Origin of the sequence: Chryseobacterium sp. G0201, assembly GCF_003815655.1 — a bacterium.
GTDB lineage: Bacteria > Bacteroidota > Bacteroidia > Flavobacteriales > Weeksellaceae > Chryseobacterium.
Map to the genome: position 1 here is coordinate 403700 of NZ_CP033917.1, position 230686 is coordinate 634385.

Sequence of the window (230686 nt, forward strand, 5' to 3'; positions counted from 1 at the left end):
AACAAACAAGAGTTGTATGTTTCTCCTGAAACTTCTTCGCATTTCTGTTTTAATTCTAATAATTCCGGAGTCCAGTGTTTTGCTAATTTTGTTCGTTTTGAATAGGTATATTCGAATGGTTTTTCTCCAAACCAACCTACTTTTCTTTTGGTTAAAATTAATTTTCCAAAAATCACCGCTTCATCATTTTCCCATGGAATTTGATTGAACAAATAATCATAATAAAAATCGGATTTTTCTTTGGAGAAAACCTTTCCGTAATAGTTAACGGTTCCGTCGTTGGGAAGGATATTTAATGGATAATCTGATATATCTTCGAATAAACTCATCATTTTAATAACTTTTAAAACTATATTTTAAACACAAATTACACAAATGTTTTTTCACAAATAAACACAAACATTTGCATCAATAGGAACGGACTTTAGTCCGTTTTCAAATACACAAAACATGAATTGGCTTTAGCCAAAACCTAAAATAAGATATAAAAATCTGTGTGAGAAAAAATTTAAAGTAAAATAGAATTCTCAGAATAGACACGAGAACTTTCCCAGCCAATAATCAACTGCTTTCTTTCACTCCCCCACATATAACCTCCAATATTTCCCGAAGACTGAATCACCCGGTGACAAGGAATCAAAAACGCTACAGGATTACTTCCAATTGCTGTTCCGACTGCTCGTGATGCATTTGGATTTCCTATTTTTCCGGCTAAATTTCCGTACGTTGATAATTTTCCCATTGGGATTGTCAACAAACTTTCCCAGACTTTCAATTGAAAATCTGTGCCTTTTAAATGTAGCTTGATGGTGTTGAGTTTCGTCCAGTCTTGATTAAAAATAGACAATGCATTTTTCTGAAATTCGTCCTGTTTTTCAAAAAAAGAAGCATTAGGAAATTTAAGTTGTAAATCTCCCAATGCTGTTTCTTTATTGTTTTCAAAAGCCATGTAGCAGATTCCTTTTTCTGTGGAAGCTGTGATTACTTTTCCAAAAGGAGTTTCGGAAAAACTGTAATTGATGTTGAGGCTTTTTCCGCCGTTTTTATATTCTGCCGGAGACATTCCTTCTACTTTTACAAACAGATCGTGTAATCTGCTTGTGCTTGAAAACCCTGTCTCATAAGCGGTATCAAATAAGCTCGCTTTTTCTTCCTTCAACAAATTTTTAGCATGTTCAAGACTGATGAACTGTAAAAATTTCTTAGGACTTGTCCCTGCCCAATCCGTAAATATTTTCTGGAAATGAGCCGGACTCAGATTAATCTTTTCTGCCACTTCATCCAAACTCGGCTGAAGCTTAAAATTGCTTTGAATATACTCTATCGCTTTCGCAATTCGGTTATAATCTATTTGATTTTGTGTGGACATACCATTTTGTTTTACCTCACAAATTTCCAAAGAATTTCTGGCTGAAAAAATCCGATTCTTGCGAAGTTTTAGTCTTGATTAATGTGATAATAAGCAAGCATTTTGTAATATAACTTAGCTGCCAAGAAGGCACTTGGTTTTGCCATAGGAGAATCCATTAATTCTACAATATCAAAAGCTACAACGTTACATTTTTCAAAAACTTTTCTTAATAATTCTAATGTCGGGTACCATTGTAAACCACCTGGTTCAGGAGTTCCTGTTGATGGAGCAATTGAAGGATCAAAAGCATCCAAATCGATTGTGATATAAACGTTTCCGGAAACTTTTTCTAATACATCATTCACCCAGTTTTCATTGTTGGCAATTTCATGAGCGAAGAATACTCTTCCTTCAGGTAAATATTCAACTTCCTCAACATCCATAGAACGGATTCCCACTTGCACTAAATTATGCTTTTGATTCGCTTCAAAAACTGCACAAGCATGATTAGAAGTAGAACCATGGAATTCTGGACGAAGATCTGTGTGAGCATCTAACTGAAGTATAGTAAGATTTTCATATTTCTCACCAACCGCACGGATTGAACCGATAGAAACAGAATGCTCTCCCCCGAAAAGGGTGAATAATTTACCGTCATTCTGTAAAAGCTCTTTCGTTTTTTGATAAACAGCTTCTGTCATTGCTTCTGGTGAAGATTTTTCTGTAATTTCTCCAGCTAAATAAACACCTTCCAAATAAGGTTCAGTTCCTGTTTCAATGTCGTAAAGCTCCATGTTCTCAGAAGCATCTAGGAACAATTCAGGACCTTTGTCAGCTCCTTTCCCCCAAGTTGAAGTTCCGTCATAAGGAACCGTTACCAATACTACTTTTGAACTTTCTAACGATGCGTTTTCTTCAGGAATTCCTGCGTATGTTTTCATGTCTTATTTAAAAATTAAATGATTGTTGCAAAGATACGAAGAAGTTGGAAGATGGGAGATGGAAGCGTGAAGTTTTGTTTGCTATTAAGAATTATAAGACATTTTTAAACTTCCTACTTCCCTCTTCAAGCTTCCATCCAAAAATTATTACCTTTGTAAAAAATTCAAATATGCCTTTAAAAGCTGTTCTTTTCGATATGGATGGAGTGATTGTAGATACAGAACCATTACACAGAAAAGCTTATTTCAAAACATTTAGCGACCTTGGAATTGACGTTTCAGAAGATTTATACACTTCTTTTACGGGAGCGTCTACGAAAAGGGTTTGTGAGACATTAATTAATCAATTTAATTTAACGGAGACTTACGAAGAAATCGCAAAAACGAAGAGGGATTATTTCAAAGGTTATTTTTATAATGATGAGGAATTTGATCTGATCCCTGGAGTAAAACAATTGATCGAACATTATTATGAAAACGGGATTACCTTAATTCTGGCTTCGTCTGCAACGATGAACACCATCAATATGGTTTTTGAAAAATTCGAATTAGATAAATATTTCAGTGGAAAAATAAGCGGTGCCGATCTAAAAGAATCGAAACCCCATCCAGAAGTTTTTCTTTTGGCAGCAGAATTAGCAAACCAACCAATTGAAAACTGTATGGTTATTGAAGATTCAACGAATGGAATTTTAGCTTCTCACAGGGCAAATATTTTCTGTGCAGCGTATAGAAGTCCACATTCTAAAAATCAGGATTATACTTTGGCAAATATTGTAGTTGCAGATTATGTTGATTTGGAACTTGATAAAATATCAAAATATTTTTAACTGAAAAACCTCTCAAATTTGAGAGGTTTGTTTTTTATACGTTTTGGCAAAAGCCAATTGATTATCTTTCATTTATAAACAGGTTAAAACCCGTTCCTATTGATGAGAGATTGCTTTACTTCGACAGTTTTATTAATATCCTAAAAGTTTCAAAACATCTTCCGGTTCCTGTCTTTCACGGAAAATCTCGTATTGAAGTTCTCCATTTTCATCTTTCTGAATCAAAATATGTCTCGGTTGAGGCATCAAACAGTGGTGAACACCGCCGTAACCACCAATTGTTTCCTGATAAGCTCCTGTATGGAAGAAACCAATGTATAAAGGCTTAGTATCGCTGAAAACAGGCAGATAAATAGCATTCGTATGCTGTTCAGAATTATAATAATCATCCGAGTCACAAGTTAACCCACCTAAGAAAACTCTTTCATACGTATCATCCCAACGATTTAACGGAAGCATGATAAAGTGTCTTGAAATCGCCCAAGTATCAGGAAGTGTTGTCATGAAAGATGAATCGATCATATTCCATTTTTCTCTGTCATTCTGACGTTTTTGAGAAATAATTTTATAAATATTCGCTCCACTTTCTCCAACCGTAAAACTTCCGAATTCTGTATAGATATTTGGTTCTTCTACTCCTTCTTCTTCACAGAATTTCTTAATCTGAGAAACGATTTCTTCAACCATATATTGATAATCGTAATCAAACTGCAAAGAAGTTTTAATTGGGAAACCTCCTCCGATATTCAATGAATTTACTTCCGGAGCAATTTTTTTCAAACGTGCATATACGCGAAGACATTTATACAATTCATTCCAATAATACGCTGTGTCTTTGATCCCTGTATTAATGAAGAAATGAAGCATTTTCAATCTTGCATTTGGGTGTTCAGCGATTTTTTGGCTGTAATACGGAATAATATCTTTATATCCGATTCCTAATCTTGAGGTATAAAATTCGAACTTCGGTTCTTCCTCAGAAGCAATTCTGATTCCGATATCGAAAGTTGTGTCGATGCTTTCTGTAAGCTTATCCAGCTCACGGTAATTATCTAAAATCGGCGTGATATTTTCAAAACCACTGTTGATCATGTCTGAAATTTTCGCCAGATAATCATCAGTTTTGAACCCGTTACAGATCACTTCGATATCTTTTGTTACTTTCCCTTCCTTGTAAAGAGATTTTACGATATCCATGTCGTACGCAGAAGAAGTTTCTATAGAAATATCATTTCTTAGTGCCTCTTCAATTACAAACTTAAAATGACTGGATTTTGTACAGTAGCAATATCTGTAGTTTTTCTTATAGTCGGTTTTCTCAAACGCTTCTTTGAACCAGCTTTTTGCTTTCTGAATATTTTGAGAAATCTTCGGGAGGTAACTTACCTTTAAAGGAGTTCCAAACTTTTCAACAACTTCCATCAAAGGAATATCGTGAAACAACAAATTGTTCTCAGAAACATTAAATTCTTCCGTAGGAAAATACAATGTCTGATCAATAAGTTCCGAGTATTTTATTTTCATTTTTTAACAAGTGAATTAAGAATGCAAAATTGCTAAAAAAGTTTGATTTTTGGGTGTTAAAATTATTATAAATTTCTATTAGTATTACAGCAAAAAATTCAGCGAAATTATCAATATGTAAACTTTTGAAGATATTGTTGTCTTTTATTTTCAGAAATCCCCAATACCTGTTGAATATAAATATCTATTGAACCGTATTTCTTATTAATTTCATCAAAAGCAGCATCTAAATAATCGCTTTCAATCCAGCTTAATTTTTCCAATACTTTCAGATCCATTTTTGGATAAATGAAATGTAAATTATTCGCAAGGTTTAATCTTTTTTGAACTAAATTTTTTCTGTAATTATTAGACAGCAGATAATCATTGTAAATGGTTTCTTTATCAAACTTTAAAACACTCAAAATTAAAGCAGTAATAATCCCTGTACGATCTTTTCCTGCGGTACAGTGATATAAAATAGGTCGGTCAGATTCTAAAATTTCAGTAATAATTTTTTTGATTATTTCAGGATTTTCTGTGACATATTCTCTGTAAAAATCAAGCATTCTTTTGTCTGCATCTGAAGCATTTACTTTCCCTTTTAAAACTAATTTTTTCGCTTGAGATAATTGATCACCCTGATCTTCAAAAGCAGAATATTTTTTATAACTCATATTTTCGGGAAGATGATCGGGTTTGTCACCAATCTCTTTTGCATTTCTGAGATCGATAATTTCTTTAATTCCTAATTTTTCAAGTTCATTAAACGAACTGTTTTTAAGTTGATAAAGATTTCCGCTTCGGTAAAATTTTCCTTCTTTTAATGTTTTTCCTTCAGAGTTTTTAATATTCCCTACGGTTCGGAAGTTGTTTACTTTTTTAATCTTAATAGGGTTTTCTGTTTCGCTTTTACCGTATTCGGGCATGGAAAGATGCTGTACTTTGCAAGATAAAATACAGGATAATGAGATGAGGAGGAATGGTATTTTAATTAGGTTTTTCATTTTTTATTTCCCACGGATTACACAGATTTGCACAGATTTTCGTGTTTATTTTTAATAAATTAAAAGTAACCTCCCATTTTGTCATTCCGGAGGAATCTATACTTAGCTTTAATAGCGTTGTTGAGATTCCTCCGGAATGACAAACTAAGTATAATAATAGTTGTGTTTATTCGTGAAAAAAATTAGTGTAATTCGTGTTTAAACTATAAATAATTCCTCCCAATAAAAATCAGCAAATCCCCTTTTCCATATTCAACAGAAACCTCATCTTCAACAGCAAAATTTCTGGTTCCTATTCTTGAAGTTATGCTTAAATCACCATTCGTTAAACACCAATTCAGCCCTTTTGTCGTAATATTTTCAACAGAAGGAAACGGATACAACGAAACCATTTTATCTTTTACACCTTTTACAACAAATTTTTTCGAAATAAAATAATATTCTGAAAATTCATCATAAAACTTAATATCTAATTGATTCTTAAAACCAAAAGCTACTGTAAGATTTCCTAAAAAATGATCCTGTTCACCTCCGCTTCCGCCTAAAACATCAACATTTTTAAAACCTTTTTCAACAATAATTTCCAACGCTTTATGAAAGTCTGTTTTATCCTGATCCGGAGTGTAAATGAATTTTTCATCATACACATTTTCGTCAGAACCGGAATGCGAATCAAAATCGCCAGATATAAAATCTAGCTTATCCAAAGGGAAATTCAGATGCTTCAGATAATGAAAAGCCCCATCTGTACAGGCAATCAAGCCATAATTTTCTATTTTTGGAAATGATTTTGGAGGATCTCCGTTGATGAAAAGTAATACGTTATCTTTCATTCGGGTTCCAGTATTCTTCAGATTCGTTGTTGATTTTTGAAATATATCTTGCCAAAACAAAAAGATAGTCGGAAAGTCTGTTTAGGTATTTAATCAATTCAGGACGAACTTCTTCCGATTCGTTTAAGAAAACCAAAGAACGTTCTGCTCTTCTGCAAATTGTTCTTGCTGCATGTAAAAATGTCGCCGATTTTCCTCCTCCGGGAAGAATAAAATATTGAAGAGGTTCTAATTTTCCTTCAAAAGCATCCATCCAATTTTCTAATTCTTCAATTTCAGTATCAGAAATAATTAGCGGAAGGCGAGATTTCCCGTTCGCCAACATCAATTTATCGACAGGTGTCGCAGCTTCCGAACCTACTGTAAACAAATCAAACTGAATTTTCTTTAATTGCTTTAAAACTTCTTCATCTTCGATATGACTTTTCGCGATACCAATGAAAGAATTAAGCTCATCTATATTTCCATAGCTGTCAACTCTTGCGCTGGCTTTTGAAACTCTCGTTCCGCCATACAAAGCAGTTTGACCTTTATCTCCTGTTTTCGTATAAATTTTCATAGGACTAAAATACTTCATTTTGCAGAATGTAAAAAGTAAAATTTCCTGAAATACACAAATTTCGAAAGTTTTTTGAAGCTGTTTCCAGCTTTCCGTTACAATCTTTTTTTTCAAAAAAGGATTTCCACTTCAATCTGGGCTAGGGGTTTTGTCCAAGTTTAAATAGTTGTCATTAAAATTCACCACTCTAACTCTTAAGAAAACTCACATTTTTAGCTTAAAAACAAAAAAATGACCGATAAAAACCGGTCATCTACAAATTATTTATCTACCTCTACATATTTTAGATTTTTTGATCTTTTGATTGTAGGATATATTCTGAACGTGAAATTTTGATAGATATTTTAAAATTTGAAAAATATTTTTTATTTGAAAAACCCTACTGACAAACTGTTGTCATAACCCGGTCATATCTTTGTATCAACAATAACAAACAAAATTAAAAATTATGTCAACTACAGCAACAATCACAAAACAATTCATCTCATCAGAACAATTATTAGAGCATTGGCAAGGCCACAGAAACCTAACGAGAAGAGTTATAGAGATGTTTCCTGAAAAAGAATTATTCGAGTTTTCAATTGGCGGAATGAGACCGTTTGCAAAATTGGCCGTTGAGCTGATCAGTATCGGAGGTCCTGCTTTAAAAGGGATCGTTAACAAACACGAAGAAGCTTTTAACGAAGAAGCATTCAACCCAAAGACAAAAGAAGAGATCCTGAAAAAATGGGATGAAGAAACGCAAGTGATCAACCAATATTTCAATGAAATTTCTGAAGAACGTTTCCAGGAAACTTTCAATTTATTCGGTCAATATGAATTTCCTGTTTATCAGAATATTTTATATTTCGTTGATAATGAAGTCCATCACAGAGGTCAGGGATATACCTATTTAAGAGCTTTAGGAATTGAACCTCCTTTTTTTTGGGAGAGATTTTAGGATCATTAATGCCTTTACTGAAACTAAAATCGCTGATTCAGCACAACATGAAAAGATCAATCATTTCCAAACAAAAAAGCTTTCAGGATTTCTGAAAGCTTTTCATTTATTATCTAATTTGGAAGAATATTTTTAAAGAATGTGATAATATTTTGCTTGAGTTTTACAAACGTTTCTGATGTTCCAAATTCCTTGTTATCATAACCAATCGGGAAGCCTTTTTCAACGTATTCATTGTTTTTATTTAAGGTCAGAACTTCAAAATTTTTATTAACTTCTCCTGAACTTTCGGTATGAATATCAAGGAATTTCACCGATGCATTTTTAGAAAAATCTAATTTCTTGATATCAATCGTTTTGACTTCTTTTTTTAAATCAGAGCGGAAATATAGATTCATTTTTTTCAGATCAATAACCGTCTGCCATTCTCCGGCGTGAATTGAGTTTAAAATATTCCACGCGTAATCCACAGGTTTCTGGTCGTACTTATAATTTTTCAACATGTAGTAAGCACGGTTGTAGCGGTCTTCCCATTTTTCTTGCTGAGCAAAATTAAATTTTTCATTTCCACCTAAAAAATCAAACTTTTGAGCAATTTCAAAATCTTTTTTATATTGATTATTGCATAAAAGTGGCATCGGCATATCCTTATCTGTCAAGACTTTATACTTTCCATCAAGCAAAGCAATTGTTGCCGTATTACCCTTCGCATCGCTCAGAAAAAAGTGGCTTCCTGCAGCATTTGGCCACCAATCGATGTTCGGGCCTTTATTCAAATTGTCAATAACTTCTTTTACAGATTTATAATTATCCAACTGATATTGAATCCATTGCGCCCAAAACATATTGGGTTGTGAGGGATTCAATACTTTTGAAGTTTCTTCAAGATATAATTCAACTAAAAAAAGCCCTTTTTCGTTCACTCCGTAACATGGAAAATCGTAGCCTAAAAGATTGAAGGTTACAGAACCCAATTTAGAGATCCATTCTTTCGAATATTTTACATTGTCTGTTGTAAGATTTTCCCAGCTGATATTTCTTTTCTGCACGTCACGTTTGTTTATTACAATCATTCCGGGCATTGTTTTCCAGTTTTCATTAAAACCAACTACACAATTGTCTTTTCCTTTTAATAAAAATGCCGAACAGGCAGAAACTCCAATAGAGTAAACGATTGCGCATAATAAAAAACAACGTAACAATAAAAACTTCATGATTTTGAATAAAATGGTTAAAATATTTTTAAATATTATTTGAAATTTTGGTTACCAATTCTTTAAGACTGACTTTTAAAGACTCAGGCTCCAACACTTCTGCATAATCTGCAAAGGTAATCAACCAACGCGGAAATCCCTCATTGATCCAATCGGTTTCGAAGATTAGTTCTACTCCATTTTCTCTTTCAACCTCATCAATTAATCCATAATATTTTTTTGAATTACTGAGATGTCCGATAATTTTTTTCTCAACCAAAAGTCTAACTTTGGTTTTATTTCCATTTGGATTTTGCCTGTAATCGTTTATTTGACCGTATTCCTGCAGAAAAGGGTTTTGAGTTTTAAAGATCTGTAAAATTCTGTCAACTCTAAATTGCCTGAAATCATTTCGCAACGTACAAAAAGCCATAATATACCAATAATTGAATTCAAAAAAGACACCAACAACCTCGATAGTCCGCATAGAAACGTTGGAATCTACAGTGGCATATTCCAGCGTTATCTGCTTCTTTTCAGCAATGCTTTCCAAAATAATCGGGATGATATTCTGGATATTATCTTCAGTTTTTGGATGATAATTGTATACATCGATCTGTTTTTCAATATTCTGAATTAAATTTCTGTCCGAATATTTTAATACTGAACGTACTTTTTCCATCGCCGACTGATAATGATTTCCTAAACTTTGATGTAAAAATTTCTGCATCAGCTTTTCGGCCGTAATAAAGCTCAAGACTTCTTCTTTTGTGAACATCACAGGCGGAAGCTTGTAACCATCCATCAAAGAATATCCACTTCCCGCTTCACCAACAATCGGTATTCCAGCATTTTCGAGGGTTTTTACATCACGATAAATAGTTCTGACGCTAACATCAAATTTTGCAGCCAAATCTTGTGCTCTTACAATCGGTTTTGATTGAAGTTGTGTAAGAATTGCTGTTACTCTGTCGAGTTTTTTGAGGTAATGGTCGTTCATTGAGGCGTGGAGCGTTTTAGTGTTTAGTGTTTAGTGTTTAGTGTTTAGTGTTTAGTGTTTAGTGTTTAGTGTTTAGTGTTTAGTGTTTAGTGTTTAGTGTTTAGTGAAAATAATTTCTAATTTCTAATTTCTAATTTCTAATTTCTTAAATTAATTATCTTTAAAACTATTCATCAGTTTATCAAGATTCAAACTTCTTGCGGAAGCATCAAAAATCTCACGGTAAGTTCCGTTGGTTTGTACCAATTCATTGTGAGTTCCACTTTCAACTACTCTACCTTTTTTCATCACATAAATTTTATCTGAATCTAAAATTTGGGATAAAGAATGTGAAATAATGATCACCGTTCTGCCTTCTTTTATGGCATCTAAGGAGTTTTTTATCTGTTCTGTTGCGATGGCATCAAGGCTGGCAGTAGGCTCATCAAGGAAAATAATCGGTGGATTTTTCAAAAATAACCTTGCGATGGCAATTCTCTGTTGTTGACCTCCAGAAAGTTGGGTAGCATCATGCTGATATTGCTGTGGTAAGTCTAAAATCTGTTCGTGCAGATACGCTTTTTTAGCAGCCTCCTGAATTTCTTCAAAACTTGCATTCATATCTCCATAACGGATATTATCTTCGATACTTCCCTGGAAAATATGATTTTTTTGAAGAACCAATCCAAGATCGTCTCTTAGAAAAGTATTATCAAATTCATTTAAATTAACATTATCTAATAAAATCTCGCCAGAATCAGGAAGGTAAAATTTACATAAAAGATTGATGATTGTTGATTTTCCGGCACCGCTCAAACCAACCAAAGCAGTTGTTTTGCCGTTTTCAATTTTCATGGAAACATCATGCAAAGCCTGTGTTCCGTTTGGATAGGAAAAGTTGACATTTTTTAACTCAAAATTTCCGATGATTTTTTTTTCTACAAAAGTTCCGGTCTGTTCTTTTTCATTATCGGCATTTAAAATATCAAAATAACCTTCTGCATAAATCATCGCATCATTCATATCATCATAAATTCTGTGCAACTGACGAATCGGAGCCGAAACATTATTGAAAAGCATAATGTGAAGCATAATTGCACCAATTGTCATCTGCTGATCCAAAACAAGATAAACTGTCAAAAGAATAATTAAAACCACCCCAAACTGTTCGATAAAAGTCTTTAAACCATCATAAATAAAGTTAGTTTTTCTGGTGAACATCTGGCTTTCCATCAACTGCATCTGCAAGTCGTATTGTTTTTTACCTTCAAATTTTTCACGAACAAAACTTTTGATCACCATGATAGAATTGATCAAATTCAACAATCCTGAAGTTTTCTGTTCTCTTTGATTTCTTAACTGGCGACGAACTCCACCTAATTTTTTAGCCTGTAATGAACTGATATAAAAATAAATAGGAACAATGATGGTAGAAACCAATCCAACATACACATTTTGCATATACATGATAATCAATGCAATGAATGCGTTGGAAAATAACGGTAACATGTCGATAAAAAAGTTTTGAACTAATTTTGTAAGACTTTCAATTCCTCTGTCTATCCTGATCTGCAATTTTCCCGACTCGTGGTTTTCATCGTTAAAATAGGCAACACGATACGTCAAAATCTTATCAATTGCTGATTGTGCCAGAACCGAACTTACATTAATTCTAATTTTTTCGCCATAAAATTTTTGTCCGAAATTGATGAAAATATTTAATAATTCTTTTCCGAGTAAAATAATTGAAATCACAACTAAAACATGAATTCCCTCAGACATTGGATGAGGCAAATGCGTCAGTTTTGTAACCTCATCAACGGTATATTTCAAAACAAGAGGGTTCACCTGCGCTGCGAGGGCTCCTAAAAAAGTGAGAAGTAAAGTCCCATAAATCATTAAGCGATAAGGCTTAATAAATGGAACCAATTGTTGATAAATCCCAAATAAAGTAACTGTTCTGTTAAAAGGTTTTGCCATAGGAATTATTTTAACTAAAAAACGTACCATTTCAAAGAGAAAAGGTACGTTTTATTATATTTTTCAGCAAATGATTGCTTGATTTTAAATTTTATCTTTTAAACTTCCATCATCATTAATGTATTTAAATTGATGATTTTGATCGATAATTTTTCCTCCGATTTGTGTGAATACGCCGAATAACCCTATCCAATCCTCATTATCTAATTCCTTAGGTGTATCCCAGCGAACCATTCCATAAAACCCAGAGCGCATAATATCTAAAACTACTCCATATTCATCGTCTAAAAAAACTTTTGTTCTTGGGTTAAAATCATTATCAATATTTGAATTATCAATCATTAATTATCCAGCATAAATATAGGTTGTAAGATAATGCAATTCTGATTTGCTTGCCTCTTTCGACTCTGCTTCTGCCTGTTCTAAAGAATATTGAGAATTAATTTCTTTTCTCTGGAAAATAAAAGAATTATTTGCATTCTTATCCACGATATCATTAAAAATATGCTCAATTTCAGAATTAGCTAACGATGCAAAGCTGATATCTTCAAAACCGTAAATTAATCTCAAATCATCAAACTGAGCAAAATTTTCATCCACAAAAGCTTGAAATTGAGATTTGGAGTCGAAATTACCTGCCCAAATATTATAGGCATAAGTTTTCCTTTTTGGTTTGTCTAAAATACTCTGATAAACGAAGTTTTCACCAAGATAAGCTTCTCTTACCTGTGGATCATTTGCCAATTCTTCAGGAAGCCCTTCTTTCAGGATCTTTCCTTCAAACATAATATATGTTTTATTGGTAATCGCTAAAGTTTGCTGAACGTTGTGGTCTGTAATTAAAATTCCGATGTTTTTGTCAACCAAACTTCTTACGATTTTCTGAATATCTTCAACCGCGATCGGGTCAACCCCTGCGAAAGGCTCATCCAAAAGGATAAAATTCGGGCTTGTTGCCAAACAACGTGCAATTTCTGTTCTACGTCTTTCCCCTCCGGAAAGAAGATCTCCTCTGTTTTTACGAACGTGCTGTAATGAAAACTCTTCAACCAATTCATCACATTTCATCTGCTGTTCGCGCTTTGAAAGATTGGTCAGTTGTAAAACGCCCATAATATTTTCTTCTACCGAAAGTTTTCTGAAAATAGAAGCTTCCTGAGCCAGATAACCGATTCCCTTTTGGGCTCTGCGGTACATGGCATCGGTTGTAATTTCCTGTTTATCCAAGAAAATCTTTCCTGAAGTGGGCTTAACCAAACCAACAATCATATAAAACGATGTGGTTTTTCCTGCTCCGTTCGGACCAAGCAACCCAACAATCTCTCCCTGCTGAACCTGTACAGAAACGCCTTTTACAACTTTTTTGGGACCGTATTCTTTGATTAAGTTTTCTCCTCGTAAAATCATAAGAGCAAAGATAAAGTTTTTTTGAATTAAAAATTTTAGATTGAGAAATGGTTGTTAAAGTTTTATGAAAATTTAAGGTTATTTTGGACGTTTATAATTTAAATTAATACTAAGTTTTTCATTCCTAAGAGCCACTTAAATAAAACCTAACAGGTTTATTTAGCTGCCAATTCCTAAAGGCTGGTTATAAGATTTAATATAAACTTCTTCTCTTTTATTTTATTTCCATAATTTTATAATTCAAACCAATATTACAATTAATTATGGAAAGTAATCAAGAGTTAACGGATCTTTTGGCATTAGATCTGGGCTTAAATATTGTTAACCGTAGACCTTATGCAAAGGAAGTTTTCAAATGGCAGGACATGGATCTTCTTCCTCATTCATCTATAGACACTTTACTTTGTGAAATTTTTGAATGGAACGGAAGAAACTGGAGAACGACAGGAAATAATCTCATCGGATTTTTGTTTTCTGATGAAAATTTAGAAAAAGTAAAAAATCAATTGATCAATGCTCCCAAAAATCCAGCTTTGATTCCTGACTTTGAGTTCACAAAAGACAGCATGATCGAATATGGTCTTTCATTGCCTTCTTTGTTTAATATCGGAGTGAACGGAAATATTAAAAATGCAAAAGATTTTTCAGTACGAGTAAATGGTGTAACAAAATCAAGAATTACCAATATTGATTCGCCCGGAATTGAGATCTTAAGAAACTATTCTGAATTTACACAAGACCAGTCTAAAACGTATAGAAAAAATATTAAGTTCAATTATTTGAGTACTTCCCTATTTTACGCAGAAAGTGTGGAAATTTATCTTGAAAAAGAATCAGGTATTGGATTAGATATAAGTTTTCAGACTCAAAATGTGGAAGTTGAAGCAAAACTAGATACTGATACTAAAAAACATTTCGTTTTAAAATATTCTGGAAATCAGGCACCTTTTGCGGCTAAATTTACAAAGGGAAAAGATTTTGAGATTTCTTAGAAGTTATAAATTATGAGTTATGAATTATGAGTTCTTTGTTGCCGAATATTTCGCGCAATTAAAAACTCATAATTCATAACTCTTAACTTATAACTCATTTATTTGTTTAAAAGAATCGCTGCTTCTTTAGCAAAATAAGTAAAGATCATATCTGCTCCTGCTCTTTTAAAGCAAGTTAAGCTTTCAATGATTGTTTTGTCATTATCCAGCCAGCCGTTTTGAGCCGCAGCTTTTACCATTGCATATTCACCACTTACGTTGTAAACCGCGATTGGAAGATCGATCGCTTCACGAACTTTAGAAACAATATCAAGATAAGGAAGTCCCGGTTTGATCATAATGATGTCTGCACCTTCATCAATATCTTTAAAAACTTCATTTAAGGCTTCTCTTGAATTATGAAAATCCATCTGATAGGTCTTTTTATCTTTCGGAATTTCCATATCATCTTTCGGAGCACTGTCTAAAGCACTTCTGAACGGTCCGTAAAAAGAACTCGCATATTTTGCGGAATAACTTAAAATTCCAACATCGGTAAATCCGTTTTCTTCTAAAGCTTCACGAATTGTCAACACTCTCCCATCCATCATGTCACTTGGTGCCACAATGTCAGCTCCGGCTTCGGCGTGTGACACAGACATTCTTGCTAAGGCATCATTCGTAGCATCATTTAAAATCTTTCCATTTTCAATAATTCCGTCGTGGCCGTAGATCGAATAGGGATCTAAAGCGACATCTGGCATTACGATCATCTCAGGAACTGCATCTTTGATTGCTTTAATTGTACTCTGCATCAAGCCATCTTTGTTCCAAGCTTCTTTTCCGGTGTTGTCTTTTAAATGATCAGACACCTTCATGTACAAATTGACAGCTTTTACTCCTAAAGAAAATAATTCTTTACATTCCTTCACCGTTAAATCGATACTTCGCCTGAAAATACCCGGCATCGACGGGATCGGTTCCTGCTTGTTTTCGCCCTCCATCACGAAGATCGGCATTACAAAATCATCAGTTGTAAGGATACTTTCTCTTACCAAGCTTCTCATAGATTCATTAACCCTAAGTCTTCTATTTCTTGAATGTATCATTTTGGAATACTTTTTGAATAAGTTTCTGCAAATTTAGTATAAGTTCTATAAAAAAATATTGCAAGTGATTATAGAATTATTTACTTTTGTTATGAAATACCTAGAGAAATTATAATTTGATGAAAAAACTTTTACTTTTATTTCTATTTATAGGCACTTTTGTTGGCTTTTCCAACAATTTTAAAGCTCAACTGAGAGAGCCTGGTTCCATCTCGCAAAAAGCAGATGATGGTGTGCTTGTTGCCTATCCGAATCCTGCAAAGGATTTCCTTATCATTAAGGCAAAGGACTCTTCTTTAAGAGTTAAAAGCGTGACTTTTTATTCAATTTTGGGTACACAAGTTGCTAATTACACAGTAAATATGAATTCTGGAGAGATCAATATTGAAAAATTGAAACCCGGAAAATATTTGATTCGCTACACTTTAAGCGATAATACCCAAAAGGTTACTCAAATCGTAAAACAATAAATTTAAATCCTGATAATCATCAGGATTTTTTCTTTTAGATTAATTCTGTTTCAATTATTCCGTAACTTTCGGGATATTTTTATACTAATATAGAAAAACAACTTAATGCTAAAAGCTGAACATATTACGAAGACTTACAATGCGGGTAAAAAAACAGCATTGGACGACTTCAGTATCCATGTCCCAACAGGGAGTATTTATGGTCTTCTTGGCCCAAACGGTGCCGGAAAAACTTCATTTATCCGTATCATCAATCAAATCACTCAGGCTGATTCAGGAGACGTTTTTATCAACGGAGAAAAGCTTAATCAAAGTCACATCAGAGATATCGGTTACATGCCTGAAGAAAGAGGTTTGTATAAAAATATGACTGTTGGTGATCAGATCCTTTATTTCGGAGAATTAAAAGGAATGACCAAAAATGATGCTTTAAATGAAGCAAAAAAATGGTTTGAAAAACTGAATATCGATCAATGGTGGAAGAAAAAACTGTCTGAACTTTCAAAAGGGATGGCTCAGAAAATTCAGTTTGTGGTAACGGTACTTCACAGACCGCATCTTTTAATTTTAGACGAACCTTTCTCTGGTTTTGACCCTGTAAATGCCAATCTGATCAAAGATCAAATCATCGAACTTAAAAATAACGGAACAACCATTATTCTTTCGACTCACAGAATGGAAAGTGTGGAAGAAATGTGTGATTATGTAGCATTAATCAATAATTCTAAAAAAATTATTGACGGAAGAGTTTTTGACGTAAGAGAAAAATTCAAGAAAAATATTTTTGGAATTACTCTTTCAGAAGTAAGTGATGCTCAATTTGACACTTTCAAGAACAAATACGAGATTTTTAATTATACCAATGAAAATAATCTGGTTTCTTTCGATTTAAAAAATGAGAATGACCAGAACAACATCATTTTAGACCTTGTAAATGTTGGAAAAGTGAGATCGTTTGACGAAAAAATTCCAAGTATGAATGAAGTATTTATTAATGCCGTAAGCAACAACTCTTAATTATGAATAATATTTTTTTAATTACAAAAAGGGAATTTCTTACGCAGGTTAAGAAGAAATCCTTCATTATATTAACTTTATTAGCTCCCGTTATGATTATTGCTTTTGGGGCAGTTATCGGATTAATGTTTAAGGCTAATGAGTCGCACAGCATCATTGAAGTTGTTGATAAAAGCGGATTGTTTAAAAATCAGTTAAAATCAAATGATAAACTTAATTATGTTTTTGTTTCTGCGGCTGATGAAAAGTCGAAGGTCAATAATTTAAAAGGAAATGAATCTTTAGACGGAATTTTAATCTTACCTGAATTAAGCGGTCAAAATTATGATGATCTGGAAAAAAATTCAAGGTTGGTTATTAATTCTAAAATTGGTTTTGATACAAAACAGAGAATCATTTCTGATATCACAAATGTCATTAAAAAAGAAAAGATCAAGCAATTAGGCATTGCAGAAGCTCAACTTGATAATCTTGATAAAAGTTTCACTTTAAAAACGATCAACGTTTCTGAAAATAATAAAGAAGATTCTGATCTTAGTTTTGGTGTCAAGACTGGATTGAGCATGGTTTTAATGTACGTTACTTTCATGTTTATCCTGATTTATGGTGTGAGAGTAATGAGAAGTGTTTTGGAGGAGAAAAACAACCGTGTTGTAGAAATCATCATCTCTTCTGTGAAGCCATTTGAATTGATGATGGGTAAAATTTTGGGAGTAACGATGGTTGCTTTGACTCAGTTTATTATCTGGATCACGATGTCGGTTATTGGTGCGTTGGTTTTAAATACAGGTTTTAATTCAATACAGAAAAATATTCCCGGCGGAAATGAAGAAATGATGAGTAAATTAGATATTGCTCAGATTGCAACTCAGGTTTCTCACAGTCTATTGGAGCTTAATTTTCCTTTAATTATCGGTGTATTTATTATTTATTTTCTTTTGGGATATATCTTTTATAGCTCGATTTATGCTGCGATTGGTTCTGCGGTTGATAATGAAACAGAAACTCAACAATTCACCTTATTTGCTATTTTACCATTAACTTTAGGTATGTATGGAAGTTTTTCTTTAATGAATAATCCTGACGGCCCTCTAGGTTTTTGGTTATCTATAATTCCTTTCACATCACCTGTTGCGATGATTGCAAGAATTCCTTTTGGAGTTCCTATCTGGCAATTGGCATTGTCGATTGTATTATTGTTAGGAACAACGATTTTCATGATATTCCTTGCAGGAAAAATATACAGAGTAGGAATTTTAATGTATGGAAATAAGGCTACTTTGAAAGAGCTTTGGAAATGGGTAAGAGGATAAAATTATCACCTGAAAATTAAAAACTATAAAACAAAAATCCCGAGAATTAAAATTCCCGGGATTTTTTATGTTTCTTATGAAATCTTTTTATTCAAAGATGTAGCTGATTTTAGCACTAAGAACTTGTTCAGATTTACCTTTCGTACTTCCTAATGGCTCGTTCTTAAGACCTGGATAGGTATTAGAAACACCAAAATCATAGTTGAAAGCAAATTCTAACTGTCTTTTGTAGCTATATCCTACACCAATTCCTACACCAAAGTTAAAGCTAGCAGCTTTACCATTTACTCCAGGAAGACCAGGAACAGTAACATCCGGATCATAATAAGGTCTTGATACAGGAGCGTTTTTAACTTTCTGGCTAATTAAAAAATTAAATCTAGGTCCTGCCATTGCAAAGAATTCTGATTCAGCTTCTGAAAAATATCCTTTGAAATAAATAGGAACACTGATGTAATTATTTGCATAAACAGCGTCATAACCATCTCTTCCTTTACCATCCTTATCTTTTCCTGTTTCTCCGGCTCCGTAGTATAATACCTCAGGCTGTAAGAAAAACTGGTTTTCTTTTCCTATTGGAATTAAAGCTAAAGCTCCGGCCTGAACTGTAAATCTAGGACCTGAAGGGTTGTGAGCATTTTTTACTCTGGCGTAATTACCTCCTGCAGTGATACCGAATCTTGTGCTACTGAAATCGATCTGGGCGAAAGATAACGTAGAAAGTACCAAAGCTGAGGCTAATAAAAGTTTTTTCATATGTTGGGTTTTATAATTAAGCTAAAATTTTCGCTACAGTTGCACCGATATCAGCAGGAGAATCTACAACGTTGATTCCGTTTTCTCTCATAATCTCCATTTTTGCCTGAGCAGTATCTTCATCACCACCTACGATAGCACCAGCGTGCCCCATAGTTCTTCCTTTAGGAGCAGTTTGCCCAGCGATAAATCCTACAACCGGTTTAGTAGATCCACTAGCTTTGTACCATCTTGCAGCTTCAGCCTCAAGACCACCACCGATCTCACCGATCATAACAACAGCTTCAGTTTCCGGATCGTTGATGAACAATTCTAGAGCTTCTCTTGTAGTAGTTCCAATGATTGGGTCACCACCAATACCGATAGCAGTAGAAACACCGAAACCAGCTTTTACAACTTGGTCAGCAGCTTCATAAGTAAGAGTTCCTGATTTAGAAACGATACCTACTTTTCCTTTTTTGAAAACGAAACCTGGCATAATACCAATTTTAGCTTCTTCAGAAGTAATGATTCCCGGACAGTTTGGTCCGATCAATCTACAATCTCTGTCTGCAATGTAAGATTTTACTTTTACCATGTCTGCTACAGGAATACCTTCAGTAATACATACGATCACTTTAATTCCAGCTTCAGCAGCTTCCATGATAGCATCTGCAGCAAATGCAGGCGGTACGAAAATGATACTTACATTAGCTCCAGCTTTTTCAACAGCATCAGCAACAGTGTTGAATACCGGCTTTCCTAAGTGCTCGCTACCTCCTTTTCCTGGAGTAACACCACCTACTACGTTTGTTCCGTATTCAATCATCTGACCTGCGTGGAAAGTACCTTCGTTACCTGTAAATCCTTGTACAATTACTTTAGAATCTTTGTTTACTAAAATTGACATTTTATTGTTGTTTTAATTTATTTTTATTTTCTTATTAATGCTCACAAATTTACTTAATTTTCTTTGATTTTAGATAAAACCTTAAGAATTGTTTATTTGAGATTTCTCAGTTTTACTTCTTTCTTCAAATAAGTTTTAAAATCTTCTGCAAACATCCCGATATAAGTCCCTTTTTCAAGATCTCTGTTGACTCCAGTTTTGCCGAGAATTACAGATCCGTCAGCTATTTTATTACCGGAAGCCATGCCAACCTGTCCCCATAACGTTACTTCATTTCCTATTACGCAACATCCTGCGATTCCGACTTGTGAGGCAATTAAACATTTTTTACCAATCACGGTATCATGACCGATCTGAATTTGATTATCCAAAACAGAACCTTCTCCGATAACGGTAGAATCTGTAACTCCTCTGTCGATTGTACAGCCGTTTCCGATTTCTACATTGTTTTCGATGACAACATTTCCTACAGAGATCAGACGGTCAAAATTTCCATTTAATTTTCTGTAATAAAAAGCATCACCTCCTAAAACTGTGTTTGATTGAATAATTACATTGTCACCAATAACAGTTCTGTCACCAATCACAACATTAGGAAAAATAAGTGTATTTTTTCCAATGGTAACATTATTTCCGATAACAGCTGTACGATGGATTTTTGTACCCTCTCCGATTTCAACATCGTGAAGTTCTTCTGTGAAATTATATATTCTCGTAAAATGAGTGTTGATCTTATTAAAATCTCCGAAAGGATCTTCGGAAACTAAAAGCGCTTTACCTTCCGGACATTCAACTTCTTTGTCAATCAAAATAATTGTTGCTGCTGAATTTAAAGCTTTATCGTAATATTTTGGATGGTTTACGAAAACTATATCTCCCGGTCTCACCATGTGAATTTCATTCGTTCCTAATACTTCAAAGTCTTCAGAACCGATGAATTTTGATCCGATAAGATCAGCAATAGTTTTCAGTTTTTGTGGTTGATGAAACGTCATATTTTTAAATGATGTTTAAATTATATCAACCGTGTCAAAGTTTGAAACCCTGACAAGGTTTGTTTTCAAGTTTAGATTGCAGCCCGACTTGAGCGGAAATCCTTTTTTAGCATGGAAAAAGCAATGGCCAAAAAAGATTGGGAGCGGAAGGCGGAAATAGCTGCCATAAAAAATGAAAGCTGAAAGTTGTTATACTTCCAGCTTCCTATTATTTTGAATAATTATTCTTTTACTCTTTCTAAGTAAGAACCATCTTCTGTACTCACTTTGATTTTGTCTCCTGCTTCGATGAACAGAGGAACCATTACTCTTGCTCCTGTTTCAACGATAGCGTTTTTAAGAGCGTTGGTAGCCGTGTTTCCTTTTACTCCCGGATCAGCTTCTATAACCTCCAAGTAAACAGATTGAGGAAGTTCTGCAGACAAAGGCGTCTCGTCTGCTTCCTTTAAAATGATGGTAACTTCTTCACCTGCTTTCATCAGATTAGAGTTTTCAATCATTTCTTTATCAAGATAAAGCTGAGAGAAGTCATCATTATTCATGAAGTGGAAACCATTCTCATCATCGTAAAGATATTGGAATTTTCTTGTAATTACTTTCACCTCATCAATTTTGTGACCTGCAGAGAATGTGTTATCCAATACTTTTCCGTTAGTTACTGACTTTAGTTTTGTTCTTACGAAAGCAGGACCTTTTCCTGGCTTTACGTGCATAAATTCAACTACCTTGAAAATATCATTGCTAAATTCGATGCAAAGTCCTTTTCTTATATCGTTACTTGTTGCCATTAATTTTATATTATCTTTTAATTTGTATTAGTTACTTTCTTTTCCTGTTCCGTATCCTTTAACGATACCTCGAGGAGAGTTTTGAATAAACTGAAGAATTTCATCTCTTTCAGCTGTTGGAAGCATTTCTTTTTCAATGTAAGTTACAGCCTGAGAAACGTTCATTTTCATTTGGAAAATAGTTCTGTAGATCTTTTGAATTTCGAAAATTTTCTCATTCGTAAATCCTCTTCTTCTCAAACCTACTGAGTTGATTCCAGCGTAAGACATTGGCTCTCTCGCAACCTTTACATAAGGCGGAATATCTTTTCTCACCAACGTACCACCGGAAATCATCACATGTTTCCCGATTTTACCAAATTGATGCACAGCACTAAGACCTCCCATTACGGTATAGTCTCCGATTTCTACGTGCCCTGCAATACCGCAACCGTTCACAATGATAACGTGATCTCCGATAACGCAGTCGTGTGCAATATGGGAAGTTGCCATGATAAGGCAGTTTTTACCAATTTTGGTAAATCCAAGGGCTTTTGTCCCTCTGTTTACCGTTACACACTCTCTGATCGTAGTTTCGTCTCCGATAATTACCTGAGTATCTTCACCATCAAATTTTAAATCCTGAGGGATCGCAGAAATTACCGTTCCAGGAAATATTCTACAGTTTTTACCTATTCTTGCTCCATCCATGATGGTAACATTAGGGCCAATCCAAGTTCCTTCTCCGATTTCTACATCCCCTGCTATTGTAGTAAATGGTTCTACAATAACATTTTTGCTGATTTTTGCACGTTTATCAACGGCTGCTAATTGATGAATCATTTAATCAACTTTATTTTTTGCAACTTGAGCCATTAATTCTGCTTCTACTGCTACAGTATCTCCCACATATCCGTATCCCTGCATATGAACAATACCTCTTCTGATAGGCTCTATCAATTCAATTTTGAAAATCATAGTATCACCGGGAACTACTTTTCTCTTGAATTTTACTTTATCAATTTTAATGAAATAGGTAGAGTAATTTTCAGGATCCGGAACGCTTGCCAATACTAAGATACCTCCTGTCTGTGCCAATGCTTCAACTTGTAAAACTCCCGGCATTACAGGCTCTTTAGGGAAATGTCCAACGAAGAAAGGTTCATTCATTGTAACATTTTTCAATCCGACAACGTGAGAATCTGACAATTCTAAGATCTTATCAATCAATAAGAATGGTGGTCTGTGAGGCATCAACTTCATGATTCCGTTAATATCGAAAACTGGTTCTTTCGTTAAATCAAAATCAGGAACATTTTTTTTCTTTTGTAATTTCCACTGACGGTTCAATTTTTTAGCAAATTGAGTATTTACAAAATGTCCTGGTTTGTTAGCAATAACTTTTCCTTTAATTTTTACTCCAGCCAAAGCCAAATCACCTATTACATCAAGTAATTTGTGTCTTGCAGCTTCGTTAGGGTAATTCAAATTAAGATTATCAAGAATACCGTTTGGTCTGATAGACACTTTGTCTTTACCAAAAGCTTTCTTCAATTTTTCTGTAGTTTCAGGAGTAAGATCTTTGTCTACATAAACGATCGCGTTAGAAATATCACCACCTTTGATCAAACCATGATCTAAAAGCATTTCTAATTCATGTAAAAAGCTGAACGTTCTAGCAGATGAAATCTCTTCTTTAAAATCTGAAATATTTTTAAGAGTAGCATTTTGAGTACCTAAAACTTTAGTCCCAAAATCTACCATTGTTGTAATTTCGTAATTATCTGAAGGAATAATTGTAATTTCTGAACCCGTTGCCGGATCGCTATAGCTAAGAACTTCTTTTACCACCAAATATTCTCTGGCAATACCTTGTTCTACAATTCCTACACTTTCGATAGCTTCTACAAAAAACTTTGAAGAACCATCTAAAATTGGAGGTTCAGAAGCATCCATTTCCAGCATTGCGTTATCAATATCACAACCAACTAAAGCTGCCAAAAGATGTTCACAAGTGTTAATTTTAACTCCTAATTTTTCTAATGTCGTTCCTCTTTCTGTCGCTACAACATAGTTTACATCAGCTTCGACCTGAGGATGACCCTCTAAATCTGTTCTCACAAAAACGAAACCTGTATTTTCTTTAGCAGGTTTTATGGTCAATTTTACTTCTTTACCAGTATGAAGGCCAATTCCGGAAAGTGTTACCTCTTCCTGAAGTGTTTTTTGCATATCACTCATTAGTATGATCTTTTGAGGTATTCTCAAGATTATTTATTCGTTTTACGATTTCAGGTAAATTCCTGAAATGTACATAGCTTCTAAGATAGTCATTATAACTTATCGCAGGTGATCCGTACACGGTTTCTTTATCATTAACGCTAGAATTCACACCACTTTGAGCCTGAATCTTCACCTGATCTCCTATTTTAATATGCCCTACGATCCCCACCTGACCTCCGATCTGGTTCCAGTTGCCAATAGTGGTAGAACCTGCAATTCCTGCTTGTGCTGCAATTACATTATTCTGACCAATTTTCACATTGTGGGCAATCTGAATAAGGTTATCTATTTTAGTTCCCTTTCCAATAACGGTTGATCCGATGGTAGCTCTGTCGATACTACAGTTAGAACCAATTTCAACATCATCTTCGATAATTACATTACCTAGCTGAGGGATTTTTTTGAATCCATCAGGGGTAGGCTGAAAACCAAATCCATCTCCGCCAATCACAGTATTGGAATGAATCACACAATTATCTCCAACAATACAGTAATCGTAAATTCTGGCACCACTGTCTATTTTACAGTTTTTACCAATTTTTACACCTTTACCAACGTACACATGAGGATAAATTTGTGAACCTTCACCAATTTTTGCTTTATCTGAGATGTAGGTAAACGCACCGATATAGGCTTTTTCGCCAATAACAGCTGTTTCGTGAATAGAAGAGCCGTCTTCGATCCCTTCTTTTCTTCCCTGCATTTCCTGATACAGATTCATTAAAACCTGAAAGGCAAGATAAGCATCTTTTACGGCAATGATGGTAGGATTATAATTATCTTTAGTTATAATATTTTCCGAAACGATAAGAACGGAGCATCTTGAAGTGTCCAAATAGTGGGAAAATCTATCTTGTGCTACAAAAGAAAGATGTCCTGATTCCCCATTTTCAATTGGTGAAACTCCAGTAATAAGTGCGTGCTCGTCACCTATTATTTTTCCGTCGATAAAACTTGCAATTTGCGAAGCTGTAAATTCCATATTCTGCAAAGATAAGAAATTCTATAATTCGCAAACATTTTTTAGTTTTAGGATAGTAAATTTTAATATTATTTAAGAAATTAATTAGACATATCTCTTGGAAAAGTAAGGATATATCTTGTGGTTTTATTTACGATCAACCCCGATAAAAGCTGGTCTTCCGACTCGTCCAGCCTTAATTTCACCCCACTTTTCTGCAATAAATAAATTGGTTGCTTTTCTGTGTCATAAGGCAACAATTTTCTCTTGATCTCGTGTACCAGATCTTCACCGTTATCAATTCCGAAAAATTCGTTAGTTTTTTTTATTTTTTCTTCAATAAATTTCGGATCAAACGGGTGAGAAGAGATAATTGTTTTAGGCAGGTTTCTCTGTATCACACATTTACACCAATAAGAAAGAATAATATCATCAGAATTCTGCCAAGATTTCATCGCCTGAATAACATCATTATCATCCATTTGAGTGAACCTTTCAACGTCTTCAACGGTTGCTGAGCTTTTTCCACGGTATAAAAAATATTTCAAATTTTCCGTCGCAGGCAAATCAATTCCTTGAGAAACCAAATATTTCGCTCTTTCTAAGATTTTAACCAAAAGAAACTCCGCCAAAGCCGATGTTTTGTGATAATATACCTGCCAATACATGAACATTCTTGCTGTCAAAAAGTTTTCAATGGAATAAATTCCTTTCGCATCAATCACCAATTCGCCTTCTTCGCAAACGTTCATCATCGAAATAATCCTTTGTGTATTGATATTTCCCTCTGAAACTCCCGTGAAAAAACTGTCTCTCTTCAAATAATCCAATCTGTCAACATCCAATTGAGAAGAAATAAGCTGATTGAAAAATTTTCTATGATATTTACCCTGAAACATTTCAATAGCAACATTAAGTTGTCCATTAAACTCAACATTTAGCCTATTCATCAATAATAATGAAAGATTTTCGTGATGCCAGTCGTCCATCAACATACTTTCTAACGCATGAGAAAAAGGACCATGACCAATATCATGCATTAGAATCGCCAACATCGCGCCTTTTTCCTCCTCATCTGAGATTTTAACTCCTTTTTGTTTTAAAGTCTCCAAAGCCGTAAACATCAAGTGCATCGCCCCCAAAGCATGATGAAATCTTGTATGGGTAGCACCCGGAAAAATTAAAGTTAAAAGCCCGGTCTGGGAAATCCTTCTCAGCCTTTGAAAATATGGATGTTCGATGATGTCGAATAAAATTTCGTGAGGAATTTTGATAAATCCGTGAACAGGATCATTGATGATTTTAAGCTTATTCTGCATTGAAATGTCAGTATTTGTACACAAATTTAGGGATTTTAAATTTTAAGGATGATTAAATTAATATTAAAAACATTTGATCTAAACACAAATGGTACAAATATTTTTGCGGATGACATTATTAAAAAATTAAGTTTTGGCTAAAGCCAATAGATTGGGACTATTTTTACTAAGCGGGCTAAAGCCCACTCCTATTGATACAAAGCTCTATATCATTTGTGAAAAAACTTGCGCCATTTGTGTTTAAAAATTATCTTTGATACAAATTCCAATAACCTTTCATGAGAAAATTCTCTGTTTTCATCATTCTATTTTTAAGTATGAGTTTTTCGGCGCAAAGCTTATCTGAGACTCAAAAACTGGAGTCTCTTTGTAAAGTTTGGGGATTTTTAAAATACTATCATCCGAATGTTGCCAAAGGAAATCTCGATTGGGATAATCAGCTTTTCCAGAAATTAAATGAAATTGAAAAAATCAACGATAAAAGTCAATTGAATGAATTTTATTCTAACTGGATTGAAAGTCTGGGAAAAGTTGAAACTTGTGAACAATGTAAAAAAGAGGATAGTAAACTCTATTTTTTGAAAAACTTTGACCTTAATTGGATCAATGATCAGATTATTTTTTCAGAAAAAACAACCCAGAAACTCAATTATATTCAAAATAATAGAAATATTGGCGACAATTATTATTTCGGGATTGGTGGAAGAAAAGTGTTTTTCAGAAACGAAAATTCTTATGGATCAAAATTTACTTCCAAAGAAGTCAGCCTTTTAGAATTATTTAGATATTGGAATTATGTAGAATATTTTTTTCCTTACAAATACAAAACAGATCAAAACTGGAATGATGTTTTAACTGAGATGATTCCGAAATTTCTCGCTATTAATAATGATGAAACTTATCACTTAACTTTAGCCGAATTGGTTACTAAAACAGATGATTCACATGCTTTTTTATTTTCTCCATTTATTAGTTTACATCAATATGGCAGAAGAAAAATTCCTGTAGAATATAGTTATGCAGAAGGAAAATTGATTGTTACTAAAATTAACTCCAACAAATTTAATGAAGAAAATCCGTTGAAAATCGGTGACGTCATTTATGATGTTAATGGTAAAACTATTCCGCAAATGGTCAATAGTTTTGGAAAATATATTTCGGCTTCCAATTCCTGGGGGAAAATCAAGAAAGCGAAAAACCTATTTCTTTTTACCAATAATGATTCGATCAATATTAAAATTGAAAGAGATGGGCAAAATTTAGCTATTAAATTAAAAACATATCTTCTCCGCGATATTATCAATGAAAAAACTGCAACACCGGAAAAATGGAAATTTATTGATGATGAAAGAAAAACCGGCTATGTAAACATGGGAATTATTGAAAGAAAGGATCTGGATGAAATGTATAAAAACCTAAAAGAAACAGAATCCATTATTTTTGATCTCAGAAATTATCCGAAACAAACCATTTTACCTCTAAGCAAATTATTACTTCCTGAAAATACTATCTATTATCAATTCAATTTCCCTGAAACCAATTATTTGAGCAAATTTTATAGCCGAAAAAATAGTATTGGCAAAAAAAATAATGATTATTATAAAGGAAATGTTGTGGTTTTGGTGGATGAAAATACCCAGAGCCAAGCTGAAACTACAACCATGATGTTTAAACAGCATCCAAAATCAAAAGTTATCGGCAGCAACACTTCCGGAGCTAATGGAGATGTCATAAGATTCAATATTGCAGATCTGGAGACAAGTTTTACAGGATTGGGAGCTTATTATCCGGACGGAAAGGAAACCCAAAGAATAGGAATAATCCCTGATATTTTGATAAAACTTACCGTAAAAGGCATCAAAGAAGGAAAAGATGAAGTCTTTGAAAGAGCCTTGGAATATATAAAGACAGGAAATTAGCAAAAATTAAAACCCTACTTTTCAATACGTTAAGTCAAAATATTATTTTTTTTCATAAATATTTGTCAGGAACCCTGTCAAATTACGACTATGATTTTAAAGAAACTTTTTCAAGTCTTCTTATCAAACGGAATATTAGTCATTTTAAAATCAACATTTATGAAAAAACATTTTTTTCCCCACCCCTCAAAGTTAGGTACTGTTGCTATTTTTATTGCCTTAGCAACAATTGTATCTTGTAGTGATGACAGCAATATGTCATCTGAACCCTCTAAACAATTTGAAGAAAAAATTGCGGTTACTAATCGTAGCAGCGGAAGTGTTAGTTTTATTGATGCCGTAACAAACAATGTTACCAAAACCTTATCTATTCCCAATTCTGACCCCATGTATGTCGTGTATGTCCCGAAAACAGATAAAGTTTATATTGGAGACAGAAGCGGAAAGAAAATACATGTCGTAAACCCTAAAACCAACGAAATTGAAAATTCCATCGCGGTTGGAAACGGAGTTTTCCATATGTGGGCAGACGGACAAGGTAAAGAATTATGGGTTGTAAATGATACCGATAAAACTATTTCTGTAATTAATTTAAGTACAAATTCCGTAACTCATACTATAGATGTGGGAATTACTCCTCATGATGTTTTTCTTACTAAGGATGGTTCAACTGCTTTTGTTTCTGTATTCACAAGTGATCCTAATGCTGATAAAGTTTTTAAATATTCAACTTCTACTTACGCCAAAACAGGCGAGAAAACAGTGGGAAAAGAACCTCATTTATATCATTCCAATGACAGGCTCTATGTCCCTTGCCAATCTGGAAAAGTATATGCTCTTGACGGTAATACATTAAATACAATCTACGAAAAAGATTATGCCGGAGCTCATGGTGTATTTATTTCGCCGGATCATAATAATCTTTTTGTAGCGAATATATCAGGAAACCAATTGTTTTCAATAAACTCTGCCACGGGAAATCAAATTGGAAATCCTTTAACTTCTCCTACTCCAACGCCTCATAACCTCGTGGTAAACAATGGAGGAGACAAAATGTTTGTTACACACTCAGGTACTTCTGCAAATACGGTTTCTACCTATACTGTTAATTCATCAGGTACACTTGCTTACTCATCATCCATTACTGTAGGAAATAATCCTTTTGGGATAACTTACTACAAAAGAGAACAAAATTAATTCATATATAAAACCACAAATGGAAGTATATTGGAAAAAAGCAGTTCCTTTTGAAGAGTATCATGATATTATTCAAAAGAAAACAGAGTATTCGGACAAAGATCTTGTAAGTAAATATCAATTATCACTAAAAAGAGTTGAGCATATTATCAACAACTATGTACCTGATACTGAACAGCAAAAAATATTTGAAGAAAAAAAAATCAATGGGAAAATTTTAATTATAGCCGAAGGCTGGTGCGGAGACTGCAGTCAATCTGTACCCGTAATTAATACATTTTTTAAAAAGAATTCTGTGAAAATTCTTCAAAGAGACGAAAATTTAGATTTAATAAGAAAGTTTTTGACCAATGGTAACGAGTCCGTTCCTATCGTGATCTTTCTTAATGATGAAAATAATGTTATTACCCATTGGGGACCTCGTCCAAAATTTGGAAAAGATCTTTTAGCAAAGCACAAAAAAGACCCCGAAAATTATCCTAAAGAAGCTTTTTTATCAGATCTTCATAATTATTACAACAATAATAATGGCGTTGATATCATTGATGAAATATTATCACTTTTATAATCTTATTTATTTAACAATTAAAAAGAGCCGCCGTTTGTAAATTACTTACAGCGGCTTTTATTTTTATATAAAAATTGACATTTTATCCCTTAAATACTCTATCTTCATACTCAATTATTTTAATAAAAACGCATCAAAATTTTTAACTAAGATTTAACTTTTAAAGTCTCTATTTTCGTAGATTTTACGAGCTTTTGGTCGCAATTTTGATATACTAACCCTGAAAAATTAAATTATTATGTCGGAAAAGATATTATGGATAGATGATGAAATAGATTTACTTAGACCTCATATTGTATTTTTAGAGAAAAAAGGTTACCACGTAACCCCCGTAAACAACGTAAATGAGGCATTAGAATTAATAGATTCAGAAAAATTTGCACTTACTTTAATAGATGAAAATATGCCTGGAATTTCCGGGCTTGAGGCTATACCTATGATCAAACAAAGAGATAGTTCTCTGAAAATAGTGATGGTAACAAAAAGCGAAGAAGAACATATTATGGAAGAAGCCATAGGTTCTCAAATCGCTGATTATATTCTGAAGCCTGTAAATCCTAATCAGATTTTATTATCATTAAAGAAAAATCTTCAGGAAGACAATCTTGTCGAGCAAAAGACAATTTTACAATATCAGCAGGAATTCAGAAACCTGTCTATGGAACTTTCTTATTTAAGAACGTATCAGGATTGGGCAGAATATTACAAAAAAATCGTTAGTTGGGAGATTAAGTTTGATAAAGTTGCAGATAATGAATTTGCAGATCTTCTACAGTCTCAAAAAGAAGAGGCCAACATTCAGTTTGCTAAATTTATTGAGAACAATTACGAAGATTGGTTGAATGGAAATGAAAAACCATTAATGAGCCACACACTTTTCAAAGAAAAAATAAAACCGGAAGTAGAAAAAGAAAAAGTTCTTTTACTGATGGTTGACAACCTTCGTTACGATCAGTGGAAAGTAATTGAACCTTTGTTCACGAAATATTACAATAAAGTTTCAGAAGATTATTATTACAGTATTCTTCCGACAGCTACGCAATATGCGAGAAATTCTTTCTTTGCAGGATTAATGCCTTCTGAGATCGAAAAACGTTTTCCTGAAAAATGGTTCAATGATAATGAAGATGGAAACAAGAATGAATTTGAGCGTGATTTCTTAGAAGATCAAATGAAGAGAATTGGTTTAGGCTCTAAATCAATGAAATATCTAAAAGTGCTAAATGCCGATTTTGAAAGAAAGATATACGATGACTTCAATCAGCATAAAAACAATGATCTATTGGTGATCGTTTATAACTTTATTGATATTCTTTCCCACGCAAAAACAGATAACCATATTGTAGACCAATTGATTCGTGATGATAAAACTTTCCGCTCTTTAACATCTAACTGGTTTGAAAATTCATCTTTGATTAAGATCATTAAGCTAGCTGCTGAAAGCGGTTACAAATTGGTCATCACAACCGATCATGGAACAGTTTACGTTAAAAAACCTAGTAAAGTTGTGGGCGACAGAGAAACATCCACTAATATCCGTTATAAAACAGGTAAAAGTTTAACCTACGACGACAGAGATGTTTGGGCAATTACAAACCCTGAAAAATTATTTTTACCAAAAGGAAATTTAAGCTCTAAATATATTTTCGCTAAAAATAATATTTTCCTGGCTTATCCTAAAAATTATAATCACTTTGTGAATTATTATAAAGAAACCTACCAACACGGTGGAATATCATTGGAAGAATGTATTATTCCGATAAGTATTTTAGAACCCAAGTAGTTTTTTTCATAGTTTATTTAACTTTGGGTAATAAGAGTGGCGGAAAAAATCAATTGATTTTTTCCGCTTCTTTTTTATATTTTTGAAACATGAGATTAATTACTTACAACGTAAACGGAATAAGAGCTGCTTTTACCAAAGATTTCCTCGGTTGGCTGAAAACAGCTGACCCGGATATCATCTGCATTCAGGAGAGTAAAGCAGGAAACGATCAAATAGACATCGAAAGCCTTGAAAAATTAGGTTATCACAGTTATTGGCATTCGGCGGTGAGAAAAGGCTACAGCGGCGTGGGAATCGCTTCAAAAATAAAACCCAATCATGTAGAATATGGTTGCGGTATAGAAAGCTATGATAATGAGGGAAGAATTATCCGCGCAGACTTTGATGGTTTTTCTGCAATTTCTGTATATGTCCCTTCTGCATCGAATATTGAAAGGCTTGAATTTAAAATGCAGTTTTGCCATGATTTTCTAGCTTACATTAAAGAACTAAAAAAGACTATTCCTAACCTTATCATTTCGGGAGATTTTAATATCTGTCATGAAGCAATTGATATCCATAATCCGGTTGGTTTAAAGAACACTTCCGGCTTCTTACCCATGGAAAGAGAATGGATGACCAATTTCATCGAAGAATGTGAATTGATAGACAGTTTCAGGTTTTTTAATAATGAGCCCGATAATTATACTTGGTGGAGCTACAGGCAGAATTCCAGAGCTAATAATAAAGGCTGGAGACTGGATTACAACTTCGCTTCCTATTCATTGAAAGAAAAGCTTTCCAGAGCCGTTATTTTGAAGGAAGCAGTGCATTCTGATCATTGCCCTGCTTTAGTAGAAATTAATCTATAAAATAAAAGCCAGCTGATTCAGCTGGCTTGTTTAATTTAAATCATAAATGTTAATCGATAATTTCATATTCCACCGGAATTGTACCGCGATCGGTATCTCCGATTTCATCGAACGCGGCTCTAGACATATCTAGTGCTCTTGATGAATGGAAAGGCCCTCTATCATTAATCTTCACTATCACCTCTTTTCCATTGTTCAGATTGGTTACTTTAATAGTTGTACCAAAAGGAAGCGTTCTGTTGGCTGCTGTAAGCTTTGAATTATCAAAGATTTCTCCGCTGGCCGTTTTTCTACCGTTAAATTTATCGTGGTAGTACGATGCATAACTTGTTTTCTTCGCATCTGTGGCATTATTCTTGAAAGAATAAACACCAAAGGTTGAAATCATCATTATGATTACGAGAATGAATCTTTTCATCATCTTGAAATTTTATTGGTTTTGACTCAGCAAAAGTATCATGAATATGGTAAAGTCAGCAGTCGAAATGTTAAAAACTGTTAACGAAAACTTAATTCTATCACAACGACCCTTGTAACTCCCTATTAATAGGCTTCTTAGAGTACATTGTTAAAAAGTGTTAAAAATAGCGTTAAAAAGTTAACGAAATTAACTAATTAAAGCATAATTTAAAAAAACACAAATTAAAAGTTACTGAAAATCAATATCTTAAAATTTTTAACAAATTCTGATAAATCTGTATCAAAAACTTAATTGAAAAAACTTATCTCGTTTTTATTCAATATAAACTGTTTTTAATTAATTCTATTCTACAAATTATTATAAGCGACATGAACCTACGATATTGAAAGAATAGTTTAATAAACAATACTAAATTTCATTACAACAATAAGAACTTCAAAATTAGTCAACTAAGATTAAAAACAAAAAACCAATGAGATAAGTCATTGGTTTTTATATCTAGAATGTAGATATACCTTATTTAGTATATTCTACAACATAATCATATGTTCCGGCAGGATAAACTACAGACATACTTGGAGAACCTGTAATAAGGTTACCGTTAGAAATATCATAAGAATAAACTCCGTTAGCGAAAACACTTCCTGTACCAGCTTTGAAAACTGTTACTCTATAAATACCAGCTGTTCCACTAGCAGGAACTGTAATAGCTCCATCAGGATAAGAGGTAGGTGCAGTAGAAGTTCCACTTGCTACAAATCTTCCTTTTTTAGCGTAAACCTGATTATTATTTACTAAAGTATTAGTAGTTGTTTCAGCAGTTGTTACATTGAATTTCGGATCACCTCCAACTGGAAGCCATCTACCAGCAGTAACAGATCCGTTAGCAGCTCCATTTGGATTAGAAAAATAATAAAAACCAGCTGTTAAACCAGTAGTTTGAGTTGTTAATAATGGATCTGCAGTAGATCCAGTAGTAGCAGTGTTATATACTAACATTCCATCGAAATAAGAAGGAAATGTAATACCATCAGCAGGAGTTGGATCAAATCTGAAAAGTCTCAAATCTGTGTTAGGATAAACTAAACCCTTTCCTATACTATTTGATGAAGATGCAGATGTATTAAAATTTGTACTTGCATCTAAAAATGCATTTGAATCACCAATGTTATTTTGAATAACCTGGTTTGAATTTACTTGACCTGAAACCTTAGTTAAAGATAAAGATGCAAGAAGAACTATACAAAGACTAAATTTTTTCATTTTTATTTATGTTTTTAATTTAACGAAATAGCAACCCATGCTGTACCATCACTGATATAAGCTTTAGCTCTATTTTGTGCCAAAGCACCATTTAAAAGAGTAGGTGATCCTGCAGAATTTACATTTACTGTACCGGTACCGGTATTGTTATTAGCAACATAAATCATTCTTCCAATGTTTCCTACTGGATTTGGAAGATCAATCGTTAATCCTGAACCAGCTTTCGTAATAATAAAAAAGTCTGTTGCAGTAGCTGTATATGCTGCAGTAGTCGTTAAAATAGTAACACTACCTCTAGTACCTTCGTATCTCTGAGGAGTAGCAGCACCGCCACCACCTACAGCAACCCAAACAGAGTTTGGTGCATCATAATAATAAAATCCAGTAGATGTTACATTAACTGTTTTACCAGTTCCTGTACCTCCTAATGCATTTACAAATACAAGGGCACCATTTTGATTGGTTGCACCTGTACCATTGCCATAAGCTGCATTTTTAGATTCTAATTCAGCTCTTGACATACGAGGGACTAAAAGCGCATCAGGTCTTGTAGCGTCAGCTTTGTCTGCTGTAACGTCTAAAGTAGCGGCAGGTGTAGTTGTGTTAATACCCACACGCCCCTGTTGAGCTTTAGTAAGCGCTGTCATGCTAACAAGAACAGTCGCTGTTAATAAAATTTTTTTCATAAGTTTTTAAAGATTTTAAATTACATTTTTCATCAATGATATTTATATTCAAATGGGACAACTCATCCCAACTTGTTCTTTAATTAAAAATAAAACAATTTATACTTAAGATGAACATTCTTAAAAGTGTTTCATTTTTGATCTAATTTTAAATACCTAACATTCATACAAATAGCATTATAAAAATCTATTCATGTTGCAAAGTTAGTACTTTATTATTTAATGGCAATAGGCACATATAAAAAGTTTCTCAAATTCATCTCAATAAAAACATAACACATTGAAAAATAAGCACTTATGAAAAGTATTAAAATTCAATAAAATATGTTAATTTTTATTAATGCTTAAAACAAATTTAGATATATAATATTTTTAATTGAATATATATTTAAAATTCACTAATAAACGATATATTTTAAACTAACTCTCCATACAAGTCGAACTCCTCAGCAGAAGTAATTTTTACCTCCGCAAATTCGCCAATAGAAATATAGGTATTATCCGCAGAAACCAGCACTGTGTTGTCAACATCAGGAGAATCATATTCTGTTCTTCCAATGAAATAGTTCCCTTCTTTTCTATCAAATACACATTTGAAAACTTTTCCAATTTTATCCTGATTCTTTTCCCAAGAAATTTGTGACTGCAGTTCCATAATCTCTTCTACTCTGGCTTCTTTTACTTCCTGAGGAATGTCATCCTCTAAAACATACGCTGAAGTATTTTCTTCGTGAGAATATGTGAAACAACCCAATCTGTCAAATTTTTGTTCTCTTACCCACTCCTTCATTTCCTGGAACCTTTCTTCAGTTTCTCCGGGATATCCAACAATTAAAGTTGTTCTAATGGCCATATCAGGAACTTTTTCTCTGAATTTTGCAAGAAGTGCATCCGTCTTTTCGTGAGTAGTACCTCTCTTCATCGATTTCAATAAATCTGAATTGATATGCTGAAGCGGAATATCTATATAGGTACAAACCTTAGGTTCTTCTCTGATAATATCTAAAACATCTTCTGGAAAACCGCTTGGAAAAGCATAGTGAAGACGAATCCATTCTACCCCTTCTACTTTTACAAGTTCTTTTAATAAATCTCCGAGTGCACGTTTTTTATAGATATCTAAACCGTAATAAGTAAGATCCTGAGCTATTAAAATTAATTCTTTAGTTCCTTTTTTTGCTAATTTCTGAGCTTCAGAAACTAATTTCTCGATCGGCGTAGAAGTATGACCACCACGCATTAAAGGAATCGCACAAAAAGAGCATGGCCTGTCACAACCCTCAGATATTTTTAAGTATGCATAATGTCTTGGAGTAGTTGTTAATCTCTCCCCCACCAACTCGTGCTTATAATCTGCACCTAAATGCTTTAATAAAATGGGAAGATCTCTGGTTCCGAAGTATTGGTCTACATCCGGAATTTCTTTAATCAAGTCTGGTTTATATCTTTCAGAAAGACAGCCTGTAACAAAAACCTTTTCAACTTCACCTCTATTTTTAGCCTCTACATACTCCAAAATGGTATTAATAGATTCTTCCTTGGCATTATCTATAAATCCGCAAGTGTTGATAACAACGATATCACCCTTATCTTCATGTACCACTTCTTTTCCATTGGCTTTCAGCTGGCTCATCAATACTTCAGAGTCATATACATTCTTCGAGCAGCCGAGTGTGACGATGTTAATTTTCTTCTTACCTATGGATTTTGTACGCATCTTTTTGATTTTGAGTTTGCAAAGATACGAAATATTGAAGAGTATGAATTAAAAAAAGAGAACCACTTTAATAAAGTGATTCTCAATATGCTATTTAAAAGTTTTTATCTTTAAAGCCTGGTGAATTTTGATCTTTCTCTGAAAGAATCATATCCTTTGGATCAACTTTCCAATCGATGTTAAGCTCTGGATCATCAAATTTCACACTTCCTTCAGATTCTTTATTATAAAAATTATCACATTTATAGGCAAAAACAGCAGTTTCACTTAAAACTGAAAACCCATGTCCAAAACCTCTAGGAATATATAACTGGAGTTTATTTTCTTCGGTAAGCTCTATTCCGAACCATTTACCAAATGTTGGAGAATCTTCTCTCAAGTCAACAGCAACATCCCAGACTTTCCCTTCCAAACATGAAACGAGTTTAGCCTGAGCGTGTTCTCCTTTCTGTAAGTGTAATCCTCTTAAAACACCATAAGAAGATTTAGAAATATTATCCTGAACGAAATGACCGTTCATTGATGTTAATTCTTCAAATTTTTTCTCATTAAATTTTTCAAAGAAATAACCTCTATCATCTTCAAAAATAGTAGGTTCTATTATATAACAGTCTTTCAGTGGTGTTTCTTTTATTTTCATAAGTTTAATTCTAAGGCTATTCTAAAGGTTGTATTGTTTTTTTAAACTCAATTTTAATCCTAAATAAACTCCGCCAACAGGGATAAATATTATCGGAATAATAACCCAAATTGGAAGTTGCGAATTTATTAAAAACAAATTAATAATCAATTGAACAAAAGTATAAACAAAACTTATAACTAGATGTGAAACTTTTCTTTCATTAGCAAACAATTGATATAAGTGTCTTCTGTGCGCTTCAAAAATATTTTCTTTCAGTAATAATCTTTCAGTTATGGTAAGTACAACTTCAAGTCCATAAATTGATAATAATAAAATGTACTTATAATCTTGGGTTTTCATGATCAATAAAGTAATAAGACCAATTACCCAAAAACCAATCCCCATACTTCCTACATCTCCGGCAAAGCATTTTGCTTTTTTCCTAAAATTAAAGAATAAAAATACCAGAGAAGCCAAAATAGGATAAATAATAAAATCATTATCTGTAAATAATATTATTTCTTTATTTATATAAAGCAATGATGATAAAGTAACGAGACTGTAAATTCCGGTCATTCCGTTAATCCCATCCATAAAATTATAGGCATTAAGTGTTCCAATAATTAAAATAAATAATATTGGCCAAACCCAATATGGCATTAAATTGAAAGCTCCGGTGAAATAAAGCAGTAAAATCACAGAAATAAGATGAACTGAAAGCCTAATTCTGTTCGATAAGGTTTTGACATCATCGATAAAACTGATCGTACAAATTGCCAATAGACCTAATCCAAAAGACCAATATTCATGTATAGCTTCATTCAAATTAAATACACAAAAAATAATAAATGCAATAGGAAAAATAATTCCTCCACCTCTAAGAGTTATCTGAGAATGGGCGCTTCTGTGGTTGGGTTTATCAATGATATTATATTTGTTGGCTATTCTGAAATAAACCAACATTGATACAAAAAGTAAAACTGTTATAATTACAAATTCCATACGCTATATTTGAAATTTTTCCATTACGTTTGAAGGTTTAAACTTTAATTCTGTTCTCATTTTTTCATTACAAAAAGTAAGAGAATCTGTAATTTTCTTTAACCTTAATGAATTAATAGGAGCTCTTTTCCCTAGCACATCACCTACAATTGCCATCGTTTTTGCAACGAAAAAAGGTATGCTGGTTGGTGATTTTTTATTTAAAATTTTAGAAATCTTATCTGAAATTTCTTTAAAGCTAGGATTGTTACTATCGCAGACATTATAAATGCCTCCATCATTGTCAATAGCTTTAGACGTAATTTCCGCAAAATCTTCTACCCAAAATATACTTTTTTGAGCTTTACCACCAGCAATATTAAAATATTTTCCAGATTTAATAGCATTTATCATATCACCTAAATTTCCGGGAGGTTGTGGTCCAGCGATCAAAGATGGTCTTAGAATAAATAATTTTACATTATTTTTTTCACACCAATTCAAAAGAAACTCTTCTGCTTGTATTTTGCTTTTTGCATAAGGTGTGCTTCCTTCCAAAGGTGATTCTTCATTTATATTTTCTCCAAAATCTTTTCCATAGACAGCAACTGTACTTATAAAAATAAAAATTTGAGGAATATTTTTTTCTAAGGCATGACATAGATTTTTTGTCCCTTCACAATTAACATCAAAGAATTTCTTCTCTTCTTCTTGGTTTTGAGGAACGGAATGTGCTTTACCAGCAGCATGAAAAACTATATCAAACTTTTCTTCAAATAAAGGAATATTTTCCGTAATATCATTCACATAATCTGTATTTTGCGTACCAAACGTTTTTACATCAAAAAGTTTTTCCCGAAGTATAGGAATGACATTTTTACCTAAAAACCCATTAGCTCCTGTAAATAATATTTTCATTTAGATAGTTTGATAAAATTTATTTAGAATTATTTGTTCAGAAAATTCTTGTTCTGCTACTTTTCTGGCATTTTCTTTTTTAATTTTTAAATCCAAAACAGAGTTTTCATTAAATGAATTAAAAAAACGAAGAAGTTCTTCTTTCTGATTATGCTGAAAAGAATATCCTATGCTTTTTTCTTTTACCAGTAGATCTATTTCGCTATTTTTCTCTCCTAAATATAAAATAGGTTTTCCTGCAGAAAGAATATTATACGTTTTTGAAGGTACCCCTAAACCGAACATTCCTTCAGCCAGACTTATAAAAGCGACATCCGCTTTATTCAGAACAGAAAGTTGTTCTTCCCTTGAATAAGCATCACCGAAATAAACATTCTGCATTTTATTGAGTTCAACATATTCTTTCATTTTTTGCTTCACAGCACCTTCGCCTACAAAATAAAAAGCCAATTTATCATTAGTTACCATTTTAATGATCTCTAATAATTCTAAAAGTCCCTGTACTCTTCCAATATTTCCTGCATATTGAAAAACTACTTTATCTTTTAAAGAAGAATTGTTTTCAAAAACTTCATCTTTAGAAAGTGGACGAATATTTTCTGTATCTCCCCAGTTTTCTATAATCTCAATCTTTGGATTATTTTTGAATCTTTGGGTCTTATTTTCAATCATTATTTGCATATCTCTTCCCAAAACAATTAATCTATCTGCCTTAGAATATGCTTTATCAAAAATGCTCCTTAAAATCTTATATAAAAAAGAACTTTCAGATTTAATTATTCCTGCCGGTATTGTATTTTCAGGAAAAACATCGTGTACCAGTATAATTAATTCAATTTTTTTCAACCTTTTAAGAATTGAAATTAATAGTATCAATGGTGCAGGATTGGTAACAATAAAAACTTTCTCGCCTTTCTTTACATTTTTAAAGAGATAAAAGAAAATAGAAAAACTTAAAAATATAAATCTCAAGCTCCTACTTATTAAGCTATCCTTATTTCCTGTAAATCCTTTAATTCTATGTACAAAAACATTAGAGTTTAATGTAAATGATTCACTTTTATTATTCTTATCATATACAGGATCTCCACAAACAACTTTCACTGAATACTTATCTGAAAGCTGATTGGCGATCTTGGTAAGAATAAAAGAAGTTGATGTTTCTTCAGGATAAAAAAGTTCGGTTGCGATCCAAAGATTCTTCATTATTTCTTACTCCAGACTACTCTGTTAATATAATCTGTGTAGCTTAAAATGATCCTTACCACTTTTTCAGACACATTCGGCATAGAATAGTCGGCTACAGGTCTGTAGTTTCTTTCTTTTCCTACTTTTTGCTGCTGAAGTTGTGTCAATCCCTGTAAAATTCTTTCCGGTGACAGTCCTACCATCATGACTGAAGCTTCTTCCATTGCTTCCGGTCTTTCATGAGCATCTCTGATATTAAGAGCTCTAAAATTTAAAATAGAAGATTCTTCAGAAATAGTTCCAGAATCAGATAAAACGGCGTAACTTCTCATTTGAAGAGCGTTATAATCATGGAAACCCAGTGGTTTTAAAAACTGAATTTCCGGTCTCATCTCTATCTGTTTCTTATCAATCATATTTCTTGTTCTAGGATGAGTAGAAACGATGATCGGATAACCAAATTTTTCAGCAATAGCATTAAGGCTTTCCATTAAACCATTAAAATTCTTTTCTGAATTAATATTTTCCTCTCTGTGAGATGAAACAACAAAATATTTTCCTTCTTCTAAATTCAATCTGCTTAAAACATCTGCACTTTCAATCTGAGGTAAATAATGATTTAAAACCTCAAACATAGGAGAACCTGTTTTAATGATCCTGTCAGCAGGAAGACCTTCTCTCAATAAATATTCTCTTGCAATATCTGAATATGTTAAATTAACATCTGATGTATGGTCTACGATCTTACGATTTGTTTCTTCGGGAACTCTTTGATCAAAACATCTGTTTCCAGCTTCCATGTGGAAAATAGGAATTTGTCTTTTCTTTGCAGGAATAGCACAAAGACAAGAATTAGTATCTCCTAAAACCAAAAAAGCATCCGGCTGTAATTCTTCAAGAAGCGGATCTATTTTAATTAAAATATTTCCTACAGTTTCTGTTGCCGTTTTTCCGGCTGCTTCCAAGAAGTAATCTGGTTTACGAAGACCTAAATCTTCAAAAAATATCTGATTAAGCTCGTAATCATAATTTTGTCCTGTATGGACGATAATATGTTCTACAGCTTCAGAAGCATCTAAAGCCGATAATACTCTTGATAATCTAATGATCTCCGGTCGCGTACCCACGACTGTCATTACTTTTAATTTCTTCATTTGTTAAATTTATATATCCTAAACCAATTATTGCAGCACCAAAATACCAAAATTCAAAAGATGCATATGTACATCCTGATGTCTGAACTAAAACAAAATACTGCAAGAAAAAGAAAACTAAAATACCGCTCTCTTTATATTTATAAATATTTTTTAAAACTTTTATAAAACTCTGTACTACAAATTTAAAATAAAATATAAATAGAATCATACCCAACACACCAGTCGACATCAAAATATCAACAAATAAATTGTGAGAATACATTCCATCTTCAAAAAGAACACGTCCTCCAAACCATGGATTATTAATAAATATATCAATCCCCTTATCCAGATAATATGATCTTCCTGAAGCATTTCTTTCAAAAATTGCAGCATTTATTCTTTTAAAAAAAACAATATTATCTCCTATTCCATTTTTATAAATAGTAAAAAGTGTCCCAGCAAACAAAGTCAATATAATACCATAACACAACCAGTATTTTCTTTTATTCTTTAAAATAATAAATAATAAAAGAATTAGAAAAAGAGCTAATACAGGACTTCTCGCCGCTGAAACAAATATCGGAATGAAACCTAGTATCATTCCTACTAAATAAATTTTACTTTTTTCTTTTAAAAATACATAACTAAACAAACTCAATAATACTAAACTTAATCCATAATAGCCTGTTGTAATATAATAGGCATTAAAAATACCATTTCTATTACCATTCTCTTTTCCTATAAAAAGAAAATTAACTGTTAAAATGACGAATAAAAATGAAAAAATAGTTTTATAGAACTTTTTAAAATTAATTTTTGAGTAATCTAAACTCAAAATAGCAACTACAGGCAAAGGGATTACTATCAATATAAAATAGTAAAGAACATTGCGTAAAGCCGGGAGAACGTTAGCATTAAAAGGGAAATTTTGTAATGTATAAAATACTTTAATTAAATAAAAAGAAAAAAAGAATAAAAAAGAAAGAATTACAATTTTCCTTTTCTTTATTATCTCAAAATTTTTTATGATAAAATATATTGATAATATAAAAACAAAACCTCTTAATAAAAGGTTTGCAGCCAATGATAATTTCTTTAATTCAAAAGGATTAATGTCTGAAAGAATATAACCAAACAAAGTAATAAAAAGAAAATAGGTTTCCTGATTATTAACAATTGAGGATTTTAAGCGATTTATTCTTTCCATCAAAATTATACTTCCACAAAATAAGTGTCCGAATCCTCAGGATTAAAAGGTTCATTAATCCAAAAAATTGTGTACAATTCTTCCTCTCCAATATTTTTAATGTTGTGAGTATACCAAATCGGCATGTCTACATAAGCAGGCTCGTTCCCATCCAGATAGAAATCTAATACTTCATCTGTATCTATTTTTCGTAATTGTATTAATGCTTTCCCTTTAATTACAGCAAATCTTTCTATCTTTCTTGTATGAAAGTGGTTTCCTCTGGTAATTCCAGGTACCGTTGTTGAGAAAGAACATTGCCCCCCGATTCCGAGTCTGATTACTTCAACGAAAGCTCCCCTAGGATCTGTATGTTGTATAAATTTTACGGGATAATGATCTTTAATCTCAAAATAGCAACGAAAAGTATTGAAAAGATTTAAGTCAAATTTTGTTTTTAATTCGGGGATCTCTCCGTTATCAAAATACAATTTTTTATAATTTTCTAATTTATTGAGAACTTCAGAAACTTTATTAACCGAAGTATGGGGAACTTCATATACATCTTTTGTTTCAGCAATTTGTATTTGATCAATAATCTCCTGAACCAATTCTCCTACATAAATAAGCTTCACTTCACCATCATTATCAATCACAGGATTTTCTCCATGTGTAAGTTTATGGCAAAATGTAGCAACAAAAGAATTATAGTTAGGCTTTCCGAACGGTCCAAAAACATTTGGAATAATCATTCCGGTGAACTTTCCGCCAGATTTTTTTGCCCAATCTACAAAAATTTCACGGCCTTCTTTTTTAGATTTTCCGTATAAATTATCTTTTTCTTCTTGTGATGATGATGAGAAAATGATATGAGCTTTAGAATTTGTTTTCTCCAGAGAAGTCACAAGTTTATTAACCAACTCAATATTATTATTGAAAATAACTTCGGGATCCGGATGACGGTTCATTGCCGCAAGATGCACAATTACATCACATTGGCTGACAAATTCGTCCAATCTTTCAGAGTTATCAAAGAAATCTCTTTCAAAATGTATTCTTTCAAATTCTTCAGGTTTTAAACCCAGAGTATTATATAAATATGAACCGACAAAGCCGTTTTGTCCGGTAATTCCAATTTTTTTCATGATTTTAAATTTTCAAAATAATCTATAGGAAATCGATAATCATCGTTTATCTCTCCTAGTAAATAATCTGCCATCACCAATAATCTTGCCCCTTTTTCTTTAGATTGAATTGCACTTACATATCCCTTAGGAACGTGCAAAACATTTAAATTTTCAGAGGAAAGTTTAAAATCTAAGATTTCAGAATTATTTGATGGGGTTTCCCAATTATCTATTTTTATAAGTTTAATTATAAAACTTCCCTGCAATGCCGAAAACCAGCGTTGCTCTATTTGATGTCCGGTCCAGCCTCTAACAAAATCTACATCAGCATTCTCAATACAGTACATTCTTTTAATTTCTGATATATTGAAATCATTATTAAAAAAAAGGCTTCCTCTTTCATCAGAATATTTTCCTCCCTCTAAAATTTTAGCCATTTCCATAGAAATATTTTTTAGTCGGGATATTGCATTACATCTTCACCTAAAACTTCTTTTCTGATCAATGGAAGTTTTAACATTAGATTTTTCATACCCTCAACATCTTGCTGTTGTGTATTATGAGAATGATAATCTTCTATTTTTGATATGTCTTGCAGACCTTCAGAAAAATATTGAGCATAATTCAAATCTCTATTATCGGCAGGAATTCTATAGAAATCACCCATATCTTCTGCCTTTAACATCTCTTCACGAGTACATAGCGTCTCATATAATTTTTCACCATGTCTTGTTCCAATAACTTTTATCGGATTATCAGCTTTAAACATTTCTTTCAAAGCCTGAGCTAAGTCACCAATTGTACCTGCCGGGGCTTTATTAACGAATAAATCACCTGGATTTCCGTGCTCAAAAGCAAATAAAACTAAATCTACAGCTTCTTCCAATGACATTAAAAAACGAGTCATATTAGGGTCTGTAATGGTAATTTCACCACCTGCCTTAATCTGTTTAATAAATAATGGTATAACAGATCCTCTGGAAGCCATTACATTACCATATCTGGTAAGACAAACAACCGTTTCCTCTAAATTTCTTGAAGCGGCAACGGCTACTTTTTCCATCATTGCTTTGGAAATCCCCATCGCGTTGATAGGATATGCAGCTTTATCTGTGCTTAGACATATTACTTTTTTCACCTTATTTCTTCCAGCTGCATCAATAACATTCTGTGTACCTTCAACATTAGTTTTTACAGCCTGCATAGGGAAAAATTCGCAAGACGGAACTTGTTTTAAAGCAGCAGCATGAAACACATAATCTACTCCTCTCATCGCCGGCTCTACACTATTATAATCTCTTACATCTCCGATATAGAATTTCAGTTTATCACTTTTAAACTGATTTCTCATATCATCTTGTTTTTTTTCATCACGAGAAAAAATACGAATCTCTTTAAAATGATCTGTATCTATAAATTTTCTCAAAACAGCAGTTCCGAATGAACCTGTACCTCCTGTTATAAGTAGTGTTTTATTTTTAATTTGCATATGCGTTTTTATTTTTATTTTTCTAATTTCATATTATAAAGTTTTTCCCAGATGGCTATATTGTAAAGCCTCCATTCTAAATCTCTATCTGCTATAAAATTAAATTTCTTTTTTGATATTTCCTGTATGATTTTAGAGTTATTGATAGTTTCATATATCTTTTCAGATCTTGGCCACCAAGAATCTACCGGAGCATTAAATCCTATTTTTTGCTTGTTGTAGGTAATTTCGTCTGGTAAGAACTTCTCTAAATTCCGTCTTAGTAAATATTTAGACCAGCCTTTTCTTATTTTATAATGATTATTTATCGAAAGACAGGTCTCAACAAAATTATAATCCAAATAAGGAAGTCTAGATTCTACAGAATAGCTCATTGAGTTTTTGTCTTCCCATTTTAAAAGTTCCGGTAACTGACACCAGAAAATTTCATTTTTCTGAAGTTCAAATATCTTTTTATATGATTTTGTTAATTTTTTTGTGTTTGAAAAATCAATTGCGTTGAGATATTTATTTTTCAGTATTTTACCTCTTTTTCTAAGCCAGAATTTTCTGACAAAAAAGTTAGAAAAATAATAATATACTTTAATACCTTCGAATATAGAAATATTATAATGGTTTTTGATATTACTCAAAAATTTTATATTGCTAAAAAAATCATGATTTCTAAGATACGCAGCAGTATATCTGTTATATCCCAATAAAATCTCATCTGCTCCCTGCCCGTCCAGCAATACTTTAATTCCTAATTTATGAGTTTCTTTCATTAGAAACTTCTGCATGTATATTGCAATACCTCCAAAAGGTTCTTCATGTTTAAAAATGACCTCCTCAAAAGTATCTTTAAACTCATCTTGCTTAGGTGTAATTATGTCATGTTTGATCCCTAATGTTCTTGTGGTAAGTGACGCTAATTCACTTTCATCAATTTTTTTATCAACAGAGCCTACAGTAATTGCTGTGAATTTATCTACTTCATTCGACTCTGATAGAATTTTTGAGGCTATTGACACAACATATGAACTATCAATCCCACCGCTTAATGCTGAACCAATTTTTACATCTGAACGGAGTCTTAGTTTTATTGAGGTTTCAAATTCTTTTTCAAAAAGCTCAATTGATTTTTCAAGACTTAATTTATTGATCTCACTTTTAAAATGAATATCGTAATACCTGTAAATATTATACTCATCTGTACTTAAATCATAAACAAGATTGTGTGCTCCTGACAGCTTTACTATATTTTGAAAGAAGGTATCATTTGTCTGATCTGAAATATTAACAATCAAGTATTCCAACAGCACTTGAAGATTTACTTTTTCAACTTTTTCTATTTCTAAAATAGGTTTTATTTCAGAAGCAAAAACAAATTTATCTTTGTCTGAGTAATAGTAAAAAGGTTTTACTCCGAAACGGTCTCTCGAACAAAAGAGTATATTTTTTTTAGAATCAAAAATTGCAAAAGACCACATTCCGTTGAATCTTTTAACACATTCTTCACCCCAAAAATCGTAAGAAGCAAGTAAAACTTCAGTATCAGAAGTAGTTTTAAAAGAATAACCGTTTTGTTTGAGTTCTTCTTTTATTTCGAGATAATTATATATAGCTCCATTAAAAACCAGTACATGTCTATCTTCTAAAAAAAATGGTTGGTTTGCAGACTCACTGATATCAATGATTGATAATCTTCTATGTCCAAGTCCTAAATTTTGATTTATGAAGAATCCTTCTGCATCCGGACCTCTGTGTGACATTTTATCTGTCATCTTTTTCAAAGTCCTTTCTTCTACCGAGTTTTTATTTTTATAGATTATACCAGCAATGCCACACATTAAAAATATTTTTTGATCAGAGTTTCTTTATCTGTAAAATTAGGGTAACTAATTAAAACAGCTTTCAGTTTTCCTTTATAAACGAATAAACTTCCCGCCGCAGCACCAATAATCCCAAATTTATTTATAAGTTCTCCTATATCTTCCATTTTACCAGCTCCGCCAATTGCGGTAAGCGGTAAAGTTGTTTCTTTTCTGGCCGCTTCCACTAGCTTCATATCGTAGCCTTTCATTTCTCCGTCTTTATCGATGGAATTGATGACAATTTCTCCGGCTCCCAAATCTTCGAATTTTTTTATTAGATCGAATGGTGATTTTCCGGTTGCTTTTTTACCATTATGAGTATAAACTTCGTAGCCACCAAACAGTTTCTTCTTAACATCTAAAACGACAACAATACTTTGGCTTCCAACTTTCTCGGATATTTCTTTAATAAGTTCAGGATTGTTGATCGCTCCTGCACTGAATGCGATTTTTTCTACTCCTAATGAAAAAATTCTTTGAGCCTGTTCTACTGTAGTTACCCCGCCTCCATAACATAGAGGCATTCTGCATTCTTCAGCCCAATTTTCGATTAATTTAAAATCAGGACCTCTTCCTTCAACAGTGGCATCAATATCCAGAATAATGAGTTCATCAACTTCCTTTTCATTAAAAATTCTTACGGCATTCATCGGATCTCCCAGATATCTGGGGTTTTTAAAATGTTCAGTTTTCACTAAACCTCTATCATGAACCAAAAGGCATGGTATAATTCTGGGTCTTAACATTTTTCAGCAAAGTTCTTTAGTAATTGAATTCCAAAATGGTGACTTTTTTCGGGATGGAACTGTGCTCCGAAAATATTCTTATGGTTAACTGCACTTGTAAAATTTATTCCGTAATCTGTTTCTGCAATAGAGTCCTGAGCATTATTACATTTGAAATAATAGCTATGTAAGAAATAGTATCTTGGATTTTCTTCAAGATCTTTTAGTAGAGGGGTATCTTTTACAATTTTAATATCATTCCAGCCCATATGTGGTAACGGAAGTCTGGCAGAAACTTGTGAAGCGTCAAATTTGTGAACATAAGCATCGATCCATCCTAATCCCGGAAGACTACCTTCATCACTACCTTTTGCCATCATCTGCATACCAACACATACACCAACAACAGGAATCTTTTGATTGATAACCAAATCGTTGACCTTATCTTTCATTCCAGAACCGTTAAATCTCTGCATAGCATAATCAAAATGCCCTACACCAGGAAGGATAAGCTTTGTAGCTCCTTCCAACTGATCTACTGTACTTGCTGTTTTTGCCTGAATATTAAGTTGCTTAAATATATTTAAAAAAGCATTAATATTTCCTACGCCATAATCTATAATCGTAACCATATTATTTAAATGCTCTTTTTTCAAGACCTAACAGTTGCATTACTTTAGTTCCCAACTGTATTAATTTATAATTATTCTTATAATCTTTAAATGACTTATTTGGACCATTAAAATATCCCCAAAGTTCGTCTACTGTAAAATCTAATTTTTTAGCAACATATTCGAATTCCTTTATCAATTCGTCCTCAGGAAGCTCTGATCTAGAAACTCTGTCTAAAGCTGCTTCTCTCGTTAACTGACCGGTAAGAACTAAGCTTGAAAGGTGATTTTTTCTTTTATCGAATCCGAATTTTCTTGGTAACCAAAATGCTTCATAGAATCTTGTAAACCTAGACTCATGGTGCTTATGTTGATATCTTTGCCACCCGAATTTTTCTTCTAACAGATCTTCAGCTTCTTTTTTGATAAATCTTGTATGATCAAGAGGTTTAACAACTCTTACACCATTGATCAATCTATACTGAATCTTATATTTAAAGATATCACATCTAGGAAATGTCTTCAATTTTTTCTCACCAAACTTTTTATGAATATCATTTACATATTTCATATCAGTTTGATAGTAAGCTCCCCAATGAAGAGGTTCACGAACACATTCTGTAGAGAAATTACCTCCTGTTAAAATATATTTAATGCCATTTTTGGCGCAATAGTTATAAAGTGATGAGAAAAATACTAAATCCTGAGGTGTATCAATATCAGGAACCTGAGACTTAATGAATGCTCTTTGAAGATCTTTCATTTCTTCCCAATTGATAACATCAGTGTAAAGATCTAATCCTAAACCATCCACAAGATTTTTAATATTATTGGTCGAAACATCAGAGTTCCATCCTGCATCTACATGGTAAAGCATCGGTCTTAAACCCCATTTTTCAACGGCCAAATATACAAGATATGAGCTATCCAGACCTCCGGAAATACCTATGATACAGTCATAATCTTTTCCTTGTCCTTCAGCTTTTATTTTATCAATTACTTTTTGAATTTCTTTTTCTCCCTGCTCATTAGGATGCCAGTTTGGCAAAATGTTGTCATAATAATTACTACAATAATCGCACACTCCTTTGTCGTCGAATATAATAGTTTCATCTGTGGTATCCATGATACAATTTACACAGATTTGAACAGGTTTTTTCGAATTATCCATCTTTGAATTTTAATTTGCTAATATACAAAAGTTAAACCACACGTTTAATTGTTTATTTTTTTCCGATATTAAAAAATATCTATATTTTATTTTCATTAAGACCATATCATTAATACAATCTTTTAATCAAGAATTATTTCTTATAATTTTTTATATAATTGCTTCGCCTGTTTAATAACAAAAATAAATTTTACAAAAGGTATTTTAATAAAATTAATACTTACCAGACACTATCTTATTACTCTATTTTTCTGAATAATATTAATAGCTGGTATTTCCTGTTTAAAATGAATAAGCTGATTAGGTGTTTTGGAATTACCTATAATTTCATTATTTTGGACTGTATTATTTTTGAGTTTATTTCCGACGTACTTTCTTGACAAATCTTTATCAGTAGCCACAAAATAAAGGATGTCTTTATCTGAATAGAATTTATTATTAGATACTGTAAAATTATTTCCTGTATCTATATTTTTATACTTATCGCCCCGAAGCTGATCTTTGATGTATTGTAACGAAGTGTTTTCGAAATATCCTTTAATAACTACCTCTCCAATATTTCTAAAAGTGTTGTCAGAAATTAATACATCATTCATATTGATGAAATAAGCTCCCGATTTTTTTACATTTTGGACAGTGTTGTTTATAAACTTTGAACCAAAACTGTAATCACTTATGATCCCATACATACCTGAGCTATCAATATAATTATTAGAAACTGTAGCACCTGGTGACAGACTTACGGAAATAGCTCCGGGACTTAATGTTTCTGATTTATCTGAATTTCTTAAAGTATTATATAATTTATTATCAGAAATTCTAGCATTGTTTGAAGTCATTAGGTATATTCCCATACCTTTTACGGTGACATTATTACCTACTTCTCCAATATTTCGTATTTCATTTCCTATAATTTGTGTGTTATTCATGGTTGTCCCATCAATATCTGATTCATAGGTAATAATACCATAAGCAATACAATTAGATATCTTATTATTTCTGATTATATTATTATTGCCATGCGAAATAAAACCTATTCCTACTTTCAATACATCATTTCCACTAATTGTGTTATTTTCGATGACATTATTATCATGCATGTAGTTTTTACCTGAATATCCTAACATTATTGCAGATTCATCACCATTTTTAGAGATATTAAAAACATGATTGATAAATTTATTATTTCTAACTATATTATTAGAACATCCTTTATTAGATGAAGCAGGCATAAAAAGAATACCATTCCCACTTATAGCATCAAAAGTATTATTTAAAATATTAGCATTTGAAACTCCACTCAACAAAATACCATAACCTGAGTAAAAATCTGCTGCACTTTTCCCGTTTCCTTTTATATAAGCATTTTGCAATGTAAAATTATCGTGACGAACAAAAAATCCCGTATTCCTATTATTAGTGAAATTGACAATACTTCCCTTGTCGAAAACTACAGAGGTATGAGATCTTTTTGTGGTAAGCGCATTACTTATAAAATAGTCTCCCTTTTTTACTATAATCTTTAAAAATTTTCCAGTGTTATTATTCATTGCATCCTGAAAAATATTAGTATCATCATTTGCTTTCGACTTCGTGATCTTTACAACCACTGTATCACGAGACTGCCCAAACAGATAATTTGAAAAGATAAATATTAAAAATATGATTACATTTTTCATTACGATCTTTCATTAAATATTTTCATAATCTTTTGCTGATAAATGGAGGTTCTATATTTTTCCAGAGCTTCATTTCTGTTATGAAAAGCAATACTTTTAAGGTTTTCCTTTTCAGAAATCAATTTTTTAAGTGCATTCACTAAAGATGGTATGGATTTTTTTTCAACCACAAACCCATTCTCATTATCTTTAGATATAAAAGGTATTCCGCTGTGATTACTTGTAATGACAACACATCCTGTGGCATATCCTTCTAAAATACTTATAGGCTGACCTTCAAATGGATAATATGTTGGTAAACAGAATACATGGCTTTTACAGTAAAGCTTTCTTTTTTCATCGCCATCAATAAATTTTCCTAAATAATTAAATCCAGCATTTTTACTTATTTTTTCTAAAAATGTTTTTTCACTGTCTTCATTTTCAAAACCGCCTACAAAACTTATTTTTATTTGTTTTTGCTCTTCTTCTGTAAGTTCCAAATAAGCATCAGCTAATTCATTATATCCTTTTCCTGGAATAAGATTGCTCAAGTATAATAATTGAATCGGTTCTGTATTCAAAAATTTATGTTCTATTTCTTCATCCGAAACAAAAAGAAAATCCTCTGCAAAGTTAGGAACTATATGAATTTTATTTTCAGGGATAACTCTTTTAAAGCTTTCATAATTAATAGGTCCTTCTACAATTACTCCGGCTAGCTTTTTCATAAATCTGGCGTTCATATTTTTCTGCCAGCCTGTACCTGAAAGAATTTCTTTCATTCCAGCACCGCCAAGCATATGGATATAGGTTTTACTTAAATCCTTTTTACACAGATTATAAATAGCCAGATCTCTCATATTTCCAGCAAAAGATTCAGCTAAGGAAAGGTAAATAATATCATTACTATTTCTTTTCTTCTTTACATCTTTAAGTATATCAAATATTTCGAAAAATCTTCCGAAAGAATTAACACCATTTTTTAAGCTTGATTTACTTAAATTTACAATTTTCACATCATGTTCCTCTACCAACGCATCCAATAAAACCTTTGAAGCTTTACTTTGACCATTAATAGGAGGCGGAACAGGTGCTATAAATAAAATTTTCATAATTGATTTTCAGATTTTATCCATTCCCATACACTAAGAAGACCATCTTCTATATTAGTCTCTCTATACCAACCTATTTCCTGATTTATTTTTGAAGTGTCTAATACACTATAGTCACAATCAAAATTACGAGAGGTTTTATGGTTCAACTTCAGTTTTTCTCCTGTTATATTTTCTATTTTATTTAAAATCTCTTTAATAGAAATACCCTCTTTGCTTCCAACATTGTAGAAAGAAATATTTTCCGATGCTGTATTATTATTTAAAAAATTTTCAACTGCATTGGCAAGATCTTTAACATAAATAAAATCACGAATAACTCTTCCTTCATCGTAAAGATCCAAAACAAGATTACTTTTTATGGCTTTAAATGCAAATCCTATAATACCTTGAGGTTTTACTAGATTTTGATAAGGACCATAGACATTTGAAGGTCTTAAAACAACCGTCTCAAAAGATTTATTTTTTGTGATATATTCTATATATTTTTCGGCAACTGATTTCGAAAGTCCATAGTTTGATATCGGTTTTTGAGCATGATCTTCTTTAATTGGTGTATGCTCTGTTGTGTCACCATAGACTGTTCCACCTGAAGAGAGATATATAAATTTTTTAAGATTTTTTAAACCATCAGCTTTTTCTAAAAATTTCACTATTGGAGAAACATTTAAAGCAAAATCATCAACAAGGCTTTCATCCTGTGTAGAAGGTACAGAAGCATGCACAAGCCAAATTACATACTCTGCTTTCTCGGTTACATTTAAAAGTTCTTTCGTGTGATGTATATCTACTGCAACAAATTCAATATCAGGATTTTCAGCAGCCTGTTTTTTTATACTATGATCAACAACAATAACTCTATACCCTTTGTCTAAAAAGTATGATGTAAAGTTTTTTCCTACAAACCCATTTCCTCCTACTATTGCTATTGTCTGCTTCATAATTTAAATTTTTATAAATGATAATTCTTCCATTCCCCTAGAAACTCCGAATAATTTATATCCGTAACTGTTTAATGTATTTATTAATGTCTTTGTTTTTTCTTTACCATCAGGGAAGAAACGCTCATGAATTTCAATTAATATCTGATCTATTTCTACGGGTGCAGACAAAATACTATCAAGCACTTTATATTCTGACCCTTCGATGTCTATTTTCAAAATATCTATTTTCTTATGACCCAATTCTTTTACAACATCGGTAAGGCATTTCATTGGGGCTTTTACCGTTTTTTTATAATCCACATTGATCTGATTTATAACGCTTCCTGAAACATAGTCGTCATTTTTAGGAAGTAAAAACTCTACAATTCCAGATTTTTCGTCAATACCATAGGGGTGAAAAATAAATTCAATAGGATTTTTTCTGTTTTCTACCCATTTTATAGACTTCGGTGTCGGATCAAAAGCAAATACTTTACAGCCAAATTTATTAATTAATGCTTCGTCAAAAGAAATATCTTCACCCACTCCAAAAGAATAAATGATTGAATTTTTATTTAGTTTCTCGGTACTGATATAAAATCCGCCATAATCATTACCGTACCATTGATGTGGTACATTAATTGATTTTTTAACGTTAAATATTTTTCCTAAAGCAACTTTAAACTTTGTTTTAAGGCTTGTAATTATTTTTCTCATTGATGTTTATTTTTTTTATTTTGTTTGCAATTGATTCAACAAAATACAAATTTTAAATATCTCGAGCAGAAATCATTAAAAACCTCTCTACCATTTTATTTACATTAAATTTTTCCTGTACCGTTTTTTTAGCATTTAGCCCCAACTGTTCTGTCATTTGCTCATTTTCGAGGCAAAATATAACTTTTTCGACTAAATTTAGATAATTATCTTTTTCATAAGTGATAGAATTCTTCCCTTCAACAAGAGCGCTGAATTCCGGACCATGAAAATGATAGTCACTATGCGTTATAATTGGAAGTCCATAGCCATATGCATGCAATATGCTTAATCCTATTGCTGCAGGATGAATCATTACAGAAGCTGTAAGAAACCAAGGTGCAAGTTTTGCTTCTTCATAAATTTCGCCTAAGAAAATCACATTTTCTCCCAGTCCTTTTTCATTTACAATTTTCTCTAAATTTTGTCTTTGATCACCATCACCAATAACATACCACTTTACATCAGGTATAGCATTCAAGACTTCTGGAAAATGTTCTAAGAACTTATCTAATTCATTTTTCTGAATAAGCCTTGTACAAGAAAGAATAACTTTTTTTCCATAGACAGAATTTTCTTTCTGCCATTCTTCAAGTTGTTCTTTAGTCCATTTTGCTATTACATTTTCAATTTTCTCCTGATCAAGACCATTATTCATACCAATACAAATGCCTGTATACCCTTTTTCTTTAAAAATTTCTACTTCTTTATCATTATAGGTAAACACTCTTTTAAACTTTTTGGTCCAATTCAATCTGATATTTTCAGTAAACGAATTAGCTTTGTATGAATGTATCATACTCCATAATATCACTTTATCCGGTTTTAAAAATCTAAAAAGATTAGCAAGAATAAAGTGAGAGAAATATCTTGGATTGCCATCAATAAATACTGTATCATAATTTTTTAATAGTCTAAAAAATGGCAAAAACTGAATATTCATTTTTTCATTAAAAAAATCAATAAATTTCACGACAATTACATTTTTAGAATATTTATCATGTATTGTTTTCAGTTTTGTATTGGGTATATTTTTCTGACAATAGATTGTAATATCCGTATCTTCATTTTTAAGTAACTTATTATAAAACCCTTCTCTGTAAGATGGGATTATATTCGTTACAATTGCAATTTTTTTCTTCATCAGGATTTATATAGATATAGATAAATATTAAGGAATAAAAAGCCTCCAGATAATAAGCTGGTAAAAAGCCCAACATTCAGGATAATAAATGAAAATGAAATAAAAACAAGTCCTACAAGTAATGAATTTTTACTGTCCACCAAAGATTTGGTGTATAACATATACAATCCTACAATTATAGAAATAATAATAACACCAAGCATCCCTAGACTGGCAATACCATCGGTAGCTAAAAAGTTTGCATTCGCATTATTATCCGACTCAAAGAAATAGGAGCTTACTACAAACCCTAAATCCTGATCGTAAGGATAATTATTCGTTATAAAGTTAACAATATTGATGTGTGAATAATAGGTATATGGGTTTTCCTTAAAAAACTCATTATACTGATATGTTAATAATCCGGAAATACCAAATGTTCTCATCAGGATTACCGCCGAAATCATAAAATATTGAGCAGGAAGCCAATATGCTATCAAACAAAGCAATGAAAAAACACCTGTTAATGCTTTAAAAATATCTTTTCCTCTTTTTTTTATGTAATATAAAAATATTATTAAAAACGGTATAAACAAAGCGATCTTACTTGCATTAATACCATATACAAAGATCACAGACAAAGTACCAAATATGAGTATTTTCTTATTCTTATTCACCAATCCTATAGCAACAAGTACAGGACCTATAAAATAGGTGAGCCAAAGTGTAAAATACCCGCCTATAACCGATGAGTTTGAACCTTTTTCTCTTTGTGAATAAACATCTTCAAAGGATACAAAACTATAAGTATCTCTAAATTCTATAAATAAAACAGCAATAATAAAAAGAGTAAAAACAATCAGGATTTCTTTTTTAGGAGGTTTTAGATTTAGCTTTTTAATTTTTAATTTTCTTAATCCTGCAATTTTAAACATTATCACAAATCCTATCAAAAAAGGTAACTGATTAATAATAATATCCCATTCTGTTCCGTAATGATTCAAAAATGTGATCATAATAGGAACATATAAAAGCAAGTAAAAAATTGTATATAAAACTTCTAAAAAAAAGTAATTACTTAAGTCTTTTTTTACAAATATAGGTAAGCAGATAAATAAAAACGTCTGAATAAATGAAACAGCACTAAACCCTTCATTCATATAACCTGCATATGAAAAAACACCATATAAAAAGTTAATATGAATAAACTGATATATTAATGAATATATAATAATATATACTACATTCTTCATTTCTGCATTTTTAGTATTTGATAAAACCTATAACAAGAATAAAAACTCACCACAAATAATGCGGCAGATAAAAATATAACAAATAAGCTAAATTCTATCTTAAAAATAAATGCTGCTGCATATACTAAAACAGTAGTAACCAGTTGAAGTATATTTTGGGATAAAAGAATTTTATTTTTCTTGAAAACTAATGCTAAATTACTAAACGGTTGAAAAAACAACTGACTGATAGAATATGGTATTAAATAAATAGATATTGGTAAAACACCCATCCATTTACTCATATCAATAAACAACGGTATATATTTTATAACTAATATTAAAATCGGAAAACAAAAGATCGTAAGCAAGATAAGTATCAGAAACAATTTTCGTGTTTGTAGCTTTATTGCTTCAAAATCATTGTCAAAATAGAGTTTTGCTATCTGTGCTCTGTATATTGATGAAGCAACAGAACCTATAACTATGGATGGTAACATCAATATCCTAAGTGAAAATGAAAAAAGACCTACATTGTTCTTATCAAATAGATAACCTATAAAGATAGGGTTACAATATGCTAATAATATATTGGCAACAGAACTTGGCAATACATATTTAGGAAAGTCTAAATGTTGCTTAAATAAATCTTTATAGAAACTTATTTTTTTAAAGAAGAGAGTATATCCTTTTCTCTGTACGCTTATGACATAAATTATTAATAAAATGACATTTGAAATTACATAAGAAGATAAAATAACTTCGCCATTATTTTTCGTTAAAAATAATAAAATAATCAAATTTAAAATTGAAAATATCAACGGATTCAAACCATTGAGAAAATGCTCTTCTTTATACAGTAGGAATTGTTGAAAGCAGGCATTAATTGATACTGTATTCGACAATAACAGGATATATAAAAAATATATATTAAAATCGTAAAGTGAAGTTGAGAGGCCAATGACAGAAAATAACAGATTAAATATCATACTTACCAAAATGGTAAGATTACTTTTATCATTAGCTTCTTTCGAATCTCTTGACAAGGGTATTGAAAGCTCGTATTTAAGAGTTGCAAATGAACCGATAATTGAGCCTATTGAAAAATAATAACTAAACTGTCCAAAAGCCGCCGGAGTAAACTTTTTTATTATATAAAAAGTTGTAATGATTGTTACGACCTGAGCTAAACCACTTCCAACATAAAAATATAATGACTTTGTGTTATACAACCTCATGCTTGAAAAATTTCTTGTTTCTAATAATTTTTTCTTTATCCCAAAGCCACCATTCGGATTCTTCTAATTTATCAATCGTTTCCTGATCAAACCTTTTTCTTAAAAATTTAGCAGGATTACCTCCTACTATTGTATAAGGTTCTACATCTTTTGTAACGATAGAACCTGCTCCAATTATAGAACCGCGCCCAATCTTAACTCCTGATAAAATTACAGAATTAGACCCTATCCAAACATCATCTTCAATAATTATAGGACCTTTAGAAATTTTTTCATTTTCTACACTCTCTCCTATAATATTTGAGTTGATATTGTAGGTAGTTACCATATTATAATTGTGGTAAAACTCTTGTATAACAACATTAGAAGCTATGGAGCAAAATGCACCAATATGAACTTCTGTTATCTCACTGCAAATTCTTGTGGAAGGACCGTTAACACTCGTATATTTACCAATATTAACATTTCCGAAAATTTCAGGTTTGTTAAATAAATTTACATTATCACTCAAAGTTACTCCTGTTCCTAAAATAGCATCTCTGAGATCTATATTTTTAAATTTATTTTTAAGTAAATAAAAAAAAATATTATGAGACATGCTAACATTAAAGCTGCATTTTACATTTTTAAAAACATTAAGAATAAATGCAAAAATTAAATTAGCAATGGCTCTCTTCATGTCATTTTATTATTAAAAGGATGAGTTAAAACTAACTTTACCTAGAATATTACAGTCTTGCATCTACCAAACTTCTGTCTAAACAAGCTTTGGTATCAAACACTACTGCATTATTGCTTTTTAATTGCTCTAGATCCATCTCAAGAAACTCGCTGTGAGAAACTGCAATGATAATGGATTCATATTTTTTACCTTCCATTAAAGCTTCAAGAATATCAATTCCATACTCATGCTTCACTTCTTCTTTACTTGCCCATGGATCATAGATATCTACATTAACTCCATAATCTGTAAGTTCTTTATAAATATCTACTACTTTTGTATTTCTGACATCAGGGCAGTTTTCTTTGAAAGTAACTCCTAAAATCAAAGCCTGAGAATCTTTAATCACTCCGCCTTTGGCAATAAGAAGCTTCACGACTTTAGAAGCAACAAACTTTGCAATAGAGTCATTTACTCTACGTCCGGATAAGATAACATCCGGATGATAACCCAGCTGTTCTGCTTTATGAGCCAAATAATAAGGATCAACAGATATACAGTGACCACCTACTAAGCCTGGCTTATATTTAAGGAAATTATATTTTGTTCCCGCAGCTTCCAATACATCGTTTGTGTCAATGCCGACCCTGTCGAAAATCAGTGCTAATTCATTTACAAAAGAAATGTTTACATCGCGCTGAGCATTTTCTATAGCTTTAGAAGCTTCTGCTACTTTAATGCTAGGTGCTTTATGCGTTCCTGCGGTAATGATCTTTTTATAAAGATTATCTACTTCTTCTGCAATATCTTGTGTAGATCCTGAAGTTACTTTTTTAACACTCGTTAAAGTATTTACCTTATCTCCCGGGTTAATTCTTTCTGGTGAATAACCTACGAAAAAGTCTTCGTTAAATTTTAATCCTGAATATTTTTCTAATACAGGTACACATTCTTCTTCTGTACAACCAGGGAAAACTGTAGATTCATAAATAACAATATCGCCTTTTTTAATAATTTCTCCCAACATTTTTGAAGCAGAAATTAATGGATTTAAATCAGGAGCATTGTATTTATCAATAGGAGTGGGAACGGTAACTATAAATACATTTGATTGAGCAATATCCGATAATTGGCTTGTAGCATTATATCCAATATCACCATTAGAGTCTTGGTATTTCTTTAAGCCGTTATTAAGCTTGTCTATCTCTGCCTCAAGAGTTATATCCACACCATTATTAAGCTGGTCAACTCTTTGTGCATTAATATCAAATCCTAAAACAGGATAATGTCCTGCAAATTCTAAAGACAAGGGCAAACCTACATAACCTTGTCCGATAACAGCTATTTTATATTTTTTCATCATTAGCTAAGTTTATTTTTAATTTTTTCAATCCATGTTTGTTCTTTATGGTTATTATATCCATAACCATATTTATTGCTATATCCTAAATTCTCTCTGCTGACATCATTAAGAACAAATCCAACATTTTTGATCTTATTTTGATCAACATTGTTATTTGCAAATTCCATCAATGATTTTTCTGTGTACTTAGATCTTGATACATAAATTGTAACATCAGCAAGCTCAGCAATCAAGAATGTATCTGTAACAAGAAGTAACGGTGCAGTATCTAAAATAATATAATCATACCTTTCTTTCAACTCCTCTAAAAGAATTTCATAACGTCCATTTGATAATAGCTCTGTAGGGTTAGGAGGGATCATCCCTGAATAAATTACATCCAAATGAGGATTAAATGACGAAACATGAATTACCTCATCCAGCTTAGTCTGATCTGAATAAAGATATTCTGTAAGCCCTATAAGTCCTTTCCTAACAGGATTATATCTTTGTAATTGTGGATTTCTGATATCAGACCCAATAATAATTGCCTTTTTTTTAGGATTTGCTAATGTTAAAGCTAAGTTCACTGATGTAAAGGTTTTCCCTTCTCCTTTAACTGTAGAAGTCACAAAAACAACTTTCCCTTTTTTCTCTTTAGGAAGCATGAAATTCATATTCGTAATAAGAATTCTAAATGCTTCTGCCATTGGTGTAATATCGTTCATTTGAACAATTTCAGAGTCTCCTTTTTCAAGGCTTGGTAACTCCGCAATAACTGGTGCTTTAACTAATTTTTCAAAATCATGCTTAGTAACGATCTTATTATTAAGTAATTCTGAAAGGTAAATAAGTATAAATGGTAACAATAATCCTAAGAAAACAGCAACTGAAAGTACTACATTTCTCTTAGGTGATATAGGTGCATTTGAAGCATATGCTACATCAATTACTCTAGCTTTCGGAGCTGTGATAGATAATGAAATTGCTGTTTCTTCTCTTTTCTGAAGAAGAAGAAGATATAAATTTTCTTTTATCTGCTGCTGTCTTTCAATGCTTCTAAACATTTTTTCTATAGATGGAAGCTTAGATATTTTGCCTGAAACTTTATTTTGCTCTCCTACATATTCATTTCTAGCCAGTTCTAAGCCCGTTCTATTTCTCTGCAAACTCTGCATAATAGAAGTACGCATAGAGTTAATCTGTTTAGTTACATCAACAACAGTAGGGTTTTCCTGAGTAGCAGACTCTAATAATCTATTTCTTTGTAAGACTAATTGATTATAAGTCGAAACACCTGCAACAGCATCAGGGTTATTTAACCCTACATTAGATGGTAATACCTGATATTGAGCTTGATTGTTGACAAAGCCTATTAGTGCATTTGTTAATTCTAATTGGGCATCTACATCCAACTGTTTCGCTCTCGCAGCAGCTGAACTTTCTAAATTAATTTTAGCTTCAGTTTCAAGATCCGTAAGGTTATTTTTTGATTTAAAATTTTCTTTTTGATTTTCAACATCACCCAATTCCCCTGACAGCTTTTTTATTCTATCTTCAATAAAGTCTAAAGTCTTTTTCGATTCTGAATTTTTATCTAAAATAGCGTCATTGTTATAAGCAACAACAAGAGAATTAAGCACATCTTCAGATTTTGATATCTGAGGATACTTCATATCAAGCTTCACAACAGTTGCATCTTTTGACACTAAACTCACAGTAAGAGCACTTTGAAGATTACTTACTCTAGCTTCCAACGAAGAAATCTGTAATTCTAAATTTTTAACATTTATCCCTTTTGCAGCAACAGGACTAAATTTATTATTTTTTGTAATGATAATATTGGCAAATGGTAATCCTATTGTTTTGCCATATGTTGTAACTATTTCTTTATTAAACTTTTCTGACCTTACAGTAAGTTTGTCTCCATCAATAGTTAGGTTAAGAATGTTGTTGGTTCCATTATTAGGCTTCTCTGTAATCACTCTCACTTCTATCGGAGAAGTCTCCTTATAAAGTTCTACTGTAGTAACCCTTCCTTTCGCAACAATATTGGTCTGAAGATTCTGGCTGATGATCACATCCCTCATCATTTTTTTTGATTTCAGAATCTCAATCTCATTAGCTATACTATTTGTTTTTAATCCTCCAAACCCTGATAAATCAGGTAATACACCTAAATCACTTCCTACAGGAGAACTTGAATTTTTAGCATCTTTTATCAGAACTGTAGATTGAACCTGATATACAGGCACCATAAATTTTAATGAAATGTAACCAAGTATTAAGGCTATAAAAGCACTTAGAATAAACCAAGGCCATTTTCTTAAATATGGCCTTATAATTTCATTAATATTAATACTTTCCGAGTTATTTTCTACTTCTGAAAATTGTGAAGATTGGTTGTCCATTAATTTTTTATTTCTTGAATAAACTTACTACTACTGCGACCGCCGTAATGGCTATAGATGCTGCTGTCAGATAAATTCCTGTATTTGGATTCTGTTTAGCTGCTAGGTCTCTGGTATTACTGGAAGAAACGATGATAGCATCGCCTTGTTTTAAATTGTAGTAAGGCGAATTAATAAGATTAGCATCCTGTAAATTAACTTTTCCGTGTGTAATCACACCATTTTCTGTTCTTATTACAAGTACATCATTTCTTTTCCCGTACATTGTTAAGTCACCGGCAAGACCTAGAGCATTCCAAATAGTTGCCTGTCCGTTTGCTATCGTGTAGTCCCCTTGTCTATTTACTTCTCCAAGTACAGTAATTTTGAAATTAGAAAGTCTCACACTTACCGTTGGATTAAGGATATACTTTGTCATTTTATCACGCAGTTCATCTTTAAACTCAACAAGAGATTTATCTGTAGTATTAATTTTACCTAAAATAGGAAAATCTATATTTCCTTGTGTATCTACCACATAAGTTGGCCCGGAAAGTGTAGTTATTCCCTGATTTGGAGTATTACCACCAGCTAATGCATTAGTCTGAACCATTTCTGATGAAGAATAATTTTGGTTGAATGGTTTTACAACATCCATATCCTTCGCAGTAATTAAGATAATCAATTGATCACCTACCTGTATTGTAGAATGTGAATTTTTTGCAGACGCTTCTGTGGCTGTTTGCTCTATATTTTGCATATAATTCAAATCGTTGTGTCTGTTGGGATTAGTCTTACATCCTATTAATAAAAACACAACAAATAATGCCAATATTTTACCCTTCATATTTTAAAATTGTACAAATATACATTTATATTTTTTCTATTTATCTAATACCTCATAGACAGAATTATTACTTATAAATTCTGGAACAATTGTCTTCAAAATCCGAACAACATCAACCTTATCTCTTCTTATTGAAGCCCTCGTAATAGAGTTTACCAAAGTTTCTATATCAGAGAAATCCATTGTTGGATCTTTAGAAATCATTATCTTTTCATTATGAGTAGGAAGAGTTTTTGCATTGTCACTTAAAAGCTCTTCATATAGTTTTTCACCTGGTCGTAAACCTGTGTAAATTATTTTGATATCAATTTCCGGTTCAAAACCAGACAGTTTTATCATTCTTTTGGCCAAATCTAATATTTTCACAGGCTCTCCCATATCAAACACAAAAATTTCACCTCCGTGTCCCATTGTTCCTGCCTGTAAAACCAATTCACAAGCTTCAGGAATAGTCATAAAATATCTTACAATATCAGGATGAGTAATGGTAACAGGCCCTCCCGCTTCAATCTGTCTTTTAAAATGTGGTATAACGGATCCATTAGATCCTAAAACATTTCCAAATCTTGTTGTAATAAATTTAGTCACATTTCCTTCAACATTCTGTAAAGACTGTACAAATAGTTCTGATGCTCTTTTAGAAGCTCCCATAACATTCGTAGGGTTTACAGCTTTATCTGTAGAAACCATTACAAATCTGTTGACTTTATATTGACTTGATAAAGTTGAAACGTTTTTTGAACCTAAAATATTAACTAAAATAGCTTCATGAGGATTTTCTTCAACTAAAGGAACGTGCTTATAAGCCGCCGCATGATAAACCATTGAAAAATTGTACATCTGGAATAAAGGCTCAATTCTATGTTTGTTGGAAACATCTGCAAGAACAAATTTGAACCTTATATGAGGAAACTTCTCTTTCATTTCCAGTTCTATATCATATAACGGAGTCTCAGCCTGGTCCAACACTACAATCAGAGCAGGATCAAACTGCGCTACCTGTCTTACAATTTCACTTCCGATAGAACCGGCACCTCCCGTCACTAATACATTTTTATTATAGTGTCGGCTTTTAACCTCATTATTTTCTATTTTTATTGGTTTTCTATTTAATAGATCTTCAATTTGAAGATTTTTAATAGAAACTCCCAAATCATTTTCTCTAAGTTTCTGAACAGATGGTGCTTTCAAAACACTTAAGTCTTTTTCTAAAAATAAATTCACCCATGAATTCATTTCATCTTTAGACATCATTTCTTTAACGATAATGACACCGTCTATTATAAGATCTTCTTTTGAATTATCTTCAATTCTTTTCTTTTCATAAATAGGTTTCCCTAATAATGAAGCTCTTTTAGAATCTGTTCTTTGGGTTAGAAATCCTACAACTTGATATGGCAAACTGGGGTTATCCAGAATAGCCCTCGCAATGGCAATAGACTGCTCATCAATACCTAAAACTAAAATCCTTTTTTTAAGGGCACTTCTGCGATATTCTCTAACGATATGGAAAAATTCTTTTACATATAATCTAAAAAGAAATAGCCCCATGAAAGAGATGATGAAGTAAAGGATAAGGTAAGGTGTGAGTATGAACTTTTCTCCGGTTGTCCAGAAATAAATAAGATTAATTGCTCCTACAATGAACATTGTACAGAAGCATGAGATCAATAATTTAAATAAATCAATAAAAGTTGAATGCCTTATAATCCCAGCATAAGTTTTAAAAAAATACATGAAAATAACATTCACCAAGATAATAGAAACAAAAACAATGCTTTCATTATCATGATAAATAAATTCTTTTATACTGATTTTTTCAATGATATACGTTGAAAGAAATAAGGATACGACCAGAATAATAATGTCTATTACAAGTATTATCCATCTGGGAAGATATCTTACGTCAGAGAGATTGACAACATTATCTCCTCCAAATATTTTATTTCTAAGAGAATTGTACATTGTCGTTATTTGTGTTCATATTTAATAGGTATAAAATTTGATATTTATTCTTAATAATTATATCAATCTTGCAAAATTAAAATAAAATTTCATCTATAGTTACTATTTAAAAAATAAATTTAGTGTTTAATTTTTTTAAAAGTTTCAAAGATCCTATTTCTGCAAGTATCAGTAAGGTTTGTACCTGACGGCAAACACATACCATTGTCAAAAATTATACCAGAAAAATTATTTCCAAAGAATTTATATTTACTGTATAAAGGTTGCAAATGCATCGGATTCCATAAATATCTGGTTTCTAAATTATTTTGTAAAAAAAACTCTCTTATATTTTCTTTTATTAAATATTTTTTATCAATCAGAATTGTATTTAGCCAATAATTGGAATAAAAATTTTCATTTGGAGCTGAAAACAGATTTACACCCTCAATATCTTTTAAAATTTCTTTATAAAAATCATGGATTTCGCGTTTTTGTTTAATCCTATCTTCCAGCACTTCCATTTGTCCCCTGCCTATTCCGGCAGAAATATTACTCATTCTATAATTATATCCAATTTCAGAGTGACTGTAATAATCTTTATTGTCTTTTGCCTGTGTTGCAAGAAAAAGTTCTTTATTTTTATCTATTTTACTTTTTGAAATCAAAGCTCCGCCTCCTGAAGTGGTAATGATCTTATTTCCGTTAAAACTTATTATTGACAGATCTCCGAAAGTTCCACAAGACTTACCTTTATAATTACTGCCTAACGCTTCTGCGCTATCTTCAATAACAGGAATTTCATATTTTCTGGAGATTTCAAGAATTTCATCAACCATAAAAGGCATCCCGTATGCAGAAACAGCAATAATTGCTTTAGGTTTTTTGCCTTGGCTGATACAATATTTTACAGCATCTTCTAATGCGTTGGGGCACATATTCCAAGTTGAGCTTTCACTGTCTACGAAAACAGGAATTGCTTTTTGGTAAAGTATAGGATTGGCAGAAGCTACAAAAGTAAATGACTGGCAGATCACAAAATCGCCTTCTTTTACATCTAATAAACTCAATGCCAAATGAATAGCCGCAGTCCCTGAGGATAAAGCAGTGACGAATGAGTTATTTCCAAGATAATTTTCAAGGCTTTTTTCAAACTCATCAATGTTGGAACCATGTTGTGAAACCCAATTGGTATCAAATGCTTCCTGTATATATTTCAATTCGCTTCCTCCCATGTGTGGAGGTGAGAGCCAAATTTTATCTTTTTTCAACCTTTATTTATGTTTACTCAAAAATATCATTTATTTTCTCATATTCAAAACCTTTCCCCATCAAATATTTAATAGTTTTTGATTTTTTTTGATATTCCTTTAAACCGGTTTGCTTTGAATAGTAATCTTCAAAGATTTTCTTCAATGTTTTTTCATAATCGGGTTCATAAATTTCATCAAAACATTTATTTATTAGTTTTTCTGAAATTTGTTTTTGCTTCAGATTAATTTTAATTTTATTTCTTCCCCAATGTTTTATATAAAATTTTCCACGGATGTAGCTTCTGGTAAATCTTTCTTCATTAAGGTAATTTTCCTTTAAAAGATAAAGTATGATCTCATCTTTAGCTTCCTCAATCAACATAAATTCCCGCATTTTCTGCTCTACTTCTGCGTGACAACGATCCTGATAAACGCAATAGTTCACCAGTTTCAGTTTAATCTCATCAAAAGTGAAAGATTTCTTTTCCATAATTGTATAAAAAAAGAATGAGCACAGGCCCATTCTTTATATTTTAAATTCGGTAAATATTAGTAGTTAAATAATGCTTTACCTTCCATTAATTCATTTACTTTTTTTCTTACAGAAGTAAGAACCTCTTCATTTTTAATATTATCAACCACTTCAGAAATCAACTCTGAAATAGTTTCCATATCATTTTCTTTCAATCCTCTTGTTGTGATCGCTGCAGTGCCCAATCTAATACCAGAAGTTGTGAATGGTGACTTATCATCAAACGGAACCATGTTTTTATTACATGTAATATCAGCTTTTACAAGAGCTTTTTCAGTTTCTTTACCATTTACGCCTTTATTTCTAAGGTCTACCAACATTAAGTGATTGTCTGTTCCGCCACTTACGATATCAAAACCTCTGCTTACCATTGCTTTTGCTAACGCCTGAGCATTAGATTTAACTTGCTTAGCATACGTTTCAAACTGAACATCTAAAGCTTCACCGAAAGCAATTGCTTTACCTGCAATAACGTGCTCTAGCGGACCTCCTTGAATTCCCGGGAAAACAGCTCCGTCAAGAACCTGGCTCATCATTTTAGTTTCACCTTTTGGAGTTTTGTGACCGTAGGTGTTTTCAAAATCTTTACCCATCATAATCATTCCACCTCTTGGACCTCTTAACGTCTTGTGAGTAGTCGTTGTAACAACGTGGCAGTGCTCGAATGGAGAATTTAATAATCCTTTTGCTACTAAACCTGCAGGGTGAGCGATGTCAGCCCAAAGTGTAGCTCCAATCTCATCTGCAACCTCTCTGAATTTAGCATAATCTAAATCTCTTGAATACGCAGAGAAACCAGCGATCAACATTTTTGGTCTTTCTCTAAGAGCAACTTCTCTCATTTGATCATAATCAATCAAACCAGTTTCCTGCTGAACTCCGTAAGAAACTACGTCATATTGAATTCCTGAGAAATTAACTGCAGAACCGTGAGTAAGGTGACCTCCCATTGAAAGATCCATACCCATGATTTTGTCTCCAGGTTTCAAAACTGCTAAGTAAATTGCTGCATTAGCCTGAGAACCAGAATGCGGCTGAACGTTTACATAATCAACCCCGAAAAGCTCTTTTGCTCTATCGATCGCTAATGTTTCAACCTCATCTACTACTTCACATCCTCCGTAATATCTTTTACCCGGATATCCTTCTGCATATTTATTAGTCAATACGCTTCCCATTGCTTTCATTACATTTTCAGAAACAAAGTTTTCTGATGCAATCAACTCTAATCCATGGGATTGTCTTTGTCTTTCTTTTTCAATAAGGTCGAAAATAATGTCCATTTACTTTTAGATTTTGAAATTTTTCACTCCAAATATACGGATTTTTAAGCTAGATTTTATCATCCTGATTTATGATTTTTGAGCTGAAATTTTAATATTATCAATTGATTTACTAATCATTAGTTACTAATTTATACCTTTTTTTAAGATATAAACTGGCTTTTACCAATAAAATTAAGACTGGAACTTCTACCAAAGGACCAATTACCCCGACAAAAGCTTGAGCCGAATGTATCCCAAACACAGCGATACTAACCGCAATAGCCAATTCAAAATTATTTCCTGTTGCTGTAAAAGCAATTGAAACATTTTTGTCGTAAGGAACTTTCAAAGATTTATTGATAAAAAAGCTGATGAAAAACATCAATACAAAATAAATCATCAATGGAATAGCAACTTTTACAACATCCATTGGTAATTCTATTATTTGATCACCTTTTAAACTAAACATCAACACAATAGTAAATAGTAGCGCATACAAAGTAATTGGTGAAATTGCAGGAATAAATTTTCGGTTATACCACTCTCTCCCTTTTGATCTTGTGAGAAAATATCGAGTTAAAAAACCTGCTAAGAAAGGAATTCCTAAATAAATCAATACACTTTCCGTTACATCCCCTATCGAAACAGAAACATTAAAATTCCCCAATCCTAACTTTTGTGGAAGTATATTAATGAACAGCCAAACTAAAAAACTGTAAGATATGATTTGAAAAATACTATTCAAAGCAATCAACAGAGCTGCATATTCCCGGTTTCCTTTCGCCAAATCATTCCAAACAATAACCATCGCAATGCACCTTGCCAAGCCGATAAGGATCAATCCTATCATAAAATCTGGCTCATTTTTAAGGAAAATAACTGCTAAGGAAAACATTAAAACAGGACCAACAATCCAGTTTAATATCAGCGAAATAGATATCACTTTTTTATCCTTAAAAACTTGTGGTAATAATGAATAATCTACTTTTGCCAATGGCGGATACATCATTAATATCAACCCAATGGCTAAAGGTATATTGGTTGTACCCGCAGAAAGTGAGTTGTTAATCTCAGAAATCGCAGGAAAAAAATACCCCAATCCTACTCCGATGAGCATTGCCAGAAAAATCCAAAGCGTTAAATATCTGTCCAGAAATTTTAATTCAGTTTTCATTTTTATTTATTTATTTATTTATTTTAGAGAAAACATAAAACATTTCCACCGCTATTTGTAAGCTTCTCTCTTGGTATATTTTAGTTTGCTCCATTGTGTTATCTGCTATTTTTGGATCATCAAATGTAATAGGAATACGTTTTTCAGCTCCCGGAATAAAAGGACAACCGCCATCTGCTTGTGAACACGTCATAATAGCGGCAAAATCACTGACCGGATTAAAAATATCATCATATTTTTTAGAAAATCCAATAATTGGTAAAGCGTTTTCATCATATTTTATGGCATATATCGGATTTTCATTTTCACTTAATTTCCAACTTTCAAAACCTGCATTTGCCAAGGTTTCTATGATTTTAGGAAACAAAGCCGTTGTTTCTGTTCCTCCAGAATAGCAGTTTACACAAGGAATATTAAAATGTGCCGATGCCGTTTGTGCCCAAATTTGCGCCAAATGACTTCTGCGCGAATTGTGAGTACAAATAAAATTGATGTTAATTGGCTTCTGATCTTTTACTTTTTGCTGTATAAAATCAATCAATGGCTGTAAGATGATTTTTCTTTCTTCATTGATTTCTTTAGTAAGAATTTCTTCTATAAATTCTGATAACTTAGCATTCATATCATTTATTTAAAAAATTAACAACAGCCTGAATTGGGTGTACAACAAGAATCCTGATTATTTTTTAGTTCACTCAAATTTATTTTTTGCTTTTCCTGAGGAATTCCGCAAACTTCCTGAGCTAAACAAGCTGTTACTTTATTTTTAAGGATAAAATTCTTTCCATTAAAATCAAGATCATATTTTCCGATGGTTGCATCTTGATATTCCACTTCGATCTCAAAATTTCCGATTCCTAATTTTTCTTCTGAAAGATTGATGATATGCAAAAGTTTTCCGGGCTTTAAACGATGTTCAAAATCATCGGCATCCCAAAGCTGAAAATTTACTCTTTCTTCTTTTCTTATGGTACCGCCGCAATCTATAAAGCTTTTGGTCGCCATTCCGATTTCTGTGACATGGAAATGTTCAGGGATAAACGTCCCGTTTTCCAATTGAAATTCTACATTTTCTAATGATGGTAGAATATTTTTAATTTGTTCTAAAGTCATTTTTTTATATATTTTAAATTGTTAAATTGCAATATTACGATAAAATTGTTCAAAAAATTTTTAACAGCAGTTTTGCTTTTTTACAGTAGAAATAATATTCGAGAAATAAGTATTTAAAACTTCGAAAGCTTTATCATCAATACAGTAGCAAATCTTGTTTCCTTCAATATTACCTTTAATCAAACCTGCGTTTTTAAGTTCTTTCAAATGTTGAGAAACTGTTGGTTGAGCAAGTGGTAATTCGTTGACAATATCTCCACAGATACATTCATTTACTTTCAATAAATATTCTATAATAGCTATTCTCGCAGGATGTCCCAAAGCTTTTGCAATGGTCGCGATCTGGTTTTGTTGTTCAGTAAAAAAATCTGTTTTAGTAGCACCCATTTTATGGTTATTTTATATCGCAATATTACGATAATAAATAAAACCGGCAAATATTTTTCGATCTTTTAACAAAAAAATCCTTGCTGAATTTACAACAAGGACTCAAAAAATATAATATAATTAAAACTGTTCATCCACCAATTCTTTATTCACCATCGCTCCGGCAAAATTCCCTTGAGCAATTGCATTTGAAACGGAACGCATCATTGTAACGTTATCTCCGCAGGCATAAACTCCGTAAATATTTGTTTTTTGAAAAGGATCAACTTTAATAAATCCTTGTTCTGTTATTTCACAGCCAAGATCATCTGATACATTTATATTCTGCTGAAATGGAATTTTTGCATACAACGCTTTCAGCAAAAATTCTTCTCCGTTCTTGAAAGTTAATTTTTGAATTTGTCCGTCTTCATGAGTTATTTCTTCAATTTCATTTTCATTAACGTTGATGCTTTTATCTTTTAATTTTTGAGTTTGCTCTTCACTTAAACTTGATTTTCCGTTGGTAAATAATGTTAAGTCTTTTGTCCAGTTCAATATCATTTTTGAAAATTCAAAAGCTATATCTCCGTTGGCAAAAATTCCGGTAGTTTCATTTTTAACTTCATATCCATGACAATACGGGCAATGCAAAACAGAAATTCCCCAACATTCACTAAATCCAGGAATATTAGGTTTAATATCTTGAATTCCGCTTGCGATAATCAGTTTTTTAGCATTAAATATTTCACCTTTTTTAGTTTCAACTTCAAATCCATCATTTAGTGTAGCAGTTTTCACCACTACTCCATCATGAAATTTTACTGTATCATATTTCTCGACTTGTTCTCTCGCAATCGTGCTTATTTCTTTTGGAGGTCTCCCGTCCTGAGTCAGAAAATTATGAGAATGCGGCGTTTGTCTGTTACAAGGTTTTCCACTATCGATAATTAAAACATTTCTCAAAGATCTTCCTAAAGCCATCCCCGCCGAAAGTCCGGCATAGCTTCCTCCTATAATGATGACATCAAAGTTTTTCATATTGCTTGTTGCTTGTTGCTTGTTGCTTGTTGCTTGTTGCTTGTTGCTTGTTGCTTGTTGCTTGTTGCTTGTTGCTTGTTGCTTGTTGCAAATGTAAAACAAATTTTCATTAATGCGACAAAATCGCAATAATATTTTATATATTTGTATATGCTTAAGAGAAATACAAAAACAAAACAGCTGATCTTGGATTCTATAAAGAATTCAAAATCAGCGGTTAGTCAGGATATTTTATTAAAAGAATTAGGAGATGAAGTAGATAGAGCTACTATTTACAGAGTGCTAAACAGCTTCTGTGACGACGGAATTGTGCATAAAATTTTAAGCGATGACGGGAAATATTATTTTGCTTTCTGTGTCAACTGTTCTGAAAAAGCACATCAACATAATCACTTTCATTTCAGATGTTTAAGCTGTGGAAAAATTGAATGTATTCCCAATGAGATTGAGGTGAAATTACCGGCTGGTTATCAATCTGTCAACTTTAACGGATTTATTTCAGGGTATTGCGCGAATTGTTCTTAATTAACTGTTTTAAACAACTTTATCATTTTCCTTTTCTTAGTTGAGATTCTTCATTCCGCTACACTCCATTCTGAATGACAAAAACACTGTAAAATTTGCTCTTCAATTGAAAATTTCATGTGAGTTTTAAACAAAAAAAATCCCGAAAAAATTTCGGGACTTCAGATAAAAGTATCTAGTTAGTTTATTATTTTTTGTCTTTCTTTTCTTTAAGCTCTTCCTTGTCTTTGTCAGACGGATTCCAAACTTTCACTTCAGAATTTTTATCAATTCCTGAAAGAACCTGAACGTTGATTCCATCACTAGCTCCCAACTTTACATACACTTTTTTAAATGAACCGTTAGCTTGTTTTACCTCAACAAAAGGAACGTCTTTACCATTTTTCTTTTCATATTGAATTAAAGATTCATCCAACAATAAAGCATTTTTCTGAGAACTTAGAACAATCTCTCCGTTGGCAGAGAAACCTGCTCTGATGTAATCATTATTTGGGTTTGTAACATCGCCTTCAACAGGGAATTTTATCGTTCCGTTGGTATCTTTCCCTTTTGGAGCGATCATCGTCAGCTTTCCGGGGAATGTTTTATTCTGTAAAGCACCAATTACGATTTTCATATCCATTCCTTGCTTTAATTTTCCAGCCTGAGCTTCATCAATTTCACCTTGAAAAATCAGTGAATTAAGATCTGCAATAGAACAAATCGTTGTCCCGGCGTTGAATGAGTTGGCTTCAATTACCTGACTTCCCACTTTCACAGGAACTTCAAGAACTGTTCCCGCAGCTTTAGAACGAATCTGAGTCGTTGCAAAACCCTGTAATTCCGGAGTAGCACCTGTTTTTACAATCTGTAATCTCTTCTGAGCCGTCACCAATTGCTGGTTAGCATTTTTAAGATTCTGCTGTTGCGTATATAATTGCTGTTGAGAATTAAGATATTCCTGCTTAGAAATAACGCCTTGCTTATACAATCTCTCTTGCATTGCAAACTGCTTTTGCATGTTATCAACATTCATTTTAGAGTTACTGATCTGAAGTTGAGAATTTTGAACTTCCTGCTGTGCATTGTTCACATCACTAACGCTAGGAATAATTCTTACCGTTGCGATAAGCTGACCTGCAGTTACTCTATCTCCTTCATCCACTAAAATTTTGTCGATGATCCCTGCAATATTCGGTTTGATCTCAATTTCTTCTTTCGGAACAATTTTCCCTGTTGCCATCACTTTATCATCCATATTCTGGATGGTAGGTTTACGCGTAAGGAAAGCCTCACTTTCTTTAGAATTGGACTTTACAAGGTAACCAATCCCTGAGAATAATGCCACTGCAAATAAAAGCCCCAAGAATATATAAATGGCTTTTTTCCAAGTGAATTTCTTTTTCATATATCTAGTTTATTTTTTAATATTGAATAGTTTTTATTTATTAAAAGCTTACATGATTTAAAAATTATAGTCTGAAAAATTCATGGCTCATAATTTTTAAGTCAAAACTTTTACTCTGATCTTAATGCTTCAATTGGTCTGATTTTCACAGCTCTCTGTGCCGGAATCATCCCGATAATTAATCCTAAAATTACCATTACCGCCATTGCTCCAAATACGTTTCCGTAGTTTACTGTCGGGTTATAGAATGGAAATTCATCCTGTCCCTGAGTCGCCATATTCAGAATGATTAAAACAAAAATTCCGAAAATAAACCCGAGTAATCCAGAGGACAGCGTTATAACAACACTTTCAAGCAAAATTTGATTTCTAACTTCCGAAGGTTTTGCTCCTAATGCTCTTCTGATCCCAATTTCTTTTGTTCTTTCTTTTACTGTAATTAATAGGATGTTTGAAATAGCAATTACACCAGCAAGAATGGTTAATGAACCTACAATTATGGTTAACAACTGCATTCCGGTTAAGAAACCTGTCAGTTTTTTAAACTCTTTTCCAAGGTTAAAACTTCCAAAAGCGTTTGTATCTTCCGGTGAAACTTTATTTTTAGCCTTTAAAGCCAGCTTTACCTGTTCTTCCACCTCATTTACATTGGCGTTAGGTTTACTAACAATCGCAAACATATCGATGTTATCTCCCGCATTGTACATTTTTGTGTAGGTAGAAAGAGGAATAAAAACGGTTTGGTCATTTTCAAACCCACCTCCTTTTTTCACTCGGAAAACTCCAATTACATTAAAGAAAATCCCTTTAACATTGATAGATTTCCCAATCGGGTTTTCATTCTTTTTAGAATCGAAAAAGTTCTTGTAAACTTCTTCTCCAATTACTACTACATTTTTATTTCCTGAAACGTCTGCGTCATTAATATATCTTCCAAAAATCAGTTTTTTCTCAGATATTTTATTTCCTATCGGATAATCTCCTGTAAGAGAATAGGTTGCATTTTTTCCGTTTCTGGACATTGATTCTCCCGGAGTTCCCGTAAAACTTCCTCTTGCATTTTGTGGAGAGATATAATCAATTTCCGAGATTTTATTTTTAAGCATCTGAATATCCGGAAGATTAAGATGTACCTGTCTTCCTTTCGGGAAACCTTCATAAGGAATATTCGTGTTTTGTGCCCAAAGGAAAATAGAATTCGTCGCAAATCCTGAGAACACTTTATCAAAACCGTTCTCCATTCCTTTCGCTGCTCCCAACAGACTCACGTATAAAAACATGCCCCATCCCACTCCGATCATGGTAAGGAATGTTCGAAGCTTATTATTCTTCAATGAATAATAAATTTCCTGCCAGGTATCCTTTTTAAATAAGATGTTCACTTTTATTAATTATGAGTTATAAATTATAAATGATGAATGATTTTAATTCAATTACAAATCATCAATTTTTCAAATTATTCTGTTCTTAATGCTTCAATAGGTCGGATTCTCGAGGCTCTGTACGCCGGAACAAATCCAGCAATTAATCCTGAAAAAACAAGAGCAATAAATGCCATTATGATCGTTCCCCAACCTACGCTCGGGCTTTTTATGAAATATTCTTCAAGACTATCACCAATAAGATGTAAAGCCAAAACTCCTACTCCAACTCCTACAAAACCTGAAACTACGGTTATTACAACACTTTCCTGAACGATCAAAGCAACAATACTTCTGGGTTTTGCACCAATCGCTTTTCTTACTCCGATTTCTTTGGTTCTTTCTTTTACGATGTAAACCATGATGTTACTGATTCCAATAATTCCTGCCAGCAAAGTTCCCAATCCGATAAATGTTACAATAGCGGTAATTACTGCCATGAAAGTAAATGTATCACTCATGTTCTTCGCATTATTCCGTACGCGAACTCCATTTTCGTCATCCGGGGAAACATTTTTTCTAGCTTTTAATCTATCTTGTAGCTCATCACCATATTTTATAGCTTCCTGAGGAGATAATTTGTCATTATAGGCAATAAATACAGTACTCACGGTATCTGAGCCCTTTTTCATTTGTTGCAGTGTAGTGATGGGAACCGAAATATGTCTTTCATCCCAGTCACCTCCGTCATCAGAGAATACTCCGATCACTTTAAACATGGTTCCATTGATATCCAAATCTTTTCCTACAGGGCTTCCATTTTTAATCAAATCCCTTTGAACCATTCTACCGATTACCGCTACATTTTGTTTTCTGGCTAAATCTGCAGAATTAAGATAACGGCCTTCAAGCATTTTACGGTTTTCGATATATTTTTCTTCGGCATCTGTTCCGTTCACTTGGTAAGTTCCACTCTCTTTACCATATTTCACCAATAAACTTGATTGATATCTTGGAGTAGCTTCTCCTACTTTTTCTTTATCAGAATTAACAAGAAAATCATAGTCATCATTGTTCATCGTCACCGTTCTATCCGACTGCAGACCTTTATAAGCAATAGTCGTTTTCCCTGTAAAAATAGTAATCAGATTTTGAGCATCTCTCGCAAAACCCTCTGTAAAGGCATTTTGCAATCCTGTACCAATTCCGAAAAGAACTATGAAGATAAATAATCCCAAAGCCACCGTAAATCCCGAAAGCACCGTCCGCAATACATTACTGCGAATAGAACTGAATATTTCCTGCCAACGATCTAAGTCGAACATATATTTTTGGTTTGAAGCGGGAAGATTGAAGTTTGAAGTTTTCAAACTTACCGCATATTTTTTACTTAATTTTTAGACTTCCAGCCTCCTTCTTCAAGCTTCCAGCTATAAAACAATCTGCTTTATAAACTCATCACTTTCAATAATTCCGTCTTTTAAAATGACATTTCTTTTTGTCTGTGCTGCAACATCTGGTTCGTGGGTTACAACTATGATTGTTTTTCCTTCATTATTAATGTCCTGAAGAAGTTTCATAATATCATGCGTTGTTTTAGAATCTAATGCTCCCGTTGGCTCATCGGCCAAAACAATTTTAGGATTGGTGATCAAAGCTCTTGCGATGGCAACTCTTTGTTTCTGTCCTCCGGAAAGTTCATTAGGAAGGTGGTTTGCCCACTGAGCAAGACCTACTTTCTCCAAATATTCCATTGCTTTTTGGTTACGCTCTTTTCTTGGAACGTTTTGATAGTATAAAGGAAGGGCAACATTATCCAATGCCGTTTTATATCCAATAAGATTAAAAGACTGGAAAATAAAACCTAAAAATTTACTTCTATACTCCGCAGCTTTTATTTCAGATAAATGTTCGATCGGCACACTATCCAATTCATAAGTCCCTGAATCTTTTTCATCCAGAATACCAATAATATTAAGGAGTGTAGATTTTCCGGAACCGGAACTTCCCATAATAGAAACAAACTCGCCCTCGGAAATATTAAGATTAATACCCTTGAGAACGTGCAACTTGCTTTTTCCTGTATCGTATGATTTATGTAGATCCTGAATTACTAACATTAAGTGATGTATGTTTTATATCCTAATAAGTAGAAGTAAATTTCAATTTGTTACAAGAATAAAAATTTATTCAAATAATTTAGCGTTTAACTATTTTCTATTTTGTTTATAGGTATTTACGATAAAGTGTTTAACTGTAACTCGGCAATTTTATTTATTTTTGCTGAATAATAGTGTATAAGCCAATATCAGAGCAAGTTTCATGTAAATGTGGAAAACTTTTAAGGTTAAAAGTCAACCAATTAGTATTTGCCTCTTTTAAAATCAGTTCTTTTTTTCGACCTTTGTGCTTCGCACGTAACAAGAAATATGCGAATCGTTAGGTGAATAACTTTTAAATATAAGCTTCAAATAATCAGAACGTTAAATATTTCTTGAATCTTATCCACAGTGATCTAATTATTTTAATTTTAAAGACATTTTAATATGGGAATTTTTGATAAAAGAGTAAGCTATAAACCATTTGAATACCCTGAGGTTCTTCAATTTGTAGAGGCAATCAACAAATCGTTTTGGGTACATTCGGAAGTGGATTTTACCGCAGATGTTCAGGATTTTCATTCACAATTGGAACCGCACGAAAAACATGCTGTAAAAAATGCGCTTTTGGCCATTGCACAGATCGAGGTGTCTGTAAAGACATTCTGGGGAAACCTATACAACCACATGCCAAAACCTGAATTAAATGGTCTTGGAGCTACTTTTGCAGAATGCGAATTCCGTCATTCTGAAGCTTATTCCCGTTTGGTAGAAGTGTTAGGATATAGCGAAGAATTCTCTAATGTTATAGAAATTCCTGCTGTAAAAAAGAGAATCGATTTCTTATCAAACGTTCTTAAGCACGCAAATTCTACAACACCGAAAGAATATGTTTCTTCTCTTCTATTATTCAGTATCCTGATTGAAAATGTTTCGCTTTTCTCACAATTTGCGATCATCCTTTCTTTCACAAGATTTAAAGGATACATGAAAAATGTTTCTAATATCATCGCTTGGACTTCTATTGATGAGCAGATTCACGCGAATGCAGGAATTTATTTAATCAACAAAATTCGCGAAGAGCAACCAGATTTATTAACTGATTCTGATATTGAAGATATTTATACTTTAGTTGATCAGTCTGTAGAACTAGAAGGCGAAATTATTGACTGGATTTTTGAATTAGGAGAATTAAGTTTCTTCTCAAAAGAAGATCTTTTAAACTTCATGAAATACCGTGTTGATGATAGTTTAAAGAAAATCAACATGGATACCCGTTACAATATTACTCCGGAACAATACCGTCCAATGAAATGGTTTGAAGAAGAGGTTTTCGCAAACTCTATGGATGATTTCTTTGCAAAAAGACCTGTAGATTATACAAAACACGATAAGAGTATTACGGCGAATGATCTTTTCTAAATTTGAGATTCTGAATTTTGGATAAAGAGCACGAGCGAAGCGAGCGTCAAAGCAGATAGTATTAGCGATGTCATGCTGAGCCTGTCGAAGCATCTAAAATTTTAAACCATTAAGAAGTTAAAATTATTAAGAGATTGCTTCGTTCCTCGCAAAGACAAGCAGATTTAAATATCAAACAAAAAAAATAATGATCAACGTAATTGTATCTTACACTGTAAATCCCGATTTTGTTTCAGAAAACAAGGTCAATATTCAAAAATTTTTGAATGATTTTAAAAATTTAGATCAAAAAACATTTGAATATAAAGTTTATGTAAAAGAAGACGGCGTTACCTTTGTTCATTATTCAAATTATATCAATGAAGCGGTTCAGCATGAGGTTTTGAATGTACCATCTTTTAAAGAATTTCAAAGATTAAGAGATGAAAGCGGACTGAACGGTTCTCATAAAGTAGAAATTTTACAATCAATATAAACAACACAAAATTTCCGGGTAATAAAACAAACCCAGAAGTTTGAAAACATACAAACATCTATGGAAGAGCAAAATTCAAATATATGGTGGCTCAATGAAGAGTCTGAGCAAATGCTTAACAGAGGATATCTGTTGAAAGGAGAAACTGTAGACGGAGCTATCGACAGAATCACCATGGCTGCTGCAAAAAAATTATACAAGCCGGAATTACAAGCCGCTTTCAAGGAAATGATCACAAAAGGATGGATCAGTTTCTCTTCTCCTGTTTGGGCAAACATGGGAACACAGAGAGGTCTTCCAATCTCTTGTTTTAACGTTCACATTCCGGACAGTATTGAAGGAATTACCCACAAAATGGGTGAAGTGATCATGCAGACAAAAATTGGTGGTGGAACTTCAGGTTACTTCGGAGAACTTCGTAACAGAGGGACTGCAGTAACTGATAACGGAAAATCTTCAGGAGCTGTTTCTTTCATGAAATTGTTTGATACAGCAATGGATGTAGTTTCTCAAGGCGGAGTAAGGAGAGGTGCTTTTGCAGCTTATTTGGATATCGACCACGGAGATATTGAAGAATTTTTATCAATTAAAGATATCGGAAGCCCGATCCAAAACCTATTTACAGGAATCTGTGTTCCGGATTACTGGATGCAGGATATGATCGACGGAGATATGGATAAACGTAAGATCTGGGCGAGAGTATTGGAAAGCCGTCAACAAAAAGGACTTCCTTACATTTTCTTTACAGATAACGTTAACAGAAATAAACCTCAGGTTTACAAAGACTTAGGAATGACTGTAAATGCAAGTAACCTTTGTTCTGAAATCATGCTTCCTTCTACAAGAGAAGAATCTTTCATTTGCTGTTTATCTTCTATGAACTTAGAATTGTATGACGAATGGAAAGATACAGATGCTGTAAAACTGGCTGTTTATTTCTTGGATGCAGTTTTAACTGAATTTATCGAAAAAACAGAAGGAAACTATTACCTACAAGGAGCTAGAAACTTCGCATTGCGTCACAGAGCACTTGGTTTGGGAGTTTTAGGATACCATTCTTATTTACAGAAAAATATGATTCCGTTTGAAAGTTTTGAGGCGACTCAATTCAATGCGAGAGCATTCAAACATATCAAAGAGCAGGCAGAAACAGCTTCAAGAGAATTAGCAAACATCTACGGAGAACCGGAATTATTAAAAGGTTACGGTTTGAGAAATACCACAACAATGGCGATCGCTCCTACGACTTCAAGTTCTGCAATTTTAGGACAAACTTCTCCTGGAATTGAGCCTTTCGCTTCTAACTATTACAAAGCTGGTTTGGCTAAAGGAAACTTTATGCGTAAGAACAAATATTTAGCTAAATTATTAGAAGAAAAAGGTCTAGACAACGAGGAAACTTGGAGAACGATCATGTTAAACCACGGTTCTGTTCAGCATTTAGCTGAATTAACTGACGAAGAGAAAGCAGTATTCAAAACATTTAAAGAAATCTCTCCGATGGAGATCATTTCTCAGGCTGCTCAGAGACAACAGTATATTGACCAAGCTCAATCATTGAACTTACAGATTCCTTCTACAATGCCTGTAAAAGATGTAAATTACCTTTACATCGAAGCATGGAAAAAAGGAGTTAAGACGTTGTATTATCAAAGAAGTTCATCAGTTTCTAAAGAAATGATGGTAAATTTTGTTTCATGTTCAGCTTGCGAAGCATAGGATACAAGTAATAAATTTCAGCATATTATTCATAAAAGCACGTTTTTTAGCGTGCTTTTTTTCGTGTTTTTAAATTTTAATAAAAATTTAATATAGCATTCATAAATGTTTATTTTTCGTTTATCTTCGATTAATACTACAAATATTCAATCAACACTCTCCAAATGGTGATATTTACTGAATAAATCATTGATTTTCAATTAAGACTATTCTTTATTTTTTTATATTTTTGCAGCTCACAACACAATAAAAATTATTTCATTCTAACGTTATGATAAAAAATATCAACGTAGATAAAGTCATTCCATTGATTTTATTAACATCGTTCTACGGTATTACCGCTCAAGTAAAAATTTCAAATTCCTCAGGTACAATTAACACCGAAAGTGTTTTACATCTCGAAAGTACCCCCAACGACAAAGGTCTTTTATTAACAAGAATTACATTACAGGCTACTAATTTAGCAGCTCCTCTCGCTTCACATTCTGCAGGAATGATTGTTTACAATACAGCAACAGCAGGAACTTCGCCTAATAATGTAACACCCGGTCTTTACTATAACAATGGCACAGCTTGGGTAAAATTATCTACAAAAAAACCTCAGGTTGGAGATATTAAAAACGGTTTCCAAAGTGCTGATCATAATGGATGGTATCTTTTAAATGGAAGAACAGTATCTACATTAGCCGTAAATCCTAGAGCGAGGGCTTCTGCTTTAGGCTTTTCTGTAGTTTTACCTGATGCAACCGACAGATATTTAAAAAATACAAGTGGAAGCGACAATATAGGAACTGCTTCCGGAAGCGATACATTTACTTTAGCACAAGCTAATTTGCCCAATGTAACGTTCACAGGAACGACTAATACAACAGGAAGTCATACGCATACTTATACAGATAATCCGGCAAACTCAGTTACAAATGGTGTGGCAGCAGGAACTAACAATCCTGTTTCTGATGCAGCAAGTGTAAACGACACAACTTTCAGCTCGGGAGCACATACGCACTCTCTGAGTTTTACATTAGGAAGCAGCCAGGCTGTAAGTTTAAAACCAGACAACATCATCACTAACGTATTTATCTATTTAGGAAACTAATAATGAGAACAAGATTATTTTACACATCGATAGGGATACTTTTTTTTGCAATAGTAAAATCCCAAGTTGGTATCGGTACTCCAAGTCCTTCCAACTCTGCAATTTTAGAATTAAACAGTTCTAATAAAGGACTTCTTATGAATACTGTTTCGCTTACTTCTTTAAACTCCGCTTCTCCAATGGGTAGCCATGTTGAAGGAATGTGGGTTTACAATACTGCAACCGCAGGAACTTCACCCAATAATGTAATTCCGGGATTATATTACAATGACGGAGCAAAATGGGTCTTAATGTCCATCAATGATAATCTTCCAAGAATCGGAGATATCAAATCCAGCGTTGTAACAACAGATCATGACGGATGGTATTTGTTGAACGGAAGAAATATCACCGCTTTACCGACTATTGGTCAGACAAACGCTTCTTCACTTGGATTTACCACTACTCTGCCCAACTCAAGCGACAGAATTTTGAAGGGTAAAAATACTTCAGAAGCACTGGCTGCCGTGGGAGGAAATAATTCTTACTCCATCACTCAGGCTAATTTGCCTAACCTCAATATTACAGGAACTACAGCTCAAAGTGGAGCCCACACCCATAATTACACCAATAGAGGTGTTAATTATTGGAATTATAATAGCGGAGGACAAAATACAACAAGAACAATCAACACAGAAACAAGAACAACAGGCGCTGCAGGAGATCATCAGCACACATTCTCTGTACCAAGTGGAGGAACTAATGTAGCTATCAATCAGTATCCAAAACATATGGTTGTTCAGAACTTCATTTATTTAGGAAAATAACCGAAAACACATCTATCAATGAAAAAATTAAATTATATTCTCTTACTTATAGCTTGCACTTTTACTCAGGCTCAAGTGATGATCACAGCTGGCACTACAGCAACACCTTCACCTAATAGAGATGCAGCTTTAGAATTATATTCACAAAACAGAAATAAAGGTTTATTAATGCCAAAAGTATCTTTAACGGCAACCAATAACCCTAGTCCGCTTCCCAGTCATATTGCAGGGATTACGGTTTATAATACAAATACTGCTACCGCAACGGCTCTCACAAGTGTAACACCCGGATTTTATTACAACGACGGAACTTCATGGAATAAACTTGAAGTACAGACTCCAACCGTAGGAGACATAAAACATAGCAGTACAGCAACCGATCATGAAGGATGGTATCTTTTAAACGGAAGATCAGTATCAACTTTGCCTTCTGTCGCACAAACGAACGCTACTTCTCTTGGATTTTCAACTGTTTTACCGGATAGTTCAAATAAATTTTTAAAGGCAAAATCAGCATCAGAAACATTAGGTACTACAAGTGGGAGTACTTCTGTTACCCTTGCAAGAGCTAATCTGCCAAATACAACTTATAATGCCACAACTACAAGTGACGGAGCCCATACTCACACGTATAATGACAGAGCAAGCGGTATTACAAACAGTATAGAAGTAGGAAGTAACAGAACCGTAGTTGATAACGATTCTGAAACATCAACAACATCCAGTGCAGGAGCTCACACGCACACGTATAATCTTTCTACAGGAGGATCAAGTACTCCATTGAATTTAACTCCTAAATACCTGTCAACGTATATTTTTGTTTATTTAGGACAATAAAATTAACGCTGTAAAAATTAGAATTAATTAACGTGAACTTCAATATAAAGATCCCAAATTGGGGTCTTTTTTGTTTTAGTTAAAAATTTAATAAAAAAATTATAAAATATTAAATTATACAATAATTAACAATAATCGTATTATATAATATTAGTATATCCCAACCAACAGTCAAAATATTAATTTAAATAAAAAATAAGCAAAAATAAAATTGCAAATTATAGCATTATGAAACCTTTTAAATCTAATAAAAATCACCATCTGGAGACATTTTATTTTCAACATAAAAAACACCTTTTAAATTATTAATAATCATAACATATAATATTTAAAAATAAAAAATCAGCCTAATTTTCATTCCAGATTATTAATATTCTATTGGCAGGAAGTTTGCTAAAGATTCATCACACAACAAAAAAAAATTACTTCGAGATGAACAAGATCATTTTCTTGCTTTCTGTAATGACCTGGGGCGTCATTACTGCACAAGTGGGTATTAATACCACAACTCCAAATGCAAGCTCAGCGCTAGACATAAACAGCACCACAAAAGGAGTTTTACTTCCAAGAATCAGCAATTTAACATCAATTACCACACCTGCAACAGGATTAGTGATTTTTGACACCAACAAAAAATGTATAAGCCAAAATGTCGGAACTCCGGCATCACCGGATTGGGTTTGTCTATCACCTTATGTAGCCAAATTTTTCTATATGCCAAGTGTAGTTTTTGACACATCGGTTATCAGTACAGGACAAACAAAAGACCTTTATACTTTATACAAAAACCAGTTTTCGAGTATTCCTGCTAATGCAAGAAGTACGTCTGCGCCGGCGGCTATTCCGTTTTTTCCAAATGCATCAGATATTCATTATTATGTGATAGCTTACGATAATACGGTATTTAAGATCAACAGCATCAGTGATTCCGGGATATTAAATTATGATGTTTTATCAAACGCAACTCCAGCCTCTTTCATCAACATCGTTTTTGCAGTAAAATAACGTAAGTAACTATGAAAAAGAATCTTAGAGGGCTCTCATTGATGAGCCTTATCTTTACGTTGCTTACAAACTTCATGTATGCACAGACGGATAGTACCGAAGTAGCAAGTATTTACGGGTTTTATTCCTATTCGAGTTCACTAATGAATGCTTCTTCGGCACCAGAGCTTTCAATACAGGGAAATGCTTCATACACTTTAACAGGAGTACAATTAACTCCTGCGAGCGCAAGCCAGTTCGGAGGACTATTTATTAACGGCCGAACTTTCACCTCAGTGAACGGTTTACATGTTGAATTTGAATATGATATGAAAGCAGGAACTTTGTTCAGTAGTTCTTATGGTGACGGCTTATCTTTTTTCTTATATGACGGATCTATAGCCAACCCAACACTTGGATCTGCCGGTGCAGGTTTGGGATACACTTATAATAGGGCAAAAAATGATTATTCATCATTTAGAAAAGCCGGTTTATCGGGTGCTTATCTCGGTATTGCCTTGGATGAATTTGGAAACTTTAAATCTAAACGTTTTCAGGGAGAATCCAGAGTAAACGGTATTTCAGGGGTGACATGGAGCCAAGCAGGAAGTCATGTAACTTTAAGAGGAGCAAAAGGAGCTGTAATTAATACAAACGGACTAGGAGACGGATATACAGGATATCCTGTGTTGGCGACACGTACTACATTAAGCAATTCTGGAACTGTCGGAAGAATATTACAGACAGACAGATCATATTTAGCAACAACAAATACGCTGCCTTCTGTTTTTGACCTTAGAAACGGAAATGGAGAGTTCAGGAAAGTATATCTGGATCTTATACCTCACTTTGTAACAACCACAACAACAGATGGTTTTGATATAAAGGTTGATATCCAGACTACACAAAACGGAACCCCCATCAATGTAATAAACTATTATCATTATAAAACCTCTGTCCCTTACAGTGAAAATGCAAACCCTTCACCAACAGACTTTAACAGTTCAGATACTGAAGGATCGGTCACAAACCAAACTTTAGACGCTACAGTTCCTTCGGTTTTAAAGTTGGGTTTTGCAGCATCTACAGGAGCGGCTTATCAGCAACATATCATCAGAAATGTGAAATTAACCCTTCCTTATTCGGCAGTTGCCAATGATGATGTAGTTTCTACTTGTAAAAATCAGGCTGTTGTTATTCCTGTTTTTAATAATGACATCGCTTACAAAGGTTCGATAAGCATTACAAATCCGCCAACAGGAAGTAAAGATAATATTGATTATTCAACATTCAGTTTTACAAAAAGCAGTGATACAGACCTTACATTATACCGTAAAAAAGTAACTCCACAAGGAATCTGGTCTTACAATAAAACGACTGGAATAGTGACCTTTACACCTTCAAGTGGTTTTACAGGAACAACATCGATAACTTATACCATGAAAGGAAGAACAGTAAAAGATTCAAACGGAAAAATCATTGAACCTTACGGAGACACAGCATACAGATCTGTTCCGGCAACAATTACTGTTAATTTGAAAACAACAGGCTGTATATCAGCTATAATATCAAACAAAATGGTAACCCAAACTATAAAATAATATTTTCAAATGGAACCGTGAGTCATTAAAAAAACTTGCGGTTTTTTATTTAATGTAATTTAATTTTAACAGGCAAAACCATAGAAATTTCTGTGGTTTTGTTTTATATTTGTTAGACAGTTTAATTCAAAAAAAAATCAAATATGAAATTCGGACAAGTAGAAGATCCTTCAAAAATAGATTTTACGTTACCAAAAGATCATCCCAGAACAAAGGAAATTTTAAGTCAAAACAAAAAAGGCTTAGAAAATATTTCTATCGGATGCGCAAAATGGAACAAAACAGATCTTAAAGGATTTTATCCTAAAGGAACAAAAGACGAATTAACGTATTACGCAACACAGTTCAATTCCATTGAATTAAATGCTACATTTTACGGGATGCCAACTCCTGAACAGGTTCTTACCTGGAAAGAAAAAACTCCGGAAAACTTTAAATTCTTCCCCAAGATCACCAATACTGTCTCTCACTTCAGAAGACTGATTGATGTTACAGATCCTGTGACTCAATTTGCAACTTCAGTCATGAATTTCGATGAAAAATTAGGAATGGTTTTTCTGCAACTTCATGATAATTTTAAACCAAAAGATTACGACAGGTTAGAAAAATTCGTAAAAGAATGGCCAAAAGAGGTTCCTCTCGCCATTGAACTAAGAAATACGGAATGGTTTACCGACGAAGACATTTTCAACACCACATGCGAGCTTTTTGAGGCTAATAATATCACGAACATCATTGTAGACACAGCTGGAAGAAGAGATATGCTCCATATGCGCCTTACAACACCAAACGCGTTCATAAGATATGTTGGAGCCAATGCCGAAAGTGATTATGAAAGACTGGACGATTGGATGAAGCATCTTACAAAATGGAAAAAAGAAGGCCTTCAAAATTTATACTTTTTTGTGCATCAAAATATCGAAAAAGCATCACCTCTATTATCCGCCTATTTCATCAATAAAATGAATGAAGAATGGAAAACCAATCTTCTACTTCCTAAAATGGCGACAGAAAATACAGCAACACTATTTTAAATCAACATTATTTATACGCAATCCGGAAGTAAAATATTAAAATAATTTGCAATTACATGACTTCTATAAAATAGATTTCATTATTATTCTATTTATAAAAAACATTAGTAAAAGCCTCTTTTATACGATAAAATTCATTAAATTGGAGAAGACAACACATTGAATGTTGACTCTCAAAATTAATGTTATGGAAAAAGAAATCTGTACAATCAGTATTGCCACTGCTTCGCTTGGTGATATGTATACTTTTTATAGTGATGGTACAATAAAAAGGGTTTATGACAACAACAGCCTTAGTACTGATGTAACCGAATGGCTGGATGCAACAGAGATAAGCAAACAGAACAAAGATAAATTAATCAAAAACTGTCCTGAGGAATTCAAAGAAAGTGTAATGCAGATCTTAGATTATCCTTAAGCTTTAAAAAACAAAAAAAATTATATAAATATCCATACTCAAATAAAACAAATCCCAACTTACGTTCTATAGCTTTATTTTTTCTTTCTCAATAACAAAACCAAATTCAGAAATAGTAAAAGAAAATCCAATGATACCCAAATTCCTAGTTTAATATTTTCATAATTATAAGCTTCAACCTGTTTCTTTGCTGTTTCGGAAAGCCTTACACTTTGATTGATATAATTCTGAACTTCAATGATTTGATCTATATTTTTATTAGGAACAGAATGTTGTGAAAAGTATACAAGATTTTTTTTGCCCAAATATCCTACGATCCAGTATTCATTAGATTTGTCCATTTTAAGATGTTCAATTCTGTAATACTCGGGACGGATCTTTCCTATATGTTTAGCTTCTAAAATTCCGTTTTGGTCAGGATCATTATTGTTGATCACATAAAAATCCAGTGTTTGAGGAAGTTTATTAACTACCTGCAAAGCCACAGAATCTTTCACAATTCCCACAGCACTTTTCTTGATAAACCAATAGGTGAAAATCGATATCGAAAAAACAACTGTTGCAATTCGGAAAATCTTCGCCCATTCAGCACCTTTCCCTTTTTTTATTTTTGATAAAATCAGAGAAATAATGGAAGCCAAAAAGATAACAAAAATGATTAAACCCATGTTGCAAAGATACTGATTTCGAAAGGTCTTTAAAAGAAGACTAATCTACATTCCACTCTTTATAAAACTGATCTAGAAATTTTAGCATAAAATCATGTCTTTCCTGAGCAATCTCTTTTCCTTTTTCCGTATTCATTAAGTCCTTCAAAAGCAATAGTTTTTCATAAAAATGGTTGATCGTTGTGCCGTTCGACTTTTTATATTCGTCTTTAGACATATTCAGTTGAGGCTTCATATCAGGATGATACATCAGATTATTTTTAAATCCACCAAAATTGAACGTTCTTCCAATCCCGATTGCTCCGATCGCATCGATACGGTCTGCATCCTGAACGATTTTAAGCTCAATAGGAAGATCTTTCGGAGCTTCACCTCTATTTTTAAACGAAATATTTTTGATAACAAATAAAACCTGCTCAATAATGTCTTCAGGAGTATTTTGATTCTCCAAAAACTCGCGGGAAACTTTTAAAGCTAAAGTTTCGTCACCATTATGAAATTTAGGATCTGCAATATCATGTAATAATGCTGAAAGCTCTACAACATCCTGGTTGCAGTGCTCATCCTGAGCTATTTTTTTAGAAAGTTTCCAGACTCTTTCAATGTGGAACCAGTCGTGGCCGGCTTCTGCTCCTTCCAATTTTTGTTTTACAAATTCTACTGTGTTATCTATTATATTTTTCATTGATCAATTAATTCATTTAAAATAATGTCCCAAAGTTTTTTATTAAAGCTTCTAAAGAAATTAACATGCCCTATTTCCCCCTTTTCCGATTCGGAAACCCTAACTAATCTGTAAGTTGGTTTAAGATTGGGGTAAGTATCATTCAAAAGACTTTTCACTCCTTTTTCCGTTAACCAAACATCATCTTCAGCCCGAATAACGAATACTTTCTGCGTTAAATTCTTAGAAAAATCATCAATTTTCTCTAATAAACCATTGGTTGATTTCTTGTTCAAAATTAAGGTTCTCCAGTCATAAGCGCAATTTTTTGGAAGACTTTCTCCCAAACCAAACCAATTTGCAGGGAAATAGCCTAATAAAGTGGTGGTTACAGGTTGCGCAATTCCGAAACCGAGATACGCTTCAATTTTTGTTCTGAATTTCAAATGTCCTACAAAAGCATTTTGAGTTCCGACAAAAATAAATTCTTTAAACATTTCAGAATCTTTATTCATTCCTAAAATCAAAGCCCCAACCGAATGTCCCAGACAATATTTTTCGTAATCAGAAAATTGGGTTTTGATATATTGTGTCAAAGTTTTATAATCTTCGGAGCCCCAAATTCTCATGGAAGCTTTAAATCCTTTCATATTTTTAGGCTTTGAAAGCCCGATTCCGCGATAATCATAAGTGATTACTGTAAATCCTTTTTCAGAAAAAAACTGTGCAAATGAAAAATAAATATGCTGTTTAACACCCGTTGCCGAATTGATAAGCAGGAATTTATTATTACTCTTTTCAGGCAAAAAAAGATGTGCTGTAAGTTCAATATTATCGTGAGTGTTAAGAATCAACTTCTCCATATTTTAAAACAAAAAATCCACTATAAAAGTGGAGATTTTATTGATATTTTTTATGTTAACTTTTCAGTTTTCGATATGTAGCAAATAGCTTTAAGAAAAGAAATCCGAAACTCTCGGTAATCCACTTTGTGAACCTTTCGTTACAGAAACTCTTGAAGAAACTTCATTCCCAAATTTCACACACTCTTCAATAGAATTCCCATGACACAATGCGATCGCAAATCCTGATGTGAAGGCATCTCCCATTCCCATTTTATAAACAGTTTCATCTTTATCGTTTCTGTAATACTTCATTTCTGTTCCATCAAAATAAATGGTAGAATTGGTATCATCTCTTACAAAAACTTTGTTGAAATATTTTTTAAGAATATCTTCTCTCTGATCTTCACCAAAGACAATGTGTAATTCGCTGCTTTTAGAAACAATAAAATCTACATTTTCCAGAAGTTCATCACTTAATCTCATTGCAGGAGATGCATATAAACCAACTTTTTTACCGTATTTCTTAGCTTTTCTGATTGAGTACTCTACAACTTCAAGAGAAACTTCAAGCTGAACAAGGATCAAATCAACGGTGTGAAAATATTTATCTGCCGCCTCAATATGCTCTATACTTAAACATTTATTGGCCGCGGGAACCACAACGATAGCTGCATCTCCACCGGAAGTTGTTACATAAGCTGTTCCCGTAGATTCTCTATCTGTTTCATAAACAAATCCCACGTTTACGCCCTCACCTACAAGGTTTCTCATGATTTGCTGACCAAGAGGATCCATCCCAACACAACCAACAAAATATACACTTGCCCCCAATCTTGCAGCACCAACTGCCTGATTAGCACCCTTGCCACCAAAATAACTGTCTGAATTAGTGGCTAAAACAGTTTCGTTTGGAATAGGAATCTTTTCGGTTTCTAAAATCAGATCTATTGAAGAACTGCCGACCACTATTATTTTGGGTTGTTCTGAGGAAAAATTCATTATGTGTTTTATATTAATTTAATATGTTTTATATTAACTTCAAATTTATAATAAGGAAACTCTGTTTCAAAAATAATTAACTTTAATTAACTAATTTCTATAAATTCAGTAATTATCTTTACAGGATTATTATTTTTATCATAACCAATATAGCTTGCATAAAAACCTTCACCATAACCCGTTTCAAAACCAAAAATAGTTCCCGGATGGTCTTCTGACGGCTTTAAAAATGCATATTGATCAATAGCGCCATTTTCATCAAAGAAATAATCATGAAAGAATTCTTCATAAATTCCCATGAAATCTACTCCTTTGCTATGATATAATTTTTTTTCCAGCTTATCAAGACTTTCCTGAGTATCTACATCCATAAAACAGCCCATGCCGCTTTCAGCTGGATACCCAAAAACCTCTCCTTCTGCCAGATCTTTTACATTTTGATCGGCTGTTGTGGCCAATTTCCAATCTGTGATCTCAGAATTAGCGAAAATAATCTCGGCATACGCTACACAATTACTCTCTCTTTCTTTATGTAATAAAACAGAAAAATCTCCTTTCGGAAATTCTGTAGAAAAAGGCTGCATATCATTAGTAATCAAAGGATCACAAGCAACCAATTTTCCGCTGGAAAGATAGATCTTTCCAACTTCAAAGCTCTCTAATAACGGACTTTCTACAAAGTCCTTTGAGAATAGCTTTTTTATGTTTTCTATATGTGTCATTTCAATCTTGAAATATATTTAAAAATTGCCAGACTTAGATATAACTCAGCCTGACAATTTTCATACTTGTTTTATATTTAATTATAAACTTTTCAGTTTCTCTTCCAGAATTGCAATTTTGTCCTGCGCATCTTTTTGTTTCTTACGCTCACTTTCTACAACTTCAGGTTTTGCATTGGCAACAAACTTTTCATTAGAAAGCTTTTTATCAACAGAAATTAAAAATCCTTTCAAATATTTTAATTCTTCTTCTGTCTTGATTTTTTCTTCTCCTAAATCTAAGTTATCACTTAAAGGAATTGAAACTTCCGTTGATCCTACTAAGAATGTAAAACTAGGTTTATCCGTTTTTGTTCCAAAATGGATCTCAGAAACGTTTGCTAATTTCTTAATCACCGCTTCGTTAGCAAATTCTGAAGCATTTGTATAAATTTCAGCGCCTTCTTTTGGAGAAATTCCTTTTGTCTGACGGTAATTTCTTACTCCAGAGATAATTTCTTCCGCAGTTTCAAAGTTTTTAATAATATCTTCTTTAAACGTTTCCGCCTTTTTTTGCTGAGAAATAATTAATGCCTCTTCAATATTTCTATCCGAGATCAATTGCCAGATTTCTTCTGACTGGAAAGGCATGAATGGATGAACCAATTTCATTAATTCCTCAAAAAGTGTAACTGTTTTATTATAAACTTCTTTAGAAATTCCTTCTCCATAGTTTGGTTTGATCGCTTCCAGATACCAACCGCAGAAATCGTCCCAAATTAATTTATAGATCAAATGCAATGCATCAGAAATTCTGAATTTCTCGAATTGCTGATCGATCTCTACAATAGTTTTGTTTAATTTATTTTCAAACCATTCGATAGCTTGTTTGTCGGCAACGTTTGCAGGTTTATCTTCATGATTCCACATGTTGATCAATCGGAAAGCACTCCAAATTTTCGTCATGAAATTTCTTCCCTGAAGCATTAGATCTTCATCAAAAAGAAGATCATTTCCTGCCGCTGAACTTAATAAAATACCAACACGAACGCCATCAGCACCATATTTATCCATCAATTCTAATGGATCTGGTGAATTTCCTAAAGATTTTGACATCTTTCTTCTCTGCTTATCTCTTACAATACCCGTAAAATAAACATTTTTGAACGGAACTTCTTTTCTGTATTCCAATCCTGCCATGATCATTCTTGCAACCCAGAAGAAAATAATATCCGGACCAGTTACCAAGTCAGAAGTTGGATAATAATAATTGATATCCTTATTTTCAGGATCATTCAAACCATCGAAAACAGACATTGGCCACAACCAAGATGAGAACCATGTATCAAGAGCGTCTTCGTCTTGTTTTAAGTTGCTGGTTGTTAGTTGTTGGTTGCTAGTTTTTTGCTTCGCAAGTTCTAAAGCTTCTTCGATGTTTTCTGCAACTACGAAGTCGTTTTCTCCATCACCGTAATAGAATGCAGGAATTTGTTGTCCCCACCAAAGCTGACGGGAAATATTCCAGTCGCGGATGTTTTCCATCCAGTGTTTGTAGGTATTTTTAAACTTTTCAGGATAAAATTTAACCTCATCATCCATTACTACATCCAAAGCCGGTTTAGCAATATCAGACATTTTTAAAAACCATTGAACAGAAACCTTAGGCTCAATAACTGCGCCTGTTCTTTCTGAAGTTCCCACTTTATTTACGTAGTCTTCTGCCTTCAACAAAAGATCTTTTTCTTCTAATTCTTTTGCGATCTGCTTTCTTACGTCAAATCTGTTTTTTCCTGCGTAATGTAAACCGTGATCATTTAAGTTTCCGTCATCATCCAAAGAATCAATCATTTGAAGATTGTGCTTTTGTCCGATCTCGTAGTCATTGATGTCATGAGCCGGAGTAATTTTCAAAGCACCTGTTCCGAATTCAATATCAACATAATCGTCTTCAATAATTGGAACGACTCTGTTTACGATCGGTACAATTACATTTTTACCTTTTAAATGAGCATATCTCTCATCATTAGGGTTGATACAAACAGCAGTATCTCCGAAAATCGTTTCAGGACGCGTTGTAGCAACCGAAAGGAATTCTTCAGTTCCTTCGATTTTATATTTTAGGAAATATAATTTTCCGTTTTGTTCTTTAAAAATAACTTCTTCGTCAGAAATATTGGTTTTCGCTTCCGGATCCCAGTTTACCATTCTGTATCCTCTATAAATAAGTCCTTTATTATATAGATCAACAAAACTTTTAATTACCTGCTGAGAAAGAGACTCTTCCATTGTGAAGCGGGTTCTGTCCCAATCGCATGAACAACCTAGTTTTTTTAACTGCTCAAGGATTGTTCCTCCGTATTTATCTGTCCATTCCCAAGCGTGTTTTAAAAATTCTTCGCGGGTAATGTCTGATTTATTAATTCCTTCTGATTTCAGTTTGGCAACAACCTTAGCTTCTGTAGCAATTGAGGCGTGGTCTGTTCCCGGAACCCAGCAAGCATTAAAGCCCTGCATCCTTGCACGACGGACCAGAACATCCTGAATGGTATTATTCAACATATGACCCATATGTAAGATCCCCGTAACGTTTGGTGGAGGAATTACAATAGTATATGGTGGTTTTTCATTGGGCTCTGAGTGGAAATATTTGTTTTCCAACCAGTAGTTGTACCATTTTTGTTCTGTTTCCTGTGGATTATATTTTTCTGAAATCTGCATAAATTCTATTTCTTTGGCTTACAATTTGCAAAAATAGTCTAAAGAAAAAAAATTTTGAGTATGAATTAAAATAATTTTTAACTTTGTTTCTCAAAATTTATCTAACAAACATATTAACATTCAAGAATATGAAAAAATTAATTGCAGGAATTGCACTATTTGGAACATTTGCTCTTGCATCTGCACAGACTATCACTTTTGATAAAACTACTTTTGACTACGGTACTGTAAAGCCTAGTTCTGACGGTATTAGATTCTTTACTGTAACGAACACTGGTGATAAGCCTCTTGTTCTTTCTAATGTAAAAGCTTCTTGCGGATGTACAACTCCTGAGTTCAGCACTGATCCTATTATGCCAGGAAAATCTGCTAAAATCAAAGTTGGATACAACACAGCGATCAACGGAGGATTCAACAAAATGATTGAAGTTTTCTCTAACGACCCTGCAAATAGCAGAAGTGTAATCTACATCAAAGGAACAGTTGATGCTAATGCACCTGATGTTGTAGTAACTCCGGCTAAAATGGAAACTCCAGCTGATGCTAAGGCTGCTAAGAAAGCTGCTAAAGCTGCAAAAAAAGTAGCTGCTGCGAAGTAAGCTCTACTCAAAAAAATAAGAAACCGTCTCCATGGAGGCGGTTTTTTTGTTATATTTAATTAAGCTTAGTTGATGGTTGATTGTTTTGAGTTGATAGATTACGACTCAAGCGGAATTTAGATGTAATTTAATCTTTTAATAACTATAAAAAATATGGACACCAATTTCTCAGACGACTTCCTGGTAAAAGGAAAATTTTCAATAAAAAAAACTTCAACAGAATATAAAGGAAAACTGACTAAAGAAGAGGGAGTACAATTATTAATTGAGGAAAAAGAAAAGCTTCGTGAGCTTCAGGAAAAATTATATGCAGACGGAAGCAAGTCTCTTTTGGTAGTACTTCAGGCAATGGATGCAGCCGGAAAAGACAGCTTAATTGAACATGTTTTCGGGGGAGTGAATCCTCAAGGTTGTAATGTGACAAGCTTTAAAACACCAAGTTCAAAAGAATATTCACATGATTTTTTGTGGAGACATTATTTGGCTCTTCCTCAAAAAGGGATGATCGGGATCTTTAACCGTTCGCATTATGAAAGTGTTTTAGTTTGTAAAGTTCATCCTGAATATAATTTAAGCGAAAAAACATGGGATTCTGTGAAAGATTTTGATGATAAATTCTGGGCAAACAGGTATGAAAGCATCAGAAATTTCGAGAAACATCTTGCTCAAAACGGAACAACCATCGTTAAAATATTTTTAAATGTTTCTAAAGACGAACAAAAGAAAAGACTTATAGACAGAATCGACGAGCAGGAAAAAAACTGGAAATTCTCAGGAGCCGACCTTCCGGAAAGAGCGTTATTTGATAAATACATGGAAAATTATGAAACGGCTATCAACGAAACCAATAAAGATCTAGCGCCTTGGTATGTGCTTCCCGCAGATAATAAATGGTTTGCAAGAGTAGCTGCGATACAGATCATTATCGATACTTTAGAAAAAATGGATTTGAAATTTCCTCAGCTTTCAAAGGAAGACAAAGCAGGTTTGCAAGAAGCGAAAAAGCAATTGGAGAGTGAATAAATTTTGATGGAAGATGGGAGCTTGAAGATGGATGTTTTTAACGCAATAATTTTAAACCTCCATATTCGAGCCCCTAACTTTCGTCTTTAAAAAAATCACGAGAAAATCTATAAGCCGGATTTTGTACTTCCGAAGAAGTGCCTGTTATTTATCTACGTCGTACATTACTGCAAAACTTGAGCTGATTACCCCTCGGCTTTCAGAGCGAGCCGCTCCTATTTCCATTACTGAAAAGAACCGATATACTTACCATTGCACCGCAAAGAGTTTACCTGGTTTCACTACAGCCGAACTGTACATACTTTCTGTTGCACTTGTCCTACCCTCACGGGTGACGGATGTTATCCGCTTTGCTGCTCTATGGTGTCCGGACTTTCCTACCCTTACCGAAATAAGAATCAACAAGCCGACTTTCTCGTGGCTGCAAAGATACAAATTAGTTATGAGTTGAAAGTTATAAGTTATGAGTCTTACAAATCTTCACTAAAAACTTATAACTCATAATTTATACTTTATAACCTTCAACAATTCCTACATTATTATTATCTTCGTGAATTATTACACATCCATTTTGATATCCAGAGAAAAAGAATTTGCGCAATTGATAAAAGATAATCAGGGCTTGATTATCAAGGTTTCGCGTCTTTATACGAACTCTCTGGAAGATGAGGAGGATCTTTTCCAGGAGATTGTTTTACAGCTTTGGAGAAGCTATGATTCTTTTAAAGGAAATTCTAAAATTTCTACCTGGATGTATCGTGTAGCCCTGAATACAGCTATTACCCTTTTCAGAAAAAAAAGCAAAAGTCTGCCTACTAATGAATTAGACATCAATCACAGAGATTTTATCGAAGATGATGATGATAAACATCAACAGGTATCACTTTTGTATACAGTAATAAAGACGCTTCCCAATGTGGAAAGAGCGATTGTTACTATGTATCTGGATGATTTGCCTTACAAGGATATTGCAGAAAACCTCGGGATTACCGAAGTAAATGCGCGTGTGAAAATGAACAGATTAAAGAAAACCCTTAAAGAACAGATGGAAAAATATGCCTGAATTTGATTTAGACAGCTTTAAGAAAACATGGCAGGAACAACCTGTTCAGCAGAAATACGACAATAACGAGATCCTTAAGATGTTGAACAGAAAATCACGTAATTATGTGAAGTATATTTTCTGGATCAGTGTTTTCGAATTTTTACTTTTTTCTGTGATGGGATTATTTTACTTCTTTCAGGGAGAAGAAACTAATGGTTTTTTAAATGTTTTAGAAAAATTAGGGGCAAAAAAAACACCTGAAGTAGAAAATAATTTTGATAATATTTATTTAGGCTTAAAAATATTAAGCTTATTAGTTACAGCTTATTTCGTTTATAAATTTTATCAGAATTACCGTAAGATAAAGATCGAAGAAAACCTGAAAGGTCTCATTACCAGAATTATTAAATTTAAAAAAACCGTTAATGCATTTATTCTGATAAGCATTCTTTTATTGGTTGCATTCACTTCAATTTTCACCGTTTTTGTATTTTATGCTTTAAATTCTCAAAATATTGAGCCTGCTAATTCGGCTGTTACTATTTTCGTCATTGGAATTACCTTGAGTACCGGACTTTGCGTACTGCTGATCTGGCTATACTACAGATTGGTTTACGGAATCATCATGAGGAAGCTCGATAAAAATTTAAAACAATTAAAAGATATTGATTCTGAGCAAGATTAATATTTTTTACACTTATAAATAAAAAAAGCATTTCAATTTGAAATGCTTTTTTGTTTAATACAAACTTTAGTTATTTAAACAAAAAAATGCTCAGAAAAATCTGAGCATTTTATATATTCTATAGAATTTTATAATTCTTTTCTTAATCTGGCAACAGGAATATTCAGCTGTTCTCTGTATTTTGCAATGGTTCTTCTTGCAATATTATAGCCTTGTTCTTTTAAGATAACAACTAAAGCATCATCGGTAAGAGGTTTTCTTTTATTCTCTTTGCTGATCACCTCCTGAAGATGATTTTTAATCTCTTTTGTTGAAACTTCTTCTCCATCATCATTCGTTAAACTATCCGAGAATAGATCTTTAAGATACAGAATACCGTTGGAAGTATCTGCATATTTGCTTTTTACCACTCTTGAAATGGTAGAAATATCAAAACCTGTAATATCGGCAATATCCTTTAGAATCATTGGTCTCAAAGACTTTTCGTCTCCGGTAATGAAATAATCTTTCTGGAATTTAACGATAGCCGTAATAGTCTGTAATAAGGTATTCTGACGTTGATTGATCGCATCAATATACCATTTTGCAGCATCTAGCTTTTGTTTGATAAATAAAGCTGCCTGCTTATGCTCAGAAGAGTTTTTATCGTGAGAATACGTTGTTAAAATATCTTTATATTCTTCAGAAACTCTTAAAGTTGGAGCATTTTTACTGTTCAACATTGGGATAACCATTCCATCCTTCACCTGAATGACAAAATCTGGAATAATTTCCTGATTGATCGTAATCGTCTGAGTATCAAAATTCCCTCCTACTTTTGGAGATAACTTGGAAATCTCTTCCAATGCATCCTTTAAATCCTCTTCATCAATATCATATTTCTGAATGATTTTGTTGTAGTGTTTATTCGTCAAGGCATCGAACTGATGTCTCAAAATATTGGCTGCCAAAGAAACCGCTTTATCAGAGCTTACTTTTTTCTCGATCTGCAACAATAAACATTCCTGCAAACCTCTTGCCCCAACACCAGGCGGATCTAATTTCTGAACGTAGTTTTCAAGAACATCATCCACTTTCTCTTTGGTTGTATAAATACCCTGAGAAAAGGCAAGATCGTCCACAATTGCTTTGATCTCTCGTCTTAAATATCCGTCTGTATCTAGGTTTCCGATAATATATTCGGCAATTTTTACGTCTTCTTCATTAATATTGGCAAGATGAATCTGCTCCAATAAATAATCATATAAAGACTGGCCTTCCGTTAAAAGGCTTTCGTTATCAAATTCTTCATCATCTGCAGAATAGTTGCTTGAAGCTGTTTTATAAGTAGGCTCATCATCGTAAAGATAATCGTTAACATCAAAATCAGTTTCAATGCTTTCCGTACCCTCATTTTCATAAGCGTCCTCCAAAGAAGCATAATCATCTTCCTTAGATTCTTCTTTAGCGATTTCCAACGCTGGATTTTCCTCTAACTCTCTCTCCAATTCCTCTTCAAACTCCAATGTATGAAGCTGAATAAGCTTCATCAACTGAATCTGCTGAGGCGCTAACTTCTGTCCTAATTTGAGTTGTAAGTGTTGTCTAAGCATATTAGTATTTGTGTTTTAACATAACATATTCTACGAATTTAAATAAATTTATTCGACAAAAAAAGCATTTAGCACGATTTTTGCATTACATGTGGTACCTAATAAGCTATTTAAAAATAAAAAAAGCCTTAAATTTTACTTTAAGGCTTTTTTATTTATCTAAAATTCAGCATTTTTCGGTGTTCTCGGGAAAGGAATCACATCTCTGATGTTGGTCATCCCTGTTACGAAAAGAACCAGTCTTTCCAATCCTAATCCAAACCCTGCATGCGGAACAGAACCGAATTTTCTGGTATCTAAATACCACCAAAGTTCGTGCTCATCTACATGCATTTCTGCCATTTTTTGTTTTAATACATCTAATCTCGCTTCTCTTTCTGAACCTCCGATAATTTCTCCGATTCCCGGGAAAAGAACGTCCATTGCAGCAACGGTTTTGTTATCATCATTCAGCTTCATGTAGAATGCTTTGATATCTTTTGGATAATCAAATAAAACTACAGGGCACTCGAAGTGTTTTTCAACTAAAAATCTTTCGTGCTCAGATTGAAGATCAGTTCCCCAATTTTCAACCGGATACTGGAACTTCCCTTTCTTATTTTCTTTTGAGTTCATTAAGATCTCAATAGCTTCTGTATAACTTACACGTTTGAAACGCTTAGCAATAACATTTTCTAATTTTTCAATAAGACCTTCTTTTGCTCTGTCTTTTTCCGGTTTTGATTTCTGTTCTTCGGCAAAACGCTTGTCTAGGAAGTCAAGATCATCTTTACAGTTATCTAAAACATATTGAATAACATATTTCAAGAAATCTTCTGCTAAGTCGATGTTATCTTCAAGGTTGTTGAAGGCAACTTCCGGCTCAACCATCCAGAATTCTGCAAGGTGACGCGTTGTGTTTGAGTTTTCAGCACGGAAAGTAGGTCCGAAAGTATAAATTCTTCCCAATCCCATTGCTGCAGTTTCTCCTTCAAGTTGACCAGAAACCGTTAAATTTGTTTTTTTACCAAAGAAATCCTGAGCGAAATCAATATCTCCCTGTTCGTCTCTTGGAATATTATTAAGATCAAAGTTGGTTACCCCAAACATTTCTCCAGCTCCTTCTGCATCAGCTCCTGTGATTACAGGTGTATTGATATAAAAGAATTGGTTTTTGTTAAAGAAAGAATGCACCGCAAAACTCACTGCGTGACGTACTCTGAAAACAGCACCAAATAAATTAGTTCTGAATCTCAAATGCGCCTGATCTCTCAATGTTTCTAATGAGTGTTTTTTAGGCTGAAGAATGGTTTTGTCTCTTTCTTCTGTGAAGTTATCCCCTAAAATGATAATCTTTTTAGCTACAATTTCCACCGCTTGCCCTGCTCCTTGGCTCTCTACAACTTCACCAACAATTTTTAAAGAAGATGCCGTACTGATTTTACTGATAATTTCTTCGTCAAAATTTTCGAAATCAACAACTATCTGCAAATTATTAATCGTAGAACCATCATTAAGTGCAATAAAGCGATTCGCACGGAAAGTTCTTACCCAACCGTAAACTGTAATGTCATGATGTAATACCTTTTTGTAATCCTGTAGGATTTCTTTAATTGTTTGCTTTTTCATTTGTTGACTATAAATTTTTATATAAAAATTAACGTCCGCAAAGTTACAAAAAAACAGCGCAACTTGAATATTACGCTGTCTTTTTAAAAAAAATCATTTATCAATTATTTAACTAAAAACTATGCTTTGAATATTATTTAATTAAAGAATATCGTTTTTTTCCTCTGCTTCCCATTTCTAATTTTCCAGGCGTGATAAGAACTTGGAATATCAAATTGCCATTTTGGAAGGATTAAAACAATTAAAATAACATCAATATGAGAAACAAGTCCCAACACAATTGTGAGATAAAATGCCCAGCCCGCTTCTTGAAATCCTATTAAATACGTAAAAGCGATCAACAAGCTAAGTCCCCACATTTTCGATAAAAATGCATGAGTACAGGTTTCTTTTCCGAATTTCCAAATGCTTATGATGTAACAGAGTGCTTCCATGATAAAAATTAAAAGAATGCTTAACCATTCGGTTTTAATTAATTCAGGATTAAGAAAATACGAAGCAAAACCTAATGACAACCAGAAAACCAAATCGGTCTGACTGTCTAACCTTCTTAATTTTTCGGATGAAACACCAACTTTTCTTGCGATAATTCCATCAAAAATATCTGTTAATAATCCAAAGTACATTAATATGAGAATTAAAAACTTTGATTCTTCTCCTTTAAAATAGGCTAAAGAAGTAATAATGGGCGCTAGAATGAATCTGATAGCGATTAAGATATAAGGTATTGTTTTCATGTTATTGTATTTTTTCAAAAGTTAAATCATAATGAAGTGTTTTCCAATCACTCATAACGATCAGTATTCCGTTACAGAAAAAGTAATTTGATTGTACTTTTAAATGATTGTTTTGATCAATTGTAAAACGAGACTTCTGAATATTCCAGCCACCCAAAATCAATGGAATTCCGTCAAGCATAAATCTTTTTTCTTTTAAATAAAGAAAACCGTCTTTTTTTAATTGAACTTTCAAATCCTGATCAAATAGTAAATTTTCAGCTTCATATATTTTAACATTCAATGTATGCTGATTGACGATTCTTAATTTCAGATTTACATTTTTATTATCATACTTTTCAGTTGTTTTATTAACATTGTACATTTCTAAGTTTCTATCAAAAACCTCATTAAGCCTTCCAACATAGAAGCCACTTCCAGAAGAAGGAAGGTTATTATAAGTCCCTTCTATCTTGTTCAAATTATTTTCATTAAGCCCAGCAGTACTATGATCTACATTTTTAAATCCTGCACAACTCATAGTAAACAAGAAAACAATTAAGTAAAAAAATATATTTTTCATAACTCATTATTTTTAAATTATACTTCAAAAGTATCAGCAGAAAACATAAATCTGAATGTGAAAAAAAATTAAAATAAAAGAGTACATTTGTGAAAATCACAAAACAATGCATCAGGAACGTTTGCTTAAAGAAATACGTAAGAAAATTGGAGATAAATCTTTGAATGACGAGATCGCCAATATTCTTAATATAAGCTATGATGCAGCACACAGAAGAACTTCATTGAAGGCAAAATTCAGTTTTGAGGAGGCTTTGGAATTGGCAAAACATTATCAGATTTCATTGAATCAATTCATCACTTCAGATCATCAAATCGTAGTACAAAAAACTTCGGGAGTAACTGAAACGGAGGATTTACAGTCTTTTTTTCAAAATAATCTCAGTGTTTTTGAAAATCTGCCACTTTCTGATGGAATAACGATTTATTATTCAGCGAAGGATATTCCGTTTTTTTATACACTTTCAGACACTTTGCTTTCCCGTTTCAAAATTTATGTCTGGATGAATTTGTTGAATGCAAAACAGGTTTTCATGCCATTTCTAAAGTTTTCACCGCCTTCGTTTGAGACAAATACAAAAGAATTAAAAAAGAAATATGAGGAACAAAATGTAGTAGAATTATGGAATAATATGACAATTTCCAGCATTTTACAGCAGATCTCTTTTTATTATGATACCGGACTTTTACAAAAAAATGAAGCGAAGGTTATTTTGGATGAGCTCAAAGAATTGATTGAATATATTGAACAAAAAACGGAAAACAATCCAAAATTTCATTTGTATGAAAATGAATTGATGCATCTTTCCAATGACATTTTTTTTCATCATCCCAAGCAGTCGCTTTTTGCTATACCAACCAATATGTTTGGATATATTTTGATTAATGATGCTAAAACCTGTGGTGAAACATTAAATTATTTTGAACATCAGATAAAAAATTCAAAATCGATGGCTACTTCCGGAAGTCGTGACAGAAAAATATTCTTCAATAAAATGTATGAGCAGATTGAAAATTTAAAGCTAAAATTATGAATACACTCCGTAACGGACAATTTTTCGGACAAACAAATGAAACCCTCGACTTTGACGGGTTGATTATTACCGATACGGAATACACTCATCCTTACGTCGATTGGCATTATCATGAGAACGCTTATTTCACCTTTATTCTTCAGGGAAATGTGATCGAAGGAAACAAAAAGGAAATCTATGAATGTTCAGCAGGAACTTTGCTCTATCATCATTGGGAGGATCCTCATTATAACATAAAACCGGACGGTTTTACAAGAGGTTTCCATATTGAAATCCCCAGAGAGTGGTTTGAGAGTCTCAACGTTTCAAAAGATAATATTGAAGGAAGTTTTAATATTAAAAATCCTGAATTAAAGTTGTCGATGTACAAAATATTTAAAGAAAGTAAAATCAATGACATTGAGTCGGAAGCCTCGACGCAAGAGCTTTTATTAACTATTTTTAATGAATTATCTTCCAAAAAAACACTTTCTGAAAAGAAACCAATTTGGGTAAAACAAATTGATGAATTATTGCATGAAACTTATACCGAAAAACTGAATTTAAAAGGGCTTTCAAACACTTTAAATATCCATCCGATACATCTCAGCAGAGATTTTAATAAATATTTTCAATGCAATCTTGGAGATTACGTCAGGAAATTAAAGATCAATAAATCGTTATCCATTCTTCCTACCAACGAAAAATCTTTAACTGAAATTGCTTTAGAATGTGGTTTTGCAGATCAAAGTCATTTTATTCGATGCTTTAAGGAAAATATGGGAGTGACACCGCTGAAATATCGAAAAATTTTGGAATAATTTCCTCACATAGATCACACAGATTTCACAGATGATTGCGCATAATTTTGACATTAATAATTATACATAAAATCTATGTCATCTGCGGGAAAATCACAAACGTTAATTTTATTCTATTTTTTCTAAACTATCCTTCATATTTTTGTTTAGATTTAAAATTGAAATGAAACCAATCTCTATATTTATTCTGTCGTTGATATTTAATTTATCTTTTGGACAAACTAAAAATCTTGTAACTCCTGAGAAAATTGATAATTCTGTTCAGAAAAATCATTTGAATACAGTTCTTTTTTTAGACAAAGTAATTGCCTTAGAAAATCTTAAAGAAAGTGACCTTTTAAAAAGCATGACCTTGCAGGAAGATAAAGATCTTGATATCAGAGTCTTTATGGATAATTCTTTGGTTAATTATTTACATGAAATTGACCCAGCTCTTACCACTGATGAATTACTAAAAAAAGGAAATTATCAGTTCTCTTTTTATGTTGACGGAAAATTAATTTATACCGAAAACCTGAATACAGGTGCCGGAACAGCCGAAAATAAAAAATTAAAAACAAACTTCAGAATTCCTTTGTTAAGTTCCAATAATGAAGATTCCTGGGGAAGATATTTGTGGAGTCGGTTTTATCTTGCCAATAATGGAATTGATGCTTTGGGAGATGGAAATCATGTTTTAAAAATCGAAATAAGACCTTATCTAAAATCTTCAACAGTAAAAATTGGGAATATCATTGCAAAAGGTGAGATCAATTTAATTATTCCTAAAAAGAATATTCCTGAACGACAGATTGCGATTCAATCTATTAAACCAAACAGCGGTTGGAAAGTCTCAAATGATCAATTTAATGTCGAGAAAATCAGAGCTTTAAATCAAAAAATTGCCGAAAACAGATTCAAAGATATTACAAGTATTGTTGTTATTAAAAATGACAAACTTCTTTTGGAGGAATACTTTAATCATTACGAAAGAGACAGCTTAAACGACACTCGTTCAGTCGGAAAATCTTTTGCTTCGGCTTTAACTGGAATTGCCATAAAAGATGGCTATCTTAAAAATGAAGATCAAAAACTTAGTGAATTTTATGACTTGAAATCATTCAAAAATTATTCTCCTTCCAAAGACAATGTTACTATAAAAAGCTTATTTACAATGAGTTCCGCCTTTGAAGGTAACGATGAGAATGAAGATTCTCCCGGAAATGAGGAAAACATGTACCCAACCGACAATTGGGTGAAATTTACACTGGATGTTCCCATGACAGAAAATACTATCGGTAAAAACTGGAGCTATTTCACTGCTGGCGTTGTTGTTACAGGTGATATTCTAGATAAAAATATCCCCGGTGGATTGGAGAAATATGCTGATCAAAAGATTTTTAAACCATTGGGAATCAATAATTACAAATGGCAGTATACGCCACAACATAAAATATCGCTAGCAGGAGGCCTGAAAATGAACAGCTTAAACTTTGCAAAATTCGGACAACTGTATAAAAATAACGGAGTATGGAATGGAAAAAAATTAATAGATAAAACCTGGATCAAAAAATCATTCACTAATTATTTCCCTGACAATAAAGACTTTGAAGGCTACGGATATCTATTTTGGAGAAAAGTATATAAAGTTGGAAACAAAAGTTTTGAAGCCTATCAATGTAGTGGAAACGGCGGAAACAAAATCATTATGTTCATAGAAATTCCTTTAGTGATCGTCATTACAGCAAGAGCTTATAATAAATCTTACGCCCATCCACAATCTGAAAAAATAGTAAAGGAGTATATATTACCCGCAGTTTATGAGCAATAAATAATTGGTAATGAGTAATTAAAAAAATATGGAAAGATGAAAGTTGATTAACTTCTCATCTTTTTTTCGTGAAAAATTATTCGTATTTTTTAGAAGGAACTAAAAAGACATCGATAAGACCTTCAGGAAGTTGCATTTTGATGATTCTTTCTTCTCTATCTACTTCCAGAATCCAGTCTTTGATCATAGGGACCACAACTTCTTTTCCGTCTAAGTTTGTAACGAAGTAAACCTGAGCGGTCTGATCATTTACAGATCTGATAACCCCACAGTCATTATCATTTTCATCAAGAATATTATATCCGATGATCTCGTGATAATAAAACTGCTTCCCTGAAAGTTTCGGCAAAGTAGCCAATGGCAAGTAAACGTTTTTCCCTAAAGATTGGTCTACTAAAGCCTCAGAAGAGTTTTTAAAGGCAAGATTCAGAGCATCTAATTTGCTCCAAGATGATTTTGCAATAAAAAAAGGAACCAATAATCCGTTGATCTCAACGAATATTGATTCCAGTTTATTGTAAAGCTCAGGCTGGTCTGTGTCCAATTTAAGGATTACATTACCCGCAAGGCCATGTCTGCGTGTGATTTTTCCTAGTAAATAGCAATCTTCTTTACGCATACAGGGATTTTTAAGCTTCAGTGTTTTCTTCAGTAGTTTCAGCAGCAGGAGCTTCTCCTTCTGTAGCTTCAGCAACAACTTCTTCAGCAGGTGCGTTAGCAGCCTCTTCAGCAGCTTTAGCATCAGCAATAACTTGTGCAGCAGCAGCAACTCTAGCTTCGTTTACTTTAACTTCAGCATCTAAAGCAGCTTTCTTAGCGTCAGATTGAGCCTTAGTTAAACCTTCTACTTTACCTTGTACTTTTTGTTCTTTAGCATCTACCCAAGCAGCAAATCTTTTTTCAGCTTCAGCCTCGTCAAAAGATCCTTTAGCAACTCCACCTTGTAAGTGTTTTTTGTAAAGTGCTCCTTTGTAAGAAAGAATAGCTCTTGCAGTATCAGTTGGTTGAGCTCCGTTGTTTAACCACTTTACAGCAGCATCAACGTTCAAATCGATAGTCGCAGGGTTAGTAATTGGGTTGTAAGTACCTAGTTTCTCGATGAATCTACCATCTCTTCTAGCTCTAGCATCTGCAACCACGATGTGGAAAAAAGGTCTCCCTTTTGATCCGTGTCTTTGTAATCTGATTTTTACTGACATAATGTTTGAATTTTATGGGAACTCGTCCCAGTTAAATATTTAAGAGTGCAAAGATAAACAAATTTTTCAATTCGGAGATTTGCAAATAGGATAATTTTACAATTATTTTAAGTAGTTAAGACAAAAAACAATCCTGTTGAAATTATCACTGAAAGAAAGACCGCTATAAATACTATAAGATTATCCCTTGTTTTCCCTGTAATAATCCTAATTACAAAATAATTAACAATATAAAGAGGAACAAGTAAGAAAATTGAAAATATTTTTGTAGCTAAAATAAATATAGAAAAAAACAAAAGCCCAATAATAGATGAAATGAAAATACCTAGAATGCTTTTATAAATAGTTGTTCGGTCAATCTTATTATTTTCTTTTACTGAAGAAAATCCATAAAACTTCTCAACAACAAATTCTTCAAGCTCTTTATTGTTGAGAATTTGTGATGAAATATTTTCCATAATAAGAAGTAAATCATCTCCTTTTTCCACCATTTTATAGACTTCAAAAGATATTCTGCCCTTTTCTTTTATTAATAATGTTCTTTGATTTGCTTTATTTACAAATTCATCATAATTAAATTTTTGATTAATTGCTTCAGTCATTTCTTCGTTGATTTTCCCTGTATGTTCATTCATATAGAGATAAGCGACAATCAAATCTTCTTCATTAAAATTTTTGTAAATATTTTTCATATTAAACTGCTCCCATGTAGAAAAGCCCTAAACACTTCTGGTTTTCCTCAATGGTCAAAGAATCTTTCAATTGATCTACAATTTTAGGAGAACTCCAGTAACAGCCGATATTATTTGCTGTACAAGTCAGATACATATTTTGAACAGCCATAGAAACAGCAGCGATCTCTTCCCATTCAGGAACCATTCCGCTGAAATTTACAATGATTGAAACAACAGCATCAGCTTTATTGATTTTAAAGCCAATGTCATTATATTTTTTCTCTAAAAATAGCTGTTCGGGTTGAGAAGCTTTGTAAATAGCCTGCATTTCGGAAGCTAATTTTGCTTTTTCTTCTCCTTTGAAAATTTTAAAACGCCAAGGTTTTGTACGTTTGTGATTGGGAGCAAATGTCGCTGAATTCAGGATTTCATCGATGATTGCCTGAGATATTTCGGTTTCAGTGTAATCTTTTGGAAAGATACTTTTTCTTTGCTCTATGATTTCTTTTAAAACTTCTGCTTTATTCATAGATGCAAAATTACGAAAAAGTTGATCGTTGACGGCTGTGAGTTACTGGTTTTGTTATAAGTTTAAAAAATTAGATTCTTCCTTCGTCAGAATGACAGTATGCAAAACAATTCATAATTCATAATTCATAATTCATAATTCATAATTCATAATTCATAATTTATAACTAAATAACTCCTATAACACTTCCACAATTTCCTGATGAATTTTATTGAGGGTAAAATCATCGCCGGGTTTCATGCCCATCATTTTTTTCGCCATCGGACTTTCTGAGGAAATAGCATAAAATCGGTCACCTTCGAAGAAAAATTCTCCCAGAGAAACTGATATATAAAAACGAGCTTTATTGGTGATCACAATCGAACCTAACTGCACTCTTTCTGTGGCATTATTTAAAACTTTTGCCATATTTCGCTGAAGGTCATTTAAAGCCGCAAGCTGTCTCTGCATCTGGTATATTTCCTCCTGCATTTCTTCCCTCATACTATCATATTTCGGAGTTTTTTTGATGTCACGGCTTGCTTCTAAAGTAAATTCTATAAAATTTTTAAGTTTTTCAATTTTTTCGGCAATGACGGTCTTCACAAAGTTTCTTATGGCATTTTTCTCAAATACGGTCTTCTCCATACATCTAATCTTTACATAAAGATAATATTTTTTTTGAATAATATTTTATTTTTGAATTTCTAAAAACTTCAAATAAACAAAATAACTACAAATGATTTTTTATAAAAAGATGCATAAAAAAGCCCTGTAAAATCTACAAGGCTATATTTTTATTTTTCTACCAAAGCTTTCAAATTATTCAAACCTTCTTCGTAGGATTTTCCCATTTGATAATCCATCATTGGTCTCATTATTTTCATCATAGGATCTTGCTCGGTATCCATCGTCCAGAGTACTTTTGTAGCATTTCCCTCAGGAGACAAAACGATCTCGGAAGTTGCTTGTCCTTCAAAAGGTTTTATAAACATCATTTCCGTTTTTTGTTTTTCATTTAAAACCAATCCTTTAATTTCCTGACAACCCGCTCCTGCATTATCATTTTTGCTATCCCAGCAGTATTTGTCTCCCACTTCTCCAGAATTTCCGGTATACGTTACTTTCATGCTTTTATCTAATTTCATCCAAGGATTCCATTCATTAAAAGACTTCATAGAACTTATTTGCTGCCATACTTTTTCTTTCGGAGCATTTATGACCATGGATTTTTCATAATGATAATTTTTACCAAAAGCGAGCATTGCGATTACAGCATATCCGATAATTAAAAGAATAATTACACCAATAATTTTTAAGATTGTTTTCATAGTTTAAAATATTTAGGGTTAAATTTTTAGCATCATTAAATTCAAATATGTTGTCAAAATTAATCATTACACCTATATCCCAACTTTGCATATGACAAGATTATTAAAGATAAAGCATTTTTGTCATACCTTGTCAATGAGGCATTATTTTTGAAGATTCCACCTTCAAATCAATACGAATTATTACATTTACAATCATTAAAAAATCAAAAAATGAATATTTTAACGGAAAAATTTAACACACCATATCATTCAGCGCCATTTAATTCTATTAAAAATGAAGATTATCTTCCTGCTTTTAAAGAATTAATTCAAAAATCAGAAGAAGAAATTGATGCCATCGTCAACAATACAGAAGAACCGACTTTTGAAAATGTAATTGAAGCCTTGGCGTATTCCGGAGAGCAATTGGATGCTGTTTCTAATATATTTTTCAATTTAAATTCCGCAGAAACAAGTGATGAATTGCAACAGATCGCTCAGGAAGTTTCTCCGATCTTAACAGAATATTCATCAAAAATTTCTCAAAACGAAGATCTTTTCAATAAAATTAAAAAAGTTTACGATGAAAAGGAGAAATACAATCTTAATGAAGAGCAACAAATGCTTTTAAATGAAACTTACAAAGGTTTTGTGAGAAGCGGTGCTTTATTAAATGAAGAAGACAAGGAAAAATTGAAGAAGATCAGCATGGATTTATCTTTAAAGTCTCTTCAATTCGGACAAAATGTATTGGCATCCACCAATAATTATTTCAAACATATTACTAATAAAGAGGATTTGGCGGGAATACCCGAAGCGATTATCGAACAATATGCTGAAGAAGCAAAAGAAAGAGAGCTTGAAGGTTGGGTGATTACGTTACAATATCCTAGTTATCTTCCGTTGATGACCTATGCTGAAAACCGTGAATTGAGAAAAGAAATCGCATTGGCAAACGGCAAAAAATCTTTTGACGGTGGTGAATTTGACAATCAAAATTTAATCAAAGAACTTCTTCAGTTAAAACAGCAGAAAGCTGAATTATTAGGCTATTCAACGTATGCAGACTATGTTTTGGAAGAAAGAATGGCAAAATCTCCAACAAAAGTATTGGATTTTTTAAATGAATTATTGACGAAAGCTAAACCTTACGCAGAAAAAGAGATTGAAGAATTAAAATCATTAGCAAAAGCTGATGGAATTGATGAAATACAAGGTTATGACCATGCTTATTACGCCGAAAAACTTCGTAAAGCAAAATATGACCTAAATGATGAGGAATTAAAGCCTTATTTCCCATTAGATCAGGTTCAGGAAGCGGTTTTTGGATTGGCAAATAACTTATTCGGGCTAACTTTTGAAGAAAGAAAAGATATTCCGAAATATCATGAAGATGTAAAAGTCTATGAGGTCAAAGAAAATGGCGAGTACAAATCCTTGTTATACGTTGATTATTTCCCAAGAAAAGGCAAAAGAGCCGGAGCGTGGATGACGAGCTATAAAAATCAGTACAAAAAAGACGGTGAAAATTCTCGTCCGCATATTTCTATCGTTTGTAAATTCAGCAAACCGACAAAAGATACTCCGAGTTTATTGACTTTCCAAGAAGTGACGACTTTATTCCATGAATTTGGTCATGCTCTTCACGGAATGTTGGCAAATACGCAATATCCTACCCTTTCAGGAACTTCTGTAAAATGGGATTTTGTGGAATTACCGTCTCAATTCCTGGAAAATTTCTGCTACGAACCTGAATTCTTAAAAACTTTCGCGAAACATTACAAAACAGGTGAAATTCTTCCCGATGAAAAAATCGAGAAAATTGCACTTTCAAAAAACTTTATGGAAGGCTATCAGACAATGAGACAATTAGGTTTTGGAATTTTGGATATGAACTATCATACTAAAGTTGCAGAGTTGGAGGGTAAGAGTGTGAAAGAGTTTGAGGATAACTACACAAAAGCAACACAGTTGTATCCTGCAAACCCTGAAACCGCGATGAGTCCGAGTTTTTCACATATTTTCCAAGGTGGATATTCCGCGGGATATTATTCTTACAAATGGGCGGAAGTTTTGGATGCTGATGCTTTTCAATATTTTAAAGAAAACGGAATTTTCAATCCTGAAATTGCCGCAAAATATAAAATTCTTCTTTCTTCCGGCGGAACAAAAGATCCAATGGAATTGTATAAGAATTTCAGAGGAAGTGAGCCGAAAGTGGAGAGTTTGTTGAAAAGGGCATTTGGGTAAAATAATAGAGACAAAGTTTCTGTATTAGATAGAAGAATTATTTACTAAAAATAAAAATCATGCAACAAAACAAATACGACAACACCTCCTTTTTCGAACAATACGAAAAAATGCTTCGTTCACAAAAAGGATTGGAAGGAGCTGGAGAATGGCCTGCTTTAAAAAAAATGTTGCCTGATTTTTCAGGAAAAGATGTTCTTGATTTGGGTTGTGGCTTTGGTTGGCATTGCAGATATGCCATTGAAAAAGGTGCGAAATCCGTTATTGGAATTGACCTTTCAGAAAAGATGCTTGAAAAAGCGAGAGAAATCAATGCTCTGCAAGGCATTCAATACGAAAGAAAAGCCCTTGAAAATGTAGATTATCCTGATGAGAAATTTGATATTATTTTAAGTTCTCTGACATTCCATTATATCGAATCATTTGATACATTGGCACAAAATATTTACAAATGGCTGAAACCGAACGGACATTTTGTATTTTCGGTGGAGCATCCTGTTTTTACAGCACAGGGAAATCAAGATTGGACTTATAATGAAAATGGAGAAAAACTGCATTGGCCTGTTGATAATTATTTCATAGAAGGAAAAAGAAATACCACATTTTTAGGGGAAGAAGTTGTAAAATATCACAGAACTTTAACAACCTATCTGAATAGTCTTTTAAAGCAAGGTTTCAAAATCAAAGAAGTTGTTGAACCGGAACCGAGTGAAGAAATGCTGAAAGAAATTTCAGAGATGAAAGATGAATTGCGTAGACCAATGATGTTATTGATATCTGTTGAAAAATAGCAAACAATTCCCACTTAAATAAAAATGATACCTCAAAGAAAACTCAAGCAAAACTTAATAATCCTTTTATTAAGTTTCACCATCAATCAAGCTTTTGCACAAAAGAAAGAATTTCGGGAGACAGAAGTTGATACGCTTACCTTTTTAAACAATAGAAAAATATTAAACAGCTTAAATACCATTAAATTTCAAAAGAAAATATTCGTAGAAAATGACATTAAAATTCCCTACAGATTTTTAACGCCTAAAAACAATCTCGTAACCCAAAAATACCCTTTGGTTATTACCTTTCATAATTCTACAAGAATCGGAAACGATAATGAAAATCAGCTTGAGCCCTTTGCTAAAATATGGTTGCGAGATGAAATTTATGAGAAATTTTCGTGTTATGTTGTAGCGCCACAATTCAATACACGATCCTCCAATTATAAGATCAATAAAGAAGGTATTCAAGTTTCAAAACCATCCAACGAGGTTTTTGCTTTATTGAAACTGATCAATGATCTTGAAAAAGAATATCCCAATATTGATAAAAACAGAATCTATCTGATTGGTTATTCGATGGGAGGTTCAACTGCCCAAAATCTTATGAATTTGAGTCCCAATACATTTGCAGCCGTTGTTTCTGTTGCTTCCGTGCCAGATTTATCGAATCTTAATAAAATTAAAGAAAAAAATATCTGGCTAATTCACGGCAAAAATGATGATGAAAATCCGTATGTAGGCAGTGTTGAATTGTATAAAAAACTTCCTTCCGATAAAAATTTGATCTTTACAACATTCACCAACCTTCATCATAACAATATTGTGATGCCATTTTTGATAACAGATGAAATCCCGAAATGGTTATTTGAAAAACGTAAATAAAAGAAAAATAAGTATTGACAATTCCGTAATTTTACATCATGAATAACATCACTCAAAGACTAGAAAACGTAAAAAAACTCCAGGCAAAAAGATGGGAAAATGAAGATCACTGGGATGATATTAATGATCTTTTAGTTAAAGAATTAGATGAAATCTTACTTATAGAGCCTCAGAATACAGCAGCTTTAATCAATATCGGAGCGGTGTATTCTGACATGGGAGAAAACGAAAAAGCTATACACTACTTGAAGACTGCATTAAATTTAGGTTCTGAAGACAAAAACCTGTTTATAAACTTAGCTATCGTCATGGTTTACATGGAAATGCACCAAGAGGAATATCATGAATACCTGGAAACAGCTGAAGATAAATTGGAAGATCCGTTGACTTTTAAAGCGTATTTTGATCCAAATTCTCAGTAGGAAAATATTAAAACTTAAAATTCTTAAATCATATTACTAGCTATTTTATTACCCTTCCTATCTTTCATCGTTCGAGGAAAAGTACTAACAGGAATCATTTGTTTAGTTTTACAAATTACCTTAATTGGCTGGATTCCGGCTGCAATTTGGGCTGTTTTATCGTTAAATAACGAAAGAGCAGAAAAACGAACTGACAAATTAATCAAGGCAATGCGAGAAAATCAAAAATAATTAAATGCTTGATTTCTATTTTATAAAAGACGATCAGCCCACACCAAGTTTCCCCGAAAAATTGGGATTAAAATTTGCGGGAGATCTTGATGACCAAACATTTTACAATTTGCAAAATAAAGGAATCATTGATAAGAACCTTGATTATTATTCTGATTTCAGATTAGACCGTATGACTATTCAAAAAATGAGTCAAAATATTTTAATTAAAGATCTTCAATCTGATAGTGATGTGAAACAGTTATCTCAATTATTAGAAACTGCAGAAAGAGAAAAAAGCGGACTTATTGCTTATGGAGATTAGTTTAAAAAAAATCCATAAGTATAGCATATCAATTTTTTAATTTTAGTCGGGACATATTTTGTATCTTTAATAGCCATTATAAAAGTTTAAATAAAAATAATTTGGCAAAAATCTATGGCAGAAGAACTTTATTTCATAAAAACTAATCCTACTATTGCCAAAATCAACTTGTACAATAAGCTCTGCCGTGAAGAAAAAAATGTACTCAACTTTTTAAACGAAGATAAAAAAACAAGCTTTGAACTGATTAAAACCAAAGTAAAAGATTCCGTTGAAAACCTTACGAAAGACGAGTTATTGCAAATTTTCTCTTGGTTCAATAACGAATATAAAACAGATCGGGAAGAAGTAAAAACACAGCTTTTCATTAACGGAATTGATCTTTTTTATGAAATTCCTTCAACGGCTGATGTAGTAAATTTTCAGCAGATTCTTTCGGGTTACGAAAATTATTCTAAGCAAAAATTACATCACATTGTCGATTCCCAACACTTTAATGAGTTTCTGATCTATGGAATATTTTACACCGGAATTAAAAATCAGGATAAAAATATTTCAATTGATTTTTTGAAGCAGGATTATAAAAACTTGTATTCTTTTGCCGAAATTCAATTCAATTCCAACGTAAAGATATTTGAAAACCAAAATACTGTAATGAATATTTACAAATATTTTACTGATTTATACGATCTTACGAAATACTATAAAGGTTCTATTATCAAGCTTCATGGTTAATAATCTATTTTGACATAAATCATCTCAGAAATTCTAATGCTCAAAATATCAGAATATAATCAACTCAAAATTCCAGTTCCTAAAGAATTTGAAAGTATATTCTCGCATTTCTACTTTGCTGAAAACAATTCACAGCAGCTTGTTACAAAAACATTATTACCCACTTTTCAAACCATTTTATTGTTCTGTTTTGGAGAAAGTGCAACTATGAAAACCAAAGAAAATACAATCATTTCGGTTTATAAATGTATTACTTTCGGCCCTATCAGACATTCCTTTGAATATACTTTACCTCCAAAAGCTTCAATTTTAGTTGCTAATTTTGAAGATGATGCTTTTTATAGATTTTTCGGAAAAGTCATCATTTCAAATAATTTTGCTGTACATCCTGATGAACTTTTAACCGAAAACTGTTTCACAGATCTTTGGTATGAACTGTCAAAAATAAATTCAACACAGGAACAGGTCGATCATATTCTCAATTTCTGTCAACCTTATTTGCAAAATCAGGATTTTACGAGTCAGCTTTTAAGTAATTTTAAAGATGAAAATTTAAATCCAATTAAAATCATTGCCGAGAAAACCAATCAATCTGAACGGAATATTCAGCTTAAACAAAAGGAAAAATTCGGATATTCTTCTAAAGAAATCAATCGCTACAACCGTTTTTTTAAAGCTATACAAATGATTGAAAAAGAGATTGAAGCTCAAAATAAAGTTGAATGGTTTAATATTATCAGTGAATGTAATTATTACGACCAAAGTCAGCTTATCCATGATTTTAAGCATTTCTTACATATTTCACCTTCTCAATATTTAAAATTCCAGCAAGACATCTGCAATCCGAGATCTTAATAGCTCATTTCGTTTTCTTACAATTTTTGCAACCTCAACTCCTCTACTTTTGTCCTATAAAATTAAAAAAGTAGAAACAATGAAACACTTAATTATTTACGCTCATCCTAATGAAAACAGTTTAAATCACTATCTTTTAGAAACCGTTATTGAAAGTCTGGAATCTGAAAAACATGAAATTGTAATACGTGATTTAAACAAAATTAATTACAATCCGGTTTTATCTCTCGAAGATATGCAGGGACAAAGAATGGGGAAAATTTCTGATGATATTAAAACAGAACAGGACTATATTTCATGGGCAGAACATATTACTTTTATTTACCCAATTTGGTGGACGGGAATGCCGGCAATCATGAAAGGCTATATCGATCGCGTTTTCAGTTATGGTTTTGCGTATCGTTATGATCAGGGAGTTCAAAAAGGTTTGTTAACAGATAAACAAACCGTCATCATTAACACCCACGGAAAATCTAATGAAGAATACGAACGTATTGGAATGGATAAAGCGCTTTCTCTGACTTCCGACAAAGGAATTTTCACATACTGCGGTTTTGAGATCAATCAGCATTTCTTTTTTGATAAAGCCGATAAAGCGACTCCGGAAGATCTTGAAATCTGGAAAGAACACATCAGAAATACGTATTTGGAAAAAATTTCTAAAAATTTATTTTAAAAATAAAATCCTATAAAAGCTTGCAGAACTTTTGTAAACATTTGATTTTGGAGGACAATTTTCAATATATTCGTTTGACATAAAATAATTTAAACTAAAAACGCAGTAAGATGAGCTACATTATGGTAGATATAGAATCTGACGGTCCGATTCCCGGAGATTTTTCGATGATCTGTTTCGGGGCAGTTCTTGTAGATGAAGATCTGGGGACTACTTTTTATGGAAAATTAAAGCCTATTTCTGATCAGTTTAATCCTGATGCATTAGCCATTTCAGGATTTAGCAGGGAAGAAACGATGGATTTTGATGATCCGAAAGAAGTGATGCTCAAATTTGAAGAATGGATCAAAACAAATTCTAAAGGAAGACCTATTTTCATCAGTGATAATAATGGTTTCGACTGGATGTTCATCTGCTGGTATTTTCATCATTTTATTCAAAGAAATCCTTTTGGATACTCTTCAAGAAGATTATCCGACCTATATTGCGGACTCGAAAAAGATACTTTTGCCCAATGGAAACATCTTCGTAAAACAGAGCATACGCACCATCCCGTTGATGATGCCAGAGGAAATGCCGAAGTTTTATTGCATATGAAAAAGGAAATGGGTTTGAAGATCGGTTTAAAATAGAAAAATGATGAATTTACAATACAGAAAAGCCTCAGAAAGCGACCTCGATTTCTTACTTGATCTGAGAATGAAAACCATGACCGAGCATTATGCAAATTCAGGGCTGCCGACAACAGAAGAATCGGCGCTGCAGAGAGTGCTTTATCAGTTTGAAAAAGCCAATATCATATCTTTAGATAATGAAGCAATCGGATTATTAAAACTCAATAAAGAATCTGACAAAACAGAAGTTTTACAAATTCAAATTCATCCCAAAATGCAGGGAAAAGGAATTGGGAAACTAATTTTGAAAGATATTATTGAGGAAGCTAAAACTGCACAAAAACGTGTTATATTAAGTGTTTTAAAAACAAATAAAGCCCAAAATTTATATTCAAGCTTAGGTTTTAAGATCGTTGAGGAAAATGAACATTCTTACATCATGGAGTTTTCAAACTAAAAAGTATGCCTAAAAGCATACTTTTATCTATTTATTTGTATAAGGCACAAGAACATCGATAAAATTATCTGTGTGATGCGGTTCACCAATAGCGCGGAATTTCCAGTCGCCATTATGACGGTAAGCTTCTGCAAAAACCATCGAGCACATTCCGTTCAAGCTTGCATCTCCGGAAAGACTGAATTTCGTAATTTCCTTTCCTTTGGCATCAACTGCTCTGATGAAGGCATTATCGATCATCCCGAAATGTTGCCTGTTTGTATTTCCCTGATATATTGAAACTACGAATACAATTTTCTGATAACGTTGATCCAGCTGGTCTAGCTTTACAATGATTTGTTCATCATCACCGTCACCTGCACCGGTTCTGTTATCACCCGTCAGCCAGATCTGACCGCTCGGATGTTTCATAGAATTAAAATAAATAACATCTCCCTGATAAAGAACAATCTGCTTACCATCATGTCGCTGTATGGTTTGTCCCATATTGGCAACCTTCCCATTTGAATCTAGAAGAAAGGCTATTGCATCGAGATCATATTCCGGCTCACTACCGAATAATCTTCCTAAAAAGCCACCTTGCTTACGAACATCCCAGCCCAAACCGATCGTAACAGTAGAAAGATCATAAACATTTTCTCCACGGTCATTTTTCCTTAAATTGATTGTTTGTCCTTTTTGTAAATTGATCGCCATATTTATTTTATGATTTGTCCTTTATAATATTTTTCAAGAAAGAAACCCAAATCAGCTCTGTAGCCAATCCCTGAAGCTTCAAATTTCCAGCTTCCGCCACGTTTGTACAATCTTCCGAATTCTACTCCTGTTTCTATAGAGAAGTCTTCATCGAGTTCATATTTCGCTATTTCCTGATTGCTGGTCTTATCTATAATTCTGATGTATGAATTTCTTACCTGTCCGAAATTTTGTTTTCTTCTCTCAAAATCTTCAATTGTAACGACAAATAAAATTTCTTCTACCCTCTGATCTACTTTTTCCAGATCAACAATAATAGATTCATCGTCGTCTCCATCGCTGTTTTTACCGCTTGGATCATCTCCTGTATGAGTAAGGGCTCCGTCCGGAGAATTTAAATTATTATAAAAAACAAAATATTCTTCACTCACTAATTTTCTGTCGGCATCGATCATGATCGCAGAAGCATCAAGGTCAAAATCATATCCTCCACCTTCATTCGGATCCCATCCCAGGCCTATCGTCATTTTTGTAAATCCTATTTCAATTCTTTGTCCTTTCTGTAAGTTAATTGCCATAATAATATCTCTGTTGTTTCCTCTAAGATAAAGCCGATTTAGTAATTTTCCAAAATATTTTGTGACAAAAATTTATGTAAATTGCAGATTATGGAAAATTAATTGTTCAACAAAATCAACAATAAAAAAGCCTGATCGATTTGATCAGACTTATATTTTTTAAAGATATGTTTAAATAAATTTTACCCTTTAATTTCTTTTTCAGCAGCTGCATTATTTCTAGCTTTTGCCAACATCGGAATCGAGATCAATCCCATGACAAGCATGATCGTAATTTGTAACGGCAGCGAAATAAATGAATACGTAAGTCCCATTTCGGCGCCCAGCTCACCACTTTTCCCCATTGCTATGAATAAAGCCATGAAACCAAATTTCATTGCCAGATTGAAAGCTCCAATTCCGCCGCTCGCAGGAACCATCATTCCCAGAGTTCCTACAACGATAATAAAAAAGCCGTCAGCAACGGTAAAATTTGAAGTTTCAGGAAGAGCAAAACATACGAGATATGCTGCAAAATAATACGAAACCCAAATTCCTAATGTATAAAGGATGAATTTTCCTTTTTGTTTTAATTTAAATATTGAAGTCAACCCCTGAAAAATTCCGTCAATAAAATTGATGATCTTTCCTAAAAATGGAACGGTTGCCAATCTCTTTTTAAACACGAAAAACAAAACTGTTCCTATAATTAAGATTAAAAGGAAAATCAAAATTTTATTTGGATTAATGGTAACTCCTGAATTTTCGTAAAAAGACAGAATGGCATCATATTTAAATGCTAATGTTAATCCTAAAAATCCGATCATACAAACCAGATCCACTACTCTTTCAAGAATAATCGTTCCAAAAGATTTGTCTACAGGAACTTTTTCAACACCATATAAAGCAGTTGCTCTTGCTACCTCACCACTTCTCGGAATGGTAAGATTCATTAAATATCCAAAAGAGATAGACCAAAGCGAATTGGATGTTGAAATACTGTGTCCCATAGGCTCCAGCATCAGATTCCAGCGAATAGCCCTGAACCAATAAGCCAACAGCCCAAAAACAGCAGCAAATGCAACCCAGAAATAATTGGCCTTTGCAAGAGATTTCTGAATTACTTTAAAATCAAGCCCTCTAAGAGCAAGCCATAAAAAGAAACCTGCAAATGCGAGCGAAACTACAATCGTAATTACTGATTTTAATGGATTTGATGATTTTTTCTCCATGAATTAGGTAAGCAGGTTAGTTTTTTCATCCGGGAAAACGATCTTTGGCTGAAAATCCTTCGCTTCTTCAGGAGTCATCTGAGCATATGCTATGATTATGATGATGTCATCTCTCTGAACTTTTCTGGCAGCAGGACCATTCAGGCAAACTTCTCCCGACTTCCTTTTACCTTTGATAACGTAGGTGTCGAAACGCTCACCGTTATTTACATTTACGATATAAACCCTTTCTCCTACCACCAAACCGGCAGCTTCGATAAGATCTTCATCGATCGTAATACTTCCTATATAATTAAGGTCTGAAGCCGTAACTCGTACCCTGTGAATCTTTGACTTAAAAACTTCTATTAACATGCTGCAAATTTATTAATAAAAATTAATAAAACAGGCTTTTTAATGATTTTCAAACACGCAGATACACAGCCATTTAATTTTATTAAAAACATTTTTTTTGAAATTTACTTACAGAATCTACAAACATATCGCCAAAACCATTAATACTTTATACGAAATTCAGGATTTAATAAATACGGAAAATAATATTAAATTTTTGCTAAAGTCAATACACATAAGCATTTGGCATGATTTTAGTAACGGCTAACGTAGATTTTGCGTGAAAAGTCAAATTATCATATTTCAACTGTTTTCACCCAAAATCAAAAAAATTGTACAACTTTTCATAAAAAAATTGCACAATTAGAAAATAGTATTATATTTGCTATAATTACGAACTAACTTTAATATTAAAAATTATGAACAAGTCTGAATTAATCGACGCAATCGCAAAAGACGCAGGAATTACTAAAGTTGCAGCAAAAGCTGCTTTAGAATCATTCATCAGTAATGTAACTACTACTTTAAAGAAAAAAGACGGAAAAGTTTCTTTAGTAGGATTTGGTACTTTCTCAGTAGCTGAGAGAGCGGCTAGACAAGGTATTAACCCTGCAACTAAAAAGCCTATCAATATTGAAGCTAAAACGGTTGCTAAATTCAAAGCTGGAGCTGATTTATCTACTGCTGTAGCTACTGCCAACACTCCTGTTGCTGCTGCTAAGAAGAAAAAATAATCATTCAGATTATAAAAAATTCAAACCTCACCGATAGATGAGGTTTTTTTATGCTTAAATTTTAAGGTTTATGGTGCCAGACGGGAAATTTTCCAATCCAGATCATCTAATATGTAGATAATTCTGTCATGAAGTCTGTTGGGCCTTCCCTGCCAAAATTCGATCTCATAAGGTTTTGCAATGTAACCGCCCCAGTTCTCAGGCCTTGGAACTTCAGTGTTCTCAAACTCTTTCTCTAGGTTTTTTAATTTTTCTTCCAAAAACTCTCTGTTAGGGATAATTTGACTTTGTGGTGAAACTGCCGCTCCGAGCTGACTTCCTTTTGGTCTTGAATGAAAATACCCATCACTTAAATTCTCCGCAATCTTTTCCAGTTCTGCTTTTATTATGATCTGTCTTTCAAGATTTGGCCAGAAAAAATGTAAACAGGCTTTATGATTCTGTTCTATAGCTTTTCCTTTTCGGCTGTCGTAGTTGGTATAAAAAATAAAACCCTCAAATGTATACGCTTTCAGCAAAACCATCCTTGTACGCGGACATCCATCATCTTCTACGGTTGAAACTGCCATTGCATTGGCTTCAGAAATAGTAGGATTTTCGCTTGCTTCCAAAAACCAATCTCTGAATTGCTCTATCGGATTTTGTTTTATCTCACTTTCAATAAGTTGGGATTTCTCGTACACTTTTCTTTTGTCGTGCAGGTTTTCCATAAATATTTTTTATTAAATTTGAGTATGAATTACTCATACAAAGGTAAAATATTAATTTCCACACCAGACATTTCCGGCGATATTTTTTCCAGATCTGTAGTACTTGTTATTGAACATAACGAAAGCGGTGCATTTGGCTTGATATTAAACAAAAAAAATGGACAGATGAGTAGTAAGTTCAAAAACTTTTTTGACTTCAAAATTGAGGTCTATGACGGCGGACCTGTGGAAAATGACAAAGTTTTCTTTATTGTAAAAGGCAAAAAGGTAACTGAGATGTATTCTATTATTTCTGATGATTTTTATCTGACTGAGGATATTGAGAATATTATCAGTTCTATTCTTAGCGGTGACCTGAATATTGACGACGTCAAGATCTTCTCCGGATACTCGGGTTGGTCTGCCGGGCAGTTGGATAAAGAGGTTCAAAAGAAAATGTGGACGGTGGTTGATGTATATAATCTAGACTATACACTACCAAATGATCAAACGCTTTGGAAATCTATCATGCAAAACCTAGGTGGTGAGTATCTTCTTTGGGCGAATTCTCCTGAAGATATTTCGTTGAATTAAAGCATAATATTACTCTAATTAAGGAGACTTAAAACATTAACAAACTTTAAGATTCTCTTAACCAATTTATAGGAAAATATTTCCGTTATTTGATAAACCAAAATCAAGAAAATGAAAGTACTTACAAACCTTATTTTATTTTTCTTTCCAAGAGTAAATGTTGCTCTTATTCCTATTAAAACAAGACGAAAATTTAAATAAGCAAAAAAAATTGCTCAATAATTCATGGAAAATAATCCAGTGAATTACTAAACAATACAAATTCTGATCTATTCAGAATAAAACCCGGTAAAGGACTTTGGAACTTTTGTTGTTTACCGGGTTTGTCAATTTAAAAACTTTTCTTCCAGCTTTCCACTAATTCTAAAAAGCGAGAATTTTCAAAAGTCTTATTTCTTATTTTACCTACAGAAAATATGCCCTTTTCGTCAGAGATCATTAAAATTTCTTCGGCCTTTTGAGATTCAAATGCGATTATCTCGTGTTCCTGCGTATCGGCAAGGTTATTTTTATGCAAAAAAGTAACAAAATTTTCCAATAAAGGCGAAATGTAAGCTCCTTCAGACTGTTTCGGAACTTTAATAGCATTACCTTCCAAGAATAATAAATTCCCTGATGTTGAACGCGCAATTCTCTTATTAGGATTAAGCAGGATCACATCATCAAGATCATTTTCCTGAGCATAAATTCCGCCATAGATATTTTCCGGGCTGTGAACTCTGATATTGCTCAGTAAATTATTATTAACGTTGATTTCTTTAATAATATCTAATTCCAAAGGTCTTCCATGAACCGAAAGAATATCATCCATTTCATCAACTTCATAAAAATAAGAAACTGATGACTTGGATAATGTAATTCCGTCTGAATTTCTAAAAACCTGAAAATTAATAATTCCGTTATTAATTCCCTTTCCTTCAATAATATCTTTCTGAAAAAGCGACTGAAAAAATTCCAACGTATACGTCAGCGGAATATTCATCCGCATCTTTCTCATGGAAGCCATCAAATAAAAATAACATTCTTCATCCATGATGAGTTTTCCTTCTCTCACAAAAAAAGAAACCTTTACGGCGTCGCCCATAAGAAACGCCCTATTCTTTACATATAATTCGTCTGATGTAAAATATTGATTTTCCAATGTCTGATCTGATTTATTTATAAAAAAATAATGAACGATAAATCGTTCATCAGTTTTATCATTTAATACAGCTTATATTAAGCTGCACCTAATTTAATTCTAAGGTTTTCAATAAGATTTTCCCAATACATTGCATTTTCCTCTTCGTCACCTTCTTCACAGAAATCTGTAATATTTAAGGCCAAATCTTCGGTAATATCATCAATAGTAATGGTCATTTCAAAGAAATGCTTAGTTCCTTCATCTTCTTCCCATCTGAAACGAACGAAGCCTTCAGGCTTGTATCTGATCAAAGTGGCTTTTTCTTCAGGACCTCCACCCCAACTGAAAAAGAAATCGTCACCTTTCTCTACTACATCATCCGCAAACCATTCAGACAACCCTTCTGCAGTCGCCAGATATTCATATAAAATCTCTGAAAGACAATGCATTGGAAATTCGTAATGGACTTTATGTTTAGCCATATAATCTTTGTTTTAATCGTCCCGCAATATATAAATTAATTTTTTTATTACACAAAAATGTATTTACTTTTTTGTATAATCTTCATGATATTTATCACAGAAATTAAATGGGCGTTTAACATTGTTTTTAAAGTGATACTTTAAGCCCTTAAAACACAAAAACTCTTCATACCAGAAGAGTCTTTATTATTAATTTTCGTTTAAAACATCAAGAATAATCTGACATCCTTTTTTGATCTCATCAAGAGAAAGCGTTAATGGTGGTGAGATTCTTAAATATTCATTTCTGTATAATTGCCAGAAAACGATGAGACCTTTATCCATACACCTTTTCGCAACTTTCAAAGTATATTCTGGTGAGCCCAGATTTACGGCTAACATTAATCCTTTTCCGTTAATATTTTTAATTTTCGGGTGTACTAGAAGTTCTCTGAATAATTTCTCTTTTTCCTGCACTTCACTCATTAAACCACTGTCTAAAACTTCTTTTAGAGTTGCATAACTCGCTGCAGCGATCAAAGGATTCCCTCCAAAAGTCGTGATATGACCCAATTTTGGAGAGTGAGACAACGATTCCATAATTTCTCTCGAACTCATGAAAGCTCCAACAGGAACTCCGCCTCCCATTCCTTTTCCCATTACCAGAATATCCGGAACGATCCCGAAATGCTCAAAAGAGAATAATTTCCCTGTTCTTCCGAATCCGGGCTGAATTTCATCTAAAATTAGAAGAGCTCCGACTTCTTCACATCTCTTTTTTAATTTAATTAAATAATAATCATTTGGAACTAAAAAACCAGCCGCCCCTTGAATTGTTTCCAGAATTACACAAGCAGTTTTTTCGGTGATCTTATCAAAATCATTTTCATTATTAAATTCAATAAACGAAACCATCGGCAATAACGGACGAAATTCTCTCTTATGATTTTCGTTTCCTGAAACGCTTAAAGCTCCGTGCGTATTTCCGTGATAAGAATCTTTAAAAGAGACAATTTCCTCTCTTCCTGTATATCTTTTTGCTAATTTTAAGCTTCCGTCGATGGCTTCTGCTCCACTGTTAACTAAATAAGTAATTTCTAAAGGATTCGGGGTAGCTTCAGCTAATAATTTACACAATGCGACAGGTTTTTCCTGAGCATATTCACCATAAACCATTACATGAAGATATTTATCCGCCTGCTCTTTGATCGCATTCACAATTTTAGGATGAGAATGTCCTAAAGTATTAGCAGAAACTCCTGCCACAAAATCAAGGTATTTTTTTCCGTCTCTTCCGAAGATATAGCTTCCTTCTGCTTTTTCAACCTCAAAACCAGCTGCAAATTTTGTTGTCTGTGCCTGATATGTAAAAAAATCTTTTTGTATTTCCATTGTAGAAAAATTTCAGCAAAGCTAAAAAACATTCATGAAAACCCGAAATTATCCTGATAGAATAAAAAAATCATCCCTAATTTTTCATTAAGGATGATCCACCAAATCACAAAATATTAATATGTATTTTCACAATCACAGTGAAAAAAAAAAATTAGAAATAATTCAGGTCAGATGCCTTTTAAAGCATATTTCCAATACATTAAATATATAAAATAATTTCATTCATAATAAGAATAACTCAAACTTTAACATCAAAAAATATCAATAATTAATCTCAATTTGATGTGAAATAAAAATATACTAATCAGAAACCTGATAATGATGAATACTTCGCATTCACACAGTGTTGAATAACATGATTAAAAAAAAATTGAATCCATACTTATTTCACAAAAAAAAACATCCATTTTCGAGTAGAAAACAGATGTTTTTTTTCAGATTTAAGACTTTCGTCTTTGTATCAGTTGATTATTTTCGGGTACGTTTTGGTTTTTTAGCTTCTTCTTTTGCTTTTTCTTTATCTATGGCTTCTTGAGCTTTATCATAAAGTGAACTTTCAGCTTCGTACTTTATTTCTTCATTATTTGGTGTGTCTACCAATATGTCCTGCCATTTGTTGATACGGTCCTTGGTATTCCAGTTAAAGTCCGGAAATTTCCTTTTGGAAGGCTCAATTTTACTCATTGGATAAGTATCTGAAGTCGCTCCGATATTACAGGAAACGATCTGCATCACTTTTTCTTCAAATAGAGCATCAATAATTCCGCAAGAAGTAAGGGAGATCCCAATTCTTTCTGGTTGTTTTGTAGTTTGATCAACATCATCAGCGTAACTTATTGCCTGTGCATTTCCTATTACCGTAGCTTCTTTAATATCATTATTCTGATAGTGAACTGTCATGAATCTACCTTTCACCTGATTAAATTCATCTTTCAAATTTAATGAATCAACTTTGCTGATCGCAAATGCATTTCCGATAACTTTTAGAGAATCAATATTTTCATTTTCAGTATTGAAATAGGCTTCAATTTTATCTCCGGTTACTTGTTTTATTCCACTCCACAGAATTGGCTTTGTGTACATGTGCATAATGCCATCAGTTTCGTTGAAGGCAATAGAATCTGCTCTTCCCTGCGCGTTAGATTTATAAAATCTTCCTTTTCTGAAAGCCCGCAAGAAGCTTTTTTTCTTTTTAATATCTGCAGAATCCGGTCTCTGGAAAGAAATAATCTTCTCTGCAGCAAAATACATTGAATCTTTTTCAAAAGCTTTTACTGCATAAGGATTTTTGGTCATCATCGCAGAATCTTTCTTTTCAAAAATCTCTCCGTAACCGCCTTTTATCCATCTTCTTTCTTTGGGATCGTCTAAAGTTACATTTCCGGTTGCTTTTCCGAAACCTGTAAGCTGGTTGAAATACATATCGTCACCTGTCAAGATCTTATCATTATAAAAAATCTTAGAATTTTTATTTAGAAAAGCTTCTTTCGTGTTCATTCTGTAAGTACCCCTTTCGGTATAAACTCTATTTTTGGGATTTGCACGATTGGTAATTGTGGTTGGCCCGAAGAACTCAGCAACTTTAGTAACCTGATTTTGTTTGATATTATCGCCATCAATGATATAATCAGGGCTGTCAATTTTCACATTACCCACAAAATCTATCAGTTTTGTATCCAAAAAATAGGTTGCAGATTTTGTATACATCGTATTCTGAGCATCAGAAATGGTACCTCCTGTATTAAAATAAGCCTGATTGGCCATCTTATCATAGTACAGAGTTTCTGTTTTAATGGTCTGCTTTGGGTCGGTGAGAATTACATTTTTTCTTGCAACCCCTTTTTGAGTGTTTCCATCATACTCCATCTCGCCTGCAGTAATTACAGAACCATCCGGGTTTTGAAGTCTAGCATTACCTATTGCTTTTACAAAATTTTCTTCATCGTATAAAATCACTTCATCAGCAGTAAGGATAGAACCTTGATGTTCTAATTTCACATTACCCTTCATGTAACGGTTTCCTTCATACATTTTAGGATCCTTAATAATTTCATCGGCATTGATGATCTTTACCTTATCTTCAGGCTTTGCTTGCTGAACTTTTTGTGGGTTTTTGATTGGATTTTGTAAATACGGATCTCTTTGCGCAGGTTTTTGTTTGTCTTGCGCAAAAGTAATCGTTGAAATAAAAACTAATAGAAAAAAAATCAGTCTCATTGATTAATCATTCTTGGTGCCATAAAAATATAGCGAATGAGAATCAATTTTTACGCCAAATGCTCCTTCAATTGCTTCTTTGATACCTTGAATCCTTGGATCACAAAACTCTATGATCTCCTCTATTTCTTTGTCTGAGTCTTTTTTGTAGATCACCAAATGGTCATGCTGCTTATCAAAATAAGACTTTTCGTAAGAAGAAGAGGTCAATGTTTTTTCTCCAAACTGATGTTTACGGATTAATCCTGCATCAAGGAAAATCTCAATTGTATTGTAAATTGTGGCTTTAGAAACATGATATTTCTTCTGCATCATGAGAAGATACAGATCATCTACATTGAAGTGATGATCCATATTATAAATCTCTTCTAATATTGTATATCGTTCAGGTGTATTTCTGAAACCCTTTTCTAATAAGTAGTTTCTTAAAACATCTTTTATTAAGGCAATATTTTTTTCTTTCTGTAAAGTATCCATTAAAAAAATTATCTACAAATTTATCGATTTTTATTTAAATAAATATCAGACTATTCTGTTAAAGGATCTTAACTGTTATGTCTTAAAAATTCAGCCTGCTCAATTTTATTGTCATAAACTGTTAGTTCAGTAATAGGAGCAGACTCTACAACCACGTTGTGAGAGGTAACACCCCAAGATTTGAAATCGTCACTCCCAATATATTTCACAAAGTTGTAAATATTAAGAGTAATTTTCTGTTTAACTGTTAAAAGTATATCGTTGATATAGGTATTGTCTATTACTACGTATTTCAGATCCGGCGGGATGTTATGAGCTCTAAGAGAAGGGTGACTGCTTTTTGAAGGAATCGTTCCATCTGCCATCAGATCTTTTAAAACCATACTGAAATAATCATTAATCCTTCTGTCTACCTTAAATCCTAAAAGAAAATTGATTTTGTAAACCGTCCCTGGTAAAATTTCATCAACCGTATATTTAAATGTAAATGGATCTTCCTGATTTACAATACTTAAAATAAAATAATGATCTGCTCTTTTCGGCTGTTTTTTGATGATAGAATAGATAATTTTTGATTCTACCTCATCATTTCTTTTAGCTCTGCTCAGATAAGCAAGGTTGGTAGCATATTTAGGGATCGTTTCGTCCAGCTTCATATCTTTAATGATAGAAACATAGCTGTCTATTTTCACAAAATTGATGAACTTGGTTTTAATTAATCTTCCGTTATACCAAGCGTACATACAAATTCCGATGAATCCTGCCAAGATAACCGTAATCCAACCTCCTTCGAAGAATTTGATGATATTGGCACTAAAGAATCCTAATTCGATCGACATATAAACCAAAGCAAAAACAAGGATCAACCCTTTATTTATTCTATGTTTCAGTAGCCAGAACATTAATAAAATGGTCGTCATCAACATCGTTACCGTAATAGAAAGGCCATAAGCAGCTTCCATCTTGCCCGATTCTCTAAAGTGAAGTACTACAATGACACATAGAATAAGAAGTCCCCAATTGATTCTTGGGATATACATTTGTCCTTTAACTCCGGAAGGATAATCAATTTTTTGATTAGGCCATAAATTAAGAGACATTGCTTCAGAAAAGATTGTAAAAGAACCGGTAATTAACGCCTGACTTGCAATAATTGCTGCTGCGGTCGCTAAAATTACTCCCGGAACAATCATCCACTCCTCCATAATTCCAAAGAACGGGTTTATTACGGAGAAACCTGGTTTTCCATAATTAGCTAAAAGCCAAGCTCCCTGCCCCAAATAGTTTAAAATAAGCATAATCTTAACGAAAGCCCAGCTCACTCTGATATTCTTAGCACCACAATGTCCTAAATCTGAATAAAGAGCTTCTGCCCCAGTTGTACAAAGGAAAACAGCACCAAGAATAACAATGGCACTCGGAGAATTTGCGATAAGCTTGTAAGCGTAATATGGATTGAAAGATCTTAAAATTTCAAAATTTTCAGTTAAATGTGATAATCCTAAACCTCCCAATACCAAAAACCAGATAACCATTACAGGTCCAAAAAATTTTCCGATAAGGCTTGTTCCAAATTGCTGTACTACAAAGATTAAAATAAGAATACCAATGGTAATCGTAACAACAGGTGTATGAGGATTGTAAATTTCAAGACCTTCAATCGCCGACATTACGGTAAGCGAAGGCGTAATCACTCCATCAGCAACCAATGCGGCAGCCCCAACAATTGCTACGAGATAGAGCCAGCCTTTTTTAAGATTTTTAACTAATGAAAATAAAGCCAAAATCCCTCCTTCACCTTTATTATCTGCCCTCAAGGCAATGATAACATACTTTACGGTCGTCTGAAGAGTAAGGGTCCAGATGATACAAGAAAGCGCTCCTTCTATGTATTCATTGAAAGGCATAGTGCTACTTGCACCTCTTGCATTCACAATTGCTTTCATTACGTAAAGCGGTGATGTTCCAATATCTCCGAAAACAATTCCTAAAGAAACTAGAACTCCAAAAAAAGAAAGTTTTTTAATGTCAAAATGATGACCACCTTCTGTAACTTCTGCCATATCAGCTTATTTATTTTAAGTGCGCAAATTTATACTAAATTTATGACCTTAAGCACATTTCTTCATGCATAGAATAAATGAAAAAGCTCCCTTTCGGAAGCTTTTTTCTATTATATCTATTTAACGTACATCGCATTTTTGATTTCCTCTTTTACTTTTTCAAGCTTAGGGAACCATTCTGCAAATAATGCAGCTGAGTACGGAGCAGGTGCATCAGGAGTAGTAATTCTCTTGATTGGAGCATCCAAATAATCAAATGCTTTCTGCTGTACCATATAGGTAATCTCAGAAGAAATAGACGCAAACGGCCAAGCTTCTTCTAAAATAACTAATCTATTTGTTTTCTTTACAGACGTTAGGATTGTATCAAAGTCTAAAGGACGAACTGTTCTAAGGTCAATAACCTCAACAGAAATTCCTTCTTTCGCCATATCTTCAGCAGCCTGAATAGCCAACTTCATAATCTTCCCGAAAGAAACTAAAGTTACATCTGTACCTTCTCTTTTGATATCTGCTTTTCCGATTGGTAAATAGTATTCCTCTTCAGGAATTTCCATTTTATCACCATACATCTGCTCAGATTCCATGAAAATGATAGGGTCATTATCCTGAATAGCTGTTTTCAACAATCCTTTAGCATCGTAAGGGTTTGAAGGAACGACTACTTTAAGACCAGGAACGTTTGCGAACCAGTTTTCGAAAGCCTGAGAGTGAGTTGCACCCAACTGACCTGCCGAAGCAGTAGGACCTCTGAAAACGATTGGACAGTTCCACTGACCACCACTCATCTGACGGATCTTCGCCGCGTTATTGATAATCTGATCAATACCTACCAATGAGAAATTGAACGTCATATACTCAACAATTGGTCTGTTCCCATTCATTGCAGCACCTACGGCAATCCCTGTAAAACCAAGCTCAGCGATTGGTGTATCGATTACTCTCTTAGGACCAAATTCATCCAACATTCCTTTTGAAGCCTTATACGCACCATTGTATTCTGCAACTTCCTCCCCCATTAAAAAGATGGATTCGTCTTTACGCATTTCCTCGCTCATTGCTTGCGCAATTACCTCACGAAAAGTATATTCTGCCATATTTATTTGAAAAATTTAGACTACAAAAATAGTGTTTTTTTATTATTAACATAACAAAAACGACATCTCATTGAATGAAATATCGCTTTATTAATTTTATTTTAACCTAGTTTTCTTCTACTTTGCTTAATTCTTTGTAATTTTTCTTGAGATCAAAGAGTATTAAGCAATATGTCAATTTATATATCATGAATAAAAATTTATCACTATTCATGGCGAACTCTTAAAAAATAAAAACGACATTCCAATAATGAAATGCCGTTTTATAATTTATTTAAACTTGATTAATTAACTTTCTGCCAAGTCTGAGTTCTGCCCATTAAAGATATTCCTACATATCCTCTCACATTCAGTTTATCTCCGCTTTTTGTGATGGTACACTTGTAAGTTTTCCCTGTTTTTGGATCTGTAATTGTTCCTCCTGTGAATTCATCTCCGTCTTTTTTCAAACCTCTGATGATTTCCAAACCTAAAATTGGTTTATTTTTTCTGTCATCCTTACACTCAGTACAGTTTGGATTTGCCGGCTTTATCAACAATTGAGAAACCTTTCCGTAATATTGATCTCCTTTTTTATAGATCTCTACAATAGATTTCGCTTGTTTTGTTTCGTCGTCTATTGTTTTCCATTTACCTTCAATTTGAGCAAAAGATAAAACGCCAAATAGAGAAAATGCCAATGTTAATAATAATTTTTTCATATTTCTTATAGTTTTAATTCAAATAAAATATTTCTGTTGTCTATTCATTGCTAAAAATATAAATTAATTTTAAACAAACAAAAACTTTTATTATCCTTGGCATATATAACAATAGATGTACCAATTTTCAGAATTAAACACAGGTTAAACGCTAATACAGTTTTCTGTTAATCACCTTATCCATATAATCCTGATACCAAGCTTTGGCGATCTCCTGCCCTTTTTGTACTTCCGGATTACTTTTTAATTGATCCATAAGATTTTTTTCTAAGCCTAAATCTAATTTATCAAAGATTCCAACTACGTTTTTACCATCAAAACGGTAAATATAATTCCCAATAATGAACTGCTCTACCCCTCCGTCTGAATTCGCAATGATTGCAGGATATTTTTTATCACTCACCAAACTTCTTCCCCAACTTCTAATTCTTTTATTATAACCGATAAGATCAGCTAAAGTTGGATAAATATCAATCTGTTGCGCTTCTTCAGGATTTACACCTTTTAAATTGTATTCAGGATTTGGAGAATACAAAATAATAGGAACAGCGAAACGATTCATTGCTTTTTGATATTCCGGATAATAAATTTCGTTGGTATGATCTCCCGTGAAAACAAAAATAGTATTGTTATACCAAGGTTGTTTTTTAGCAGTCTCAAAATATTTTTTAATTGAATAATCAGTGTACTGCATAGGCTCATGCATCTGATTCGTTCCTTTTTTAAATTTCCCGTTATACTTTTCAGGAATTTTGAAAGGGTGATGAGAAGAAGCAGTAAAAACAGTTGCCATAAAAGGTTGTGTTTTTCCTACATTTTTAGCAAAATACTGCAAAAATGGTTCATCCCAAATTGCCCACATTCCGTCGAAATCTTCATCATGATTGTATTCTGTTTTTCCAAAATAATGTTTAAACCCAAGAATATTTCCAAAGCCTAAAAAACCCATTGAACCATTCGGAGCCCCGTGATAGAAAGAAGTATCGTAACCCAGATCATTACAAATTGAAACAATCGACTGTATTTTTTGATTTGAATATGGCGAACTCGTAAAAGCATCCGTCAAACTCGGAATTCCTGCCAAAACACTGCTCATTCCGTGAATAGACTGTCTTCCGTTCGCAAAAGTATTAGGAAAAATCAAACTTTGACTCGCCAAACTATCGATAAACGGCGTGTAAGAAACGTAATCTTTTATTTTTGTATTTTGATTAAAAGCTCCGGAATATTCTCTACTGAAAGATTCAACAATAAAAATGACGATATTAGGTTTGTTTGCAACCTTTCTGTCATACATTTTATACGGCTGAATATTTTCATCAATAAATTTTTCATCTACAAAATGAACTTCCTTAAAACTATTCGTATTTAATGTTCTAAAAAACGAAAAAGTACTGTTCAAAACAAGATTTCCCTGTGACGGAATTTTCACAAAACGGTTCGCATCCACCAAATTGATTGGTCTTGTACTGTGTTTGAAGTCTCCACGGATTCCGCCAACGCACAAAACAGCCGTTAAACAAAGCGTAACAACGGATAAAATAAAGTAAGGAACCAATTTTACAGGCTTACGTTCTTCAATTTTCACTTTTTTGTAAAGGAAAATCCAAAGCCACATCAAAACGATAAACCAAATTAATATAAAAGGATTTTGAATGATCGAAGCCGTAAAAACTTTAAAAATATTGGATTCGTGCTGCGCCACCTGAAATGCAGCCGACGTTAATCTCGTCTGTGCGAATTTAAAGTAAACAAAATCACCAAAATTCATCGCATAAGCAATTCCGTTTGTTATAAAATATAGCCAGAAAAGTACTTTTTGATACACTTTCTTGGTATTGATGATAATCGGGACCAAACTTAACAGAATAAACAGTGCATTCACATATAAAATCGCCGTTGTATCAAACGCAATCCCATGAAATGCCAGGCCGAAATAATCTGAAACAGAATCAACTTTTATCAGTTCTTTATTAAAGTACCAAAATAAAAATCTTGCAATCTGATAAAAAAAGTATGCTAAAAAAATCCGGTATAAAAGTACCAGAACTTCCTGTTTTCTAAATTCTTTAAAAAATTTCATCCGGCAAATTTACCAAATTAATGTAACAATTTAACAATCTACCACTGCAACAATTACTAGTACATTGTTAAATTGTTACATTGTTAAACTGATTTATTGTTTTAATTTTGCGATTATGAATTTCATTAAAAATAATCTTGCCAATGCACTAACGCTGGCTAATCTATTTGCCGGTTGCGTGGGTGCCATTCATCTTATTTTAGGTGATTATCAGACGACTGCGATCTGCTTGATTCTTTCTTCAATATTCGATTTTTTTGACGGATTTGTTTCCAGAGCTTTAAAATCAAACTCAAATTTGGGACTTCAACTGGATTCTCTTGCCGATATGGTGAGCTTTGGGGTGATTCCCGGGTTAACGATGTATAAAGCATTACAGCCTTTCGGAACCGAATTATTAGGGCTTCATCTTCCTTTTGAGATCAAATATTTCGGATTACTTGTTACGGTTTTCTCTTGTCTAAGACTGGCAATTTTCAATCTTGATGAAGAACAGCGATATTATTTTAAAGGATTAAATACACCAACCAATACCGTTTTACTTTTTGGTCTGTATTATGCATTTAAAGAAACCAATTATTTCAGTTTCCTTTTCGAAAATGAATTATTATTGATTCTCTTAACCATCCTTACTTCATGGCTGCTGATCAGTCCGATAAAAATGATGGCGATGAAATTCAAATCAAAAAAGATTCAGGACAATTATGCTAAAATCGTATTAATCGTTGGCGGAATTGCCATTTTAGCGATATTTCAGATCGTCGGGATTCCGATGCTTGTAATTTATTATATCTTAGTATCATTAGTATTTCAAAAACAACTTAATTAGTTCTGAATTATAAGTTAGTAGTGATAAGTTACATTCAACTATTTCGCTATCAACTCATAATTCATACTTTATAACTCATAACTTAATAAAAATGAATTTAAAACTGCATAAACCTCTTTGTATTTTTGACCTTGAAACAACAGGAACCAACATCGCTAAAGACAGAATCGTTGAAATCTGTATTTTAAAAGTAAATCCTGATGCATCAAGAGAAAGCAAAACGTGGAAAGTAAATCCTGAAATGCCGATTCCTGTAGAATCCAGCCAGATTCACGGAATTTATGATGAAGATGTAAAAGATGCCCCAACCTTTAAAGAAATAGCCTCAAAAATAATGGAAATGATTTCAGGAGCGGATCTGGGAGGATTTAATTCTAACAGATTTGATGTTCCGTTATTGGCAGAAGAACTTTTGAGAGCAGAACTTGATTTTGATTTAAGTAAATTCAAACTTGTTGATGCACAAACTATTTTCCATAAAAAAGAACCCAGAAATTTAGGCGCAGCTTATCAATTCTATTGTGGAAAAACTCTTGAAAACGCTCACTCGGCTGAAGCTGACGTAATGGCAACTTTCGAAGTCTTGGACGCTCAGATTGGAAAATATGATGATATTCCGAATGAAATTGCTCCTTTGAGTGAATTTACGTTCCATAATAAGAATGCAGATCTTGCGGGTTTCATCGGTCTCAATGATAAAATGGAACCAGTTTTCAATTTCGGAAAATATAAAGGTCAGGGCGTAAAAGCTGTTTTCCAAAAAGATCTTGGATATTTCGGATGGCTTCAAAACGCTGATTTCCCGCTTTACACGAAGAAGGTTTTCACTAAAATACAATTGTCAGGTAAATTCTAAAATATGTCGGAATTAGTTAAGTTTAAATTTTACGAAACTGCTCTTGAGGCCAATAGAGACAAACAGATATTGGCTGAAAATGAGATCAACAGTTTCATCGCAAACGAACAGCTTATTCAATCCGATTGGCTGCTTTCGCAGGCCGTTGGAGGAATTCAGTTGCAGGTTTTTGAAGAAGACTTGGAGAAAGCTAATCAAATTCTGAGTGATTATAAAGAAAATGAAAAGGTTTCGCTGGAAGTAGAACATACGATTGAAGATCCTAAGTTTGATTTTGTGTGCCCGAAATGTGGTTCCAATCATATCTACAGAGATGACAGCGCAACGAGCTTTTTTGGAGTTTCGCTTTTAACGAGCCATAAATTCATTTGTTATTATTGTGAGAATGAGTTTACGCATTAGAAATTAAAATTCTAACACTCGATTTTGTCATTCTGAAAGAATCTCAACAAATTCATTAGATGATTTTTTCTTTTCAACAGTTTAGATCCTTCCAGGATGACAAACGAAATGTTGATTTGACAATGATAGATTGAAATTAAGACTAAAGCCCTAGCCCCGATTGCAGCGGCATCCTTTTGTGCAGCGCAGCGGAACAAAAGATATAGCGGAAAGCGGGAAACAGCTTCAAATAATAAAATAAATATTAGCTGTTAGACATAGTCAAATTGCTTCAAATAAGTAAAAAACGATTGCGAGATTGCTTTACTTCGACAGGCTCAGCATAAACTTGCTTCGCTCCTCGCAATGACAAAAAATAAATAAAAAGTAGTATGAAAATTATCTGCATCGGAAGAAATTACAGTGAACACGCAAAAGAATTAGGAAACGAAATCCCTGAAAAACCGGTTATTTTCATGAAGCCTGATACGGCAGTTTTGAAAGGAAATGATTTTTACATTCCCGAGTTTTCAAATGATGTACATTATGAGTTGGAAGTTGTCGTAAAGATTTCAAAAGGCGGAAAATACATCCAGAAAGAGATAGCTCACAAACATTATGAAGAAATCGGGTTGGGAATTGATTTTACGGCAAGAGATCTTCAAAGCGAATTAAAGTCTAAAGGGCTTCCTTGGGAGCTTGCAAAAGGCTTTGACGGCTCGGCAGTGGTTGGAAATTTCTTTAAAAAAGAGAATTATAATCTTGAAAGTCTTCAATTTTCATTATTAAAAAATAAAGAAAAAGTTCAGGACGGAAATACAAAAGATATGATCTTTTCAGTTGATGATATTATTGCATTTACTTCCCAATATTTCACTTTAAGAGTTGGCGACCTTATTTTCACGGGTACTCCAAAAGGCGTTGGGAAAGTGGATGAAAATGATATTCTGGAAGCTTATCTTGAAGATGAAAAAATTCTGGACATACGAATATTATAAGCAATTTAACATAACGTTTGGCATAATTTTCCTATCTTTAGTAAACAAAATTAAAGGTTATGATAAATATTGTACTGCCCGTAGATTTTGGGGATAAAACAGATCAGCTTGTAGACGGAGCTGTAAAATTCGCAAAAGAAATCAACGGTAAAATTTTTCTAATTCATGTTGCACCTTCAGATATTGGTTTTGCCATTGGAGATATGGGATTCCAGTATTTCCCTGAAGTAGAGGCAAATGAAATAAGAGAAGAGTTGGTTCAGCTGAATAAGATCGAGCAAAGAATTGTTGCTCAAAATATCGACTGCGAGCATCTTTTAAAACAAGGTATCGCGAAAGATATTATTTTGGAATATTCTAAAGACAAAAATGCAAATTACATCGTAATGGGATCTCACGGAAGAAGCGGAATTTATGATGTGTTTGTGGGAAGTTTAACCAAAGGATTGACGAAAGATTCTCATATTCCAGTTTTGGTACTTCCGATCCACGAAACAAATTAAATTTTAATCGATACCCATAAAAAAACCGACCAAACACATATGTTTTGATCGGTTTTTTACTATATAACCAATTAATTAACCTTCTTTTTTGTAGATCGTAGGATCATAATAAGGGTTTTTACCCTCAGTTGGAGAATAGTAGTCTTTATCTTTGTCACCACCTAGTGTCGCCACTAATACATAGCACCAATACGTGAACAGTACGCAGCAAACAGTAAATAAGATCCAGTTTAAAACATTTCCGAAAGTGTCAAAAAAGCCGAAAGACCATTTGAAAACTTTGCTTAAGAATAGAAAGAAAGACGTCATTATTTTCCTTTTTTAAATTAACTTTGTACAAATTTATAAAAAATGTTTAAATTACTTTCAAAAGAAAGCAATATTTTTTCAATTCCTGTGTATATTGGTTTTCTTCTTTTAATAGTAATAGTATTTAACATCCTGAATTTCAATACAAACGAAGCAATTATAGCCGGAATAACTTTTCTGGGAATTGCTTTGGCATATTTCTGTTTTCACAGCATTGCGCTTAATTATCAGACGCATCTGCCATTATTCTTATATACATTTTTTATTTTCGGTCTTTATCCCGGTAATTTAGATATCGGAATTACTGTTGCGCTTCTTACCAATTCGTTCCTTCTTTTACTTTTAACAAGTACGGATGAAGACACGAGAAAAAAATCTTATGTATTGGTAGGCTCCATTGTCGCATTAAACTTTATTTTCCTGCCGACAACATGGCCAATGGCTGTTTTTGTGATTATTCACGTAGTCGCTACCTCGCAGAGAATTATATTAAATCTTTTCAGGTTTATTTTAGGAGTGATTTTAATAGCCTTCAGTTATTTTTCCATTATGTTTTTATTCGGGTTTACGTCTTGGAATATTGATTATTTCCCATTTGGAAAGATGAAAATGGTAACAGATTATACAGAACTGTTTCCTTTAATTCCGATCGCTTTAATGCTGATATATGCAGTATATGACCATTTTCAAAACTACAATAAAAAGAGTCCGATAAGCAGATATAAATATACTTTTCTACTTGTATTTTCTTTGGCTCAGCTGGTTACTATTATTCTTTATATGAATAAAAGTTATGAATATTTATTACTTCTGGCGTTTCCATCGAGTATTATTTTGAGCAGGATGCTGAAGTTTTTACCTAAATATTGGATGCAGGAAGTAAGCGTTTGGCTTATCCTTATTAGTTTAGTTACCTTTAAAGCAGGTACTTATTTTGATTTATTTTAAAAAAGATTATGATTCAGATAGACGAAAAATTGATTTCCGAGGATATATTTTCCGAAGAATTTGTTTGCAACCTTAGCAAATGCAAGGGTGCATGTTGTGTGGAAGGAGATGTAGGAGCTCCGTTAGATAAAGATGAACTGGAAATTTTAGATTCAATTTTTGATAAAATAAAGCCCTACCTTACTCCTGAGGGCGTCAAAGCTCTTGAAGAGCAAGGAACATGGACGACTGACCCCGCAGACGGAATGTACGTAACGCCCATGGTTGAAGACCGTGAGTGTGCCTATGTAACCTATGATATAAGAGGTATTACAAAATGTGGAATTGAAAAAGCCTACGAAGATGGCGCTATAGATTGGCAGAAACCTATCTCATGTCATCTCTACCCTATTCGTGTTACAGAATATTCTGCGTTTACCGCTTTGAATTATCACGAATGGAACGTTTGCAGCGATGCCTGTACACTAGGAAAAGAGCTTCAGGTTCCAGTTTATAAATTCCTTAAAACTCCTTTAATAAGAAAGTATGGAGAAGAATTCTACGATGTTCTGAGCGAAGCCGCAGACGAATGGAAAAAAGAATACGGAAACTAAAAAAATAAAAACCGCGAATCAATGATTTGCGGTTTTTTTATCGTTAAAAATTAAATATTTTTATTTAAAATCTGCATCTGTAACTCCAGAGTTGATCACAATTTTAGTTGTTTTAATTGTGATTTTCTGACCTTTTCCTTCTGCTTCGATCTCAGATGGAAACTGAATACCATCCACTGTCATATAGCTCTTAATTGTAGCAGAACCTTCATCCGAAGTTGATTTATGTAATAAAGAAGTAGAAGCATCAAAATAATATTTCCCTTTATCAGAAGCCAAAACATTATAATCTTTGCCATCTATTTTTTCTACCGTAACAGTTGGAAATTTAGAAGCTTCATACCCTAATGCGTCAATTGTTTTGCTTTTTTTAAGTTCAGCAATTTTATCAGCAGGAATATCATTTTTTTGTCCCATTTGGTCAAAATATCCTTTCTCCCCATCAAAAAGCTGAATCATTTTTTGTCCCATTACGGATTGTTCAGATCTGAACTTGTTCCCCATCTTTTTAGTGGTCATAGAAATTTCCATTCCCTGTACAGAAAGAGTATTATCTGTAATTGTAGTTTTTACAGTTTCTAATTTATCTTTTCCGCCCAAAGCTTTCAGATAGTTATCGATAACTTCTTTAGATGTTAATTTTGATTGTACAGCTTCCGTTTTAACGGGAGCAGCAGTTGTTTTTTGCGCTGCTACAGAGGTGGAAAAAAGCACAGCACAGAAAAACGGAATGATTATCTTTTTCATATATAAGTTAGTTTATAAAGCGTAAATATATGAATATTGGCTGATATAAAGTAATTCGGGCAAAAAAACAAAACCACCAAAATGATTTGGTGGTTTTAAAATATTTATAAAAAATAAATTACTTCTTAAGTTCTTCCAAAAACTCGTCGTGAGAAATTGCAGTTTCTTTTTTAGATGCTTTTTCAAGAATTACATCTTTCAATTTAGTCATTGCAACTTCAGAAGAGATTTGTCTTACCTGCTCTTGGTCTTTCAACATTTCAACAGCATATTTTTGGATCTCCTCATCTCCTAAGTGGTGAATTCCGTAGATCGCCAATTGGTTTCTTACTAATTGCTCAGCTTGCGCTAAAACATCAGCATAATCCAATTGAATTTCGTTATCAGACATCAATTTACCTTCGATGATCTGGTAGCTTAATTGTTTTTTCTCAGATTCAAGAATTTGTTTAGCCTGTTCTTCAGACTGAATATTCTGATTTGAGAATACTAACCATTTAACTAAGAAAGCTTCAGGAAGTTTCACCTCTTCTTTCTCTGTAATTTGCTCTAATACTTTGTTTACAAAGTGTACATCAGCATTTTGTTGGAAATATTCGTCTAACTCAGACTTCACTTTTTCTTTAAGCTCGTCTTCAGACTTGATTGTATCTGCTCCGTAAACTTTATCGAAAAGTTCTTGGTTAAGTTCAGCAAGATTTAAAGAATAGAAATCTTTTACTTTAACCTCAATTTCGTTGTGGTGTAAGTGCTCAACTTCTTCTTTGCTGAATCCTAATTCTTTAGCTAATTCTTCGTCACCAGCAAGAGTTTCTTTAGAAACCTTTACAGATCCGTCCATTTTCAAAGCTTTTACCAATTTGAAAGCTTCTTTGTTTTCAGCGGTAATGGTAACATTCTTTGGTTGGTGGTGGTGCTCACCTTCAGCACCTTCTTCCACAACTTGAGAAATTTCTAAAGCGATGTAAGAATCTTTAGTGATTTTATCTTGAGGAACCTGCTCAGCGAAACGCTTCTGCATGTTTTCAATGCTCTTGTTGATTTCTTTTTCAGAAGCTTCTACTTTGTAGTGAGGCGCTTCGTATTTAGCTAGATCTATTGTGAATTCAGGCTCGTACCCTACTTCAAAAGCAACTTCCAATTTTTCTGCATTATGATTGAAATCATTTACAGGCTGAGGAACAGGCTGGCCAACTAATCTTAACTTGTTGTCGTTTACATAGCTATTTAAAGCATCAGAAACTTGCTTGTTGATCTCCTCGAATGCAATACCTGCTTCATATTGTTTTCTAACCATACTTAAAGGCACTTTTCCTTTTCTGAATCCAGGAACTTGCGCATTTTTAGCATAATTAATCAACTGCTTCTCTACTTTTTCTTTGTAGTCAGATTTTTCCAATGTTACAGTAAGTAATGCACTTACGTCATCATGGTTTTGTGCGGTAACCTTCATTATTGATTAAAATTTTAGGTTGCAAAAATATGAATTTTTTATCAAAATACCCTACTAAAGATAAATTCTTATCCATCAAATATTTATAAATAAAAAACCACTGAAATTTTCAGTGGTTTTATTTTGAAAATTATTATTTAGTTGGTAAGGTTATAAGTAGCCTCAGCATCTGTTTCTCCACCTACAACACTTCCCCAGGCAGTCCCGGATTTGGCATCATTTACACTTTCAGGAGCATGGATAAGTGTTAATTTTAACAATGGTGAAGGAGAATCTACGACTTTCACTACATCCCATTTTGTTCTCAGACCTACTCTTTTCCCGTCATTTCTAAGATCATTCCCGTCTAATCTGGTAACTGCGATATTAGATTTTGGAAAATCAAAGATCAAGAAATGTTCGTCTTTAGCATCAATAATTTCCTGAGTTGCATCTTCATTTCCATTTCTGAATTTTGCTACAACAGTATAAGATTTCCCATCCTTCAAAGGAATTGTAGGAATTCCACCTGCTCCGATACTATAATCGTACGTCAATGTATTTGTAGTTCCATCTTCGGTAACCAACAAAACAATATTGGTAAGCTCTTCCTGAGGCAGATCGTCTTCCTCTGCCGAACCGTCTCTCTGACAAGAAACAGCATTGATCGTAATGAATAAAATTGCTAATAATTTGATGATATTTTTAGTATTGAATAGTTTGTTCATTTTTAAGAATTTTAAAATTGTAAAATTTTGATTAAATAAATTTTTGAAAACTTTAGAATCTGTATCTAAAATTTAAAATAAAGTTTCTTCCTGCCTCATCCGCGAAAAATCTAAGACGATTCAGATAATCTCTATACGAAGTATTGAAAAGATTATTCACGATAAGTCCCGCAGAAAGATTTTTACTGATATTGATTCCCGTTTGGATGTTCCAAAGTGAATATCCGTTTGGTGGCGTACTGAAATCGATCTCCTTATCTACCAATTGTCCGTCCACATAAATTTCCAATGGAGCATTTCTGATCGGGAATCTGGTTTGTTTTAAAGAGGTTTGATTTTCTACCGTAAAATAGAAATTATTCCATTTTTCTTTTTTAAACTGCAATGCATTAGAGAGATTCGGCGGCATCATTAAGATCAACGGTTCATTGTTGGTTTCGTCCTGTCCGTGAACATAACTTCCTTTTCCAACATAGGTAAGGTCGTCTGTAAGTCTCCAATTGACATCCAAATCTACACCATACATTTTAGCATCGATCTGTTGATATTGCCATTCCGGAAATACCCCTCTGATTGTACCTTTGATACCAACCGGAACTTCATTAATGAAATTTTTAGTGATGAAAAAATAAGGGTTCACAGAAATATTAAGACCTCTCAAAACATTGAATTTTGAATCTAATGTTAAGTTAAACTGGTGTCCCTGTTCGTTTTTCAATGCCATATCTCCAGTTTCAATGATTCCCGCAGAATGATGCAATCCGTCAGAGAATAATTCTGCAACGTTTGGAGATCTGCCCACTTTTGCATAATTAAATTTCAGATCAAAATTAGAACTTGGACGATATTCCAAACCTGCATTGAAAGAAACATTGTTATAATTAAGCTGAGGACGCGTCAAAACTCTGTTCTGATCTGTCTTCACATAAAATTGAGGAAAACTGTCTGCATACAACTTCTCCCAATCGCTTTTGTCGTACCATTTGGTAACATCATAACGCGTGAAATCATATCTTGCTCCTGCTTCAAAATTAAATTCAGAAGAAATTTTATATTTAAAAACAGAATAAAATCCTGCAGCATATTTATCATAGTTAGGAATCAAACGTCTAGCTTTCGTCGCAGGATCTGAATAATTGTTTTGAAAACTGGCATCAATCCCAGTTTCCAGAGACCATTTTTCCCTTTCCAATAAATCATTAAGGTTAAACTGATGCGTCATCAATTCCAGATCCAGAGAAGGCGTGTCGCTCAATTCTCCTCTTCTGATGTCATATTCCTGTCTGTGATTGTACTGATAACTATAGGTTGCTGATAGTTTCCCGATATTTTCAAACCTTTTGAAAGCCGAAACTTTTGCGATATGATGCTCGATAACCTGTCTCGGATTATCAATATCATAACTGAATTTTCCCGAATAAATAGGCGGATTGGCATTCATCGCTCTGTCATAATCACCCGAAGTAGCAACGTGTGAATCTCTCAAAATCCCGATATTCTGATTCGTTAGATAATAATCAAATGAAATTCCTTTTTCATAAGAGTTATTCTGAACCGTAAAATTAAAGGAAGAAAAATCCATTCCCGTATTTTTCAGATTATAATCGGGAGCACTTTGATCACCCAGCTTTTTGATGCTTCCACCCGATTTTACCGCCCATCCGTTTTTCCAGACTTTGGCAACATCCACATCCAATCCCAACCCTCTTCCGTTGGAAATTCCGGTAAGACCGACAGAACCTTTGATGGTATCTTTTTTAGGAAAAATTTCAGGTTCCATTACTACGACTCCGCCGATGGCATCGCTTCCGTATTTCAATGCAGAAGCGCCTTTAATGACATCAATATGTTGAAAATTATTAATATCAACATTCGGTGCGTGTTCTACTCCCCATTCCTGCTCAGCCAGTTTTACGCCATTATTTAAAATAGCGATTCTACTTCCGTAAAGCCCGTGAATAATAGGTTTTGAAATATTATTTCCGGTTTTTAATGCGGTAACTCCCGAGATTTTAGATAATAAGTTCCCCAGATTGTCTGTAGAATTTCTTTCTATATCTGTTTTATCAAGAGTTTTTATAATTAAAGAACCGTTTTTTTTGTGACTTCCATGGATAGTCACCGTTTCAATATCCTGAATATGATGTTCAAGAGTAATTGCTACATGCATATCCTGAGTAACTGCTATATTTTCAGTATAATCATTACAATCAGGATGTTTAGCAATAAGTATATATTTTCCTACAGGAATTTTCTCAAAAGAAAATTTTCCTTTCTTATCTGTTTTGGTTGTAAAATCACCAATTTTAACCACCGCATTTTCCAGCAAGGTTTTATCGTGAAAATCCTGAACAATACCTTCTACAGTATAGGTTTTTTGTGCGTTTGAAAATGCAAATCCACAAAGGATCAACATTAAACTATATATCAATTTCATTGTAAATAGATTGATTTAGTACCTCAATAAAGGTACATTTTCGTAAAAAATGTGAAATTTATGGCTGATTAATCTTGGTTAAAGTAAAATTGATCTGATAATCTTTAAGAAAATCCTATAACTAATCATTCCTCCCTTTCAGGTCTACATTATCATCTATCTTTCTTTCACCGGGTTTCACCCGATGCTATTATTATTTCGCCACTTCGTGGCTGATTAAGATAAATTTAAAAGGAAAATAGCATCAATTTTAAAGCTAAACTTTAACCCATTAAAGCCAGAAAAGAATCTAAAAAACTATGAAATTGTGGGCGGTCCCCGAAGTTGAAAAGTGAATTTTGTCTGAGACCAGATTTTTTCCTGAACAGCAATGATTAATTCTACTTCGTGCGTATAATGTTGGAAAGTAAAGTTAAACTCGTCAGGAACCAAAGTATGTCCGGTAGCTAAGAAATGACAAGCCAAACAGTCGCCGGCTTTTTCTTTCACTACATTATTTGAAATCTTATGTTCCTTTTTTTTTAAACTAAAATTTTTAAAAACTTCTTCGGAACTGTGATTGTGAAAATTTTGAGAAAACAGCGCAATGAAGTAGATCCCAAACAATAGCTTGGAGATAAAACTCTTCAGATTTCTGCTTTCTTTAAAAATCATCTTTCAAAAATATGAATAATAATTTAAAACTTAGATTAAAGTTTTATTAATATGCTTTGTGAAGCTGTCTAAAATATGTCGCTATGATTGCGTTTTTGTTACAAATGGCAATGATAAAACTATTATTTTAGATCCTTCGACTCCGCTCAGGATAACATCGCTAATACTAAACGTTATCTAAGCAGAATAATTTGCCCGTGTCATCCTGAGCGAAGCCGACGGATCTTTTTTTTATTAATTCAAATAAAAATTAATCCAGTTGAGAACCCAAATACTCCCATTCCTGTAGAGCTGCATCCAATTCTTCCTTAGTTTTATTATATTTTTCTAAAGTTTCTTCTGATGGGTTTTCCTTTGTGAAAGTAGCTTCCATTTCTTCTACTTTGGTTTCAAGCTCAGAAATTTTCTCTTCTACTTTCTTTAATTTATTCTGAATATTTTTTTGCTCTTTACTTACAATCTGAGATTTTTCCTCCACTTTCGGTTTTGGAACTTCTTTTACCTCAACTTTCACGTCATCGGCGTGAAGTTTTGCTTTTTCGGCAGAAATTTCTCTGATGCTTTCTTTTTGTCTGAATTCAAGATATTCATTGATATCTCCTAGGAATTCTTTCATTTTTCCATCGCGGAATTCATAGATTTTGTCACAAAGCCCCTGTAAAAATTCTCTGTCGTGAGAAATTACAATCAATGTTCCTTCAAATTTCTGTAAAGCCAGCTTAATGATCTCCTTAGACTGAATATCCAAGTGATTGGTAGGCTCATCCATGATCAATGTGTTGAAAGGACGTAACAACAATTTACAAAGTGCCAGACGGTTTCTTTCTCCCCCTGAAAGCACTTTAGTTTTTTTGGTCACAGCCTCTCCCTGAAATAAGAAAGATCCTAATAAATCTCTTACTCTAGGTCTGGTTTCTTCTGTTGCAGCGTCTTCCGCTTCTTCTAAAACCGTTTTATTTGGCGTTAAAACTTCTTCCTGATTTTGGGCAAAATATCCAATATTTACATTGTGACCTAAATTCCAGGTTCCTGTGTAATCTGTAATTTCACCGGAAAGAATTTTCGCCAATGTTGTTTTTCCTTGTCCGTTCTGACCTAAAAGGGCAATTCTGTCTCCACGCTGTACAATAAAGTCTACATCATCAAAGATTTGCTTTTTTCCGTAAGCCTTTCCTAATTTTTCAGCTTCAAAATTTACTTTTCCGGGAACAACAGACTGTACGAAACGGATATTGAATTTTGAAACGTCATCATTTTCTACTTCAATACGTTCAACTTTTTCAAGTTTTTTGATCAAAGACTGCGCAAAAGATGCTTTAGAAGCACTTGCACGGAATTTATTGATCAGTTCTTCTGTATGTTTAATTTCTGCGTCCTGATTCTTTTTAGCCTGAATCAGTTTTTCTTTTCTGTCTTTTCTTAGTTCAAGATACTTGGTGTAATCAGCTTTATAATCATCAACTTTTTTGTTGTTAACATCAAAAGTTCTGTTACAAACCGCTGTCATAAACTGCTTATCGTGACTTACCAGAACGATCGCTCCGGGATAATCTTTCAGGAAGTTTTCAAGCCAGATGATAGATTCCATATCCAAGTGGTTGGTAGGCTCATCGAGAAGCATGACATCGTTCTTTTGAAGAAGCAGTTTTGCCAATTCAATTCTCATTCTCCAACCTCCGGAAAATTCATCTGTTATTTTTTGAAAATCATCCGCTTTAAAACCTAATCCAAACAATACCTTTTCTACATCTCCTTCCAAGTTATAGGCATCGTGGTGCATTAAGATATCATTAAGCTCTGTCATTTTGTTGATCAGATCCGTGTAACCATCACTTTCATAATCAGTTCTGATGGTCATTTGATGATTCACCTCTTCAAGTTCATTTTTCCAAGCGTTGATCTGCTCAAAAGCCTGCAATGTTTCATCCCAAACAGTTCTTCCTTTCACAAAATCAAGATCCTGTTTAAGGAAACCAATCGTAATGTTACCATCCGGCACTACGCTACCTTCGTAGAAAGTAATTTCTCCGGAAAGCATTTTCAATAAAGTGGATTTTCCCGCTCCATTTTTACCAACCAAACCAATTTTATCATCCTTTTTAATGGTGAAATTAACGTTTTGAAACAGATAGTTTCCCGAATGATGTAATCCTAGACCTTGAACCGAAAGCATGTAATGATAATTAAGAATTAATACTGAATATTTTTCGGGTGCAAAAATACGGAAAAAGAAATGAATAGCCCAGAAATAAAAAAAGCTGTCCAAATTGAACAGCTTTTAACATTAATCTAAAAACTTATATGAACTTTATATTTTCATTATAATTATGAGTACTTATTAAAAAAAGAGCTGCCCACCACAGACAGCTCACACCTAAATTTAAAACTGAAAAAGTACTAACATTTATTATAAAATCTTATTTAATTAAAATAGATCGGCTCCAGTTATCATTATTCGGGATATTCCCTTCATTGGCATAATCTGTAAGAACATCATGCTCTAAAAAATGAACTTCTTTCTGAAGTTTTGATTCTCCTGCATTGGCATGTTTTATCGTGGCACTGCCGGGAACGTTAAGACTATCATTGAGCATTTCAACAAAAATTTCGTCTTCTGTTCTCAATAATAAAGCCTTTTCATATAACCCGAAATTGGACGAAAAATGAGTGTAATTCACAAATCGCTCATAATTATACACCGGTTTTAAATTGGGAGAAAGATCTTTAACATATTTTTCCAGCTCGTCTGAAAATGATAGTAAAAATTGGTGAATCTTAGGATTAATCTTAAAATTTGAATCATCAAAATTGGTGTTAAAAACAGGTTGCTGGGCATTTGTTTCTGCCAACATTAATTTTCCGTAAACTTTCGGAAGATCATTGTAAACAAGATCTCTTTTCACATAAGCCTGCGAAAAAATATCTCCGGAATCTATTTGATAATTTTCTAAAAGTGATTCCCAAATTTTATTTCCTTCAGCATCTATTGCTGTATTTTTCACATTCGAAACATAAGAATCAACCTCATCTGTGGTCACAAAATCATGTGAAACATAGACCGATTGCGGGCCTTCCAAATATCCGCCACCTACGTCTGCATGGGCTCCGGGAACAAAAATTTCTTTCCAAACGGAAGTTCCGGTTTCAGACTTTGTATCTTCCATATTTTTTGAGCCTTCAAAAAAACCTGTCAGTGGAAAAAAATATCGACATTCGTTGACCGCACATAACTGCAAAGCTCTTTCAACACCCGGAAGAAGACTTACATTATAATCATTAAAAGGCGTAGATTCTACCGTATCGAAAACGCCTAAAAATTTAACTTTAAAATTTCCTGCTATTTTGGGATTTTGCTTTAATAATTCATAGCAAAAGTTTCTAGCCAGCATAGATCCTCTGCTAAATCCGTAAACATAAAAATGATATTCTTTCGTTTTATCCAACGTCACCTCATCAACAAAAGCATTCGCCTTCGCCAATTTGTCATCAGAAGAGTATCCTGTGAATCGATAAGGATTTCTACAGGTTACCATCGCAAAATCGCTATCCTCCGCACCAGTTACTGTTCCAACACCTTCAACGTAAATTTTCTTATTTCCATTGAAAAGTTGATACAATTTGTAAACGTTGGTTATATTATTATGATAGCTTTTGTTCTTGCTTTGTGGCTTTTGAGGGGAAGTCGCATTAAGTCCGTTGTTTCCGGTTCCATCGAAAAAAATTCCGATAGAAACTATATCATTTTCCATCTTTATTGTTTTTAAAATTGAATTATTCCGGGAAAATTTAAGGCTAAAAAAAACTTTTCAAACGCCTAAAAAACCTCTCTGAATAACACTTTCAAAATAACATCGAAATGAAACAAAATGCTACAGTAGAAAACACCAAATAAAAAATTCCGTATTTCTACGGAATCAAATTCTTTCTAGCGAATAAATATTGTTGATGATGGCATAAATCACAATGCCGACCGTATTTTTGGCTCCGATTTTCTCTAAAACCCTTTGCCTGTGGCTTTCAACCGTTCGTGGACTGATGAATAGTTTTTCGGCGATTTCGTTGTTGGTATGTTCCTGACAGATCAGTTTTACCACATCTTTTTCGCGTTCGGAAAGCTCATCATCCATTTCGAATAATGATTTTTTCTTGCTGGAGCTGTTCATATAAGAAAACAGCATCTGATGATCTTCGGAAGTGAAGAAAACCCCGTTTTTATAGACCATTGTTATGGCATCAATAAAGGTTTTTCTGTCGGAATTTTTAGGTAAAAATGCAGAAACTCCAAGCTTTACCATATATCCTAAAATCGAGCTTTTATAATGAGAAGAAAGGATAATTATTTTGAGATCGGGATGTTTTTCCTTTAAAATTTCTACCAATTCAAAACCGTTCATTGGCTGCATTTGTACATCTACCAATGCGATATCAGGAAAATCTTCTTTCGGTAAAGTCTCTAAACTTTCGATAAAAAGAGGTCCGTTGTTGCAGGTTAAGGATACTGAAATATTTTTTTCTGTTGACAACAGCATTTTCACCCCTTCCAGGATGAGTTGTTCGTCATCAATTAGCGCTATTTTGATTTGCGGATTCATCGTTACATGGAATTTTAATAATTAAACGGCTTCCTTTATTTAAAATGTTCTTCCATTTATGAAGAGCATTCATGGATTTTATTCTGGACTCAATATTTTTAATTCCCATTCCTTTTTTTACGGCTTCGTACTCAAAACTCTGCCCGTTATCGGAAATTATGACTGCCACATTTTTATGGTTATCTTTAATATAGATCCAGATTCTTGTAGCTTCAGAATGCTTAAGGACATTGGTTGTAAATTCCTGAATGATCCTGTACACCTGCACTTCAATGAAAATATTTTTCTTTTCAAATTTGGAGCTTACCGTTAATGAGATATTAACTCGATTGGCCAAATTGTTAATTAATTCTTCAATATATAAAACAAGCCCTACCGACTCTAAGTTTACAGGATATAATGAATGGGAAATACTTCTGGCAGAATCTATCAGGGAAGACATCTGACCTGAAATATTTTTTTTAATTAATTCATCACCTTTCGTGTCGAGATTATTCAGCCATAAAGAAAGTATATTGAGACGGTTTCCGATATCATCATGAATCAAGACAGCAATCCTTTTGCGCTCCTCTTCCTGTGCTTTGATATTTTCTAAAACCAGTCTTTTCTGATGGAGAACTTCCGCTTCATGTTGTGCATTTTTTTCTTTAATAATTCTATCAATGAAAAATTTATATGCCAGCAAAACGAAAACCACAATGATCAGCAAAACGACAATCAAAGTGATAAAAAAGCTGATATTTAAGGTTATTTCTTTAATTTTAAAAAGGTATAAATGATTGATATATAAAGGAAACAGCACAGAATATTATTCATTCCCCAGATCATATAGACTTCATCATTAGAAAACGATTTCAGCTGACGCAACATGAAGAATATAAACACGGAAACGGTATAATAAAGGAATATAAAAGCATCAACCAAAATAAATCTGTCATTATTGGTTTCGCTTTTTCTAATCTCTGTTAAAAGTGAATATCCTGCAAAACAGATCACTACAATATTTGAAACAACTTTCTTTAGTTCGTTTGTTTCCACTTTGTTTACGAAGAAAAAACATCCCACTAATGCAACAATCGGAATGTACCAGTATTTGGAGAGGTTAGAGTTCCTTATAAACAAACTTCCCAGCAGAAACAGCTCGCCGGATACGTAGAGAGGATACAGGAAATCTATATTTTGTAATTTAAAAACATAGATCGAAATTTTAATCGCAGCTTCTATTAAAAAAAGAAAAATGATATAATAAACATACCATTTTTCCGTGTTTTTTAAACGCTTAAATTTTATAAGTCCTATAAGCGCACTAATAAAAAGAAAACTGTTATTAAAATAAAGTATTACTTTAAAAGCATCCTCCATTTAATTTATTTTTACTTGATTTTTTTTTAAATATTACAAATTGGCGGGCACGGTTGTGACCAGTCATATGTATTCGAGATCGTTTGAATGCTATTCCCATTGTTTTCTAGAAGCTCTTTATATTGAGAAATAAAGATCAATGTTACAAGCGTTCTCTGGTAAATATCAGAAAATTTCAGTCCGAATGAACATACAATTCCAGACAGATTCTCTTTCATTGGAGTAAGGTCTTCTGCGGGAACCAAAAATCTTTTAAAAATTCTTGATCCTTTGAACTCGCTGCATTCCATATAAAACCAAGTCATTCCTTCCGTTCTCCAAGATTCTATTGAAGCTAATGCTTTATCCTGATCCATAATCGGTACATTTGATACCGGAAGATACATATTAGAATTATGGTCTATATTGCAAAGTTCTTTAGACAGTACCGCATTTTTTACTACAGTGTATTCCTGTTTTTCCATAAGTGTAAGGTCACTCGTTAATTCAGCTAGAAAACTGTACGGATGTTCTGTTACAGGAATTTTAAGGCCTTTATTATCAAGAGGACAAAGGATCAACACAAGTTTATCACTATACACACCTATTTCTGTACAGAAATTTTTGTTGTCGTTTGTTTTTTTAAGCCAATCAATTTGATCTGGAGTAAGCTCAAAAACAAAATTTGTAGGAATTAATTGTTGAATAACTTGATAATTTGCACAGCAGTTTGCCCAGTCTGCCAGTGCCATTTCGTACTGTTCGTTGTTAAAAGTTGTCATAATTTGCATGGTATAATTAGTCGCATAAAATTATATAAATTAAACTACCTGTACAAATATCTCACTAATAATTGAAGATTTATTAATAATTCCCAAGCATAAAAAAATAATTGTTGATATTTTGCTTTAATAATTTCTTACGGTAACATGATAACAACTTTGTTGCTTTTCTTTGATGTAATAAATTCGGCCTGCATTGGCGTAATATTTCAAGACCTTTTCCAATGCGATTTCCATTTTGGGATTATATTTTAAAACATCATTGAAACGGATGTAAGAGATATCGAAAGAATTGCCATAATTATGAGAACTAATCCCTACAGAGGCATTGGCGTTAACTCTTCTCAATCTACACTGATCTTCAAGAGTTCTGGTAATGGATGAAACCGTAAAAGTATGACCTTTTGTTTCTTTACTGAATCTTGCACCCATTTTCTCAAGCGTTGTCTTTGCTTTAGAAAGCATATAAGCTCTGCTGTAATCAAGTTTCTGAACACTATATCCTTTTCCTGCCTTTTTTATTTTATGAAATTTTCCGCTACCAATATATTTCTGAACTGTTTTAGAATCCCGGAGCAATTTCACTCCGAAACTTTTTGAAGCATCCAAATGAGGTTTGTAAAGAGGAGTTGCCTCTACTTTTAAAACTTCTGTAAGATCATAACACGGAATTGTCTTTTTTGCGGTCTGAGAATGATAAAAGCTAGAAATAGCACCCACATAAACCACACACAAAAACTTTCTCATTAAAAAGGCTTTTAAATTTATAAACTAAAAATAAACATTTATGTTATATAATTCAATCATTATAGCAATATTGTAAAATTAATTTCATTATAAAAATCAAAACACGATTATTGATTTCGCAATCAATTTTCACATTATCTTTAAATATTTTAAAAATTTTGCTTCTCAGTTTACAATATTAGTTTTAAATTTGATTTACATTAAAACAAACAACATGATAAAAAAACTATTTGCTGAATTCTTCGGCACATTTTGGCTTGTCTTCGGAGGTTGCGGAAGTGCAATCTTCGCCTCTCAGATCGCTCCGGCCTCCAATGGTCAAATGGGAATTCTTTTAGTGGGAGTTGCTCTTGCTTTCGGGCTTACCGTACTTACGATGGCATACGCTGTCGGACACATTTCAGGAGGACATTTTAATCCCGCAGTTTCATTTGGATTACTGGCAGGAGGCAGATTTCCGGCTAAAGATTTACTTCCTTACATTGCCGCTCAGTGTTTGGGTGCTTTATTGGCTGCGGGATGTCTGTACGTCATTTTAAGTGGTTCCGGAACCCCCGATTTTTCCGGACCGGGAGCTTTTGCCACCAATTTTTATGGTGATGCAGTCTACTTCGGGAAAGGATATTCAATGGGAGCTGCATTTTTAGCAGAATTCTTACTGACAGCTTTTTTCCTGATCATCATCATGGGAACAACCGACAAATACGCAAACGGAAAATTTGCAGGAATTGCGATTGGTTTAGCTTTAACATTAATTCACCTGATCTCAATTCCGATCACGAATACTTCCGTAAACCCGGCAAGATCCCTTTCGCAGGCAGTTTTCGTAGGTGGAAATGCAATGTCTCAGCTTTGGTTATTCTGGGCAGCACCAATTTTAGGAGGTGTAGTCGGAGGATTAATCTACAAATTCTTACTTCAAACTGATTCTAAAGAACCATTAGGAGATTAGAAGAAAAAAATACAAAAACTAAAAGAAATCCTGTCGTAATGGCAGGATTTTTTTATTATATCTTCTGAACAAAAATTAATCTAAGGGCATTTTAAACAAAAGAAACTGTTTTATTTAAAATATTCAATAACGTTATAATTTCCGTCCTGATATTTATCTAATAATTCTTTTAAGTAGTATTTATGCTGTACTCCAGTTAAAATCACAATTTTCTTTTCTTTGTACTCATTTGCTTTTTTAATGATATTTAGCGCCATTGTATTATTTCTTAAATCCCAGAAATTACACCAAAGCTGATATCCGTCACGATAGGAAATTTTTTCTCCATTAGGTTTCGTTACAAATTGATGAGTAAAAATTTCTTCAGAGTTAGAAATTTTAGGAATTTCATGATGCTGTACAAATTGACGATATCTGTTTACGGTTTCAAAACTTAATGAATTTAAAGTTTTAATATCTGTTTTAGAAAAATCTCTCAAGGCATTATTTGCTTCCATATATTTCTCAAAAATGACCATATTTGTTGGATTTAATACCTTCTTTTGATAAAGACTATCCATTAATTTTATGGTCAAATTATCTGTAGGAACCATTCCGTTATCTTTTCGGTATTGATTTCTTCCTTCAAATTCAAACGGTAGATTAAGGGTTTTCGGATATTTATTTAGATATAAAATAGCTGCACTTACTTCATTGGAGTTCTTAGACATGCTTTCTTTTTTGAAATCTTTCATCTGTTCCGTATCAAGTTCCTGAAGGATAACATTTGGTTTTATCTTGTCTAATATCTCAAAAAGGCTCTGAGGATTTAAAATAGGAGATGACGGCTCATGAACCGTTCCTAAAATATAAATTTCCGTTTTCCCTGAGTTTTGTGCATTGTAAAAACAAGATAACAAGCCTAAAAGACTTAAAAAGAGATTCTTCATTGTATATGATTAATTTGAAAATAGTGATTATTTAATTTTTTGTAATTCTACTACACCATAATGCAGCCAGATCCCGAAAATACCAGTTTTAGTAAAATAAGTTTCATCTTTATTGAATCTCACTTTTGTATTTGGTTCTGTCTGGCAAATGAAAAAATGACCACCGTCTATACAGTTCATTTTCCCACTTTTATGTAGATCTGTCCACCCGAATTCTTCATATGCATTTTCATTATTTTCTACATCAAATAAAAATCGTCTGATAATTTTCTTGTCTTTATCTCCTTCTTTTTTAGAAGTAAGCTCCCAACGAACCAAATCAGATTCATATTTAGCAGGAATTCCCTTAGGATCGGCATCCGCAGTTTTTACGATTACTAAAGTATCTGCATTTGTCGCATTATCCCCAGTTTTGGGATGCAATATGTAACTTCCTGTCCATAAATAGGTCTGTGCTTTTTGCTGAGCATACGACACATTATATCCTAGAATTATCAAGAAGAAAAATAATTTGTTCATTGGAGTTTATATTTTTATGAATGTTGCTTATCTCGCCTTACAATATTTTCCAACGTAAGAGCCGTTTTTTCGACATCTCCGCCGTCAGGATGAAAAATCCACAAAGAATTCTGATCTCTAGTATCTATGAACAAAATTCTTGTGTTTTCGGAACCAATTGCCAGACAATTCGATAATTCTGTGTAACTTATATTTTGGCTTTTTTGAGAGTTTTCACCAACAATTTTCATCAATGTATCTGTAAATCCTTTTAATTGACTAATGGTAAAATAAGATTTACCATCAATATTTATTTTTTCACAAAGCTCATTTAGATTAAAAAGTGTAAAATCTTCTTCATCCGTAAAAATTGAAACCTGAGGTTCAAATTCATCGCTGATTAAATATTCAAAATATGGAAGTGGGATTTCAACTTTAGCTTTGTTGAGAATAGCAGCTAATTGTTTTGTTGTTTTTTCATTCTTTTTGACGATACTATTTGGATTAGAATATCCAAATTCATCTGCTTTCCATTGTACGGTATCAAACTTAAACTCTCTTGAACATTTCGGAGAATGAATAATCATGAAAGTCATTTTCTTTTCTACCGCAGATTGAACAAAGTTATAGTCGAATTCACTAAGCTCTTGAGGCATAAATTCTTTACCACAATCCCACGAATAAGGACAGATTATTTCTTTCATATTCTCTTTTCAACTAATAAATTAAACTTAATCTATTTCATAACCTATATTTCATTTACAAAAAATACATCTATGCATGGCGAATGTACAAAAAGAAAGCATCAAAAAAAATCCTGACAGCAAGGTCAGGATTTTCTATTTTATTTTTTTTATTTCAAAAGGATTTTTAAAAATGAGTTCTTCATGTTTTCCTTTGATTTCCATTTTTCGTTGGAGTAAATTCAGTGCCATTTTTCGGATAAAAAGGTTTTTATCATTTAAATTCCAATAAGATTCTTCATGCACTTTTTTAGGCTTTCGAACCAGATAAAACTCTGTTTCCCAAGTATCAACATTATGATAAAATTCAATGATTCCGCAATGTTCAGGAATTACGGCATGTTCAACCATTCCCATTGGAAGTAGAAAACTGAAAGCATTACAAACATAATCTCCACAGGAAATTTTATCATGTTTTAGAAATTTTTCGCCAGTTTTTGTATTTAAATATGATTTTTTGAAGTCATTTCTAAAATCACTTTTTGAAAATTTGATCTCAATTTCATGACTGAAACCGTCAGCATCAATGATGAGCATGTCCGCCTCCCAATCAGAATGAAAATGATTGGTCAACACAATTTCTCTCTCAAAATCACAGTGAGAATGGATATATGCATGAACAAGTTCTTCTATCTTTAACATGAATTTCTAAATAAACGATAAATAATAATTGATAAATGATCGATTTAATTTCTCTAAAACTCTATCACTTTCAAACCCTCCAACTCAAGAACTCACTAACTCACCAGTAAACTACATCCGCGAATATCAGAATGATCAATTCTTCCCAAAACCTGAAATTTAGAATCCGGAAGCGTTTTTCCTAAATCCTGAGTAGCAATAAAAGCACACGAATGAATATTCGCCAAATCTATAATATTGATTGCTCCAGTTCTTCCTTCTTTTTCATAATTAAAAGGATCTTCAGCATTTCTTACCAAAATTCTCATCCAGTTTGGACATTGATATACATTTTCACCTAAAGAATATGCCTGTGAAAGAAGTTCCGTCATTGAATATTCTGAATAAATTTTATCAGTTTTAAAACCTTCCTGTAAAATTTTCAATAATTCATCTTTTGTCATTTCTTCTTTACGTCCCTTCATTCCGCCGGTTTCTATAATAGTAAGAGTGTCGTAGAATTTGAGAGTTTTAGAGTTGGAATCGCAAAAATCCAGGAAATCTAAAAGCGCAAAAGAAACTCCGAAAAGAATGACTTTTTTATCTTTCAAAGTATTCAAAAGTTCAAATAAATCTGAATGATTGTAGAGAAAATATCCGTTTTCAGGTTTGGCAGATTTTTTCATTAAATAATCTACCATATATATTAAAGATGAGTTTTGCTTTTCCAGATAACTTGGAAGCAGACCTAAAAAGATAAACTCTTCCGGCTTTCCGATGAACTGTTCAAAACTTTTGTAAATACTTTCCTGATATATATTTTCATCAGCAATAAAATGCTTAGACAAATTCATCTGCGTTGTTCCCGAACTTTGAAAATAAAGATCTGCTGACACATTTTTGTCCACAATCTGATGATTTTTAAACATCTCAATTGGCAGAAACGGAATTTTTGTCAGTTCATTAATCTCGTCAGGATTTATTTTTAAATAATGAACAAACTTTCTGTAAATCTCAATGTTTTCATATTGATAACGAAATGTTTCCAATGCTGTCTTCAAAAAATCCTGCTCTGACTGTATGCTGAATATATTTTTCAATCTTTTATAAAATTTTGCACTTTCCTCTTATTGCCTCAATTTGAAACAAAATAGTAAGCAAAGTATATTTCTTTTAATATTTTTTTAATCTTAAATTTAATTTTTGGTCAGATTATTGCAAGTACATATTCGGAATATGGATTAAAAACAGGAGGAAAATTTATTTTCGTCCGTTAATTACCTCTTTTAGGGGTAATTTTTTTTTGTTCCATCTGCAAAAGACTGTAATTCGAAATCCTTTTCAAAAACGCCGTACGTAAAATACGAGATCCAGTCTCCAAGATTGATGTATTTTGCCTTTTGCTCCAAATCCAAGACCATCGGAAGATGACGATGCCCGTAAATGAAATAATCTATTTTCTGAGTTTTCAGTTTTTCTTTTGAATATATAATTAAAAACTCTTTCTCCTCACCCAAAAATTCTTTGTCTTCATCACCTGAGATCATTTTATTTTTTTGCGACATGTATAACGCGATCTTCATGGCAATATCAGGGTGAAGCCATTTAAAAAACCACTGCGCAAAAGGATTTGTAAAGACTTTTTTCATTCTTTTATATCCCTTATCGCCAGGTCCCAAACCATCTCCGTGAGCGAGTAAAAATTGCTTACCACCCATCTCAAAATATTGCTTTTTATAGAAAACGGTACAGCCAATTTCTTCTTCCAGATAGTCTTTCATCCAAAGATCATGATTTCCGACAAAAAAATAAACATGAATTCCACGGTCTTTTAATTCTGCAATTTTCCCTAAAACACGCACATATCCTTTAGGAATTACATGTTTCCATTCATGCCAAAAATCAAAAAGGTCACCCATTAAAAACAAAACCTGAGCATCTTCTTTGATCTCATCCATCCAGCGGATAAATTTCTCTTCACGCAGTTTGCTCTCCTTAGGATTAGGAGCTCCAAAATGCTGATCTGAAGCAAAATACACTTTTTTACCAGGTTCTAAATTGATGGTAGTTTTTAACACCGTTTGAGTTTTTTGTTGAATATATTATTGATTATCTTCTGCAAACCACTCTCCGTAAGAGTTTTCTGTTTCGTGAAGCTTAAGGTAAGCAAGAGAAATTCCTTCCGGAAGTTTTGACTTTATTTTTGCAGCAATCGCATACAACATATTCTCACATGTTGGCTGGAAATTACAATAAATCACTTTATGCCCCTGACTTTCAAGACTCTCACCCAATTCTCTGTGAGGAGATAATCCGTTGATCAAAACTGCATGATCCCAAACATCAACGATTTCAGGTTTTACAATACTTTTAATATCACCAAAATCAACTACCATCCCGTTTTTCGGGTTCTCCAAATCATTTACAGGCTTCCCTTTCACTGTCACAAACAGCTTGTAGGAATGTCCATGCATATTTTTACATTTCCCATCGTAGTTATACAGCACGTGGGCTGTCTCAAATGTGAAAATCTTTGTAATACGTATCATAGTGCAAAGATAAGGAAATTCAATATTTAAAATACGGAGACAGTATCTTATTTGATTTTTAACATTCAATCATAATAGGTAAACCCGCAATTTATATCAACGAAAATATCATAACGAATAGTAAAATAGGAACAATAAAAACAAGAAGCGGTAATAAAAGGTTGAGAAATGCTTTACCCAGTGAAAATTTCTGAACTTCAGAAACGCCAATCATCATAAAAACAAAAGTCACAATTGAAAGCGAAAATTCAAAAAATATAGAAAGCCAAAAGATAATATTTCCTACAATTCCGGAATTCACTAAATCACTGTTATCCTTAAAAACATCATTTCCATAAATAGCAATTTCCGGAATTAATAATATCAATGAAAGAATTGAAGGTATCATTGCGTAAACTATAATTCTGTAAAGAGAAGAAGTATTGCCTATTCCCCCTAACCATTTCCCAGTCCAGCTTAACAATGCAGCATAAATATAATACGATAACCATCCTAAAAAACCTCCAATAAGTACGCAACTGGCAATTATTACGAACAAAGAAGTCTTATCACCCATATTTTTTAACGAGGCACGATCAAAAGCTCTTACCATACCCGCAAAAAAGACTAATATGTAAAAATATTTCTCGTATTCTTTATCGTTTATATATTTAAAAATTCTTCTTGGCTCTAGCCAAATTTTAGTAAAAATATCTTTATCGCTGAGAGCTTCATATTTTTCAAACTCATCAAAGTTATTATCATTGTGTTTTATTTCCATATTTTTTTTCAGAGCTCGAAAATAGCAATATTTTATAAAAAATAAGTTATTAACTAAATCTTCTCCAGCCAGTCATTCCCTAAACGTTTGATTTTATGAGTTTCCATATCAATCAAAATCCACAAGGTCAGCGAATCTACGACAAGCTGATCATTACAGTAAAATTCAACTTTTCTGGGTTGTTTTGCTCCTTCTGGAATTTTGGGATAGGTTTTTACCGTAACTGTATCGCCTAAATACACCTGTTTTTTGTACTGAATATGATGATCCAAAAGCATCCAGATATCTTTAGGATATTCTGTTTTGTGTTTTACAAAATCCCAATGTTCAACAGCGATTTCTTCAACCCAATGCACATATTGAACATTATTCACATGATTATTCTGATCAATATGTTCTTCGGTTACTTTTATTTCTTTTTGATAAATTAAACTCATTATTTTTCACTTCTTCATTAATAATCAAATATATGAACTTTAAGTTTTTAATTTTAATTCCAAACTAAAAACCTTCCCAAAACTGAGAAGGTTCACATCTAAAAATTTTATTTAAATATGGAAAAATGATTTTAGTGAAACTGTGCCGTTTCCGTAGAATCTTTCATAGCAACAGTTGCAGATGAACCGCTTGTCACCACATTCTGTACTTCATCAAAATATCCGGTTCCCACGAAGGACTGGTGTTTTACAGCTCTGAAACCTTTTTTCTGCAACGCAAATTCACGTTCCTGAAGTTCAGAATATCCCGCCATTCCTTTTTCTTTATAAGCTAAAGCCAATTCAAACATTGCCGTATTCAACGCATGGAAACCAGCCAGTGTAATAAACTGGAATTTGTAGCCTAGTTTCGCCAATTCTTCTCTGAAATTTAGCATTTCATCCACAGAAAGCCTTGCTGCCCAGTTGAAAGAAGGCGAACAATTATACGCCAACATCTTTCCGGGAAATTTGGCATGAATTCCTTCTGCGAATTTTTTGGCCTGTTCCAAATCAGGGTTTGAAGTTTCCATCCAGATCAAATCTGCGTAAGGAGCGTAGGATAAACCACGATCGATACCCTGTTCTACTCCATTTTTAACCACATAAAAACCTTCGGAAGTTCTTTCACCTGTCACAAATTTCTTATCTCTGTCATCAATATCTGAAGTTAGTAAATCCGCCGCGTCGGCATCTGTTCTTGCAATAATTAAACTTGGAACACCCAAAACATCAGCCGCCAAACGAGCCGCAATCAATTTATTAATCGCTTCCTGAGTCGGAACCAAAACTTTTCCACCCAAATGACCACATTTTTTAGCAGAAGACAATTGATCTTCAAAATGTACGGCAGCAGCGCCCGCTTCAATCATTTGTTTCATTAATTCATAAGCATTGAGATTTCCTCCAAAACCAGCTTCGGCATCTGCAATAATTGGAACTAAATATTCTTTATCTCCACCTCCATTCACAGACTGAATTTGATCTGCTCTCAATAAAGCATTATTAATTTTCTTCACCACAGAAGGCACTGAATTCGCTGGATATAAAGATTGGTCAGGATACATTTCACCCGATAAGTTAGCGTCTGCTGCAACCTGCCATCCAGAAAGATAAATCGCTTCCAAACCAGCGTCAACTTCCTGCACGGCTTGATTTCCTGTCAACGCTCCAAGTCCGGCAACGAAATCCTGATTGTTTAATTTGTCCCAGAATTTCTTAGACATTTCTGTCGCAATCGTATAGTCCAGTTTGTAAGAACCTCTTAATTTCAGCACTTTTTCAGCGGTGTAAGGTCTTTTTATACTGTTCCAACGTGGATTTGTTAACCAATCTTTTTCTATTTCCTGGATTTGTTCTTGTCTTGTTTTCATAATAATATTTTTTTGTTTTTTGTTGCTTGTTAATTGTTATTAGTTGTTAGTTGTTAGTTTTTAGCTTTTAGTGAATTATTAAAACTCTTAAACACTAAACCCCTCTCACTCTCCAACTCTATTACCCTCCCACTCAAACAAAGGGGTATGCTTTTAACGTTAAAAATTCTTCGAAGTTTTCACAAAAGATCAATTCATTGAAAAGCTCTTTTGCTAAATTGAATTTTCCGTTTTTGAAACGTTCTTGTCCAACATATTTTTCAATTTTCTCCATTTCTTCAAATTCCCACTGAAGAATCATTTCTCGGGTCAACGTTCTGTCATCACTCAAAACGGCTTCATTTTTAAGCCATTGCCAGATTTGCGTTCTTGAAATTTCTGCAGTTGCAGCATCTTCCATTAAATTATAAATTGCCGCAGCCCCAACTCCCATTAACCAACTTTCGATATAGAGAATGCCAACATTGATATTTTTTCGGACTCCTTTTTCGGTAATTTCACCTTTTGGAATTTCTAATAGATCACTTTCTTTGATTTGATAATCAAATTTTTTATCGATCTGATTTTCTGAAGGCATATGCTGATCAAAAATCTTTTTGGCAACAGAAACCAAAGCCGGATGTGCCACCCAAGTTCCGTCGTGACCGTTTTTCACTTCCCGTTCTTTGTCGTTTCGGACTTTTTCAAACGCCAGACTATTTGCTTCATAATTATCTTTAATAGGAATGTGAGCTGCCATTCCACCGATTGCGTGCACATTTCTTTTGTGACAAATTTCAATCACCCTTTTCGAATAAGCGCTCATAAAAGGCGAAGTCATCGTCACCTGATCTCTGTCGGGAACGATAAATTCAGGAAGATTTCTGAATTTTTTAATGAAAGAAAAAATATAATCCCACCGTCCGCAATTCAAACCTGAGCTGTGTTCTTTTAATTCAAATAAAATTTCGTCAATTTGAAAAGAAGCGGTAATGGTTTCAATTAAAACTGTTGCTTTGATTGTTCCTTGCGGAATTTCCAGATAATTTTGAGAAAAAACAAAAACATCATTCCACCAACGGGCTTCTTTGTAATGTTCTAATTTTGGGAGATAAAAATAAGTTCCACTTCCGTTCTTCAACAATTGTTTTATATTTCTGAAAAAATAAATTCCAAAATCAACTAATGAAGCCGAAACTTGTTCGCCATCAATTTCAATATGCTTTTCATTTAAATGTAAACCTCGCGGACGAACCAAAAGGACGGCCGTTTTTTCATTTAACTGATAAGATTTTCCCTGTTCAGTCGTAAAATCAATTTCGCGTTTGATCGCATCAGAAAGATTGATTTGTCCCTGCATACAATTATTCCAGATTGGAGAATTGCTGTCTTCAAAATCTGCCATAAAAGTTGAAGCTCCGGAATTCAGCGCATTGATGATCATTTTTCTATCGACTGGACCCGTAATTTCAACTCTGCGATCTAATAAATCATTTGGAAGCGGTGAACAAACCCAATTTCCGTTTCTGATCTCCTCAGTTTCCGGTAAAAATTTCGGAAGATTTCCTTGATCAAATTCTATTTGAGTCTTTTTTCTTTCATCTAACAGTTTCAATCTTTTCAGATTAAAATTTTGATGAAGTTCTACAAGAAAATCTATTAATTCAGAAGTAAAAACTTCTTCAAAAATGTTTTCAGATTTTATTTTTAATTGAGTCTTAGTTTCCATAACCTATTGATTTTGTGATTTGACATTACAAACATAAATAAAAACTTTCAATATTTAGCGAACGTTCGCTAAATATTTTAAAAAATTATTATGCGAATAATCGCTTCTAATTATTTATATTTGATTTATGAATTCGGATAGTGATTTTATTAAGACCGTTTTTGGTTTAAAACTGAAACAGCAAAGACAAAAGAAAAATTGGTCTCTACAGGATCTTGCCGTAAAAACAGGTTTATCTAAATCATATCTAAACGAAATAGAAAACGGTAAAAAATATCCGAAACATGATAAGATCATTCAACTTTCCGAATCTTTGAATTGCACTTTTGATGATCTGGTTTCGACTAAACTTGATAAAAGTTTAGCACCTTTTAATGAAATTTTGCAGTCTGATTTCTTTAAAGAAGTTCCGTTAGAACTTTTTGGAATCAATAAGAATAATTTAATCAGTATTATTAGTGATGCTCCTAAAAAAGTGACCGCTTTTATTAATGCATTGATTGAAATTTCGCAGAATTATAACTTAGGAAAAGAGAGATTTTATTTTGCCGTTTTACGGTCTTTTCAGGAATTGTATGATAATTATTTCCCTGAAATAGAGGAAAAAGTTGTGCATTTTGCAGAGGAAAATCAATTGGAAATCAGTAAAAATATAAAAGCAGAAGTTTTAGAAAATATTCTAATTGAAAGATTTAATTATACCATTCAATCTGATAATTTTGAAACCTTTGGAGCATTAGATAATCTTCGCTCGCTATTCATTCCTGAGAAAAAATTATTGTTGCTGAATATCAAACTTGAAAAAGATCAAAAGACTTTTATTTTGGCGAAAGAAATTGGTTTCAATGTCTTGGAATTAAAAAATCGACCAAACACTTATTCCTGGCTGGATTTTGGAAGTTTCGAAGAAATTTTAAATAATTTCTACGCTTCCTATTTTGCAGGAGCTTTATTGATCTCAAAAGCACAAATCATTGAAGATACTTCTAATTTTTTCTTGCAAAACAATTGGGAACCAACTAATTTTGAAAACCTGATTGAAAACTTCACCAATTCGCCCGAAACTTTTTATTATCGATTAACGAATGTTCTTTCTTCCGAATTGGGAATCAAAGATTTATTTTATTTATGTTTAGTTAAAAAGAAAAATTCAGGTAAAATACAGATTTTAAAAGAGTTGCACCTCAATCACCAACAAGCTCCGCACGCAAACGCTACGAATGAGCATTATTGCAGAAGATGGATTGCTGTAAAAAATCTAGCTCATCTAAAGGAAAATGAAACATTGACAGATGCTCAAATTTCACATTATAAAGACCAGGGAGTGAGTTATCTTGTGATTTCTACATCACAAAAAAACCCGTTTTCTGACGGCAGTAACAGAAGTTATTGTCTTGGAATTTTATTGAATTCTCAGACAATTAAGAAAATTAATTTCATCAAATCTCCCACTTTAAAAACCATTAATGTTGGAGTGACTTGTGAATCTTGCAGTATCGCAGATTGTGAAGTAAGACAAGCTCAACCAGTCAGATTGGAAAAAGAATATTTCAATCTTGAAATGAAAAATGCTATTGAAAAAATAAGAAAAGAGCTTTTATAACAATTTTCAAAATTTCACATCATTTATTTTCAACTATAATTATTTATTTAAGGTTTGTAATTTTAGCCAAAATCAAAAATAAACATTCCAAAATAACTACAATCATTTCAAATACAATAGATTGTAAAATATGATTGATTTTTTATCAGATTAATACGATTAATATTTATTTTTTACTAAAACAATAATTTTATTAAGTAAAAAATAAATATTAATCAAATAAAACAAAATTTCACGTTAAAATTCACTTTCAATTGAATTGTTTTTTATTAATTTTACAAAAAAATATTGATTGAAAGATATATTTCTTGATCTGTTATTCCCAAACCGTTGCTTAGATTGTAATAAAATTATTGAAAGCAATCTTATCGTCTGCAATATATGTTTCGGAAAAATTCAGTTTACGCATTTTGACTATTTTGAGGAAAATACACTTAAAGAAATATGTAAAACTCTTTTTCCTGTAGAAAATGCTTATGCTTTGATACAATTTGAGAAAGAAAGTTTGAGCCGGAAAATTATACATGAATTAAAATATAAAAACAGAGAAAAAACAGGAAAAATTTTAGCTGATTGGATCACGGAGCGTGTAGATTTCAAAAATGAAAAACCAGATCTTATCGTCAGCATTCCTCTTCATAAAAAGAAACTTAAAGAACGGGGATACAATCAGTTGCATTTGTTTGCAGAAACATTATCTGAATTTTACAACATCCCTTTTGATCATGAAGTGATTTTGAGGAGTTATTATTCGAAAGCTCAGGCTTTGAAAGATAAAAAACACCGTCTGAGTACAGAAAATCTATTCGCAATCAATAAAAATATTTCAGGAAAACATGTTCTTTTAGTTGATGATGTTTTTACAACCGGAAACACAATTGCCACAGCTGCATGGGAAATCCTTAAAACAGGAAATAACAAAGTGAGCGTGCTGGTAATGGCTATAGATAAGTAATAGTATAAATTAAATAATGAAAAGAATTTACCCACTATCAATTTTTTTTGGGATTAATCATTAATGAACAAATAGGGATACACTAGTTATTGACAATATGTTAGAGACAAGTTTTCAGGCAATTCCTTTATAATAACTTTTAACACAAATATCTTTATAATATCTTTCAAAGCACAGTCAACTTTTGTTACTGTGCTTATTTGTGTTTAATAGATTATTGACTAAATATTTCTATTATCTCAAATGTTTTTTATACATTAAGGTAAACTATTAATTATGAAAAATTTACTTTTGTTACACGGCGCTTTGGGGCACAGCAGTATGTTTACCCCTTATCTTGAAGAGCTTTCCAAGTATTTTAATATTCATACGCCTTTATTTTCCGGCCATGGAAATACCTCTTTGCCTGAAGATGGAATTACTATTGAAAAATATACTCAGGAGTTAGCTGAATATTGTGAAAAGGAAAATTTAGAGGATGTTTATATTTTGGGGCACAGTATGGGAGGTTATATCGCCCTTTGCTACGCCTTGGAAAATCCAAAAAAGGTAAATTCGATAATGACTTTGGGGACAAAATTTGACTGGACGGAAGAACAGGCTTTAAAAGAAAGTAAATTATTAAATCCTGATGTTATTATTGAAAAAGTTCCAAAATATGCGGAACAATTGGAAATTCAGCATGGTACGCAATGGAAGCAATTACTTCCTGAAATTGGTAAAATGATGACTTCTTTAGGTAAAAATCAACCATTGAAAGATAAAGTTTTAACTAAAATTGAAACTCCGGTTCAGATCATGATCGGCGATAAAGATAACATGGTGAGTCTGGAGGAAAGTATTGATGTTTACAAAAAGATCCCAAACGCAAAATTGGCCGTACTCCCAGATACAAAACATCCTCTGGACAAAGTACGACCAATATTATTATTTGATCTAATGAAAGATTTCTGGAAACTTACTTAGATTATCTCTGAAGTTTTTCTCCGTAGCTTAAATCTCCTGCATCTCCCAATCCTGGGCTGATATAACCTTTTGATGTTAAGTTTTCATCGATGGCTCCTACCCAAATTTTTGCTTCTGGATAAGCTTTTTCGATGGTTTCAACACCTTGTCTTGATGCAATCGCTGCAACGATATGAAGTTGAGACGGTTTCCCGTGAGTTAATAAATCTTTGATCGCTTCGATTAAAGATGCACCAGTTGCCAACATTGGATCTCCGACGATCAAAGGTCTTCCTTCGATACTCGGACACGTTAAATAATCCTGTTTGATCGAAAAATAATCGTTCGCATCGTGTTTTCTGTAAGCTGCTACAAACCCGCAGTCTGCTCTGTCAAAATAGTTTAAAATTCCTTCAAACAAAGGAACTCCTGCCCTCAGAATCGTTGTAATAACAGGTTGAACGGCAATTTCTTTAACCTTAATTGTATCTAAAGGCGTCTGAATTTCAATTTCTTTTGTTTCCAAACCTTTACTGATCTCAAATGCAGCAATTTCTCCGATGCGCTCCATATTTCTACGGAACCTCATTCGGTCTTGCTGGATATCAACATTACGAAGTTCATTAATCCACGAATTAACTAACGAAAATTGTTCTGACAACACAATTGTACTCATTATTTTGAAAAAGCTTTTATTTAAAAATTATTAAATTTAATATGAATAAAATCCCTCTTAGAATAATCTAAAAGGGATATATTTTTATTTCTGTCTGAAATATACTTCGATTGGAACTCCGGTAAACCCGAATTCTTTTCTCAATTGGTTTTCAGCAAATCTCTTATACGGTTCTTTTACGTACTGCGGTAAGTTACAGAAGAATACAAACTGCGGTGACGGCGTAGGAAGCTGAACGCAATATTTAATTTTGATAAATTTACCTTTATTTGCAGGTGGTGGAGTACGTTCGAAGATAGGAAGCATGATTTCATTTAATTTTGAAGTCTTGATCTTCTTCTTACGGTCTTCATAAACCAACATTGCCATTTCTACAGCTTTCAGAATTCTCTGTTTAGTTAAAGCTGAAACAAAAAGAATTGGAATATCGCTGAACTGACCGATTTTATCTTTAATAGACTGTTCAAAATCACGCACTGTATTCGTATGCTTATCTTCAACAAGATCCCATTTGTTTACAACAATTACAATCCCTTTTCTGTTTTTCTGTGCTAAACCGAAGATGTTCATATCCTGAGACTCCCATCCTAAAGTAGCGTCAACCATGATGATCACAACATCTGAATATTCAATAGAACGGATAGATCTCATTACAGAATAGAATTCTAAATCTTCATTTACCTTAGATTTCCTTCTCATTCCGGCAGTATCTACCAATACAAACTCGTGTCCGAATTTATTGTAAAGTGTCTGAATACTGTCTCTTGTAGTTCCTGCAACATCAGTTACGATATTTCTATCAGCATCCAATAAAGCGTTTGTTAAGGTAGATTTTCCAACATTCGGACGACCCGCAATAGTAATTTTAGGTAGACCTTCGAATGGATCTTTATAATCTGTTGTAGGGAAATCTTTAACAATATCATCTAGAACCTCTCCTGTTCCGGAACCAGTTGCAGACGATAAAGTATAATATTTGTCAATTCCTAATTGGTAGAATTCTGTAGCATCAATTTCTTCTTTAGCTGAATCTACTTTGTTGATAACAATATAAACCGGCTTGTTTGCTCTTCTTAAAAGTTCGTGAATTTCGTAATCCGTATCAGTAAGACCTTCTTCTACATTCATCATAAAAATGATAGACGTAGCTTCATCAATAGCCAACTGAACCTGTTTTGATATTTCCTCCTGGAAAACATCGTCATTGTTCACATCATACCCACCTGTATCGATAACGGTGAAATCTACTCCGTTCCAGTCTGATTTTCCGTAGTGACGGTCTCTTGTAACACCAGCGGTAGAATCTACAATAGCTTCTCTTCTTTCCAGTAAACGGTTGAATAATGTGGATTTTCCTACATTGGGGCGCCCAACGATAGCAACAATATTTGACATAAAAAATGTTTAATAATCCTTCATAATAAAGGACAAGTTATTAATGAGTTACTCCAACTTTTGGAGCTCAATTTTTTGCAAAGATAGCGCTTTATTATTTAGTAATGAAAAACCTCTCGAAATGAGAGGTTTAAATTTATCTTCCGATAACGATCCATCCGATTCCGTCACTTTGAATCTGATATCTTTGTCCACCCGAAATTGAAGTTATGGCGGCATTAGTAACATCATCATAAATACCTGTTCCTGCAACAACAGAAATTGGTTTTGATGAGATGCCATTACTTCCTATTAAAATGTAAATTCTGCCTTTACATGTACTCGCATTGGGAAGAACAATTCCTGTATTTCCTCCATAAATTCTTACGGTATGATGAGTATCATTAAGTGTTAAACTTCCTGAATTTGGCGTATCATAAGGTTCTGACGAAGTCCCTGACTTAATTTTAATCCATTTGTCTAAATCTCCATTAAAATAATAATACCCTGTAGAAGTTACATCTAAAGTCTGCCCACTTGGAGAAGAATCTGCACTTGTAACATACACCAAGGCACCAGTTTGCAAAGAAGTGTACATTTTAGTTTTTAACAAATCTCCGGAAATTCTTGGAGCGATGATTCCATCTAATTTTGCATTGTTTGAAGTATCTCCAACTACATCTAAAGTAGCGTGTGGAGCATCAGTATTAACCCCAACCTGGGCATTAGTACAAGTAAATACGCCTACCAAAAGTAAGGCAGGAAATAATTTTTTAGTCATTTAAGTTTGTTTCTTCTTCAATAAATATATGTTTTATTTTAAAATTTAATTAATTTTAAGTATAAAATTAGCTATAATTCATAAAAAAAGACAGCCAAAACGACTGTCTCTATAATATTATGTTAAGTATGAAATTTAGTTCAGATCAAATCTATCCAAATTCATTATTTTAGTCCATGTTGCAACGAAATCTCTAACAAATTTTTCCTGAGCATCAGAACTTGCATATACTTCAGCCAAGGCTCTCAATTCAGAATTTGAACCGAACACCAAATCTGCTCGGGTAGCCGTCCATTTTGGCTGACCCGTTGAGCGATCAGTTCCCATATATAATTCATTATCTTCCGAAATGGCTTTCCATTGCGTTCTCATATCTAAAAGATTCACAAAGAAATCATTGGTTAAAACTCCGGGACGTTGAGTGAATATTCCATTCTTGGAACCATCAAAATTGGTATCTAAAGCACGCATTCCACCGATCAAAACTGTTAATTCAGGAGCGGTAATCGTTAATAACTGCGCTTTATCAATTAATAATGATTCTGTAGAAACCGTATATTTTTTCTTCAGATAATTTCTGAAACCGTCTGCTGCAGGTTCCAAATATCCCATTGATTCAACATCAGTCTGCTCTTGTGAAGCATCCATACGACCGGGAGCAAAAGGAACCGTAATGTTTTGTCCTGCATCTCTTGCTACTTTTTCAACTGCTGCACTTCCAGCCAAAACAATTAAATCTGCTAGTGAAATCTTTTTATTTCCGACTTGAGCATCATTAAATTCTTTTTGAATATTTTCTAATGTACCCAATACTTTTTGAAGTTGTACAGGATTATTTACTTCCCAATCTTTTTGAGGAGCCAAGCGGATTCTCGCTCCGTTTGCTCCACCACGCTTATCACTTCCTCTGAAAGTTGACGCAGAAGCCCAAGCTGTAGAAACCAATTCAGAAACACTTAATCCTGAATTTAGAATTTTATTTTTCAGAGATTCTACATCAGAATCATTAACTAATTCATGATTCACTTCAGGAATCGGATCTTGCCAGATCAAATCTTCAGCCGGAACATCAGAACCTAAATAACGAACTTTTGGTCCCATGTCTCTGTGCGTCAGTTTAAACCAAGCACGAGAAAAAGCATCTGCAAAAGCATCAGGATTTTCAAAAAAGTTTCTTGATATTTTTTCATACACAGGATCAAATCTTAAAGAAAGATCTGTTGTAAGCATTGTTGCTCTGTGTTTTTTATTAGGATCAAACGCATCAGGAATGATTTTCTCTCCGTCTTTTGCGACCCATTGATGAGCTCCTGCTGGGCTTTTCGTTAATTCCCATTCATTTTCAAATAGATTTTTAAAAAAAAGATTACTCCATTCTGTAGGTTTTTCAGTCCAAGTAACTTCCAATCCGCTTGAAATTGCATCTGTTCCTTTTCCTGATTTGTAAGAACTATTCCAACCAAAACCCTGAGCTTCAATTCCGGCAGCTTCAGGTTCTTTTCCAACGTGGTCAGCCGGTCCTGCACCGTGAGTTTTCCCGAAAGTATGTCCACCTGCGATTAATGCAACTGTTTCTTCATCATTCATCGCCATTCTTCCGAAAGTATCGCGAATATCTTTTGCTGCTAAGATTGGGTCAGGATTTCCGTCCGGTCCTTCAGGATTTACATAAATAAGTCCCATTTGTACCGCAGCCAAAGGCTTTTCAAGGTTTCTTGAATGAATATCTCCGTCAGCATTATCATCTGTCGGAAGAACGCCACGATTTTCAACTACTCCTTCAGATCCATGCGCATAACGCAAATCTCCTCCAAGCCATGTCTTTTCTGTTCCCCAATACACATCCTGATCAGGTTCCCAAACGTCTTCACGACCTCCCGCGAATCCGAATGTTTTGAAACCCATTGATTCAAGAGCAATATTTCCTGTAAGAATTAAAAGGTCTGCCCAAGATATTTTATTACCATATTTTTGTTTGATTGGCCAAAGTAATCTTCTTGCTTTATCCAAACTTACATTATCCGGCCAGCTATTTAAAGGTGCAAAACGTTGTTGTCCGGCACCTGCTCCTCCTCTTCCGTCACCTACACGATACGTTCCTGCACTGTGCCAAGCCATACGAATAAATAATGGTCCATAATGCCCAAAATCTGCAGGCCACCAATCCTGAGAATCTGTCATTAACGCGTGAAGGTCTTTTTTAACACTCTCTAGATCGAGACTTTTAAAAGCTTCAGCATAATCAAAATTTTCTCCCATAGGATTTGACAAAGACGAATGTTGTCTCAGAATATCAACTCTAAGCTGCTCGGGCCACCAATCTTTATTATTGGTTCCTCCACCTGCAACATTTTCCTTTTTCATCGTTCCGTTATGAAATGGACATTTGCTAATGTCGTTTGAATCTTTTTCCATTATAGTCTAATTTTTATGTTGATTTAGTTTAAATATTTTTTTTATAGTAATGCAAACATACAAAGTTGATTAAATAAATACAATCTATCAATAATATATTTACAATAGTTAAAAACTATAATCATTTATTGAATATTGATTCATTCAAAACATATGTATAAAAGATATAATAATGCATTTAAGTTAATAAAAATTCGTTTTAACTTAAATAAAAATCATTAACTAGAGTTCATATTTAGAATAATTCAATTTAGAATTAATTTTCCTTTATTTTCCGTATTCTTTATTGTTAAATTTTTAATAACTTTATCTATTGATAAACATGAATTTCAGTGTATGAAAAAAGTAATTATAGTTCTTCTCGTGGCATTCATTATCATTCAGTTTTTTCCGATTGATAAAACAAACCCACCACCGACACCCGGAATGGATTTTTTAAGAATAAAAAAGACATCTCCTCAAATAGCAAAAATGATAACTACTTCTTGTTACGATTGTCATTCTAACGAATCAAAATATCCTTGGTATTCAGATATTGCTCCATCTTCATGGCTGCTGAAAAATCATATTAATGAAGGAAGAAAGCATTTAAATTTCTCTACCTTTGCTACATACGAGCCTAAAATACAAGTTAATAAACTGGAAGAGTGCATTGAAATGATTGAAAAAGAAGAAATGCCTTTAGATTCATACTATCTTGGTCATCAGGATGCTAAATTAACTACTGAACAAAGACAGCAATTAATTAAATATTTCAAAAAAATAAAAGAAGAAACTGAACGGGCAATGGTATTTTAAAAATAAATCATGGACGAAAATTGGCAAAATAAATATATAGTATTTTTTGACGGAGAATGTGGAGTCTGCAATTTCTGGGTACAATGGATTTTGGAAAGGGATAAAAATGATCAATTTATGTTTGCTTCACTGCAATCAAATTTTGGACAGAGTTTTTTGTCAGAAAGAGGTCTTGAAACTAAAATATTCAACACTATGTATCTTTGGAAACCGAATCAATATTACCTCATAAAATCTAAAGCTGTTTTACAAATCGCATCAATATTAGGTGGAATCTATAAGCTTTCAGGAATTGGAAAAATTTTCCCTGCATCTTTAAGTGATAGTATCTATGATATTATTTCTAAAAATAGAATGAAATTGGCAAACCAAAAATGTTATCTACCTACGCCACATCAAAGAGGAAAGTTTATTGAAGTTTAAAAAAAATCAACTATTCTATTCTGAAAGTTTTAATTATTTTTTTAAACAAGTTAAAAGGGAGCTTATTATTGATTGTAAAATTTAAAAACAAACTTTTATTAAAAATTAGTTGAGATCCTTCGGGGATGACAAAAAGAGTGGGAGAGATAAAGGGTTGGAGAATTGGAGATTGCTTCGTCACTTCGCTCCTCGCAATGACAGGGCAACGCATCTAGCTTCTAGCTTCTAGCTTCTATCAAAAATACTAATCATTTATCAATGATGATTGATGTTTGTTGAGCTTGGTTGGAGTATGGACAAAAAAAAAAGTCTCATCCCTTAGTGTATGGACATAAAAAAACTCCTTCATCTATTGATGAAGGAGTTTTGAATAAAAACTGGCGGCGACCTACTCTCCCGCTTTCGCAGTACCATCGGCGCTGGTGGGCTTAACTTCTGTGTTCGGAATGGGAACAGGTGAGCCCCACCGCTAAAACCACCCTAAAGGCGTTATATAAGGTTGCAGGTTGATGGTTATAGATTGCAGGGAAAACCTGCTTTCTGACAGCTAACATCTGCTACCTGATTTTAATCGATAAAAACACTCACAAAGACAAAACCTTTCTTGCACTTGCAAGTCTCTTGAGATAGGTTTTTAATGTAATATTAATGATTACTCATTTGATGATTATATTTATTCCTTCAATAGGCAATAAATCTACGGGTAATTAGTACTACTCGGCTATGCTGTTACCAACTTTACACCTGTAGCCTATCAACGTCGTCATCTCCAACGACCCTTAAAAGATGTCTCATCTTGAGGCGAGTTTCGCACTTATATGCTTTCAGTGCTTATCTCTTCCAAACGTAGCTACTCAGCGGTGCTCCTGGCGGAACAACTGATACACCAGAGGTTTGTTCAATTCGGTCCTCTCGTACTAGAATCAAGCCCTCTCAAACATCTAACGCCCGCAATAGATAGAGACCGAACTGTCTCACGACGTTCTGAACCCAGCTCGCGTGCCACTTTAATGGGCGAACAGCCCAACCCTTGGGACCTTCTCCAGCCCCAGGATGTGACGAGCCGACATCGAGGTGCCGAACCTCCCCGTCGATGTGAGCTCTTGGGGGAGACTAGCCTGTTATCCCCGGAGTACCTTTTATCCTATGAGCGATGGCCCTTCCATACGGAACCACCGGATCACTATGTCCTGCTTTCGCACCTGATCGACTTGTAGGTCTCACAGTCAAGCACCCTTATGCCATTACACTCTACGCACGGTTACCAAGCGTGCTGAGGGTACCTTTGAAAGCCTCCGTTACTCTTTTGGAGGCGACCACCCCAGTCAAACTACCCACCACGCAATGTCCTTCTAAAAGAAGTTAGGCTCCAAGTAAGTAAAGGGTGGTATTTCAACGTTGACTCCACAAACACTAGCGTGCCTGCTTCAAAGTCTCCCACCTATCCTACACATTACTTACTCAAAGTCAATACGAAGTTATAGTAAAGGTTCACAGGGTCTTTTCGTCCCATTGCGGGTACTCGGCATCTTCACCGAGACTACAATTTCACAGAGCTCATGGTTGAGACAGTGCCCAGATCGTTACACCATTCGTGCAGGTCGGAACTTACCCGACAAGGAATTTCGCTACCTTAGGACCGTTATAGTTACGGCCGCCGTTTACTGGGGCTTCAGTCAAACGCTTCGCATTACTGCTAACGCCCTTCCTTAACCTTCCAGCACCGGGCAGGTGTCAGACCCTATACAGCATCTTTCGATTTAGCAGAGTCCTGTGTTTTTGATAAACAGTCGCCTGGGCCTTTTTACTGCGGCCACCATTGCTGATGGCGTCTCTTCTCCCGAAGTTACGAGACTATTTTGCCTAGTTCCTTAACCATGATTCACTCTAGCACCTTAGGATTCTCTCCTCGACTACCTGTGTCGGTTTTGGTACGGGTTGCTTCACTTCGGCTTTTCTTGGAAGCACTTTCCTTACAGCAACTTCGCCCGAAGGCTAGGTCTTGACTATTCCGTCAGTCTCCAGTAAGTACGGCACTCCGTCCCCTTTTTAGTGTGAGCAAGTATGGGAATATTAACCCATTGTCCATCCACTACCCCTTTCGGGTTCGCGTTAGGTCCCGACTAACCCTCAGCTGATTAGCATGGCTGAGGAAACCTTAGTCTTTCGGTGAGCGGGTTTCTCGCCCGCTTTATCGTTACTTATGCCTACATTTTCTTTTCTGTACGCTCCACAATGGCTCACGCCACTGCTTCTGTGCAAACAGAATGCTCCCCTACCAGATATAACCCAATGGTTATAAATCCATAGCTTCGGTACTCTATTTATGCCCGATTATTATCCATGCCGGACCGCTCGACTAGTGAGCTGTTACGCACTCTTTAAATGAATGGCTGCTTCCAAGCCAACATCCTAGCTGTCAATGCAGTCCAACCGCGTTGCTTCAACTTAATAGAGATTTGGGGACCTTAGCTGTTGGTCTGGGTTCTTTCCCTCTCGGACACGGACCTTAGCACCCGCGCCCTCACTGCCGTGGAACATTTATTAGCATTCGGAGTTTGTCAGGAATTGGTAGGATTTGACTCCCCCGCATCCAATCAGTAGCTCTACCTCTAATAAACTTATACACGACGCTGCACCTAAATGCATTTCGGGGAGTACGAGCTATCTCCCAGTTTGATTGGCCTTTCACCCCTACCCACAGGTCATCCGAAGACTTTTCAACGTCAACCGGTTCGGTCCTCCACTTTGTGTTACCAAAGCTTCAACCTGCCCATGGGTAGATCACAAGGTTTCGCGTCTAATACTACTAACTAAGCGCCCTATTCAGACTCGCTTTCGCTCCGGCTCCGGACCTGAAGTCCTTAACCTCGCTAGTAACATTAACTCGTAGGCTCATTATGCAAAAGGCACGCCGTCACCCAACATGTGGGCTCCGACCGCTTGTAGGCGTACGGTTTCAGGTTCTATTTCACCCTTCTATTCGAAGTGCTTTTCACCTTTCCTTCACAGTACTTGTTCACTATCGGTCTTTCAGGAGTATTTAGCCTTGGAGGATGGTCCCCCCATATTCAGACAGGATTTCACGTGTCCCGCCCTACTCATTTATCATCAAAATATACCTTTCAAATACGGGGCTATCACCCTCTATGGCTGTTCTTTCCAGAACATTCTTTTAAATATATAAAGACTTTTGGGCTAATCCGCGTTCGCTCGCCACTACTTACGGAATCTCTTCGATTTCTTTTCCTCCGGGTACTTAGATGTTTCAGTTCTCCGGGTTTGCTCTCTAAATAAATTTAGAGTGACATGTCTTCAACATGCCGGGTTGCCCCATTCGGACATCTGCGGATCAATTCGTGTGTGCCGATCCCCGCAGCTTTTCGCAGCTTACCGCGTCCTTCTTCGCCTCTGAAAGCCTAGGCATCCGCCATACGCCCTTAACGATTTCTTTCCTATTTTATTAATTACTCAAGCACTCGCAAGTGCTCGGTTTTCTCTTTGTGATATTTTTACCGTTAATGTCAATGATCTTTAATGTCTTTCTGCTTGTCTGATAAATGAATATTTGTTTTGGCTCTATTCATCGTACTTTTAAATCAGACTCACAAAACTGTGGAGAATAAGGGAGTCGAACCCTTGACCTCCTGCGTGCAAGGCAGGCGCTCTAGCCAGCTGAGCTAATTCCCCCTCTAGTCAGATGTTAGATGTTAGTAATTAGATATTAGTAAAAAACTAACTTCTAAGTTCTAATTTCTAACCTCTATTTTAATTAGTAGTCTCGGGCAGGCTCGAACTGCCGACCTCTACATTATCAGTGTAGCGCTCTAACCAGCTGAGCTACGAGACTTCATTATTTAGATATTAGAGGCTAGATTTTAGATGTTAGACTAATTTCTAACGACTAACTTCTAATTTCTAATTCTAAAATCTCTTTCTCCCTGATACTAATTTCTAGTGGGTTTTGTATTTTTTTAATATAAATCAACCGAGTAAAAAACTAAAACGTCCTTTAAGTAAGTACATGGTACACTTAAGTACCTTAATTTTGTTTAACGTCTAAAGACGCTCTAAAATGAGATGTTCCAGCCGCACCTTCCGGTACGGCTACCTTGTTACGACTTAGCCCTAGTTACCTGTTTTACCCTAGGCAGCTCCTGTTACGGTCACCGACTTCAGGTACCCCAGACTTCCATGGCTTGACGGGCGGTGTGTACAAGGCCCGGGAACGTATTCACCGCGCCATGGCTGATGCGCGATTACTAGCGATTCCAGCTTCATAGAGTCGAGTTGCAGACTCCAATCCGAACTGAGACCGGCTTTCGAGATTTGCATCACATCGCTGTGTAGCTGCCCTCTGTACCGGCCATTGTATTACGTGTGTGGCCCAAGGCGTAAGGGCCGTGATGATTTGACGTCATCCCCACCTTCCTCTCTACTTGCGTAGGCAGTCTCACTAGAGTCCTCAACTTAATGCTAGCAACTAGTGACAGGGGTTGCGCTCGTTGCAGGACTTAACCTAACACCTCACGGCACGAGCTGACGACAACCATGCAGCACCTTGAAAATTGTCCGAAGAAAAGTCTATTTCTAAACCTGTCAATTCCCATTTAAGCCTTGGTAAGGTTCCTCGCGTATCATCGAATTAAACCACATAATCCACCGCTTGTGCGGGCCCCCGTCAATTCCTTTGAGTTTCATTCTTGCGAACGTACTCCCCAGGTGGCTAACTTATCACTTTCGCTTAGTCTCTGAATCCGAAAACCCAAAAACGAGTTAGCATCGTTTACGGCGTGGACTACCAGGGTATCTAATCCTGTTCGCTCCCCACGCTTTCGTCCATCAGCGTCAGTTAAGACATGGTAACCTGCCTTCGCAATTGGTGTTCTAAGTAATATCTATGCATTTCACCGCTACACTACTTATTCCAGCTACCTCTACCTTACTCAAGGCTCGCAGTATCAATGGCAGTTTCATAGTTAAGCTATGAGATTTCACCACTGACTTACGAGCCCGCCTACGGACCCTTTAAACCCAATAAATCCGGATAACGCTTGCACCCTCCGTATTACCGCGGCTGCTGGCACGGAGTTAGCCGGTGCTTATTCGTATAGTACCTTCAGCTTTCCACACGTGGAAAGGTTTATCCCTATACAAAAGAAGTTTACAACCCATAGGGCCGTCGTCCTTCACGCGGGATGGCTGGATCAGGCTCTCACCCATTGTCCAATATTCCTCACTGCTGCCTCCCGTAGGAGTCTGGTCCGTGTCTCAGTACCAGTGTGGGGGATCACCCTCTCAGGCCCCCTAAAGATCATTGACTTGGTGAGCCGTTACCTCACCAACTATCTAATCTTGCGCGTGCCCATCTCTATCCACCGGAGTTTTCAATATTAAATGATGCCATTCAATATATTATGGGGTATTAATCTTCCTTTCGAAAGGCTATCCCCCAGATAAAGGCAGGTTGCACACGTGTTCCGCACCCGTACGCCGCTCTCAAGATCCCGAAAGATCTCTACCGCTCGGCTTGCATGTGTTAGGCCTCCCGCTAGCGTTCATCCTGAGCCAGGATCAAACTCTCCATTGTATGTTTGTCTGACTCACTCAAAGTTATTAACGTTCTAGTCTTTTCCTTACTTGGTTGTTATATCTATTTTTCAATGATCTTCTTGTATCTTCCGCTTTTTACCATACCTAATTTTCTGTCGTTTTCAGTATAGATTTGCGTGTGCAAAAGTAATTATTTATTTCTAATTGACCAAGATATTTTTGATTTAATTTAAAGTTTTTTAATTCACCCTAATCTCATCTTTCAACATCCCAATCTTCTACTCCTCTGCTCCCGTTTTACCGGACTGCAAAGATACAAATCTTTTTAAACCTTACAACTTTTATTTACTAAAAATTTAAAGTTTATTTCTAATCCGTTTCGTAGTATTCATACTCTATTACCTACTTCTGCGCTACTTCCAACATATCGTTTTCAGTGGGGCAAAAGTACTCCAATCTTACCCACCGTTCCAAATATATTTAACATAATGTTCATACAAAACTCGTATTGTGGAAAAGTTTTGATTATAAGCTATTGATATAGTTTTATTTATAGAGTAAGCCGTAGTTATCCACACTATTCGATTGTCTTTTTGAGAAGTGTCAGAATAGGTGTTTTCAACGGTTGAAAGCACTTTGAAGAGGATTTCTTGGATTATTAAATATACTATATAAGGTATACTCTAATAAACCGTATCGGTTTTGAAAACCCGGCAGGTTGGAAGTCGTTGTGATTATAGTTGTTTTGGATGTGGATGAGAGATAAATAATGGGCTGTCCTTTTGCCTTGAAGCAAACGGACCAAAAATTCAAGACTGGAAGCTGCAAGCTAAAAATGAATCCTGTTCTCTAAAAATTCTAAAACTTGCGCGAATTCAAGATTGGTTATTCGACTCAAGATTGGTCTCGCGCTTCAAACAGTAGAATTTTTTTAACGTTCTCAGAATTCATTTTCTTAACGCTGCAAATTCCTAGGTCGGGTTTGCAGTCATGGAAAGGACTAGCGATCGATTGATATTACCTCTAGGTAATTTCTACTACGAGAAAAAGCGATAAAAACACACACTACCCTAGCCCGGATTGAAGCGGCATCCTTTTGTGTGGCGGCCGCAGCGAAGCGCAGGACATCACTCAAAAGATACAGCGGAAAGGCGGATAAAGCTCCTGAAGATTTTTAAGTTACAGAGTGAATGGGTGGGAGAGCATTTTTTTTTTGAGATTGCTTTGTCACTTCGTTCCTCGCAATGACGGTTTGGGAAATAAAAAAAGCCAGAGTTTAATGACTCTGCTATACCTTATATATATGGTACTGAAAAATTCAAATGATCTCTAATAATCCCACAGATTATTTCTCATTAAAGTTTCTATAATCTGTGGAAAATATTTTAGTGAATGTTTATTGATTCAATGACCAAACAGAATAGCTGTTCGGGGCACATTGAATTTTCACCCATTTATCGCTTTGTGTCGTCGGATACCAAGTTGAGCTTCCTGTGAAGTCTTTAATTTGCTGACTTGCCCAATTGGTTTGGATCCATCTTTCCTGCCAGCTTGAGGAATTGTTGATGTAAACCACCAATCCCGGATTTCCGTTGTAACCGTTACGTCTGGCAATATATTCATCGTTATCTGTGTATAGAATTGATGTATTTCCGGTTGCTTTGTTGTTGTGGATCCAGATTAGGTTATTTAATCTTTCTTTATTCAGCCACTCTTCATAGTCTCTGTAGAAAATCGTTGGGTATCCTTCATGAGTCAGAATATAAGCATAAGCCAACATTTTATTATTGATAATATCCGTATCGTGGTTTGAAACAAAGGTTACCGCCTTGTAAGGATTTCTTTTCCACATCATGTCGTCGTTTAATGCATTAAGATTTCCGTTATCGAAGGCTTCATCCATTTTATAATAGGCTGCAAAGTCGAAAACAGAACTGTTGGCATTATTTGCCCACCATTCCAGAGTATTCACATTAGAATCCCATAATTCTCCAACAGAAAATCCGCCAACATTAGCATTCCAAGTATTGACAACCCATGGTCCGAAACCTTTAACATAATCGAATCTCCATCCATCAAATTTCATTACGTTTTTGTAATATTTTGCAACAGAATCATCTCTTCCCCAAAGCCAGTCCTGAACGTAAGGATTTGCATGACAAAGGTCCGGGAAGCCGCCAAATGCTCCTTCATCATTATTTCCATAAGAATTTTTGTAGAAATCATTGTAGCTTCTAGGAAATTTCCCTGATGCGACTTCTGAAAAATCTGTCCATGTGTTTGTTCCCGTAAAAGGATTTGCCTGAGACTGGCCACCGCTATTATGATTAATCACAATATCTGCATAAACCTGCATATTTTCGGTATGCGCTTTTGTAATTAATCCTTCCAGTTCTGTTCTTGATCCGAAACGGGTTTCTACGCTCCCATTTTGGTTGTAGTTGCCAAAATCATAATAATCTGTTGGATCATATCCCATTGAGTAGGCTCCATTTTGAGCTTTTGAAGCCGGCGGAAGCCAGATAGCACCAATTCCGGCATTTGACCAATCGGTTACTTTCCCTTTTACGGTATTCCACCAATTTCCGCCATCCGGAACATCCCAATAAAATCCCTGCATTAAAACTCCACCACCCGGTCCCGAAACAAATTTTCCATTTACTGGACTACTTCCGGTACTAAAAGACCGTCCATCGTGAGTGGTAACATTTACCGTTTTGTTGTGGACCTCTAATTGCTCAGGACTTTTATCAACAATCTCGTCATTATTCTGACAAGAAATAACAAAGCCTAAAGCTAAAAAAGAAAGTAAGAAATGTGTTTTTTTCATATACAATGTTTTAATTATTAAACTAATAACTAAATTACACTTTTATTGAAATAAATTCTTATTCAGGTGAAATAATTTTTGTATTGAATAATAAACTCCATTAATACATTATTTGGATCTTCATTAAAAAATCATAAACTTTGAAGATTTTCGGTACAATTTTTCCATTAATCCATATATTTGCATACTATGGAATACAATACCCAAAAAACCCAGCTTCATATGCCCGAATACGGCAGAATAATACAACAGTTGGTTGAGCGTTGCAAAGAGCTTTCTGACAGGGATGAAAGAAGCGAAATGGCGATGGCGATCATCGATTTTATGGGTCAAAGAAACCCACAACTTCGTGATGAAGAAAATTATAAACATAAACTTTGGGATCATCTTTTTATTTTAGCTAATTATGATCTGGATGTAGATTCACCATATCCGTTTCCTACAAGAGAGCAATTGGCAGAGAAACCAAAAACAATGGAATACCCTAAATTACAGGGAGATTTTAAATTTTACGGAAAAAGTATTCTTCAATTAATAGAAAAAGCAATAGAACTAGAACCTGGCGACGAAAAAGAAGCTTTGAAGGAGGTAATTGCCAATAATATGAAGAAATCTTATAATGTTTATAATAAAGAGCATGTTACTGATGATGTGATTTTCCGTCATCTGAAAGAACTTTCGGATAACAGGTTGGATCTTACCAATATAGAATCTCTTGAAAAGAGCAAGATCTACTATACTACCAACAACAACCGAAACAACAATAACAGAAGCAATAGTAATAACAACCGAAACCAAAACCAGCCTAATAAAAGAAGGCACAACAATAATAACAACAACAGAAGCAACACTAACAACAATAACAGAAAGTAAATGAGTGGAACATTTCAAATAAGAGGAGGAAAAAGACTGCAAGGTGAAATTACTCCACAGGGAGCTAAGAATGAAGCTCTTCAAATTTTGTGTGCAGTTTTATTAACTGATGAAGAGGTAAGAATTAAAAACATTCCGGATATCCATGACGTTAACAGACTGATTGAAATTCTTGGAGATTTTGGTGTAAAAGTAACCAAAAACGGACATGGTGATTACACTTTCAAGGCTGATAAAGTAAACTTCGATTATATAAAATCCAACGAATTCAAAAAAGACGGAGCAAAACTTCGTGGTTCTATCATGCTAATGGGGCCAATGTTGGCAAGATATGGTGAAGCTTATATGCCGACTCCTGGTGGTGATAAAATCGGAAGAAGAAGATTAGACACTCACTTTCAAGGACTTGTAGAACTTGGTGCAGAATTCCATTATGATGAAGAGGAATTCTTTTATTCATTAAAAGCTAAAGAACTTAACGGTAAATTTATTTTACTGGAAGAAGCTTCTGTAACAGGAACTGCCAATATCGTAATGGCTGCAGCTTTGGCAAAAGGTAAAACAAGAATTTATAACGCTGCTTGCGAGCCTTATCTTCAGCAACTTTGTAAAATGCTGAACAGAATGGGTGCCAATATTTCAGGGATCGGTTCTAATTTAGTAACAATTGAAGGGGTAAGCCACCTTCACGGAACTGAACATACAATGCTTCCAGACATGGTTGAGATCGGATCTTGGATTGGTCTTGCTGCCATGACAAAATCTGAAATCACCATTAAAAATGTAAACTGGAACCAACTTGGCGTTATTCCAAACACATTCAGAAAATTAGGTATTGAGCTTGAACAAAGCAATGATGATATTTACATTCCTGCTCAGGAAAATTATAAGATCCAAAAATTTATTGATGGATCTATTTTAACGATTTCTGATGCGCCTTGGCCGGGATTCACTCCGGATTTGTTGTCTATTATTTTAGTGGTGGCAACTCAGGCAAAAGGAAGTCTTTTGGTTCATCAAAAAATGTTTGAATCAAGATTATTCTTCGTTGATAAATTGATTGATATGGGAGCTCAAATTATTTTGTGTGATCCGCACAGAGCAACCGTGATTGGCCTTAATCAGGAAGCTCCATTAAGAGGAACAACAATGGTTTCTCCAGATATCAGAGCCGGAAACGCCCTTCTTATTGCAGCACTTTCTGCGGAAGGAAAATCAATTATCCACAATATTGAGCAAATCGACAGAGGTTACGAAAATATTGACGGAAGATTGAAAGCGATTGGAGCTGATATTGAGAGAATTTAAGATAAGAAATTAGAGGTTAGAATTTAGATATTAGTTTTTAGCCTGTATTATAAAGTAAAAGCGTTCAAAATTTTGAACGCTTTTTATTTTTTTGAGAAGTTCGGATTACCAGCCCCCGCCTCCACCGCCTCCGCCACCTCCGCCGGAGAATCCGCCGCCACCGGAACCGCTGCTTGAGCTTGATGGTTGTGTAGATGCAGATCTTATAGAATTGGTAAGGCTCGAGTTGAGTGTATTTCCAAAACTCAGATGATTAATGGAACTTCCAATATACCATGCATGGACATATTCTGTTCCGCTTGCCATATTTTTAACCATCGTTTCAAATTTCTTCCCCCAAATATCATCCACTCCCAAAACCATTGCAAAAGGCAATAACGTTTCAAAAACCTGTGGAGTCATCTGTGGAGGATTGTGAAATTTCAACTGTTCGTTTTCGGCAGCCCCCATGTACATTTTAAAACCTTCAATCAGAGATTTTTTTCTCAATTTTTCATCTGACGGTCTTTTAATTAAATATTGATAGATCACCAAAGAAGTAAATCCTAAAATAATGAAGAAGTAACACACTCCAAAATTAATAAGCTCACTTCCATTATTTCCTGCTTCAATAAATCCAAAAATACCGATGACCGCAATAATGGGAGCGGGAATTAAAAATTTCCACGAAACTCTGTTCGTTAAAAATGATGCTACAAAAAATACAACTAAAGAAATAACGTATACAGCAATTCCACCAATTATTTTTTCTACTTCAGGATCTATTTTAAAACTAATAATTAAGCCTAAAACATATACCACCGTCATGATTAAAATAGGTACAATAACTTTTGAAAAATTGTTTCCTTCATTTAAAAATTTATCATGCTGAAATGCCAATGTTCCTTTGAAACTATTGACTACATTTTCAATTTTTGAATTATATTTTCCATCAAACTTCAAGGTATCATTTCCTGTAAAAAGAGTGTTCATCAAATTGATCTCTTCCTTAGGTAAAGACTGATCGGGTTCTTTTAATTTATTTAAAGTAAATGTCTTTGTATTGAAAAGTCCTAAAATTCCGGAATCTTCACCTTCAATTATCTTTAAATATCCTTTTACAGCAAGGTTGACGATTGAAGCAGTTAGAAATTTATTTTTAAAACTTTCATCCTGCAAATATCCTAACGAAGCCGGCGAAAGATCTTCCGGAACGTTAAATTGTGGATAAACTGTTGGTTTATCAGGATCAACACCATATTTCCTCCATGTTGAATAGTAATAGAAGATCAAACCTAGAAATATGATCATTCCACCTATTAAAATACCAAATTTTTCTAGAAAAGTTGGCGGTGGCGGCGGAATCATAATTCCTTTTTGAAATCCTGCGGCAATGGTTAATCCCTCATTCGGAGCTAAATTCGTTGCAGACCACTCCATCGAATTATCTGATAAAATTGTAGAAGTACAGTTTTGAGAATCATTTCCGTAAGAGCCCGTATAACATGAATTTTGAAGAATTTTTGCGCCTTCAGGAAGCGTAATCTTTGCGGAAATGGTGTCAATTGCAAAATCCCAAACCGTTCCGTTGACATTCCAATATACCTCATCATATTTATCAAAAAATCCGATCTGATTTTCTGTTTTATATTGTATTTCATATTTATAGTCACCAGGACTTAGAATTACATCCTTATTTCCGACATATATTTTCAGATAACCGTCTTCAGTTTCTGTATGATAATCTTCCTCTACTCCATCTTTTTTTACGGAGATAATGTCATACTTTACTTTCTGAGTTTTGTTATTTAAGTTTCTCGACAAAGGAAGTGCGCGATAAATTCCTCTTTTAATATTGATTCCCAGACTGTGGACGTTGATGTTTTCTGTAATATTCAGGGCAGATTTTTTATCAACATTAATATCAGAATGGAAAGAGGTAATTCGTTCAACTTCAGCTTTACGATCTTCTATACTGTCATTTTCCTGCGAAAAAGCCAATGTAAAAAACAGTAAATAAAAAAGTAATAAAAATCTTTTCATTCTTTAAAACTTTACTGTTGGAACTTCTCTTTCTGCAATATTATCCAATTCGAAGAATGGCGATTTCTCGAACTTATACATATTAGCGATAATATTACTAGGAAAAGATTCTACCAATGTATTGTTATCACGAACGGTTCCGTTGTAATATCTTCTTGATTTTTCGATATCGTTTTCTATGGAAGTTAATTCAGATTGTAATTGTTGGAAATTAGTATTTGCTTTCAAATCCGGATATTGCTCTGCAACAGCGAATAAATTCATCATTGCCTGATTCAGGTTTTTCTCTGCAGCTTCCTTAGATTCTACAGAATTGGCACCTACAGCCTGAGCTCTTGCTCTCGTCACACTGTCCAATGTTTCGCGTTCGTGGGTTGCATAACCTTTTACTGTTTCTACCAAATTGGGGATAAGATCGTGACGTTTTTTAAGCATTACATCAATACTGCTCCACGCTTCCTGAACCAGATTTTTCAGTTTTACCAAACGGTTATAAATAGAAACTCCGTACAGAAGGAATATTACAACTAAGGCTATTACAATAATTAGAGTGATCATAGATTTTAATTTTAATTAAGCTTAAAAATACCCTTTTTTTAATTATGATTTAAAATAAAAAAAGCGCTCAGTAAACTGAACACTTTCGTAATTAAAACTATATGAACCTCCCCTAAAAATACTTCCTGCAGAGATATTCTACCGTTGTATTTAAAAGTTTATTTTTATTCAGAAAGAATTCAAGTTCCTGATACTCTTCTGAAGTTACGTTAATATATAATTGTACCGAACCAAAACTACGCCCATTGACGTACTCCACGTTAGCTGATAACACTCTGTGGCAAATTCCGAACTGATTATAAATGGTATTCATCAAATGTTCAAATTTCATTTTCCCATTCAATTCTATTTCCAGTATCAATTCTTTTTTAGCCAGGCTAATTCTATTGTGTAAAACCTGCACACTCGGATTTGGTGTAATCATAACTAAACATTTTTTTTTGGTTAGAGTTGTCTTGACTTAATTCATTTCATTTGTTTAAATCTTTGACAAAAATATAAAAAAATATTAGTCCACCAAATTAGTAGACTAATATTTTTTAATTTTAACTCTTTTCTTTAGTAAGTTTTTTAAGTTTCAGCTAAAGCCTTTGGAATTTGGGCAAAAATAAAACGGGCTAAAGCCCCGTTTCTATTATATATACTGTTATAAATATCTGATTATTTAAGAAGATTTATTTTCAAATTAATTCCGAATTATTTTAATTCCTTTATCCTTTCCAATTTATCTGATGCGGCTAGTCCGTTTGGATTACAGCCTAATTCTCCTTCCGGAACTTTAAGATTTTTCTTTTGATAAAATTGCTCCCAAAATTCGTTCGTTTTACCCGTTTTAGGATCAATGAAAGTCATAGGTTCCAATTTAAAAATATGGTCTTTTCGAAAAGCTCTTTCAATAAAATCTGAACAGTAGTAAGCGTTTTCATCCAAAATATAACTGAAATTGTAAGGTTTCCCCAACATAGATTCAGCTTTTTGTATCGCTGTAGGAATTGTATTCTGATATTCGGTTTTTAAACGATACAAAACGACTCTTTGCCCGTCATTCGTTTGATCTTTAAGAAAATCTTTCAAATTTTGCTTCTGAGAACCACCTTTTGGAGTTGCATGGAGAACAAAAAATTGATTTCCATCTTTTTCTAAAATTCCGATATGATCAAAAGATGCAGTTTTCTGTTTTTGAGTTACATTATTAATAGCTCCTGATAATCCTGTTTCTTTTGCGGTAACAAAAAGAAGGTCACCATTTTTTAAATCTGAAAGTGCAGAATTTTTACATCCTGACATCAATATTAAAACAAAAACGGTAAAAATTTTCAGTAAAAAATTATTTTTTAAAATTTGCTTCATAAGTATTAATCCAATCTTCAACAGTCATTTTTTTGCTCACCTCAGCTAATAATTCTAACGGAATATCATCCATTTTTTTGAAACGGACACAAGATTTTCCCATATCGAGTTTTCTTTTAGAATATTTTGGAAATTCGGCTACAAACCAATCCAACAGTTCTGGTTTTGCATACATTCCCATATGATAAAACGCAATGAAATTCTTTTGAGAAGCCAGCCCCATAAACGGAAGCGACGAACCCGGCGTACAATGATAGCCAGCAGGGTAAGTTTCCAATGGGACATCCCAGCCAACCATTCCGTAACTTACTCCTTTCTGGAAACCTTCGGGTAAATTATCGGTAATTGTATCAAATATTTTTTTGAAAATGTCCTGTCTTTCTTCGGGAATTTTCGAGATATAATCTTCTACAGAATCTGCTTTAATTTGCATTTTAATTCGGTTTTAATAATTCTCAAAATAACAAAATTTATATGAACCTTCTCTTACAATTTTAATTAAATAAAAAAAGACAGCTATATATCAAATATAACTGCCTTCCCTGTTTATTTAAGTCTAAAAATTCTTATTGTTTAATAACTTTCGTAATTGATTTGGAACCGTCTTTGAAAGTAATTGATAACAAATACAAGCCTGAATTCAGTGTACTTAAATTAAGCTCTTTTCCAGGATTATCAATAAGTTTCACTACTCTTCCTGAAACATCATTAACTGTTACAGATTTCACATCTTTCAAATCAGAAATATACAATACATCTCTGAAAGGATTAGGATATACAGAAAGTGATTTCTTAGTAGCAACCTCAGAAGTTCCTAAAGTATTAGCCTCCCAATAGATATCATCCCAATAATAAGATTTTCCATCGTTAATACCTTTTATAGCTAATCTTGCATTGGCAGGAATTGAAGCAGGAACTGTCACTGTATATTCAGAATTGGCAGCTGTGTAAGTTGTATTAGTGATAGATAATGCTTCAAGTAATACAAAACTACTCGCATCTGCAGTATTGGTAACATATCCTACATTAAGAGTACCGCCAGCAGTACTTGTAACTCTTGCTTTAAATCTTAGTTTATGAGTTCCTGCATTGATATTGGTAAATATCGGCAGAACAACTGTTGTAGGAGTAGAACTTGTACTTGTGTATTGATAAATATTTCTTGTTCCGGAAGCAGGTGTAGTTGATGTAATCGTCTGGCTACCAGTTCCTGCTAATCTTACCCAACAATCAGGTACAAGATCACCTGTTCCGTAAGAATCAAAATTCTCAGAAAGCATTGTCATTGGTCCACATAATGTTTTAAATGTAACCGGATAAGACCAGATACTTACATCTGATGTACTACAAACTGAACGTACCCAAACATAATAAGTTGTATTTGGAGTAAGATTAGCAATATTTATTGTAGTAAGACTCGTAGTTCCTGAAGGTGGCGTTGTAGCTAAAGGAGCAGTATTGGTTGTAGAAACAAAATACTCATATCCATTTGCAGGAGCCGGAGAAGCCGTCGTCCATGTTACATCAGCAGACACCGTTGTCATATTAGAAGCAACAACTGCAGTTGGCGTAATACAAGAAGGTATTGCCTCCCAATATACATCATCCCAATAGTAAGATTTTCCGTCATTTTTATTCATGATCGCCAATCTTGCATTTGCAGGAACAGAAGCGGGTACTATTACCTTATATTCTGCATTTGGGTCTGTATATACAGTATTATTAATAACTAATGTTTGGATAGACGTGAAAGTTGCTGAACTTGTAGCATCTGTTACATATCCAACATCTAAAGTTCCTGGTGAAGTAGTTACTCTGGCTTTAAATCTCAACCAGTGGGTTCCTGCGTTAACATTACTAAACTGAGGTAACACAACATACGTAGAATTTTGCGACGTTGTACTATACTGATAAATATTTCTTGTTCCGGAAGCCGGTGAAGTCGTTGTAATCGTTTGAGTTCCCGAAGTATTAATAATTCTTGCCCAACAGTCAGGAACAATACTTCCTGTACTATAAGAATCAAAGTTTTCAAACATAGAAGTCATTGGACCGCACAACGTTTTGAATGTTCCTGAGAATGACCATACACTCTGACCTGTTGAATTATTACATTTTGTTCTTACCCAATAATAATAAACTGTATTTGCAGACAAGCTTCCTATTGTTGTACTTGTGCCCGGAATACTAGTAAGAGTCGGAGCTGTACTACTTGTCGGAGCTGTATTTGAAGTACTGTAGTAAATTTCATATCCCGAAGCTTGTGTAGTAGCCGGTACCGTCCATGAAACCTGAGCTGAATTTGCTGTTAAAGTTCCTACAGGCTGCAAAACGGGCGCCGCGCAATCTGAGAAAGCATCAGCAGAGAAAGCAAAAACATTTGTATATCCCTGTGCTGTAGAAGTTTTAGTTACCGTTACACTTTGTATTGGTTTTGTTTGATTAGCTCCATCTATTGCTAATGCATTCTGATACAATCTTGGATTTGTTGCGTTTGCTTCTAAAACGTCTGTGTTTCTGTTAATTCTTCCAATTCCCTGAATGGCAAAATTTGTACCCCCATACCAGTCAGATACACTTACATTGGTAAAAGTTTGAGTAGAATTATCCGTAAAAGTTACAACTACATTCGCTGTAGATGCCCCACTTCCACTTGTTGAAAGCATGTACAAAGTAACCGCTGCCTTTGGCGTAGAAAACACTAAAGTTCCGGTATCATTCGTATTTGCAAGTCTTAAAGAATTGTTACCACTTAGATCGCCAAGTTTATAGCTTAATCCCGGAGTACCTGCAACCACAGAATTGATAATCCCGTCTGAAGGTATACCATAAGTAAGAGCAGTACTGGAAGATGTAAGCTGGTAATCTCTCGCTACAAAAGCAAAAGAAACGCCGTCAACATCAGTAGTGGTAGAAATCGAAGAAGAGCCTACTCCATTAGCAATTACATCAGCATTATAGCCGGATTGTATAGGCATTGTTTGAAAATTTTGCGCCGTCATAGAGGATGCCGACAAAAGAGCAATAGCATTTAAAGCTCCAAAAAATAGTTTTATTTTCATATTACTTAAAATTATCGCTGTAAATTTAATAAAAAAACAATATAAAACACTTATTAACATATTTATTTTAAAATAATAACATTAAACAACACATTAACCTCATTATAATTAAATTTAAAAAAATGAATAATTAAAACTAAAAAATTAATTAATATAATTATTTAATCAAAATAAAAACAAATCATTATCGATTCAAAAATTCTATTTATATGCATTTATTCATTATTTTATTATTGAAGAATTAAATGTTATTTTTGTCATACAAATTTTTTGAACAATGCCGAATATTTCAAACAGAGCACAACACATGCCGCCATCGCCAGTAAGAAAACTGGTTCCTTTTGCCCTTAAAGCAAAACAGAAAGGAGTAAAAGTATATCACCTTAATATCGGACAGCCTGATATTGAAACTCCGGAAACGGCTTTAAATGCTTTAAAAAACATTGATTTAAAAGTATTAGAATACGCTCTTTCTGAAGGAAATATAGAATACAGAAAGGCGCTTACAGAATATTATCATTCATTAGATTTCACAGATCTTACACCCGATAACTTCATCGTAACCAATGGAGGTTCTGAAGCTTTAAACTTTGCCATCTCAACATTATGTGATGACGGTGATGAAGTAATCATCCCGGAACCATATTACGCTAATTATAACGGATTTACAAGCACTTTCAATGTAAATGTTGTTGCCGTGCCTTCAACTATTGAAACAGGATTTGCACTTCCTCCGATTGAAGAATTTGAGAAAAAAATCACAGACAAAACAAGAGCGATTGTTATCTGTAACCCTGGAAATCCTACAGGTTATCTTTACACACGTGAAGAACTTCAAAAATTAGCAGAAATTGCTTTAAAATATGATATCGTTGTAATCTCAGACGAGGTTTACAGAGAATATGTGTATGACGGAAAACAACAGATTTCAATGCTTGCTTTCCCGGAATTAAGCGAAAACTGCATCATCATTGACTCTGAATCTAAGCGTTACTCAATGTGCGGCGTAAGAATCGGATGTCTGCTTACGCGTTCTAAAAAAATTCATGATGCAGCAATGCTTTTTGCTCAGGCAAGATTGAGCCCCGTTTTATTGGGACAAATTGCAGCAACAGCGGCTCACCAGAATGACGGAGCCTACATAAGAGCAGTAAGAGAAGAATATACTCACAGAAGAAACGTTTTGGTTGATCAATTAAATGCTATTCCCGGAGTGATCTGTCCGAAACCAAAAGGGGCATTTTACTGTGTAGCCGAGCTTCCTGTAGACGATACAGAAAAATTTGCTCAATGGCTATTGGAGAAATATTCTCTTAATAATGAAACGATCATGGTTGCACCTGCAGGAGGATTCTACAGCAATCCGGAATTAGGTAAAAAACAAGTAAGAATTGCATACGTTTTAAAAGAACAGGACTTAATCAGAAGTGCCGAAATTTTAAAAGATGCTCTTGAAAAATATAAATTAGAGTTTCACCTTTAATATTTAATAAAGATGTCAGCAATAAAGATCAATAATTTGAAGATGTTATTTTCAACATTTTTATTGCTGATATTTTTTTCTTGTCAGAAAGAAACCCAACCAAAAGCTGATAAAAATAGGAATGAGATCACATTCATTGGCTTTTCAACAGTTGGCGGAAAGTTAGGAAGTTATAAGATTATTAAACTAACAAAAGATTCCATCAATCTGACGCAGGGAGCGACTTCTTCAAAAATCCATAAAAAATGGAATTCTGCCATTGACCAGCAAACCTGGAAAAAATTAACCTCATCTATTGATATCAAAACGCTGGACAAGATCAAAAGTTCAGAAAGTTTACAGGCTCAGGACGGAATGGATGAAACTTTTCAGATCAAAACATCAAAAAGTTCTCATGTATTCGTCAATTCATATAATGATACGATTCATTATCATCAGCTTCAAAAATTCAAAGATCAATTAGAAAAAATTCTTCCCAAAGAATACAAATAATGCCATGCACGAAAATTTTTCTCTAAAACCTTACAATACTTTCGGTGTAGAAGCCAAAGCAAAATATTTTATTGAAGTACATTCAATTGAAGAATTAAAAGATGCTTTAAAGTTCTCAAAATCTCAAAACCTCCCGCTCCTTTTTCTTGGAGGCGGAAGTAATATTTTGTTTACAAAAGATTTTGATGGATTGGCTATAAAACTTAGTTTAAAAGGAATTAACGAAGACTTTGTTAATATATATGAAGTCTGGGTAACCGCAAAATCAGGTGAAAACTGGCATGAATTCGTCCTATTTTGTTTGAATAAAAACCTTGGCGGACTTGAAAATTTATCTTTAATTCCGGGAAATGTAGGAACTTCACCGATGCAGAATATCGGAGCGTACGGAACTGAGATCAAGGATATTTTTGTAGACTGTAAAGTTTTAAACCTAGAAACATTAGAAATTGAAACTTTTGATATTGAAAAATGTAGATTCGGTTACAGAGATTCTATTTTTAAGCAGGAAGGAAAAGGGAAATATGTGATTCTGGAAGTTACTTTTAGACTATCGAAAAAAAATCACAGAATCAAAACTGAATATGGAGCCATTCAATCTGAATTAAAGAATTTAGGCATTGAAAATCCAACAATCCAAGATGTTTCCAAAGCGGTAATCAATATCAGACAAAGCAAACTTCCCGATCCAAAAGTTATAGGAAACGCAGGAAGTTTCTTTAAAAATCCGACCATTCCTTTAGCTCAATTTGAAGAATTGAAACAAAAATTTGAAAATATTCAAGGTTATCCGAACGGAGAATTTGTAAAAGTTCCTGCTGGCTGGCTGATCGAACAATGCGGTTGGAAAGGAAAGCAGATCGGAAACGTTGCTTCTCATCAAATGCAGTCTTTGGTTATCATCAATGCAACGGGAAATGCAACAGGCCAGGAAATTTTTGATTTTTCAACTGAAATTATCAATTCGGTTAAAGAAAAATTTGGTATAGAACTGGAGAGAGAGGTGAATATTATATAACTTTATCTTAAGATTTTATAAAAAATATTCAGATAGTTTTTCTGATTTTTATCATTTATTTTAATTTATTCTAAATAAATATATAGCAACGTATTTATAATAAATATATTTGCATTCGCTTTTTTTTTAGAATAAATAAAAATAGGATGATGAGATTTTTATCTTTTGTTTTCTTCTTCATTTTCAGTACGCATTTCATATATGCTCAGGAAGGAAGATCACAATTGAACATTACGGTTTACACCGAAAATAATAAAGAATTAGAAGGTGCATCTATTGCGGTTGACCAATCTTCTGTAACCACAGATAATAATGGAAATGCTAATATTTCTTTGTTAAATGGTAAATATCGCGTTAAAATCATCCATCCTAATTTTCAGGAGAAAGAACTGAACATTACGCTTGCTTCTCAACAAAATTTGACCATAAATCTTCAACCAATCGATAAATTGGAAGAAGTTATTGTCTTTTCTAAAGAAGGAAAAGGCTTAACCACAAAATCCGTCATCGACAGAAAAGCGATGGAGCATTTACAACCTTCAAGTTTTTCAGATTTGATGGAATTACTTCCGGGAGGGTTGGCTAAAGCTCCGAATTTAAGTAGTGTAAACAGGCCCATTCTTCGTGAAAACCCTGGTGATTACAGTGGAAATCAATACAAAACATCTTCGTTGGGTGTACAGTTTATGATTGATGACAATATCATTAACTCAAATGCTGACCTGCAGATTTCTGTAGATAACAGGCAGTTTTCGGAATCTGTAAAAGGTAGGGAAACAGCATATTCCGGAATTGACATGAGAACAATTTCTACCAATGATATTGAAAAAGTAGAAATCATCCGTGGAATCCCTTCTGCTTCGTACGGAGATTTAACTTCAGGTTTGATTAAAATTGAACGTAAAATCGGTCAATCACCACTTCAGGCAAGATTTAAGGCTGACGGTTTCAGCAAACAATATTATGTTGGAAAAGGTTTTAAAATAAATGATAAATGGCAGTTGAGCGCCAGTGCGGATTTCTTGGATTCAAAAGCAACTCCAACTGATGATTTTGAAAACTATCAAAGAATTACAGCTTCTCTTCGTTCAAAGAAAATCTCAACACTTTGGTCAAGACCTTTAGAATGGAGATCAAACATCGATTTTTCTGCAAACATTGATAAGAAAAAAGTAGATCCTGATAATGGAACAACAGATATAGACAGATATGAATCTAATAATAAAAAGATCAGTTTTACCAATAATTTTATTTATAATTTAGATAAAAGCTCATTCTTTAATAAAGTAACTTTAAATACCGCTATCCGTGCAGGGTTTGAAAAAATTGAACAAAGAAAACTCGTACAGTTATCAGGCCCGCGTTCTTTTTCTTTAGCCTACGATCAAGGTGAAAATGTAGGTTTCTTTCCCGTTTTACGTTACGTTACAGATTTTTCAACAGAAGGAAAACCTCTGGACATAAATGCTCTTTTCAAAATAAATGGTACAAGAAAAACAGCAGGAATCACACATGACTATGAAGCGGGTCTGGATTGGAGATATTCTAAAAATAATGGCAATGGTATAGTTTATGACATGAGAACACCGCCTTCGGCAGAATTCGGAATACAAAGACCAAGAGCTTTTAATGATATTCCGGCTTCGAACCTGTTGGCTGCTTTCCTGGGAGATCAAATGAGCTATGCGATCGATCAGCATAAATTCACTTTATATGCAGGTTTGAGGGTTTCTAAAAATTTAGGTATTGATAATTCTTACGCCATCAGCAAAAAAATTTTTACAGAACCAAGATTGAATCTGCAATACAGCTTACCTCATCTGATGATCAATAATTTTCCATTGAAAACAGATGTTACATTAGGTTATGGTTTATTTTATAAGCAACCGACTTTGTTAATGCTTTATCCGAATAAAGAATATTGGGATTATACTCAGTTGAATTATTACAGTAACGATGCACAATACCGTTATGTAAATTTCATGACGTATGTACAGTCTAGAGAAAATAAAAATATCGAGGCCGCAAAAAGTATTAAGAAAGAGATCAGATTAGATTTAAGTTATAGAAACAATGAGTTTTTTATCACTTATTTTAAAGAAAATATGAAAAACGGCTTCCGTAATATGGATAATACAGCTGTTCATACTTATAAAAAATATGATGCAACACAGGTAGATCTTTCTCAATGGAACAACGGTCCCAACTTAACAAATGTTCCGTATGAAACTATAACTACACTTGCCGCATATGAAGTAACTGAGAACGGAAGCGAAACATTAAAACAAGGTATAGAATTCGGTTATACGTCACCAAGAATCAAGGCCATCAATACAAGATTTACCTTTACTGGAGCTTGGTTTAAATCTCAATATAGAAATTCTATTCCATTTGCCTTTAAACCTACTGTATCAGTTGGAGTTGGGCCTTTTCCTTATTACGGAATCTATCAAAATGATTATGGTTATGTAAACTCAAACATGAATTATAATCTTTTCATCGATACTTATCTGCCAAGTTTAGATCTTACCGTTTCAGCCTCATTTCAGGGAAGTTTATATGACCATAGAAGAAACGACCAAAGAATTGCAGAGCCGATTTCTTACTATGGAATTGATGGCGTAATACATCCATTTACAGATGCAGACAGAACAGATATCTACAAACAGTGGCTTGTAAGAAATGTTTCGGTTACAGATAATCTTCCAGATTTATACACATTCACCATCAACGGAAACTTTAAGGTTACAAAAAGTATCTACAAGTCATTAAAAACTTCAATGTTTGTCAACAGGCTTTTCAATTACAGTGCGCCTTATACATTCAATAATGTAAAAGTTTACAGAAAAGGAACCAATACTCCTTATTTCGGAATGGAATTAAACTACAATTTTTAATATATATCAAAAGAAAATAACATGAAAAAAAGAGTTTTACTATTAAGTATGGTAGCAATGATGACGACGACGTTTACGATGACATCATGTTCCAATGATGATTTCGGAGTACAGACTGCTCAAAACGGAGTATTAACTTTATCTTTTTCCGGAGAGAATATTGCTACTTATCAATCTTTAAATATTGAAATTAAAGAAATAAATACCGGAGCTGTCATTACAAAAACGATACAGAATGCAAGCTCTTTATCTGTAGAAGTTCCTTATGGTTCTTATAAAATTACAGTGAACGGGCAAGTAGTTACTACTCTACAGGAACCAACTGCTGCCGGAGGTAATGCATCTGCAGATATTACGACACTCGCAACCAATGTGAATGTTCCGTTATATTTTAAAACATTCAAAGAGGATTTTATCATTGAAGAAGTATTTTTCACAGGAGTAAAAACTACGGATAATAAAAACTATAACTCAGGACGTTATTTTAAGCTTACCAATAATACAGATAAAGTATTATATGCTGATAAATTAATCCTTGCTCAGTCAGAATTCCTTACAACAGATGATAAAAACCCTACTCCATATGATGTTAATCAATCATTTGCTGTAAAGGGAGTGATGGTATTGCCTGGAGATGGAACTCAATATCCAGTTAAGGCTGGTGATTTTATTGTAATTGCAGATAACGCTATCGATCATAAAGCAAATACAAGCACTGCTTATGATTTGCATAATGCAGATTTTGAATTTCCTTCTACAAATCCGACTTTAGGACAGGTTGACAATCCGGCTGTACCTAACGTTAAGGTTATTTACACTCAAATGACCTACAACATGTTCTTCTTACACAACAGAGGATTTGAAAGTTATGTAATTGCCCGTTTCCCTGCCGGAGAAAATGAAACTACGTTCTTAACAAGTCATAAATACGATTACACTTACCAAAACAGTGCGGGAGGTGTCACTTCAAAAAGTGCATATTCTATTCCAAACACATGGATCGTAGACGGTGTAAATAACAGTATTCCAACAAAATTCATTCATACATTAACTTCTCCAAGTATTGACGGAGGCTGGACATCTACAGGAACAATCGACAATGATGCTGCACGTTACGGAAAATCAGTAAGACGTAAAATTATAGGAAAAACAGCTAACAATAAAAATGCTTATTCTGATACCAACAACTCTTCAACTGATTTTGTAAAAGATTCTCAGCCAAGTTTAAAAAATGGGATTTCACACGAATAAATATCTCATATCGATATTATTAAAATAAATTATGCTTACTATAAAAAAAACTTTCTATCTGCTATTCATCGTTATTGGTTCGCTTTCAGTGAAGGCTCAGGACAGTCTTAGCTTATTTAAAACGATCAATAATCAATATAATGTAGAAAGAAATTTTAAAACTCAATTTTATTATAATCCGGCATCCATGTCGGGTTATAGCTCTACTTCTTTCTCAGAATTCAATGTAGGTTTTCATAATAAAGATGACAAAGCTTATCGTCAACAATTAGGAAGCGGAGAAAAAGGTTTAACAGTTGAGGCAAAATCTTTTCAAAAATTAAAGCCAAACTGCTATGTTTGGGGAAATGCAAGCTATCAGAATGTAAAAGTTGATAACATTAAGTGGAATGAAACATTAGATTATGATCGTGTTGCTCCATACATCACTTCAGATTCTGTTGGAGGAAAATTAAATCTTGAACGTTATCAATTTGCCGGAGGTTATTTACAAAAAACAAATCTTTGGACTTTTGCGGGTCAGATAAGTTATTTGGCGCAGTTGGGATATCGTGCCAGAGATCCCAGATTAAGAAGTACAACCTCGGATTTGAGAGTAAATGCAGGCATAAACTACAAAGTTTTTAGGGAATATGAAATCGGAGTTTTCGGTGAATTCAATAAATATACACAAAACACTTCTTTAACTTTTCAGAGCGTGTTGGGAAGACCTTATGTATATCAAATGGTAGGATTGGGACATTCTAATAACTTATTTAACGGAGGTACAGCTCCATCTTCAACATTCGAAGAATTTGGTATAAAAGGAGGTTTACAAATTTCCAATAAAGAAGGCAAAGATTTTTACCTCCAAGCAAGTATTGGAAGAGCAAATAATGTAAAAAGTTATAATGGTACAGGAAATACATTTTATGACATTTCTGATTTAGTAGATGAAAATTATCAAATCGAAGGTGCTAAGTTTTTTGATTTAAATCAAAAACAACGTGTAGGGCTTTTAGCAAATTTCACATCTTCTGTAAAAACAGGTTCAGAATATGGTTATTCTCTTAACACGACAAACATGACTCAGATATTTAAAAGACAGGCATACCGCAGAGAAAACTATGTATCAACAATAAAAGGTTTCTACCAATACAATCAAGACCATTTCTCCATCACGGCGACTCCTTTTTACGGGTATGAAGAAATTAAAGAAAGAAGATTATACCCAAATGCAGGACAAAAATTTGAATATTCTTATTTCGGAATTAATGCAGATTACAAACAGCAAATAAAAGAAAATCAGGTGTTAAGTTTCCAGCCTTATTTTTCAAAAAGAGTTGTTAATAAATCAATTACCGCTTTATCAACTACAGGAAATGCAGCTGTTGACGCTTGGGTTCTACAGGATTATCAGTTCCAGGCGAGCGACATTACCACTGTTGGAGCATCATTAAGATATGATTTAAAACTTGAAAAATTACCTGCTTTCTTCGTAAGTGCAGAATATCAATCACAAAAAATTCAAGAAAAAAACAATAATTTTGCAGGCGCAAGCATAGGAATAACATTTTAGGGAATGAAAAGAGGTATATATTGGGTTTTAGGATTGGTTTTATTGTTATTGTGGAGTTTTACGCCAAAGGTCAATCAGGATTTGTCAAATATTCAGGATCCGACCATTGAAGACATTGTAAAAAGTTACAAAAAAGCAATCACCGCTTGGCCAAAACCGGATATCGATTACGGAGTACAATGGAAAGAATTTTCTCCCATTAAAAGCGACTCTACTTTCTTCGCAGATCAGGATAAGCCTAATGTTATTTTAGGGAAAATGCTGTTTTTCGATCCTAAATTATCAAAATCAAGTCAGGTTTCATGCAGTTCTTGTCATGACCCTGAAATGGGATGGGCAGACCGCAGACGTGTTGCTCTGGGAAATGATCATCTTCAAGGAAACAGAAATACAATTTCGTTATACAATATCGCACAACGCCAGTCTTTTTTCTGGGACGGAAGAGCAAAAACATTGGAAGAACAGGCAGCCGGCCCGCTTGGTGCTCATCATGAGATGGCCATGGATGTGAAAACCTTACCCGCAAAAATACAGGCCGTAAAAGGATATAAAGAACTTTTCAAAAAAGCCTACGGAACCGATAAAGTAACGTATGAAAAAGTAGTAAAAGCTATCGCCGATTTTCAAAAAACCATTAAAAGTCAGCCAAGCCGTTTTGATAAATTTTTAGAAGGAAAATACACTGCCCTATCTGATGAAGAAATCTACGGCATGCATATTTTCAGGACAAAGGCCCGTTGTATGAACTGTCATAACGGACAATACCTTACCGACGAATCTTTTCACAACATCGGGTTGACCTATTACAAAAAAAAATATCAGGATCTTGGTTTATACGAAATTACTAAAAAACCGGAAGATGCCGGTAAATTCAGAACGCCGCAATTAAGAGCTCTGATGCTTACTCAGCCTTGGATGCACAACGGATTATTCAATGATCTGGAAGGTGTGGTAAATGTCTACAACAGCGGAATGCACCAAATCGATCCAAGTCCGGAGAAAAAACAATTGGATCCGTTATATCCGATGACCGATCCGCTATTAAAACCTTTACACTTAACAAAAGAAGAAACCAAAGCTCTTGTTTCTTTCCTGGAATCGCTTTCAGGAACAAAATATAAAATGAGAAGACCGGAATTTCCTGTTGAGTAAAAATTAATCTTCATAAACGACTTACTTTTGTCAAAATTTCAATATTTTTCAATATTGAAAAATATAATCATTTAAATAATATAATCATGGCAGGATTAACAGAAAAAGAATTTAAAAAACTGATTCAGAAGCACATTGCTAAAAGTAATTATGTGAAAATTTATCTTACGGAAGAAAGTCCTGAAAGCTACGTTGTTGGGTTCATTCTTAACGTATCAGATAAGTTTTTAATGATTCAGGAGACATACGATTTTACTTTGGCAGGGATCAAGATCATTCCTTATGAAAAAATCTCAAGTATCCGTCACAACAGGTTTGATAAAACTTCAGAAAAGATATTTTCGGAGGAAGGATTGATAAAATTAAATCAAAAAATTATTGATAATACCTCTTTAAAAAATGCAGAATCATTGTTTAAATCAATAAAGAAACAAAACTTCCACTGCATCATCGACAGCGCAAAAAAGAAAAAAGACTTCTTCTCAATTGGTGAAATTATAGAAGTGAATGAGAAATCTGTAATCATCAGAAATTACGATCCAACTGGGAAAATCAATAAAAAACCTCATAAAATTTCTTTTAAAAACTTAGAATTCATTACTTTTAATGATAATTATTCTTTGACCTTTAGAAAATATTTGAAAGAATAATATCATTTTAATAAAAAAACACACATGAAAATAGCTATTCTCGGAGCCGGAAATATGGGCTTGTCATTTTCAAAATCTTTCTTGAAGTATGAATTGATCAAGCCTGAAAGCCTGCATCTTATTACAAGAAATGAGTCTAAATTATCAAAAATATCAGAAGAATTTCCCAAGTCTAAAATTTCAATTTTTAATGATGTAAAAGAATTGGACGCAGACTTAATCATCATTGCCGTAAAGCCTCAGGATTTTCAAAATGTTGCTGAAAATTTCAGATTTAAACTGAAAGAAAATCAAATGGTTTTATCGATCATGGCAGGAATTAAGATCGAAAAAATTCAAAAATTATTAAATCATCCTCTTGTTGTAAGAGCAATGCCGAACTCACCTACCCTTCTCGGGATGGGAATTACCGGTTTTACTTCTGCGGAAGGAATTTCTTTCAGTCAGTTAATTAATATTGAAAGATTATTGAATTCTACAGGAAGATCGGTTTATTTGGAAAACGAAGATCTTTTGGACGGCGTAACCGCACTTTCAGGAAGTGGACCGGCCTATTTCTACTACATCGTAGATGCCATGATAAAAGCCGGAATGGAAATGGGAATTGACGAAAATTTATCAAAACTATTCGTAAAACAGACCATGTTGGGCGCCTATCATTTAATTAATAATTCTGACAAAAACTTGGAAGAATTGATAAAAGACGTTGCGTCTAAAGGCGGAACAACCGAAGCAGCTTTAAAAACGTTCGAGGAAAATAATTTCAAAGAAATCCTCAAAAACGGAATTTTAAATGCCGAAAAACGAGCGAAAGAATTGAATGGATAGAAATTTAAACCATTAAAATTTTTTAAGTTGTTAAGCTTTTTAAGATAAATACTAAAAATATTTTTAACATCCAATTTGTCATTCTGTAGGAATCTAAACACAGTAATTCACAGAATAATTTTCGCAAACTATGCCTAGATTCCTCCGGAATGACCAACTTTATGGATATTATTTTTTAAATTTTTAATTGTAAGAAAATTATTTCCTAACCATCGGAATCTGCAAATTCGTCGGACGGTTTTCTTCGGTATCAAAACCTCTTCCGTCAATATTTCTTGCACCCCAAAATAGCATATCTCTATAAAGGTAAATCAGATCATATTCTTTAAAAATATCTCCTTCTTTCAAACCAAAAGGAATAAATTTTTTCTTGAAAATATTTTGAGATTTTCCAATTTCCCATTGATCAAAATCTTCTTTTGCCAGATTATTCAATACAGCTGCAAAATTCTGAATCAAAGGCGTCACTTCATAACTTTCGTTGGCTGTAAAATCTACTTTTTGCGCGCCTTCCGCAACGGGATGATCGCCCTGCCACTCTAGTTCTCCTTTTATCAACATTTTAACCAAAGGAATTTTACCGTAAGCATCAGCATAATTGATGATTTCCAATTGAAATTTATCTTCCGGTAAATAACTGAATTCTCTTGTTAAGTTAAAAGGTTTTAAAGTTCCGTCTTCATTTTTAAATGAACTTGGACGAACTTCAACTGCGATACTTTTCCAATCGCCAAGTAATTCTTTTTTGATCTCTTCTACAAAAAACCCTTTCTTATCCATCTTAAATTGTTTTTAACAAATGTAACGAATACTGAAAAGGAATTATACCCAACGACTGAATTTATTTTCTAAAAATCTGCACATCAGAAAGCCTAAATAAACCCCGAAAGTATTAAGAATAACATCATCTATTTCGCAAATGCCCCATCTTGTAAAATACTGAAGTGCTTCTACGATAACGATTGCTGATATAAAGGAAAAAAGGAGACTTTTAAGATCTTTAAGTTTAGGAAAGATCCACCCCAGAAAACCAAATGGAATAAACATTACAACATTTCCCAAAACAATTCTGATGATATCTTCCCACAGAATCGTTCCTTCAATGAATTGTATGGTCGACAAAATGGGCTTTATCCTCACAATATTTTCATCATACTGAAATCTGCCCATTCCTAAAAACATGAGATACAGCAAAAACAAAGTGTATGGAACAATAATAAATTTGTAAATTTTCTTTAACATCAATTACAAATTTATTCATTTCAAAAACATTAAATTTGTATGTTAAATAAAATTAATGAAATACGTTCTACTTACGCTCATTTCGGCGATGCTGTTGTCTATATCCTGGCCAACTTACGGAATTCCGTTCTTTATATTTTTTGCTCTTGTTCCGCTTTTGATGATGGAACATGGCGTTTCAAAATTTTCTAAATTCAATAGAAAAAGCTGGGTGGTTTTCGGGCTTTCCTACCTGTGTTTTGTGATCTGGAATATCGTAACCACAGGCTGGCTGTACGGCTCTAAAAACCCTGACGGAAGCCATTCTATGATGGCGGTTGTATTTCCTGTGTTGGTTAATTCACTTCTATATTCTTTGGTTTTTCAATGCTACCACTGGTATAAAAACGCGCAGGGAACCTATTGGGGACTTGCTTTTTTTGTCGCAATCTGGATGAGTTTTGAAAAGCTTCATTTAAATTGGGAATTTACGTGGCCTTGGTTAAATCTTGGAAATGTCTTTTCCGAATATCCAAAATTCGTGCAATGGTATGATACGTTGGGCGCAACGGGTGGAAGTTTCTGGATCTTGGTTATTAATGTTCTTATATTTTATACCTTAAGAATTTGGGAAGCAGGACGAAAAAGAAAGAGTTTACTTATAAATACTGCTATTGTAGCTGTTTTAATTGTTGTTCCAATGATTATTTCATTGGCGAAATACAATAATTTTAATGAAAAACCGATTGGACAGGTGAATGTTTTGATGCTTCAACCCGATCTTGATCCTTACGGAGAAAAATATTCTACAGACAGTTTAACGATAGAAAATGATCTTTTAAGCCTTGCAGAAAGAAACTCAAAAGGAAAGATCGATTATTATATTGCCCCTGAAACAGCACTTCCCGGAAGAGGTTCTATTTCTGAAACTGCCTTTGAGAAGAGTTTACTTTTAAATAATGTTAAAGATTTTCTGGCAAAACATCCGGGTTCGGTTTTCTCGACAGGAATTTCTTCACATCGTTTTTATACAAAAAAAGATAAATTACCAAAAGAAGCTTATCAGCTTAACCCTGCACTTTGGGTTGAAAGCTATAATTCGGCAGTTCAAATCGTTCCGAATCAAAAAGTGATAGTTTATCACAAAGGAAAATTGGTTCCCGGTGTTGAAATTTTCCCTTATATGAGTGTTTTAAAACCACTTTTAGGCGACGCCATGCTTAATTTGGGTGGAACTGTTGCTTCATTGGGAACGGATAAAGAGAGGGTTGCCTTTTCAAATCCTTTTAACAAAGGAAAAATTGCTCCAATCATCTGTTATGAAAGCATTTATGGTGAATTTGTAACCGATTATGTAAAAAAAGGAGCCAATTTCTTCGCGATCATGACCAATGATTCTTGGTGGGGTGTTTCGGAAGGTCACAAACAGCTTTTATCGTATGCAAAATTAAGAGCCATCGAAACCAGAAGAGAAATTGCCCGCGCTGCCAATAGTGGAATTTCGGCTCACATAAACGCAAAAGGAGAAATTGTAGAAGATACTTTTTATGGAGATAAAACGACTTTATTTGCTAAAATTAATCTTTATGATACGCAGACTTTTTACACAAGAAGCGGCGATTTGCTGACGAGATTTTCATTTTTTGCGTTGGGATTCTTGTTGTTTTATTTCTTGATTAAAAGAGTTCAAAATAAAATGAAAAAAGCGTAATTTTTTTTCACAGATTTGAACAGATGTTTGTGAAAATTTGTTTTTAAAATAATTTGAACAATTAAAAATAAAATGGCGGCTCAGAAAAATCTGGGTCGCCATTTAAAATAAAGGTAGAGAAAAGAAAAGCCAGCTGGACGTCTGGCTTTTCGCATTGATTAAGGAAAAATTCAATTATTTAATAATGAGTTTTTTGGTGATTTCTTGTTGTTTTATTTTTAATTTAATCATATAAACTCCTTTTGGAAGATGAGAAACGTTGATCGATTGATCGCTGCTCAACGTAACATTCAGTTTTCCGCCATCTATTGAATACATTTCAACATCAGAAACTTTTTCGCCTTTGATGAATACCCTTTCTGTAGCAGGATTCGGATAAATGGAGAATTGTTTGTCTAAACTGATATTTTGAGTTCCTAATGTATTTTCTGTAGAAGCATCGGAATATACTTTTGAAGCATCAATCGATCGAACACTCCAATATACGTTCTGAATGGAAGGATCAAGATCCAAGAACCAAGATGGTGTTGTAATGACATACTTGGCAAGATTATGAGCTCCGGGAGTAGTTCCGACTTTGATTTCATAGCGTAATGCATTAACCGGTGTTTTATCATCTGAAGCGCCTGTCCAAGAGAAATTAAATCTGTTTCCGGTTTTTGTAAGATTCAGGTTTGTAGGAGGTGCGGGTTTTACATTGGTTTCGGATGAAACATTTTTGAAGATTTTGGTTAATGAAGGCATTGCCGGATCTGCCCAATCAAATCCGGACAATAGAACATCGAGGTGATGATCATTATTATAGTCAAGTAGATGCACAAAACCCGGACCTCCTAAGTTGTACAAACCTGTAGTTATATTTTCTGTAAAATTTTGATTGCTTGGATTATAAGTGAAAACTTTCACCACAGCATCATTATTTTCATCATTTCCTGATACAATGAAGTCGTAGTAACCGTCATTATTTAAGTCACCGACACTTAACGATGAATCTGATATTTCCGGAGTATTTATTTGTTGAATATTTAGATGCCCTGCTCCATCATTCATTAAAACAGCAAGATATCCTTTGTATTCATCATCCTGCGCTGAGACAACCATATCCTGAAATCCATCGGCGTTGAAATCGGCAAATTCCAGTTTTCCACTCGCTAATGGAGGAAGTGTTTGGGTAAGTGTCAGCGTTCCTGCAATATTTAAATACACCTTAAACATAGCATCACTATTGCCGTCGTAGCCCAATATTACAAGATCTAAAAGATGGTCATTATTTAAGTCAACCATTTTAAAACTGCTGTTTTGGGTACCTTCCATCCATCCCGGAGATACCTGAAAACTGCTTCCTGTATTTTGATAATAATCTAATTTATTAACAAATCCGATTCCGTCGATATATTGAGTTCCGTTCAATGCATAATCCTGTAAACCGTCATGATTAAAGTCAAAAACTTCCATAGAGCCGTAGATTTTACCAGGCAAATCAGCTTCTTTCACAAAACCTGAACCCGTATTTCTGAATCTGTAATGTTTATAATTCACAATATCCATATAGTTCAACCCTGTAGAAATAATATCTGCCAGACCATCATTATTATAATCAATGAATTTTATATCTCCTATATGCGTTGCATCTGCGCCAAGATCAGCGTAAGGAATAAATGTTGTTCCATTGTTTTTATATATCCCATTATAAGTGGTATCTACATTTCCGTCTCCATCAGAATCTATTGCTCCGTTTACGACAATATCCTGTAATCCGTCATCATCAATATCTCCTATATCGCTTGCCGGATAGTAGTAATTATTCATACTTGTCTGAATCTCAGTAAAGGTTTGCGCCATAATTCCTATTGGAAGCATTGATAATAGAATAGAAATCCTCTTCATATTATTTTTATTTAGATTAATTAAAAACAAAGATATAGGATTAATTTATCGCTCCTTTATAAAGTTTATATGAATTTTATCAGGCTCAATGCCCATGGTATCTGAAGATTATTCTTATGCTGAAATTCAATCGTATGAATCAGTCAGTTATTTGTAAATATTTTATAAAACATTTGTCTATCTAAAAAATTCTTCGTTATTTTGCAACCTCAAATATTATACAAATAAGAACATCGAGATATGTCAAGAATTTGCCAAATAACAGGAAAGCGTGCAATGGTTGGTAACAACGTTTCTCACGCTAATAACAAAACGAAGCGTCGTTTTGAAATTAACTTATTAGAGAAGAAATTTTACCTTCCAGAGCAAGATAAGCACGTAACACTGAAAGTATCAGCTCATGGATTGAGAGTGATTAACAAGATTGGAATCGAAGAGGCTATCGAAAGAGGCACTAGAAACGGATTGATTAAAAAGAACTAAATCATGGCAAAAAAAGGAAATAGAGTTCAAGTAATCCTTGAATGTACAGAGCACAAAGAAAGTGGTATGCCAGGAATGTCTAGATACATTTCTACAAAAAACAAAAAGAACACTACAGAGAGATTGGAATTGAAAAAATACAATCCTGTTCTTAAGAGATCTACCCTTCACAAAGAAATCAAGTAATTTATAAATATAACTTACCATGGCAAAGAAAGTAGTAGCAACCCTACAAAGCGGACAGTCTAAGAAAATGACTAAAGTCGTGAAAATGGTGAAGTCTTCTAAATCAGGAGCTTACGTTTTCGAAGAAAAAGTAATGAATGCAGACGAAGTTGATGGTTATTTGAAAAAATAATTACCACTTTATTTACAATATAAAAAACTACTCATTTTTTGGGTAGTTTTTTTGTTATCTTTGTGATAAAGAGAGATAATACAACATCTTATATACAATCAAAATTCTAATATGAGTTGGTTTAAAAATATTTTCAAAAAAGAAGAAAAGGAAACTTTAGATAAAGGATTGGAAAAATCCAGTCAGGGGTTTTTCGAAAAAATAACAAAAGCCGTAGTCGGTAAAAGTACAGTAGATGATGAAGTTCTGGATGATCTGGAGGAAATACTTATTGCATCAGATGTAGGCGCATCAACCACCATCAAGATTATAGAAAGAATTGAAGAGCGTGTTGCCAGAGATAAATATGTAAATGTAAGTGAGCTTGATAATATTCTCCGTGAAGAAATTTCAGGATTATTGCTTGAAAATCCTCACGCAGGAACAGGAAATATTGATGCTTCAAAAAAACCTTATGTAATAATGGTTGTGGGCGTGAACGGTGTAGGAAAAACAACTACGATCGGGAAATTGGCTCATCAATTTAAATCAGAAGGTAAAAAAGTAGTTTTGGGAGCAGCTGACACCTTTAGAGCGGCCGCTGTTGATCAATTAACAATTTGGAGCGAAAGAGTTGGCGTTCCAATCGTAAAGCAGGAAATGGGCTCTGATCCGGCTTCTGTTGCCTTTGATACAGTACAAAGTGCTCAAGCTCAAGGAGCAGATGTTGTTATTATTGATACAGCAGGAAGGCTTCACAATAAAATCAACTTAATGAACGAGCTTTCAAAAATTAAAAGAGTAATGCAAAAGGTTATTCCTGATGCTCCTCATGAGATCTTATTGGTTCTTGACGGCTCTACCGGACAAAACGCATTCGAGCAGGCTAAACAGTTTACAGCAGCCACTGAAGTAAATGCTTTGGCAGTTACAAAACTAGACGGTACAGCTAAAGGAGGTGTTGTGATTGGGATTTCTGATCAGTTCCAGATTCCGGTGAAATATATTGGCGTTGGAGAGAAGATGCAAGATTTGCAATTGTTTAATGGTACAGAATTTGTAGATTCTTTTTTCAAGAAGAGATGATTTTTATCATATAATTCTTTAAATTAGTAAATCACATTCATATTAACAATTAAAAATTTTAAAACTATGGGAATTTTAACTTGGATCATTTTTGGTCTTATCGCAGGAGCAATTGCAAAACTAATTATGCCTGGAACTCAAGGAGGAGGTTGGCTAATGACCATCATCTTAGGAATTGTTGGAGCTTTCGTAGGAGGATTTATAGGTAGCTTTTTAGGATGGGGAACTACAGATAGTTTCGATTTCAGAAGTATGTTATTGGCTGTAGGAGGAGCGTTAATCGTTCTTTGGATCTACGGAATGGCTACAAGGAAAGGTTAGTTATAAATAATAAATAAAAAACAAAGAAGCCGGATTTGAAATTCAAATCCGGCTTCTTTTATGAAACAATATAATTTAGTCGATTTTAATCTGATAAGGCATTTCCATTTTTACTTCAGACTGTAACTTCTCGTTGGTGATCTGATTCAAAATTTCATAGTTTGCTTTACCAATTTTACTTTTAATAATTTTTGCAGAGATCTCATCTTCATTTAAATCATTAAAAATCTGTTCAAATGCAGTCATCTTTTTAGGGAAAGAAGCTACATTATAAGATGATTTTAAACCTGCTTTTTGTGCAGCAAATTTTATTGCGTCGTTTAAAGTTCCCAATTCATCCACCAAACCAATTTGTTTAGCTCTTGTTCCACTCCATACTCTACCTCCACCAATACTATCGATTTGCTCAAAAGTTTGCTTTCTGTTTTGCGTTACGAAATGTACAAATCTTTTATACGTTCCTTCAACACTTCTTGTGATCATGCTTACTCCATAAGGACTAACACCATTTAAAGAAGAATAATATTGAGAATTTGCATTGGTAGCAACAATATCAGAACGTACTCCATTTTTATTAGCCAAATCTTTAAAGTAAGGTATTACACCGAAAACTCCGATCGACCCCGTTAATGTATTAGGTTCAGAATAAATTTTATCGGCTGCCATTGCAATATAATAACCTCCGGATGCTGCGTAATCACCAAAAGAAACAACAAGCGGCTTTTTCTTTTTTAATTGCTGAAGCTCAAACAAGATCTCATCAGAAGCATTTGCACTTCCTCCGGGAGAGTTAATTCTTAAAACAACAGCTTTTACTTTATCGTTTTCCTGTAATTCTTTAATATACTTAATATACTTATCAGAATAAATATCATTGTATCCGTCTCCATTATTAATTGATCCTGATGCATACAAAACAGCAACTTTATCTCCAGATTTACCATCGTCAGAATATGAATCAATATATTTACCTAAAGAGATCTTATTTAATTTATCTTTTTCTTTTAAGCTTAATTTTGATTTAATTAATTCATCATATTCTGTTTTTTGAATTAATTTATCTGCCAGTTTATGTTTCAATCCCAATTCAGGAATCATACCATATAAACTGTCCACTACTGTTCTGAATTGTGCAGTATCAATTTTTCTTGAAGTTGCAATTCTTGTAGAAGTATTTTTCCATATATCATTTAAAAGAGTACTTAATTGCTCTCTGTTTTCAGGAGAAATATCATTTCTTAAAAACGGTTCAACAGCAGATTTAAATTTACCGTGACGAATCACTTCGATACCAATTCCATATTTATCAGCAAAATCCTTAAAGAAAGTAACTTCCGTAGCAAGACCTTTAAGCTCTATCATTCCTGATGGATTCAGATAATACTGATCCGCCACAGACCCTAAATAGTAAGAAGACTGAGAAACCGCATTACCGTAAGCGTAAACAAACTTTCCACTCTTTTTAAAATCCTGAATCGCATTTCTTAGATCATCTATCTGAGTAATCCCTGCATGAAGATCATCAGCTTCAATACTTATTCCTTTAATATTATCATCAGTTTTCGCTTTGTTGATAGCTTCAATGGCATCATAAATCAGAACGTTTTTGTTTTGATTATTAATATTAAATATTCCTGTTTCCTCTTCTGTAGGGCTATCTATTATATTTGTTTTTAAATTAATAGTTAAGACAGAGTTCTTTTTTACCTCTACCGATTTATCACTTCCCATTGAGCTAAACACCAGCATCATAATGAAAAAGAAGAAAAATACGACACACATTATCACAATTGCTACTATATTTGCCAGTACATTTTTAAAAAAACTTTTCATAAATCAATCATTTTCTAATATGTCGCAGCATAAGGTAGTTTTGTTACTGGGAAGTAACATTGGAGACAAAAAAAAAAATCTTGAAGAAGCCCTAGAACACATTAAAAAAGGAGGTAATGATATATTAAAAATTAGTGAATTTTTAATATCTGAGCCTGTAGAATTTGCTAGTTCCAATATTTTTTGTAATATTGCATCAATAATATTCACACATCTTTCACCAATTCAACTACTTGATTTTGTTAAAAGTATTGAATTTGAGATGGGAAGAATTAATGATTCAAAGGTTTCAGGAGGCTATACCGACAGAATAATAGACATTGATATCGTTAAATATGATGAATTGAAGTTCACATCAGAAAGGTTAGAAGTCCCTCACCAGAAACATCTTTTTGAAAGGGAATTCTCTAGAATATTATTAAAAGATTTTTTTTAAATAAAACATAAAACATATTGTATGAAATTAGGTTTATTATTATTGGCCGCTTTGCCTATTGCTACTTATGCTCAGGACAGTATCGCCGTTAGTTCCTCTAGCGAATACCCGAATACTTTTTCCTCAGGTTCTGCCAATGTCCAAACTTTCGACAACAAGGCTAGAAGATTTAACGACTGGAGTATTTCAGTCGGTGGAGGTGCAGCATTTATGACTCAATCAGACCTTACGTCATTTTATGACAAAAAGGTTAACTGGGGTTATAACAGTTACGTAAGCATAGACAAACAGATCTCACACACATTCGGATTAAGCATTGTTTACCAAAGGGGTGAAACAACCCAAAAAGGTATGTTGCAAGGTGTACCCGGACAATTAGCAGGTGTAGGAGTTGCAAAAACCAAGTATAACCAAATTGCTTTATTAGGAGATGTTAACTTTTCAAACATTTTGAGAAGAGTTGATAATCATTCTCCTTACAGATGGGCATTACATGGTTATGGAGGTATTGGACTCATGAACTATAACACATCTTTACACGACAACAACGAGTACAGATGGAGTACGACTCCCGCAAGAATTCCTTTGTTTATTGATCAGAAACTTGATATTAACTCAATTTACTATCAGTTTGGTCTTGGTTTGAAGTATAATGTTTCAAAACTTATTGACATCGAAGCAAGAACAATGTACATCATCAGTGGTGATGACGAGTTCGACGGTGGTGGATGGGCTGGTCCTGGTGATTATGACGTTAACTCTAATGTATCAAAGTATAACATGATCAATGACAGAAGATCTGACAACATGTGGACAGTTAATTTAGGTGTATCATTTAAATTAGGTAAACACATGTCTCATTTAGCTTGGCATGATCCTTTACAAGAAGCTTATTACAGAACAAATGTTCTTGAAAATGCTTCAACAGATTTTGTTGTTTGTGAAAAAGGTGACAATGACAATGACGGAGTTTGCGATGATTGGGACAGAGAACTAAATACTCCTGCCGGTGCAAGAGTAGATGGAGCAGGTGTTGCTTTAGATATGGATCTTGATGGAGTTATTGACTTATACGATAAGTGTGTAACTGTACCTGGACCTGTAGAAAACAATGGTTGTCCTACTAAATAATTATCATTAGTAAACAGCGAATACAGTAAGTAAAATTTTACTTCAATTAAAATAAATCATTTAAATAACTAAATAAAAAATACACTATGAAATTAAGTTTAGCAATTGTTGCATTAGCACTAGCTGTTCCTACAGCAAGTTATGCACAAGACTCAACGGCAGTTTCTTCAAACGGAAAATATCCAAACACATTTTCTTCAGGTTCTGCTAATGTTTCCCCATTTACACAGAAATCTAAGAGATTTAATGATTGGGCAATCTCATTTGGTGCCGGAGTACCTTTGGTTCAATCTGCGGATTTAACATCAATAAAAAACGGTAACGGTAAAAATCTTTTTGGATATTCTGCTTACATCAGTATTGATAAAGCTATTACTCATGCTTTTGGTATTAATCTTCAGTATGACAGAGGAGAAACAAGACAAGGTTGGTTCAATACCAAAGATGCTGCCCCTGCAGATGCTTCAAAATATCAGCAAGTAGCAGGTAGAACTCAGTATGATGCGATCTCTATCTTAGGAGATATCAACTTCTCAAATTTATTAAGAAGAGTTGATAATCATTCTCCATACAGATGGGCATTACACGGATATGCAGGTGTTGGTACTTTAGCATACAAAGCTTATCAGAAAGATGAGACAGGACAAAGATTAATGACTGAAATCAAGCCATTCAAATTAGGTTCATTCTTCGGTCAGGCTGGTGCCGGTCTTAAATTTAAAGTTAACAGAAGATTAGATATCGAAGGTAGACTAATGTATGTTATGACTGGTGATGATGAGTTTGATGGTGGAGGTACACAATACAGCGCTATTAACCAACGTGAAGAGCAAGTTTCTGATAACTTCTTCAACGCTACTTTAGGGATCTCTTTAAAGTTAGGAAAACATGAATCTCACTTAATGTGGCATGACCCATTACAGGAAATCTATTATAAATTAGATGTATTGGCTAACAAAAACCAAGATATCGAAGTTTGTAAAAAAGGAGATGCTGATAATGATGGTGTTTGCGACGATTGGGACAGACAACTTGATACTCCTGCAGGTGCAAGAGTTGATGGTGCAGGTGTAGCTCTTGATACAGATTTAGACGGAGTAATCGATCTTTACGATAAGTGTGTAACTGTTCCTGGACCTGTTGAAAACAACGGATGTCCTACAGCAACAGCTACCGGACCTGTAACTGATGATACTAGAACTTTAGAAGGAATTGAATTTGATTTAAATTCTGACAGAATCTTACCATCTAACACTCCTATTCTTAACAATGCAGTTAGCTATATTAATTCTTCAAACGGAGCTTATAATGTAGTTGGTGCTACTGACACTAGAGCTTCTGATGCTTATAACCAAAAATTATCTGAAAGAAGAGCTAATAGCGTTAAGAGTTACTTAGTGAAAAACGGTGTAGAGTCAACTAAATTGAACGCTATAGGTAAAGGTGAAAAAGACCTTAAATATCCTGAGTGTGACCCTGCTACTAAGTGTCCTGAGTGGAAAAACAGAGCGAACAGAAGAGTTTACTTTGAAGCTAAATAATAAACTAATTATTTAATTATATTAAAGTCACGCAATGCGTGACTTTTTTTGTTGTAATACAATACTTTCCTTATTTTTACCTCATGATTTCCCAACAAGACTTTCAAAAATTAAAATATGAAACCCTGAAATATTTTTGGGGATATGCTGAATTTAGAGATTCACAAGAAGAAGTCATTAATTCTGTTCTTACCGAGAAAGACACCTTGGTTCTTTTACCTACAGGAGCCGGAAAATCCCTTTGTTATCAGCTTCCTGCCCTATTAAAAGAAGGAACCTGTCTGGTTATTTCTCCTCTTTTGGCATTAATGAAAGATCAAGTAAATCAGTTGAAATTTCGAGGAATTGAAGCAGAATATTTATCTTCAGAGCTTGATGATTTTGATGCTGAAGTGATCTATAACAGATGTAAAGACGGCTTAACAAAACTTCTCTACGTTTCTCCGGAAAGATTGACGAATAAACAGTTCTTACAAAATATCGAAGAAATTCAGATGTCATTTATCGCCGTAGATGAAGCGCACTGTATTTCAGAATGGGGACAGGATTTCAGACCAAGTTACCAGAATATAAAAGAATTTAGAAAAAATAATCCTGAAATTCCATGTTTGGCTTTAACAGCTACGGCAACTCCAAAAGTATTGGAAGAAATTAAAACTAAACTGGAGCTTAAAAATCCTCAGATTTTCCATAAAAGTTTTAAAAGAGATAATATTAAAATCTTTACAGAAGAGGTCAATGATAAATTCCAGCGAATTTTTAATATCTTAAAATATAATACTAATTCTGGTATCATATACGTTCGTACAAGAAAGGAAGCAGAATTACTGACTGAATATTTACATAAAAATCAATTAAAAAATGTAGATTTTTTCCATGCTGGATTAACTACAAAAGAAAAAAATGCAAAACAAAATCATTGGAACAGAAATAACAACAATGTCTTAATTTCAACCAATGCCTTCGGGATGGGAATCGACAAAGATAATGTTCGTTTTGTGATCCACTTCTCACCTGCGCCGTCGATTGAAAATTATTATCAGGAAATCGGAAGATCAGGAAGAGATGGAAAAGACAGTTTTGCATTTATGCTATGGAATCAGCAGGAAATATCAAACTTTGATCAGATCTTAAAAAATCAAACTCCCAATAAAGCGGAATTTTTAAAAATCGTCACGTACCTCTACTCTATTTTTCAGGTTGCAGAATATGAATTACCAGAGAAAACATTCCAGTTAAACGCTGCCGGAATTCAAAACTTCACCAAATTATCCACGGCAAAAATTAAAAATGTTCTAAATTTTCTTCACAATCAGGAAATCATTTACTTTAATGACAATAAAAGTCTGTCTTCTGTAGAATTGCTGATAAAGGCCGATGAAATTGAGCAGCTACCCAAAAAAGACGCTTATTTTATAGAGCTTTTGCTTCGTACAATTTCAGGAATTACAACGCATAAAGTGTTGTTCAGCGAACAGCAAGTGAGTAATAAATTAGGAATAAGCATTCATTTAATAAAAGAAAGACTTAAAGAATTACAGCAAAAAAATTATCTTGAATATGTAGACGGTGCATTATCAAGCGTAAAATTCCTAAAACCTAGAGACGAAAGAGTCATCAATAGTGGTTATTGGAAGTTGTTTGAACATATTCAAAGAAATAAGATCCAGAAATGGGAAGAAATGAAATTTTACACAGAAAGTAACGATTACTGTAAAATGAAAATGATCTTAGCCTATTTTGGTGAAAAAAATTCTAAAAACTGTGGTCAATGCTCTGTTTGTGAAAAGAATAAACAATCGATGTTCGGGAAAAACATTTCTCATCAGATCGTCAGCTTATTAACCGAAAAACCTTCAACAATTGAAGAACTTTCTATACAGCTGAGTTATCATCCTAAAGAAAATATTTTAGAAAACCTCATCTATCTTTTAGACTCGGGAAAGGTGAAAATGCTTAATTTTAGGACATACGCGTTGGCATAAATAATAAGTAATTGGTAATGGATATTATTTCCATGACGCGAATCTTTTAATTTTTAAATCAATTAATTTTTCAATAATCAAAAGACTTCTATCTTTGCAAAATGAAATCATTGAAAGTAGTTTTTTTAGGCACTCCAGAGTTTGCAAAAACTTCGCTGGAAGCTGTTCATCAATCTCACCATGAAGTTGTAGGCGTTGTAACGGTTGCCGATAAAGCAAGCGGGCGCGGACAAAAAATTAATCAATCTCCTGTAAAAATCTTTGCAGTAGAAAATAATATTCCTGTTTTTCAGCCTGAAAAATTAAGAAATCCAGAGTTTTTGGAAGAACTAAGAAAATTAGATGCTGATGTTTTCATCGTGGTAGCTTTCAGAATGATGCCAAGAGTTCTTTTTGAAATGCCTAAAATGGGTACATTCAATCTTCACGCTTCTCTTCTTCCGGATTACAGAGGTGCTGCACCAATCAACTATGCTGTTATCAATGGGGAAGAAAAAACCGGTGCCACAACTTTCTTCATTAATGAAAAAATAGATGAAGGAAATATTTTACTTCAGGAAGAATTAAATATTCTCCCTGATGAAAATGCAGGAGCACTGCACGATAGATTAATGGAAATGGGCTCAAAATTGGTGGTAAAAACCTTAAACGGTTTGGCAGAAAATTCTATTGAAGAAAAACCTCAGCCAAACGTTGAACACCCTAAAAACGCTTATAAAATCTTTAAAGAAGACACAAGAATAGACTGGACAAAAACTTCAAAAGAAGTTCATCAGTTTATATTAGGAATGTCACCCTACCCTGCTGCTTTTACGACTTTAAAAATAGGAGAAGAAGAAAAAGGATTGAAAATATTTGGCGGAAAATTTGAAATTGAGGACCATGGAAAAACTGCCGGAAGCTTAGATATTTCAAAAAATGAATTTAAGATCTACACCCAAGACGGAATATATTTTCCTTTAGAATTACAATTGGAAGGAAAGAAAAGAATGAATATCAAAGATTTTCTGAATGGTTTCAGAAATTTCGAGGAAATAAAAATGGCTTGATTTATCAAGCCATTTTCTTCGTTTTAAATTAATTTGTCTTGTTGTTTCTTCATTTGTATCGCTGTTAAGTCATTTCCAATCATATTTATAAAAATTAAAGCTATAATTCCACAAAGAATAATCCCCAAAATATAATGTAATAAATTATTAATAGTGTTGATTTCATTAAATACAATAGACAAACTTACCATACCAATACCAAACGTAACCAAAATAAAGATGGCGAAAAATTTAATGAGAAAAATATTTATTTTGCTTATATCAATATATAAATCTTCATTTTCATCTTCCTTATGAAATTTTTCAACTGAACGCAATTGCTTTTCAGTAAACCTTCCTCCTAATTTTATTTTCAACTTCTGAATCTTTTTTGCAAAATGAATATTTACATTTTTACCAACTAACAATTCTACGAGTCTTTCTTCAACTATATCTTTTATAATAGGTGACAGATCATTTTCGTTTGCAATCTTTAAAGCTTGTTCATTAAAATCTATTTCTCGCTTCTTTTTCCCAATAAACATATCTAACAGTTTACCTACAATTACCGTAATAATTTCAAAAAATTTTTCCATAATAATTATTTTTAATTTATTTCTTATGAAATTAAAAATAATAAAACAAATAAAATCTGATAAACAACTGAAAATAAAACATTTAATCAAAAAAAAGACCTGAAAAATTCAAGCCTTTTTTAAATATTTATAAATAGATTATTGCATTTTAAGTAATTTAATTAAAAATTATTTGATAAATCAATTATCCAAATTTTTATAGTTGAACCAACTCCGTCACCTCAACATCATATCCTCCAACCTGAGGTTTAATATTAGGATTTTGAGTGATTACTTTAAATTTATTGATTCCTAAATTCTTTAATATCTGCGTTCCAATACCGTAATCTCTGAAATTATACGCCAAAGTTGGGCGTTGTTCCTGACCGTCCTGATAATCTAAGAATTGTTGTAGTTTTTTCAGTGTATTTTCTGAATTTGAAACGTTATTGATGAAAATAATTGCTCCTTTTCCTGCTTCATTTACCATGTTTGTCACTTTCTCCAATAAAGGTTTTTCACCATTATTTAATCTTGTCAACACATCAAAATAAGAATCAGAAGACTGAACTCTTACCAAAACAGGCTCATCAACCGTCCAAGTTCCTTTTGTTAATGCAAAGTGGATCTGTTCGTTTGAAGTTTCTCTGAAAGCATAAAAATCAAACTCACCATAAGCAGTTTTTACTTTTCTTTCTTCCAATCTGTCGATAAGGTTTCCTTTTTTAAGCTGATAATGAATCAAATCTTCGATAGAAACGATCTTCATATCATGTTTCTGAGCAAAAACCTGAAGATCCGGCAAACGAGACATTGATCCGTCTTCATTCATGATCTCACAGATCACTCCACCTTCTTTTAAGCCTGCTAATTGAGTTAAGTCAATCGCAGCTTCCGTATGTCCGGCTCTTTTCAAAACACCTCCTTTCTTAGCACGAAGCGGGAAAATGTGTCCCGGTCTCATAAAATCTGTCGGTTTTGAATTTTCATCCATCAACGCTAAGATCGTTTTTGCTCTATCACCAGCAGAAATACCGGTAGAAGTTCCGTTTCCTAAAAGGTCAACAGAAACAGTAAACGCCGTTTCTTTAGGATCGCTGCTACGGCTTACCATGATATCTAAACCAAGCTCGTCACATCTTTTTTCAGGAAGCGGCATACAAATAAGCCCCCTTCCGTGAACAGCCATAAAATTGATTAATTCTGGTGTTGTAAGTTCTGCAGCACAAAGAAAATCACCTTCATTTTCTCTGTCTTCATCATCTACTACTATGATTATTTTACCATTTTTAAGGTCTTCAATAGCCTCCGGAATAGTATTTAATTTAATATCAGACATTTTTACTTTAGATTTTTGCAAAGATACTCATAAAAATAAGCATCTCCCAATTAATATAAATGGTTTGTTACGCTTTGAATAAAGAGTCTTTGGCTTTTCTGATGATGTCGTAAGAAGCTAATCTTTTCTGATGATCGTAAATGTGAGAATTGATCATTAATTCATCAACATTAAACTTTTCCTGGAAGCTTTTTAACTTCTCTGCAATTTCAGATTGATCTCCGATAAAAGTATATCTCAGCTTCTGTAAAACCATCGATTTTTCCATTGGTGACCAAATATCATCCATATCATCAACAGGCGGAGAAAAAGGTTTTCTGTCGTTTCTTACAATATTGATAAATGCCTGAAATAAAGTCGTAGAAAGTTTGTGAGCTTCTTCTGTAGTTTCCGCGGCAACTCCATTGACACAAGCTAAAATATAAGGTTTATCCAATTGTTTTGAAGGCTCAAAATGTTCTCTGTAAATATTGAAAGCCATTTCCATTTGTTCAGGTGCAAAATGTCCTGCGAAAGCATATGGAAGTCCCAATTCTGCGGCCAACCAAGCACTGTCTGTACTCGAACCCAAAATATACAGCGGAATATCCAATCCTTCTCCCGGAATGGCGCGAACCAGCGCATTAGAGTTTTCTTTAGAGAAATATTTTTGCAATTCTAAAATTTGTCTTGGAAACTGTTCGTTAATAATTGCGGGATTTCTACCCAAAGCCTGAGCCGTTAAACCATCCGTTCCCGGAGCTCTTCCTAATCCAAGATCAATTCTTCCCGGAAAAAGAGATTCCAATGTTCCGAATTGCTCGGCAATGACTAATGAACTGTGATTCGGAAGCATAATTCCTCCCGATCCTACTCTTATTTTTTTTGTTCCGTTGGCGATAAAACCAATCAGAACCGAAGTTGCAGAACTGGCAATGCTTTCCATATTGTGATGTTCGGCAAGCCAGAATCTGTTATAATTAAGATTTTCAGTAAAGTTTGCTAAAGATAAACTGTCCTGAAAACTATCATGAATGCTTTTCCCCTGCTTTACCGGCGCAAGATCTAAAACAGATATTTCAAAGTTTTTCATATACGTGATATTTACTTTTTTTAAAGATTATATGGAATCTCCTTTGTCGATTTCATACTTTAAGTTTTTAGTCTAAAAAACCAAACAAATTTAAGACATCTAAACTGCATTAGTTACTTTTTGTAATTGATAAGTCTGATGGTGTAGTTCAGGAAAAAACTATTGAAATTAAGTTTTAAATTAAATGATTTTAATTATACAATTTAAATCTTCTATGATTTTGTATTTTTGAAATTATAATTAAAAAAAAACTAAAATGCCGATTGAAATACCAACACAAAGTACAGCACCTGTATATTTTCCAAACGAGAATTACAAAATAGTAAGATATCTTGATTTAGTAAAATTTATATCATTAATTCAGACTAAAAAAATTATACTTTTCACGATTAGATAAATTTGAAGATCGTTATGAAGGAACAGTTCCTGAATTAAGTTTGCAAGATTACAAAGAATGGTATACATATTTTACTCAAAATAAATTATTAGATATTATTAACACCAGTGTTGAAGAACACGTGGAACAAGCATTAGTCGATCAAAAAGAAACCCAAGAAAAATATAAAAAATTAGTATGTATTTCTTGTTGGAATAAATATGATTCAGAATCTTATGCCCTTTGGAAAATTTACTCTGATTTATCTAAAGGAGTTATGATAACAACTAATATTGAAAGAATAGAAGCCGCTTTTGCAAATACAGAAGAGCAAATTCAAGTAAGTGAGGTAAAATATCTTGATTATAAAAAAGATAAAATAAAAATGGGTAACATGAATTATCCCATAATTCATAAAAATATACATTATGATTATGAAAAAGAAGTAAGATTGATACATAAAGTTTCTTTTAAATCAGGTTTAAACTATGATTGGTCACAAGAAGAAAATCAATATGGAAAATATATAAATGTAGATATTGATATTTTAATTGAAGAAATTATAGTCAGTCCCAAAGCCCCACAATGGTTTTTTGATGTAATTTCAGATTTACTTCAAACATATAACATAGAAAAAGGAATCAAGTATTCTGACTTAAAATAAGAAATAATTTCAAACCATGAAATCAAAAATAATGTACATTGAAAACAAATCCTCTGGTCATCACGGATCGGCATGGATTGGTTTTGTAGAATTTTCAAAATCCGGTCAAACGGTTTATTTTAACAACAAAGCGTTGAAAAAACTTAAAAATACAGGAATTTTGGGAAATCATTTCGACATAGAAACCGGAGAAGAATATTGGGTTTCAGGTGTGAAAAAGAATGGACAAAATCGCCATCAGTTTGGTAGCGGAAAAATTATGATTGATAGAAATTCGATTGATGAGTATTTAAAACTTGTTGATTTTAATAGCATTGATGAAAAATATTTCACAATAATTGAGTTTATCAAAACTGATAAAAGTCGTTTTAATGAACTGGAAAATATTGAAATTGAATATAGAGATAATAGCCGTAGCGCGAGTTTTTTGGACAATAATCACAGAAAATTAATCTTAAATATTTAAATAAAAAAGGTTTAATAATGAATTTGAAGTCATTTATTAAACCTTTTAAAATACTATTATTTATTTTTCTCTTTCTTAAAATTATAATGATTAATCAAAATTCTGATTTCATTAAATTCAAAATTACTTGGTAAAGCATTTTTCCATTCCGTCAATGTTTCGTGAGGAGTTTTGTAGAACATATCTTCAAAAGCTTTGATCTTATCCGAAGTGATGACTCTTGAAATATCCAACAATCCCTGCTCGGCAAATTTTGCTAAATGTCCGATCACGGTTTCTTTTACCAAACCTCTTTCAAACGCGACTTCTGCAATGGTTTTCCCTTGTTCAAAAAGCTGAAAAGTAAGAACCTGCGAAGGAACTTTTGCAATTTTCATGCTGACTTCCTTGTCATTTTTTTCATCTAAAAGTTTCGTTTCTAATAGATGAGCTTCTTTTAAGCTATTCAGATATTCTTCAACATCTTCCAGCCAGTTTCTAAATTCCTCGTTGTATTGTTTTAGGCCTTTTGCGCCTTTTATTTCAGCATAAAATTCTTTTAACGGACTGAAAACTTTATCTCTGATCTCCGTAAAAAAGAAATTAACCGCACCCTTTGTTTTAGCCTCAATTTCAGACCATTCTTCTTTCTGATCGATGAAATTATTTACTTTTTGAGAAATCACTTTTTCCAGCTTTTCGAAAATTTTCCCAAGCTGAGTTACCTCATGCTTTAACTGGATATATAATTGATTGGTTTTTACCGTATCAATACTTTTTGTTGTTATTGAAAGCCTATTCCATTCTTCAACTTCATTTAAAATCCACCTTGAATCTACGGTACGAAGTACTTTTTTAATGCTGTAATCGTATTTTTCCTGATTTAAAATAGCCTCAACATTATCATTTGCAAAAGTAGATCCCTGAAACTGCAGAATTCTGTTATCTTTAAAAATAACTTCAGGCGTAATTTTAGATTTCAACACAATTCCTTCTAACGTTCGGCAACGCGACAAGGCAACATAGACCTGACCTGCCGTAAAACTTTTTCCGGCATCGATAATCACTTTATCAAATGTCAATCCCTGACTTTTATGGATCGTAACCGCCCAAGCCAATTTTATAGGAAACTGCTCGAAGCTTCCTAAAACTTCTTCTTTAATATTTTTATCAGTGTCCAGAAAATATTTTTTCTGTTCCCAAACTTCTCTTTTTACGGTAATTTCTCTTTCGCTTCCGTCGAGAACTACTTTAATTTCATTTTCATCTAAAGCGGAAATTTCACCTAACTTTCCGTTAAAATATCTTTTTTCTCCGGAAATATCATTTCGGATAAACATGACCTGAGCGCCAATTTTCAGTTCTAAAAACTGCTCGTTGGGAAATTGATTTTCTTTAAATTCTCCGAAAAGTTTGGCTTCAAAAGTAGTCGGATCAACTTTTATTTCCTTTAATTTTTCCTGATTGATCTCATCTGCCATTTTATTGTGAGAACACAAGTAAACGTAAGATTCAGTTCCTGTTTCAAACGTAGGATCATATCTTTCATTAAGATGTTCGAAATCTATGCTTCCTACATCTCCATCTCGGATTGCATTCAAAATATCTAAGAAACTTTCATCAGACTGTCGGTAAACTTTTGTTAATTCGATCGTCAGTAAAGGCACTTCTTTGATCGCATGACTGTCGAAAAAGAAAGGTGAATTATAAAACATTTTTAAAATATGCTCATCTCTCACCACCGGCGGAAGCTGATACAAATCTCCGATGAACAGCATTTGAACACCTCCAAATCTTTGGCTATTTCTTCTGATGAATCGTAAAGAAAAATCCATCATATCCAAAACATCCGCTCTCAACATTGAAACCTCATCAATAATAAGCACCTCAACTTCGCGTAAAAGTTTAAGTTTATCTTTTCTGTATTTAAAATGAGGCATCAGATCGGCAATATTATTCGCCAAACTGGTATCGATACGGTCAGTTGTCGGTAAAAAGGTTCTTAAAGGCAACCCAAACATCGAGTGAATGGTAACACCTCCCGCATTGATCGCAGCAATTCCCGTAGGAGCCACTACAATATGCTTCTTTTTTGTACGTTTTACAAAATCGTTCAGGAAAGTTGTTTTTCCTGTACCTGCTTTACCTGTTAAGAAAACACTTCTGTTGGTATATTCTATTAAGTCAAAAAAATGATTGTTCATCGCCGGCAAAATTACGGAAAATGAATTTGAATTTTTTATGTTGGCACAACTTTTGAGAATTAGAGAAAAGAAAAAATTTATTTTATGAAAAAATTATTCATTCAGGTTCCTATTTTGGTGCTATTTTCATTTTTTGTTTTAAATTCATGTAAAGCAAAAGTTGACCCTAATACTAATCTACCTAAGGATATTTCGGAAAGGCCTGCCGACGAAAACAGTCAGAAATACGATCAGGCACAATTAGATAAACTTAGAGCTGAAATTGATGCCGAGATTTCCAAAGAAAAATGTACCGATGCAACTACAAATGAATGGAAACCCGCTCCAATTGGATCTAAAGCTTGTGGTGGACCAAAATCTTACATCGCTTATCCTGCAAAATTAGAAGCTCAAATTCTTCCTAAGATTGAGGCTTATAACACAAAAGAAGCTGAATTCAACAAAAAATATAACATTACATCAGACTGTTCATTCGTAGGAGAACCAGCAGCAATAAGATGTATTAATGGAAAAGCAGAGGTTGTTTACCCTGTAGAATAAAATAAACACACGAACTCGATCAGGAGTTTTCTCACTAAGGATTTAAAAAAAAGCATTGTCAAAATTGACAATGCTTTTTTTGTGAATTATTAAAATGTAAATAGTCAATTTTGCTTCGCAAATGAATTTAATTATCCTAAAAAAGGCAACGAAGTTAATTGACTTGCGAAGCAAAATTGACTGTTCACATCCAAACTATCCTTGAACTTCTTTCACATTATCTTTATACCATGAAGAATATTTCACATAATTATCAGCAATTCTATTCACTTCACCTTCTAACAATTGAGGAGAAATATCTTTAATTTTTCTTGCCGGAACACCGCCCCAAACTTCACCGGACTTAATGTGAGTTCCCTGTGTAACTACAGAACCCGCACCAACAATCGAATTTTCTTCCACCAAGCAGTCATCCATAACGATAGAACCCATCCCGATCAACACATTATCCTGAATTTTACATCCGTGTACAATTGCATTGTGCCCTATAGAAACGTTATTTCCTATAATTAAAGGAAATTTTTGATACGTACAGTGCAGCATTGCATTATCCTGCACATTTACTTTATCTCCCATTTTGATGTAATTCACATCACCTCTTATCACCGCATTATACCAGATACTGCAATCTTTTCCCATCACAACATCACCAATAATTGTTGCTGTTTCTGCCAAAAAAGTATTTTCTCCTATTTGTGGTGCTTTTCCTAAAAGTTCTTTTATCAGTGCCATATTTTTATTTTGAAAATTTGAAAAATGAGCCGATTTAGCAATTAAATTTTTACTTCACGATTTTTAAATGATGTCGATAGCAAAAATCTAACTTCTAACTTCTAGCTTCTAACTTCTAAATCCGTATTTTTGTATCTCAAATTTAACGAAAAAATGCATACTATACTTATAGAACCAACTGAAAACCCAAAAGTGATGAAATTTGTAGCAGATTACAACTTGATTCCCGGGTCTTTGGAACTGGACAGAGATTCTGATGTTTCAGAAATTCCTTTGGCACAAGAACTTTTCAATTATCCTTTTGTTGAAAGAATTTTTATTACTGCAAATTTTGTAGCGGTTGCCAAACAAGACACTGTTGAATGGGAACATGTAGTTGAAAGTCTGAAAAACATCATTGAAGACGAACTATTGGCTAATCCTAGAATTTACCTTCAAAAGAAAAAGGAAATGTATCAGATCTATGCAGAAATGACCCCAAATCCAGCGGTGATGAAGTTCGTTTCAAGCAAACTGTTATTGGAAGGTTTTGTTGAAGTAAAATCCAGAGAACAATCTGAAGGAGTTCCTTTAGCTCAGGCTATTTTTAAAGAGTTTGATTTTGCGAAGGAAGTTTTTATTTCTGATAATTTTGTGGCGGTAACTAGAGATAATTCTGTGGAATGGCACCAAGTAATGATGGCTGTTCGCGGCTTAATCGCTGACTATTTACAAAACGGTGGTGAAATCTCAACGATAGAAGCTCAAACTCACGAAAATCCTGTAGAAAAGATTATCAACAGAGATTATACAGACGACGAGCAGAAAATATCTGATATATTAAATGAATACGTTGCTCCTGCAGTAGAAAATGACGGTGGGAAAATCTCTTTGATGGAATACGTTCAATCTACAAAAACAGCAAGAATGCTTTTACAGGGAGCTTGCTCAGGATGCCCAAGTTCTACGGCTACTTTGAAAAACGGAATTGAAGGTATTTTAAAACAATTTGTACCAGATTTGGTAGAAAGAGTAGAAGCTGTAAACGGATAATTATTAATATGAGAATATTTTTTCTTTTAGTTTGCTTCAGTCTCAGTATCCTTTCGTGCAAGAAAGAAACAGAATCACATTCTGATATTAATATTGGATTTCATGAAGATCTTGTGAAATCTAATTTAGCCAAAGACAGCCTTCAGAAAATGGATATTGTTTTTGATAAGCTTAATAAAAAGAATACAACTTTTCTGGATTACTATGTCAACTATTATTACAAGCTTGACAAAGAAACTCAAGACGAAATCAAAAAATCTAAAGGAGAAAATTTCTTAAGTGACCATCCTGAAGAATACTTCGCGCTGTTCACAAAAATAATCACTGAAAAAGGTGACAAATACCTTAATTCTTTCGGAATTACAAAAGATGAGGAAATGCTTGCCAGAGAAGTGTATATTTTTCACTTAAAGAAAAACTATGGTCCAACTGTTGATGGACAACTGGAAAATCTAAATAAATAATGAAAGGAATTCTATTAGTAAATCTTGGTTCGCCAAGATCAACGGCGGTAAGTGATGTAAAGGAATATCTTGACGAATTCCTTATGGACGAAAAAGTAATTGATTATCGCTGGATCTTTCGTGCGCTTTTAGTTCGTGGAATTATTTTAAATACAAGACCTGCAAAATCTGCGGAAGCTTATAAAACGGTCTGGACAGAACAGGGTTCGCCCTTGATCGTGATCACTCAAAAAATCCAGAAGAAACTTCAAAAACTGGTAGATGTTCCTGTGGAAATCGGGATGAGATATGCTCAGCCAAGTATTGAAGCTGGAATTCAAAAATTAGTTGATCAAGGCGTTACCGAGATCGTACTTTTCCCATTGTATCCGCAATATGCGATGAGCACAACGGAAACGGTGATCGATAAGGCAGAAGAAGTAAGAAAAAAAAGCTTCCCGAATGTAAAGATCAATTATATACAACCTTTTTATAATAGAGAGATCTACACCGATTGTCTGGCAGAAAGTATCAAAGAAAAACTTCCTGAAAACTTCGATGCCTTACAGTTCTCTTATCACGGAGTTCCGGAAAGACATATTTACAAAACCGATCCTACGAAAACATGTAATTTAAACGATTGCTGTTCGCGTGAAAATAATCCGAGTCATCAGTTTTGCTACCGTCATCAATGTTTTGACGTTACCAATTCTGTTATTAAAAAATTAGGACTACCCAAAGAAAAAGTGATGGTTACGTTTCAGTCAAGGTTAGGAAAAGACAAATGGATGGAACCGTATACTGATGAAACTCTTGAAAGCATCGGCAAAAAAGGAATAAAAAACCTAGCTATTGTTTGTCCGGCCTTCGTTTCAGATTGTCTGGAAACACTGGAAGAAATTTCAGTTGAAGGAAAAGAACAGTTCTTACATGGTGGTGGAGAAAATTTCCATTACATCCCGTGTCTGAACGATGAAGACCGCTGGATTGAAGTCGTAAAAACACTTTGTGAAGAAAAACTCAATGAATTCTATTTAGTTTAAAATATAGTAACCTTCGGAAACGGAGGTTATTTTTTTGTGTAAATATAAGTTGACATTATCACAGGCTCAGAATCTTTCAATCACAATAATTTCTCCCTGTCTCATTGTGAGAAAACTCCAACCTATTTTAATTCTCTTCGTCACATAATGAGAATTGTTAAACCAAAATAGTTTCTGCCCATTCTGGTGATGAGACGGCTTCAACTTATATTTTGGGCTAAAATCTGACTTATATACCTTTATTTAATAGATGCTTCGACTCCGCTCAGCATGACATCGCTACAAATTACCGTAAAATAAGACGGTTAGTATTAGACGTGTCATGCTGAGCGGAGTCGAAGCATCTCTTTTTATTAAATCTTTTATGAGATTACCCACTTTCGGTTAGCAATGACGGATGTTGAAAGTACGACTACCACCCTAGCCCGGATTGCAGCGACATCCTTTTTGGTTGCGGGCGGAGCGAAGCGGAGCCCGTAACCAAAAAGATATAGCGGAAAGCTGGAAAAAGCTTCAAATAAAAACAAAAAAATAATATTTCTAAGAGCACCCCTATATTTTAATTGTTAGGTTTAAAATAATTGTTAAATTTTAAATTACACCCCTATTATTTTTAAACAAAACTCTAAATTTTAAATATTTTTCTTAACTTTACCCCATCAAAAGAATAGCATTAACCATAAAAATTAAAAATGATGAATGCAACTGCCGAAATTTTAAAACATAAGATCGAAAGCTTCACTCCTGAATTGCTTGAAACTTTGGCAAGAATGGTAGAAAAGTTAGAAATGCAGAATAGATTTTCCGTTCCTCAGTTTCAAATGGATGAAGTTTTATATAGAATTCAGTTTCATAACGAGAATCCGAAGACAAAACTTGATTTTTATGAAAATATTTCTGAGCTGGAAAAGAATATTGCGTGATGAAAGTATTTTTGTCCTCCATTGCAAAGAATGACATAAGACTTCTTATGAGAGTTTTTAATGCAGAAAAAGAACATAAAGGAGCCTATTTTCTGGAAGATCTGAAAGAATCGATCCAACAAATTGTGGAAAATTCTGAAGATCCGGAAACAGAACTCCAAAAAATGACGATGCAGAACTTCCCCGTTCACATTCATTACATTTTTGAAAATGAAGAAAGCTTGTTTATTACGGCAATTTTTAAGGAAATTAATAGCTAAAAATGATTAAATAAAATATTAGCACAATTTCAGGACTATTTTATATGTAGAACCTTATAGGAGTTGACACCTATAAGGTTTTTTTACATTAATTATTTTCTCACAGGAGTTCTGAACTCACCATACCCCATCAAACCATCATAGCTTCTACCAAAAGGTGCATAATATAAAAATGCCTGATACAGGTTTTCCGTCTGCCAGAAATTACCGTTCACTTCACCGAAATTCAATGAACCATCTGGATTTTTTGTTGCCAGAATGTAGTTGTAGAAACCTTGTTTCAGGAATATTTTAGCAACATATTTTTTTCCGGCTTCATCATACTGCATCTGATTTTCTTTGCTTGGCTGAAAATTATTAAAACCTCCCAACACATAAATCTCTTTATCCACAGGATCGGAATCCAAAGAGAAATACACCCAAGAATAATCTGCCTCTCTTTCTGCATTTCTTTCAATTCCGATGTCATTTCTTCTGTAATACCAAGCTCCGTTAACGTCCGGCTGATATTGATAATTCAGAGGAAAAGCCCAAACCGGATGAAGATAGGTTTGATTTACTCCATCCTTCTGCTCAGTGGCGCGAACCATATCTGCCGGCATATTCATATTTTTATTATCAAAATAATAAAATTCATTATTTCCCGGGAAAACCAAGTTCATTTGCTGGAAAAGTAATTTATTTCCTAAAGTTGCGCTTGGTTTTAAATTATTAATTGCAACATTCGGATTGTTATTCTGCATCACATTCAAGCTCATTGAATTGACATTAGAAGATAGATCTCCGCCTTTTGAAACTGCCTGTACTTCTACCCTTTGGTTCGCATTCGGATTTCTTGCATCTGAAATTCTTGAAATATTTAAAGCTAAGGTAGCATTATCTTCAACCACGTAAAATCTTCTTTTAAAAAGTGGCTTGTCTGCAGAATCTTTATAAACAATCAACTCAAAATTTCCTGAAACTTTGGGCTGCATTTTGTCATTAGGAAACGTCAGCGTATAGTGTGTATAAGCCTGTAATGTATTGAATGAATACTGAAATTTATCCAGCATACCATTTAAACTTCCATTGGCAAATTCTGTAAAGAATAGATTGTCATCCTGCCAGTTTCTGTCATAATGCTTGATGGTATATCTAAAAATATCGCTTGAATTTGTAAGGTCATCAAAACTTAAAATCAAGGTCTGATTAAGGTTGATCACCGGAGTTTCATCATTCGTCTGTGGATTGAATAATTGTATACTTTGAATGTTTTGTCCAAAAACCAAACCACTCAAAGAAAGTAAAAGTATGCGCAAAGTTTTCATTATGACGAAGATAACGAAAAAATGGGATTTTACTTACACTTATTAAGATTTTGAAACGACAAAATATACAAAAGCTTTGTAGGTAAACACTTTCTTTGTCATTCCGTAGGAATCTAAACATAGTTTTTATAATTCAACAGTCGAGATTCCTGCGGAATGACAAACTTCATGGAAAGTTGTCTAATTATTAAGATAAATAAAACTTTTGTGGTTAAATTTGTCCTAATAAAAAACATTCAGCATATGCTTCAGATTCAAGGTTTCGTATTCAATTTTGCGAGCGAAAATACTTATATAGTTTACAATGAAAACAAAAATGCCTGGTTGATCGATCCGGGAAATATGAACGAACAGGAAACAAAAGCGATCGACAGCTTCATTAAAGAAAACGATTTAAAAATCCAGAAAATATTGTTGACTCATGC

Annotated in this window: 222 protein-coding genes, 2 tRNA genes, 3 rRNA genes, 1 other RNA gene and 1 pseudogene (2 of these 229 cut by a window edge); 86 read left to right on the forward strand and 143 right to left on the reverse strand. The window is 33.6% G+C overall.

Translation table 11 applies throughout. The features are described from left to right. The 3 genes from EG348_RS01740 to speB form a co-directional block, all read right to left on the reverse strand. Window positions 1–329 carry the 5' portion of an alpha-ketoglutarate-dependent dioxygenase AlkB family protein gene (locus EG348_RS01740; RefSeq protein ID WP_123984993.1) on the reverse strand. 280 nt of this gene lie to the left of the window's left edge, so the window shows 329 of its 609 coding nt (coding positions 1–329); its start codon is at window positions 327–329; the stop codon falls past the left edge of the window. Between the two features lie 179 nt (window positions 330–508). Beyond that, complete coding sequence (locus EG348_RS01745; protein ID WP_123980127.1) at window positions 509–1369, reverse strand: bifunctional helix-turn-helix domain-containing protein/methylated-DNA--[protein]-cysteine S-methyltransferase; 861 nt, start codon at window positions 1367–1369, stop codon at window positions 509–511. Window positions 1370–1437: 68 nt separating this feature from the next. Further along, window positions 1438–2292, reverse strand: coding sequence for an agmatinase (speB, locus tag EG348_RS01750; RefSeq protein WP_123980129.1), 855 nt, complete (start codon window positions 2290–2292; stop codon window positions 1438–1440). A gap of 170 nt (window positions 2293–2462) precedes the next feature. On the opposite strand from speB, the gene EG348_RS01755 reads away from it, so the two are divergent. Beyond that, window positions 2463–3122, forward strand: coding sequence for an HAD family hydrolase (locus EG348_RS01755; RefSeq protein WP_123980131.1), 660 nt, complete (start codon window positions 2463–2465; stop codon window positions 3120–3122). A 132-nt stretch (window positions 3123–3254) separates the two neighbouring features. Here EG348_RS01755 and EG348_RS01760 read toward each other — a convergent pair whose 3' ends face one another. From EG348_RS01760 to EG348_RS01775, 4 genes are all read right to left on the reverse strand, one after another. Next, window positions 3255–4646, reverse strand: coding sequence for an arginine decarboxylase (locus tag EG348_RS01760; RefSeq protein ID WP_123980133.1), 1392 nt, complete (start codon window positions 4644–4646; stop codon window positions 3255–3257). Window positions 4647–4756: 110 nt separating this feature from the next. Next, the gene (locus EG348_RS01765) at window positions 4757–5632 is read right to left on the reverse strand and encodes a tyrosine-protein phosphatase (RefSeq protein ID WP_123980135.1); all 876 of its coding nucleotides are present in this window, start codon (window positions 5630–5632) and stop codon (window positions 4757–4759) included. Window positions 5633–5835: 203 nt separating this feature from the next. After that, the gene (locus tag EG348_RS01770) at window positions 5836–6465 is read right to left on the reverse strand and encodes a thiamine diphosphokinase (RefSeq protein WP_123980137.1); all 630 of its coding nucleotides are present in this window, start codon (window positions 6463–6465) and stop codon (window positions 5836–5838) included. Further along, complete coding sequence (locus EG348_RS01775; protein WP_123984994.1) at window positions 6455–7024, reverse strand: cob(I)yrinic acid a,c-diamide adenosyltransferase; 570 nt, start codon at window positions 7022–7024, stop codon at window positions 6455–6457. The genes EG348_RS01770 and EG348_RS01775 overlap by 11 nt, the downstream gene beginning before the upstream one ends. A gap of 448 nt (window positions 7025–7472) precedes the next feature. On the opposite strand from EG348_RS01775, the gene EG348_RS01780 reads away from it, so the two are divergent. Continuing rightward, the gene (locus EG348_RS01780) at window positions 7473–7964 is read left to right on the forward strand and encodes a DinB family protein (protein WP_123980139.1); all 492 of its coding nucleotides are present in this window, start codon (window positions 7473–7475) and stop codon (window positions 7962–7964) included. 113 nt (window positions 7965–8077) lie between these two features. Here EG348_RS01780 and EG348_RS01785 read toward each other — a convergent pair whose 3' ends face one another. The 5 genes and pseudogenes from EG348_RS01785 to lptB all read right to left on the reverse strand — a co-directional run. Further along, window positions 8078–9178: a linear amide C-N hydrolase gene (locus tag EG348_RS01785; protein WP_123980141.1), complete on the reverse strand. Its 1101-nt coding sequence runs from the start codon at window positions 9176–9178 to the stop codon at window positions 8078–8080. Window positions 9179–9206: 28 nt separating this feature from the next. Next, on the reverse strand, window positions 9207–10157 hold the full coding sequence (locus EG348_RS01790; RefSeq protein ID WP_123980143.1) for a helix-turn-helix transcriptional regulator: 951 nt from the start codon (window positions 10155–10157) through the stop codon (window positions 9207–9209). A 150-nt stretch (window positions 10158–10307) separates the two neighbouring features. Then, window positions 10308–12035, reverse strand: a complete 1728-nt coding sequence (locus EG348_RS01795; protein WP_123984995.1) for an ABC transporter ATP-binding protein — start codon at window positions 12033–12035, stop codon at window positions 10308–10310. A 165-nt stretch (window positions 12036–12200) separates the two neighbouring features. Next, window positions 12201–12458: a hypothetical protein gene (locus tag EG348_RS01800; RefSeq protein WP_123980145.1), complete on the reverse strand. Its 258-nt coding sequence runs from the start codon at window positions 12456–12458 to the stop codon at window positions 12201–12203. Window positions 12459–12797: 339 nt separating this feature from the next. Then, a pseudogene (gene lptB, locus EG348_RS01805) lies at window positions 12798–13523 on the reverse strand (LPS export ABC transporter ATP-binding protein); the annotation flags it as partial. 263 nt (window positions 13524–13786) lie between these two features. On the opposite strand from lptB, the gene EG348_RS01810 reads away from it, so the two are divergent. Beyond that, entirely contained in the window at window positions 13787–14515 is a 729-nt protein-coding gene (locus tag EG348_RS01810; RefSeq protein ID WP_123980149.1) for a hypothetical protein, read from the forward strand. Window positions 14516–14613: 98 nt separating this feature from the next. Here the strand turns inward: EG348_RS01810 and hemB are convergent, their stop codons facing one another. Next, on the reverse strand, window positions 14614–15603 hold the full coding sequence (gene hemB / locus EG348_RS01815) for a porphobilinogen synthase (RefSeq protein ID WP_123980151.1): 990 nt from the start codon (window positions 15601–15603) through the stop codon (window positions 14614–14616). A 119-nt stretch (window positions 15604–15722) separates the two neighbouring features. On the opposite strand from hemB, the gene EG348_RS01820 reads away from it, so the two are divergent. From EG348_RS01820 to EG348_RS01830, 3 genes are all read left to right on the forward strand, one after another. Continuing rightward, the gene (locus EG348_RS01820; RefSeq protein WP_123980153.1) at window positions 15723–16073 is read left to right on the forward strand and encodes a T9SS type A sorting domain-containing protein; all 351 of its coding nucleotides are present in this window, start codon (window positions 15723–15725) and stop codon (window positions 16071–16073) included. Between the two features lie 105 nt (window positions 16074–16178). After that, the gene (locus EG348_RS01825) at window positions 16179–17090 is read left to right on the forward strand and encodes an ABC transporter ATP-binding protein (RefSeq protein WP_123980155.1); all 912 of its coding nucleotides are present in this window, start codon (window positions 16179–16181) and stop codon (window positions 17088–17090) included. A 2-nt stretch (window positions 17091–17092) separates the two neighbouring features. Beyond that, window positions 17093–18403 (forward strand): ABC transporter permease, encoded by a 1311-nt coding sequence (locus EG348_RS01830; RefSeq protein ID WP_123980157.1) that lies wholly within the window; start codon window positions 17093–17095, stop codon window positions 18401–18403. A gap of 87 nt (window positions 18404–18490) precedes the next feature. Here the strand turns inward: EG348_RS01830 and EG348_RS01835 are convergent, their stop codons facing one another. The 8 genes from EG348_RS01835 to EG348_RS01870 all read right to left on the reverse strand — a co-directional run bounded on the left by EG348_RS01835 (window position 18491) and on the right by EG348_RS01870 (window position 26373). After that, window positions 18491–19159, reverse strand: coding sequence for a porin family protein (locus EG348_RS01835; protein ID WP_123980159.1), 669 nt, complete (start codon window positions 19157–19159; stop codon window positions 18491–18493). Between the two features lie 16 nt (window positions 19160–19175). Continuing rightward, entirely contained in the window at window positions 19176–20048 is an 873-nt protein-coding gene (gene sucD / locus EG348_RS01840) for a succinate--CoA ligase subunit alpha (RefSeq protein WP_054510282.1), read from the reverse strand. 92 nt (window positions 20049–20140) lie between these two features. After that, a complete protein-coding gene (locus tag EG348_RS01845; protein WP_066755660.1) occupies window positions 20141–21043 on the reverse strand; it encodes an LpxD N-terminal domain-containing protein in 903 nt (300 codons plus the stop codon). 221 nt (window positions 21044–21264) lie between these two features. Next, window positions 21265–21831, reverse strand: a complete 567-nt coding sequence (efp, locus tag EG348_RS01850; protein WP_072408058.1) for an elongation factor P — start codon at window positions 21829–21831, stop codon at window positions 21265–21267. A 27-nt stretch (window positions 21832–21858) separates the two neighbouring features. After that, a complete protein-coding gene (gene lpxA / locus EG348_RS01855) occupies window positions 21859–22653 on the reverse strand; it encodes an acyl-ACP--UDP-N-acetylglucosamine O-acyltransferase (protein WP_054510285.1) in 795 nt (264 codons plus the stop codon). Next, the gene (locus EG348_RS01860) at window positions 22654–24051 is read right to left on the reverse strand and encodes a bifunctional UDP-3-O-[3-hydroxymyristoyl] N-acetylglucosamine deacetylase/3-hydroxyacyl-ACP dehydratase (protein ID WP_123980161.1); all 1398 of its coding nucleotides are present in this window, start codon (window positions 24049–24051) and stop codon (window positions 22654–22656) included. Continuing rightward, a complete protein-coding gene (gene lpxD / locus EG348_RS01865; protein WP_123980163.1) occupies window positions 24044–25075 on the reverse strand; it encodes a UDP-3-O-(3-hydroxymyristoyl)glucosamine N-acyltransferase in 1032 nt (343 codons plus the stop codon). Before lpxD ends, EG348_RS01860 begins: the two co-directional genes overlap by 8 nt. 80 nt (window positions 25076–25155) lie before the next feature. Next, window positions 25156–26373 (reverse strand): HD domain-containing protein, encoded by a 1218-nt coding sequence (locus tag EG348_RS01870; RefSeq protein ID WP_123980165.1) that lies wholly within the window; start codon window positions 26371–26373, stop codon window positions 25156–25158. 278 nt (window positions 26374–26651) lie between these two features. Between EG348_RS01870 and EG348_RS01875 the strand changes: the two genes are divergently transcribed. The 5 genes from EG348_RS01875 to EG348_RS01895 all read left to right on the forward strand — a co-directional run bounded on the left by EG348_RS01875 (window position 26652) and on the right by EG348_RS01895 (window position 32694). Then, window positions 26652–28292, forward strand: a complete 1641-nt coding sequence (locus EG348_RS01875) for a S41 family peptidase (RefSeq protein ID WP_123980167.1) — start codon at window positions 26652–26654, stop codon at window positions 28290–28292. A gap of 159 nt (window positions 28293–28451) precedes the next feature. Beyond that, window positions 28452–29489, forward strand: a complete 1038-nt coding sequence (locus EG348_RS01880; protein WP_123980169.1) for a YncE family protein — start codon at window positions 28452–28454, stop codon at window positions 29487–29489. A gap of 19 nt (window positions 29490–29508) precedes the next feature. Further along, the gene (locus EG348_RS01885) at window positions 29509–30057 is read left to right on the forward strand and encodes a thioredoxin family protein (protein ID WP_123980171.1); all 549 of its coding nucleotides are present in this window, start codon (window positions 29509–29511) and stop codon (window positions 30055–30057) included. 238 nt (window positions 30058–30295) lie between these two features. Beyond that, the gene (locus tag EG348_RS01890; protein WP_066755632.1) at window positions 30296–31840 is read left to right on the forward strand and encodes a bifunctional response regulator/alkaline phosphatase family protein; all 1545 of its coding nucleotides are present in this window, start codon (window positions 30296–30298) and stop codon (window positions 31838–31840) included. An 89-nt stretch (window positions 31841–31929) separates the two neighbouring features. Then, window positions 31930–32694 (forward strand): exodeoxyribonuclease III, encoded by a 765-nt coding sequence (locus EG348_RS01895; protein WP_123980173.1) that lies wholly within the window; start codon window positions 31930–31932, stop codon window positions 32692–32694. Window positions 32695–32743: 49 nt separating this feature from the next. Here the strand turns inward: EG348_RS01895 and EG348_RS01900 are convergent, their stop codons facing one another. The 37 genes from EG348_RS01900 to EG348_RS02080 all read right to left on the reverse strand — a co-directional run bounded on the left by EG348_RS01900 (window position 32744) and on the right by EG348_RS02080 (window position 71764). Next, window positions 32744–33115 (reverse strand): septal ring lytic transglycosylase RlpA family protein, encoded by a 372-nt coding sequence (locus EG348_RS01900; protein ID WP_123980175.1) that lies wholly within the window; start codon window positions 33113–33115, stop codon window positions 32744–32746. Window positions 33116–33631: 516 nt separating this feature from the next. Then, window positions 33632–34378, reverse strand: coding sequence for a hypothetical protein (locus EG348_RS01905; protein ID WP_123980177.1), 747 nt, complete (start codon window positions 34376–34378; stop codon window positions 33632–33634). Between the two features lie 14 nt (window positions 34379–34392). Further along, window positions 34393–35064: a hypothetical protein gene (locus EG348_RS01910; RefSeq protein ID WP_123980179.1), complete on the reverse strand. Its 672-nt coding sequence runs from the start codon at window positions 35062–35064 to the stop codon at window positions 34393–34395. Window positions 35065–35479: 415 nt separating this feature from the next. After that, the gene (rimO, locus tag EG348_RS01915; RefSeq protein WP_123980181.1) at window positions 35480–36781 is read right to left on the reverse strand and encodes a 30S ribosomal protein S12 methylthiotransferase RimO; all 1302 of its coding nucleotides are present in this window, start codon (window positions 36779–36781) and stop codon (window positions 35480–35482) included. 94 nt (window positions 36782–36875) lie between these two features. After that, entirely contained in the window at window positions 36876–37421 is a 546-nt protein-coding gene (gene rfbC, locus EG348_RS01920) for a dTDP-4-dehydrorhamnose 3,5-epimerase (protein WP_123980183.1), read from the reverse strand. A gap of 21 nt (window positions 37422–37442) precedes the next feature. Beyond that, window positions 37443–38405: an MraY family glycosyltransferase gene (locus tag EG348_RS01925; protein ID WP_123980185.1), complete on the reverse strand. Its 963-nt coding sequence runs from the start codon at window positions 38403–38405 to the stop codon at window positions 37443–37445. A 3-nt stretch (window positions 38406–38408) separates the two neighbouring features. After that, window positions 38409–39302, reverse strand: coding sequence for an NAD-dependent epimerase/dehydratase family protein (locus EG348_RS01930; RefSeq protein WP_123980187.1), 894 nt, complete (start codon window positions 39300–39302; stop codon window positions 38409–38411). Next, window positions 39303–40508 carry a glycosyltransferase family 4 protein gene (locus tag EG348_RS01935; protein ID WP_123980189.1) on the reverse strand — a complete coding sequence of 402 codons (1206 nt, stop codon included), beginning with the start codon at window positions 40506–40508 and terminating at the stop codon, window positions 39303–39305. It lies immediately after the preceding gene. Further along, window positions 40508–41644, reverse strand: coding sequence for a non-hydrolyzing UDP-N-acetylglucosamine 2-epimerase (gene wecB, locus EG348_RS01940; RefSeq protein ID WP_123980190.1), 1137 nt, complete (start codon window positions 41642–41644; stop codon window positions 40508–40510). The genes EG348_RS01935 and wecB overlap by 1 nt, the downstream gene beginning before the upstream one ends. Then, window positions 41592–42836: an O-antigen ligase family protein gene (locus EG348_RS01945; protein WP_123980192.1), complete on the reverse strand. Its 1245-nt coding sequence runs from the start codon at window positions 42834–42836 to the stop codon at window positions 41592–41594. Before EG348_RS01945 ends, wecB begins: the two co-directional genes overlap by 53 nt. 5 nt (window positions 42837–42841) lie before the next feature. Then, window positions 42842–43960 carry an NAD-dependent epimerase/dehydratase family protein gene (locus tag EG348_RS01950; RefSeq protein WP_123980194.1) on the reverse strand — a complete coding sequence of 373 codons (1119 nt, stop codon included), beginning with the start codon at window positions 43958–43960 and terminating at the stop codon, window positions 42842–42844. Continuing rightward, the gene (locus EG348_RS01955; protein WP_228414820.1) at window positions 43957–44379 is read right to left on the reverse strand and encodes a WxcM-like domain-containing protein; all 423 of its coding nucleotides are present in this window, start codon (window positions 44377–44379) and stop codon (window positions 43957–43959) included. The genes EG348_RS01950 and EG348_RS01955 overlap by 4 nt, the downstream gene beginning before the upstream one ends. Window positions 44380–44396: 17 nt before the next feature. Then, complete coding sequence (locus EG348_RS01960; protein ID WP_123980197.1) at window positions 44397–45431, reverse strand: polysaccharide biosynthesis protein; 1035 nt, start codon at window positions 45429–45431, stop codon at window positions 44397–44399. A gap of 14 nt (window positions 45432–45445) precedes the next feature. Beyond that, window positions 45446–47260 (reverse strand): asparagine synthase (glutamine-hydrolyzing), encoded by a 1815-nt coding sequence (gene asnB / locus EG348_RS01965; RefSeq protein WP_123980199.1) that lies wholly within the window; start codon window positions 47258–47260, stop codon window positions 45446–45448. Next, entirely contained in the window at window positions 47260–48030 is a 771-nt protein-coding gene (locus EG348_RS01970; protein WP_123980201.1) for an AglZ/HisF2 family acetamidino modification protein, read from the reverse strand. The genes asnB and EG348_RS01970 overlap by 1 nt, the downstream gene beginning before the upstream one ends. Beyond that, window positions 48024–48641, reverse strand: coding sequence for an imidazole glycerol phosphate synthase subunit HisH (gene hisH / locus EG348_RS01975; RefSeq protein ID WP_123980204.1), 618 nt, complete (start codon window positions 48639–48641; stop codon window positions 48024–48026). The genes EG348_RS01970 and hisH overlap by 7 nt, the downstream gene beginning before the upstream one ends. A gap of 1 nt (window position 48642) precedes the next feature. Then, a complete protein-coding gene (locus tag EG348_RS01980) occupies window positions 48643–49791 on the reverse strand; it encodes an N-acetyl sugar amidotransferase (protein WP_123980206.1) in 1149 nt (382 codons plus the stop codon). A gap of 230 nt (window positions 49792–50021) precedes the next feature. Continuing rightward, on the reverse strand, window positions 50022–51470 hold the full coding sequence (locus EG348_RS01985) for a right-handed parallel beta-helix repeat-containing protein (RefSeq protein ID WP_123980208.1): 1449 nt from the start codon (window positions 51468–51470) through the stop codon (window positions 50022–50024). Then, window positions 51470–52564: a glycosyltransferase family 4 protein gene (locus tag EG348_RS01990; protein ID WP_123980210.1), complete on the reverse strand. Its 1095-nt coding sequence runs from the start codon at window positions 52562–52564 to the stop codon at window positions 51470–51472. Before EG348_RS01990 ends, EG348_RS01985 begins: the two co-directional genes overlap by 1 nt. Beyond that, the gene (locus EG348_RS01995; protein ID WP_123980212.1) at window positions 52561–53505 is read right to left on the reverse strand and encodes an NAD-dependent epimerase/dehydratase family protein; all 945 of its coding nucleotides are present in this window, start codon (window positions 53503–53505) and stop codon (window positions 52561–52563) included. The genes EG348_RS01990 and EG348_RS01995 overlap by 4 nt, the downstream gene beginning before the upstream one ends. A 3-nt stretch (window positions 53506–53508) precedes the next feature. Continuing rightward, window positions 53509–54204 (reverse strand): FkbM family methyltransferase, encoded by a 696-nt coding sequence (locus EG348_RS02000; RefSeq protein WP_123980214.1) that lies wholly within the window; start codon window positions 54202–54204, stop codon window positions 53509–53511. Window positions 54205–54256: 52 nt separating this feature from the next. Beyond that, on the reverse strand, window positions 54257–55387 hold the full coding sequence (locus EG348_RS02005) for a glycosyltransferase family 4 protein (RefSeq protein ID WP_123980216.1): 1131 nt from the start codon (window positions 55385–55387) through the stop codon (window positions 54257–54259). Beyond that, on the reverse strand, window positions 55387–56619 hold the full coding sequence (locus tag EG348_RS02010) for a hypothetical protein (protein WP_123980218.1): 1233 nt from the start codon (window positions 56617–56619) through the stop codon (window positions 55387–55389). Before EG348_RS02010 ends, EG348_RS02005 begins: the two co-directional genes overlap by 1 nt. Next, the gene (locus tag EG348_RS02015) at window positions 56616–57836 is read right to left on the reverse strand and encodes a lipopolysaccharide biosynthesis protein (RefSeq protein WP_123980220.1); all 1221 of its coding nucleotides are present in this window, start codon (window positions 57834–57836) and stop codon (window positions 56616–56618) included. The genes EG348_RS02010 and EG348_RS02015 overlap by 4 nt, the downstream gene beginning before the upstream one ends. Further along, window positions 57823–58515 carry a CatB-related O-acetyltransferase gene (locus EG348_RS02020; protein WP_228414821.1) on the reverse strand — a complete coding sequence of 231 codons (693 nt, stop codon included), beginning with the start codon at window positions 58513–58515 and terminating at the stop codon, window positions 57823–57825. Before EG348_RS02020 ends, EG348_RS02015 begins: the two co-directional genes overlap by 14 nt. A gap of 49 nt (window positions 58516–58564) precedes the next feature. Beyond that, window positions 58565–59860, reverse strand: a complete 1296-nt coding sequence (locus tag EG348_RS02025) for a nucleotide sugar dehydrogenase (RefSeq protein WP_123980222.1) — start codon at window positions 59858–59860, stop codon at window positions 58565–58567. Further along, window positions 59860–62250: a GumC family protein gene (locus tag EG348_RS02030; RefSeq protein WP_123980224.1), complete on the reverse strand. Its 2391-nt coding sequence runs from the start codon at window positions 62248–62250 to the stop codon at window positions 59860–59862. Before EG348_RS02030 ends, EG348_RS02025 begins: the two co-directional genes overlap by 1 nt. A gap of 7 nt (window positions 62251–62257) precedes the next feature. Then, window positions 62258–63076, reverse strand: coding sequence for a polysaccharide biosynthesis/export family protein (locus EG348_RS02035; RefSeq protein WP_123980226.1), 819 nt, complete (start codon window positions 63074–63076; stop codon window positions 62258–62260). Between the two features lie 36 nt (window positions 63077–63112). Then, complete coding sequence (locus EG348_RS02040; protein WP_123980228.1) at window positions 63113–65041, reverse strand: polysaccharide biosynthesis protein; 1929 nt, start codon at window positions 65039–65041, stop codon at window positions 63113–63115. A gap of 119 nt (window positions 65042–65160) precedes the next feature. After that, window positions 65161–66291, reverse strand: coding sequence for a DegT/DnrJ/EryC1/StrS family aminotransferase (locus EG348_RS02045; RefSeq protein ID WP_228414822.1), 1131 nt, complete (start codon window positions 66289–66291; stop codon window positions 65161–65163). Window positions 66292–66304: 13 nt separating this feature from the next. Then, entirely contained in the window at window positions 66305–66763 is a 459-nt protein-coding gene (locus tag EG348_RS02050) for a regulatory protein RecX (RefSeq protein ID WP_123980229.1), read from the reverse strand. Window positions 66764–66822: 59 nt separating this feature from the next. Continuing rightward, complete coding sequence (gene glyA, locus EG348_RS02055) at window positions 66823–68088, reverse strand: serine hydroxymethyltransferase (protein WP_123980231.1); 1266 nt, start codon at window positions 68086–68088, stop codon at window positions 66823–66825. 112 nt (window positions 68089–68200) lie between these two features. Continuing rightward, the gene (gene arsB / locus EG348_RS02060; protein ID WP_123980233.1) at window positions 68201–69244 is read right to left on the reverse strand and encodes an ACR3 family arsenite efflux transporter; all 1044 of its coding nucleotides are present in this window, start codon (window positions 69242–69244) and stop codon (window positions 68201–68203) included. Between the two features lie 10 nt (window positions 69245–69254). After that, the gene (locus tag EG348_RS02065; protein ID WP_123980235.1) at window positions 69255–69866 is read right to left on the reverse strand and encodes a low molecular weight phosphatase family protein; all 612 of its coding nucleotides are present in this window, start codon (window positions 69864–69866) and stop codon (window positions 69255–69257) included. 17 nt (window positions 69867–69883) lie between these two features. Next, complete coding sequence (locus tag EG348_RS02070) at window positions 69884–70357, reverse strand: DUF6428 family protein (protein ID WP_123980237.1); 474 nt, start codon at window positions 70355–70357, stop codon at window positions 69884–69886. Between the two features lie 60 nt (window positions 70358–70417). Continuing rightward, window positions 70418–70744, reverse strand: coding sequence for an ArsR/SmtB family transcription factor (locus tag EG348_RS02075; RefSeq protein ID WP_054510322.1), 327 nt, complete (start codon window positions 70742–70744; stop codon window positions 70418–70420). A gap of 120 nt (window positions 70745–70864) precedes the next feature. After that, window positions 70865–71764 (reverse strand): NAD(P)/FAD-dependent oxidoreductase, encoded by a 900-nt coding sequence (locus tag EG348_RS02080; protein WP_123984998.1) that lies wholly within the window; start codon window positions 71762–71764, stop codon window positions 70865–70867. A 150-nt stretch (window positions 71765–71914) separates the two neighbouring features. On the opposite strand from EG348_RS02080, the gene EG348_RS02085 reads away from it, so the two are divergent. Then, window positions 71915–72289 carry a Fur family transcriptional regulator gene (locus EG348_RS02085; protein ID WP_123980239.1) on the forward strand — a complete coding sequence of 125 codons (375 nt, stop codon included), beginning with the start codon at window positions 71915–71917 and terminating at the stop codon, window positions 72287–72289. A gap of 187 nt (window positions 72290–72476) precedes the next feature. On the opposite strand, the gene EG348_RS02090 is transcribed toward EG348_RS02085, so the two are convergent. The 4 genes from EG348_RS02090 to EG348_RS02105 form a co-directional block, all read right to left on the reverse strand. Next, window positions 72477–73676, reverse strand: a complete 1200-nt coding sequence (locus EG348_RS02090) for an efflux RND transporter periplasmic adaptor subunit (RefSeq protein WP_123980241.1) — start codon at window positions 73674–73676, stop codon at window positions 72477–72479. A gap of 110 nt (window positions 73677–73786) precedes the next feature. Further along, the gene (locus tag EG348_RS02095; protein ID WP_123980243.1) at window positions 73787–75058 is read right to left on the reverse strand and encodes an ABC transporter permease; all 1272 of its coding nucleotides are present in this window, start codon (window positions 75056–75058) and stop codon (window positions 73787–73789) included. Window positions 75059–75132: 74 nt separating this feature from the next. Next, complete coding sequence (locus tag EG348_RS02100; protein ID WP_123980245.1) at window positions 75133–76362, reverse strand: ABC transporter permease; 1230 nt, start codon at window positions 76360–76362, stop codon at window positions 75133–75135. A gap of 105 nt (window positions 76363–76467) precedes the next feature. Beyond that, the gene (locus EG348_RS02105) at window positions 76468–77157 is read right to left on the reverse strand and encodes an ABC transporter ATP-binding protein (protein WP_072407967.1); all 690 of its coding nucleotides are present in this window, start codon (window positions 77155–77157) and stop codon (window positions 76468–76470) included. Between the two features lie 426 nt (window positions 77158–77583). Between EG348_RS02105 and EG348_RS02110 the strand changes: the two genes are divergently transcribed. The 10 genes from EG348_RS02110 to EG348_RS02155 all read left to right on the forward strand — a co-directional run bounded on the left by EG348_RS02110 (window position 77584) and on the right by EG348_RS02155 (window position 87528). Continuing rightward, the gene (locus tag EG348_RS02110) at window positions 77584–78558 is read left to right on the forward strand and encodes a ribonucleotide-diphosphate reductase subunit beta (RefSeq protein ID WP_054510330.1); all 975 of its coding nucleotides are present in this window, start codon (window positions 77584–77586) and stop codon (window positions 78556–78558) included. A 187-nt stretch (window positions 78559–78745) separates the two neighbouring features. Beyond that, window positions 78746–79033: a hypothetical protein gene (locus tag EG348_RS02115; RefSeq protein WP_123980247.1), complete on the forward strand. Its 288-nt coding sequence runs from the start codon at window positions 78746–78748 to the stop codon at window positions 79031–79033. A 60-nt stretch (window positions 79034–79093) separates the two neighbouring features. Further along, entirely contained in the window at window positions 79094–80752 is a 1659-nt protein-coding gene (locus EG348_RS02120; RefSeq protein WP_123980249.1) for a ribonucleoside-diphosphate reductase subunit alpha, read from the forward strand. A gap of 271 nt (window positions 80753–81023) precedes the next feature. Continuing rightward, window positions 81024–81848: a hypothetical protein gene (locus tag EG348_RS02125; RefSeq protein WP_123980251.1), complete on the forward strand. Its 825-nt coding sequence runs from the start codon at window positions 81024–81026 to the stop codon at window positions 81846–81848. 2 nt (window positions 81849–81850) lie between these two features. Next, a complete protein-coding gene (locus EG348_RS02130; RefSeq protein WP_123980253.1) occupies window positions 81851–82654 on the forward strand; it encodes a hypothetical protein in 804 nt (267 codons plus the stop codon). An 18-nt stretch (window positions 82655–82672) separates the two neighbouring features. Then, window positions 82673–83491, forward strand: a complete 819-nt coding sequence (locus tag EG348_RS02135; RefSeq protein ID WP_123980255.1) for a hypothetical protein — start codon at window positions 82673–82675, stop codon at window positions 83489–83491. A gap of 432 nt (window positions 83492–83923) precedes the next feature. After that, window positions 83924–84496, forward strand: coding sequence for a hypothetical protein (locus EG348_RS02140; protein WP_123980257.1), 573 nt, complete (start codon window positions 83924–83926; stop codon window positions 84494–84496). Between the two features lie 11 nt (window positions 84497–84507). Then, window positions 84508–86076, forward strand: a complete 1569-nt coding sequence (locus EG348_RS02145; protein WP_123980260.1) for a hypothetical protein — start codon at window positions 84508–84510, stop codon at window positions 86074–86076. 143 nt (window positions 86077–86219) lie between these two features. Further along, window positions 86220–87110 (forward strand): DUF72 domain-containing protein, encoded by an 891-nt coding sequence (locus EG348_RS02150; protein ID WP_123980262.1) that lies wholly within the window; start codon window positions 86220–86222, stop codon window positions 87108–87110. A gap of 187 nt (window positions 87111–87297) precedes the next feature. After that, the gene (locus tag EG348_RS02155; protein WP_123980264.1) at window positions 87298–87528 is read left to right on the forward strand and encodes a hypothetical protein; all 231 of its coding nucleotides are present in this window, start codon (window positions 87298–87300) and stop codon (window positions 87526–87528) included. A 74-nt stretch (window positions 87529–87602) separates the two neighbouring features. Here the strand turns inward: EG348_RS02155 and EG348_RS02160 are convergent, their stop codons facing one another. From EG348_RS02160 to EG348_RS02185, 6 genes are all read right to left on the reverse strand, one after another. Continuing rightward, window positions 87603–88196 (reverse strand): hypothetical protein, encoded by a 594-nt coding sequence (locus EG348_RS02160; protein ID WP_123980266.1) that lies wholly within the window; start codon window positions 88194–88196, stop codon window positions 87603–87605. Between the two features lie 40 nt (window positions 88197–88236). After that, a complete protein-coding gene (locus EG348_RS02165) occupies window positions 88237–88881 on the reverse strand; it encodes an HD domain-containing protein (protein WP_123980268.1) in 645 nt (214 codons plus the stop codon). Further along, window positions 88878–89723: a serine aminopeptidase domain-containing protein gene (locus tag EG348_RS02170; RefSeq protein WP_123980270.1), complete on the reverse strand. Its 846-nt coding sequence runs from the start codon at window positions 89721–89723 to the stop codon at window positions 88878–88880. The genes EG348_RS02165 and EG348_RS02170 overlap by 4 nt, the downstream gene beginning before the upstream one ends. Window positions 89724–89813: 90 nt before the next feature. Continuing rightward, window positions 89814–90704 (reverse strand): ribokinase, encoded by an 891-nt coding sequence (locus tag EG348_RS02175; RefSeq protein WP_123980272.1) that lies wholly within the window; start codon window positions 90702–90704, stop codon window positions 89814–89816. An 86-nt stretch (window positions 90705–90790) separates the two neighbouring features. Then, on the reverse strand, window positions 90791–91426 hold the full coding sequence (locus tag EG348_RS02180; RefSeq protein ID WP_123980274.1) for a DUF4241 domain-containing protein: 636 nt from the start codon (window positions 91424–91426) through the stop codon (window positions 90791–90793). An 81-nt stretch (window positions 91427–91507) separates the two neighbouring features. Further along, the gene (locus EG348_RS02185) at window positions 91508–94123 is read right to left on the reverse strand and encodes a valine--tRNA ligase (protein WP_123980276.1); all 2616 of its coding nucleotides are present in this window, start codon (window positions 94121–94123) and stop codon (window positions 91508–91510) included. Window positions 94124–94251: 128 nt separating this feature from the next. Here EG348_RS02185 and EG348_RS02190 point away from each other — a divergent pair, with 128 nt between their 5' ends. Together EG348_RS02190 and EG348_RS02195 are read left to right on the forward strand one after the other, a co-directional pair. Continuing rightward, window positions 94252–94722: a DUF1573 domain-containing protein gene (locus EG348_RS02190; RefSeq protein ID WP_123980278.1), complete on the forward strand. Its 471-nt coding sequence runs from the start codon at window positions 94252–94254 to the stop codon at window positions 94720–94722. Window positions 94723–94875: 153 nt separating this feature from the next. Then, the gene (locus tag EG348_RS02195) at window positions 94876–95745 is read left to right on the forward strand and encodes a PPK2 family polyphosphate kinase (RefSeq protein WP_123980280.1); all 870 of its coding nucleotides are present in this window, start codon (window positions 94876–94878) and stop codon (window positions 95743–95745) included. Between the two features lie 94 nt (window positions 95746–95839). Here EG348_RS02195 and rnpB read toward each other — a convergent pair. Further along, window positions 95840–96163, reverse strand: an RNA gene (gene rnpB / locus EG348_RS02200) — RNase P RNA component class A. A 153-nt stretch (window positions 96164–96316) separates the two neighbouring features. On the opposite strand from rnpB, the gene EG348_RS02205 reads away from it, so the two are divergent. Continuing rightward, window positions 96317–96808 carry an RNA polymerase sigma factor gene (locus EG348_RS02205; RefSeq protein WP_123984999.1) on the forward strand — a complete coding sequence of 164 codons (492 nt, stop codon included), beginning with the start codon at window positions 96317–96319 and terminating at the stop codon, window positions 96806–96808. After that, window positions 96801–97475, forward strand: coding sequence for a beta-carotene 15,15'-monooxygenase (locus tag EG348_RS02210; RefSeq protein WP_123980282.1), 675 nt, complete (start codon window positions 96801–96803; stop codon window positions 97473–97475). Before EG348_RS02205 ends, EG348_RS02210 begins: the two co-directional genes overlap by 8 nt. A 128-nt stretch (window positions 97476–97603) precedes the next feature. On the opposite strand, the gene rpoN is transcribed toward EG348_RS02210, so the two are convergent. The 4 genes from rpoN to EG348_RS02230 all read right to left on the reverse strand — a co-directional run bounded on the left by rpoN (window position 97604) and on the right by EG348_RS02230 (window position 101974). Then, window positions 97604–99067, reverse strand: coding sequence for an RNA polymerase factor sigma-54 (gene rpoN / locus EG348_RS02215; RefSeq protein WP_072407926.1), 1464 nt, complete (start codon window positions 99065–99067; stop codon window positions 97604–97606). A 159-nt stretch (window positions 99068–99226) separates the two neighbouring features. Then, window positions 99227–100675: an asparagine--tRNA ligase gene (gene asnS, locus EG348_RS02220; RefSeq protein ID WP_123980284.1), complete on the reverse strand. Its 1449-nt coding sequence runs from the start codon at window positions 100673–100675 to the stop codon at window positions 99227–99229. A 137-nt stretch (window positions 100676–100812) separates the two neighbouring features. Beyond that, window positions 100813–101412 (reverse strand): CDP-alcohol phosphatidyltransferase family protein, encoded by a 600-nt coding sequence (locus tag EG348_RS02225; protein WP_123980286.1) that lies wholly within the window; start codon window positions 101410–101412, stop codon window positions 100813–100815. A gap of 1 nt (window position 101413) precedes the next feature. Continuing rightward, a complete protein-coding gene (locus tag EG348_RS02230) occupies window positions 101414–101974 on the reverse strand; it encodes a hypothetical protein (RefSeq protein ID WP_123980288.1) in 561 nt (186 codons plus the stop codon). A 106-nt stretch (window positions 101975–102080) separates the two neighbouring features. Here EG348_RS02230 and EG348_RS02235 point away from each other — a divergent pair, with 106 nt between their 5' ends. The 3 genes from EG348_RS02235 (at window position 102081) to EG348_RS02245 (ending at window position 105617) form a co-directional block, all read left to right on the forward strand. Continuing rightward, window positions 102081–103007 carry an XRE family transcriptional regulator gene (locus tag EG348_RS02235; protein WP_123980290.1) on the forward strand — a complete coding sequence of 309 codons (927 nt, stop codon included), beginning with the start codon at window positions 102081–102083 and terminating at the stop codon, window positions 103005–103007. Next, complete coding sequence (locus EG348_RS02240) at window positions 103004–103807, forward strand: AraC family transcriptional regulator (protein ID WP_123980292.1); 804 nt, start codon at window positions 103004–103006, stop codon at window positions 103805–103807. The genes EG348_RS02235 and EG348_RS02240 overlap by 4 nt, the downstream gene beginning before the upstream one ends. 163 nt (window positions 103808–103970) lie before the next feature. Continuing rightward, the gene (locus EG348_RS02245; RefSeq protein WP_123980294.1) at window positions 103971–105617 is read left to right on the forward strand and encodes a serine hydrolase domain-containing protein; all 1647 of its coding nucleotides are present in this window, start codon (window positions 103971–103973) and stop codon (window positions 105615–105617) included. A 76-nt stretch (window positions 105618–105693) separates the two neighbouring features. On the opposite strand, the gene rimM is transcribed toward EG348_RS02245, so the two are convergent. The 6 genes from rimM to EG348_RS02275 all read right to left on the reverse strand — a co-directional run bounded on the left by rimM (window position 105694) and on the right by EG348_RS02275 (window position 109329). Next, window positions 105694–106236, reverse strand: a complete 543-nt coding sequence (gene rimM, locus EG348_RS02250; protein ID WP_123980296.1) for a ribosome maturation factor RimM — start codon at window positions 106234–106236, stop codon at window positions 105694–105696. Window positions 106237–106246: 10 nt separating this feature from the next. Continuing rightward, complete coding sequence (locus EG348_RS02255) at window positions 106247–106816, reverse strand: 30S ribosomal protein S16 (RefSeq protein WP_123980298.1); 570 nt, start codon at window positions 106814–106816, stop codon at window positions 106247–106249. A 107-nt stretch (window positions 106817–106923) separates the two neighbouring features. Further along, complete coding sequence (locus EG348_RS02260) at window positions 106924–107508, reverse strand: hypothetical protein (RefSeq protein ID WP_123980300.1); 585 nt, start codon at window positions 107506–107508, stop codon at window positions 106924–106926. Between the two features lies 1 nt (window position 107509). Then, a complete protein-coding gene (locus EG348_RS02265) occupies window positions 107510–108019 on the reverse strand; it encodes a nitroreductase (protein WP_123980302.1) in 510 nt (169 codons plus the stop codon). Between the two features lie 177 nt (window positions 108020–108196). Then, window positions 108197–108646 (reverse strand): hypothetical protein, encoded by a 450-nt coding sequence (locus EG348_RS02270; RefSeq protein ID WP_123980304.1) that lies wholly within the window; start codon window positions 108644–108646, stop codon window positions 108197–108199. Window positions 108647–108795: 149 nt separating this feature from the next. Then, a complete protein-coding gene (locus EG348_RS02275; RefSeq protein WP_228414823.1) occupies window positions 108796–109329 on the reverse strand; it encodes an SRPBCC family protein in 534 nt (177 codons plus the stop codon). 213 nt (window positions 109330–109542) lie between these two features. Here EG348_RS02275 and EG348_RS02280 point away from each other — a divergent pair, with 213 nt between their 5' ends. The 11 genes from EG348_RS02280 to EG348_RS02330 all read left to right on the forward strand — a co-directional run bounded on the left by EG348_RS02280 (window position 109543) and on the right by EG348_RS02330 (window position 117513). Further along, a complete protein-coding gene (locus EG348_RS02280; protein ID WP_123980306.1) occupies window positions 109543–111561 on the forward strand; it encodes a M3 family metallopeptidase in 2019 nt (672 codons plus the stop codon). 59 nt (window positions 111562–111620) lie between these two features. After that, window positions 111621–112352 carry a class I SAM-dependent methyltransferase gene (locus tag EG348_RS02285; protein WP_123980308.1) on the forward strand — a complete coding sequence of 244 codons (732 nt, stop codon included), beginning with the start codon at window positions 111621–111623 and terminating at the stop codon, window positions 112350–112352. A gap of 24 nt (window positions 112353–112376) precedes the next feature. Beyond that, window positions 112377–113219 carry a prolyl oligopeptidase family serine peptidase gene (locus EG348_RS02290; protein WP_123980310.1) on the forward strand — a complete coding sequence of 281 codons (843 nt, stop codon included), beginning with the start codon at window positions 112377–112379 and terminating at the stop codon, window positions 113217–113219. Window positions 113220–113257: 38 nt separating this feature from the next. Next, on the forward strand, window positions 113258–113641 hold the full coding sequence (locus EG348_RS02295; protein ID WP_123980312.1) for a tetratricopeptide repeat protein: 384 nt from the start codon (window positions 113258–113260) through the stop codon (window positions 113639–113641). 66 nt (window positions 113642–113707) lie between these two features. Continuing rightward, window positions 113708–113872: a YqaE/Pmp3 family membrane protein gene (locus tag EG348_RS22055; RefSeq protein WP_410494145.1), complete on the forward strand. Its 165-nt coding sequence runs from the start codon at window positions 113708–113710 to the stop codon at window positions 113870–113872. Between the two features lie 4 nt (window positions 113873–113876). Continuing rightward, window positions 113877–114176: a hypothetical protein gene (locus EG348_RS02305; protein WP_123980314.1), complete on the forward strand. Its 300-nt coding sequence runs from the start codon at window positions 113877–113879 to the stop codon at window positions 114174–114176. A gap of 114 nt (window positions 114177–114290) precedes the next feature. Next, window positions 114291–114911: a hypothetical protein gene (locus tag EG348_RS02310; protein ID WP_123980316.1), complete on the forward strand. Its 621-nt coding sequence runs from the start codon at window positions 114291–114293 to the stop codon at window positions 114909–114911. 36 nt (window positions 114912–114947) lie between these two features. Beyond that, window positions 114948–115766: a helix-turn-helix transcriptional regulator gene (locus EG348_RS02315; protein WP_123980318.1), complete on the forward strand. Its 819-nt coding sequence runs from the start codon at window positions 114948–114950 to the stop codon at window positions 115764–115766. Between the two features lie 79 nt (window positions 115767–115845). After that, a complete protein-coding gene (locus tag EG348_RS02320; protein WP_123980320.1) occupies window positions 115846–116442 on the forward strand; it encodes an NAD(P)H-dependent oxidoreductase in 597 nt (198 codons plus the stop codon). Window positions 116443–116552: 110 nt separating this feature from the next. Beyond that, window positions 116553–117074 (forward strand): 3'-5' exoribonuclease domain-containing protein, encoded by a 522-nt coding sequence (locus EG348_RS02325; RefSeq protein ID WP_123980322.1) that lies wholly within the window; start codon window positions 116553–116555, stop codon window positions 117072–117074. Between the two features lie 4 nt (window positions 117075–117078). Then, entirely contained in the window at window positions 117079–117513 is a 435-nt protein-coding gene (locus EG348_RS02330; RefSeq protein ID WP_228414824.1) for a GNAT family N-acetyltransferase, read from the forward strand. A gap of 27 nt (window positions 117514–117540) precedes the next feature. Here EG348_RS02330 and EG348_RS02335 read toward each other — a convergent pair whose 3' ends face one another. The 4 genes from EG348_RS02335 to panD all read right to left on the reverse strand — a co-directional run bounded on the left by EG348_RS02335 (window position 117541) and on the right by panD (window position 120352). Further along, window positions 117541–118209, reverse strand: coding sequence for a TerD family protein (locus EG348_RS02335; protein ID WP_123980324.1), 669 nt, complete (start codon window positions 118207–118209; stop codon window positions 117541–117543). Between the two features lie 2 nt (window positions 118210–118211). Continuing rightward, window positions 118212–118787 carry a TerD family protein gene (locus EG348_RS02340; RefSeq protein ID WP_123980326.1) on the reverse strand — a complete coding sequence of 192 codons (576 nt, stop codon included), beginning with the start codon at window positions 118785–118787 and terminating at the stop codon, window positions 118212–118214. A gap of 182 nt (window positions 118788–118969) precedes the next feature. Then, entirely contained in the window at window positions 118970–119998 is a 1029-nt protein-coding gene (locus EG348_RS02345; RefSeq protein WP_123980328.1) for a lysylphosphatidylglycerol synthase transmembrane domain-containing protein, read from the reverse strand. Window positions 119999–120001: 3 nt separating this feature from the next. Then, complete coding sequence (gene panD, locus EG348_RS02350; RefSeq protein ID WP_029294648.1) at window positions 120002–120352, reverse strand: aspartate 1-decarboxylase; 351 nt, start codon at window positions 120350–120352, stop codon at window positions 120002–120004. Window positions 120353–120750: 398 nt separating this feature from the next. Here panD and EG348_RS02355 point away from each other — a divergent pair, with 398 nt between their 5' ends. Further along, window positions 120751–121065, forward strand: coding sequence for an HU family DNA-binding protein (locus tag EG348_RS02355; protein ID WP_054510404.1), 315 nt, complete (start codon window positions 120751–120753; stop codon window positions 121063–121065). A gap of 68 nt (window positions 121066–121133) precedes the next feature. Here the strand turns inward: EG348_RS02355 and pdxH are convergent, their stop codons facing one another. Further along, complete coding sequence (gene pdxH / locus EG348_RS02360) at window positions 121134–121775, reverse strand: pyridoxamine 5'-phosphate oxidase (protein ID WP_123980330.1); 642 nt, start codon at window positions 121773–121775, stop codon at window positions 121134–121136. A gap of 24 nt (window positions 121776–121799) precedes the next feature. On the opposite strand from pdxH, the gene EG348_RS02365 reads away from it, so the two are divergent. Next, window positions 121800–122348: a YqgE/AlgH family protein gene (locus EG348_RS02365; protein ID WP_123980332.1), complete on the forward strand. Its 549-nt coding sequence runs from the start codon at window positions 121800–121802 to the stop codon at window positions 122346–122348. 331 nt (window positions 122349–122679) lie between these two features. Here the strand turns inward: EG348_RS02365 and EG348_RS02370 are convergent, their stop codons facing one another. From EG348_RS02370 to EG348_RS02410, 9 genes are all read right to left on the reverse strand, one after another. Further along, complete coding sequence (locus EG348_RS02370; protein WP_410494135.1) at window positions 122680–123489, reverse strand: aminotransferase class IV; 810 nt, start codon at window positions 123487–123489, stop codon at window positions 122680–122682. Window positions 123490–123566: 77 nt separating this feature from the next. After that, window positions 123567–123953, reverse strand: a complete 387-nt coding sequence (locus EG348_RS02375) for an START-like domain-containing protein (protein ID WP_066755352.1) — start codon at window positions 123951–123953, stop codon at window positions 123567–123569. Window positions 123954–124142: 189 nt separating this feature from the next. Then, a complete protein-coding gene (locus EG348_RS02380; protein WP_123985004.1) occupies window positions 124143–125318 on the reverse strand; it encodes an aspartate aminotransferase family protein in 1176 nt (391 codons plus the stop codon). A gap of 477 nt (window positions 125319–125795) precedes the next feature. Then, window positions 125796–127544: an OstA-like protein gene (locus EG348_RS02385; protein WP_123980334.1), complete on the reverse strand. Its 1749-nt coding sequence runs from the start codon at window positions 127542–127544 to the stop codon at window positions 125796–125798. Between the two features lie 3 nt (window positions 127545–127547). Beyond that, window positions 127548–128021, reverse strand: a complete 474-nt coding sequence (locus EG348_RS02390) for a Fur family transcriptional regulator (RefSeq protein WP_047399628.1) — start codon at window positions 128019–128021, stop codon at window positions 127548–127550. Between the two features lie 68 nt (window positions 128022–128089). Beyond that, window positions 128090–130084 (reverse strand): KUP/HAK/KT family potassium transporter, encoded by a 1995-nt coding sequence (locus EG348_RS02395; RefSeq protein WP_123980336.1) that lies wholly within the window; start codon window positions 130082–130084, stop codon window positions 128090–128092. 116 nt (window positions 130085–130200) lie between these two features. Further along, complete coding sequence (locus EG348_RS02400) at window positions 130201–131181, reverse strand: pyruvate dehydrogenase complex E1 component subunit beta (RefSeq protein ID WP_054510417.1); 981 nt, start codon at window positions 131179–131181, stop codon at window positions 130201–130203. Window positions 131182–131465: 284 nt separating this feature from the next. Beyond that, window positions 131466–131882, reverse strand: a complete 417-nt coding sequence (locus EG348_RS02405; RefSeq protein ID WP_123980338.1) for a DUF2147 domain-containing protein — start codon at window positions 131880–131882, stop codon at window positions 131466–131468. A gap of 151 nt (window positions 131883–132033) precedes the next feature. Beyond that, window positions 132034–133965, reverse strand: a complete 1932-nt coding sequence (locus tag EG348_RS02410) for an LTA synthase family protein (protein ID WP_123980340.1) — start codon at window positions 133963–133965, stop codon at window positions 132034–132036. Window positions 133966–134080: 115 nt separating this feature from the next. Here EG348_RS02410 and EG348_RS02415 point away from each other — a divergent pair, with 115 nt between their 5' ends. The 5 genes from EG348_RS02415 to EG348_RS02435 all read left to right on the forward strand — a co-directional run bounded on the left by EG348_RS02415 (window position 134081) and on the right by EG348_RS02435 (window position 137532). Further along, window positions 134081–134794, forward strand: coding sequence for a CDP-alcohol phosphatidyltransferase family protein (locus tag EG348_RS02415; RefSeq protein WP_123980342.1), 714 nt, complete (start codon window positions 134081–134083; stop codon window positions 134792–134794). A gap of 91 nt (window positions 134795–134885) precedes the next feature. Beyond that, window positions 134886–135650, forward strand: coding sequence for a 3'-5' exonuclease (locus tag EG348_RS02420; protein WP_123980344.1), 765 nt, complete (start codon window positions 134886–134888; stop codon window positions 135648–135650). A gap of 3 nt (window positions 135651–135653) precedes the next feature. Continuing rightward, the gene (locus tag EG348_RS02425; protein ID WP_123980346.1) at window positions 135654–136052 is read left to right on the forward strand and encodes a putative signal transducing protein; all 399 of its coding nucleotides are present in this window, start codon (window positions 135654–135656) and stop codon (window positions 136050–136052) included. 371 nt (window positions 136053–136423) lie between these two features. Beyond that, entirely contained in the window at window positions 136424–137029 is a 606-nt protein-coding gene (locus EG348_RS02430; RefSeq protein WP_123980348.1) for a fumarylacetoacetate hydrolase family protein, read from the forward strand. Window positions 137030–137088: 59 nt separating this feature from the next. Next, entirely contained in the window at window positions 137089–137532 is a 444-nt protein-coding gene (locus EG348_RS02435) for a universal stress protein (RefSeq protein ID WP_123980350.1), read from the forward strand. Window positions 137533–137607: 75 nt separating this feature from the next. Here the strand turns inward: EG348_RS02435 and EG348_RS02440 are convergent, their stop codons facing one another. After that, a complete protein-coding gene (locus EG348_RS02440; RefSeq protein ID WP_072407826.1) occupies window positions 137608–137841 on the reverse strand; it encodes a DUF6341 family protein in 234 nt (77 codons plus the stop codon). 42 nt (window positions 137842–137883) lie between these two features. Here EG348_RS02440 and EG348_RS21605 point away from each other — a divergent pair, with 42 nt between their 5' ends. Then, complete coding sequence (locus tag EG348_RS21605) at window positions 137884–138789, forward strand: DUF6427 family protein (RefSeq protein WP_164463242.1); 906 nt, start codon at window positions 137884–137886, stop codon at window positions 138787–138789. Window positions 138790–138797: 8 nt separating this feature from the next. Then, window positions 138798–139382 (forward strand): DUF3109 family protein, encoded by a 585-nt coding sequence (locus tag EG348_RS02450; RefSeq protein ID WP_123980352.1) that lies wholly within the window; start codon window positions 138798–138800, stop codon window positions 139380–139382. Between the two features lie 60 nt (window positions 139383–139442). Here EG348_RS02450 and EG348_RS02455 read toward each other — a convergent pair whose 3' ends face one another. The 12 genes from EG348_RS02455 to EG348_RS02510 all read right to left on the reverse strand — a co-directional run bounded on the left by EG348_RS02455 (window position 139443) and on the right by EG348_RS02510 (window position 152842). Next, window positions 139443–140129 (reverse strand): hypothetical protein, encoded by a 687-nt coding sequence (locus EG348_RS02455; protein ID WP_123980354.1) that lies wholly within the window; start codon window positions 140127–140129, stop codon window positions 139443–139445. Window positions 140130–140247: 118 nt separating this feature from the next. Then, window positions 140248–141582: a trigger factor gene (locus EG348_RS02460; RefSeq protein ID WP_123980356.1), complete on the reverse strand. Its 1335-nt coding sequence runs from the start codon at window positions 141580–141582 to the stop codon at window positions 140248–140250. A gap of 137 nt (window positions 141583–141719) precedes the next feature. Continuing rightward, window positions 141720–142289 (reverse strand): hypothetical protein, encoded by a 570-nt coding sequence (locus EG348_RS02465; protein ID WP_123980358.1) that lies wholly within the window; start codon window positions 142287–142289, stop codon window positions 141720–141722. A gap of 52 nt (window positions 142290–142341) precedes the next feature. Next, window positions 142342–144726, reverse strand: a complete 2385-nt coding sequence (locus EG348_RS02470; RefSeq protein WP_123980360.1) for a TonB-dependent receptor — start codon at window positions 144724–144726, stop codon at window positions 142342–142344. 297 nt (window positions 144727–145023) lie between these two features. Then, a complete protein-coding gene (locus EG348_RS02475) occupies window positions 145024–145380 on the reverse strand; it encodes a hypothetical protein (protein ID WP_123980362.1) in 357 nt (118 codons plus the stop codon). 250 nt (window positions 145381–145630) lie between these two features. Continuing rightward, entirely contained in the window at window positions 145631–147553 is a 1923-nt protein-coding gene (gene abc-f / locus EG348_RS02480; RefSeq protein ID WP_123980364.1) for a ribosomal protection-like ABC-F family protein, read from the reverse strand. A gap of 244 nt (window positions 147554–147797) precedes the next feature. Continuing rightward, window positions 147798–149129: a T6SS phospholipase effector Tle1-like catalytic domain-containing protein gene (locus EG348_RS02485; protein ID WP_123980366.1), complete on the reverse strand. Its 1332-nt coding sequence runs from the start codon at window positions 149127–149129 to the stop codon at window positions 147798–147800. 165 nt (window positions 149130–149294) lie between these two features. Beyond that, entirely contained in the window at window positions 149295–149972 is a 678-nt protein-coding gene (locus tag EG348_RS02490) for a response regulator transcription factor (RefSeq protein ID WP_123980368.1), read from the reverse strand. Further along, window positions 149941–150774, reverse strand: a complete 834-nt coding sequence (locus EG348_RS02495; protein WP_228414825.1) for a sensor histidine kinase — start codon at window positions 150772–150774, stop codon at window positions 149941–149943. The genes EG348_RS02490 and EG348_RS02495 overlap by 32 nt, the downstream gene beginning before the upstream one ends. Further along, on the reverse strand, window positions 150720–151334 hold the full coding sequence (locus tag EG348_RS02500; RefSeq protein ID WP_123980370.1) for a hypothetical protein: 615 nt from the start codon (window positions 151332–151334) through the stop codon (window positions 150720–150722). Before EG348_RS02500 ends, EG348_RS02495 begins: the two co-directional genes overlap by 55 nt. Before the next feature lie 26 nt (window positions 151335–151360). Continuing rightward, window positions 151361–152095 (reverse strand): hypothetical protein, encoded by a 735-nt coding sequence (locus tag EG348_RS02505; RefSeq protein WP_123980372.1) that lies wholly within the window; start codon window positions 152093–152095, stop codon window positions 151361–151363. Between the two features lie 126 nt (window positions 152096–152221). Further along, window positions 152222–152842, reverse strand: a complete 621-nt coding sequence (locus tag EG348_RS02510) for a DUF5715 family protein (protein WP_123980374.1) — start codon at window positions 152840–152842, stop codon at window positions 152222–152224. Window positions 152843–153059: 217 nt separating this feature from the next. Between EG348_RS02510 and aqpZ the strand changes: the two genes are divergently transcribed. Then, complete coding sequence (gene aqpZ, locus EG348_RS02515) at window positions 153060–153794, forward strand: aquaporin Z (protein WP_123985007.1); 735 nt, start codon at window positions 153060–153062, stop codon at window positions 153792–153794. 110 nt (window positions 153795–153904) lie between these two features. Here aqpZ and EG348_RS02520 read toward each other — a convergent pair whose 3' ends face one another. The 11 genes from EG348_RS02520 to aceB all read right to left on the reverse strand — a co-directional run bounded on the left by EG348_RS02520 (window position 153905) and on the right by aceB (window position 163451). Beyond that, window positions 153905–154723 carry a hypothetical protein gene (locus EG348_RS02520; RefSeq protein ID WP_123980377.1) on the reverse strand — a complete coding sequence of 273 codons (819 nt, stop codon included), beginning with the start codon at window positions 154721–154723 and terminating at the stop codon, window positions 153905–153907. A 27-nt stretch (window positions 154724–154750) separates the two neighbouring features. Continuing rightward, the gene (locus tag EG348_RS02525) at window positions 154751–155242 is read right to left on the reverse strand and encodes a phosphate ABC transporter permease (protein ID WP_123980379.1); all 492 of its coding nucleotides are present in this window, start codon (window positions 155240–155242) and stop codon (window positions 154751–154753) included. A gap of 14 nt (window positions 155243–155256) precedes the next feature. After that, window positions 155257–155925, reverse strand: coding sequence for a hypothetical protein (locus EG348_RS02530; protein WP_123980381.1), 669 nt, complete (start codon window positions 155923–155925; stop codon window positions 155257–155259). 135 nt (window positions 155926–156060) lie between these two features. Next, window positions 156061–156606 carry a hypothetical protein gene (locus tag EG348_RS02535; protein ID WP_123980383.1) on the reverse strand — a complete coding sequence of 182 codons (546 nt, stop codon included), beginning with the start codon at window positions 156604–156606 and terminating at the stop codon, window positions 156061–156063. Window positions 156607–156701: 95 nt separating this feature from the next. Next, complete coding sequence (locus tag EG348_RS02540; RefSeq protein WP_123980386.1) at window positions 156702–157685, reverse strand: acyl transferase; 984 nt, start codon at window positions 157683–157685, stop codon at window positions 156702–156704. Window positions 157686–157871: 186 nt separating this feature from the next. Beyond that, complete coding sequence (locus tag EG348_RS02545) at window positions 157872–158663, reverse strand: UDP-2,3-diacylglucosamine diphosphatase (RefSeq protein ID WP_123980388.1); 792 nt, start codon at window positions 158661–158663, stop codon at window positions 157872–157874. Between the two features lie 24 nt (window positions 158664–158687). After that, window positions 158688–159134, reverse strand: coding sequence for a 6-pyruvoyl trahydropterin synthase family protein (locus EG348_RS02550; protein ID WP_072407792.1), 447 nt, complete (start codon window positions 159132–159134; stop codon window positions 158688–158690). Between the two features lie 91 nt (window positions 159135–159225). Then, a complete protein-coding gene (locus tag EG348_RS02555; protein ID WP_123980390.1) occupies window positions 159226–159894 on the reverse strand; it encodes a Yip1 family protein in 669 nt (222 codons plus the stop codon). A 53-nt stretch (window positions 159895–159947) separates the two neighbouring features. Continuing rightward, window positions 159948–160331: an acyl-CoA thioesterase gene (locus EG348_RS02560; RefSeq protein ID WP_123980392.1), complete on the reverse strand. Its 384-nt coding sequence runs from the start codon at window positions 160329–160331 to the stop codon at window positions 159948–159950. Window positions 160332–160462: 131 nt separating this feature from the next. Then, window positions 160463–161743, reverse strand: a complete 1281-nt coding sequence (aceA, locus tag EG348_RS02565) for an isocitrate lyase (protein ID WP_123980394.1) — start codon at window positions 161741–161743, stop codon at window positions 160463–160465. A 133-nt stretch (window positions 161744–161876) separates the two neighbouring features. Beyond that, the gene (gene aceB, locus EG348_RS02570) at window positions 161877–163451 is read right to left on the reverse strand and encodes a malate synthase A (RefSeq protein ID WP_123980396.1); all 1575 of its coding nucleotides are present in this window, start codon (window positions 163449–163451) and stop codon (window positions 161877–161879) included. A gap of 127 nt (window positions 163452–163578) precedes the next feature. Here aceB and EG348_RS02575 point away from each other — a divergent pair, with 127 nt between their 5' ends. The 3 genes from EG348_RS02575 to EG348_RS02585 all read left to right on the forward strand — a co-directional run bounded on the left by EG348_RS02575 (window position 163579) and on the right by EG348_RS02585 (window position 166975). Continuing rightward, complete coding sequence (locus EG348_RS02575; protein WP_123980398.1) at window positions 163579–165054, forward strand: helix-turn-helix domain-containing protein; 1476 nt, start codon at window positions 163579–163581, stop codon at window positions 165052–165054. A gap of 292 nt (window positions 165055–165346) precedes the next feature. Then, window positions 165347–166009, forward strand: coding sequence for a ComF family protein (locus tag EG348_RS02580; protein WP_317126994.1), 663 nt, complete (start codon window positions 165347–165349; stop codon window positions 166007–166009). Window positions 166010–166285: 276 nt separating this feature from the next. Further along, window positions 166286–166975 carry an alpha/beta fold hydrolase gene (locus tag EG348_RS02585; RefSeq protein WP_123980400.1) on the forward strand — a complete coding sequence of 230 codons (690 nt, stop codon included), beginning with the start codon at window positions 166286–166288 and terminating at the stop codon, window positions 166973–166975. 1 nt (window position 166976) lies between these two features. Here EG348_RS02585 and upp read toward each other — a convergent pair whose 3' ends face one another. The 4 genes from upp to katG all read right to left on the reverse strand — a co-directional run bounded on the left by upp (window position 166977) and on the right by katG (window position 172200). After that, window positions 166977–167630, reverse strand: coding sequence for a uracil phosphoribosyltransferase (upp, locus tag EG348_RS02590; RefSeq protein WP_123980402.1), 654 nt, complete (start codon window positions 167628–167630; stop codon window positions 166977–166979). 84 nt (window positions 167631–167714) lie between these two features. Continuing rightward, window positions 167715–169025, reverse strand: a complete 1311-nt coding sequence (gene der, locus EG348_RS02595; RefSeq protein ID WP_072407776.1) for a ribosome biogenesis GTPase Der — start codon at window positions 169023–169025, stop codon at window positions 167715–167717. Window positions 169026–169161: 136 nt separating this feature from the next. Further along, window positions 169162–169785: a hypothetical protein gene (locus EG348_RS02600; RefSeq protein WP_123980404.1), complete on the reverse strand. Its 624-nt coding sequence runs from the start codon at window positions 169783–169785 to the stop codon at window positions 169162–169164. A 135-nt stretch (window positions 169786–169920) separates the two neighbouring features. Then, the gene (katG, locus tag EG348_RS02605; RefSeq protein WP_123980406.1) at window positions 169921–172200 is read right to left on the reverse strand and encodes a catalase/peroxidase HPI; all 2280 of its coding nucleotides are present in this window, start codon (window positions 172198–172200) and stop codon (window positions 169921–169923) included. Between the two features lie 336 nt (window positions 172201–172536). On the opposite strand from katG, the gene EG348_RS02610 reads away from it, so the two are divergent. Together EG348_RS02610 and EG348_RS02615 are read left to right on the forward strand one after the other, a co-directional pair. Next, entirely contained in the window at window positions 172537–172998 is a 462-nt protein-coding gene (locus EG348_RS02610; RefSeq protein WP_123980408.1) for a heme-binding domain-containing protein, read from the forward strand. A 9-nt stretch (window positions 172999–173007) separates the two neighbouring features. Continuing rightward, complete coding sequence (locus tag EG348_RS02615; RefSeq protein ID WP_123980410.1) at window positions 173008–173421, forward strand: thiol-disulfide oxidoreductase DCC family protein; 414 nt, start codon at window positions 173008–173010, stop codon at window positions 173419–173421. Window positions 173422–173796: 375 nt separating this feature from the next. On the opposite strand, the gene rrf is transcribed toward EG348_RS02615, so the two are convergent. The 6 genes from rrf to EG348_RS02645 all read right to left on the reverse strand — a co-directional run bounded on the left by rrf (window position 173797) and on the right by EG348_RS02645 (window position 181804). Then, a 5S ribosomal RNA gene (rrf, locus tag EG348_RS02620) occupies window positions 173797–173904 on the reverse strand. A gap of 204 nt (window positions 173905–174108) precedes the next feature. Further along, window positions 174109–176875: ribosomal RNA gene (locus tag EG348_RS02625) — 23S ribosomal RNA — on the reverse strand. A gap of 162 nt (window positions 176876–177037) precedes the next feature. Continuing rightward, window positions 177038–177111, reverse strand: a tRNA-Ala gene (locus tag EG348_RS02630). A gap of 86 nt (window positions 177112–177197) precedes the next feature. Beyond that, window positions 177198–177271, reverse strand: a tRNA-Ile gene (locus tag EG348_RS02635). A 223-nt stretch (window positions 177272–177494) separates the two neighbouring features. Next, window positions 177495–179011: ribosomal RNA gene (locus EG348_RS02640) — 16S ribosomal RNA — on the reverse strand. Together the 16S, 23S and 5S rRNA genes with 2 tRNA genes alongside form the textbook arrangement of a ribosomal RNA operon. 1359 nt (window positions 179012–180370) lie before the next feature. Then, window positions 180371–181804, reverse strand: a complete 1434-nt coding sequence (locus tag EG348_RS02645) for an alpha-amylase (protein WP_123980412.1) — start codon at window positions 181802–181804, stop codon at window positions 180371–180373. A 189-nt stretch (window positions 181805–181993) separates the two neighbouring features. Between EG348_RS02645 and EG348_RS02650 the strand changes: the two genes are divergently transcribed. Together EG348_RS02650 and murA are read left to right on the forward strand one after the other, a co-directional pair. Next, a complete protein-coding gene (locus EG348_RS02650) occupies window positions 181994–182677 on the forward strand; it encodes a DUF4290 domain-containing protein (RefSeq protein WP_123980414.1) in 684 nt (227 codons plus the stop codon). Beyond that, window positions 182678–183985 (forward strand): UDP-N-acetylglucosamine 1-carboxyvinyltransferase, encoded by a 1308-nt coding sequence (murA, locus tag EG348_RS02655; RefSeq protein WP_123980416.1) that lies wholly within the window; start codon window positions 182678–182680, stop codon window positions 183983–183985. Window positions 183986–184090: 105 nt separating this feature from the next. Here the strand turns inward: murA and EG348_RS02660 are convergent, their stop codons facing one another. The 6 genes from EG348_RS02660 to EG348_RS02685 form a co-directional block, all read right to left on the reverse strand. Further along, the gene (locus tag EG348_RS02660; protein ID WP_123980418.1) at window positions 184091–186007 is read right to left on the reverse strand and encodes a DUF2207 domain-containing protein; all 1917 of its coding nucleotides are present in this window, start codon (window positions 186005–186007) and stop codon (window positions 184091–184093) included. Window positions 186008–186010: 3 nt separating this feature from the next. Next, entirely contained in the window at window positions 186011–186565 is a 555-nt protein-coding gene (locus EG348_RS02665) for a LemA family protein (protein ID WP_123980420.1), read from the reverse strand. 112 nt (window positions 186566–186677) lie between these two features. After that, on the reverse strand, window positions 186678–186989 hold the full coding sequence (locus EG348_RS02670) for an NIL domain-containing protein (protein WP_123980422.1): 312 nt from the start codon (window positions 186987–186989) through the stop codon (window positions 186678–186680). A 272-nt stretch (window positions 186990–187261) separates the two neighbouring features. Further along, window positions 187262–187852 carry a YiiX/YebB-like N1pC/P60 family cysteine hydrolase gene (locus EG348_RS02675; protein WP_228414826.1) on the reverse strand — a complete coding sequence of 197 codons (591 nt, stop codon included), beginning with the start codon at window positions 187850–187852 and terminating at the stop codon, window positions 187262–187264. Window positions 187853–187892: 40 nt separating this feature from the next. Beyond that, window positions 187893–188348, reverse strand: a complete 456-nt coding sequence (locus tag EG348_RS02680) for a DUF1801 domain-containing protein (RefSeq protein WP_123980426.1) — start codon at window positions 188346–188348, stop codon at window positions 187893–187895. Between the two features lie 133 nt (window positions 188349–188481). Continuing rightward, window positions 188482–190977: a T9SS type A sorting domain-containing protein gene (locus tag EG348_RS02685; protein ID WP_164463243.1), complete on the reverse strand. Its 2496-nt coding sequence runs from the start codon at window positions 190975–190977 to the stop codon at window positions 188482–188484. Window positions 190978–191254: 277 nt separating this feature from the next. Here EG348_RS02685 and EG348_RS02690 point away from each other — a divergent pair, with 277 nt between their 5' ends. From EG348_RS02690 to proC, 9 genes are all read left to right on the forward strand, one after another. After that, a complete protein-coding gene (locus EG348_RS02690; protein ID WP_123980430.1) occupies window positions 191255–192460 on the forward strand; it encodes a pyridoxal phosphate-dependent aminotransferase in 1206 nt (401 codons plus the stop codon). Window positions 192461–192472: 12 nt separating this feature from the next. Continuing rightward, window positions 192473–192952 carry a hypothetical protein gene (locus EG348_RS02695; RefSeq protein WP_123980432.1) on the forward strand — a complete coding sequence of 160 codons (480 nt, stop codon included), beginning with the start codon at window positions 192473–192475 and terminating at the stop codon, window positions 192950–192952. 4 nt (window positions 192953–192956) lie between these two features. Continuing rightward, window positions 192957–193970, forward strand: a complete 1014-nt coding sequence (gene murB, locus EG348_RS02700) for a UDP-N-acetylmuramate dehydrogenase (protein ID WP_123980434.1) — start codon at window positions 192957–192959, stop codon at window positions 193968–193970. A gap of 146 nt (window positions 193971–194116) precedes the next feature. Continuing rightward, a complete protein-coding gene (locus tag EG348_RS02705) occupies window positions 194117–196867 on the forward strand; it encodes a carboxypeptidase regulatory-like domain-containing protein (RefSeq protein ID WP_123980436.1) in 2751 nt (916 codons plus the stop codon). A 21-nt stretch (window positions 196868–196888) separates the two neighbouring features. Then, entirely contained in the window at window positions 196889–198118 is a 1230-nt protein-coding gene (locus EG348_RS02710; RefSeq protein WP_123980438.1) for a DUF4876 domain-containing protein, read from the forward strand. Window positions 198119–198149: 31 nt separating this feature from the next. Further along, window positions 198150–199676 (forward strand): DUF6850 family outer membrane beta-barrel protein, encoded by a 1527-nt coding sequence (locus EG348_RS02715; protein ID WP_123980440.1) that lies wholly within the window; start codon window positions 198150–198152, stop codon window positions 199674–199676. A 3-nt stretch (window positions 199677–199679) separates the two neighbouring features. Then, the gene (locus EG348_RS02720) at window positions 199680–200828 is read left to right on the forward strand and encodes a cytochrome-c peroxidase (RefSeq protein WP_123980442.1); all 1149 of its coding nucleotides are present in this window, start codon (window positions 199680–199682) and stop codon (window positions 200826–200828) included. 86 nt (window positions 200829–200914) lie between these two features. Continuing rightward, a complete protein-coding gene (locus EG348_RS02725) occupies window positions 200915–201478 on the forward strand; it encodes a hypothetical protein (protein ID WP_123980444.1) in 564 nt (187 codons plus the stop codon). A 24-nt stretch (window positions 201479–201502) separates the two neighbouring features. Further along, on the forward strand, window positions 201503–202306 hold the full coding sequence (gene proC, locus EG348_RS02730; RefSeq protein WP_123980447.1) for a pyrroline-5-carboxylate reductase: 804 nt from the start codon (window positions 201503–201505) through the stop codon (window positions 202304–202306). Between the two features lie 198 nt (window positions 202307–202504). On the opposite strand, the gene EG348_RS02735 is transcribed toward proC, so the two are convergent. Beyond that, a complete protein-coding gene (locus EG348_RS02735; protein WP_123980449.1) occupies window positions 202505–203086 on the reverse strand; it encodes a hypothetical protein in 582 nt (193 codons plus the stop codon). Window positions 203087–203128: 42 nt separating this feature from the next. Continuing rightward, window positions 203129–203548 carry a VanZ family protein gene (locus EG348_RS02740; protein WP_123980451.1) on the reverse strand — a complete coding sequence of 140 codons (420 nt, stop codon included), beginning with the start codon at window positions 203546–203548 and terminating at the stop codon, window positions 203129–203131. Window positions 203549–203603: 55 nt separating this feature from the next. Here EG348_RS02740 and lnt point away from each other — a divergent pair, with 55 nt between their 5' ends. Further along, window positions 203604–205238, forward strand: coding sequence for an apolipoprotein N-acyltransferase (gene lnt / locus EG348_RS02745; protein ID WP_123980453.1), 1635 nt, complete (start codon window positions 203604–203606; stop codon window positions 205236–205238). Between the two features lie 174 nt (window positions 205239–205412). Here the strand turns inward: lnt and EG348_RS02750 are convergent, their stop codons facing one another. Further along, on the reverse strand, window positions 205413–207125 hold the full coding sequence (locus tag EG348_RS02750; protein WP_228414827.1) for a T9SS type A sorting domain-containing protein: 1713 nt from the start codon (window positions 207123–207125) through the stop codon (window positions 205413–205415). A gap of 240 nt (window positions 207126–207365) precedes the next feature. Here EG348_RS02750 and rpmB point away from each other — a divergent pair, with 240 nt between their 5' ends. The 5 genes from rpmB (at window position 207366) to EG348_RS02775 (ending at window position 209352) form a co-directional block, all read left to right on the forward strand. Then, window positions 207366–207608, forward strand: coding sequence for a 50S ribosomal protein L28 (gene rpmB, locus EG348_RS02755; protein WP_054511814.1), 243 nt, complete (start codon window positions 207366–207368; stop codon window positions 207606–207608). Window positions 207609–207611: 3 nt separating this feature from the next. Continuing rightward, window positions 207612–207794, forward strand: a complete 183-nt coding sequence (gene rpmG, locus EG348_RS02760; RefSeq protein WP_027373683.1) for a 50S ribosomal protein L33 — start codon at window positions 207612–207614, stop codon at window positions 207792–207794. A 19-nt stretch (window positions 207795–207813) separates the two neighbouring features. Continuing rightward, window positions 207814–207966 carry a DUF4295 domain-containing protein gene (locus EG348_RS02765; RefSeq protein WP_002976755.1) on the forward strand — a complete coding sequence of 51 codons (153 nt, stop codon included), beginning with the start codon at window positions 207814–207816 and terminating at the stop codon, window positions 207964–207966. A 111-nt stretch (window positions 207967–208077) separates the two neighbouring features. After that, entirely contained in the window at window positions 208078–209031 is a 954-nt protein-coding gene (gene ftsY / locus EG348_RS02770) for a signal recognition particle-docking protein FtsY (RefSeq protein WP_072412354.1), read from the forward strand. Between the two features lie 66 nt (window positions 209032–209097). Beyond that, on the forward strand, window positions 209098–209352 hold the full coding sequence (locus tag EG348_RS02775; RefSeq protein WP_123980455.1) for a GlsB/YeaQ/YmgE family stress response membrane protein: 255 nt from the start codon (window positions 209098–209100) through the stop codon (window positions 209350–209352). Window positions 209353–209427: 75 nt separating this feature from the next. On the opposite strand, the gene sppA is transcribed toward EG348_RS02775, so the two are convergent. Beyond that, window positions 209428–211185: a signal peptide peptidase SppA gene (sppA, locus tag EG348_RS02780; RefSeq protein ID WP_123980457.1), complete on the reverse strand. Its 1758-nt coding sequence runs from the start codon at window positions 211183–211185 to the stop codon at window positions 209428–209430. Between the two features lie 19 nt (window positions 211186–211204). Here sppA and folK point away from each other — a divergent pair, with 19 nt between their 5' ends. From folK to fmt, 5 genes are all read left to right on the forward strand, one after another. Beyond that, window positions 211205–211621: a 2-amino-4-hydroxy-6-hydroxymethyldihydropteridine diphosphokinase gene (folK, locus tag EG348_RS02785; RefSeq protein ID WP_123980459.1), complete on the forward strand. Its 417-nt coding sequence runs from the start codon at window positions 211205–211207 to the stop codon at window positions 211619–211621. Between the two features lie 21 nt (window positions 211622–211642). Then, window positions 211643–212752 (forward strand): OmpA family protein, encoded by a 1110-nt coding sequence (locus EG348_RS02790; protein WP_123980461.1) that lies wholly within the window; start codon window positions 211643–211645, stop codon window positions 212750–212752. Between the two features lie 86 nt (window positions 212753–212838). Beyond that, entirely contained in the window at window positions 212839–214293 is a 1455-nt protein-coding gene (locus EG348_RS02795) for an OmpA family protein (protein WP_123980463.1), read from the forward strand. Window positions 214294–214376: 83 nt separating this feature from the next. Continuing rightward, on the forward strand, window positions 214377–216278 hold the full coding sequence (locus EG348_RS02800; RefSeq protein ID WP_123980465.1) for an ATP-dependent DNA helicase RecQ: 1902 nt from the start codon (window positions 214377–214379) through the stop codon (window positions 216276–216278). 101 nt (window positions 216279–216379) lie between these two features. Beyond that, window positions 216380–217327, forward strand: coding sequence for a methionyl-tRNA formyltransferase (gene fmt / locus EG348_RS02805; RefSeq protein WP_123980467.1), 948 nt, complete (start codon window positions 216380–216382; stop codon window positions 217325–217327). A 23-nt stretch (window positions 217328–217350) separates the two neighbouring features. On the opposite strand, the gene EG348_RS02810 is transcribed toward fmt, so the two are convergent. From EG348_RS02810 to EG348_RS02820, 3 genes are all read right to left on the reverse strand, one after another. After that, entirely contained in the window at window positions 217351–217902 is a 552-nt protein-coding gene (locus EG348_RS02810; protein ID WP_123980469.1) for a hypothetical protein, read from the reverse strand. 196 nt (window positions 217903–218098) lie between these two features. Next, window positions 218099–219220: a 3,4-dihydroxy-2-butanone-4-phosphate synthase gene (ribB, locus tag EG348_RS02815; RefSeq protein ID WP_123980471.1), complete on the reverse strand. Its 1122-nt coding sequence runs from the start codon at window positions 219218–219220 to the stop codon at window positions 218099–218101. Between the two features lie 67 nt (window positions 219221–219287). Next, the gene (locus tag EG348_RS02820; protein ID WP_123980473.1) at window positions 219288–220292 is read right to left on the reverse strand and encodes an LLM class flavin-dependent oxidoreductase; all 1005 of its coding nucleotides are present in this window, start codon (window positions 220290–220292) and stop codon (window positions 219288–219290) included. Window positions 220293–220729: 437 nt separating this feature from the next. Between EG348_RS02820 and EG348_RS02825 the strand changes: the two genes are divergently transcribed. Beyond that, complete coding sequence (locus EG348_RS02825; protein ID WP_123980475.1) at window positions 220730–221332, forward strand: DUF2971 domain-containing protein; 603 nt, start codon at window positions 220730–220732, stop codon at window positions 221330–221332. A gap of 16 nt (window positions 221333–221348) precedes the next feature. Further along, window positions 221349–221798, forward strand: coding sequence for a hypothetical protein (locus EG348_RS02830; RefSeq protein WP_185145492.1), 450 nt, complete (start codon window positions 221349–221351; stop codon window positions 221796–221798). Window positions 221799–221854: 56 nt separating this feature from the next. On the opposite strand, the gene EG348_RS02835 is transcribed toward EG348_RS02830, so the two are convergent. Next, window positions 221855–223981 (reverse strand): helix-turn-helix domain-containing protein, encoded by a 2127-nt coding sequence (locus tag EG348_RS02835; protein ID WP_123980477.1) that lies wholly within the window; start codon window positions 223979–223981, stop codon window positions 221855–221857. Window positions 223982–224065: 84 nt separating this feature from the next. On the opposite strand from EG348_RS02835, the gene EG348_RS02840 reads away from it, so the two are divergent. Beyond that, a complete protein-coding gene (locus EG348_RS02840; protein ID WP_123980479.1) occupies window positions 224066–224521 on the forward strand; it encodes a hypothetical protein in 456 nt (151 codons plus the stop codon). Between the two features lie 195 nt (window positions 224522–224716). On the opposite strand, the gene EG348_RS02845 is transcribed toward EG348_RS02840, so the two are convergent. Beyond that, window positions 224717–225253, reverse strand: a complete 537-nt coding sequence (locus tag EG348_RS02845; protein ID WP_123980481.1) for a gamma carbonic anhydrase family protein — start codon at window positions 225251–225253, stop codon at window positions 224717–224719. Between the two features lie 153 nt (window positions 225254–225406). Between EG348_RS02845 and EG348_RS02850 the strand changes: the two genes are divergently transcribed. From EG348_RS02850 to EG348_RS02870, 5 genes are all read left to right on the forward strand, one after another. Beyond that, entirely contained in the window at window positions 225407–226285 is an 879-nt protein-coding gene (locus EG348_RS02850; protein ID WP_123980483.1) for a NifU family protein, read from the forward strand. An 8-nt stretch (window positions 226286–226293) separates the two neighbouring features. After that, entirely contained in the window at window positions 226294–226749 is a 456-nt protein-coding gene (locus EG348_RS02855) for a hypothetical protein (RefSeq protein WP_123980485.1), read from the forward strand. Continuing rightward, window positions 226749–227771: a ferrochelatase gene (hemH, locus tag EG348_RS02860; protein WP_123980487.1), complete on the forward strand. Its 1023-nt coding sequence runs from the start codon at window positions 226749–226751 to the stop codon at window positions 227769–227771. The genes EG348_RS02855 and hemH overlap by 1 nt, the downstream gene beginning before the upstream one ends. Window positions 227772–228463: 692 nt before the next feature. After that, window positions 228464–228694 carry a hypothetical protein gene (locus tag EG348_RS02865; protein ID WP_123980489.1) on the forward strand — a complete coding sequence of 77 codons (231 nt, stop codon included), beginning with the start codon at window positions 228464–228466 and terminating at the stop codon, window positions 228692–228694. Then, a complete protein-coding gene (locus EG348_RS02870) occupies window positions 228694–228954 on the forward strand; it encodes a hypothetical protein (protein WP_123980492.1) in 261 nt (86 codons plus the stop codon). The genes EG348_RS02865 and EG348_RS02870 overlap by 1 nt, the downstream gene beginning before the upstream one ends. Before the next feature lie 92 nt (window positions 228955–229046). Here EG348_RS02870 and EG348_RS02875 read toward each other — a convergent pair whose 3' ends face one another. Continuing rightward, window positions 229047–230261: a type IX secretion system plug protein domain-containing protein gene (locus tag EG348_RS02875; protein ID WP_123980494.1), complete on the reverse strand. Its 1215-nt coding sequence runs from the start codon at window positions 230259–230261 to the stop codon at window positions 229047–229049. Between the two features lie 243 nt (window positions 230262–230504). On the opposite strand from EG348_RS02875, the gene EG348_RS02880 reads away from it, so the two are divergent. After that, on the forward strand, window positions 230505–230686 hold the start of the coding sequence (locus EG348_RS02880; RefSeq protein WP_123980496.1) for an MBL fold metallo-hydrolase. Its footprint extends 457 nt past the window's final position; 182 of the gene's 639 nt are visible here — the first part of the coding sequence; the start codon lies at window positions 230505–230507; its stop codon lies beyond the right edge, outside the window.

Coding starts and splice junctions, on each gene's coding strand:
- EG348_RS01745 (WP_123980127.1), bottom strand. CDS start 1,369: ATGTCCACACAAAATCAAATAGATTATAACCGAATTGCGAAAGCGATA.
- speB (WP_123980129.1), bottom strand. CDS start 2,292: ATGAAAACATACGCAGGAATTCCTGAAGAAAACGCATCGTTAGAAAGT.
- EG348_RS01755 (WP_123980131.1), top strand. CDS start 2,463: ATGCCTTTAAAAGCTGTTCTTTTCGATATGGATGGAGTGATTGTAGAT.
- EG348_RS01760 (WP_123980133.1), bottom strand. CDS start 4,646: ATGAAAATAAAATACTCGGAACTTATTGATCAGACATTGTATTTTCCT.
- EG348_RS01765 (WP_123980135.1), bottom strand. CDS start 5,632: ATGAAAAACCTAATTAAAATACCATTCCTCCTCATCTCATTATCCTGT.
- EG348_RS01770 (WP_123980137.1), bottom strand. CDS start 6,465: ATGAAAGATAACGTATTACTTTTCATCAACGGAGATCCTCCAAAATCA.
- EG348_RS01775 (WP_123984994.1), bottom strand. CDS start 7,024: ATGAAAATTTATACGAAAACAGGAGATAAAGGTCAAACTGCTTTGTAT.
- EG348_RS01780 (WP_123980139.1), top strand. CDS start 7,473: ATGTCAACTACAGCAACAATCACAAAACAATTCATCTCATCAGAACAA.
- EG348_RS01785 (WP_123980141.1), bottom strand. CDS start 9,178: ATGAAGTTTTTATTGTTACGTTGTTTTTTATTATGCGCAATCGTTTAC.
- EG348_RS01790 (WP_123980143.1), bottom strand. CDS start 10,157: ATGAACGACCATTACCTCAAAAAACTCGACAGAGTAACAGCAATTCTT.
- EG348_RS01795 (WP_123984995.1), bottom strand. CDS start 12,035: ATGATTTATGGGACTTTACTTCTCACTTTTTTAGGAGCCCTCGCAGCG.
- EG348_RS01800 (WP_123980145.1), bottom strand. CDS start 12,458: ATGATTGATAATTCAAATATTGATAATGATTTTAACCCAAGAACAAAA.
- EG348_RS01810 (WP_123980149.1), top strand. CDS start 13,787: ATGGAAAGTAATCAAGAGTTAACGGATCTTTTGGCATTAGATCTGGGC.
- hemB (WP_123980151.1), bottom strand. CDS start 15,603: ATGATACATTCAAGAAATAGAAGACTTAGGGTTAATGAATCTATGAGA.
- EG348_RS01820 (WP_123980153.1), top strand. CDS start 15,723: ATGAAAAAACTTTTACTTTTATTTCTATTTATAGGCACTTTTGTTGGC.
- EG348_RS01825 (WP_123980155.1), top strand. CDS start 16,179: ATGCTAAAAGCTGAACATATTACGAAGACTTACAATGCGGGTAAAAAA.
- EG348_RS01830 (WP_123980157.1), top strand. CDS start 17,093: ATGAATAATATTTTTTTAATTACAAAAAGGGAATTTCTTACGCAGGTT.
- EG348_RS01835 (WP_123980159.1), bottom strand. CDS start 19,159: ATGAAAAAACTTTTATTAGCCTCAGCTTTGGTACTTTCTACGTTATCT.
- sucD (WP_054510282.1), bottom strand. CDS start 20,048: ATGTCAATTTTAGTAAACAAAGATTCTAAAGTAATTGTACAAGGATTT.
- EG348_RS01845 (WP_066755660.1), bottom strand. CDS start 21,043: ATGACGTTTCATCAACCACAAAAACTGAAAACTATTGCTGATCTTATC.
- efp (WP_072408058.1), bottom strand. CDS start 21,831: ATGGCAACAAGTAACGATATAAGAAAAGGACTTTGCATCGAATTTAGC.
- lpxA (WP_054510285.1), bottom strand. CDS start 22,653: ATGATTCATCAATTAGCAGCCGTTGATAAACGTGCAAAAATCAGCAAA.
- EG348_RS01860 (WP_123980161.1), bottom strand. CDS start 24,051: ATGAGTGATATGCAAAAAACACTTCAGGAAGAGGTAACACTTTCCGGA.
- lpxD (WP_123980163.1), bottom strand. CDS start 25,075: ATGGAATTTACAGCTTCGCAAATTGCAAGTTTTATCGACGGAAAAATA.
- EG348_RS01870 (WP_123980165.1), bottom strand. CDS start 26,373: ATGCAGAATAAGCTTAAAATCATCAATGATCCTGTTCACGGATTTATC.
- EG348_RS01875 (WP_123980167.1), top strand. CDS start 26,652: ATGAGAAAATTCTCTGTTTTCATCATTCTATTTTTAAGTATGAGTTTT.
- EG348_RS01880 (WP_123980169.1), top strand. CDS start 28,452: ATGAAAAAACATTTTTTTCCCCACCCCTCAAAGTTAGGTACTGTTGCT.
- EG348_RS01885 (WP_123980171.1), top strand. CDS start 29,509: ATGGAAGTATATTGGAAAAAAGCAGTTCCTTTTGAAGAGTATCATGAT.
- EG348_RS01890 (WP_066755632.1), top strand. CDS start 30,296: ATGTCGGAAAAGATATTATGGATAGATGATGAAATAGATTTACTTAGA.
- EG348_RS01895 (WP_123980173.1), top strand. CDS start 31,930: ATGAGATTAATTACTTACAACGTAAACGGAATAAGAGCTGCTTTTACC.
- EG348_RS01900 (WP_123980175.1), bottom strand. CDS start 33,115: ATGATGAAAAGATTCATTCTCGTAATCATAATGATGATTTCAACCTTT.
- EG348_RS01905 (WP_123980177.1), bottom strand. CDS start 34,378: ATGAAAAAATTTAGTCTTTGTATAGTTCTTCTTGCATCTTTATCTTTA.
- EG348_RS01910 (WP_123980179.1), bottom strand. CDS start 35,064: ATGAAAAAAATTTTATTAACAGCGACTGTTCTTGTTAGCATGACAGCG.
- rimO (WP_123980181.1), bottom strand. CDS start 36,781: ATGCGTACAAAATCCATAGGTAAGAAGAAAATTAACATCGTCACACTC.
- rfbC (WP_123980183.1), bottom strand. CDS start 37,421: ATGAAAATAAAAGAAACACCACTGAAAGACTGTTATATAATAGAACCT.
- EG348_RS01925 (WP_123980185.1), bottom strand. CDS start 38,405: ATGGAATTTGTAATTATAACAGTTTTACTTTTTGTATCAATGTTGGTT.
- EG348_RS01930 (WP_123980187.1), bottom strand. CDS start 39,302: ATGAAAATATTATTTACAGGAGCTAATGGGTTTTTAGGTAAAAATGTC.
- EG348_RS01935 (WP_123980189.1), bottom strand. CDS start 40,508: ATGAAGAATCTTTGGATCGCAACCGAACTTTTTTATCCTGAAGAAACA.
- wecB (WP_123980190.1), bottom strand. CDS start 41,644: ATGAAGAAATTAAAAGTAATGACAGTCGTGGGTACGCGACCGGAGATC.
- EG348_RS01945 (WP_123980192.1), bottom strand. CDS start 42,836: ATGGAAAGAATAAATCGCTTAAAATCCTCAATTGTTAATAATCAGGAA.
- EG348_RS01950 (WP_123980194.1), bottom strand. CDS start 43,960: ATGAAAAAAATTGGAATTACCGGACAAAACGGCTTTGTCGGTTCATAT.
- EG348_RS01955 (WP_228414820.1), bottom strand. CDS start 44,379: ATGGCTAAAATTTTAGAGGGAGGAAAATATTCTGATGAAAGAGGAAGC.
- EG348_RS01960 (WP_123980197.1), bottom strand. CDS start 45,431: ATGCAAATTAAAAATAAAACACTACTTATAACAGGAGGTACAGGTTCA.
- asnB (WP_123980199.1), bottom strand. CDS start 47,260: ATGTGTGGCATTGCTGGTATAATCTATAAAAATAAAAACTCGGTAGAA.
- EG348_RS01970 (WP_123980201.1), bottom strand. CDS start 48,030: ATGTTAAGACCCAGAATTATACCATGCCTTTTGGTTCATGATAGAGGT.
- hisH (WP_123980204.1), bottom strand. CDS start 48,641: ATGGTTACGATTATAGATTATGGCGTAGGAAATATTAATGCTTTTTTA.
- EG348_RS01980 (WP_123980206.1), bottom strand. CDS start 49,791: ATGGATAATTCGAAAAAACCTGTTCAAATCTGTGTAAATTGTATCATG.
- EG348_RS01985 (WP_123980208.1), bottom strand. CDS start 51,470: ATGAAAAATGTAATCATATTTTTAATATTTATCTTTTCAAATTATCTG.
- EG348_RS01990 (WP_123980210.1), bottom strand. CDS start 52,564: ATGAAAATTTTATTTATAGCACCTGTTCCGCCTCCTATTAATGGTCAA.
- EG348_RS01995 (WP_123980212.1), bottom strand. CDS start 53,505: ATGAAGCAGACAATAGCAATAGTAGGAGGAAATGGGTTTGTAGGAAAA.
- EG348_RS02000 (WP_123980214.1), bottom strand. CDS start 54,204: ATGAGAAAAATAATTACAAGCCTTAAAACAAAGTTTAAAGTTGCTTTA.
- EG348_RS02005 (WP_123980216.1), bottom strand. CDS start 55,387: ATGAAGAAAAAAATTGCAATTGTAACGAATATAATCCCATCTTACAGA.
- EG348_RS02010 (WP_123980218.1), bottom strand. CDS start 56,619: ATGAAGAATGTAGTATATATTATTATATATTCATTAATATATCAGTTT.
- EG348_RS02015 (WP_123980220.1), bottom strand. CDS start 57,836: ATGAGGTTGTATAACACAAAGTCATTATATTTTTATGTTGGAAGTGGT.
- EG348_RS02020 (WP_228414821.1), bottom strand. CDS start 58,515: ATGAAGAGAGCCATTGCTAATTTAATTTTTGCATTTATTCTTAATGTT.
- EG348_RS02025 (WP_123980222.1), bottom strand. CDS start 59,860: ATGATGAAAAAATATAAAATAGCTGTTATCGGACAAGGTTATGTAGGT.
- EG348_RS02030 (WP_123980224.1), bottom strand. CDS start 62,250: ATGGACAACCAATCTTCACAATTTTCAGAAGTAGAAAATAACTCGGAA.
- EG348_RS02035 (WP_123980226.1), bottom strand. CDS start 63,076: ATGAAGGGTAAAATATTGGCATTATTTGTTGTGTTTTTATTAATAGGA.
- EG348_RS02040 (WP_123980228.1), bottom strand. CDS start 65,041: ATGTACAATTCTCTTAGAAATAAAATATTTGGAGGAGATAATGTTGTC.
- EG348_RS02050 (WP_123980229.1), bottom strand. CDS start 66,763: ATGGAAAAGAAATCTTTCACTTTTGATGAGATTAAACTGAAACTGGTG.
- glyA (WP_123980231.1), bottom strand. CDS start 68,088: ATGGACATTATTTTCGACCTTATTGAAAAAGAAAGACAAAGACAATCC.
- arsB (WP_123980233.1), bottom strand. CDS start 69,244: ATGAAAACTGAATTAAAATTTCTGGACAGATATTTAACGCTTTGGATT.
- EG348_RS02065 (WP_123980235.1), bottom strand. CDS start 69,866: ATGAATGCTAAGTTATCAGAATTTATAGAAGAAATTCTTACTAAAGAA.
- EG348_RS02070 (WP_123980237.1), bottom strand. CDS start 70,357: ATGACTTTAGAACAAATTAAAAATATTCTACCATCATTAGAAAATGTA.
- EG348_RS02075 (WP_054510322.1), bottom strand. CDS start 70,744: ATGGGTGCTACTAAAACAGATTTTTTTACTGAACAACAAAACCAGATC.
- EG348_RS02080 (WP_123984998.1), bottom strand. CDS start 71,764: ATGAAAAACTTTGATGTCATCATTATAGGAGGAAGCTATGCCGGACTT.
- EG348_RS02085 (WP_123980239.1), top strand. CDS start 71,915: ATGCTTAAGAGAAATACAAAAACAAAACAGCTGATCTTGGATTCTATA.
- EG348_RS02090 (WP_123980241.1), bottom strand. CDS start 73,676: ATGAAAAAGAAATTCACTTGGAAAAAAGCCATTTATATATTCTTGGGG.
- EG348_RS02100 (WP_123980245.1), bottom strand. CDS start 76,362: ATGTTCGACTTAGATCGTTGGCAGGAAATATTCAGTTCTATTCGCAGT.
- EG348_RS02105 (WP_072407967.1), bottom strand. CDS start 77,157: ATGTTAGTAATTCAGGATCTACATAAATCATACGATACAGGAAAAAGC.
- EG348_RS02110 (WP_054510330.1), top strand. CDS start 77,584: ATGGGAATTTTTGATAAAAGAGTAAGCTATAAACCATTTGAATACCCT.
- EG348_RS02115 (WP_123980247.1), top strand. CDS start 78,746: ATGATCAACGTAATTGTATCTTACACTGTAAATCCCGATTTTGTTTCA.
- EG348_RS02120 (WP_123980249.1), top strand. CDS start 79,094: ATGGAAGAGCAAAATTCAAATATATGGTGGCTCAATGAAGAGTCTGAG.
- EG348_RS02125 (WP_123980251.1), top strand. CDS start 81,024: ATGATAAAAAATATCAACGTAGATAAAGTCATTCCATTGATTTTATTA.
- EG348_RS02130 (WP_123980253.1), top strand. CDS start 81,851: ATGAGAACAAGATTATTTTACACATCGATAGGGATACTTTTTTTTGCA.
- EG348_RS02135 (WP_123980255.1), top strand. CDS start 82,673: ATGAAAAAATTAAATTATATTCTCTTACTTATAGCTTGCACTTTTACT.
- EG348_RS02140 (WP_123980257.1), top strand. CDS start 83,924: ATGAACAAGATCATTTTCTTGCTTTCTGTAATGACCTGGGGCGTCATT.
- EG348_RS02145 (WP_123980260.1), top strand. CDS start 84,508: ATGAAAAAGAATCTTAGAGGGCTCTCATTGATGAGCCTTATCTTTACG.
- EG348_RS02150 (WP_123980262.1), top strand. CDS start 86,220: ATGAAATTCGGACAAGTAGAAGATCCTTCAAAAATAGATTTTACGTTA.
- EG348_RS02155 (WP_123980264.1), top strand. CDS start 87,298: ATGGAAAAAGAAATCTGTACAATCAGTATTGCCACTGCTTCGCTTGGT.
- EG348_RS02160 (WP_123980266.1), bottom strand. CDS start 88,196: ATGGGTTTAATCATTTTTGTTATCTTTTTGGCTTCCATTATTTCTCTG.
- EG348_RS02165 (WP_123980268.1), bottom strand. CDS start 88,881: ATGAAAAATATAATAGATAACACAGTAGAATTTGTAAAACAAAAATTG.
- EG348_RS02170 (WP_123980270.1), bottom strand. CDS start 89,723: ATGGAGAAGTTGATTCTTAACACTCACGATAATATTGAACTTACAGCA.
- EG348_RS02175 (WP_123980272.1), bottom strand. CDS start 90,704: ATGAATTTTTCCTCAGAACAACCCAAAATAATAGTGGTCGGCAGTTCT.
- EG348_RS02180 (WP_123980274.1), bottom strand. CDS start 91,426: ATGACACATATAGAAAACATAAAAAAGCTATTCTCAAAGGACTTTGTA.
- EG348_RS02185 (WP_123980276.1), bottom strand. CDS start 94,123: ATGCAGATTTCAGAAAAATATAATCCACAGGAAACAGAACAAAAATGG.
- EG348_RS02190 (WP_123980278.1), top strand. CDS start 94,252: ATGAAAAAATTAATTGCAGGAATTGCACTATTTGGAACATTTGCTCTT.
- EG348_RS02195 (WP_123980280.1), top strand. CDS start 94,876: ATGGACACCAATTTCTCAGACGACTTCCTGGTAAAAGGAAAATTTTCA.
- EG348_RS02210 (WP_123980282.1), top strand. CDS start 96,801: ATGCCTGAATTTGATTTAGACAGCTTTAAGAAAACATGGCAGGAACAA.
- rpoN (WP_072407926.1), bottom strand. CDS start 99,067: ATGCTTAGACAACACTTACAACTCAAATTAGGACAGAAGTTAGCGCCT.
- asnS (WP_123980284.1), bottom strand. CDS start 100,675: ATGAAAAAGCAAACAATTAAAGAAATCCTACAGGATTACAAAAAGGTA.
- EG348_RS02225 (WP_123980286.1), bottom strand. CDS start 101,412: ATGAAAACAATACCTTATATCTTAATCGCTATCAGATTCATTCTAGCG.
- EG348_RS02230 (WP_123980288.1), bottom strand. CDS start 101,974: ATGAAAAATATATTTTTTTACTTAATTGTTTTCTTGTTTACTATGAGT.
- EG348_RS02235 (WP_123980290.1), top strand. CDS start 102,081: ATGCATCAGGAACGTTTGCTTAAAGAAATACGTAAGAAAATTGGAGAT.
- EG348_RS02240 (WP_123980292.1), top strand. CDS start 103,004: ATGAATACACTCCGTAACGGACAATTTTTCGGACAAACAAATGAAACC.
- EG348_RS02245 (WP_123980294.1), top strand. CDS start 103,971: ATGAAACCAATCTCTATATTTATTCTGTCGTTGATATTTAATTTATCT.
- rimM (WP_123980296.1), bottom strand. CDS start 106,236: ATGCGTAAAGAAGATTGCTATTTACTAGGAAAAATCACACGCAGACAT.
- EG348_RS02255 (WP_123980298.1), bottom strand. CDS start 106,816: ATGTCAGTAAAAATCAGATTACAAAGACACGGATCAAAAGGGAGACCT.
- EG348_RS02260 (WP_123980300.1), bottom strand. CDS start 107,508: ATGAAAAATATTTACAAAAATTTTAATGAAGAAGATTTGATTGTCGCT.
- EG348_RS02265 (WP_123980302.1), bottom strand. CDS start 108,019: ATGAATAAAGCAGAAGTTTTAAAAGAAATCATAGAGCAAAGAAAAAGT.
- EG348_RS02270 (WP_123980304.1), bottom strand. CDS start 108,646: ATGGAGAAGACCGTATTTGAGAAAAATGCCATAAGAAACTTTGTGAAG.
- EG348_RS02275 (WP_228414823.1), bottom strand. CDS start 109,329: ATGAAAACAATCTTAAAAATTATTGGTGTAATTATTCTTTTAATTATC.
- EG348_RS02280 (WP_123980306.1), top strand. CDS start 109,543: ATGAATATTTTAACGGAAAAATTTAACACACCATATCATTCAGCGCCA.
- EG348_RS02285 (WP_123980308.1), top strand. CDS start 111,621: ATGCAACAAAACAAATACGACAACACCTCCTTTTTCGAACAATACGAA.
- EG348_RS02290 (WP_123980310.1), top strand. CDS start 112,377: ATGATACCTCAAAGAAAACTCAAGCAAAACTTAATAATCCTTTTATTA.
- EG348_RS02295 (WP_123980312.1), top strand. CDS start 113,258: ATGAATAACATCACTCAAAGACTAGAAAACGTAAAAAAACTCCAGGCA.
- EG348_RS02305 (WP_123980314.1), top strand. CDS start 113,877: ATGCTTGATTTCTATTTTATAAAAGACGATCAGCCCACACCAAGTTTC.
- EG348_RS02310 (WP_123980316.1), top strand. CDS start 114,291: ATGGCAGAAGAACTTTATTTCATAAAAACTAATCCTACTATTGCCAAA.
- EG348_RS02315 (WP_123980318.1), top strand. CDS start 114,948: ATGCTCAAAATATCAGAATATAATCAACTCAAAATTCCAGTTCCTAAA.
- EG348_RS02320 (WP_123980320.1), top strand. CDS start 115,846: ATGAAACACTTAATTATTTACGCTCATCCTAATGAAAACAGTTTAAAT.
- EG348_RS02325 (WP_123980322.1), top strand. CDS start 116,553: ATGAGCTACATTATGGTAGATATAGAATCTGACGGTCCGATTCCCGGA.
- EG348_RS02330 (WP_228414824.1), top strand. CDS start 117,079: ATGATGAATTTACAATACAGAAAAGCCTCAGAAAGCGACCTCGATTTC.
- EG348_RS02335 (WP_123980324.1), bottom strand. CDS start 118,209: ATGGCGATCAATTTACAAAAAGGACAAACAATCAATTTAAGGAAAAAT.
- EG348_RS02340 (WP_123980326.1), bottom strand. CDS start 118,787: ATGGCAATTAACTTACAGAAAGGACAAAGAATTGAAATAGGATTTACA.
- EG348_RS02345 (WP_123980328.1), bottom strand. CDS start 119,998: ATGGAGAAAAAATCATCAAATCCATTAAAATCAGTAATTACGATTGTA.
- panD (WP_029294648.1), bottom strand. CDS start 120,352: ATGTTAATAGAAGTTTTTAAGTCAAAGATTCACAGGGTACGAGTTACG.
- EG348_RS02355 (WP_054510404.1), top strand. CDS start 120,751: ATGAACAAGTCTGAATTAATCGACGCAATCGCAAAAGACGCAGGAATT.
- pdxH (WP_123980330.1), bottom strand. CDS start 121,775: ATGGAAAACCTGCACGACAAAAGAAAAGTGTACGAGAAATCCCAACTT.
- EG348_RS02365 (WP_123980332.1), top strand. CDS start 121,800: ATGAATTACTCATACAAAGGTAAAATATTAATTTCCACACCAGACATT.
- EG348_RS02375 (WP_066755352.1), bottom strand. CDS start 123,953: ATGGCTAAACATAAAGTCCATTACGAATTTCCAATGCATTGTCTTTCA.
- EG348_RS02385 (WP_123980334.1), bottom strand. CDS start 127,544: ATGAGACTGATTTTTTTTCTATTAGTTTTTATTTCAACGATTACTTTT.
- EG348_RS02390 (WP_047399628.1), bottom strand. CDS start 128,021: ATGGATACTTTACAGAAAGAAAAAAATATTGCCTTAATAAAAGATGTT.
- EG348_RS02395 (WP_123980336.1), bottom strand. CDS start 130,084: ATGGCAGAAGTTACAGAAGGTGGTCATCATTTTGACATTAAAAAACTT.
- EG348_RS02400 (WP_054510417.1), bottom strand. CDS start 131,181: ATGGCAGAATATACTTTTCGTGAGGTAATTGCGCAAGCAATGAGCGAG.
- EG348_RS02405 (WP_123980338.1), bottom strand. CDS start 131,882: ATGAAAAAATTATTATTAACATTGGCATTTTCTCTATTTGGCGTTTTA.
- EG348_RS02410 (WP_123980340.1), bottom strand. CDS start 133,965: ATGAAATTTTTTAAAGAATTTAGAAAACAGGAAGTTCTGGTACTTTTA.
- EG348_RS02415 (WP_123980342.1), top strand. CDS start 134,081: ATGAATTTCATTAAAAATAATCTTGCCAATGCACTAACGCTGGCTAAT.
- EG348_RS02420 (WP_123980344.1), top strand. CDS start 134,886: ATGAATTTAAAACTGCATAAACCTCTTTGTATTTTTGACCTTGAAACA.
- EG348_RS02425 (WP_123980346.1), top strand. CDS start 135,654: ATGTCGGAATTAGTTAAGTTTAAATTTTACGAAACTGCTCTTGAGGCC.
- EG348_RS02430 (WP_123980348.1), top strand. CDS start 136,424: ATGAAAATTATCTGCATCGGAAGAAATTACAGTGAACACGCAAAAGAA.
- EG348_RS02435 (WP_123980350.1), top strand. CDS start 137,089: ATGATAAATATTGTACTGCCCGTAGATTTTGGGGATAAAACAGATCAG.
- EG348_RS02440 (WP_072407826.1), bottom strand. CDS start 137,841: ATGACGTCTTTCTTTCTATTCTTAAGCAAAGTTTTCAAATGGTCTTTC.
- EG348_RS21605 (WP_164463242.1), top strand. CDS start 137,884: ATGTTTAAATTACTTTCAAAAGAAAGCAATATTTTTTCAATTCCTGTG.
- EG348_RS02450 (WP_123980352.1), top strand. CDS start 138,798: ATGATTCAGATAGACGAAAAATTGATTTCCGAGGATATATTTTCCGAA.
- EG348_RS02455 (WP_123980354.1), bottom strand. CDS start 140,129: ATGAAAAAGATAATCATTCCGTTTTTCTGTGCTGTGCTTTTTTCCACC.
- EG348_RS02460 (WP_123980356.1), bottom strand. CDS start 141,582: ATGAAGGTTACCGCACAAAACCATGATGACGTAAGTGCATTACTTACT.
- EG348_RS02465 (WP_123980358.1), bottom strand. CDS start 142,289: ATGAACAAACTATTCAATACTAAAAATATCATCAAATTATTAGCAATT.
- EG348_RS02470 (WP_123980360.1), bottom strand. CDS start 144,726: ATGAAATTGATATATAGTTTAATGTTGATCCTTTGTGGATTTGCATTT.
- EG348_RS02475 (WP_123980362.1), bottom strand. CDS start 145,380: ATGATTTTTAAAGAAAGCAGAAATCTGAAGAGTTTTATCTCCAAGCTA.
- abc-f (WP_123980364.1), bottom strand. CDS start 147,553: ATGCTTTCGGTTCAAGGTCTAGGATTACATCATTCGGGAAACTATCTG.
- EG348_RS02485 (WP_123980366.1), bottom strand. CDS start 149,129: ATGGAAAATGATATAGTTTCTATCGGAATTTTTTTCGATGGAACCGGA.
- EG348_RS02490 (WP_123980368.1), bottom strand. CDS start 149,972: ATGAATCCGCAAATCAAAATAGCGCTAATTGATGACGAACAACTCATC.
- EG348_RS02500 (WP_123980370.1), bottom strand. CDS start 151,334: ATGGAGGATGCTTTTAAAGTAATACTTTATTTTAATAACAGTTTTCTT.
- EG348_RS02505 (WP_123980372.1), bottom strand. CDS start 152,095: ATGACAACTTTTAACAACGAACAGTACGAAATGGCACTGGCAGACTGG.
- EG348_RS02510 (WP_123980374.1), bottom strand. CDS start 152,842: ATGAGAAAGTTTTTGTGTGTGGTTTATGTGGGTGCTATTTCTAGCTTT.
- EG348_RS02520 (WP_123980377.1), bottom strand. CDS start 154,723: ATGAAGAATCTCTTTTTAAGTCTTTTAGGCTTGTTATCTTGTTTTTAC.
- EG348_RS02525 (WP_123980379.1), bottom strand. CDS start 155,242: ATGAACAAATTATTTTTCTTCTTGATAATTCTAGGATATAATGTGTCG.
- EG348_RS02530 (WP_123980381.1), bottom strand. CDS start 155,925: ATGAAAGAAATAATCTGTCCTTATTCGTGGGATTGTGGTAAAGAATTT.
- EG348_RS02535 (WP_123980383.1), bottom strand. CDS start 156,606: ATGTTAAAGATAGAAGAACTTGTTCATGCATATATCCATTCTCACTGT.
- EG348_RS02550 (WP_072407792.1), bottom strand. CDS start 159,134: ATGATACGTATTACAAAGATTTTCACATTTGAGACAGCCCACGTGCTG.
- EG348_RS02555 (WP_123980390.1), bottom strand. CDS start 159,894: ATGGAAATAAAACACAATGATAATAACTTTGATGAGTTTGAAAAATAT.
- EG348_RS02560 (WP_123980392.1), bottom strand. CDS start 160,331: ATGAGTTTAATTTATCAAAAAGAAATAAAAGTAACCGAAGAACATATT.
- aceA (WP_123980394.1), bottom strand. CDS start 161,743: ATGAAAACAAGACAAGAACAAATCCAGGAAATAGAAAAAGATTGGTTA.
- aceB (WP_123980396.1), bottom strand. CDS start 163,451: ATGGAAACTAAGACTCAATTAAAAATAAAATCTGAAAACATTTTTGAA.
- EG348_RS02575 (WP_123980398.1), top strand. CDS start 163,579: ATGAATTCGGATAGTGATTTTATTAAGACCGTTTTTGGTTTAAAACTG.
- EG348_RS02585 (WP_123980400.1), top strand. CDS start 166,286: ATGAAAAATTTACTTTTGTTACACGGCGCTTTGGGGCACAGCAGTATG.
- upp (WP_123980402.1), bottom strand. CDS start 167,630: ATGAGTACAATTGTGTTGTCAGAACAATTTTCGTTAGTTAATTCGTGG.
- der (WP_072407776.1), bottom strand. CDS start 169,025: ATGTCAAATATTGTTGCTATCGTTGGGCGCCCCAATGTAGGAAAATCC.
- EG348_RS02600 (WP_123980404.1), bottom strand. CDS start 169,785: ATGACTAAAAAATTATTTCCTGCCTTACTTTTGGTAGGCGTATTTACT.
- katG (WP_123980406.1), bottom strand. CDS start 172,200: ATGGAAAAAGATTCAAACGACATTAGCAAATGTCCATTTCATAACGGA.
- EG348_RS02610 (WP_123980408.1), top strand. CDS start 172,537: ATGAAAAAAGTAATTATAGTTCTTCTCGTGGCATTCATTATCATTCAG.
- EG348_RS02615 (WP_123980410.1), top strand. CDS start 173,008: ATGGACGAAAATTGGCAAAATAAATATATAGTATTTTTTGACGGAGAA.
- EG348_RS02645 (WP_123980412.1), bottom strand. CDS start 181,804: ATGAAAAAAACACATTTCTTACTTTCTTTTTTAGCTTTAGGCTTTGTT.
- EG348_RS02650 (WP_123980414.1), top strand. CDS start 181,994: ATGGAATACAATACCCAAAAAACCCAGCTTCATATGCCCGAATACGGC.
- murA (WP_123980416.1), top strand. CDS start 182,678: ATGAGTGGAACATTTCAAATAAGAGGAGGAAAAAGACTGCAAGGTGAA.
- EG348_RS02660 (WP_123980418.1), bottom strand. CDS start 186,007: ATGAAAAGATTTTTATTACTTTTTTATTTACTGTTTTTTACATTGGCT.
- EG348_RS02665 (WP_123980420.1), bottom strand. CDS start 186,565: ATGATCACTCTAATTATTGTAATAGCCTTAGTTGTAATATTCCTTCTG.
- EG348_RS02670 (WP_123980422.1), bottom strand. CDS start 186,989: ATGATTACACCAAATCCGAGTGTGCAGGTTTTACACAATAGAATTAGC.
- EG348_RS02675 (WP_228414826.1), bottom strand. CDS start 187,852: ATGTCAGGATGTAAAAATTCTGCACTTTCAGATTTAAAAAATGGTGAC.
- EG348_RS02680 (WP_123980426.1), bottom strand. CDS start 188,348: ATGCAAATTAAAGCAGATTCTGTAGAAGATTATATCTCGAAAATTCCC.
- EG348_RS02685 (WP_164463243.1), bottom strand. CDS start 190,977: ATGAAAATAAAACTATTTTTTGGAGCTTTAAATGCTATTGCTCTTTTG.
- EG348_RS02690 (WP_123980430.1), top strand. CDS start 191,255: ATGCCGAATATTTCAAACAGAGCACAACACATGCCGCCATCGCCAGTA.
- EG348_RS02695 (WP_123980432.1), top strand. CDS start 192,473: ATGTCAGCAATAAAGATCAATAATTTGAAGATGTTATTTTCAACATTT.
- murB (WP_123980434.1), top strand. CDS start 192,957: ATGCACGAAAATTTTTCTCTAAAACCTTACAATACTTTCGGTGTAGAA.
- EG348_RS02705 (WP_123980436.1), top strand. CDS start 194,117: ATGATGAGATTTTTATCTTTTGTTTTCTTCTTCATTTTCAGTACGCAT.
- EG348_RS02710 (WP_123980438.1), top strand. CDS start 196,889: ATGAAAAAAAGAGTTTTACTATTAAGTATGGTAGCAATGATGACGACG.
- EG348_RS02715 (WP_123980440.1), top strand. CDS start 198,150: ATGCTTACTATAAAAAAAACTTTCTATCTGCTATTCATCGTTATTGGT.
- EG348_RS02720 (WP_123980442.1), top strand. CDS start 199,680: ATGAAAAGAGGTATATATTGGGTTTTAGGATTGGTTTTATTGTTATTG.
- EG348_RS02725 (WP_123980444.1), top strand. CDS start 200,915: ATGGCAGGATTAACAGAAAAAGAATTTAAAAAACTGATTCAGAAGCAC.
- proC (WP_123980447.1), top strand. CDS start 201,503: ATGAAAATAGCTATTCTCGGAGCCGGAAATATGGGCTTGTCATTTTCA.
- EG348_RS02735 (WP_123980449.1), bottom strand. CDS start 203,086: ATGGATAAGAAAGGGTTTTTTGTAGAAGAGATCAAAAAAGAATTACTT.
- EG348_RS02740 (WP_123980451.1), bottom strand. CDS start 203,548: ATGTTAAAGAAAATTTACAAATTTATTATTGTTCCATACACTTTGTTT.
- lnt (WP_123980453.1), top strand. CDS start 203,604: ATGAAATACGTTCTACTTACGCTCATTTCGGCGATGCTGTTGTCTATA.
- EG348_RS02750 (WP_228414827.1), bottom strand. CDS start 207,125: ATGAAGAGGATTTCTATTCTATTATCAATGCTTCCAATAGGAATTATG.
- rpmB (WP_054511814.1), top strand. CDS start 207,366: ATGTCAAGAATTTGCCAAATAACAGGAAAGCGTGCAATGGTTGGTAAC.
- rpmG (WP_027373683.1), top strand. CDS start 207,612: ATGGCAAAAAAAGGAAATAGAGTTCAAGTAATCCTTGAATGTACAGAG.
- EG348_RS02765 (WP_002976755.1), top strand. CDS start 207,814: ATGGCAAAGAAAGTAGTAGCAACCCTACAAAGCGGACAGTCTAAGAAA.
- ftsY (WP_072412354.1), top strand. CDS start 208,078: ATGAGTTGGTTTAAAAATATTTTCAAAAAAGAAGAAAAGGAAACTTTA.
- EG348_RS02775 (WP_123980455.1), top strand. CDS start 209,098: ATGGGAATTTTAACTTGGATCATTTTTGGTCTTATCGCAGGAGCAATT.
- sppA (WP_123980457.1), bottom strand. CDS start 211,185: ATGAAAAGTTTTTTTAAAAATGTACTGGCAAATATAGTAGCAATTGTG.
- folK (WP_123980459.1), top strand. CDS start 211,205: ATGTCGCAGCATAAGGTAGTTTTGTTACTGGGAAGTAACATTGGAGAC.
- EG348_RS02790 (WP_123980461.1), top strand. CDS start 211,643: ATGAAATTAGGTTTATTATTATTGGCCGCTTTGCCTATTGCTACTTAT.
- EG348_RS02795 (WP_123980463.1), top strand. CDS start 212,839: ATGAAATTAAGTTTAGCAATTGTTGCATTAGCACTAGCTGTTCCTACA.
- EG348_RS02800 (WP_123980465.1), top strand. CDS start 214,377: ATGATTTCCCAACAAGACTTTCAAAAATTAAAATATGAAACCCTGAAA.
- fmt (WP_123980467.1), top strand. CDS start 216,380: ATGAAATCATTGAAAGTAGTTTTTTTAGGCACTCCAGAGTTTGCAAAA.
- EG348_RS02810 (WP_123980469.1), bottom strand. CDS start 217,902: ATGGAAAAATTTTTTGAAATTATTACGGTAATTGTAGGTAAACTGTTA.
- ribB (WP_123980471.1), bottom strand. CDS start 219,220: ATGTCTGATATTAAATTAAATACTATTCCGGAGGCTATTGAAGACCTT.
- EG348_RS02820 (WP_123980473.1), bottom strand. CDS start 220,292: ATGAAAAACTTTGAAATATCTGTTTTAGATCTTGCGCCGGTAAAGCAG.
- EG348_RS02830 (WP_185145492.1), top strand. CDS start 221,349: ATGAAATCAAAAATAATGTACATTGAAAACAAATCCTCTGGTCATCAC.
- EG348_RS02835 (WP_123980477.1), bottom strand. CDS start 223,981: ATGAACAATCATTTTTTTGACTTAATAGAATATACCAACAGAAGTGTT.
- EG348_RS02840 (WP_123980479.1), top strand. CDS start 224,066: ATGAAAAAATTATTCATTCAGGTTCCTATTTTGGTGCTATTTTCATTT.
- EG348_RS02845 (WP_123980481.1), bottom strand. CDS start 225,253: ATGGCACTGATAAAAGAACTTTTAGGAAAAGCACCACAAATAGGAGAA.
- EG348_RS02850 (WP_123980483.1), top strand. CDS start 225,407: ATGCATACTATACTTATAGAACCAACTGAAAACCCAAAAGTGATGAAA.
- EG348_RS02855 (WP_123980485.1), top strand. CDS start 226,294: ATGAGAATATTTTTTCTTTTAGTTTGCTTCAGTCTCAGTATCCTTTCG.
- hemH (WP_123980487.1), top strand. CDS start 226,749: ATGAAAGGAATTCTATTAGTAAATCTTGGTTCGCCAAGATCAACGGCG.
- EG348_RS02865 (WP_123980489.1), top strand. CDS start 228,464: ATGATGAATGCAACTGCCGAAATTTTAAAACATAAGATCGAAAGCTTC.
- EG348_RS02870 (WP_123980492.1), top strand. CDS start 228,694: ATGAAAGTATTTTTGTCCTCCATTGCAAAGAATGACATAAGACTTCTT.
- EG348_RS02875 (WP_123980494.1), bottom strand. CDS start 230,261: ATGAAAACTTTGCGCATACTTTTACTTTCTTTGAGTGGTTTGGTTTTT.